The organism is Streptomyces sp. NPDC030893, from assembly GCF_055571535.1.
Genome location: NZ_JBVIFC010000007.1, coordinates 115,168 through 314,944 on the forward strand (window position 1 = coordinate 115,168; position 199,777 = coordinate 314,944).

The 199,777-nt window shown below is 71.9% G+C and carries 169 protein-coding genes, 5 tRNA genes, 2 pseudogenes and 3 riboswitches (1 of these 179 cut by a window edge); of the genes and pseudogenes, 48 read left to right on the top strand and 128 right to left on the bottom strand.

All coding sequences use genetic code 11. The features are described from left to right. From ACZ434_RS16080 to rpsB, 8 genes are all read right to left on the bottom strand, one after another. A protein-coding gene (locus ACZ434_RS16080; protein ID WP_468456391.1) for an ABC transporter permease crosses the window boundary here: on the bottom strand, positions 1-1,341 show its 5' portion. It extends 261 nt beyond the left edge of the window; 1,341 of the gene's 1,602 nt are visible here — the first part of the coding sequence; the start codon lies at positions 1,339-1,341; its stop codon lies beyond the left edge, outside the window. A 47-nt stretch (positions 1,342-1,388) separates the two neighbouring features. Next, positions 1,389-2,480 carry a thiamine ABC transporter substrate-binding protein gene (locus tag ACZ434_RS16085; protein WP_468456089.1) on the bottom strand — a complete coding sequence of 364 codons (1,092 nt, stop codon included), beginning with the start codon at positions 2,478-2,480 and terminating at the stop codon, positions 1,389-1,391. 80 nt (positions 2,481-2,560) lie between these two features. Continuing rightward, positions 2,561-2,666: riboswitch (TPP riboswitch) on the bottom strand. Positions 2,667-2,701: 35 nt separating this feature from the next. Further along, a complete protein-coding gene (rlmN, locus tag ACZ434_RS16090; protein WP_468456091.1) occupies positions 2,702-3,808 on the bottom strand; it encodes a dual-specificity RNA methyltransferase RlmN in 1,107 nt (368 codons plus the stop codon). Between the two features lie 302 nt (positions 3,809-4,110). Continuing rightward, positions 4,111-5,235, bottom strand: coding sequence for a phosphatidate cytidylyltransferase (locus ACZ434_RS16095; RefSeq protein ID WP_468456093.1), 1,125 nt, complete (start codon positions 5,233-5,235; stop codon positions 4,111-4,113). Next, positions 5,235-5,792 (bottom strand): ribosome recycling factor, encoded by a 558-nt coding sequence (gene frr / locus ACZ434_RS16100; RefSeq protein WP_004982880.1) that lies wholly within the window; start codon positions 5,790-5,792, stop codon positions 5,235-5,237. The genes ACZ434_RS16095 and frr overlap by 1 nt, the downstream gene beginning before the upstream one ends. A gap of 121 nt (positions 5,793-5,913) precedes the next feature. Next, entirely contained in the window at positions 5,914-6,672 is a 759-nt protein-coding gene (gene pyrH, locus ACZ434_RS16105; protein WP_468456096.1) for a UMP kinase, read from the bottom strand. 193 nt (positions 6,673-6,865) lie between these two features. Further along, positions 6,866-7,702, bottom strand: coding sequence for a translation elongation factor Ts (gene tsf / locus ACZ434_RS16110; protein ID WP_468456098.1), 837 nt, complete (start codon positions 7,700-7,702; stop codon positions 6,866-6,868). A gap of 158 nt (positions 7,703-7,860) precedes the next feature. After that, entirely contained in the window at positions 7,861-8,733 is an 873-nt protein-coding gene (gene rpsB, locus ACZ434_RS16115) for a 30S ribosomal protein S2 (RefSeq protein WP_468456100.1), read from the bottom strand. A 281-nt stretch (positions 8,734-9,014) separates the two neighbouring features. On the opposite strand from rpsB, the gene ACZ434_RS16120 reads away from it, so the two are divergent. Continuing rightward, positions 9,015-9,626: a peptidoglycan DD-metalloendopeptidase family protein gene (locus ACZ434_RS16120; protein ID WP_468456102.1), complete on the top strand. Its 612-nt coding sequence runs from the start codon at positions 9,015-9,017 to the stop codon at positions 9,624-9,626. A gap of 164 nt (positions 9,627-9,790) precedes the next feature. Here the strand turns inward: ACZ434_RS16120 and ACZ434_RS16125 are convergent, their stop codons facing one another. The 17 genes and pseudogenes from ACZ434_RS16125 to ACZ434_RS16205 form a co-directional block, all read right to left on the bottom strand. Further along, a complete protein-coding gene (locus tag ACZ434_RS16125) occupies positions 9,791-10,348 on the bottom strand; it encodes a TetR/AcrR family transcriptional regulator (RefSeq protein ID WP_468456392.1) in 558 nt (185 codons plus the stop codon). A gap of 91 nt (positions 10,349-10,439) precedes the next feature. Next, entirely contained in the window at positions 10,440-11,282 is an 843-nt protein-coding gene (gene whiG / locus ACZ434_RS16130; protein ID WP_468456104.1) for an RNA polymerase sigma factor WhiG, read from the bottom strand. 272 nt (positions 11,283-11,554) lie between these two features. Further along, positions 11,555-12,709, bottom strand: coding sequence for a DNA-processing protein DprA (dprA, locus tag ACZ434_RS16135; protein WP_468456106.1), 1,155 nt, complete (start codon positions 12,707-12,709; stop codon positions 11,555-11,557). After that, entirely contained in the window at positions 12,706-14,331 is a 1,626-nt protein-coding gene (locus ACZ434_RS16140; RefSeq protein WP_468456108.1) for a YifB family Mg chelatase-like AAA ATPase, read from the bottom strand. Before ACZ434_RS16140 ends, dprA begins: the two co-directional genes overlap by 4 nt. Before the next feature lies 1 nt (position 14,332). Next, a complete protein-coding gene (locus ACZ434_RS16145) occupies positions 14,333-14,734 on the bottom strand; it encodes a YraN family protein (protein ID WP_468456110.1) in 402 nt (133 codons plus the stop codon). A 59-nt stretch (positions 14,735-14,793) separates the two neighbouring features. Next, on the bottom strand, positions 14,794-15,102 hold the full coding sequence (locus ACZ434_RS16150) for a DUF2469 domain-containing protein (protein WP_003993268.1): 309 nt from the start codon (positions 15,100-15,102) through the stop codon (positions 14,794-14,796). Positions 15,103-15,155: 53 nt separating this feature from the next. After that, entirely contained in the window at positions 15,156-15,683 is a 528-nt protein-coding gene (locus ACZ434_RS16155; RefSeq protein WP_468456112.1) for an NUDIX hydrolase, read from the bottom strand. Further along, positions 15,673-16,449, bottom strand: coding sequence for a signal peptidase I (lepB, locus tag ACZ434_RS16160; RefSeq protein ID WP_468456114.1), 777 nt, complete (start codon positions 16,447-16,449; stop codon positions 15,673-15,675). Before lepB (ACZ434_RS16160) ends, ACZ434_RS16155 begins: the two co-directional genes overlap by 11 nt. 33 nt (positions 16,450-16,482) lie before the next feature. Next, a complete protein-coding gene (gene lepB, locus ACZ434_RS16165; RefSeq protein WP_468456116.1) occupies positions 16,483-17,472 on the bottom strand; it encodes a signal peptidase I in 990 nt (329 codons plus the stop codon). Then, a pseudogene (gene lepB / locus ACZ434_RS16170) lies at positions 17,363-18,454 on the bottom strand (signal peptidase I); the annotation flags it as partial. The gene lepB (ACZ434_RS16165) and the pseudogene lepB (ACZ434_RS16170), both read right to left, overlap by 110 nt. After that, positions 18,447-19,187: a signal peptidase I gene (gene lepB / locus ACZ434_RS16175; protein ID WP_468456118.1), complete on the bottom strand. Its 741-nt coding sequence runs from the start codon at positions 19,185-19,187 to the stop codon at positions 18,447-18,449. The gene lepB (ACZ434_RS16175) and the pseudogene lepB (ACZ434_RS16170), both read right to left, overlap by 8 nt. Before the next feature lie 45 nt (positions 19,188-19,232). After that, complete coding sequence (rplS, locus tag ACZ434_RS16180; protein WP_282793392.1) at positions 19,233-19,583, bottom strand: 50S ribosomal protein L19; 351 nt, start codon at positions 19,581-19,583, stop codon at positions 19,233-19,235. A 131-nt stretch (positions 19,584-19,714) separates the two neighbouring features. Beyond that, a complete protein-coding gene (gene trmD, locus ACZ434_RS16185) occupies positions 19,715-20,548 on the bottom strand; it encodes a tRNA (guanosine(37)-N1)-methyltransferase TrmD (protein ID WP_468456393.1) in 834 nt (277 codons plus the stop codon). Beyond that, positions 20,548-21,099 carry a ribosome maturation factor RimM gene (gene rimM / locus ACZ434_RS16190; protein WP_468456121.1) on the bottom strand — a complete coding sequence of 184 codons (552 nt, stop codon included), beginning with the start codon at positions 21,097-21,099 and terminating at the stop codon, positions 20,548-20,550. The genes trmD and rimM overlap by 1 nt, the downstream gene beginning before the upstream one ends. 82 nt (positions 21,100-21,181) lie before the next feature. Continuing rightward, positions 21,182-21,421 (bottom strand): RNA-binding protein, encoded by a 240-nt coding sequence (locus ACZ434_RS16195; protein WP_003973401.1) that lies wholly within the window; start codon positions 21,419-21,421, stop codon positions 21,182-21,184. Positions 21,422-21,423: 2 nt separating this feature from the next. Further along, a complete protein-coding gene (gene rpsP / locus ACZ434_RS16200; protein WP_468456123.1) occupies positions 21,424-21,840 on the bottom strand; it encodes a 30S ribosomal protein S16 in 417 nt (138 codons plus the stop codon). A gap of 302 nt (positions 21,841-22,142) precedes the next feature. Beyond that, positions 22,143-22,739, bottom strand: a complete 597-nt coding sequence (locus ACZ434_RS16205; protein ID WP_190165553.1) for a hypothetical protein — start codon at positions 22,737-22,739, stop codon at positions 22,143-22,145. Positions 22,740-23,323: 584 nt separating this feature from the next. Here ACZ434_RS16205 and ACZ434_RS16210 point away from each other — a divergent pair. Next, complete coding sequence (locus ACZ434_RS16210) at positions 23,324-24,178, top strand: methyltransferase domain-containing protein (RefSeq protein ID WP_468456125.1); 855 nt, start codon at positions 23,324-23,326, stop codon at positions 24,176-24,178. 59 nt (positions 24,179-24,237) lie between these two features. On the opposite strand, the gene ffh is transcribed toward ACZ434_RS16210, so the two are convergent. The 5 genes from ffh to nsdA form a co-directional block, all read right to left on the bottom strand. After that, positions 24,238-25,788 carry a signal recognition particle protein gene (gene ffh, locus ACZ434_RS16215; RefSeq protein ID WP_468456127.1) on the bottom strand — a complete coding sequence of 517 codons (1,551 nt, stop codon included), beginning with the start codon at positions 25,786-25,788 and terminating at the stop codon, positions 24,238-24,240. A gap of 157 nt (positions 25,789-25,945) precedes the next feature. After that, positions 25,946-28,429: a [protein-PII] uridylyltransferase gene (locus ACZ434_RS16220; RefSeq protein WP_468456395.1), complete on the bottom strand. Its 2,484-nt coding sequence runs from the start codon at positions 28,427-28,429 to the stop codon at positions 25,946-25,948. A gap of 44 nt (positions 28,430-28,473) precedes the next feature. Then, on the bottom strand, positions 28,474-28,812 hold the full coding sequence (locus tag ACZ434_RS16225) for a P-II family nitrogen regulator (RefSeq protein WP_030231663.1): 339 nt from the start codon (positions 28,810-28,812) through the stop codon (positions 28,474-28,476). Then, the gene (locus tag ACZ434_RS16230; protein ID WP_468456130.1) at positions 28,809-30,149 is read right to left on the bottom strand and encodes an ammonium transporter; all 1,341 of its coding nucleotides are present in this window, start codon (positions 30,147-30,149) and stop codon (positions 28,809-28,811) included. Before ACZ434_RS16230 ends, ACZ434_RS16225 begins: the two co-directional genes overlap by 4 nt. Before the next feature lie 345 nt (positions 30,150-30,494). Continuing rightward, positions 30,495-31,991 carry a transcriptional repressor NsdA gene (nsdA, locus tag ACZ434_RS16235; protein ID WP_468456132.1) on the bottom strand — a complete coding sequence of 499 codons (1,497 nt, stop codon included), beginning with the start codon at positions 31,989-31,991 and terminating at the stop codon, positions 30,495-30,497. A gap of 446 nt (positions 31,992-32,437) precedes the next feature. Between nsdA and ACZ434_RS16240 the strand changes: the two genes are divergently transcribed. Next, the gene (locus ACZ434_RS16240) at positions 32,438-33,094 is read left to right on the top strand and encodes a bifunctional DNA primase/polymerase (RefSeq protein ID WP_468456134.1); all 657 of its coding nucleotides are present in this window, start codon (positions 32,438-32,440) and stop codon (positions 33,092-33,094) included. An 81-nt stretch (positions 33,095-33,175) separates the two neighbouring features. On the opposite strand, the gene ftsY is transcribed toward ACZ434_RS16240, so the two are convergent. The 5 genes from ftsY to ACZ434_RS16265 all read right to left on the bottom strand — a co-directional run bounded on the left by ftsY (position 33,176) and on the right by ACZ434_RS16265 (position 41,078). Beyond that, positions 33,176-34,378 carry a signal recognition particle-docking protein FtsY gene (ftsY, locus tag ACZ434_RS16245; RefSeq protein ID WP_468456136.1) on the bottom strand — a complete coding sequence of 401 codons (1,203 nt, stop codon included), beginning with the start codon at positions 34,376-34,378 and terminating at the stop codon, positions 33,176-33,178. A gap of 286 nt (positions 34,379-34,664) precedes the next feature. After that, the gene (locus tag ACZ434_RS16250) at positions 34,665-36,080 is read right to left on the bottom strand and encodes a sugar porter family MFS transporter (RefSeq protein ID WP_468456137.1); all 1,416 of its coding nucleotides are present in this window, start codon (positions 36,078-36,080) and stop codon (positions 34,665-34,667) included. A gap of 197 nt (positions 36,081-36,277) precedes the next feature. After that, positions 36,278-39,937 (bottom strand): AAA family ATPase, encoded by a 3,660-nt coding sequence (locus ACZ434_RS16255; protein WP_468456139.1) that lies wholly within the window; start codon positions 39,935-39,937, stop codon positions 36,278-36,280. 276 nt (positions 39,938-40,213) lie between these two features. After that, entirely contained in the window at positions 40,214-40,417 is a 204-nt protein-coding gene (locus tag ACZ434_RS16260) for a hypothetical protein (protein ID WP_184764132.1), read from the bottom strand. Between the two features lie 379 nt (positions 40,418-40,796). Beyond that, positions 40,797-41,078 (bottom strand): acylphosphatase, encoded by a 282-nt coding sequence (locus tag ACZ434_RS16265; RefSeq protein WP_468456142.1) that lies wholly within the window; start codon positions 41,076-41,078, stop codon positions 40,797-40,799. Between the two features lie 195 nt (positions 41,079-41,273). On the opposite strand from ACZ434_RS16265, the gene ACZ434_RS16270 reads away from it, so the two are divergent. After that, entirely contained in the window at positions 41,274-42,605 is a 1,332-nt protein-coding gene (locus ACZ434_RS16270) for a CAP domain-containing protein (RefSeq protein ID WP_468456144.1), read from the top strand. A gap of 74 nt (positions 42,606-42,679) precedes the next feature. After that, the gene (locus ACZ434_RS16275) at positions 42,680-43,081 is read left to right on the top strand and encodes a winged helix-turn-helix transcriptional regulator (RefSeq protein WP_468456146.1); all 402 of its coding nucleotides are present in this window, start codon (positions 42,680-42,682) and stop codon (positions 43,079-43,081) included. On the opposite strand, the gene mutM is transcribed toward ACZ434_RS16275, so the two are convergent. The 9 genes from mutM to ACZ434_RS16320 all read right to left on the bottom strand — a co-directional run bounded on the left by mutM (position 43,054) and on the right by ACZ434_RS16320 (position 52,681). Further along, positions 43,054-43,914 carry a bifunctional DNA-formamidopyrimidine glycosylase/DNA-(apurinic or apyrimidinic site) lyase gene (gene mutM, locus ACZ434_RS16280; RefSeq protein WP_468456148.1) on the bottom strand — a complete coding sequence of 287 codons (861 nt, stop codon included), beginning with the start codon at positions 43,912-43,914 and terminating at the stop codon, positions 43,054-43,056. The two genes, ACZ434_RS16275 and mutM, sit on opposite strands and share 28 nt — an antisense overlap. A 162-nt stretch (positions 43,915-44,076) precedes the next feature. Next, positions 44,077-44,895: a ribonuclease III gene (rnc, locus tag ACZ434_RS16285; RefSeq protein WP_468456397.1), complete on the bottom strand. Its 819-nt coding sequence runs from the start codon at positions 44,893-44,895 to the stop codon at positions 44,077-44,079. Between the two features lie 19 nt (positions 44,896-44,914). Then, entirely contained in the window at positions 44,915-45,088 is a 174-nt protein-coding gene (rpmF, locus tag ACZ434_RS16290; protein ID WP_003951102.1) for a 50S ribosomal protein L32, read from the bottom strand. Between the two features lie 2 nt (positions 45,089-45,090). Further along, positions 45,091-45,735 (bottom strand): YceD family protein, encoded by a 645-nt coding sequence (locus ACZ434_RS16295; RefSeq protein WP_468456150.1) that lies wholly within the window; start codon positions 45,733-45,735, stop codon positions 45,091-45,093. 148 nt (positions 45,736-45,883) lie between these two features. Continuing rightward, complete coding sequence (locus tag ACZ434_RS16300) at positions 45,884-47,017, bottom strand: ATP synthase F0 subunit B (protein WP_468456152.1); 1,134 nt, start codon at positions 47,015-47,017, stop codon at positions 45,884-45,886. A 109-nt stretch (positions 47,018-47,126) separates the two neighbouring features. After that, positions 47,127-47,606, bottom strand: coding sequence for a pantetheine-phosphate adenylyltransferase (gene coaD, locus ACZ434_RS16305; protein WP_468456399.1), 480 nt, complete (start codon positions 47,604-47,606; stop codon positions 47,127-47,129). A 26-nt stretch (positions 47,607-47,632) separates the two neighbouring features. Next, the gene (gene rsmD / locus ACZ434_RS16310; protein ID WP_468456154.1) at positions 47,633-48,220 is read right to left on the bottom strand and encodes a 16S rRNA (guanine(966)-N(2))-methyltransferase RsmD; all 588 of its coding nucleotides are present in this window, start codon (positions 48,218-48,220) and stop codon (positions 47,633-47,635) included. 49 nt (positions 48,221-48,269) lie between these two features. Continuing rightward, the gene (gene recG / locus ACZ434_RS16315) at positions 48,270-50,477 is read right to left on the bottom strand and encodes an ATP-dependent DNA helicase RecG (protein WP_468456156.1); all 2,208 of its coding nucleotides are present in this window, start codon (positions 50,475-50,477) and stop codon (positions 48,270-48,272) included. 512 nt (positions 50,478-50,989) lie between these two features. Then, positions 50,990-52,681: a DAK2 domain-containing protein gene (locus ACZ434_RS16320; RefSeq protein ID WP_468456157.1), complete on the bottom strand. Its 1,692-nt coding sequence runs from the start codon at positions 52,679-52,681 to the stop codon at positions 50,990-50,992. Between the two features lie 266 nt (positions 52,682-52,947). On the opposite strand from ACZ434_RS16320, the gene rpmB reads away from it, so the two are divergent. Beyond that, the gene (gene rpmB, locus ACZ434_RS16325) at positions 52,948-53,133 is read left to right on the top strand and encodes a 50S ribosomal protein L28 (RefSeq protein WP_003993230.1); all 186 of its coding nucleotides are present in this window, start codon (positions 52,948-52,950) and stop codon (positions 53,131-53,133) included. 227 nt (positions 53,134-53,360) lie between these two features. Here rpmB and thiD read toward each other — a convergent pair whose 3' ends face one another. Together thiD and ACZ434_RS16335 are read right to left on the bottom strand one after the other, a co-directional pair. Next, complete coding sequence (gene thiD / locus ACZ434_RS16330) at positions 53,361-54,155, bottom strand: bifunctional hydroxymethylpyrimidine kinase/phosphomethylpyrimidine kinase (RefSeq protein WP_468456159.1); 795 nt, start codon at positions 54,153-54,155, stop codon at positions 53,361-53,363. Continuing rightward, a complete protein-coding gene (locus ACZ434_RS16335) occupies positions 54,152-55,117 on the bottom strand; it encodes a thiamine-phosphate kinase (RefSeq protein WP_073936457.1) in 966 nt (321 codons plus the stop codon). The genes thiD and ACZ434_RS16335 overlap by 4 nt, the downstream gene beginning before the upstream one ends. Positions 55,118-55,323: 206 nt before the next feature. On the opposite strand from ACZ434_RS16335, the gene ACZ434_RS16340 reads away from it, so the two are divergent. Next, positions 55,324-55,557, top strand: a complete 234-nt coding sequence (locus ACZ434_RS16340) for an Lrp/AsnC family transcriptional regulator (RefSeq protein ID WP_052579718.1) — start codon at positions 55,324-55,326, stop codon at positions 55,555-55,557. A 20-nt stretch (positions 55,558-55,577) separates the two neighbouring features. Then, positions 55,578-56,081, top strand: a complete 504-nt coding sequence (locus tag ACZ434_RS16345) for a DUF3515 domain-containing protein (protein ID WP_468456162.1) — start codon at positions 55,578-55,580, stop codon at positions 56,079-56,081. 16 nt (positions 56,082-56,097) lie between these two features. Here ACZ434_RS16345 and ACZ434_RS16350 read toward each other — a convergent pair whose 3' ends face one another. The 3 genes from ACZ434_RS16350 to ACZ434_RS16360 form a co-directional block, all read right to left on the bottom strand. Further along, positions 56,098-57,258 carry a D-alanine--D-alanine ligase family protein gene (locus ACZ434_RS16350; protein WP_468456164.1) on the bottom strand — a complete coding sequence of 387 codons (1,161 nt, stop codon included), beginning with the start codon at positions 57,256-57,258 and terminating at the stop codon, positions 56,098-56,100. 82 nt (positions 57,259-57,340) lie between these two features. Continuing rightward, complete coding sequence (locus ACZ434_RS16355) at positions 57,341-58,351, bottom strand: NAD(P)H-dependent glycerol-3-phosphate dehydrogenase (RefSeq protein ID WP_468456166.1); 1,011 nt, start codon at positions 58,349-58,351, stop codon at positions 57,341-57,343. Further along, positions 58,348-59,145, bottom strand: coding sequence for a lysophospholipid acyltransferase family protein (locus ACZ434_RS16360; RefSeq protein ID WP_468456168.1), 798 nt, complete (start codon positions 59,143-59,145; stop codon positions 58,348-58,350). The genes ACZ434_RS16355 and ACZ434_RS16360 overlap by 4 nt, the downstream gene beginning before the upstream one ends. Before the next feature lie 173 nt (positions 59,146-59,318). Here ACZ434_RS16360 and cofC point away from each other — a divergent pair, with 173 nt between their 5' ends. Next, the gene (cofC, locus tag ACZ434_RS16365; RefSeq protein ID WP_468456170.1) at positions 59,319-59,957 is read left to right on the top strand and encodes a 2-phospho-L-lactate guanylyltransferase; all 639 of its coding nucleotides are present in this window, start codon (positions 59,319-59,321) and stop codon (positions 59,955-59,957) included. 9 nt (positions 59,958-59,966) lie between these two features. After that, positions 59,967-60,170 (top strand): hypothetical protein, encoded by a 204-nt coding sequence (locus tag ACZ434_RS16370; protein ID WP_468456172.1) that lies wholly within the window; start codon positions 59,967-59,969, stop codon positions 60,168-60,170. Positions 60,171-60,362: 192 nt separating this feature from the next. Here ACZ434_RS16370 and ACZ434_RS16375 read toward each other — a convergent pair whose 3' ends face one another. The 4 genes from ACZ434_RS16375 to leuC form a co-directional block, all read right to left on the bottom strand. Next, complete coding sequence (locus ACZ434_RS16375) at positions 60,363-60,998, bottom strand: HU family DNA-binding protein (protein ID WP_468456174.1); 636 nt, start codon at positions 60,996-60,998, stop codon at positions 60,363-60,365. Positions 60,999-61,134: 136 nt separating this feature from the next. Further along, a complete protein-coding gene (locus ACZ434_RS16380; RefSeq protein WP_468456176.1) occupies positions 61,135-61,365 on the bottom strand; it encodes an SCO5555 family protein in 231 nt (76 codons plus the stop codon). 274 nt (positions 61,366-61,639) lie between these two features. Continuing rightward, positions 61,640-62,233 (bottom strand): 3-isopropylmalate dehydratase small subunit, encoded by a 594-nt coding sequence (gene leuD, locus ACZ434_RS16385; RefSeq protein WP_468456178.1) that lies wholly within the window; start codon positions 62,231-62,233, stop codon positions 61,640-61,642. A 6-nt stretch (positions 62,234-62,239) separates the two neighbouring features. Continuing rightward, positions 62,240-63,670 (bottom strand): 3-isopropylmalate dehydratase large subunit, encoded by a 1,431-nt coding sequence (leuC, locus tag ACZ434_RS16390; RefSeq protein ID WP_468456180.1) that lies wholly within the window; start codon positions 63,668-63,670, stop codon positions 62,240-62,242. 195 nt (positions 63,671-63,865) lie between these two features. Between leuC and ndgR the strand changes: the two genes are divergently transcribed. Then, positions 63,866-64,579 carry an IclR family transcriptional regulator NdgR gene (ndgR, locus tag ACZ434_RS16395; RefSeq protein WP_468456182.1) on the top strand — a complete coding sequence of 238 codons (714 nt, stop codon included), beginning with the start codon at positions 63,866-63,868 and terminating at the stop codon, positions 64,577-64,579. Between the two features lie 142 nt (positions 64,580-64,721). On the opposite strand, the gene ACZ434_RS16400 is transcribed toward ndgR, so the two are convergent. The 9 genes from ACZ434_RS16400 to ACZ434_RS16440 form a co-directional block, all read right to left on the bottom strand. Continuing rightward, positions 64,722-64,794, bottom strand: a tRNA-Glu gene (locus ACZ434_RS16400). A 27-nt stretch (positions 64,795-64,821) separates the two neighbouring features. After that, a tRNA-Gln gene (locus tag ACZ434_RS16405) sits at positions 64,822-64,893 on the bottom strand. A 21-nt stretch (positions 64,894-64,914) separates the two neighbouring features. Next, a tRNA-Glu gene (locus tag ACZ434_RS16410) sits at positions 64,915-64,987 on the bottom strand. 62 nt (positions 64,988-65,049) lie between these two features. Further along, positions 65,050-65,122, bottom strand: a tRNA-Glu gene (locus ACZ434_RS16415). A gap of 39 nt (positions 65,123-65,161) precedes the next feature. Next, positions 65,162-65,233: transfer RNA gene (locus ACZ434_RS16420), tRNA-Gln, on the bottom strand. A 91-nt stretch (positions 65,234-65,324) separates the two neighbouring features. Further along, the gene (locus ACZ434_RS16425; RefSeq protein ID WP_468456184.1) at positions 65,325-66,056 is read right to left on the bottom strand and encodes an HAD family hydrolase; all 732 of its coding nucleotides are present in this window, start codon (positions 66,054-66,056) and stop codon (positions 65,325-65,327) included. 155 nt (positions 66,057-66,211) lie between these two features. Next, positions 66,212-67,696 (bottom strand): glutamate--tRNA ligase, encoded by a 1,485-nt coding sequence (gene gltX / locus ACZ434_RS16430; protein ID WP_468456186.1) that lies wholly within the window; start codon positions 67,694-67,696, stop codon positions 66,212-66,214. Then, entirely contained in the window at positions 67,689-68,474 is a 786-nt protein-coding gene (locus tag ACZ434_RS16435) for a fumarylacetoacetate hydrolase family protein (RefSeq protein ID WP_468456188.1), read from the bottom strand. The genes gltX and ACZ434_RS16435 overlap by 8 nt, the downstream gene beginning before the upstream one ends. A gap of 158 nt (positions 68,475-68,632) precedes the next feature. Beyond that, positions 68,633-68,821, bottom strand: coding sequence for a hypothetical protein (locus tag ACZ434_RS16440; RefSeq protein ID WP_468456190.1), 189 nt, complete (start codon positions 68,819-68,821; stop codon positions 68,633-68,635). A 605-nt stretch (positions 68,822-69,426) separates the two neighbouring features. Between ACZ434_RS16440 and ACZ434_RS16445 the strand changes: the two genes are divergently transcribed. From ACZ434_RS16445 to ACZ434_RS16480, 8 genes are all read left to right on the top strand, one after another. Then, positions 69,427-73,203 (top strand): sensor histidine kinase, encoded by a 3,777-nt coding sequence (locus ACZ434_RS16445; RefSeq protein ID WP_468456192.1) that lies wholly within the window; start codon positions 69,427-69,429, stop codon positions 73,201-73,203. Between the two features lie 9 nt (positions 73,204-73,212). Continuing rightward, positions 73,213-73,626, top strand: a complete 414-nt coding sequence (locus ACZ434_RS16450; protein WP_004983056.1) for a roadblock/LC7 domain-containing protein — start codon at positions 73,213-73,215, stop codon at positions 73,624-73,626. Positions 73,627-73,737: 111 nt separating this feature from the next. Further along, positions 73,738-74,133, top strand: a complete 396-nt coding sequence (locus ACZ434_RS16455; RefSeq protein WP_004924977.1) for a DUF742 domain-containing protein — start codon at positions 73,738-73,740, stop codon at positions 74,131-74,133. After that, on the top strand, positions 74,114-74,704 hold the full coding sequence (locus tag ACZ434_RS16460; RefSeq protein WP_468456194.1) for a GTP-binding protein: 591 nt from the start codon (positions 74,114-74,116) through the stop codon (positions 74,702-74,704). Before ACZ434_RS16455 ends, ACZ434_RS16460 begins: the two co-directional genes overlap by 20 nt. A gap of 385 nt (positions 74,705-75,089) precedes the next feature. After that, the gene (locus ACZ434_RS16465) at positions 75,090-78,347 is read left to right on the top strand and encodes a nitrate- and nitrite sensing domain-containing protein (RefSeq protein ID WP_468456196.1); all 3,258 of its coding nucleotides are present in this window, start codon (positions 75,090-75,092) and stop codon (positions 78,345-78,347) included. A gap of 10 nt (positions 78,348-78,357) precedes the next feature. Continuing rightward, the gene (locus tag ACZ434_RS16470) at positions 78,358-78,771 is read left to right on the top strand and encodes a roadblock/LC7 domain-containing protein (protein WP_004983065.1); all 414 of its coding nucleotides are present in this window, start codon (positions 78,358-78,360) and stop codon (positions 78,769-78,771) included. Between the two features lie 94 nt (positions 78,772-78,865). Beyond that, entirely contained in the window at positions 78,866-79,438 is a 573-nt protein-coding gene (locus ACZ434_RS16475) for a DUF742 domain-containing protein (protein ID WP_468456198.1), read from the top strand. Next, a complete protein-coding gene (locus ACZ434_RS16480) occupies positions 79,419-80,000 on the top strand; it encodes a GTP-binding protein (protein WP_009314218.1) in 582 nt (193 codons plus the stop codon). Before ACZ434_RS16475 ends, ACZ434_RS16480 begins: the two co-directional genes overlap by 20 nt. Positions 80,001-80,533: 533 nt before the next feature. On the opposite strand, the gene ACZ434_RS16485 is transcribed toward ACZ434_RS16480, so the two are convergent. The 4 genes and pseudogenes from ACZ434_RS16485 to ACZ434_RS16500 form a co-directional block, all read right to left on the bottom strand. After that, a complete protein-coding gene (locus tag ACZ434_RS16485; RefSeq protein ID WP_468456200.1) occupies positions 80,534-80,722 on the bottom strand; it encodes an acyl-CoA carboxylase subunit epsilon in 189 nt (62 codons plus the stop codon). 15 nt (positions 80,723-80,737) lie between these two features. Next, on the bottom strand, positions 80,738-82,321 hold the full coding sequence (locus tag ACZ434_RS16490) for an acyl-CoA carboxylase subunit beta (protein ID WP_468456202.1): 1,584 nt from the start codon (positions 82,319-82,321) through the stop codon (positions 80,738-80,740). Positions 82,322-82,475: 154 nt separating this feature from the next. Continuing rightward, positions 82,476-82,749 (bottom strand): annotated as a pseudogene (locus ACZ434_RS16495) (lyase); the annotation flags it as partial. Positions 82,750-83,236: 487 nt separating this feature from the next. Next, on the bottom strand, positions 83,237-84,097 hold the full coding sequence (locus ACZ434_RS16500) for an SDR family NAD(P)-dependent oxidoreductase (RefSeq protein WP_468456204.1): 861 nt from the start codon (positions 84,095-84,097) through the stop codon (positions 83,237-83,239). Between the two features lie 305 nt (positions 84,098-84,402). Here ACZ434_RS16500 and hpnR point away from each other — a divergent pair, with 305 nt between their 5' ends. Together hpnR and ACZ434_RS16510 are read left to right on the top strand one after the other, a co-directional pair. Further along, complete coding sequence (gene hpnR, locus ACZ434_RS16505; RefSeq protein ID WP_468456206.1) at positions 84,403-85,908, top strand: hopanoid C-3 methylase HpnR; 1,506 nt, start codon at positions 84,403-84,405, stop codon at positions 85,906-85,908. Positions 85,909-86,136: 228 nt separating this feature from the next. Continuing rightward, positions 86,137-86,745: a YceI family protein gene (locus ACZ434_RS16510; protein ID WP_468456209.1), complete on the top strand. Its 609-nt coding sequence runs from the start codon at positions 86,137-86,139 to the stop codon at positions 86,743-86,745. 382 nt (positions 86,746-87,127) lie between these two features. Here ACZ434_RS16510 and ACZ434_RS16515 read toward each other — a convergent pair whose 3' ends face one another. The 8 genes from ACZ434_RS16515 to ACZ434_RS16550 all read right to left on the bottom strand — a co-directional run bounded on the left by ACZ434_RS16515 (position 87,128) and on the right by ACZ434_RS16550 (position 97,540). Further along, entirely contained in the window at positions 87,128-88,489 is a 1,362-nt protein-coding gene (locus ACZ434_RS16515) for a hypothetical protein (protein ID WP_468456210.1), read from the bottom strand. 93 nt (positions 88,490-88,582) lie between these two features. Then, positions 88,583-90,187 (bottom strand): citramalate synthase, encoded by a 1,605-nt coding sequence (gene cimA / locus ACZ434_RS16520; protein ID WP_468456212.1) that lies wholly within the window; start codon positions 90,185-90,187, stop codon positions 88,583-88,585. Between the two features lie 303 nt (positions 90,188-90,490). Then, complete coding sequence (locus ACZ434_RS16525) at positions 90,491-91,780, bottom strand: TolB family protein (RefSeq protein WP_468456214.1); 1,290 nt, start codon at positions 91,778-91,780, stop codon at positions 90,491-90,493. 187 nt (positions 91,781-91,967) lie between these two features. Then, on the bottom strand, positions 91,968-93,056 hold the full coding sequence (locus ACZ434_RS16530; RefSeq protein WP_468456217.1) for a branched-chain amino acid aminotransferase: 1,089 nt from the start codon (positions 93,054-93,056) through the stop codon (positions 91,968-91,970). Positions 93,057-93,304: 248 nt separating this feature from the next. Next, positions 93,305-94,348 carry a 3-isopropylmalate dehydrogenase gene (locus ACZ434_RS16535; protein WP_468456219.1) on the bottom strand — a complete coding sequence of 348 codons (1,044 nt, stop codon included), beginning with the start codon at positions 94,346-94,348 and terminating at the stop codon, positions 93,305-93,307. A 67-nt stretch (positions 94,349-94,415) separates the two neighbouring features. Then, the gene (locus ACZ434_RS16540; RefSeq protein ID WP_106982032.1) at positions 94,416-94,547 is read right to left on the bottom strand and encodes a hypothetical protein; all 132 of its coding nucleotides are present in this window, start codon (positions 94,545-94,547) and stop codon (positions 94,416-94,418) included. A gap of 300 nt (positions 94,548-94,847) precedes the next feature. After that, the gene (pruA, locus tag ACZ434_RS16545; protein WP_468456221.1) at positions 94,848-96,479 is read right to left on the bottom strand and encodes an L-glutamate gamma-semialdehyde dehydrogenase; all 1,632 of its coding nucleotides are present in this window, start codon (positions 96,477-96,479) and stop codon (positions 94,848-94,850) included. 134 nt (positions 96,480-96,613) lie between these two features. After that, on the bottom strand, positions 96,614-97,540 hold the full coding sequence (locus ACZ434_RS16550) for a proline dehydrogenase family protein (RefSeq protein ID WP_468456223.1): 927 nt from the start codon (positions 97,538-97,540) through the stop codon (positions 96,614-96,616). Between the two features lie 160 nt (positions 97,541-97,700). Here ACZ434_RS16550 and ACZ434_RS16555 point away from each other — a divergent pair, with 160 nt between their 5' ends. Then, the gene (locus ACZ434_RS16555) at positions 97,701-98,933 is read left to right on the top strand and encodes a PucR family transcriptional regulator (RefSeq protein WP_468456225.1); all 1,233 of its coding nucleotides are present in this window, start codon (positions 97,701-97,703) and stop codon (positions 98,931-98,933) included. Positions 98,934-98,958: 25 nt separating this feature from the next. Here the strand turns inward: ACZ434_RS16555 and ACZ434_RS16560 are convergent, their stop codons facing one another. From ACZ434_RS16560 to ACZ434_RS16600, 9 genes are all read right to left on the bottom strand, one after another. Then, a complete protein-coding gene (locus ACZ434_RS16560) occupies positions 98,959-100,161 on the bottom strand; it encodes an amidase domain-containing protein (protein WP_468456227.1) in 1,203 nt (400 codons plus the stop codon). Positions 100,162-100,314: 153 nt separating this feature from the next. After that, complete coding sequence (locus ACZ434_RS16565) at positions 100,315-101,598, bottom strand: polysaccharide deacetylase family protein (RefSeq protein WP_468456229.1); 1,284 nt, start codon at positions 101,596-101,598, stop codon at positions 100,315-100,317. An 81-nt stretch (positions 101,599-101,679) separates the two neighbouring features. Beyond that, positions 101,680-103,932: a transglycosylase domain-containing protein gene (locus ACZ434_RS16570; protein WP_468456231.1), complete on the bottom strand. Its 2,253-nt coding sequence runs from the start codon at positions 103,930-103,932 to the stop codon at positions 101,680-101,682. Positions 103,933-104,553: 621 nt separating this feature from the next. Beyond that, a complete protein-coding gene (gene serA, locus ACZ434_RS16575; RefSeq protein ID WP_468456233.1) occupies positions 104,554-106,143 on the bottom strand; it encodes a phosphoglycerate dehydrogenase in 1,590 nt (529 codons plus the stop codon). 251 nt (positions 106,144-106,394) lie between these two features. Beyond that, positions 106,395-107,393 (bottom strand): ketol-acid reductoisomerase, encoded by a 999-nt coding sequence (gene ilvC, locus ACZ434_RS16580; RefSeq protein WP_468456235.1) that lies wholly within the window; start codon positions 107,391-107,393, stop codon positions 106,395-106,397. 120 nt (positions 107,394-107,513) lie between these two features. Continuing rightward, a complete protein-coding gene (ilvN, locus tag ACZ434_RS16585; protein ID WP_030216544.1) occupies positions 107,514-108,038 on the bottom strand; it encodes an acetolactate synthase small subunit in 525 nt (174 codons plus the stop codon). Between the two features lie 21 nt (positions 108,039-108,059). Then, the gene (locus ACZ434_RS16590) at positions 108,060-109,916 is read right to left on the bottom strand and encodes an acetolactate synthase large subunit (RefSeq protein WP_468456237.1); all 1,857 of its coding nucleotides are present in this window, start codon (positions 109,914-109,916) and stop codon (positions 108,060-108,062) included. Positions 109,917-110,141: 225 nt separating this feature from the next. Continuing rightward, positions 110,142-113,132 carry an EAL domain-containing protein gene (locus ACZ434_RS16595; protein WP_468456239.1) on the bottom strand — a complete coding sequence of 997 codons (2,991 nt, stop codon included), beginning with the start codon at positions 113,130-113,132 and terminating at the stop codon, positions 110,142-110,144. 412 nt (positions 113,133-113,544) lie between these two features. Beyond that, positions 113,545-114,498, bottom strand: coding sequence for a 2-hydroxyacid dehydrogenase (locus ACZ434_RS16600; protein ID WP_468456241.1), 954 nt, complete (start codon positions 114,496-114,498; stop codon positions 113,545-113,547). Between the two features lie 75 nt (positions 114,499-114,573). On the opposite strand from ACZ434_RS16600, the gene ACZ434_RS16605 reads away from it, so the two are divergent. Together ACZ434_RS16605 and ACZ434_RS16610 are read left to right on the top strand one after the other, a co-directional pair. Continuing rightward, a complete protein-coding gene (locus tag ACZ434_RS16605; protein ID WP_468456243.1) occupies positions 114,574-115,572 on the top strand; it encodes an aldo/keto reductase in 999 nt (332 codons plus the stop codon). A 565-nt stretch (positions 115,573-116,137) separates the two neighbouring features. Next, the gene (locus ACZ434_RS16610) at positions 116,138-117,301 is read left to right on the top strand and encodes a PQQ-dependent sugar dehydrogenase (protein WP_468456246.1); all 1,164 of its coding nucleotides are present in this window, start codon (positions 116,138-116,140) and stop codon (positions 117,299-117,301) included. A 7-nt stretch (positions 117,302-117,308) separates the two neighbouring features. Here the strand turns inward: ACZ434_RS16610 and ACZ434_RS16615 are convergent, their stop codons facing one another. From ACZ434_RS16615 to ACZ434_RS16640, 6 genes are all read right to left on the bottom strand, one after another. Continuing rightward, entirely contained in the window at positions 117,309-117,500 is a 192-nt protein-coding gene (locus ACZ434_RS16615) for a DUF6191 domain-containing protein (RefSeq protein ID WP_468456248.1), read from the bottom strand. Beyond that, positions 117,448-120,612, bottom strand: coding sequence for a helix-turn-helix transcriptional regulator (locus ACZ434_RS16620; RefSeq protein ID WP_468456250.1), 3,165 nt, complete (start codon positions 120,610-120,612; stop codon positions 117,448-117,450). The genes ACZ434_RS16615 and ACZ434_RS16620 overlap by 53 nt, the downstream gene beginning before the upstream one ends. A gap of 121 nt (positions 120,613-120,733) precedes the next feature. After that, complete coding sequence (locus tag ACZ434_RS16625) at positions 120,734-120,925, bottom strand: hypothetical protein (protein WP_468456252.1); 192 nt, start codon at positions 120,923-120,925, stop codon at positions 120,734-120,736. A gap of 160 nt (positions 120,926-121,085) precedes the next feature. Next, positions 121,086-121,652, bottom strand: coding sequence for a hypothetical protein (locus ACZ434_RS16630; RefSeq protein WP_468456254.1), 567 nt, complete (start codon positions 121,650-121,652; stop codon positions 121,086-121,088). Between the two features lie 35 nt (positions 121,653-121,687). Next, positions 121,688-122,260 (bottom strand): GNAT family N-acetyltransferase, encoded by a 573-nt coding sequence (locus ACZ434_RS16635; protein WP_468456256.1) that lies wholly within the window; start codon positions 122,258-122,260, stop codon positions 121,688-121,690. Beyond that, positions 122,238-124,484, bottom strand: coding sequence for an MMPL family transporter (locus tag ACZ434_RS16640; protein ID WP_468456258.1), 2,247 nt, complete (start codon positions 124,482-124,484; stop codon positions 122,238-122,240). The genes ACZ434_RS16635 and ACZ434_RS16640 overlap by 23 nt, the downstream gene beginning before the upstream one ends. A gap of 388 nt (positions 124,485-124,872) precedes the next feature. Here ACZ434_RS16640 and ACZ434_RS16645 point away from each other — a divergent pair, with 388 nt between their 5' ends. Continuing rightward, positions 124,873-125,670 carry an SAM-dependent methyltransferase gene (locus ACZ434_RS16645; RefSeq protein WP_468456260.1) on the top strand — a complete coding sequence of 266 codons (798 nt, stop codon included), beginning with the start codon at positions 124,873-124,875 and terminating at the stop codon, positions 125,668-125,670. Between the two features lie 75 nt (positions 125,671-125,745). On the opposite strand, the gene gatB is transcribed toward ACZ434_RS16645, so the two are convergent. The 10 genes from gatB to ACZ434_RS16695 form a co-directional block, all read right to left on the bottom strand. Then, positions 125,746-127,260 carry an Asp-tRNA(Asn)/Glu-tRNA(Gln) amidotransferase subunit GatB gene (gatB, locus tag ACZ434_RS16650; protein ID WP_468456262.1) on the bottom strand — a complete coding sequence of 505 codons (1,515 nt, stop codon included), beginning with the start codon at positions 127,258-127,260 and terminating at the stop codon, positions 125,746-125,748. 15 nt (positions 127,261-127,275) lie between these two features. Next, a complete protein-coding gene (locus tag ACZ434_RS16655; protein WP_004983148.1) occupies positions 127,276-127,515 on the bottom strand; it encodes a hypothetical protein in 240 nt (79 codons plus the stop codon). Beyond that, the gene (gene gatA, locus ACZ434_RS16660; protein WP_468456265.1) at positions 127,512-129,008 is read right to left on the bottom strand and encodes an Asp-tRNA(Asn)/Glu-tRNA(Gln) amidotransferase subunit GatA; all 1,497 of its coding nucleotides are present in this window, start codon (positions 129,006-129,008) and stop codon (positions 127,512-127,514) included. Before gatA ends, ACZ434_RS16655 begins: the two co-directional genes overlap by 4 nt. Before the next feature lie 6 nt (positions 129,009-129,014). After that, positions 129,015-129,311: an Asp-tRNA(Asn)/Glu-tRNA(Gln) amidotransferase subunit GatC gene (gatC, locus tag ACZ434_RS16665; protein WP_004925108.1), complete on the bottom strand. Its 297-nt coding sequence runs from the start codon at positions 129,309-129,311 to the stop codon at positions 129,015-129,017. A 763-nt stretch (positions 129,312-130,074) separates the two neighbouring features. Next, a complete protein-coding gene (locus tag ACZ434_RS16670) occupies positions 130,075-132,360 on the bottom strand; it encodes a putative bifunctional diguanylate cyclase/phosphodiesterase (RefSeq protein ID WP_468456267.1) in 2,286 nt (761 codons plus the stop codon). A gap of 259 nt (positions 132,361-132,619) precedes the next feature. Then, positions 132,620-134,815, bottom strand: coding sequence for an NAD-dependent DNA ligase LigA (gene ligA, locus ACZ434_RS16675; RefSeq protein ID WP_468456269.1), 2,196 nt, complete (start codon positions 134,813-134,815; stop codon positions 132,620-132,622). A gap of 14 nt (positions 134,816-134,829) precedes the next feature. Further along, the gene (locus tag ACZ434_RS16680; RefSeq protein ID WP_468456271.1) at positions 134,830-135,837 is read right to left on the bottom strand and encodes a methionine synthase; all 1,008 of its coding nucleotides are present in this window, start codon (positions 135,835-135,837) and stop codon (positions 134,830-134,832) included. A 145-nt stretch (positions 135,838-135,982) separates the two neighbouring features. After that, positions 135,983-136,681, bottom strand: a complete 699-nt coding sequence (locus tag ACZ434_RS16685; protein WP_468456273.1) for an SDR family oxidoreductase — start codon at positions 136,679-136,681, stop codon at positions 135,983-135,985. Between the two features lie 18 nt (positions 136,682-136,699). Then, positions 136,700-137,239 carry an LOG family protein gene (locus ACZ434_RS16690; protein ID WP_468456275.1) on the bottom strand — a complete coding sequence of 180 codons (540 nt, stop codon included), beginning with the start codon at positions 137,237-137,239 and terminating at the stop codon, positions 136,700-136,702. After that, positions 137,236-138,039: a class I SAM-dependent methyltransferase gene (locus ACZ434_RS16695; protein WP_468456277.1), complete on the bottom strand. Its 804-nt coding sequence runs from the start codon at positions 138,037-138,039 to the stop codon at positions 137,236-137,238. The genes ACZ434_RS16690 and ACZ434_RS16695 overlap by 4 nt, the downstream gene beginning before the upstream one ends. 73 nt (positions 138,040-138,112) lie before the next feature. Between ACZ434_RS16695 and ACZ434_RS16700 the strand changes: the two genes are divergently transcribed. Together ACZ434_RS16700 and ACZ434_RS16705 are read left to right on the top strand one after the other, a co-directional pair. After that, on the top strand, positions 138,113-138,436 hold the full coding sequence (locus ACZ434_RS16700) for a DUF427 domain-containing protein (protein WP_468456279.1): 324 nt from the start codon (positions 138,113-138,115) through the stop codon (positions 138,434-138,436). 80 nt (positions 138,437-138,516) lie between these two features. Next, on the top strand, positions 138,517-139,296 hold the full coding sequence (locus tag ACZ434_RS16705; RefSeq protein ID WP_468456281.1) for an alpha/beta fold hydrolase: 780 nt from the start codon (positions 138,517-138,519) through the stop codon (positions 139,294-139,296). Positions 139,297-139,394: 98 nt separating this feature from the next. On the opposite strand, the gene ACZ434_RS16710 is transcribed toward ACZ434_RS16705, so the two are convergent. Next, positions 139,395-141,023: an adenosine deaminase family protein gene (locus ACZ434_RS16710; RefSeq protein WP_468456283.1), complete on the bottom strand. Its 1,629-nt coding sequence runs from the start codon at positions 141,021-141,023 to the stop codon at positions 139,395-139,397. Between the two features lie 186 nt (positions 141,024-141,209). Next, positions 141,210-142,346 carry a tRNA 2-thiouridine(34) synthase MnmA gene (gene mnmA / locus ACZ434_RS16715; protein WP_468456285.1) on the bottom strand — a complete coding sequence of 379 codons (1,137 nt, stop codon included), beginning with the start codon at positions 142,344-142,346 and terminating at the stop codon, positions 141,210-141,212. Between the two features lie 60 nt (positions 142,347-142,406). On the opposite strand from mnmA, the gene ACZ434_RS16720 reads away from it, so the two are divergent. Next, positions 142,407-143,102 carry an N-acetylmuramoyl-L-alanine amidase gene (locus ACZ434_RS16720; RefSeq protein ID WP_468456287.1) on the top strand — a complete coding sequence of 232 codons (696 nt, stop codon included), beginning with the start codon at positions 142,407-142,409 and terminating at the stop codon, positions 143,100-143,102. Between the two features lie 36 nt (positions 143,103-143,138). Here ACZ434_RS16720 and ACZ434_RS16725 read toward each other — a convergent pair whose 3' ends face one another. The 3 genes from ACZ434_RS16725 to ACZ434_RS16735 all read right to left on the bottom strand — a co-directional run bounded on the left by ACZ434_RS16725 (position 143,139) and on the right by ACZ434_RS16735 (position 144,862). Continuing rightward, complete coding sequence (locus tag ACZ434_RS16725) at positions 143,139-144,308, bottom strand: cysteine desulfurase family protein (RefSeq protein WP_468456289.1); 1,170 nt, start codon at positions 144,306-144,308, stop codon at positions 143,139-143,141. A 69-nt stretch (positions 144,309-144,377) separates the two neighbouring features. Further along, positions 144,378-144,644, bottom strand: coding sequence for a DUF4190 domain-containing protein (locus ACZ434_RS16730; RefSeq protein ID WP_468456291.1), 267 nt, complete (start codon positions 144,642-144,644; stop codon positions 144,378-144,380). 50 nt (positions 144,645-144,694) lie between these two features. Then, a complete protein-coding gene (locus tag ACZ434_RS16735; RefSeq protein ID WP_468456293.1) occupies positions 144,695-144,862 on the bottom strand; it encodes a hypothetical protein in 168 nt (55 codons plus the stop codon). 127 nt (positions 144,863-144,989) lie between these two features. Here ACZ434_RS16735 and ACZ434_RS16740 point away from each other — a divergent pair, with 127 nt between their 5' ends. Next, complete coding sequence (locus tag ACZ434_RS16740; protein ID WP_468456295.1) at positions 144,990-145,643, top strand: TetR family transcriptional regulator; 654 nt, start codon at positions 144,990-144,992, stop codon at positions 145,641-145,643. A 105-nt stretch (positions 145,644-145,748) separates the two neighbouring features. Here the strand turns inward: ACZ434_RS16740 and ACZ434_RS16745 are convergent, their stop codons facing one another. Further along, positions 145,749-146,627, bottom strand: a complete 879-nt coding sequence (locus ACZ434_RS16745) for a thioesterase family protein (RefSeq protein WP_468456297.1) — start codon at positions 146,625-146,627, stop codon at positions 145,749-145,751. On the opposite strand from ACZ434_RS16745, the gene ACZ434_RS16750 reads away from it, so the two are divergent. Continuing rightward, positions 146,626-147,885: an alpha/beta hydrolase gene (locus ACZ434_RS16750; protein WP_468456299.1), complete on the top strand. Its 1,260-nt coding sequence runs from the start codon at positions 146,626-146,628 to the stop codon at positions 147,883-147,885. The genes ACZ434_RS16745 and ACZ434_RS16750 overlap by 2 nt on opposite strands. On the opposite strand, the gene ACZ434_RS16755 is transcribed toward ACZ434_RS16750, so the two are convergent. The 9 genes from ACZ434_RS16755 to ACZ434_RS16795 all read right to left on the bottom strand — a co-directional run bounded on the left by ACZ434_RS16755 (position 147,882) and on the right by ACZ434_RS16795 (position 157,484). Next, a complete protein-coding gene (locus tag ACZ434_RS16755; RefSeq protein ID WP_468456301.1) occupies positions 147,882-148,538 on the bottom strand; it encodes a trimeric intracellular cation channel family protein in 657 nt (218 codons plus the stop codon). The two genes, ACZ434_RS16750 and ACZ434_RS16755, sit on opposite strands and share 4 nt — an antisense overlap. Before the next feature lie 89 nt (positions 148,539-148,627). Further along, entirely contained in the window at positions 148,628-149,800 is a 1,173-nt protein-coding gene (locus ACZ434_RS16760) for an ABC transporter ATP-binding protein (RefSeq protein ID WP_468456304.1), read from the bottom strand. Beyond that, entirely contained in the window at positions 149,797-150,798 is a 1,002-nt protein-coding gene (locus ACZ434_RS16765; RefSeq protein ID WP_468456306.1) for an ABC transporter ATP-binding protein, read from the bottom strand. Before ACZ434_RS16765 ends, ACZ434_RS16760 begins: the two co-directional genes overlap by 4 nt. Positions 150,799-150,804: 6 nt before the next feature. Next, positions 150,805-151,764, bottom strand: coding sequence for an ABC transporter permease (locus ACZ434_RS16770; protein ID WP_468456308.1), 960 nt, complete (start codon positions 151,762-151,764; stop codon positions 150,805-150,807). Beyond that, the gene (locus ACZ434_RS16775; RefSeq protein WP_468456310.1) at positions 151,764-152,768 is read right to left on the bottom strand and encodes an ABC transporter permease; all 1,005 of its coding nucleotides are present in this window, start codon (positions 152,766-152,768) and stop codon (positions 151,764-151,766) included. Before ACZ434_RS16775 ends, ACZ434_RS16770 begins: the two co-directional genes overlap by 1 nt. 111 nt (positions 152,769-152,879) lie before the next feature. Beyond that, positions 152,880-154,550 (bottom strand): ABC transporter substrate-binding protein, encoded by a 1,671-nt coding sequence (locus ACZ434_RS16780; protein ID WP_468456312.1) that lies wholly within the window; start codon positions 154,548-154,550, stop codon positions 152,880-152,882. A gap of 432 nt (positions 154,551-154,982) precedes the next feature. Beyond that, positions 154,983-155,771 (bottom strand): enhanced serine sensitivity protein SseB C-terminal domain-containing protein, encoded by a 789-nt coding sequence (locus ACZ434_RS16785; protein WP_468456314.1) that lies wholly within the window; start codon positions 155,769-155,771, stop codon positions 154,983-154,985. 214 nt (positions 155,772-155,985) lie between these two features. Beyond that, a complete protein-coding gene (locus tag ACZ434_RS16790; RefSeq protein WP_468456316.1) occupies positions 155,986-156,762 on the bottom strand; it encodes an enhanced serine sensitivity protein SseB in 777 nt (258 codons plus the stop codon). Between the two features lie 53 nt (positions 156,763-156,815). Beyond that, the gene (locus ACZ434_RS16795) at positions 156,816-157,484 is read right to left on the bottom strand and encodes an AAA family ATPase (protein WP_468456318.1); all 669 of its coding nucleotides are present in this window, start codon (positions 157,482-157,484) and stop codon (positions 156,816-156,818) included. Between the two features lie 221 nt (positions 157,485-157,705). After that, positions 157,706-157,806, top strand: a riboswitch (glycine riboswitch). Next, a riboswitch (glycine riboswitch) is annotated at positions 157,807-157,931 on the top strand. It begins immediately after the preceding riboswitch. 38 nt (positions 157,932-157,969) lie between these two features. Between ACZ434_RS16795 and gcvT the strand changes: the two genes are divergently transcribed. The 4 genes from gcvT to ACZ434_RS16815 all read left to right on the top strand — a co-directional run bounded on the left by gcvT (position 157,970) and on the right by ACZ434_RS16815 (position 162,388). Beyond that, complete coding sequence (gcvT, locus tag ACZ434_RS16800) at positions 157,970-159,088, top strand: glycine cleavage system aminomethyltransferase GcvT (RefSeq protein WP_468456320.1); 1,119 nt, start codon at positions 157,970-157,972, stop codon at positions 159,086-159,088. A gap of 113 nt (positions 159,089-159,201) precedes the next feature. Then, entirely contained in the window at positions 159,202-159,579 is a 378-nt protein-coding gene (gene gcvH, locus ACZ434_RS16805; RefSeq protein WP_468456322.1) for a glycine cleavage system protein GcvH, read from the top strand. Between the two features lie 14 nt (positions 159,580-159,593). Next, positions 159,594-160,853 (top strand): serine hydroxymethyltransferase, encoded by a 1,260-nt coding sequence (gene glyA / locus ACZ434_RS16810; protein ID WP_468456324.1) that lies wholly within the window; start codon positions 159,594-159,596, stop codon positions 160,851-160,853. A gap of 167 nt (positions 160,854-161,020) precedes the next feature. After that, positions 161,021-162,388: an L-serine ammonia-lyase gene (locus tag ACZ434_RS16815; protein ID WP_468456326.1), complete on the top strand. Its 1,368-nt coding sequence runs from the start codon at positions 161,021-161,023 to the stop codon at positions 162,386-162,388. Between the two features lie 3 nt (positions 162,389-162,391). On the opposite strand, the gene ACZ434_RS16820 is transcribed toward ACZ434_RS16815, so the two are convergent. Then, positions 162,392-163,642: a DUF6236 family protein gene (locus ACZ434_RS16820; protein ID WP_468456328.1), complete on the bottom strand. Its 1,251-nt coding sequence runs from the start codon at positions 163,640-163,642 to the stop codon at positions 162,392-162,394. 101 nt (positions 163,643-163,743) lie between these two features. On the opposite strand from ACZ434_RS16820, the gene ACZ434_RS16825 reads away from it, so the two are divergent. Further along, on the top strand, positions 163,744-164,301 hold the full coding sequence (locus tag ACZ434_RS16825; protein ID WP_468456330.1) for a glycoside hydrolase family 25 protein: 558 nt from the start codon (positions 163,744-163,746) through the stop codon (positions 164,299-164,301). 127 nt (positions 164,302-164,428) lie between these two features. Here ACZ434_RS16825 and ACZ434_RS16830 read toward each other — a convergent pair whose 3' ends face one another. Continuing rightward, positions 164,429-164,641 carry an EF-hand domain-containing protein gene (locus ACZ434_RS16830; protein WP_468456332.1) on the bottom strand — a complete coding sequence of 71 codons (213 nt, stop codon included), beginning with the start codon at positions 164,639-164,641 and terminating at the stop codon, positions 164,429-164,431. A gap of 153 nt (positions 164,642-164,794) precedes the next feature. On the opposite strand from ACZ434_RS16830, the gene ACZ434_RS16835 reads away from it, so the two are divergent. Beyond that, the gene (locus ACZ434_RS16835; protein WP_468456334.1) at positions 164,795-165,433 is read left to right on the top strand and encodes a GNAT family N-acetyltransferase; all 639 of its coding nucleotides are present in this window, start codon (positions 164,795-164,797) and stop codon (positions 165,431-165,433) included. 1,084 nt (positions 165,434-166,517) lie between these two features. Here ACZ434_RS16835 and ACZ434_RS16840 read toward each other — a convergent pair. From ACZ434_RS16840 to ACZ434_RS16855, 4 genes are all read right to left on the bottom strand, one after another. After that, positions 166,518-167,021: an ATP-binding protein gene (locus ACZ434_RS16840; RefSeq protein ID WP_468456336.1), complete on the bottom strand. Its 504-nt coding sequence runs from the start codon at positions 167,019-167,021 to the stop codon at positions 166,518-166,520. Between the two features lie 285 nt (positions 167,022-167,306). Then, the gene (locus tag ACZ434_RS16845) at positions 167,307-168,074 is read right to left on the bottom strand and encodes an enoyl-CoA hydratase/isomerase family protein (protein ID WP_468456338.1); all 768 of its coding nucleotides are present in this window, start codon (positions 168,072-168,074) and stop codon (positions 167,307-167,309) included. Between the two features lie 80 nt (positions 168,075-168,154). After that, positions 168,155-169,402, bottom strand: coding sequence for a L,D-transpeptidase (locus ACZ434_RS16850; protein WP_468456340.1), 1,248 nt, complete (start codon positions 169,400-169,402; stop codon positions 168,155-168,157). A 162-nt stretch (positions 169,403-169,564) separates the two neighbouring features. Next, positions 169,565-170,791 carry a L,D-transpeptidase gene (locus ACZ434_RS16855; RefSeq protein WP_468456342.1) on the bottom strand — a complete coding sequence of 409 codons (1,227 nt, stop codon included), beginning with the start codon at positions 170,789-170,791 and terminating at the stop codon, positions 169,565-169,567. A 191-nt stretch (positions 170,792-170,982) separates the two neighbouring features. Here ACZ434_RS16855 and glgX point away from each other — a divergent pair, with 191 nt between their 5' ends. Next, on the top strand, positions 170,983-173,235 hold the full coding sequence (gene glgX / locus ACZ434_RS16860) for a glycogen debranching protein GlgX (RefSeq protein ID WP_468456344.1): 2,253 nt from the start codon (positions 170,983-170,985) through the stop codon (positions 173,233-173,235). Positions 173,236-173,268: 33 nt separating this feature from the next. On the opposite strand, the gene ACZ434_RS16865 is transcribed toward glgX, so the two are convergent. From ACZ434_RS16865 to ACZ434_RS16880, 4 genes are all read right to left on the bottom strand, one after another. Next, a complete protein-coding gene (locus ACZ434_RS16865; RefSeq protein ID WP_468456346.1) occupies positions 173,269-173,913 on the bottom strand; it encodes a response regulator in 645 nt (214 codons plus the stop codon). Further along, on the bottom strand, positions 173,906-175,180 hold the full coding sequence (locus ACZ434_RS16870; protein WP_468456348.1) for a sensor histidine kinase: 1,275 nt from the start codon (positions 175,178-175,180) through the stop codon (positions 173,906-173,908). Before ACZ434_RS16870 ends, ACZ434_RS16865 begins: the two co-directional genes overlap by 8 nt. Before the next feature lie 64 nt (positions 175,181-175,244). Next, positions 175,245-175,994, bottom strand: a complete 750-nt coding sequence (locus tag ACZ434_RS16875; RefSeq protein ID WP_468456350.1) for an ABC transporter permease — start codon at positions 175,992-175,994, stop codon at positions 175,245-175,247. Continuing rightward, positions 175,991-176,893, bottom strand: coding sequence for an ABC transporter ATP-binding protein (locus tag ACZ434_RS16880; protein WP_468456352.1), 903 nt, complete (start codon positions 176,891-176,893; stop codon positions 175,991-175,993). Before ACZ434_RS16880 ends, ACZ434_RS16875 begins: the two co-directional genes overlap by 4 nt. Before the next feature lie 183 nt (positions 176,894-177,076). Here ACZ434_RS16880 and ACZ434_RS16885 point away from each other — a divergent pair, with 183 nt between their 5' ends. Genes ACZ434_RS16885 through ACZ434_RS16900 form a run of 4 tightly spaced genes read left to right on the top strand, consistent with a single transcriptional unit; the run spans position 177,077 to position 184,262 of the window. Next, positions 177,077-178,924 (top strand): ABC transporter ATP-binding protein, encoded by a 1,848-nt coding sequence (locus ACZ434_RS16885; RefSeq protein ID WP_468456354.1) that lies wholly within the window; start codon positions 177,077-177,079, stop codon positions 178,922-178,924. Further along, positions 178,921-180,771, top strand: a complete 1,851-nt coding sequence (locus ACZ434_RS16890) for an ABC transporter ATP-binding protein (protein ID WP_468456356.1) — start codon at positions 178,921-178,923, stop codon at positions 180,769-180,771. Before ACZ434_RS16885 ends, ACZ434_RS16890 begins: the two co-directional genes overlap by 4 nt. A gap of 33 nt (positions 180,772-180,804) precedes the next feature. Continuing rightward, positions 180,805-182,517: an ABC transporter transmembrane domain-containing protein gene (locus tag ACZ434_RS16895; protein ID WP_468456358.1), complete on the top strand. Its 1,713-nt coding sequence runs from the start codon at positions 180,805-180,807 to the stop codon at positions 182,515-182,517. Then, positions 182,514-184,262 (top strand): ABC transporter ATP-binding protein, encoded by a 1,749-nt coding sequence (locus ACZ434_RS16900; RefSeq protein ID WP_468456360.1) that lies wholly within the window; start codon positions 182,514-182,516, stop codon positions 184,260-184,262. Before ACZ434_RS16895 ends, ACZ434_RS16900 begins: the two co-directional genes overlap by 4 nt. Positions 184,263-184,366: 104 nt before the next feature. On the opposite strand, the gene ACZ434_RS16905 is transcribed toward ACZ434_RS16900, so the two are convergent. The 3 genes from ACZ434_RS16905 to ACZ434_RS16915 all read right to left on the bottom strand — a co-directional run bounded on the left by ACZ434_RS16905 (position 184,367) and on the right by ACZ434_RS16915 (position 187,055). Continuing rightward, positions 184,367-184,765 (bottom strand): hypothetical protein, encoded by a 399-nt coding sequence (locus ACZ434_RS16905; RefSeq protein WP_468456362.1) that lies wholly within the window; start codon positions 184,763-184,765, stop codon positions 184,367-184,369. A 134-nt stretch (positions 184,766-184,899) separates the two neighbouring features. After that, positions 184,900-186,357, bottom strand: a complete 1,458-nt coding sequence (locus ACZ434_RS16910) for a sensor histidine kinase (RefSeq protein WP_468456364.1) — start codon at positions 186,355-186,357, stop codon at positions 184,900-184,902. After that, the gene (locus tag ACZ434_RS16915) at positions 186,357-187,055 is read right to left on the bottom strand and encodes a response regulator (RefSeq protein ID WP_468456366.1); all 699 of its coding nucleotides are present in this window, start codon (positions 187,053-187,055) and stop codon (positions 186,357-186,359) included. The genes ACZ434_RS16910 and ACZ434_RS16915 overlap by 1 nt, the downstream gene beginning before the upstream one ends. 139 nt (positions 187,056-187,194) lie before the next feature. Between ACZ434_RS16915 and ACZ434_RS16920 the strand changes: the two genes are divergently transcribed. The 5 genes from ACZ434_RS16920 to ACZ434_RS16940 all read left to right on the top strand — a co-directional run bounded on the left by ACZ434_RS16920 (position 187,195) and on the right by ACZ434_RS16940 (position 193,745). Further along, positions 187,195-188,040: an SGNH/GDSL hydrolase family protein gene (locus ACZ434_RS16920; RefSeq protein ID WP_468456368.1), complete on the top strand. Its 846-nt coding sequence runs from the start codon at positions 187,195-187,197 to the stop codon at positions 188,038-188,040. Positions 188,041-188,178: 138 nt separating this feature from the next. After that, entirely contained in the window at positions 188,179-189,432 is a 1,254-nt protein-coding gene (locus tag ACZ434_RS16925) for an acyltransferase family protein (protein ID WP_468456370.1), read from the top strand. Between the two features lie 271 nt (positions 189,433-189,703). Then, entirely contained in the window at positions 189,704-191,761 is a 2,058-nt protein-coding gene (locus ACZ434_RS16930; protein WP_468456372.1) for a M4 family metallopeptidase, read from the top strand. Positions 191,762-191,833: 72 nt separating this feature from the next. Continuing rightward, positions 191,834-192,355, top strand: a complete 522-nt coding sequence (locus ACZ434_RS16935) for a DUF1990 family protein (RefSeq protein WP_468456375.1) — start codon at positions 191,834-191,836, stop codon at positions 192,353-192,355. A gap of 346 nt (positions 192,356-192,701) precedes the next feature. Further along, positions 192,702-193,745 carry a glycoside hydrolase family 11 protein gene (locus ACZ434_RS16940; protein ID WP_468456377.1) on the top strand — a complete coding sequence of 348 codons (1,044 nt, stop codon included), beginning with the start codon at positions 192,702-192,704 and terminating at the stop codon, positions 193,743-193,745. 82 nt (positions 193,746-193,827) lie between these two features. Here the strand turns inward: ACZ434_RS16940 and ACZ434_RS16945 are convergent, their stop codons facing one another. Further along, entirely contained in the window at positions 193,828-196,446 is a 2,619-nt protein-coding gene (locus ACZ434_RS16945) for a glycosyltransferase family 1 protein (RefSeq protein ID WP_468456379.1), read from the bottom strand. A 264-nt stretch (positions 196,447-196,710) separates the two neighbouring features. On the opposite strand from ACZ434_RS16945, the gene ACZ434_RS16950 reads away from it, so the two are divergent. Both ACZ434_RS16950 and ACZ434_RS16955 read left to right on the top strand, forming a co-directional pair. Further along, positions 196,711-197,913 (top strand): S8 family peptidase, encoded by a 1,203-nt coding sequence (locus ACZ434_RS16950; RefSeq protein WP_468456381.1) that lies wholly within the window; start codon positions 196,711-196,713, stop codon positions 197,911-197,913. A 274-nt stretch (positions 197,914-198,187) separates the two neighbouring features. Continuing rightward, on the top strand, positions 198,188-199,777 hold a 1,590-nt coding region (locus ACZ434_RS16955; RefSeq protein WP_468456383.1), incomplete at its 3' end, for a maltotransferase domain-containing protein.

Consider the following 199,777-nt stretch of genomic DNA (forward strand, 5'->3'; position numbering starts at 1 on the left):
CACCTCGCGCCAGGCCCGCCACGGCGACGCCCCGAGCACCGCCGCCGCCTCCCGCAGCCGTACGTCCACGGCCCGCAGCACCGGCAGCATGGTCCGTACGACGAAGGGGACGCCGACCAGCGCCTGGGCGAGCGGGACCAGGATCCAGGAGGCGCGCAGGTCCAGCGGCGGCTCGTCGAGGGCGATCAGGAAACCGAAGCCGACGGTCACCGCGGACACCCCGAGCGGCAGCATCAGCAGCGCGTCGAACCCGCGCACCAGCCGGCCCGCGTCCCGCCGGGTCAGCACGACGGCCGCGAGACCGCCGATCACCACGGCGATGGCGGTGGCGGCGACGGCGTACTGCAGCGAGTTGCCGACCGCCTCGATGGGCGGGACCAGGAACACTCCCCCGTCGTCCGCCGTCAGCGCCCGGTAGTAGCCGAGACCGGCGTCGCCGAAGGACCGCTCCACCAGCACGGCGAGGGGCAGCAGGATCAGGACGGCGACGGTGGCGACGACCGCGCCGAGCAGCGCCCGCTGTCCGGCGCCGCGCGGCCGGCTCGCGGTGACCGAGGCGTCCACCAGCCGCAGCGCGGTCTCCCGGCGGCGCACGGTCCAGGCGTGCAGGGCGAGGATCGATCCCACGGCGGCGAACTGGATCATCGTCAGGACGGCGGCCGTGGACAGGTCGAAGATCTCGGAGGTCTGCCGGTAGATCTCCACTTCGAGGGTGGAGAAGGCGGGCCCGCCCAGGATCTGCACCACACCGAAGGAGGTGAAGGTGAACAGGAAGACCATCAGCGCGGCGGCGGCCACGGCCGGCGCGAGCGCGGGCAGGGTGACGCGCCGCCAGGCCGCGAACCGCGAGGCGCCGAGCATCCGCGCGGCCTCCTCCTGCCGCGGGTCCAGCTGCGACCACAGCCCGCCCACGGTGCGTACGACGACGGCGTAGTTGAAGAAGACGTGCGCGAGCAGGATCGCCCACACGGTGGTGTCCAGCCGCACCCCCCGCAGGTCGTCGAGGAGTCCGCCGCGTCCGACCAGCGCCATGAAGGCCGTGCCGACGACGACCGTCGGCAGCACGAACGGCACGGTGACCACGGCCCGCAGCACCTGCTTGCCGGGGAAGTCGAACCGGGCGAAGACATAGGCGGCGGGCAGGGCGATCAGCAGCGTGAGCGCGGTCGAGGCGAGCGCCTGCCAGGTGGTGAACCACAGCACCTGACGGATGTCCGGCTGCGCCAGTACGTCCGCGATCCGGCCGAACTGCCAGCTCCCGTCGGTCTTCAGCCCGCGCGCGACGATCGCGGCGACGGGATAGGCGAAGAAGACGGCGAAGAACGCGACGGGCACGGCCATCAGGCCGAGCCGCGCCGCGCCCGCGCGCCGCTTCGCCGCGGCCCGCGTCACTTCAGTACGAGCGAGGTCCACGACTTGACCCACTGGTCACGGTTCTCGGCGATCCTCGCCGGGTCCATGGTCCGCGGGTCCTTCGCCTGCGGCCCGAACTTCACGAACTCCTCGGGCACCTCGGCGCCCTCCAGCACCGGGTACACGAACATGTTGAGCGGCATGTCCTCCTGGAACCTCTTGCCGATCAGGAAGTCCAGCAGCGCCTTGCCGCCCTCGGGGTTCTCCGCGTTGTCCAGCAGCCCCGCGTACTCGACCTGGCGGAAGCAGGTGTCCTCGGCGACCCCGGTGGGGGCGGTGTCCGGCCTGGGGTCGGCGTAGACGACCTCGGCGGGCGGCGAGGAGGCGTAGGACACCACCAGCGGCCGGTCGGCGCCGGCCTTCCGGCCGCCGGCCGAGCCGGAGAACTCCTCGTTGTAGGCCTGCTCCCAGCCGCCGGCCACCTTCACGCCGTTGGCCTTGAGCTTCTTCCAGTAGTCCGGCCAGCCCTCGTCGCCGTACTCGGCCGCGGTGCCGAGCAGGAAGCCGAGGCCGGGCGAGGAGGTGGAGGCGTTCTCGACGACCAGGAGGTCCTTGTACTCGGGCTTGATCAGGTCGTCGAAGGTCTTCGGCGGGGTCAGGTCGTGCTCCCGGAACCACGCCTTGTCGTAGTTGACGCACACGTCACCGGTGTCGACGGGCGTGACCCGGTTCTTGTCCCCGTCGACCCGGTACCCGGGCAGGATCCGGTCGGACCCCTTCGCCTCGTACGGCTGGAACAGCCCGTTGTCGAGGGCGCGGGAGAGCAGGGTGTTGTCGACGCCGAAGAGGACGTCGCCCTGGGGGTTGTCCTTGGTCAGGATGGCCTTGTTGACGGCCTGCCCGGCGTCGCCGTCCTCGAGGACCTTGAGCTCGTACCCGGACTGCTTCTCGAAGGCGGCGACGACGTCCTCCGACACCGCCCACGAGTTGTGACTGACGAGGGTCACGGTCCGGGACCCGCCGCCGCTGCCGTCGCCCGTGCCGCCGTCGCCGGACGACCCGCACGCGGACAGCGTGACCAGTCCCAGCCCGGCGGCCAGGACCGTGACCTTCTTGGTGATGCCCACTTGATTCCTCCTGGAGTGACCAGGAAGAGACGCGGCCCCGCCCGGGACCCCTGGGCGGAGTCCCGGGCAGGGCGCAACAGCTCGAGTGATGACCGATCTCCCTACCCAGAATGACCTGGGCCAGGTTCGGAGGGTCTGCGGCCGGTGCCGCACTCTCAGCGCTGTGGCGCTCCCCTGTCGGAATATGAAGATGTACTCAACCGTGCCTTACTCGGGTCACCCTACCGCTCGCTCGCGGCGAGCTGACCGCACGCCCCGTCGATCTCCTGGCCACGGGTGTCCCGGATCGTCACCGGCACACCGTGCGCCGCGATCGCCTCCACGAACGCCTTCTCGTCCTCGGGGCGGGAGGCGGTCCACTTGGAACCGGGCGTGGGGTTGAGCGGGATGAGGTTGACGTGCACGGGCCGGCCCTTGAGCAGCCGCCCGAGACGGTCACCGCGCCAGGCCTGGTCGTTGATGTCCCGGATGAGCGCGTACTCGATGGACAGCCGCCGCCCGGACCTGGCCGCGTACTCGAACCCGGCGTCCAGCACCTCGCGCACCTTCCACCGCGTGTTCACGGGGACGAGGGTGTCGCGCAGCTCGTCGTCGGGGGCGTGCAGCGAGATCGCGAGCCGGCACTTGAAGCCCTCGTCGGAGAACCGGTGGATGGCCGGGACGAGGCCGACGGTGGACACGGTGATCCCCCGCTGCGACAGCCCGAGCCCGTCCGGCTCGGGGTCGGTGAGCCGGCGGATGGCCCCGACGACCCGCTTGTAGTTGGCGAGCGGCTCACCCATGCCCATGAACACGATGTTGCTCAGCCGCGCCGGGCCGCCGGGCACCTCGCCGTCCCGGAGCGCGCGCATCCCGTCCACGATCTGGTGCACGATCTCGGCGGTCGACAGGTTCCGGTCGAGACCGGCCTGTCCGGTCGCGCAGAACGGGCAGTTCATACCGCAGCCGGCCTGCGAGCTGATGCACATGGTCACCCGGTCCGGGTAGCGCATCAGCACCGACTCGACGAGCGTCCCGTCGAACAGCTTCCACAGCGTCTTGCGGGTCGTCCCCTCGTCGGTCGACAGGTGCCGCACGACCGTCATCAGCTCCGGAAGCAGCGCCTCCTGGAGCTTGCCGCGCGCACCGGCGGGGATGTCGGTCCACTGCTCCGGCTCGTGCGCGTACCGCGCGAAGTAGTGCTGCGAGAGCTGCTTGGCACGGAACGGCTTCTCACCGGCCTCGACGACCGCGTCCTTCCGCTCGGCGGGCGTGAGATCGGCGAGGTGCCGCGGCGGCTTCTTGGCTCCGCGGGGGGCGACGAAAGTAAGTTCTCCGGGCTTAGGCATGGCTGTACCAGTGTCGCAGATCGACACGGGTGGCCCTGCCGGGTTCAGAACAGGCCGGTGATCAGAACGACGGAGTTACTGACGTAGGCCTTCGTGCGGTGCCAGGGGCCGCAGTAGCGGCGCGGCCTGCGGCGGCCCTTCTGGTCGAGGAGCGCCTCGCACCACCGGCAGGGCAGGTCGCCGTGGTACCTGCCGTCGTCCCCGCCTCGCCTGCGCCATACAGAGACCGTAGCGTCCCCGAACAGCGGTCGGGCCCCCGCCCGGAGAAGGACGGGGGCCCGATCCGGCCGCGTGGGTGCGGGTCACCCGGAGCCGACGAACAGGACCAGCAACAGCCACACCACCGGCGCCGTCGGCAGCAACGAGTCGAGGCGGTCCATGATTCCTCCATGCCCCGGCAGGAGTGTGCCCATGTCCTTGATGCCCAGGTCGCGCTTGATCATGGACTCGCCGAGGTCGCCCAGGGTGGCGCTGGCCGCGACCGCGAGGCCGAGGAGCAGGCCCTGCCACCACGTGCCGTCGTCGATCAGGAACTGCATGCACAGCGCGCCCGCGGCCATCGCGAAACCGATCGCGCCCAGCAGGCCCTCGCGGGTCTTGCCGGGGCTGATCCGCGGGGCCAGCTTGTGGCTGCCGAAGCGCCAGCCGACGGCGTAGGCGCCCGTGTCGCTGACCACCGTCAGCAGCAGGAAGGTGAGGACGCGCCAGGCGCCGTCGTCGGCGGTGAGCATCATCGCCACGAACGTCGCCAGGAACGGGACGTAGAACGCCGCGAAGACACCCGCCGTGACGTCCTTGAGGTACCCCTCGGGGGGCGCCGTCATCCGCCAGACGAGTACCGCCAGCGTGGTGAGCGCCATGGTGACCCACGCGCCCTCGGCCCCCCGCGCGTACCCGGCGACGACCATGGCGGCGCCGCCGATCGCGAGCGGCACGAGGGGCGCCTTGATGCCCTTGCGCTCCTCCAGCCGCTTGGTCAGCTCCCACAGGCCCACCACGACGGCGACGGCGACCACGCCGACGAAGACCGCCTTGACGACGAACAGCGACGCGACGATCACCACGCCGAGTCCGACGCCGACGCCTATCGCGGCACCGAGGTCGCGACCCGCGCTCTTCTTCTGCGGGACGGGCGCCGGCTGCGGGGCGTCGGGCATGGGCTCCGGATTCTGCGGCACCTCCCCGGGGTGGGGCCGTGCCTGCGGCATCTCGTCTCGGAACAGGGGACCGCTCAGCCGAGCGGCCCCCCGGTCCACATCCTGGTCGCCGCCGTGGTCGGGTACGTCGGGCACGACGGGCATGGGGCGAGTCTGCTGCGCGTATTGCGCATCGTACGCGGGACCCGCCGGGGCAGCCCCCTGGGCGGGCCCGTGGTCGGACGGTCCCCAGTACCCGGTCTGCGGCGTCCCCCAGGAAGAGTCGTTCATCAGACTTCGAGCAGTTCCGCTTCCTTGTGCTTCAGGAGCTCGTCCACCTGGGCGACGTACTTCGCGGTGGTGTCGTCGAGCTCCTTCTCCGCACGGCGGCCCTCGTCCTCGCCGACCTCGCCGTCCTTGATCAGCTTGTCGATGGCGTCCTTGGCCTTGCGGCGCACGGCGCGGATGGACACCTTGGCGTCCTCGCCCTTGGCCTTGGCGACCTTGATGAACTCGCGACGGCGCTCCTCGGTCAGCTCGGGGAACACCACCCGGATGATGTTGCCGTCGTTGCTCGGGTTGACGCCCAGGTCGGAGTCCCGGATCGCCTGCTCGATGTTGCGCAGCGCGCTCTTGTCGAACGGCGTCACCACGGCCATGCGCGGCTCGGGCACGGAGAACGAGGCCAGCTGGTTGATCGGCGTCAGCGCGCCGTAGTAGTCGGCCACGATCTTGTTGAACATCGCCGGGTGCGCACGGCCGGTGCGGATCGCGGCGAAGTCCTCCTTGGCGACCACGACGGCCTTCTCCATCTTCTCCTCGGCCTCGAGGAGGGTCTCTTCGATCACCACTTGCTCCTGCGTGTCTTGAAGTAGGCCCGGCTGCGGTTCCCTGTCGGGGCGGCGGCCGGCTGCGTCGCGTCTTCTTCCTGCACGGTTCCCGACCGGCAGGACATTGTCCATCCCCCGGTCAGTTGCGCCCGGCCTGGTCACCCACAAGCGTGCCGATCTTCTCACCCTTGACGGCGCGGGCGATATTGCCCTCCTTCAGGAGCTCGAAGACGACGATCGGGAGGCTGTTGTCACGGCAGAGCGTGACGGCCGTCGCGTCCGCGACCTTCAGGTCCCGGGTGATGACCTCGCCGTAGCCGAGCGCGTCGAACTTCACGGCGTCGGGGTTGGCCTTGGGGTCGGAGTCGTAGACCCCGTCCACGCCGTTCTTGCCCATGAGCAGCGCCTCGGCGTCGATCTCCAGGGCGCGCTGGGCGGCGGTGGTGTCGGTGGAGAAGTACGGCATGCCCATACCGGCACCGAAGATGACCACGCGGCCCTTCTCCAGGTGGCGCACGGCGCGCAGCGGGATGTAGGGCTCGGCGACCTGCCCCATGGTGATGGCGGTCTGCACGCGGCAGTCGACGCCCTCCTTCTCCAGGAAGTCCTGGAGGGCGAGGCAGTTCATCACGGTGCCGAGCATGCCCATGTAGTCGGAGCGGGCACGGTCCATGCCGCGCACCTGGAGTTCGGCGCCGCGGAAGAAGTTGCCGCCGCCGATGACGATCGCGATCTGCGCGCCGTCCCGGACGACGGCGGCGATCTCACGCGCGATGGCGTGCACCACGTCGGGGTCGACGCCGAGGCCCCCGCCACCGGAGAAGGCCTCTCCGGACAGCTTCAGCAGAAACCGGCCGCGTACTTTGCCGTCGTCGCTCTTCTCAGCCTTGGTGGTCATCGGGGATCCCGCCTCTTTCGCGTATTGCACATACGAAGAAGGCCATTGCCGGTGGGGCGTGGTTCGCATCCCATGCGGCAATGGCCTCCTCGTCAGATCTGCTGTCGTCCGGCGGCGCGCGCGTGTGCGTGGACGCGTGTCCGAACGACTGCTGCCGACCCTATCGGGGTCGCGCGCCCGTCGCGGTACGGACTCAGATGCCGACCTTGATGCGCGTGAAGCGCTTCAGGGTGACACCGGCCTCGTCCAGGACCTTCTGGACGGACTTCTTGTTGTCCAGGGCGTAGGGCTGGCCGAGCAGGGTGGCCTCCTTGAAGAAGCCGTTCAGGCGACCCTCGACGATCTTGGCGATCGCGGCCTCGGGCTTGCCCTCGGCGCGGGTGGTCTCCTCGGCGATGCGGCGCTCCGACTCGACGACGTCGGCCGGCACGTCCTCCTTGGAGAGGTACTTCGGCGCGAACGCGGCGATGTGCTGGGCGACGCCCCTGGCGACCTCGGCGTTGGGCTTGTCGAGCTCGACGAGCACACCGATCTGCGGGGGCAGGTCGGGCATCGTGCGGTGCATGTACGCCGTCACGTAGCCGTCGGCGAACTGCGCGAAGCGGTCCAGGACGATCTTCTCGCCCAGGTTGGCGTTGGCCTCGTCCACGAACGCCTGGACGGTCTTGCCGGCCTCGATCTCGGAGGCGAGCAGGGCCTCGAGGTCGGCCGGGGACGACTTGGCGACGTGCTCGGCGATGGCGGTGGCCACGGCCTGGAACTTCTCGCCCTTGGCGACGAAGTCCGTCTCGCACTTCAGCTCGACGAGGACACCGGAGGAGTTGTCGTCGGCGATGATCGAGACCACGGCGCCGTTCTCGGCGGAGCGGCCCTCGCGCTTGGCGACGCCCTTCTGGCCCTTGATGCGGAGCGCCTCGACGGCCTTGTCGACGTTGCCGTCGGCCTCGTCCAGCGCCTTCTTGCAGTCCATCATGCCGGCGCCGGTGAGCTCCCGGAGCTTCTTGACGTCGGCGGCGGTGTAGTTCGCCATGAGTCTGTGAGTCTTTCTCGAAGTCTGGAGGGTCGGAGGTCTGCGGGGTCGGGCACCTGCGCCAGGGGCGGGTGCCCGACGCGCCGCCGGCCTACGGGTGAACGGCGGGAGCGGATGAGGTGTCACCGCTCCCGCCGTCAACGGCTCTGACGGAGCGGTCAGGCCTGCTCGGCCTCGGCGGCCGGGGCGGCCTCGGCAGCGGGGGCCTCAGCCGGCTTCTCGGCCTCGGCGGCGGCCGGAGCGGGCTCCTCGGCCTTCTTCTCGCCCTCGAGCAGGTCGCGCTCCCACTCGGCCAGCGGCTCACCGGCGGCCTTCTCGCCCTTGCCGGCCTCGGCGACACCGGAGCGGGACATCAGGCCCTCGGCGACGGCGTCGGCGATCACGCGGGTGAGCAGGGTGACGGAGCGGATCGCGTCGTCGTTGCCCGGGATCTTGTAGTCGACCTCGTCGGGGTCGCAGTTGGTGTCGAGGATGGCGACGACCGGGATGTTGAGCTTCCGGGCCTCGCCGACCGCGATGTGCTCCTTCTTGGTGTCCACGATCCAGACGGCGCTGGGCACCTTCTGCATCTCGCGGATACCGCCGAGGGTCTTCTCCAGCTTGGCCTTCTCGCGGGAGAGGACCAGCAGCTCCTTCTTGGTGAGGCCGGAGGCGGCCACGTCCTCGAAGTCGATCTGCTCGAGCTCCTTGAGGCGCTGCAGACGCTTGTAGACGGTCGAGAAGTTGGTGAGCATGCCGCCCAGCCAGCGCTGGTTGACGTAGGGCATGCCGACGCGGGTGGCCTGCTCGGCGATGGCCTCCTGCGCCTGCTTCTTCGTGCCGACGAACATGACCGTGCCGCCGTGGGCGACGGTCTCCTTGACGAACTCGTAGGCGCGGTCGATGTACGACAGCGACTGGAGCAGGTCGATGATGTAGATGCCGTTGCGCTCCGTGAAGATGAAGCGCTTCATCTTCGGGTTCCAACGACGGGTCTGGTGACCGAAGTGGACGCCGCTCTCCAGCAGCTCCCGCATCGTGACGACGGCCATGGCCGTATCTCCTTGAATTTCTCGGTTGTGCCGCGGATGCCGGACGGCTCCCGCGCCTGACGCCCGCGACGCGCCGTTGCCACGAAGGACCGAGGGGCGCTGACACCGGGGTACCGGCCGTGACCGGCCTCGATGTCGGGGCGTGCGAAGTCGACCCGGTGGCCCGGGTCGCCACCAGAAGTGTACGGGACCCGCGGGGTGCCGGGTGACGCCGTTGTCCACAACCGGCCGGTGGTCCACAGCTCCCGGCGGCGATCGGGTGGCTCCGGAACGCTTCCGGCATGGACACGAGCCGATGGACGAGGGCGGTCGCGCGACTGACCCTGACGGTGATCCTGACCCTGACGGCGCTGACCGCCCCGCCGCCTCCCGCCTGGCCGCGGACGGCGGCGGCGCCGGCCCGGGCGGCACCGGCGGCCGGGGACGGCGCGACGCCGCGCGTGGCACGGGTGTGGCCGGTGGGGGCGCGCCCGCGGGTGCTGCGCGGCTGGGAACCGCCGGCGACGGCGTACGGACCCGGCCACCGGGGCGTGGACCTGGCGGCGGACGCGGGAACGCCGGTACGGGCGGTGGCGGCGGGCCGGGTCTCGTTCGCCGGCCGGGTGGCCGGAAGGGGCGTCGTCTCGGTCGAGCTGACGGGTACGGGTGATCCCCCGCTGCGCACGACCTACGAACCGGTCCGCGCCTCGGTGCCCGAGGGCACCGGGGTGTCGGCGGGCGAGGTGATCGGCACGGTGGAACCCACGGGCTCCCACTGCCCCGCCCCTTGCGTGCACTGGGGTCTCCTGCGGGCCGACACCTATCTCGACCCGCTGACCCTGCTGCCCCCGTGGCTCCTGCACCGGGGCCCGTCGAGACTACTGCCGGTACTGGGGGTCCCGGTGCCCGGATGATCACCCGCGCCCGCGCCCCCGCGCGCCCTCGCCGCAGGCCACCGGCCCAGCGCGGCCGGCGTGGATCCGGCCGGCCTGCCGAGCCGGCCCCGTCTGCCGCGCCCGTTCGTACACCTCGGCGCGGCGGGGGGCCGACAGGGGAGCGGGCAGCGCGGGGGCGGACGTCAGCCGCGTACGCCCCCGAGGATCATCGAGACCGCCGCCTCCGTGATCGTGTCGGGGTGTTCCGCCGCGCCCAGTTCGATGCGGCGTACGGCGGCGTCGACCACGCCCTGGAGCAGCATGGCGGCGAGGCGGGGCTCGGTGTGGCCCAGGCCGGCGAGGGCTTCGACGATCATCGCGACGAGGCCGCCGTGTGCGGCGCGGATCTTCTCCCGGGCACCCGCGTCGAGCTCGCTCGCGGAGATGGCGACGACGGCGCGGTGCCGTCGGTCCCCGACCAGCTCCAGCTGCTTGCGGACGTACGCCTCGATCTTGGCCTCGGCCCCGCCGGCGTCCGCCATCGCCGCCTCGACCTCGGCGGCCCAGACGGGGAAGTCGACCTCGCACAGCTCCTCGACGACGGCGGCCCGCGAGCGGAAGTACTCGTAGACGGACGATCGCGCGAGGCCGGTGCGCTCGGCGAGCGCCGGGAAGGTCAGCGCGTCCGTCCCGCCCTCGGACAGCAGGGAGCGTGCCGCGTCCAGCAGGGCGGCTCGCTGCATCGACCGGTGCTCGGCCACGGAGGCCGCTCGAATCCTTGGCACGTCAACCACTGTACGGACGCCCCGCCCCCGGCGGCCAGGGGATCGGCCGGCCGGCCGCCCGAAGGGCTCAGCGGCCGAAGCCCGCCAGCTTCGCGCGCAGCTGGAGTACGGACTTGGTGTGGATCTGGCTGACCCGGCTCTCGGTCACGCCCAGCACATTGCCGATCTCGGCGAGGGTGAGGCCTTCGTAGTAGTACAGCGTGACCACGGTCTTCTCCCGTTCCGGGAGCGTGTTGATGGCCCGCGCGAGGAATCTGCGCAGCTCCCGGTCCTCGGCCACCTCCACCGGATTGTCGGCGGCGGTGTCCTCCAGGGTGTCCATGAAGCTCAGCTGATCGCCGCCGTCGCCCCCGGCGTGCAGCAGTTCCTCCAGGGCGACAACGTTCGCCAGCGACAACTGGCTGAAAACCGCGTGCAGCTCGGCCACCGTGACGCCCATCTCACCGGCGACCTCGCTCTCCGACGGCGTGCGGCGCAGCCGGGCCTCCAGCGTGGCGTAGGCGCGCTCCACGTTGCGCGCCTTCTGCCGTACCGAGCGGGGGATCCAGTCCAGTGCCCGGAGTTCGTCGATCATCGCGCCCCGGATACGGGTGATCGCGTAGGTCTCGAACTTGATCTCCCGCTCGACGTCGAACTTCTCGATGGCGTCGATCAGCCCGAAGACCCCGGAGGAGACGAAGTCCGCCTGCTCGACATTGGACGGCAGCCCGACACTCACCCGGCCGGCGACATATTTCACCAGCGGCGAGTAGTGCAGGATCAGCTGTTCCCGCAGTCGTCCGTCCCCCGTCGCCTTGTACGACCGCCACAGCTCGTCGAGTGTCGAGGGAGCGGGCGGCCGCACGCTGCCACCGTCGCGGGCGGCTGGGGGGATCGCCGCCCGGTCGGACCCGGAGGTGTGCTGGGGCATTCGTCGCCTAGTGCCGTTCTGCCGTGGGCTGGTGCTGGCTGGATTCGTTGTCTGTCCGATGTCGAGTTGCCTGTCCGTGTCGGGATCCTCGTGAGCGTAGCGTGACTACGGCGTCGCGGTGTGCGAAGAGGCGAGGCAGGACCGTGCGCAGATTCGTTCCGGGTGCCGTCCCACCGGGGCACGCCGGTCGCTCTGCGTGATCACCCGGGTGCACCGACTGGCGTGTCCGCCTTGGGGTGTCGCGGTTCCCCCGGACGGCCGAACACGCTCCGTCAGCGGCTGCCGGGGCGGTCACGGACCGGCATCATTGCCTGGCGCGTCAACTTCCAGCCGTCGCCGTGTCGTTCGACGTAACCAAGTGCTCGGAGTTCGTACAGTCTCGCGATCGCGTCGTCCGGGGTGGTCTGCGCGGCGAGCGCGATCTCCTCGGGTCGGGCCGCGAGGCGCGCCGGCAGCGCGGCGAGGACCTGCCGGGCGGCCGGGTCGAGCAGGTCCCGGGGCAGCACAGGGCCCCGCCGCTCCGGCGCCAGTTCGCCCATGTCGCCGACCAGTTCGACGACCTCGGCGGCGTCGGTGACCAGGACGGCGTCCTCGCGCAGCAGTTCGTGCACCCCGGCGGAGAGTCCGCTGGTGGCCGGCCCCGGGACGCCCATGATGTGGCGTCCCAGGCGCCGGGCCGCTCGGGCCGTCACCAGCGAGCCGCTGCGGTGGGCGGCCTCGACGACGACCGTGCCCCTGGTGAGTGCGGCGATCACCCTGTTGCGGAGGATGAATCTGCTCGGTGTCGGGTGGTCGCCGGGCGGCAACTCGCCGACGACCAGTCCCTGTTCGGCGATCCTGCCGATGAGCCCGGCGTGTCCGCGCGGATAGGGCCGGTCGACTCCGCAGGCGAGCACCGCGACGGTGGCGCCGCCCGCGGCCAGCGCCCCGCGGTGGGCGGCGCCGTCCACCCCGTAGGCGCCGCCGGAGACCACGATCCAGCCTCGTTCGGCCAGGCCCGCGGCGAGCGTGGCGGCCATGTGGGCGCCGTACTCGGTGCAGGCGCGGGCGCCGACGACGGCGACCGAGCGCAGCGCCCACATCCGCAGGTCCGCGCCGCCGCGCACCCACAGTCCGAGGGGCCTCGCGTCCCCCAGGTCGTCGAGTTGCCCGGGCCATTCGGCGGCGCCGGGACGGACGAACCGCACCCCGGCGTCCCGCGCGAGCGCGAGGTCCCGGCGTGGCTCGGCCCGCCCGGCCCGGGCCAGCAGACCGGCCCACCGCTTCCCGCTGACCCCGGGCAGCGGATCGCCCCGTTCCCGCAGCCGCCGTACCACCGCGTCCACGCCGAGCTCCCGCACCCAGCGTCCGCCGGTCTCGTCGCCGGGCTCGACGACCCGGGTGAGGAAGACGCGCCCGAGCAGGTCGCCCTCGGAGCCGGTGCTCATACCGCCGCCCCGATGGCCATGGGCACCCCGCGGGGGACGCCGGTGCGCAGTTGCAGGGCGAGCGCGACGTCCCCGGCGTCGGGCCGGTCGTGCCCGGCGAGGTCGGCGACGGTCCAGGCGACCCGCAGGACCCGGTCCAGCCCCCGGGCGCTGAGCGCGCCCCGTTCCAGGCTGCGCTCGGCGTCGTCCATGGCTCCGGGGGCGGCCTGCCAGCGGCTGCGCAGCTCCCGCCCCGGGATTTCGCTGTTGGTGCGCCAGGGGGTGCCGGCGAGTCGCGCCGCCGCGCGTTCCCTGGCCGTGCGGACCCGGTCGGCGACCGTGACGGTGGCCTCGCCCCGGGCCGCGTCCGCCGTCAGCGCGGAGCGGGTGACGCGGTCGACCTCGACCCGCAGGTCCACCCGGTCGAGCAGGGGCCCGGACAGCCGGGCCTGGTAGCGGCGGACCGCGGCGGGCGGGCAGTCGCAGTGGTCGTGCGTCAGCGAGAACCGCCCGCAGGGGCACGGGTTGGCGGCGAGCACCATCAGGAACCGCGCCGGGAAGCGCACGACCCCGGCGCTGCGGGCGATGATCACGTGCCCGGCCTCCAGCGGCTGGCGCAGGGCGTCCAGGGCCTTGCTGCTGAATTCCGGGGTTTCGTCGAGGAAGAGAACACCCCGGTGCGAGAGGGAGACCGCTCCCGGCCGGGCCGTGCCGGGCCCTCCGCCGACGAGGGCCTGCATGGTGGCCGAGTGGTGCGGGGCGCAGTAGGGAGCCGTGTCGATCAGGGGCTTGCCCGGTGGGAGCAGGCCCGCCACCGAGTGCACGGCGGTCACCTCGAGGGACGCCTGCCGGTCCAGCGGCGGCAGGATCGACGGCAGCCGCTCGGCGAGCATGGTCTTGCCGGCGCCGGGCGGGCCCTCCAGGAAGAGGTGGTGCCCGCCGGCCGCGGCCACCTCCACCGCCGTCCGCGCCGAGTGCTGGCCCACCACGTCGGCGAGGTCGTGGCCCTGGTCGTGCGGTGCCGCGCCGATGCCGTGCATACCGGTGGCCGCTCCGGTGCCGGGGACGCGCAGGCCCGCCAGCAGCGGGTCGGGCCGCTCCTGGTCGTCGGGCTCCTCCTCGGGCACCGGCTCGTCGGTGAGCACCGCGATCAGCTGCCGCAGGCTGCGGATGCCCAGGACGGACACGCCCGGCACCAGCGAGGCCTCGGCGGCGGCGCACTCGGGCACCACCACCTGCTCGTAGCCCGCGTCGGCCGCGGCCAGCACGGCGGGCAGGATGCCGCGCACCGGCCGCACCCGGCCGTCCAGCCCCAGTTCGCCGATCATCACGATGTCGGCGAGCACCCGCGGATCGATCCGCTCCGCGGCGCCGAGCACCGCGCAGGCCACGGCGAGGTCGAAGCCACTGCCGGCCTTCGGCACCGAGGCGGGGCTGAGTCCCACGGTGAGCTTCTTCTGCGGCCACTCGCCGCCGGAATTGACCACGGCGGCCCTGACCCGGTCGCGGCTCTCGGTCAGGCTCTTGTCCGGCAGCCCCACCAGGGTGAACGCCGCGACTCCCGGTTCCAGGTCGGCCTGGACCTCCACGACGACGCCCTCGACGCCCACCAGCGCCACCGAGCATGTACGGGCGAACCCCATGTCAGGCCACCCCCCGGACATGCTCGACGACGGGGGCGCCGCGGGCGGGCAGCAGCACGCCGACCAGGTCGATGCGGACGCCTCCGGGGGGTGCTCCCCCGTGTTCCTGGAGCCAGCGTTCGGCGAGACTCCGCAGCCGGCCCGCCTTGGCCGGGGTGACCGCCTCCATGGGGTGCTGGAAGGGCCCTGCCCTGCGGGTCTTCACCTCGCAGACGACCAGGGCGTCGCCGTCCCTGGCCACGATGTCGATCTCGCCGGTCCTGCCGCAGCGCCAGTTGCGCTCCAGGACCGTCATCCCCGCCTGTGTCAGCCGCCGTGCGGCCAGTGTCTCGCCGTACCTGCCGAGCGCGCTGCGTGCCCGTTGTGCGTTCATGTCGGCACCACCTCCGGCGCCCAACATCACGCATTCCGCCGGAGCGAAGTGGATCTCTGTGCACTACCCGGCGGTTGTGGACAACTCCGTCACCCGCTCGGGAGCTCCAGGTCGCTCTTGTTGAGCTCCTCGATGTTCACGTCCTTGAACGTGAGGACCCGCACCTGCTTCACGAACCGGGCCGGCCGGTACATGTCCCACACCCAGGCGTCCGCCATGGAGACCTCGAAGAACACCTCGCCCTGGACGGAGTGCACCTGCATCTCGTAGTCGTTGGTGAGATAGAAGCGCCGCTCGGTCTCGATCACGTATTTGAACAGACCGACGACGTCTCGGTACTCCCGGTAGAGCTTCAGCTCCATCTCGGTCTCGTACTTCTCGAGGTCCTCGGCGCTCATGGCATGTTCCCCTTCAGCCGTGCGATCCCCCCATTGTGCGCCAGTCCCGGGAGTCACCGGACGATTTCGGTGTCCAGGGTCACGGGGCGGGCGGGGGGACCCTCGTCGAGCAGTGTCCGCAGCAGCCCGGCGAGTCTGGTCGGATACACCGTCTCATGTGCCCCGGCCAGTTCCGGGCACGTCCACCAGCGCGCTCCGACGACACTGCGCCGCTCCAGCTCGGTCAGCGCGGTGGGCGCGGTCGCGGTCCGGGTGGTGCGGGCGAGGTAGTACCACTCGTCCTGGTCCCAGCGGCGCCCGGCGAACGGGAAGGAGCACCGGCGCCGCCACAGCACCGGCCCCAGCTCGACGTCCGTGATGCCGGTCTCCTCGGCGAGTTCGCGCAGCGCGGCCTGCTCACGGGTCTCCTCCCCCTCGACGCCGCCGCCGGGTGTGAACCACCAGTCGTCGGCGGGGTCGTCCGGCTCGTGGCCGTGCAGCAGGAGGATGCGGTCACGCGGATCGAGCAGCACCACCCGGGCGACTCTGCGCGGCCCGCCCTCCGGGGTGTCCCCGACCGCCGGGACGGGCTCAGCGGACACCGGCGCTCCCCCCGCCTGCGCGGGCCCGGGACGCCCCCGCCCGCTTGGCGAAGGGACCGTACGCGGCCCCGCCGAGCACGAGCACGGCACCGGCGATCACCAGCGCGCACACGGCCCTGAGCGGGCCGGGCGAGGAGAGCGCACCGAGCTGCTCGAAGCCGGCGGGCGCCTTCAGCATGCCGTCCATCGGCCAGACCACGGCGTCGACCCGGGCCTGCACGGCACCGCGGGAGACCGTTCCGCTCGCGGCGTCGGTCAGATGGGCCGTGGAGTCCACCGACCCGGAACGTTCGTCACCCAGCAGGAACAGCCGCCCCTCCGGGACGGTCACCTCGGGGAAGGCGGCGAATCCGGTCACCGTGTCCCGGGAGAGGTACGGTTCGTCGATCTCCTCGCCGTTGACCTTCAGCTTGCCGCCCTCGCAGCAGGAGACCTTGTCACCGCCGACGGCGACCACCCGCTTCACCATGGGCGCGTTGGACCAGGTGGCGTCCGTGAAGACGACGACGTCACCGCGGCGGACCTCCCCGCCGTCGACGCGCTGGGCCAGCACCCGGTCGCCGGCGTCGATCGTCGGCGCCATCGAGGTGGTCGGCACGGTGTACGGCCGGTACACCACCGCTCCCCAGACGAATCCGCCGAGGAACATCACCAGGCCGAGGGCCACCGCCAGGTTGGACAGGAGCCGACCGGTGCGGCCGCCCGCCCGGGCGCTGCCCGGGCCGCCTGTGCCGGGGACCGTACGCGTCGTGCTCTGACCACTCATGGCCCGCACCCTACCCGGCGGTACCGGACGCGGTCAGCCCTCTTCCCGGCCCTCCCCGTGGCCGTACCGACGGCGCCGCAGGAGCACCAGCGGCACCGCGCCCACGAGCGCGAGGGCCTGCGGCGCCGACTGCGGGACCGCGCCGGACGGCGACGCGGCGTTCAGCCCGGGCTGGTCGAAGGTGTCCGGGACGGGCAGGTTGGTCCAGCGGTCGATCGGCCAGGCGATGACGACGGCGCGGCCCACGACCTTGTCCACGGGGACGAAGCCCTCGTTCCTGTCGGCCTGGTTGTACCGCGAGTCCCGGGAGTTCTGGCGGTGGTCGCCCATCACCCAGATGTGGCCCTCGGGGACCTTCACCTTGAACTGGCCGCCCTGGTCGTCCTGGCTGCACGGGGTGTCGCCGGGGTACACGTACGACGTTTCGTCGAGCGCCTTGCCGTTGACCTTCAGCGGGCCGGTGCCCTTGCACTCGACCGTGTCGCCGCCGACGCCGATGACCCGCTTGATCAGGTCCTTCTCCTCGGCGGACGGCATCAGGCCGATCCAGCTGAGGACCTTCTGCAGCGGGTTGGGCTCGGGCGTCGGCTCGCCCGCCAGCCAGTTGTCGGGGTCGTGGAAGACGACGACCTCGCCGCGCTCGGGCTCGGAGCCGAACCAGGGGGTGAGCTTGTCGACCAGGACCCGGTCACCCTGCTGGAGGGTGTTCTGCATCGAGTCGGACGGGATCGAGAACGCCTGCACCAGGAACGTCTTGATCAGCAGCGCCAGCACCAGGGCGATACCGATCAGGATGGGCAGCTCCTTCCAGAAGGAACGGGGCTGTTTCGCCCGTGGCGAGCCGTGGCCCGAGCCTCCCTGCTCCGTCGGGGGCTGCCCGTCCCCGGGGCCTTCGCCGCCCGCGGAGGAGGGATTCTCCGAGGTCACGGAGTCGTCCGCCGCCGGAGGGGCCGCTTCCCCGGGGCGCCCGCGGTGCTCCTCGCCCTCGCGCCCGGACCGTGCGCCAACCGCCGCATCCCCCACGCCATCTCCTCACTCTCTGCCGCCGCCCGCGCCATGTCCGGCGCAGGCCCACCACTCCCATAACGAGCGGGAGTTCCGCAGGGCTCGGGAGCTGGACCATTCCGTCGGGATCGTCCGTGGCAACCCTATGCGACAGCGGCACGGCAGCGGCCGACCCCGGCGCGGAGTCCGACACGGAGGCGTAGGTCGTGGGCTCGTCCAGGGTGCTCCAGTGGCCGAGCGGCCAGGCGATGACCATGGCCCGGCCCACCACCTGGTCCTCGGAGACGGTGCCGCCGTAGTCGGTGTCCTGGTGGGAACGGGAGTCGGCGGAGTTCGACCGGTGGTCGCCCATCACCCACAGCCGGCCCTCGGGCACGGTGATGTCGAACGGGATCGTGGAGGGGGCGTTGCCGGGGTAGAGGTAGTCGTCCTCGGCCAGGGGTACGCCGTTGACGGTGACCCGGCCCTGCTGGTCGCAGCACCGGACCTGGTCGCCGCCGACGCCGACCACCCGTTTGATGAGGTCCTTGTCGTTCTCGGAGGGCAGCAGTCCGATGAAGGTGAGCCCTTCCTTGATCTGCTTGATCCCGACGGGGTCGTCCTTCTTCGGCGTGGGCTGCTCGGTCTGCAGCCAGCCCCCGGGGTCCTTGAAGACGACGACGTCGCCGCGCTGCGGCTTCGACCCGAACCACGGTGTGAGCTTGTCGACCAGCACCCGGTCGCCGATCCGGATGGTCTGCTCCATGGAGCCGGAGGGGATGACGAAGGCCTGGACGAGGAATGTCTTGAGCACGAGCGCGATCAGGACGGCCACACCGACGAGGAGGGGGATCTCCTTGACCGCGCTGCGCCGGCGGCGCCGCTTGACCTTGCGCTGGAGCTTGCGCCGCTCGGCGCGGGTGCGCCCGGAGCCCGGGGCGGCCGCGCGGCGGGAGCCGGTGGGCAGCAGGTTCTCCGCGGCGCTCTCCGGCACACCGCGCGGCTTGCCCCGGTTACCCATGGCCGCCCTCCGCCGGACGGGCCGCGCCGGCCTCCGGGCCGGGCACGCGCGCATAGGCGTCGGGCCGGTGCAGCCGGGTGGCCCGGTCGAGGGGCCATACGATCCCGTCGGCGCGGCCGGTCACCCGGTCCACGGGGATCATGCCCCCGCCGGGCGAGCCGAGGCGGTCCCGGGAGTCACTGGAGCCGCTGCGGTGGTCACCGAGGACGAACAGCCGCCCCTCGGGCACGACGACGTCGAACGGCACCGTGGAGGGGCTGTCGCCGGGGAACAGGAAGCCCGACTCGTCGACCGACCGGCCGTTCACCCGGATCCTCCCCTCCCCCTCACAGCAGACGACATGGTCGCCGCCCACCCCGACGACCCGTTTGATGTAGTCGGCCTCGCCGAAATACCCGGTGCCGTCGAACACAATCACGTCGCCGCGGTCCGGCCCGTCGCCGAAGCGGTACGCCAACTTGTTTACGAGAACGCGGTCCCCGGCCCTCAATCCGGGTTCCATCGATCCGCTGGGGATCTCGAACGGCCGCACCACGAACGTGTTGAGGGCCAGCAGGAACAGCAGACAGAGCAGCAGGGTCAGGCTGACGCGCCCGCCGGGGAGCCAGTGCGAGAGGCGCGGCACCAACGCGGAGCGCGACCGCTCCTCCGGCCCCGGCGTCCCCGAGCCGTTCTCGGGTCCTGCCGGGGGGAGGAAGCGGTCGCGCTCCGTCGGCTGTGCTTCGGTGTCCATCGGGGCCAGATGCTATCCGGCCGGGATGTGACGCCGGTAAAGCGCTCAGCTCTCGCGCTTCTCCTTGATCTTCGCCGCCTTGCCGCGCAGCTCGCGCAGGTAGTACAGCTTGGCGCGGCGGACGTCACCCTTGGTGACGAGCTCGATCTTCTCCACGATCGGGGTGTGCACCGGGAAGGTGCGCTCGACGCCGACGGAGAAGGAGACCTTGCGGACCGTGAAGGTCTCGCGGACGCCGGCGCCCTGGCGGCGGATCACCACGCCCTTGAACTGCTGCACACGGGAGCGGTTGCCCTCGATGACGCGCACGTGGACGTTGACGGTGTCGCCGGGGCGGAACGCCGGGATGTCGCTGCGCAGCGACGCGGAGTCGACGGAGTCGAGCAGGTGAGACATTTCGTCTGCTTTCTTCGCTGATGCCGCAGGTCATCAACGGCAACTGGGTTCGGGGATACGGAGGTGCGGCGGGGGCGGGCGTCGTGTCCCCCTGCGGCAGGGGCGCACGCCGGACGACGCACAACAGCGCCCTATTCTTCCACGCCGTCGGTCCTGCGCCAAAATCGGCCGTACGGCTCTCCCGCGGGGTCCGGCGCCCAGCCCAGGATGGACAGCATCTCGCGGTCCTTCTTGTCGAAGGCCCCGGGATCACAGCGCTCGATGAGGTCGGGCCGGTGGGCGGTGGTGCGGCGCAGCGCCTCGTCGCGCCGCCAGCGGGCGATCTTCCCGTGGTGGCCGCTGAGCAGCACGTCCGGGATGCCCCGGCCGCGCCACAGCGGCGGCTTGGTGTGGACGGGGCCCTCCAGCAGGCTCGCCATGGCGCCGGGCGCGAAGGAGTCGTCGCGGTGCGACTCGGCGTTGCCGAGCACACCGGGGAGCAGCCGGGCCACGGCCTCGGTGACGACCAGGACCGCCGCCTCGCCGCCGGCCAGGACGTAGTCGCCGATGGACACCTCGTACACGGGCATCCGGGACGCGTACTCGTCGACGACCCGCCGGTCGATGCCCTCGTAGCGGGCCGGGGTGAAGATCAGCCAGGGGCGCTCGGAGAGGTGGACCGCCAGTTCCTGGGTGAAGGGACGGCCGCTCGGGGTCGGGACGATCAGGGCGGGCTCGCGGGAGCCCGCCTCGTAGCCGTCCGCCAGGACCGAATCCAGCGCGTCCCCCCACGGCTCCGTCTTCATGACCATGCCGGGACCGCCGCCGTACGGGGTGTCGTCGACGGTGTGGTGCCGGTCGTAGGTCCAGGAACGCAGGTCGTGGACGTGCACGTCGAGCTGTCCGCGGGCGCGTGCCTTGCCCACGAGGGAGACGTTCAGCGGTTCCAGGTACTCCGGGAAGATCGTGACGACGTCGAGCCGCATCACGCCTCGTCTCCGGTGTCCTGGGAGGACGCGATCTCCGCGCGGTCGTCGATCAGGCCGGGCGGCGGATCGATGACCGCGCGCTGCTCCGCCAGGTCGATCCCGGTGACGATCTCCTCGACGAACGGCACGTACACCTCGCTGCCGTCGGGGCGCTCGACCACGAAGAGGTCCTGGCTGGGCAGGTGCGAGATCTCGGTGATCCGGCCGACCGCGGTGCCGTCCACGGTCACCACGTCGAGGTCGATCAGCTGATGGTCGTAGTACTCGTCCTCGTCCTCGGGGCGCTCGTCCGGATCCACCTCGGCGATCAGAAGGGTGTTGCGCAGCGCCTCGGCGCCGTTGCGGTCGCGCACGCCCTCGAAGCGCAGCAGGAGGCGGCCGCTGTGCACACGGCCGGTCTCGATGGTGAGCGGCCCCACGGAGGCGGGGTCGGTGGTCAGGACGGCGCCGGGCCCGAGCCTCAGCTCCGGTTCGTCGGTGCGGACCTCGACGGTGACCTCGCCCTTGATGCCGTGGGCGCGGCCGATGCGAGCGACTACCAGCTGCACTGTGCTTGATCTCCTGTCATACGACTGCGGGCCGGGGACGGCCCAGTGGCCCTCCCCGGCCCGAGCCGGTGCTGCTTTGGCGTCAGCGGACGTGGTCCACGTCGACGAGGTCGACACGGACACCGCGGCCGCCGATGGCGCCCACGACGGTACGCAGAGCGCGTGCGGTGCGGCCGTTGCGGCCGATCACCTTGCCGAGGTCGTCCGGGTGGACCCGGACCTCGAGCACCCGCCCGCGGCGCAGATTGCGCGAGGCGACCTGCACATCGTCAGGGTTGTCGACGATGCCCTTCACGAGGTGCTCGAGAGCCTCCTCGAGCATGCTCAGGCCTCGGTCGAGGACTCGGCGGCGGCCTCGTCCTTCTTCTCAGCCTTCTTCTTCTGGGTGATCGCCTCACCCTTGCCCTCTTCGTCGCCGCCGAGCGCCTCGAACGTCGGACGGGCGGGCTTCTCGGCCTGCTGGAGCAGCGGAGCCGGGGCGGGCTCGCCCTTGAACTTCTGCCAGTCGCCGGTCTTCTTCAGGATGGCGAGGACGGGCTCGGTCGGCTGGGCGCCGACACCGAGCCAGTACGCCACGCGCTCGCCGTCGACCTCGATGACCGACGGGTTGTACGTCGGGTGGTACTTGCCGATCTCCTCGATGGCCCGGCCGTCACGGCGGGTACGGGAGTCGGCGACGACGATGCGGTAGTGAGGCGAACGGATCTTGCCCAGACGCTTCAGCTTGATCTTGACTGCCACGGGAGTGGATTCTCCTGGATTGACGTGGTGGGGCACGGCGGATGTGCCGCGTGGGGTTGCGGTACCCGAGTGCCCGATGGACGCGTCAGCCGGAGGAGAGAGGGGTCCTGTGCGGCTGTCGAGTACAGCTGGCCATTCTGCCACACCCTCCGAGGCCCGGTGACCGCGGGGCGCCCGGAAGCGGGCACGCCGCCGCGGCACCCGGCGCCGTCGAACGTACGGCGGGTGCGCGGCCCGGCGTTCGCGCGGTGCGGCCGGACCGAGCGGCCGAGCGGACCCGGCACCCACGAGGTGCCGGGCCGTCAGCTCGCCGCTGCCACTTCCGGGATCTGGAAGGGCTTGCCGCAGCCGCCGCAGACGATGGGTGCCTGGGCCAGGACCGACGGGACGACGCGGACGTTGCGCCCGCAGTCGCAGACGGCCTTGACCCGCACCCCGCCCCCGGACGAACCGTGCCGTGCGGCCGGGCCGCGGAAGCTGCGGGCGGTGTCGCCCGCCGTCGCCGCGGTGTGGGCCTTCAGGGCGCGGTGCAGACGCTCCGTCGTCGGGCGGTAGCGGCGCTTCGCCTCGGGGGTGAGCGTCACCAGTGAGAAACCGCTGCTGGGATGCGGCTCCTCGGGGTGGTCCAGGCCCAGCTCCTCGGCGATCGCGAGGAATCTGCGGTTGTGGTAGCGGCCGGCGCGGGATGTGTCGCGTACACCGCGCGCGGCGGCGACGCCATGGACTGCCTCGTGCAGCAGTCGCTCGAAGGAGAGCTCGTGACCGCACGCGGACGACGACTCCCCGATCAGGGACTCGGGCGCGGCAAGATCGGGCAATTCGGGGTGGTACCGCTGAATGTCGGCCCACGCCTGTGCCAGCTCTGCGGCGAGAACAGGTGGTGTCTGTGTCGTGCTCACGTAATGACAACGAGCGCGGGTGCCTCTGTGTTCCGATTCCGGGGCATCCCAAATAATTTGCACGTACCCGTCAGTTGCCACTGATGCGTCCTGACGAGTACGGGTGCGCTGATCTGCGGAGAAGCCTCACAGCTCACCTCAAGGTGGTGCGTAGGCTGACGTACGCCCCATGCATAAGCGACTCTCCGCGCGCCGATGCGCCTGGGGCCCCCGGACGCGCAAGAGGCATTTCGGCCGCTCTCGCGGCGACACGGCGACCGGCTCACCGCGCCCGCCACGACCGTGACGTTACCCGGTCCCCCACCCGCACCGCGCACCGCCCCGCCCCGGCACCGCACCGGCCCCGACGACACCGGCCGGAACCGGTACCCGGACGCCCCCGCCACGGCGGCCCGTACGGCCCCGCATGACCGGGAGGTGAATTCTTGCCACTGGCACGAGCGACTACCAAGCCGCCGCCGCATTCCACTGGACGACACGTCGAGGGCGGAGTTTCCTGGCATACGGGGGGTGTGCGGGCGCACTGCACGGGGGCCAGGGAATCGGGCACTGCGGCAACTCTCGGCTGATTGGGGCGCTTACCTATGACACCTACGCTCGTGCGGCAGCACCTGCCCCACACGGGGACCGCCCCCCGTGTGGACCGGCGCGCACGCGCGCGTGACTGGTCCGAGATCCAGGAACGGATGCTCGTACCGCTCTACGAGGCCGTCCACGAGCGACTGGACGTGGGTCCCACGACCCGCCTCCTCGGCCTCGGCTGCGGCTCCGGACTGGCCCTGCTCCTGGCGGCCTCGCGCGGTGCCGCCGTCACCGGTGTCGACACCCGCGAAGAACGGCTCGCCCTCGCGCGGGAACGACTGCTCCCCGACGAACGGGACGCACACGCGCGCCCGGACACGCGCCTCGTGCACGGCTCACCGGCGGACACGGCCCGCGCGGGCGCGCCCGCGTACACCGTGGTGACCGCCTTCGAGCCGCTCGGCTGTCTCGCCGGGGACGCGGAAGGGCTGGGCGAACTGCTCACCGGGGCGGTCCCGCTCGCCGCCCGCGGAGCGGCCGTGGTGCTGACCGGCTGGGGCCCGCCCGAACGGTGCGCCACGTCATCCGTGCTGAGGGTGGCCACCGAACTGGCGGAGCCGCCGCGCGACAGGGGAACCTGGCGCCCCACCGACCGCGACGACCTGGAACGGGTCGCCGAGCGGGCGGGACTGCGGCCCGACGGCTCCGGGCGGGTGGCCTGCCCGTTCGGTTACGCCGACCCGGACAGCGCGGTACGGGGCCTGCTCTCGACCGGACTGTTCGACGCGGCGATCACCGCCACGGACCAGGAACAGGTCGACAAGGAACTGACCGAGGCCCTGCACCCGTACCAGCGGCCGGACGGGACGGTGTGGATGCCGAACGTGTTCCGTTACGTCGTCGCGCGGACCCCCTGACACGCCGTTGGGGCGCCCCTCATGACGAGGGACGCCCCGACCGAGCACCGCCGGGGGCCTCAGCCCATGAACTTCTTGAACTCGTCGGGCAGCTCGAAGTCCTTGCCGCCCTGCTGCGGCAGACCGAAGGCGCCGCCGGCCTCCGCGGCGGCGGCGCGCCGCGCGGCCTCCTCCTGCTCCTGCTGCTTGCGCTTCATCGGGTTGCCGGAGCGCTGCTTGCCCTTGGCCTGCTTCTGCTTCTTCTTCGTCCGGCCCGGACCGCCACCCATGCCCGGCATCCCGGGCATCCCCGGCATACCGCCACCCTGCGCCATGCGGGACATCATCTTCCGCGCCTCGAAGAACCGCTCGACCAGGTTCTTCACGGCGCTGACCTCGACACCGGAGCCCTTGGCGATACGGGCACGGCGCGAGCCGTTGATGATCGTCGGCTCCTGGCGCTCGGCCGGGGTCATCGACTTGATGATGGCGGCGGTGCGGTCGACGTCCCGCTCGTCGAGGTTGTTGATCTGGTCCTTGATCTGACCCATGCCGGGCAACATGCCGAGCAGCTTCGAGATGCTGCCCATTTTCCTGACCTGCTCCATCTGGGCCAGGAAGTCGTCCAGGGTGAAGTCCTGGCCCTTCTTGGACGCCAGCTTCGAGGCCATCTGGGCGGCCTCTTCCTGGCTGAAGGTCTTCTCCGCCTGCTCGATCAGGGTGAGCAGGTCACCCATGTCGAGGATGCGGGAGGCCATCCGGTCCGGGTGGAAGGCGTCGAAGTCGTCGAGCTTCTCACCGTTGGACGCGAACATGATCGGCTTGCCGGTGACCTGGCGGATCGACAGCGCCGCACCACCGCGCGCGTCGCCGTCGAGCTTGGAGAGCACCACGCCGTCGAAGCCGACGCCGTCGCGGAACGCCTCGGCCGTGTTGACGGCGTCCTGACCGATCATGGCGTCGACGACGAACAGGATCTCGTCAGGGCTGACGGCGTCCCTGATGTCCGCGGCCTGCTGCATCATCTCCTGGTCGATGCCCAGGCGGCCGGCGGTGTCCACGATCACGATGTCGTGGACCTTGGTCCTCGCGAACTCGATGGAGTCCTTGGCGACCTTCACCGGGTCGCCCACACCGTTGCCCGGCTCGGGCGCGTAGACGGCGACGCCCGCGCGCTCGGCGACGACGCTGAGCTGGTTGACGGCGTTGGGGCGCTGGAGGTCGGCGGCGACCAGCACCGGCGAGTGGCCCTGCTCCTTCAGCCAGCGGCCGAGCTTGCCCGCGAGGGTGGTCTTACCGGCACCCTGCAGACCGGCCAGCATGATCACGGTGGGGGGCTGCTTGGCGAAACGGAGGCGACGGGTCTCGCCGCCGAGGATGGTGATCAGTTCGTCATTGACGATTTTGATGATCTGCTGCGCGGGATTGAGCGCCTTGGAGACCTCGGCTCCGAGCGACCTTTCCTTCACGTTCTTGATGAAGGCTCGGACGACGGGCAGGGCCACGTCCGCTTCAAGGAGGGCAATGCGGATCTCACGCGCCGTGGCGTCGATGTCCGCTTCGCTCAGCCGGCCTTTTCCGCGGAGGTTTTTGAAGGTCGCGCTAAGGCGGTCGGAGAGGGTGTCGAACACGGCGGCGTCGGTCCTCGATGTCGGGGGCGTTTGGGCTGCCCTCCAGAGTATCCGGCTCCGCAGGCAAATCGTCCCCGCCCGCTTCGTTGAGCGGACGGAGACGGATCCCCGCAGCGGCGGGGAGCGCATCCCATCAACGCGCCGAACGCCCGCAAGGTCATGCCCGCAGCGCGTCCTCCAGCTTCTGGGCCACCGCCACCGCCTCTTCCCAGGGCAAGGGAGCTCCCGAGAAACCCGTGACGTAGAACGCGTCCACCGCGTTCGCCCCCAGCGTGCTCGCGTGTGCGCTCCGTACCCGCACCCCCGCGTCCTCCAGTGCCCGTCCGATGCGGAACAGCAGGCCCGGTGCGTCCTGCGCGCGGACCTCGATCACCGTGGCGTGCCGGGAGGCGGCCGGGGCGACCGTCACGCGGGGCGGGGGCGCGACCACGCCCCGCCGTCTCGGGTACGCGGCGTCGCGTTCGGTGAGGCGGCCGGCGATGTCGAGGCTGCCGTCCAGGGCGCGTACGAGGTCGGCGCGGAGCCGGGTGGCCTGGGGCAGGGAGCCGTACTCGGCGGCGACCCGCCAGTCCAGCAGCAGCACGGAGCCGTCGACGCCGTCAGGGAGGTCCAGGGCCCGCAGCTCCGCCGTCCGCACGGTCAGCCGGTGCAGGGCGAGCACGCCGGCCACCGCGGGGAGCACGCCCGGCTGGTCGGGTACGGCGACGACCAGCTCCACGCCCAGCGGCTCGGGGGCGCCGGTGGGTTCGGCGGGCGGCTCGGCCTGCGCCCGCAGCGACAGCACGGGCGCGCCCGTGGCGGCGCACTCGAGCGCGAGACGCTCGTGTTCCGTGGTGGGCGCCGCCTCCGCGGGGTCGGCGGGGACGTCTCCGGACAGCACGGCGGAGACCCGCCCCACCAGGTCGGCGACGAGAGAGGCCCGCCACGCCGACCAGGCGGCCGGCCCGGTGGCCAGGGCGTCCGCCTCGGTGAGGGCGTGCAGCAGTTCCAGGGTGCCCTGGGAGCCGACGGCCTCGGCGACCGCGCGCACGGTGGCGGGGTCCTCCAGGTCGCGCCGGGTGGCGGTCTCGACGAGCAGAAGGTGGTGGCGTACGAGGGCGGCGATCACGGTGACGTCGTGCCGGTCGAAGCCGATGCGGGCGGCCACGTCCCGGGCGATGACCTCGCCGGCCACCGAGTGGTCGCCGGGCCGGCCCTTGCCGATGTCGTGCAGCAGCGCGGCGACCAGCAGCAGGTCGGGCCGGTGCACGCGCCGGGTGAACTCGGAGGCGCGTACGGCGGTCTCGATGAGGTGCCGGTCCACGGTCCACAGGTGGACGGCGTTGCGCTGGGGGCGGCAGCGGACCCGTTCCCAGTCCGGGAGCAGGCGGTTGACCAGGCCTTCCGCCTCCAGTGCCTCCCAGACCTGCACGGTGGGCCGGCCGGAGCCGAGCAGGGTGACGAGTTGTTCGCGTGCCTCGGCGGGCCATGGTGTGGGCAGCGGGCGTGCGCCGGTCGCCAGGCGCCGTACGGCGTGCGGGGAGAGCGGGAGTCCGGCCTGTGCGGCGGCGGCCGCGGCGCGCAAGGGGAGTACGGGGTCGCGTTCGGGACGCGCGGCACGGGCGAGTACCGCTTCGCCGTCCTGTTCCACGACCCCTTCGGCGAGCGGGGAGCGTTCGGACGCCGGTTTTCCTCCGCCGAGCGCCCTTCCGTCGCCCACCACCGCCCTTCTGAGGAAGTCGCCTCGCTCCCTTGCCAGTCTGCGCAGCCGGGGCCGCACCGCGCGGGCGCGCAGGACGCGGCCCACTTCGCGCCAGGTGACGTCCGTGGCGTAGGCGATGATCCGTGCGGCCTCGTAGACCTGGCGCAGCAGCGCGTCCGCGTCGAGGGTGCCGAGTTCGGCGGCGACCTGGTCCTGTTCCTGGAGCGCGAGGCGGTCGGTGGCGCGGCCGGTGGTCAGGTGGAGGGCGTCCCGTACGTCGAGGAGGCGGCGGCGGGCGTCGGCGAGGCCCTCGCGCGGGGCGTCGGCGAGCCAGGAGGCGGCCACCGCGCGCAGGGCGGTGGCGTCGCGGAGGCCGCCGCGGGCCTCCTTGAGGTCGGGTTCCAGGAGGTACTGGAGCTCGCCCGTGCGTTCGGCGCGTTCCTCGCACATCTCCCGCAGGGCGGGAAGCCGTTTCGGCGCCTGGTTGCGCCAGTCGGCGAGTACGGCGGTGCGCAGTGCGGTGGTGAGGCCGAGGTCACCGGCGAGGTGCCGGGCGTCGAGGAGGCCGAGCTGCGCCTTGAGGTCCTCGCCCGCCGTCCTGCGGGCCTCCGCCGGGGTGCGGACGGAGTGGTCGAGGTCGAGGCCGAGGTCCCAGACGGGGTACCAGAGGCGGTCGGCGAGTGCGGCGACCGCCTCGGGGTCGCCGCCGTCGTGCAGCAGGAGCAGGTCGAGGTCGCTGCGCGGGGAGAGTTCCGCGCGTCCGTAGCCGCCCACGGCGATCAGGGAGACCCCGCGCGGGAGGGCCTCGGCGCCCGCCGCGAACAGCCCGGCGAGCCAGGTGTCCGTGAGGTCGGCGAGGGCGGAACGGCGCGGCGGCCCGGACCGCGCCTTCTCGGTGAGAAGGCGCAGCCGGGCCGCCGCGTAGCCGCTGGGTCCCGAGTCCTCTGCCGCGTCGTGCATGTCCGTACCCGTCACCCGGCGACTCCTGTTCCGCTCGTCCGCTGTCAGAGCGCGTCGGGGCCGCGCTCGCCGGTGCGCACCCGTACGGCCGTCTCGACGGGGATCGACCAGACCTTGCCGTCGCCGATCTTGCCGGTGCGGGCGGCCTTGACCACGACGTCGATGAGCTGTTCGGCGTCGTCGTCCTCGACCAGCACCTCGATGCGGATCTTGGGCACCAGGTCGACGGTGTACTCGGCGCCGCGGTAGACCTCGGTGTGGCCGCGCTGGCGGCCGTAGCCGCTGGCCTCGGTGACGGTCAGGCCGTGTACTCCGAAGGCCTGCAGGGCCTCCTTGATCTCGTCGAGCCGGTGCGGCTTGACGACGGCGGTGATGAGCTTCATGCGTCCACCTTCTTGCTCTCGGCCGGGCTGGCGGGGGCGGTGGCGGCGGTGCGGGCCGCGCCGCCGCCGGCGCCGCTGAAGTCGTATGCGGTCTCGGCGTGCTGGGCCTGGTCGATGCCGGCCACCTCGTCGTCCTCGGAGACGCGCATGCCGATGGTCCTGTCGAGGAGGAAGGCGAGGATCGCGGAGACGACCAGGGAGTAGGCGAGGACGCCGAGGACACCGGCGCACTGCTTCCAGAGCTGGTCCGGGCCGCCGCCGTAGAAGAGGCCGGCGACATCGGACTGGCCCTTGCCGGTGGCGAAGAAGCCGATGAGGAGGGAGCCGAGGATGCCGCCGACGAGATGGACCCCGATGACGTCGAGGGAGTCGTCGTAGCCCAGCTTGTACTTCAGTCCGACGGCCATGGCGCACAGGACACCGGCGACGGCGCCGACGGCGATGGCGCCGAGCGGGGAGACGGCGCCGCCGGCCGGGGTGATGGCGACCAGTCCGGAGACGGCGCCGGAGGCCGCTCCCAGGGTGGTGAAGGCGCCGTGGCGGATCTTCTCGTAGGCGAGCCAGCCGAGGACGGCGGCGCCGGTGGCGACCTGGGTGTTGACGAACATCAGCGCGCCGACGCCGTCGTCGTTGCCGAGCCAGGAGCCGGCGTTGAAGCCGAACCAGCCGAACCACAGCAGGCCCGCGCCGAGCATGACCAGGGGGAGGCTGTGCGGGCGCATCGGGTCCTTCTTGAAGCCGATGCGCTTGCCGATGACCAGGATCACGCCGAGCGCGGCGGCACCGGCGTTGATGTGGACGGCCGTACCGCCGGCGAAGTCGATGACGCCGAGTTCGAAGGCCCAGCCGCCGGCGCCCCAGACCCAGTGGGCGACGGGGAAGTAGACGATGGTGGCCCACAGGGCGACGAACAGGGCCCACGCGGTGAACTTCACGCGGTCGGCGAGGGCGCCGCTGATCAGCGCGGGGGTGAGGACGGCGAACATCAGCTGGAAGACCAGGAAGACGAAGACCGGGATGGTGTAGCCGTCCCAGAGTTCGGTCGGGCCGATGCCGCTGAGGCCGACCCAGTCGGAGTTCCAGCCGATGAGGCCGGCGGAGTCGGTGCCGAACGCCAGGGAGAAGCCGTACAGCACCCACAGGACGGTGACGATGCCGAGGCTGATGAAGCTCATCATCAGCATGTTGAGGGTGCTCTTGACGCGGACCATGCCTCCGTAGAAGAAGGCCAGGCCCGGGGTCATGAGCATCACCAGGGCGGAACAGATGAGCATGAACCCTGTGTTGGCGGCGGACAGCGTGGGCGCGTCTGCGGCCAGGGTGATGGCTGGTGCCATCGGCGTCTCCTCGTCGTTGGTACGGCCCCGTGCGGGCGAAGCCTCGAGCGGATCGAGAGGTGGGCCGGTTATGCGCCATGAGATTGGCGCAGCGCCGTTTCGGTGGAAGCCCCTCGTTGTTTCGCCGCCGTGACGAAGGCACCCGACGTGTTACGGGTCGATGAACTGCCGGAACCGGGTCGCGCCGATCGTTATCGTGGCGCAACCTTCGGTGTACGGCGGTGAGCCGTGGCCGGGGAGACGAGAAACCGGCCGCGGTCGGCCTCCGAATGACTGGCATGGGGGAGCCGAGTCGGGCAGTTCGGGAGGGCCGGCCGCGGCCGGGGTCCGGTGTTTCCTTCGGGGTCAGACCGCTTCGGCGGCCTCGGGCAGTTCGATGGCGAGCCGCTCGGTGAGCTCGACGACTTCGGCGAGGTCCCCGAAGTCGCGTACGGCGGTGTCGACGGTCTTTCGGATACGGGTGTTGACGCGCTCGGAGCGGACCTTCTTGGCCGCCTTGATGGCCTCGGTGGCGAGGATCGTGCTCTGTTCGGGTTCGCGCTGGAGCAGGTGGACCGTGGCCATGCCGATCAGGTTGAGGGCGTAGGAACGCTGGTGCTCTCCGCTCTCCTTGCCGAAGAGTTCCACGGCGCGCCGCATCAGCGGTTCGGCGAGCGAGGCGTAGGTGGGGCTGCGGCCGGCGACGTAGGCGAGGTCGCGGTAGGAGTGGGAGTTCTCGGCGTAGAGCTCGGCCTCGGAGAAGAAGCGGATCCAGTCGGCGTCGGGCTCGTCCCACTCGTCGGCCTCGGCGAAGGTGTCCTCGGCCATGCGCACGGCCCGCTTGCAGCGGCCGGGCTGGCCCATGTTGGCGTAGGCGCGGGCCTCCATCGCATACAGCATGGACTGGGTGCGCGGACTGGCGCAGTCGCGACTGCCGTACTGGGCGAGGTGGATCAGCTCCAGGGCGTCCTCGGGGCGGCCGAGGTGGATCATCTGGCGGCTCATGTTGGAGAGCACGTAGGAGCCGAGCGGCCGGTCACCGGCTTCCTTGGCGGCGTGCAGGGCGAGGACGAAGTACTTCTGGGCGGTGGGCTGGAGCCCGACGTCGTACGACATCCAGCCGGCCAGTTCGGCGAGTTCGGCGGCGACCTTGAACAGGCGCCGGGCGGTGGCCTCGGGCTGGGGTTCCTGGAGGAGGTCGGTCACCTCGTGCAGCTGTCCGACGACCGCCTTGCGGCGCAGGCCGCCGCCGCACTGGGCGTCCCACTGCCGGAACATCACGGTGGTGGTCTCCAGCAGGTCCAGCTCCGGCTTGGAGAGCCGGCCGCGGGCGCGGGCGGCGGAGGGGACCGGTTCGGGTTCGGTCCGGGGCGGCGGAGCGGGCGGGGTGGGGACGAGCCAGCGCTGCATGGGCTCGATGAGGGACGGGCCCGCGGAGAGGGCGAGCGAGCTCCCGAGGAAGCCGCGCCGCGCCAGCATCAGGTCGCTGCGCGAGAACTCGCTGAGCAGGGCCACGGTCTGCGGGCCCGTCCAGGGCAGGTCGACGCCGGTCGCGGAGGGTACGGGCCGGGCGGTGCGCAGGCCCAGGTCCTCGACGGAGACGACGACGCCGAAGCGTTCGGAGAACAGTTCGGACAGGATTCTGGGGATGGGTTCGCGCGGGTTCTCGCCGTCGAGCCAGCGGCGCACGCGCGAGGTGTCCGTGGAGATGTGGTTGGCACCCAACTGGCGTGCTCTGCGGTTGACTTGGCGGGCCAGTTCGCCCTTGGACCAGCCGCTGCGGACGAACCACGAGGCGAGAAGCTCGTTCGGGCGTTTCTCCGGACTCGCCACGCTCGTCCCGCCACCGCCGTTGCCGCTCACTGGAACGCCCCCATCCCTGAAGACCACTTGTCGCTGAGTGCGCCAAGCCCTATCAGAATGCCGGTTGTCGGGGCCGCCCGTCCGGCGGTTGTCACCCTTCGAACGGAAAGCCGAGTTGCCTCCGGCATACCCACGAGTGCATGTGCCCCAAGAAGCCGTGCACACAACGTAACCCTACGATCACCCGTCCCACCATGGCGGAACCGCAATCGCCACCATTCGCCACCCCTTCGAATGAACTCACCGTCGCCGACCCACGATTCACTTGACACGGGACAGCCACGAGTGAGTGCAGCGGTGCACGCGAGGGCGCACACCGCTCGACGCACCACCCCCGGCACCCCGAAGCGCCGCGTGGGCAGGGCGGCGCGGGGAAGGCGAAAACAGAGCGTCACGCACTGCGCCCGCTGCGTAACCACCGGTACGTCGGACCCGTTGGAGGGGGCATGGGCTTCACGATCGGCATCAGCCGGGGCATCCGGACCGGCTCGCGTCGCCGGAGCCGCTCGTCGGACGGCACCGTCGTGGCGGAGTACACGGGACTGTGGGGATGGGACGTGGTACCGGGGGTCCGGGCCGCCGCGGGCGCCTGTTCCTGCGGGCGCTCCGGCTGCCGGGCACCGGGCGCCCACCCGCTGGGGCAGGCGCCCGTGATCCGCGCCGGGGCACCCCTGGACGAGGTGACGGCCCTCTGGTCCGAGTTCCCCGGGGCCTCGCTGATGCTGCCGGTGGGGCGGGCGTTCGACGTGATCGAGGTGGCCGGGCCCGCCGGGTGCCACGCGCTGTCCCGGCTGGAGCGCATGGGCCTGCCGGTCGGCCCGGTCGCCGCCACCCCGGACGGCCGCGCCCAGTTCTTCGTCGCCCCCGGTGCCGCCACCGCCCTGCCCGATCTGCTCTACCGCATGGGCTGGGACGACCCGGCCGCCCTGGATCTGCGCGGCCTCGGCGCCGGTACGCACATCACGGCGCCGCCGTCCGACCGGGGCGGCCTCGGTCCGGTGCGCTGGCTGCGCTCCCCCGCCCTGGACTCGGCCTCCCGGCCGCCCGAGGCGCGTCTGCTGCTGGGCACGCTGGCGTACGTGGCGCACCGCTCGGGTCTGTAGCCCCTCCTGACACGGCGAAGCGCCCGTCCCCCGGTGCGGGGGCGGGCGCTTCCTCGCGTCTGCCGGGCGAGCCCCGGGGTGTCACTCCCCGATGAGGGCGTCCACGAAGGCCTGCGGCTCGAACGGCGCCAGGTCGTCCGCGCCCTCGCCGAGCCCGATCAGCTTGACCGGCACGCCCAGCTCGCGCTGGACGGCGATCACGATGCCGCCCTTGGCGGTGCCGTCCAGCTTGGTGAGCACGATGCCGGTGATGTCGACGACCTCGGCGAAGACCCGGGCCTGCACCAGACCGTTCTGACCGGTGGTGGCGTCGAGCACGAGCAGCACCTCGTCCAGCGGGGCCTGCTTCTCCACGACCCGCTTGACCTTGCCGAGCTCGTCCATGAGGCCGGTCTTGGTGTGCAGCCGGCCCGCGGTGTCGATGAGCACGGCGTCGGCGGCCATGTCCTTGCCCTCCTTGACCGCGTCGAACGCGACGGAGGCCGGGTCACCACCCTCCGGGCCGCGCACGGTGTGGGCGCCGACCCGCTCGCCCCAGGTCTGGAGCTGGTCGGCGGCGGCGGCACGGAAGGTGTCGGCGGCGCCGAGGACGACGGTGTTGCCGTCGGCGACCAGGACCCGGGCGAGCTTGCCGGTGGTGGTGGTCTTGCCGGTGCCGTTGACGCCGACGACCATCACGATGCCGGGGCCGCCGGCCTCGTTCTCCGTGTGCACGGTGCGGTCCATCGTGGGACCGACGAGCGTGACCAGCTCCTCGCGGAGCAGTCCCCGCAGTTCCTCGGGGGTGCGGGTGCCGAGCACCTTCACGCGCTCGCGGAGCCGGTCGACCAGTTCCTGTGTGGGCTGCACACCGACGTCGGCGGTGAGCAGGGTGTCCTCGATCTCCTCCCAGGTGTCCTCGTCGAGGTGCTCGCGGGACAGCAGGGTGAGCAGGCCCTGGCCCAGGGCGTTCTGCGAACGGGAGAGACGGGCGCGCAGCCGGACCAGCCGGCCGGCGGTGGGCTCCGGGATCTCGATCTCGGGAGCCTCGGCGGCGGGCGGTTCCTCGATGACGACGGGACCGGCGCCCGCCGGAAGATCAACCTCCTCGATGGTGCGCCGCGGTTCCTCCCGCGGCGTCTCGGCCTCCTCGCCGACGTGCGGCTCGGCGGGAGGGGCGGTGATGTCGGGCGCGGCGGGCGGCGGCGGGGGCAGCGGCTTCTTGCGCCGGCTGCCGACGATGAGCCCGCCGAGCGCGCCGAGGACGACCACGGCGATGACTACAGCAAGGATGACGATGTCCATAACAGCCCCAGTATCGGCCATGGGTACCCCGGTGGCGCCGATGGTGACGCGCGCCGGACGGCGCGTGCCGCGCGGTGCCGGTGCCGGTCGGGATGTGGTCCGGGCCGCGGGCGCCCGGGTGCGGGCATGCCGCCGCCCCGGCTCGGACGGTGCCGGGCCGGGGCGGTGGGTGGGGGGACACCCCGGGTGGGGGGGCTGCTCCGGGTGGGGGCTGCACCGGGGTGGGGGAACGGGGAGAGGGGCAGCGGGGACTTGAGCCCCTCCCCCGGTCTCGGCGGGCTGCCGGTCAGCCCATCTCCTCCAGTGCCTTGCCCTTCGTCTCCTTCACGAACTTCAGGACGAAGGGGATGGAGAGCGCGGCGAAGAGGGTGTAGATCATGTACGTGACGGACAGGTTCCAGTCGGCCAGCGAGGGGAAGCTCGCGGTGATGGCCCAGTTGGCGATCCACTGCGCGGCGGCGGCGACGCCGAGGGCGGCGGCGCGGATCCGGTTGGGGAACATCTCGCCGAGCATGACCCAGACGACCACGCCCCACGACAGGGCGAAGAAGAGGACGAAGACGTGCGCGGCGATCAGGGCGACCCAGCCCTGGGTGGCGGGGAGCTTGCCGTCGACGAGGTCGAAGGAGAAGGCCCAGGCCTCCAGTGCGAGGCCGATCACCATGCCGACGGAGCCGATGATGGCGAGCGGCCTGCGGCCGATGCGGTCGACGAAGATCATCGCGATGACGGTGCCGACGATGTTGATGATCGACGTGGTGAAGGAGTAGAAGAACGAGGCCGTCGGGTCGACGCCGACCGACTGCCACAGCGTCGCCGAGTAGTAGAAGGCGACGTTGATGCCGACGAACTGCTGGAAGACGGAGAGGCCGATGCCGATCCAGACGATCGGCTTGAAGAAGAAGCTGCCGCCGAGCAGGTCCTTGAAGCTGGACTTCTCGTCACGGTGCATCGCCGACTCGATCTCGGTGACACGGGCGTCCAGGTCGACGTCCTTGCCCTCGACCTCTTCGAGGATCTGCCGGGCCCGCTCGCGCTTGCCGACGGAGATCAGGTAGCGCGGGGACTCGGGGATGGCGAAGGAGAGCAGGCCGTAGAGGACGGCGGGCACGACCATGACGCCGAGCATGAGCTGCCAGGCCTCCAGGCCCAGGAGCTCACCGCGCTGGTCGCCGTCGGCGGCGTTCAGGATGCCCCAGTTGACCAGCTGCGACACGGCGATGCCGATGACGATCGCGGCCTGCTGGAAGGAGCCGAGCCGGCCGCGGTAGGCGGGCGGGGCGACCTCGGCGATGTAGGCCGGGCCGATGACCGAGGCCATGCCGATGGCGAAGCCGCCGACGACGCGCCAGAAGGCGAGGTCGTAGAGGGAGAAGGGCAGCGCGGAGCCGATGGCGCTGACGCTGAAGAGGACCGCGGCGATCTGCATGCACCGGATGCGGCCGATGCGGTCGGCTATGCGGCCGGCGGTCGCGGCGCCGATGGCGCAGCCGATCAGGGCGACGGCGATGACCTGTGCGAGCGCGGCGGAGCCGATGTCGTAGCGGTCGCGGATGGCCTCGACGGCGCCGTTGATCACGGAGCTGTCGTAGCCGAAGAGGAAACCGCCCATGGCGGCCGCCGCCGCGATGAAGATGACGTGCCCGAGATGTTCGGGGTGAGCCGTTCTGGCTCCTTGCTGCGCCTGCGGTGTGCTGGTCACGTGTACTCCTCGGGCCACCGGCAGCGTCGCCGGGTGGGGGGTCAGCCCTTCGAGGTCCAGCGGTAGGTACCTGAAGGTAAAAACGACATGGCAGAGACTATGTCTTCAATTCTTGAAGTCAACAGCGGGTCTGGTGTGAGCTTTGAGACGCTTCGGAGTGATGGGTATTCAGAAGTTGAAGAGTTTGTGTCGTCGCTCTAGCGCAGGCGCTGACTGATGACCTTGGACACACCGTCGCCCTGCATGGAGACGCCGTAGAGCGCGTCGGCGACCTCCATGGTGCGCTTCTGGTGCGTGATCACGATCAGCTGCGAGGCCTCCTGCAGCTCCTGCATGATCCGGATCAGCCGCTGGAGGTTGGTGTCGTCGAGGGCCGCCTCGACCTCGTCCATGACGTAGAACGGGCTGGGCCGCGCCTTGAAGATCGACACGAGCATCGCCACGGCGGTCAGTGAGCGCTCACCGCCCGAGAGCAGCGACAGCCGCTTGACCTTCTTGCCCGGCGGACGCGCCTCGACGTCCACGCCCGTGGTGAGCATGTTGTCGGGGTCGGTCAGCACCAGACGGCCCTCGCCGCCCGGGAACAGCCGGGAGAAGACGCCCTCGAACTCGCGCGCGGTGTCCCGGTAGGCCTCGGTGAAGACCTGCTCGACCCGCTCGTCGACCTCCTTGACGACCTGGAGCAGGTCCGCGCGGGTCTTCTTCAGGTCCTCCAGCTGCTCGCTGAGGAACTGGTGGCGTTCCTCCAGCGCGGCGAACTCCTCCAGGGCGAGCGGATTGACCTTGCCGAGCTGCTGGTAGGCGCGCTCGGCGGCTTTCAGGCGCTTCTCCTGCTCGGACCGCACGAAGGGGCGGGGGCTGTTGCGCGGGTGCTCCGGGTCCTCGGGCAGCTCTTCGCCCTCGGCGGGGGGCGAGGGCGGCACGAGCTGGTGCGGGCCGTACTCCGACACCAGCCCCGCCGGCTCCACACCCAGTTCCTCCAGCGCCTTGGTCTCCAGCTGCTCCATCCGCAGCCGTTTCTCGGCGCCGAGTACCTCGCCCCGGTGAACTGAATCCGTCAACTTGTCGAGTTCCGCCTTGAGGTCGCGCCCCTGGGTGCGGGCGCGGGCGAGTTCCTGCTCGCGGTGGGCCTTGGCGGCGTCGGCGGCCGCGCGCTCCTCGGCGGCGCGGGTGAGGGACACCTCGACGTGGGCGAGGAGCTGCCGGGCGCCTTCGGCGACCGCCCCGGCGACGGCGGCCTCGTGGCGCAGCCGGGCGCGGCGCTGTTCGGCACGCGCGCGTGCCTCGCGCTCCGCGCGGGCGGCACGGTCCAGGGAGTCGGCCCGTCCGGCCAGCCCCTTGACCCGCTCCTCGTGCGTACGGGCCTGGAGGCGCGCCTCCATCTCGGTCTGGCGGGCGTTGGCCCCGTCCGCGGCGAGCCGGTCGCGTACGGAGGTGTCGGGCTCCTCCTCGTACGGCATCTCCTCGGCGACCTCGAGCCGCTCGGCGAGTTCCTCCGCGTCGGCGAGCGCCTTGTCGAGGGCCTCCTGTGCCCGGGCCGCGGCGGCACCGGCCCGCTCGGCCTCCCCGGCCGCGCCGCGCGCCTGTCCGGCGAGCCGGCCGAGCTGCTGGGCGACGGAGGACTTCTCCCGGTCGGCGGCGCGGCGCCGCTCGCCGAGCTCCTCGACGAGGGCCGCGCACGCGCGGCGCCGGCCGGCCGCGGCTTCCTGTGCCTCGGCGAGCTCCTCGCACCGCACCGCCAGCTCCTCGAGCTCGGCGACGGCCTCGTCCACGGACGCCTGTACTTCCAGCAGGCTGGGGGCGCCGGCGGAGCCACCGTGCGCGAAGTGGGCGCCGAGGAGGTCGCCTTCGGCGGTGACTGCGGTGAGGTCCGGGTGGGCGTGGACGAGTTCCTCGGCGTCCTCCAGGGTGCTGACGACGACGACGCGGTGCAGCAGCCGGCGCACGGCCGGCATGAGATCGGCGGGCCCACTGACGAGACGCTCCGCGGGGAGGGGGGTGGCGGAGGGGGCGGCGGGTGCGGGGGCGTCGTGGCTGGGCGCGCGGGTCGCCGCGGCGTTGGGGGGTGGTGCGGCGGGCGGGGTCTGTGGGGTGGCGGGGTCGGGCGCGTCGTGGCCCGCGTTCCCGGTGGTGGTCGGGGGGCCGGTGAGGAGGAGGGATGCTCGGCCCGCGTCCTGTTTGCGGAGGAGGCGGATGGCGTCGGCCGCGGCGGACGGGGAGGTCATCGCGAGGGCGTCCGCCGCCGCGCCGAAGGCGGCCGCGAGCGGGACCTCGTAGCCGGGCCGCACCGTCAGCAGTTCCGCGGCCGGGCCCAGCAGCCCGGTGAGGCTGTCCTTCGCACCGAGCAGCACGCCGGTCCCGTCCTTGCGGCGCAGACCGAGGGCGAGGGCCTCGTGGCGGGCCTGAGTCGCGGCGCGCTTGCGTTCCGCCGCGGTGACCGCCTCGCGGGCGGCGGTGTGGGCGGTCTCGGCCTCGGCGAGCCGTCGCTTGGCCTCCTCGTGCCGCTCGGCGAGTTCGGCGTCCCCGGCGTCGAGGCCGTCGACCTCCGCCCGGAGCGCCTCGTACTCCTCCTGTGCGGTGACGGCCCGCTCCTGGGCCTCGTCACGCGCGGCGGCCAGCCGCTCGATCTCGGCCTGGGCCGCGCCGGCCCGTGACCGGGCCGCGCCCACCTGTCCCTTGAGCCGGGCGAGGCCTTCGCGCCGGTCGGCGATGGCCCGCGCGGTGTCCTTCAGACGGCGTTCCTCCTGGGCGAGCTCGCGTTCCAGCTCCGCGCGGTGGGCGACCGTGTCCTCGAGCGCGCGTTCGGCTGCCTCCAGGGCGGCCTCCAGCTCGGCCTCCTGCTCGCGGATCCGGGCGGCCTCCCGCTCCATGTCCTCGGGGTCCCGTCCGCGCCGCTCCTCGGGGGGCGCGGATGTCGCGCTCTTCACCCGCGCGTCGGCCAGCGAGACGGTGCCGCGTACCCGCTCGGCGAGCTGGGAGAGCTCGTACCAGGTCTGCTGGGCGCTGTGGAGGCGCGGGGTGAGGCGGCGGACCTCGTCCTCCAGGAGGGCCTCGCGCTGGAGGGCCTTCCTCAGCTCGGTCTCGGCCGCCTCCTTGCGCTCCTTGAGGGCGGCCTCGTCGGCGATCTCCGCCTGGAGTGCCTCGCGCAGCCGTACCAGGTCGTCGGCGAGCAGACGCAGCCGCGCGTCGCGCAGGTCGGCCTGGATGACGGCGGCCCGCCGTGCGACGGCGGCCTGGCGGCCGAGCGGTTTGAGCCGGCGCCGCAGTTCGTCGGTGAGGTCCTGCACGCGCGCGAGGTTGGCCTGCATCGCGTCCAGTTTCCGCAGCGCCTTCTCCTTGCGCTTGCGGTGCTTGAGGACGCCCGCCGCCTCCTCGATAAAGGCGCGGCGGCCCATGGGGTCGGCGTGCAGGACGGAGTCGAGCCGGCCCTGGCCGACGATGACGTGCATCTCGCGGCCGATGCCGGAGTCGGAGAGCAGTTCCTGGATGTCGAGCAGCCGGCAGGTGTCGCCGTTGATCTGGTACTCGCTGCCGCCGTTGCGGAACATGATCCGCGTGATGGTGACCTCGGCGTACTCGATGGGCAGGGCCCCGTCGGAGTTGTCGATGGTCAGCGACACCTCGGCGCGGCCGAGCGGCGGACGGCCGGTGGTGCCGGCGAAGATGACGTCCTCCATCTTGCCGCCGCGCAGCGACTTGGCGCCCTGCTCGCCCATGACCCAGCTGAGCGCGTCCACGACATTGGACTTGCCCGAGCCGTTCGGGCCGACGACGCACGTGATCCCCGGCTCGAACCGGAGGGTGGTCGCGGAGGCGAACGACTTGAAGCCGCGGAGGGTCAGGGCCTTCAGGTGCACGCCGCCGGACTTTACCCGCCGGGCAGGGTCTCACTCCATGAACGCCCGGTTTCGCGGGTGAACGCGCAGGGCACATCAAACGTTGAAGAGGGTGAAAGGATGCGCGGAACAACGAGTGTTGGGCGCCGTGCGCGGGGGTGCGGGCCGCCGGGGTGAGGACGCGGAGGCTGGAAAGAAAGAAGGGACGCCGGGGCGTCCCTTGCCATTCCGACTGCTTGGCGGTGGTGACGGGCAGGCCCGACCGCTGCTGGTGCTGTGTGTGGAGCGGTGCAGTGATCAGGTGAGCGCAGGCTCCGCCTGGTGTGCGTCAACGCTCTCCATGATCCTGTCGTGAGAAGCGGCAGCCGTCAGCGCGTCGTTCTCCGCCTGGATCCTTCCGAGTTCGGATTCCAGGTCCTGTACGCGCTGCTGGAGCCGTCGCATCTCGGCGAGGAGTCGAGGGTCGGAGCCGCCGACGTAACCGAGAAGCGCCTTTGCCATGATGGATGGTCCTCCACAATGAGTGACCGACCGATGCGGTGTGGGTCGTGAGGGATTCGCACCCGCGGTGCTTGGCATGCCTGGAGTTGTGCTGCCGTTCAGCCATGCCAAACAGCTAAGGTGCGCGGGGCTTTCAGCGTCTCACCAAAAAGTTTGAGGGTCAACACGATCACGCCCCGTATTGGCGGACAACCGGGTGCGTACGGCCGGGAAGCGGCGGCGTCGCGACTCTCACGGGTCCTCGAGGGCGTGGCGATCATCTTGGCGGCCGGCGTCCGCCATGGCAAGCCGCTCTCCGCGGTCACCAGGACGTTTTCCCCGGCGAGGACCCGTCGTACGCACCGGTCGGCCCCCTCGGGCCCGGTTCCGGTGGGCCGGATCAGCGGATGGCGAAGCTCTCGTAGCCGCCCCGCGGTGTGTCCCAGATCTCGGTGACTCCGTCCACACGTCCGGGCGTGTCGCCGGTCTGCAGCCAGTCGAGCAGCCCCTCGCACCGTTCACGGGAGCCTTCGGCCACCACTTGGACCCTGCCGTCGCCCAGATTGAGAGCAAAACCACTCAGGCCGCCGATCTCCAGGGCCTTGGCGCGGGTGAACCAGCGGAAACCCACACCTTGGACACGCCCCCGCACCCAGGCGACCAGTCGCACATCCTCACTCATGGCTGCAACCTAACCGGACAAAGTCACACCGGGCACTCCGCCCCCTGGCGCCATGCGGTACCGTCCCCACCCATGAATCTCATATGAAACTCACTCGTTGGTGTGAGTTTTGTGATCATCGAGTTTCAGGCTGGTCGCGAATTCGGGGCTGGTCGCGAAGACGAGTCGACCGCAAGGACGAGGAAGGCCAGGGACATGGGACGCCACCGACGCTCCGCCGCCGGCCGCGCCGCCACGGGCCGCGCCACCGGGGTCACTCACCACGACGGCCGCAACGACGCGGGCCCGGAGGCCCTGAGCGACCGGGCCGGCGGCCCGCCCACGATGGGCACGGCGCCGTATCTGAACCCGGAGGCCTACGCCGAGACGTACGCGCGGAGCGAGGCGTACCTCTACGCCACGGACGACGGCGGCGCGTACTCCGCCGGCACCGACTTCTCCCGGGGCGGCTTCCCGGGCGGCGACTTCTCGAGCGGTCAGGACCTGCCCGGTCACGCCTTCCCCGGTGACGACTTCGACGACGGCTTCACCGCACGCGAGGACTTCTCCGCACGGGACGGTTTCCCCGCACCCCGCGGCCACGCCACCCAGGCCACCCACGCCACCCACGACGACTTCGCCGGACGCGACGGCGTCCCCTCCCCCGGTGGCTTCACCGCCGACGAGGCCGGCCGGTCCGCGAGCGGCCGCCGCCGCAAGAAGAAGGCCGCGACCCCGGTCCGCACCGGTCTGCTCGGCGTCTCCGCCGCCATGGCCATCGGCACGATCGCCGTGGCCACGGGCGCGGTGCCGGGCCTGGAGAACTACAAGCTCGGCGGCGACAGCAGCCCCGGCGAGGAAGTGCAGGCCGGGGACCTGGCGACCAGCCTGCCCACCGGGCAGGGCGGCACGTCCGGCAGCGTGGAGTCCCCCGGCCGGGACGCGAGCGCCCCCGCGAGCCGGGACTCCGACCGCTCCGCCTCGCCCGCTCCCTCCGCGACGCCCTCCGCTCCGGCCGCCTCGCCGACCGAGGCGCCGGAGAAGGAGAAGCCGGAGGAGAAGCAGCCCGAGGCCGCCCCGGAGAAGACCGCGGAGAAACCGCCGGCCCGCGAGGCGGCGCCGGAGCCGGAGAAGGAGAAGGAGAAGGGCGACCGGGGTCCCGTCTCGGCGGAGACCGCCGCCGGCGCCGAGGTCCTCCGGCTGGTCAACGCGGAGCGCGCCAAGGCCGGGTGCAGCCCCGTCACCGCGAGCGGCGCGCTGACCGACCTGGCCACGGCGTTCAGCGACGACATGGCCGAGCGCGGCTTCTTCGACCACACGGACCCCGACGGCGACACCCCGTGGGACAGGGCCAAGGCGGCCGGCGTCAGCGGCCTGGGCGGCGAGAACATCGCCCGGGGCCAGGCCGACGCGGAGGCCGTGATGCAGGCCTGGATGGACAGCCCCGGCCACAAGGCGAACATACTGAACTGCGACTTCAAGACCCTGGGCGTGGGAGTCCACATGGGCCCCGGCGGCCCGTGGTGGACCCAGAACTTCGGCTACTGAGCACGGGCGGCCGGCGCGCTCACTGTCGGTTAGCGCAACCTGCTGGTTGGCGTGTTCTGAAGTAGCCTGGGGGTATGACGACCACGGAGCCGCGTCCGCGGGAGCGGGAGCTTCCCTTCGACGTGTTCGCCAAGGCGTGTCCCTCGCGCGGCACGCTGGAGCATGTGACCGGGCGGTGGGGCGGGCTGACGCTGGGTGCGCTGTTCGAGGGGTCGCTGCGGTTCAACGAGCTGCGCCGCCGGGTCGACGGGGTGAGCGAGAAGATGCTGTCCCAGACGCTGCACGCGCTGGAGCGCGACGGCCTGGTGCACCGTGAGGCCCAGCCCACCAACCCGCCCCGTGTGGACTACGAGCTGACGCCGCTGGGCCGTGAGGTGGCGGAGCGCCTGCTGTCCCTCATCCGGTACGTCGAGGGAAGCATGGACGCCGTGCTCCGGGCGCGTGAGCGCTACGACGAGACGCGCGGCGCCCGCTGACACCTCGGGCAGAAGTAGCTGGACCGGTTCATCCAGGCCCGCCGGCGCATCGGCGTACCGCAGCGGCGGCAGGGCAGCCCTTCGCGGCCGTAGGCGTCCAGGGAACGGTCGAAGTAGCCGGATTCCCCGTTGACGTTGACGTAGAGGCTGTCGAAGCTGGTGCCGCCCGCGGTGAGGGCCGCGTTCATGACGTCCCGCACATGGCCCAGGAGGAGCAGGGTGCGGGGGCGGGTGAAGCCGGCCGTCGGGCGTTCGTAGTGGATGCGGGCGCGCCACAGCGCCTCGTCGGCGTAGATGTTGCCGACGCCGCTGATCAGTGACTGGTCGAGCAGGGCCCGTTTGATGGTGGTCCGCTTGCGGCGCAGCGCGTGGTGGAAGGCCTCGTCGTCGAAGAGCGGGTCGAGGGGGTCGCGGGCGATGTGGGCGATGACGTCGGGCAGTCCGTCGGGGGTGTTGTCGTGCAGCGACAGGCCGCCGAAGGTGCGCTGGTCGACGAAGCGCAGTTCGGTGTCCAGGGCGTCGGTGAAGCGGACGCGGACGCGCAGGTGCTTCTCGTCCGGTGCGGTGTGCGGCTGGACCAGGAGCTGGCCGCTCATGCCGAGGTGGGCCAGGACGGACTGGCCGGTGTCCTCCAGGGGCAGCCACAGGTACTTGCCGCGGCGGCTGGGGACGCCGATGCGGTGGCCCTCCAGCCGGTGGGCGAAGTCGTCGGAGCCGGCGAGGTGGCGGCGTACCGCCCGCGGGTGCAGGACCTCGGCGCCGGCGACGGTCCGGTGGGCGACCCACCGTTCGAGTCCGCGCCGTACGACCTCGACCTCGGGCAGTTCGGGCATGGTCTCCCTCCAGGAACCGGTGGACCGGGGTGGGCCCTCCGGCGGTTCGTGCCGGGCGGGCCTGTCGTCGGCTCGCTCCGGCTCGGTCGCCGGAGCTGAGCGGGTTCAGCGCGCCGAGCGCCCGCCCCGGGGCCGGGGCGGGCGCTCTGGATGCGCTGTGCTTCAGGCGGAGGCCGACGGGGCGTCGGCGTTCGTGCCGGAGGCTTCGGCTTCGGCGGTCTTGACGACCTCCTCGGCTTCCGCCGCCGCTTTGGCGCGCTCGTCCGCGGCGGCCCGGATGGCCCGCCACGCGGATTCGGCGGCCTGCTGCTCCGCCTCCTTCTTGCTGCGGCCGGTGCCGGTGCCGTACGAGACGCCTCCGACGCGGGCGGCAGCAGTGAAGGTCTTCTCATGGTCCGGGCCGGTCTCCGTGACCAGGTACTCGGGGACGCCGAGTCCTTCGGTCGCGGTGAGCTCCTGGAGACTGGTCTTCCAGTCCAGGCCGGCCCCGAGGTTCGAGGACTTCTCGATCAGCGGGTCGAACAGGCGGTGCACCAGTTCGGAGGCCGCGTCGAGGCCCTGGTCGAGATAGACGGCGCCGATCACCGCTTCGAGGGTGTCGGCGAGGATGGATGCCTTGTCCCGGCCTCCCGTGCCCTCTTCACCGCGGCCGAGCCGGATGAAGGAGCCCAGTTCCAGCCCGCGGCCCACTTCCGCCAGGGCCCGCGAGTTGACCACCGCGGCCCGCAGCTTGGCCAGCTGGCCTTCGGGCAGATCGGGGTGGGTGCGGTACAGCGTGTCCGTGACGACGAGGCCGAGCACGGAGTCCCCGAGGAACTCCAGTCGCTCGTTCGTCGGCAGGCCGCCGTTCTCGTACGCGTAGGAACGGTGGGTCAGCGCTCGCACCAGAAGGGCGGACTCGAGCTGGTAGCCGAGCCGCCCTTCCAGAAGCGTGTGGGACGAGGCCTGGTTGTCCGCAGAGTTTTTCTTCGGCGTGGACACAGTGCCTCTCACCAGCCGCTCAGACCTCGAGGACCTGGCGCTTGTTGTAAGTGCCGCAAGACGGGCACGCGATGTGCTGCTGCTTGGGCTCGTGGCAGCGCTCGCACGCAACCAGGGTGGGGACCGCAGCCTTCCACTGCGACCGGCGGTGGCGCGTGTTGCTGCGCGACATCTTCCGCTTCGGAACAGCCACGGCTACTTCTCCTGCTTCTCGTCGACGTCCGGTTCGGCGCCGCTCATCTCGTCCTTCTCGCCGTCCGACATGGTGTCGGCGAGTCCCTGCAAAGCCGCCCAACGGATGTCGACGGCATCGTGGTGGTGGTCCGGGTCGTCAGCCAGCCGCGCTCCGCACTCGGAGCACAGACCCGGGCAGTCTTCCTGGCACACCGGCTGCATCGGCAGTGCGAGCACCACCGCATCGCGCAGCACCGGCTCGAGGTCGAACAGGCCGTCCTCGAGGAAGAGCCTGTCCTCGTCGTCCTCGGCGTCGTCGCCCGGTTCCGCGGTCACGCGGCCCCGGTCGTCGGCGTCAGGGTACGAGAACAGCTCCTGGAAGTCCGCTGCGAGCTCCTGCTCCAGCGGCTCCAGACACCTTACGCACTCCCCCTCGGCCTTCGCACGGGCGGTGCCTGTGACGAGCACACCTTCCATGACCGACTCGAGCCGGAGTTCGAGCTCCACCGGGGCGCCTTCCGGCACTCCGATGACCCCTTTGATCCCGAGGTCCCGGGGAGCGTCGACCGTACGGTTCAGGCGCTGCAGCGCACCGGGCCGCCGCCCCAGCTCGTGCGTGTCGAACACGAGGGGATTGCGATGGTCGAGGCGGGCGTTCAGGGCCATTCCTGCTTTCGGTCTTCGAGCTCGGGGGGTCGCTGCCGTACGGACGTGCCGGGCAGCGTGGATCGCGGACGTATACGCGGACAGCGCAAGCGCACACGCGACCGATGAGCCAGGATACTGGACCTTTCGCTCTCGGCCCAATCCGCCCCTACATGCCCCGCTCGCGCTCGTAGGCGCGCAACTGCTCCGGCGTGATCATGCTGGTGTCGAAGAGGCTGGTCTCGTCCAGGGAGTACCCCTGCTGGGGCTGCTGGGCCTGCGGCACCTGCTGGGCCTGCTGGGCCTGCTGGGCCTGGTTCGGGTCGTACGCCTGCGTGTGCGCGTCGTAGCCCTGGTAGGCGGCGTACGGGTCGGCCTGCTGGGCGGGGACGCCCGCCGCCGGGGCGTAGCCGGAGGCGGCGGCATACGGGTCCTGCCCGCCGCCGTACTGCTGCTGGTAGCCGGCGTAGGGGTCCGGCTGCTGCTGATAGCCGTAGGCGGGCTCCGGCTGGGCGTACGGCTGCGGCTGGGGCTCCGGCTGCCGCGGCCGGTGCTCGGGCTGCTTGGGCGGGGCGACGCTCCCGTCGGCGACCGAGGCGAGGTCGGCGAGGTAGTCGGCGTCGCTGGAGTGCTGGACGGAGGTGAGGTCGTCGGCGAGGGCGCCGAGGTCGTCGGAGGCGATCCGGCCGTGCAGTTTCTGCCGGCCCCGGCCGACCGCCTCCAGCGTCTTGGCGAGGACCGCCTCGAAGGCGCCGAGCTTGACGTCGACGTACTCGTCGGCGGTCCGGCGCAGGGTCTCGGGGTCGTGGCTGCGCTCGGGGGCGTCCTCGTCCTCGTAGCCCTGTTCGTCGAGTCCCGGGCCGGTGCCGAGCAGCTTCTCGCGGCCGCGGCCGACGGAGCCGAGGGTCTTGGTGAGGACGACCTCGAAGTTGGCGAGCTTGGAGTCGACGTAGTCGTCGGCCTCCGCGCGGATCTCCTCGGCCTCCTGGCGGGCCTCGGTGAGGATCCGGTCGGCCTCGGTCTGTGAGCGGCGGGCGACCTCCGTGTCGGAGATCAGGGAGCCGCGCTGGGCGTGGGCGCTCTCGATGATCCGCTCGGCCTCCTGGCGGGCCTGCTCGACCATCTGCTCCCGGCCGCCGATCAACTCCTGTGCCTGGGCGAGGGAGTCGGGCAGCGCCGCGCGCACCTCGTCGAGCATCGAGAGCAGTTCGGCGCGGTTGACCACGCACGAGGCCGACATGGGCATCGACCGGGCGCCGGAGACCGCGGCGACGATCTCGTCCAGCTTCTTCTGCACGTCCACCTGTGCTCGCCACTCTCTACAGCTGTGTTGGAGACGGACGGGACGACTGTACGGCCCTGGGGCGCCCGGTGGACACCGGCCGCCCGCACGACGACGGCCGTACGCCGGGTCAGTCCTTGCGCAGGCGTTCGCCGAGGGCGCTCAGGACCTCCGGCGGCACCAGGTGCGAGACGTCGCCGCCCCAGGCCGCGACCTCCTTGACCAGCGAGGAGGACAGGAAGCTGTAGGTGGGGTTGGTGGGGACGAAGAGGGTCTCCACTCCGGAGAGGCCGTTGTTCATCTGGGCCATCTGGAGTTCGTAGTCGAAGTCGCTGACGGCGCGCAGGCCCTTGACGATGGCGGGGATCTCGCGCTGCTTGCAGAAGTCGACGAGGAGGCCGTGGAAGGCCTCGACACGGACGTTGCCGTACTCGGCGGTGACCCGGCGGATCAGGTCGATCCGCTCCTCGATCTCGAACAGGCCCTTCTTGGACTGGTTGATCATCACCGCGACGTAGACCTCGTCGTACAGCCGGGAGGCCCGGGCGATGATGTCGATGTGTCCGTTGGTGATCGGGTCGAACGACCCGGGGCATACGGCGCGGCGCACTGTTGATCCCTCGCTCTCCGGTCCGGTCATCGTGCGTCTTCGCACGTAGAGGCGGCGCGACCGTACCAAAACGTTCCCTCGCCGTAGCGCCTGGCCCGGACCGCCTCGAAGCCGGGCGGCCAGGCGAATTCGCCGCCTCTGGTGCTGCGCTCCACGGTGACCAGCGCGTCTTCGGTGAGCCACCCCTGCGAGCGGAGTGTGAGCAGGATCTCGCGAAGATCGTCGTCGGAGACGGCGTAGGGCGGGTCGAGGAAGACGATGCCGTACGGCTCCTGCGGGGGTGCCGCGCGGATGATCTGTTCCGCTTTGCCGGATCTGACCTCGGCGCCGGGGAGCCGGAGCGACTTCACGTTCTCCCGGACCGTGCGGACGGCCCGGGCGTCGGCCTCGACGAGCAGGACGTGTCCGGCGCCCCGGGACAGGGCCTCCAGGCCGACGGCGCCGGAACCGGCGTACAGGTCGAGGACGCGTTCGCCGTCCAGCGGGCCGCCGAGCAGCGACTGCCAGGTGGAGAAGAGACCTTCGCGCGCCCGGTCGGAGGTCGGTCGGGTCCCCTGCCCCGGCGGGACGGCCAGGCGGCGTCCGCCGGCCGTGCCGGCGATCACGCGAGTCATGTCCTCGGTCCTTGTCGGTGTGTGCGGGTCGGTGGCCGTTCCCAGTCTGTCAGCCCTTCTCCAGGTACTGCTCCCGCTCCTCGTCCAGCAGTGCGTCCAGGGCCGTGCGCAGGGCGGGCAGGCGGTCCAGGTCCGGGTCGGCGGCGACGACCTTCGTGGCCTCCTCCCGGGCCTCGGCGATGATCTCCTCGTCGTCGATGACGGCGAGCATGCGCAGGCTGGAGCGGGTGCCGGACTGGGCCTGGCCCAGGACGTCACCCTCGCGGCGCTGTTCCAGGTCGATACGGGAGAGTTCGAAGCCGTCGAGGGTGGCGGCGACGGCGTTCAGCCGCTGCCGGGCCGGGCTCGCCTCGGGCATCTCGGTGACCAGCAGACACAGGCCGGGGGCCGAGCCGCGGCCGACGCGGCCGCGCAGCTGGTGGAGTTGCGAGACGCCGAAACGGTCGGCGTCCATGATCACCATCGCGGTGGCGTTCGGCACGTTGACCCCGACCTCGATGACGGTCGTGGCGACCAGGACGTCCGCGTCGCCGGCGGCGAAGCGGCGCATGACGGCGTCCTTGTCGTCGGGCTGCATGCGCCCGTGCAGGACCTCGACGCGGAGCCCTCGCAGGGGCCCCTTCGCGAGCTGCTCCGCGATGTCCAGGACGGCGAGCGGGGGCCGCTTCTCGGCCTCGTCCTCGGGGGACTTCTTCCGGCCGGCCTTCTTCGGGTCGTCCTCCTCGTCGCCGATGCGCGGGCAGACCACGTACGCCTGGTGACCGTTCGCGACCTCCTCGCGGACCCGCTCCCAGGCGCGGGCGAGGAAGTGCGGCTTGTCGGCGGCCGGGACGACATGGCTGGCGATCGGCGAGCGGCCTGCGGGGAGCTGGTCGAGGACGGAGGTCTCCAGGTCGCCGAAGACCGTCATCGCGACCGTGCGCGGAATGGGCGTGGCGGTCATCACCAGCAGGTGCGGGGGCTGTCTGCCCTTGCCGCGCAGGGCGTCGCGCTGCTCCACACCGAAGCGGTGCTGTTCGTCGACGACTACCAGGCCCAGGTCGTGGAACTGCACCTTGTCCTCGATCAGCGCGTGCGTGCCGATGACGATGCCGGCCTCGCCGGTGACCAGGTCGAGCAGGGCCTGACGGCGGGCCGCCGCGCCCATGGATCCGGTGAGCAGCACCACCTTGGTGGCGTCGTCCGCTCCCCCGAGCATCCCGCCCTCGGCGAGCTCGCCCATCATCTCGGTGACCGAGCGGTGGTGCTGCTGGGCGAGCACCTCGGTCGGCGCGAGCATCGCCGCCTGCCCGCCCGCGTCGACGACGGCGAGCATGGCGCGCAGGGCGACCATGGTCTTCCCGCTGCCGACCTCGCCCTGGAGCAGGCGGTGCATGGGGTGCTCGGTGGCGAGGTCGGTGAAGATCTCCTCGGAGACCTTCCGCTGGCCCTCGGTGAGGGTGAAGGGGAGGCGGGCGTCGAAGGCGGCGAGGAGGCCGTCGGGCTTCGGGCGGCGGGCGACGGCGGGCAACTGCGCGTCGGCGTGCCGGCGGCGGGCGAGGGCGGTCTGGAGGACGAAGGCCTCGTCCCACTTGAGCCGCGCGCGGGCGTCGGCGATGTCCGCCTGGGTGTGCGGACGGTGGATCTTCAGCAGGGCCTCGGGGAGCGGGACCAAGCCACGGCCGGCACGCAGGGAGTCCGGGAGCGGGTCGAGCGCCTCCTGGGCGCTGGGCAGGACCGTCTGGAGCGCCTTGCCGATCTTCCAGGACTCCATCTTGGCGGTGGCGGGGTAGATCGGGATGAGGGCCCCGGCCCAGGTCTCGACCGTCTCCTCGGTGTCACCGCGCAGCAGCTCGTAGGCGGGGTGGGCGAGTTGGAGACGACGGTTGAAGACGGAGACCTTGCCGGCGAACATCGCGCGGGTGCCCGGCAGGAGTTCCTTGTGCGGTTTGTGGACACCTGCGCCGAAGAAGACCAGTTGCAGCCGGCCGCTGCCGTCCGTGATCGTCACTTCCAGCCGCTGGCCCTTGCCGCGCGGGGCCTTGGCGGAGGCGAAGGTGTGCAGCCGGGCGTCGGCGACCTGCGCGACCACGGTGACGTGCTCGTCCATGGGGAGGTCGGCGAGGTGGGTGAGCCGGCCGCGCTCCTCGTACCGTCGGGGGTAGTGGTGGAGGAGGTCGCCGACGGTGTGCAGGCCGAGATGCTCGGCCATCACCTTCGCGGTGGCGGGGCCGAGCACCTTCTTCAGTGGTTCTTCCAGTGCGGGCACGAGATCCATTGGACACCACGACACTGACAGCGCGTGGCCCGCGGGACCCGGTTTCGGCCGAACACCCCGGCGATCGCCGTCCAGGGGACCGCGCGGAAACCGTGCGAGGAGGCCCGTGTCGTCCGGGTGGCCCGGCTTCCCCGGCGGATCTCGACGGACACCTCGCCCGGGGCGGCAGGGCGCCGGTCACGGTGAGGGTGTACGGCCGACCACCGGCGGTACGTGCCCTTGGGTGGGGCTCACGCCCTCGCGCGGGGGAAGCGGCCCCGGGCCACACCCACGGTCGGGTCACCGGTGGACGTCCGCGAGTACGTCCACCGGACGCCTGCTGTCGTCCGTACGTCGGAACCCACGCGTACGGCCGCGAGCGGGACGACCCCGTACGGGCGGGCGTCGTGAACAGCGCCGAAGCGCACGGCCCACGTGTGGGGACGGCGGCCGTCGGCTGCCGCGCGCGGGGACGGGTCGCGGGCGGGTGCGCGACGGAGGGGCCGGCTCGGGAGTGGATGTGGGGGGCGGGGTCACTCGACGCCGATGAGGAGGACGGCGCCCTGTCTGCCGCCGTGGTAGGTCACCGTGTCGACGGCCAGGTAGCCCTCGCGGACCCGGGACTCCAGACGGGCGGCGACGGACCCGGGGGCGTCGTCGCCGAGGACCAGGGTGACCAGTTCTCCGCCGCCCGCGAGCATGCGGTCGAGGACGGCCTCGGCGACGGCCGTGACGTCCTGTCCGATGACGGCGACGTCGCCGTCGACCAGGCCGAGGACGTCCCCCGCCTGGCAGATGCCCGCCATGGTCCAGGACTGGTGTTCGGCGACGGTGACCTCCGCGTAGCGGGTCGCGCCGGCCGCCGAGGTCATCGACACCACGTCCTCGTCGAAGCGCCGCCCCGGCTCGTGCACGGCGAGCGCGGCGATGCCCTGCACCGCGGAGCGGGTCGGGATGAGGGCCACCCTGATCCCCTCGGCCCGGACCTGCTCGGCCGCCGCGGCGGCGGTGTGGCGCAGGTCCGCGTCGTTGGGCAGCAGCACCACCTCACGCGCGTGCGCACGCCGTACCGCCTGGACGAGTTCGCCGCTCGCGGGCGGCTCCCCCGGGCGGGCGAGCACGGTGGTCGCGCCGGCCTCGCCGTACAGCCCGGCCAGGCCCTCCCCGGGCACCACGGCGACGACGGCCCGCTGGGCACGCTCCCCCTGTGCCCGCTCGACGGCTGCCGCGTGGCCGTCCCCGGCGCCGAAGTGGGTGATCCGGATCCGGTACGGCCGCCCGGCCTCGACCCCGGCTTCCACCGCGGCGCCCGCGTCGTCGACGTGGACATGGACGTTCCACAGCCCGTCCCCGCCGACCACGACGAGCGAGTCGCCCAGCCCGTCGAGCCGCTCCCGCAGCCGCGCGACGGCCGCGTCCTCGGCCTCCAGCAGGTAGATGACCTCGAAGGCGGGCCCACCGGGCCCGGATGCGGCGGGGCCGTCGGTGCACCCGTCCGTGCACCCCTCCGCGTCCCGGTGGGCGGCGTCGCGGGCTTCCGCGCGGGCGTGCGGGTCGCGCGGGGTCTCCCCGGTGAACGTCGCCACCAGTGCCGCGAGCACCGCCACCAGGCCCCTGCCGCCGGCGTCCACCACCCCGGCGCGACGGAGGACGGCCAGCCGGTCCGGTGTCTCGGCGAGCGCCGCGCGGGCCGCCTCGTAGGCCGCCCGGGCCACCGCCCCGCAGTCGCCCTCCGCCCCGCCGGCGGCGTCGGCGGCGGCCGTGGCGACGGTGAGGACGGTGCCCTCGACGGGGTGCGCCACCGCCTGGCGGGCGGAGTCGGCCGCCTGCCGCAGGGCGCGGCGCAGTCCCCGGCCGTCGGCCTGTCCCGTGGCCTCGTCACCGGCCAGTACCTGGGCCATCCCGCGCAGCAGCTGCGCCAGGATCGTCCCGGAGTTCCCGCGGGCGCCGATCAGCGCTCCGTGCGCCATCGCGCGTACCGCCTCGGCCAGGGTCGGCCCCGGGCCCCCGGACCCGCCCGCCTCATGGCCCTCGAACACCGCCTCCACCGCGGCGGCGGCCGACTCGACGGTCAGATAGAGATTCGTTCCGGTGTCGCCGTCCGCCACGGGATAGACGTTGATCGCGTCGATCTCCTCCCGGGCCCGCCCCAGGGCGTCGAGCGCGAGACCGCACCAGGCACGCACCGCGAGAGCATCGAAGAATGTCTGCGGCACCTGCGCCACCTGCGCCTCCCTGAGCTGCCGGCCGTGGCACGCAGCGTAGACCTTGGGCCCCTGCCCACCGGAAGAGGGCCACAGGCAGGGCCCTGAGCTGCCGTGGTAGTTTCGTTCTACGGGTGCAGCCGTTGTATGCTGCTCCGGTTGCCCGATCCGATCGGGCCTCTCCCCTGGCAACGCCACTCAGATCCACAGGGCTCCTGGAGTCCTCGATCTTGATCCCGGCATGCCGGGATCAACCGTAAGTGCATCTGAAGTCTTTGGAGTGACCCGTGGCTGCCAACTGCGACGTCTGCGGCAAGGGGCCGGGCTTCGGCAACAACATCTCGCACTCGCACCGCCGTACGTCCCGCCGCTGGAACCCGAACATCCAGCGTGTGCGTACCGTGGTCGGCGGGACGCCGAAGCGCGTGAACGCCTGCACCTCGTGCATCAAGGCCGGCAAGGTCTCGCGCTGACGCATTCGCTGAGCGCGCGGCCCTGGCTGGTTTCGCCGCAACGGCCGGTCCACCTTGGTGGGCCGGCTTTTTGCTGTGCCGCGGTCCGGCGTTGGTGTGGGCCGGGGTGGTTGCGCAGCCCGGCGCTTGCGGGGTGCCGTCGCGCCCACCCGTGCCGCCCTGGGGGTACCCCCTCTGGGGGAGGCACGACCGCCCGCGGAAAGGCGGCACACCTGCCCGCGGATCGGTTACAGGTTCCAGGCGTGGTGCACCGGGCCTATGCCCTTGCCCAGGGGGAAGCCGGCGGCTATCGCGCCGGTGACGTAGGTTTTCGCCGTCTTCGCCGCCTCCGGGACCGGGTGGCCCTTGGCCAGTTCCGACGCGATCGCCGACGCCAGTGTGCAGCCCGTCCCGTGGGTGTGGCGGTTGTCGTGCCGCGGGGCCCGCAGCCAGTGTTCCTCGGCACCGTCGGTGAGCAGGTCCACCGCGTCGCCGGACAGATGGCCGCCCTTGATCAGCACCCAGCGCGGCCCGAACGCGAGCACCGCCTCCGCCGCCCCGCGCAGATCACGCTCCGAGGCGACCCGTACGCCCGTGAGCTGCGCCACCTCGTCCAGGTTCGGGGTGGCCACGGTCGCCACCGGGAGCAGCCTGGTCCGTACGGAGTCCAGCGCGGAGGAGGCGAGCAGGGAGTCCCCGTGCTTGGAGACCCCCACCGGGTCGACCACCGCCGGCGCGTCGGTGCCGGCGATCAAGTCGGCCACCGTCTCGACGAGTTCGGCGGAGGACAGCATGCCGGTCTTGAGGGCCTGCACACCGATGTCGTCGACGACGCTGCGGTACTGCGCCCGCACCGCCTCCACCGGCAGTTCCCAGGCGCCCTGCACGCCCAGGGAGTTCTGCGCGGTCACCGCGGTGAGCACGCTCATGCCATGCACGCCGAGCGCGAGCATCGTCTTCAGGTCGGCCTGGATGCCGGCCCCGCCGCCGGAGTCGGAGCCGGCGACGGTGAGGACCCTGGGCGGGGCGGTGCGGCCGCTCACGACTCGATGTCCCCGAAGTGGTCCCAGCCGCCCTGGCTGGTCCAGGGCGCCCCGTCGACCGTCACCTGGGGCAGCGCCGAGGGGTTGAGCACCTCGCCGATCACCTTCCAGCGGGCGGGCAGCTTCACGTCCGGCGGGAAGGTCGCCACGATCGCGTGGTCCTCTCCCCCGGTCAGCACCCACTGCATCGGGTCGACGCCGACGGCCTGGCCGATGTCGTTCATCTGCGAGGGGATGTCGATGGCGCCGGAGCGGATGTCGATGCGTACCTTGCTGGCCTCGGCGATGTGCCCGAGGTCGGCGATGAGCCCGTCGCTCACGTCGCACATCGCGGTGGCGCCGAGACCGGCGGCGGCCGGTCCCGCGTGGTACGGCGGCTCGGGTCGCCGGTGCGCCTCGACGAAGGCGCGCGGCGAGCGGAACCCGCGCGAGAGCACCGCGTGTCCGGCCGCGGACCAGCCCAGCCAGCCGGTCACCGCGACGAGGTCACCGGGCTGCGCTCCGCCCCGGGTGACGGGCTCCTGGTTGCGCAGATCACCGAGCGCGGTGATCGACACCATGATCGTGTCCCCGCGTACGACATCACCGCCGACGACCGCGGCGCCGGCCACCTGGCACTCGTCGCGCAGGCCGTCCATCAGCTCGCTGGGCCAGGTCACCGGCAGTTCCGCCGGGACGACGAGGCCGAGCAGCAGCGCGGTCGGCACGGCGCCCATGGCGGCGATGTCGGCCAGGTTCTGCGCGGCGGCCTTGCGGCCGACGTCGTAGGCCGTGGACCAGTCGCGCCGGAAGTGCCGGCCCTCCAGCAGGATGTCGGTACTGGCCACGACCCTGCGGTCGGGCGCGGAGACCACCGCGGCGTCGTCGCCGGGGCCGACCCGGACCGCCGGGGTGGTGGTGAGACGGGAGGTGAGCTCCCTGATGAGCCCGAACTCCCCGAGCTCACCAACAGTGCCCTTCATTTCCCTTGCGCCCCTTCTGTCCCTGTCCGTGCCCGGTCGCGAGTCCCGGAGGTCCTCGCTACGGTCGATATGACCGTCAACTTCTCTCGTGCCTGTACCCCGGCGCGCACGGCCCGGTTCCCGCAGGTCTCCCCGCGGGGAGCGGCGACGCGATACCGTGGCGTTCCTTTTCCCCACATGATCCTCGTGGCCGCCCTGGAGGTTCCGTGGTACAGGCGTACATCCTGATCCAGACGGAGGTCGGCAAAGCGTCGACCGTCGCCGATCTGATCGGCAAGATCCCTGGAGTCATCCAGGCCGAGGACGTGACCGGACCGTACGACGTGATCGTGCGCGCCCAGGCCGACACCGTCGACGACCTGGGCCGCATGGTGGTCGCCAAGGTCCAGCAAGTGGACGGCATCACCCGCACCCTGACCTGCCCGGTCGTCCATCTGTAGCCCCCGTCTACCCTGTGCCGGTGAACTCCTTCCCTCACCGGCGCACCGTACTGCCCGCGCTCGCGGTGCTGATCACCGCCGTCGCGGGCTGTTCCCCGGCAGACGGCAGCGCGTCCGCGGCGGTTCCCAGCCCGGACGCGAAGACCACCGAACTGTGTCAGGACCTGGACGATGTCCTGCCGGCGAAGGTGGACGGTGAGAGTCGCGACGATCCCGAACCCGCGTCCGAACTGACCGCGGGCTGGGGCGGCGTGGCGATCATACTGCGGTGCGGCGTCGAACGGCCCCCGAAGATGACCGACCCCGAGGTGGCCAACGGCGGCGACGCCGACGCCGTGCCCGGCGGGGTCGACGGGGTGGACTGGCTCATGGAGAAGCAGGACGGCGGTACGCACCGCTTCACCACCGCCAACCGCGAGGCGTACGTGGAGGTGCGGGTGACCGACGGACGGGACAGCACGGGCGTGCTGATCGACCTCGCCCCGGCCGTCAAGAAGGCGATCCCCGAGGGGATCGCCTCCTGAAGCGTGCGTCCGCCGCTCAGCGCAGCCCGGTCGACCTGCGCAGCGCCGCCTGCACGAGCCGGTCCACCAGCTCGGGGTAGCTCACGCCGGTGGCCTGCCACATCTGCGGGTACATCGAGATGGGGGTGAAGCCGGGCATGGTGTTGATCTCGTTGATCACGAACTCGCCGTCGTCGGTGAGGAAGAAGTCCGCGCGGACCAGCCCCTCGCAGGACGCCGCGTCGAACGCCTCGACCGCGAGCCGGCGCACCTCGGCCGTCTCCTCGGCGGTGAGCGGCGCGGGCACGATGCCGGGGGTGGAGTCGATGTACTTGGCCTCGAAGTCGTAGTACGCGTGCGCGTCGGGCGGCGGGATCTCGGCGGGCACCGAGGCGCGCGGGCCGTCCTCGAACTCCAGCACGCCGCACTCGATCTCCCGGCCGCGCAGCGCCGCCTCGACCAGGATCTTCGGGTCGTGGCGCCGGGCCTCGGCGATCGCGTCGTCCAGGCCGGAGAGGTCGTCGACCTTGGTGATGCCGATGGACGAACCCGCGCGGGCGGGCTTCACGAACAGCGGCCAGCCGTGGTCCCCGGCGAAGCCGATGATCCTCTTGCGGGCGGCGGACTCGTCCCGCTCCCACTCGCGCGGCCGGATCACCAGGTACGGGCCCACCTTGAGCCCGAAGGAGGTGAACACCCGCTTCATGTACTCCTTGTCCTGGCCGACGGCCGAGGCGAGCACGCCCGAGCCCACGTACGGGACGCCGGAGAGCTCCAGGAGCCCCTGGAGGGTGCCGTCCTCGCCGTAGGGGCCGTGCAGCACCGGGAAGACCACGTCGACCTCGCCCAGGGCCTTGGGCACCGAGCCCGGCTCGCTGTAGACGACCTCGCGGTCGGCGGGGTCGACGGGGAGCACCACGGCGCCTTCCGCGGACTCGGCGAGCTGGTCCACGCTGGGCGTACGGCGGTCGGTGATCGCCATGCGTTCCGGCTCGTCGGCGGTGAGCGCCCAGCGGCCGTCCTGGGTGATGCCGATCGGCAGGACGTCGTACGTGGTCCGGTCGATGGCCTTGAGGACGGCGCCGGCGGTGACCACGGAGATCCCGTGTTCGGAGCTGCGCCCGCCGAACACGACGGCCACCCGCGGCTTGCGGGAGGGCTGCGGCTCGGGGCTCTGGGGGAGGTTCTCGGTGCTCATATCGCGTTGAGAGTACCCGCTGGCGGAGCCGGGAGTCAGCGCCCGCAACGCCGCGCGTGAGCCGAACGGAGGGGGCTGTCGCTCAGCGTCGTTCGGGCTTCGCGCTGCGCGACATGAGCTCCTTGAGGGCGACCACCGGGGGCTTGCCCTCGTGCACGATGGAGACGACCGTCTCGGTGAGCGGCATGTCGACGCCGTGCCGGCGGGCCAGATCCAGCACCGACTCACAGGACTTGACGCCCTCGGCGGTCTGCTTGGTGACCGCGATGGTCTCCTGCAGCGTCAGCCCCTTGCCGAGGTTGGTGCCGAAGGTGTGGTTGCGGGACAGCGGCGAGGAGCAGGTGGCCACCAGGTCGCCCAGGCCCGCGAGTCCGGAGAAGGTCAGCGGGTCGGCGCCGAGCGCGACACCGAGCCGGGTGGTCTCGGCGAGGCCGCGCGTGATGAGCGAGCCCTTGGTGTTGTCGCCGAGCCCCATGCCGTCCGCGATGCCGACGGCGAGGCCGATCACGTTCTTCACCGCGCCGCCCAGCTCGCAGCCGATGACGTCGGTGTTGGTGTACGGCCGGAAGTACGGGGTGTGGCAGGCGGTCTGGAGCCGCCGGGCGACGGCCTCGTCGGTGCAGGCGACCACGGAGGCGGCCGGCATGCGGGCGGCGATCTCGCGGGCCAGGTTGGGCCCGGTGACCACGGCGATGCGTTCGGCGCCGACCTTGGCGACGTCGTCGATCACCTCGCTCATCCGCATCGCCGAGCCGAGTTCGACGCCCTTCATCAGCGAGACCAGGACCGTGCCGGGGGCGAGCAGTGGTGTCCAGTCGGCGAGGTTGCCGCGCAGGGTCTGCGAGGGGACCGCGAGGACGGTGAAGTCGGCGCCCCGCGCGGCCTCGGCGGCGTCCGCGGTGGCCCGCAGGTTCTCCGGGAGCTCGACGCCCGGCAGGTAGTCGGGGTTGGTGCGGGTGGAGTTGACCGCTTCGGCGAGTTCGGGGCGCCGCCCCCACAGCACGACGTCGCAGCCCGCGTCGGCCAGGACCATGCCGAAGGCGGTCCCCCACGATCCGGTGCCGAAGACGGCCGCCTTGACCGGCTTGCTCACGTGCCCAGCCCCTCTTCCCGCGCGGTGGGCCTGCCGCCGCGCGTCCGCTCCTGCCGCGTCTGCGTGTGTGTCCTGCGACGCTGTTCGATCCGCTCCCGGCGCGGGTCGTACGGCGTCTCGGGTGCCCTCTCGCCGCGGAGCTGCTCGAGCTGACCGGTGACGGCCGCCATGATGGCCTCGGTCGCCTCCTTGAGCAGTTCCGGGGTCATCTCCCGGTCGTAGAAGCGGTCGAGGTCCACCGGCGGCCCGGCCAGCACCCTGCTGGTCTTGCGCGGCAGCAGGCTGGGCTTCTTGGCGTACGGCGGCAGCAACTCGTTGGCGCCCCACTGGGCGACCGGGATCACCGGGCACTTGGTCTGCAGCGCGACGCGCGCGGCACCGGTCTTGCCCGTCATGGGCCAGCCGTCCGGGTCGCGGGTGAGGGTGCCCTCCGGGTAGAAGGCGACGCATTCGCCGCGCTCCACGGCGTCGATCGCGGCGCGGAAGGCGCTGAGCGCGTCGGAGCTCTCGCGGTAGACGGGGATCTGTCCGGTGCCGCGCATCGCGGCGCCGATGAATCCCTTGTTGAAAAGGCCGCTCTTCGCCAGGAATCGCGGAACGCGTCCGGTGTTGTACTGAAAGTGCGCGTAGGCGAAGGGATCGATGTGCGAATTGTGGTTCACCGCGGTGATAAATCCACCCTCCGCCGGAATGTTCTCCATTCCGCGCCAGTCCCGCTTGAGCAGAACCACCAGCGGCGGTTTGCAGATCACCGCGGCGAAGCGGTACCAGAAGCCGATTCTGCGGCGCGGCACGAGTACACCTTCCTCTTCCGAATGACGGGCCCGGGGCCCGGCCCGGAGGCCGGGCGAGCCGCACAAGTGTCGCCCCGGCCCGCCGGTCTGTCGAGAACACCGTACGCCCCGCTCCTCTTACCTCCCGGTGCTCCGGGTGAGAATGACCGCGACAAGAGAGGGACGTAACACTCGTGCAGTGGAGCTTGGTGGTACCCCTGAAGCCGCTGGAGCGGGCCAAGAGCAGGCTCTCGGACACCGCGGACGACGGCCTGCGCCCGGGCCTGGCACTGGCCTTCGCCCAGGACACGGTGGCGGCGGCGCTCGACTGCCCGGCAGTGCGGGATGTGGTGGTCGTCACCGACGACGCCCTGGCCGCCCGTGAGCTGGCCGCGCTGGGGGCCGCGGTCGTCCCCGACGAGCCGCGCGACGGCCTGAACGCGGCCATCGCGCACGGAGCGGCGGCGGTGGTCTCGGCACGGCGTTCGGCCTCCGTAGCGGCCCTCAACGCCGATCTGCCGGCCCTTCGCCCTTGGGAACTGGCCCGCGTTCTGGACGCGGCGGCCGCATTTCCGCGCGCTTTTCTCGCCGATGCCGCCGCATTCGGTACGACATTGCTGGCCGCGGGCCGGGGCCGGGAATTGCGTCCGCTCTTCGGCCCCGCCTCCCGGGCCCGGCACCGGTCGTCCGGAGCGGTGGAACTCCGTCCGGATTCGGTGGATTCCGTACGGCAGGACGTGGACACCGGGGACGATCTGCGGGCGGCGCTGGCGCTGGGGGTGGGCCCCCGCACGGCCGCGGTCACCGCGCGGTTGCTGACGGCGGAGCAGTAGGCTGCCGCCATGCAGGCCACCGCGTACACCTACGACCCCGGCAGCCGCAGCGGGCAGGTGCTCCTGGACGACGGCACCCCGGTGCCCTTCGACGCTCCCGCGTTCGACGCGGGGGGTCTGCGGCTGCTGCGGCCCGGGCAACGGGTGCGGATCGAGACCGAGGGCGAGGGCGAGGCCCGGCGGATCACACTGGTGACGCTCCAGACGTTCTGAACGCAGGACGCCGTCCTGCGCGGACGGACGGCCTGCGGACCTCCTGCCGACCTCCCGGAGGGACGGCCTGCGGACCTCCCGGGCGGACGGCCGCGGGCGCTCGGACAGACCGCGGGCCGGACTCCTCGAGGGAGTCCGGCCCGGCGCGTGAGAACCGCTCGCCCGACGTGCCCGAAGGGGCGGGGGAGGCCGTTACTTCTTGCGTGCGGTGGTCTTCTTGGCGGTGGTCTTGCGCGCGGTCGACTTCTTGGCGGGGGCCTTCTTGGCCGTCGCCTTCTTCGCCGGGGCGCTCTTGGCGGCCGTCTTCTTCGCGGCGGTGCTCTTCGCGGTCGCCGCGGTCTTGGCGGGCGCCTTCTTCGCCGTGGTCTTGGCCGTCGTCTTGGCGGGGGCCTTCTTCGCGGTCGTCTTCTTGGCGGTCGTCTTCTTCGCGCCGGCGGCCTTCTTGGCCGTGGTCTTCTTGGCCGCGGCCTTCTTCACGGTCGCCGAAGCGCCGCCGGTCAGGCTGCCCTTGGGGGCCTTCTTGACCGAGACCTCACCGCCGCGCGGCAGCTTCTTCGAACCGCTCACCAGGTCCTTGAAGCCCTGGCCCGCGCGGAACCGCGGAACGGAGGTCTTCTTGACCCGAACCCGCTCGCCCGTCTGGGGGTTGCGGGCGTAGCGGGCCGGGCGGTCGACCTTCTCGAACGAACCGAAGCCGGTGACCGAGACCCGCTCCCCCGCGACCACCGCGCGGACGATGGCGTCCAGTACGTGGTCGACGGCGTCGGCGGCCTGCTGGCGGCCGCCCACCTTGTCGGCAATCGCTTCTACGAGCTGCGCCTTGTTCACGTCTTCCCCTTCGGAGACATCGCCAGAACGAATGTGTTCAAGCTTTTTCGCACGTTAGGCAGATATATACCGCAAATCAAACACGAAACGGGCTAATCACCCTTGTGCCGCAACGAACTCGACTGTCTCGACTGGTTCAGCGTTCCTCTTCGGGGAATCGACCCGCGTCGAGGTCCGCGATGAACCGCTCCAGACGCCTTGCCGCACCGGCGAGATCGTGCTTGGCCGCGGCCGTAATGACCAGCAGCTTCCGGGTCAGCGCCATCCGTACGCCCTCCGGGACTTGCAGTGCGCGCACCCTTGCGTGCGCTTCTTTGAGCTGGACCGCGACCGCCGCATAGAGCTGGAGTTGGCCGTCGTGTTCCATGCACAGATTGTGCCATCTGGGGCGAGTTGTCGCCTGCCCAGGGGGCAACTGCCGCCTCGGACGGCCGTCCGCGCACACGCGGGGATCACGCACACGTGACACGTGTACCCCAGCAACCACCTCCATAACGTGGTGAGTTGAGGCCTCCCAAGAAGGCGCGCAGGGCCGAACGGGTGCAGACGTGCGCGTACCCCCGATCGGGCCGATCGGGGGTACGCGAGGGGGATGCGGTGGCCGAAAGTCGCCGTTGGGCGAGGACTTCGGCGGCGGCGGGTCAGGCCGTGAGCGTCGCCGGCTTGAACGAGGGGCGCTTCGCCTCGTACGCGGCGATGTCCGCCTCGTTCCGCAGCGTGATGGAGATGTCGTCGAGCCCGTTCAGCAGCCGCCAGCGGGAGTTCTCGTCGAGCTCGAAGGAGGCGGTGACGCCCTCGGCGCGCACCTCGCGGGCCTCGAGGTCGACGGTGATCTCCGCCGTGGGGTCGGCTTCGGTGAGCTCCCACAGCGCGTCGACGATCTTCTGGTCGAGGACGACCGTCAGCAGCCCGTTCTTCAGCGAGTTGCCGCGGAAGATGTCGGCGAAGCGGGAGGAGATCACGGTCTTGAAGCCGTAGTTCTGCAGCGCCCAGACCGCGTGCTCGCGGGAGGAGCCGGTACCGAAGTCGGGGCCGGCCACCAGCACGGTGGCGCCTTCGCGCTCGGGGCGGTTGAGCACGAACTCCGGGTCCTTGCGCCAGGCCTCGAACAGCCCGTCCTCGAACCCGTCGCGGGTCACCTTCTTGAGCCAGTGGGCGGGGATGATCTGGTCGGTGTCGACGTTGCTGCGGCGCAGCGGGACGGCCCGGCCGGTGTGCGTGGTGAATGCTTCCATGACTGATCAGACTCCAGCGGGCGTACGGGCGTCGGCTTCGGCGAGGTCGGCCGGGGAGGCCAGGTGGCCGAGGACCGCGGTGGCGGCGGCGACCTGCGGGGAGACCAGGTGGGTACGGCCGCCCTTGCCCTGCCTGCCCTCGAAGTTGCGGTTGGAGGTGGAGGCGGAGCGCTCACCGGGGGCGAGCTGGTCGGGGTTCATGCCCAGGCACATCGAACAGCCCGCGTGCCGCCACTCGGCGCCGGCCTCCTTGAAGACGACGTCCAGGCCCTCGGAGACGGCCTGCAGACCCACCCGCGCGGAGCCCGGGACGACCAGCATCCGTACGCCGTCGGCGACTTTGCGGCCCTTGATGATGCCGGCGACGGCGCGCAGGTCCTCGATGCGGCCGTTGGTGCAGGAGCCTACGAAGACGGTGTCCACGTTGATGGAGCGCAGCTCCTGGCCGGCCTCCAACCCCATGTACTCCAGGGCCTTTTCGGCGGCGAGCCGCTCCGAGGCGTCGTCGTACGAGGCGGGGTCGGGGACGGACGCCGAGAGCGGCGCGCCCTGGCCCGGGTTGGTGCCCCAGGTGACGAACGGCGACAGTTCGGCGGCCTCGATGACGACCTCGGCGTCGAACTCGGCGTCGTCGTCGGACTTCAGCGTCTTCCAGTAGGCGACGGCCGCGTCCCAGTCCTCGCCCTCGGGGGCGTGCGGACGGCCCTCGAGATAGGCGAACGTGGTCTCGTCGGGGGCGATCATGCCCGCGCGGGCGCCGGCCTCGATCGACATGTTGCAGATGGTCATCCGGGCCTCCATCGAGAGCTTCTCGATGGCCTCGCCGCGGTACTCCAGGACGTAGCCCTGGCCGCCGCCCGTGCCGATCCTCGCGATGATCGCCAGGATCAGGTCCTTGGCGGTGACACCGTCGGGCAGTGCGCCGTTGACCGTGATCGCCATGGTCTTCGGGCGGGCCATCGGCAGCGTCTGGGTGGCCAGCACGTGCTCGACCTGGGAGGTGCCGATGCCGAACGCCAGGCCGCCGAAGGCGCCGTGCGTGGAGGTGTGCGAGTCGCCGCAGACGACGGTCATGCCGGGCTGGGTCAGACCGAGCTGGGGGCCGACGACGTGGACGACGCCCTGCTCGACGTCGCCCAGCGGGTGCAGCCGGACGCCGAACTCCGCGCAGTTCTTGCGCAGCGTCTCCAGCTGGACCCGGGAGACCGGGTCGGCGATCGGCTTGTCGATGTCGAGCGTGGGGGTGTTGTGGTCCTCGGTGGCGATGGTGAGGTCGAGACGGCGCACCCGGCGGCCGTTCTTGCGGAGGCCGTCGAAGGCCTGCGGGCTGGTCACCTCGTGCAGCAGGTGCAGATCGATGAAGAGGAGGTCGGGCTCGCCCTCGGCGCGCCGGACGACATGGTCGTCCCAGACCTTCTCCGCGAGTGTCCTACCCATCGCTTTCCCTCCGGCCGGCAGGTGGTGCGCCGGCCCAACTAGATCTGTGGGGAGGCGGCGCCCACACCCCTGACACCGGGCGTCCGCCGCCAGGCCCGGTGGTCCACGGGCCGCGTTGCTTCCGTGCTTCAAGAGTGGCGGGTTCCACGGAAAATTGAACTTGCGTTTCACAGAGTGAGACGCAAGTATCGTTGCATGGACAACAGTAGCGGCGTCGGCGTTCTGGACAAGGCGGCCCTCGTCCTGAGCGCTCTGGAGTCCGGTCCGGCCACCCTCGCGGGGTTGGTCGGGGCGACCGGACTGGCACGACCCACGGCCCACCGCTTGGCCGTGGCGCTGGAACACCACCGCATGGTGGCACGCGACATGCAGGGCCGGTTCATCCTCGGTCCGCGGCTGGCCGAACTGGCCGCGGCGGCGGGCGAGGACCGGCTGCTCGCCACGGCGGGCCCGGTGCTCACGCACCTCCGTGACGTGACCGGCGAGAGCGCCCAGCTCTATCGCCGCCAGGGCGACATGCGTATCTGCGTGGCCGCCGCGGAGCGCCTTTCGGGCCTGCGGGACACGGTGCCGGTGGGTTCCACCCTGACGATGAAGGCCGGTTCCTCGGCGCAGATCCTGATGGCCTGGGAGGAGCCCGAGCGGCTTCACCGCGGTCTGCAGGGCGCCCGTTTCACGGCGACGGCCCTGTCGGGCGTACGGCGCCGCGGCTGGGCGCAGTCGATCGGTGAGCGCGAGCCGGGCGTGGCGTCCGTCTCGGCGCCGGTGCGGGGTCCGTCGAACCGTGTGGTGGCGGCCGTTTCGGTCTCCGGTCCCATCGAGCGGCTGACCCGTCATCCGGGCCGTATGCACGCCCAGGCCGTCATCGACGCCGCCGACCGCCTCTCCGAGGCGCTGCGCCGCTCCTGAACCCCGTCCGTTCCGTCCCGCGGGAGCGGGCCCGCCTCAACGCCGCGGCGGGCCCCTTCCCCGGCCTCCGGGCAGCGCCCCACGGTCCCTTGTGCCGGAACGCCGAAAGCCCTCCACCGAAGTGGAGGGCTTTCGCTGTGCGTACCCCCGACCGGATTCGAACCGGCGCTACCGCCTTGAGAGGGCGGCGTGCTAGGCCGCTACACAACGGGGGCGTGGATCATGCGTTTCCGCAGATCCTGCTGGTCTACCTGGACTCGAACCAAGACTAACTGAACCAGAATCAGTCGTGCTGCCAATTACACCATAGACCAATGATGGTTTAGACCAGTCAGTACCCCCGACCGGATTCGAACCGGCGCTACCGCCTTGAGAGGGCGGCGTGCTAGGCCGCTACACAACGGGGGCCCTAGCGATCCTGCATCAAGAAGAGAGGGTGCGACCCGATCTCTCCTCGCGGGAAGGATCTGTACCCCCGACCGGATTCGAACCGGCGCTACCGCCTTGAGAGGGCGGCGTGCTAGGCCGCTACACAACGGGGGCTTGCGGATGTGATCCGCGGGTGCAGATGAGCTCTGCGAGCTGGCCTACCTGGACTCGAACCAAGACTAACTGAACCAGAATCAGTCGTGCTGCCAATTACACCATAGGCCACTGGAACGCAAGCCCCTGCGAGCTCTTTGTTCTAGTTCTGCGCTTGAGGGATCCGGCCTTCCGGCCCGCTCCCCGCGGCGCAGGAAGAACATTACCTGAAGGTGGACGACGCTCCAAAACGAGTATCGGCACGCAGCAGCGCCGGGAGTTCGGCGAGCGAGGCGATACGGCGCGGCCCCACGGGCGGCTCGACGGTCGCGTACGCGCCGCCGCGGTCGATCCACACCGACAGCAGCCCTGCGTCGGCGGCGCCCCGGCCGTCGATCTCCGGGTGGTCCCCGACGTACGCCACCTGGTGCGGGGGCAGCTCCAAGGCGTCGCACGCGGCGAGGAACGCGCCGGCCTCGGGCTTGGACACGCCCAGCTCGGCGGCGCACAGGATGGCCTCGAAACGGTCGTGCACGCCGAGGAGGCGCAGCTTGCGGTCCTGTACGTGGACGCTGGAGTTGGAGAGCACGGCGTGCCGGTGGCTGGCGGCGAGCGCGTCGAGCACGGGCAGCACGTCCGGGAAGAGGCTCCAGGCCGACTCGTAGTGCGTGACGTACCGCCGGAACCAGTCGTCCGCCTCGGTGTCGCTCATCTCACGTCCCAGGAAGACCCGGGTGCGGTCGCGCCGCTGTGTCTCGAAGTCCACCTCCCCGGCGGCGAACCGCGCCCACTGGAACTCGGTGATCTCCCGCCACCGCACGAGGGCCTCCTCGGCCGACCCGTACCCGGCGAGCAGCCCCTCGGCCTCCAGATGGGCGCGCATGCCCTCGCGGTCGGCGGTGGTGTAGTCGAAGAGTGTGTCGTCGACGTCCCAGACCACGGCTTTGATCGGCATGAACCCAGCTTAGGCAGCCGGAGCACCGACCGGGTCCCGTCGAACCGGACGGGTGGCACGGCGGTCGGGAGACCGGCCGGACGGCAGGATCCGGCCCCGGATGCCAGAGGGCGGCAGCCTTGCCGGCTGCCGCCCTTCACGCATACGTCCGTGCGTTACGCCGCGAGCCTCGCCAGCGCCGCGTCGATCCGTGCCAGCGTCTGCTCCTTGCCCAGGACCTCGAGGGACTCGAAGAGGGGCAGGCCGACCGTGCGGCCGGTGACGGCGACGCGGACCGGGGCCTGGGCCTTGCCGAGCTTGAGGCCGTGGGCCTCGCCGGCGGCCAGGACGGCCTCCTTGAGGGAGTCGGGGGACGTCCAGTCGGCCGCGTCCAGCTTCTCGCGGGCGGTGCGCAGGAGGGCGTCGCTGCCTTCCTTCATCGCCTTGTTCCAGCTCGCCTCGTCGAAGACCGGCTCCGGGAGGAAGAGGAAGTCGACGTTGTCGGTGATCTCCGACAGCACCTTCAGGCGGGTCTGCGCGTGCGGGGCGATGGCCTGCCACTTGGTCTCGTCGAAGGCCTCGGGCGCCCAGGGCGCGAAGGGGGCCTTGAGCCAGGGGGCGCAGCGCTCGGTGAAGTCCTTCACGTCGAGCATGCGGATGTGGTCGGCGTTGATCGCCTCGCACTTCTTCAGGTCGAAGCGGGCCGGGTTCGGCTGCACGTCGGTGACGTCGAAGGCGGCGACCATCTCGTCGACGGAGAAGACGTCCTGGTCGGCGGAGAGCGACCAGCCGAGGAGGGAGAGGTAGTTGAGCAGGCCCTCGGGGAGGAAGCCGCGCTCGCGGTAGAGGTTGAGCGAGGACTGCGGGTCGCGCTTGGAGAGCTTCTTGTTGCCCTCGCCCATGACGTACGGCAGGTGGCCGAAGGCGGGGATCTCCTTGGCGACGCCCAGCTCGATCAGCGCCTTGTAGAGGGCGATCTGGCGCGGGGTGGAGGAGAGCAGGTCCTCGCCGCGCAGGACGTGGGTGATCTCCATCAGGGCGTCGTCGACCGGGTTGACCAGCGTGTACAGCGGGGCGCCGTTGGCGCGCACGATGCCGTAGTCCGGGACGTTCTCCGGCAGGTAGGTGATCTCGCCGCGGACCAGGTCGGTGAAGGTGATCGGCTCGTCGGGCATCCGGAAGCGGACGATCGGCTCGCGGCCCTGGGCCGTGTACTCCTCGACCTGGGCGTCGGTCAGCTCGCGGCAGTGGCCGTCGTAGCCGGAGGGCCTGCCGGCGGCGCGGGCGGCCTCGCGGCGGGTGTCGAGCTCCTCCTGGGAGCAGTAGCAGCGGTAGGCGTGGCCGGCGTCCAGGAGCTTCCCCGCGACCTCCTTGTAGAGGTCCATGCGCTGCGACTGGCGGTAGGGCGCGTGGGGGCCGCCGACCTCGGGGCCCTCGTCCCAGTCGAAGCCGAGCCAGCGCATCGCGTCGAGGAGCTGGGTGTAGGACTCCTCGGAGTCGCGGGCCGCGTCGGTGTCCTCGATGCGGAAGACCAGGGTGCCGCCGTGGTGCTTGGCGAACGCCCAGTTGAACAGGGCGGTGCGGACCAGGCCCACATGGGGGTTACCGGTGGGCGACGGACAGAAACGGACGCGTACGGGGGAGCCGGGTGCGCTAGCCACGCTTGACAACCTTGTTGGTGAGAGTGCCGATGCCTTCGATGGTGACGGCGACCTCGTCGCCGTCGTGGAGGGGGCCGACCCCAGCCGGGGTGCCCGTGAGGATGACGTCGCCGGGGAGCAGGGTCATGGCCTCGGAGATGTTGACGATCAGGTCCTCGATGGAGTGGATCATCTCGCTGGTGCGGCCGAGCTGGCGCTGGGCGCCGTCGACGGTGAGCTGGATGGTCAGGTCGTTCGCGGCGGCGATGTCCAGCCCGGTCTCCACCCAGGGGCCGAGCGGGCAGGAGGTGTCGAAGCCCTTGGCCCGGGCCCACTGCTTCTCGCGCTTCTGGACGTCGCGCGCGGTGATGTCGTTGGCGCAGGTGTAGCCGAAGATCACGTCCTTGACGCGGTCGCGGGGGACCTCGCGGCACATGCGCCCGATGACCACGGCCAGCTCGGCCTCGTGGTGCACCTCCTCGGAGAAGGAGGGGTAGCGGATCTCGTCGCCGGGTCCGATGACCGAGGTGGAGGGCTTGAGGAAGGCGAAGGGGGCCTCCGGTACCTCGTTGCCCATTTCCTTCGCGTGATCGGCGTAGTTGCGGCCGAAGGCGACCACCTTGTTGGGGAGCACCGGGGGCAGCAGCCGGACCTTGTTCAGCGGGACCTTGGTGCCGGAGAGCTCGAAGTCGGCGAACGGGATGCCCTTGATGATGTCCAGGACGAGTTCGTCCTGCTTCTCGCCCTCGACAGCGCCGAAGGCGACGTTCCCGTCGATGGAGAATCTGGCGATGCGCACGGGATGCTTGTCCCCTTGACCGGTCGGCTGGAGTCTGACGCTCCAGGCTAACGCGGTGGGGCCGGGGCCTCACGCAATAACGAGGGGCGCCCCACCTGCTGTGGGGCGCCCCTCGTGGGCCTTGAGCGTTTCGCGGCCGTGGCGCGTATGGATCGGTGTCAGTTCGCGGCGAGCGCCGCGACCGGGATCTCCATGAGGACGGTGCGCTTGGGATTGGCGGTCTGGGCCGGGAGTTCGACGGGGTGCTCCAGCTGGAGGGGCGTCTGCAGATCGTCGGCGCCCTCGAGGTGGGCCAGCGTCGTGCGCCGAGGGTTGGCGATCTTGTGGAACATCGTCGTCGTCTTCACGGTTTACTTGACCCGTCCTGTTCACGGGCGCCCGGAGGGGTCGGCTGACCTCGGTGCGGGCGCGGGTTGTCGGTTGTGCCATCCCTGTAAAGCGTCAGGCTAAACATGCAATTCCCTGCCGACCGGGCCCGGGGACCCCGATCCGGGTGTGAGTTTGCTCACGGAGGGTGGAACGAACCTAACAATCCGGACTCGCCCTCCGGTCGACGGAATCGGACATTCACCCCCTGAAGCCACCATTCCGCTCCTGATCATGGCGACTGGGACACTCGGCCCGCCCGTACGGTTCGCCCCCCTGTGCCCGTTATGGGCGAGATCACTTTCTACCCCCGGTGACTCGACCCTCACGCGGTGTCACGTAACCCACCCGTAAGGCCACGGGCCTTGTTGGAGATCCTGCACTGTGCTGGAATTCCACGGACCGCCGCAGGGATCGAGCCGGCGCACAGGGGGCGCACCGACGCGCCGAGTGGCGGGCGAGAAGGGGGAGCCAGCGCCGGTCACTCACGACCACCACGGGGGCGTATTCAGGGCGCCCCTATGACGCCGACACCGTGCCTCGCCGTTCACGCGGAGGGGCGCCTGGTTCAGAGGTTGCGACGCTAGTGCAGGGACGTTTCAAGAGGGATGGCAGCGCTTCGGCGGAGCCGGAGCCGCAGGGCGGGACTGGCCCCAAGGCCGTCAGCTCCTCGCCCCCGCACGCCCAGAACCAGGGCCCGACCACGCCCGGGAGCAACGGTGAACACCCGGGTGCCTCCGGGCCGACGGCATCGCCGGCACCGGCATCGTCCGCCCCCAGGACCCCGACCGGCCCCGGGCCGCGAATAGCGCTGCGCAACTGGCGCATCTCGACCCGTCTGGTGTCGCTGCTCGCCCTGCCGGTGGTCGCGGCCACCTCGCTGGGTGCCCTGCGTATCCAGCAGTCGATGGACGACATCCAGCAGCTCGACAACATGAAGCTGCTGACGGAGATGACCCAGGAGGCCACCGCGCTGGCCGCCGCGCTCCAGGAGGAGCGCGACCAGTCGGCCGGCCCGCTCGCGCACGGCGCCAAGGGCACCGACTACGCGATCAAGGGTCACCGCGAGAAGACCGACCGGGCGCGCGACAACTTCCTCGACAGTTCGGAAGCCATCGACGCCGCAAGCCGGGACGGCAATCTCAAGGGCGTCCGCGACAACCTGGTGCAGCTCGCCGGCGAACTGGGCCAGCTCGCGAAGATCCGCAACACGGCCTTCCAGACGGAGAAGAACTCCACCCAGACCGTCGAGGCCTACCACCGCCTGATCGAGAACCTGATCGACCTCTCCCAGGACATGGCGGAGGCGACCAGCAACCCCGACATGATCCAGCGCACGCGTGCCCTGGCGTCCTTCTCCTCCGCCAAGGAGTACGCCTCGATCCAGCGCGCGGTCCTCGCCGCGGCGCTGCCCGCGAGCAACACCTCCAAGGGCAAGCTCTCCGAGACCGACCGGCTCTACGCCGATTCGGCGCTGCAGAGCCAGAAGTCCGAACTCCAGAGCTTCAAGAGCATCTACGGTGAGGCCGGCGCGGCCGAACTGCTGCTCCCCATCGAAGAGGGCAACAGCCAGATCAAGGCCAGCGACGAGTACGCCGGCCGCGCGCTGGCCTCGGAGTTCGGTCTCGCCTCGGTCGGCGCGCGGTCCTACAAGGACTGGGTGGACGCCAGCTCGGTCAAGATCGAGCAGATGACGAACATCGAGCGCTCGCTGCTCGAGGAGATGGAACAGAAGGCACGAGAGCTGCGCAGCGCCACCGAGCGCGACGCGATCATCTCCGGTGTCGTCATCCTCATCGTGCTCGGTGTGTCGCTGGTCGGCGCCTTCGTCGTGGCCCGCTCCATGATCCGCTCGCTGCGCCGCCTGGAGGACACCGCGACCAAGGTCGCCCAGGAACGCCTGCCCGACCTGGTCAAGCAGCTGTCCGAGGCCGACCCGCAGGACGTCGACACGTCCGTCGAGTCCGTCGGTGTGCACTCCCGGGACGAGATCGGCCGAGTGGCCGCGGCCTTCGACGACGTGCACCGCGAGGCGGTCCGCCTCGCCGCCGAGCAGGCCCTGCTGCGGGGCAACGTCAACGCGATGTTCACCAACCTCTCGCGCCGCTCCCAGGGCCTGATCCAGCGCCAGCTGTCGCTGATCTCCGAACTGGAGTCCCGCGAGGCGGACCCGGACCAGCTGTCCTCGCTGTTCAAGCTGGACCACCTCGCCACGCGTATGCGCCGTAACGGTGAGAACCTCCTCGTCCTCGCAGGTGAGGAGCCCGGCCGCCGGTGGACCCGCCCGGTCCCGCTCGTCGACGTGCTGCGTGCCGCCGCGTCCGAGGTGGAGCAGTACGAGCGCATCGAACTCTCCTCCGTGCCGACCACCGAAGTGGCCGGCCGGGTCGTCAACGACCTCGTGCACCTGCTCGCCGAGCTGCTGGAGAACGCGACCTCGTTCTCCTCCCCGCAGACCAAGGTCAAGGTCACCGGTCACGCGCTGCCCGACGGCCGGGTGCTGATCGAGATCCACGACACCGGTATCGGTCTGTCGCCGGAGGACCTGGCGGCGATCAACGAGCGGCTCGCCTCGCCGCCCACCGTGGACGTCTCCGTCTCCCGCCGCATGGGTCTGTTCGTGGTCGGCCGGCTGTCCCAGCGCCACGGCATCCGCATCCAGCTCCGCCCGTCCGACTCCGGTGGTACGACCGCGCTGGTCATGCTGCCCGTCGATGTCGCCCAGGGCGGCAAGAAGCCTCAGGGCAAGCCCGGTCAGCCGGGCGGCGGTGGCCCCGCCGCCGCGCAGGCGGCCGCCGGTGCCGCGGCCGCGCGCCGTGCCGCCGGTCCGGGCCAGTCCCCCTCCGGTGCCCTCGGTGCCGGTGCGCCCGGTGGCCGGCTCGCCGCCGGCCAGGGTCCGCGCGCCGCGCTGCCCGGGCGGGACGGCGGTGGCCGTCCCGGGGGCCGGGGACCGCAGGGTTCCTCCGGCAGCCAGACCCCCTCGCTGTTCGACCAGGGTGCTCCCTCCGCTCCCCCGCAGGGCCGTCCCGCGCCCGCCGGCGCGGGTGCCGGCTTCGGCGCTCAGGCGCCCGGCGCCCCGCAGGGGATGCAGGCCGCGGGCCCGAACGGCAAGCAGGACCAGGACGCCTTCGGTGGCGGCCGGGGCCAGGTGCCGCCTCAGCGCGGCAACGGCAGCGCCGAGCGCGGCCGGCGCCCGCAGCTCCCGCCCCGCGGTGGCGCGCGCGCCGAACTGCCCGGCGGTGACCAGCAGCAGCGGCCCAGCTGGAGCGACGAGAACGCCCAGCCGCCGGTGCCGCGTGCCTCGCTGGACTCCCCGCGCGGTCACGAGGAGCCGGACGTCTCCCGCACCTCGGCCATGCCGCGGTTCGACGACCGTCAGGGTCCCGGCGCGACGGCGGAGATCCCCCGGTTCGACGAGCGTCAGAACACCGGTTCGCCCGCCTACGGTTCCGACCCGCAGCACACGGGCCAGTACGCCCGGCCCGGTGCGGACGACGCCCAGAACACCGGCCAGTACGCCCGGCCCGGCACGAACGACGCCCAGAACACGGGCCAGTTCGCCCGCGGTGACCTCTTCGGCGCACCGCAGGGCGGTCAGGACCCGGCCGCGACGGGCCAGTTCCCCGTCGCGCAGGGCTACGACAACGGCTCCACCGGCCAGTACCGCGCCCCGGGCCAGGACAACGGCTCCACCGGCCAGTACGCCCTCCCCGAGCGTCCGGCCGCGGACCCCGCCGCCACCGGACAGTTCGAGCGTCCGCAGACCAACGGCAGCGACCTCGGCGCCCCGCGTCCCCCGGCCCCGCAGCAGCGGCCGCCGGCCCGCCAGGAGCCCGCGCCGCGGCCCGACGCCGGACGGGCGGCGTCCGACGCCTGGGCACTGCCGCCGGCGACCGGCCCCGGTGACGGCCGTACGCCGCTGTACGACACGCTGGAGACCAACTGGTTCCGTCAGGGCGGCGGGGCGCAGGAGCAGGGCAACGGCCAGGCTCCGGCGTCCCCCCAGCCGCAGCAGCAGTCCCAGCCGCAGCAGCCGCAGGCCCCCACCGGGCCGCAGCGGTCCGCCTCCGCCGCCTGGCGCAGCTCGCCCAACGACGAGCTGGTCCGGCAGGCCGAACGCGTCCGGCAGCCGGCCGCGGGCGGCGTCACCACCTCCGGCCTGCCGCGCCGGGTGCCCAAGGCGAACCTCGTCCCGGGCACGGCTCAGCAGCAATCGCACCAGAGCGGTCCTCAGGTCTCGCGCGCCCCCGATGACGTGCGCGGCCGGCTGACCAATCTCCGCCGGGGCATCGCACAGGGTCGTCAGGCCGGCTCCACCCAGACCGGCAGCTTCCCGCACCCCACTCACCCGCAGGAGCGTTAGTTGAGCCCGATGAGCCAGGCGGCACAGAACCTCAACTGGTTGATCACCAACTTCGTGGACAACACCCCCGGGGTGTCCCACACCGTCGTCGTGTCGGCCGACGGTCTCCTCCTGGCGCTCTCCGAGGGCTTCCCGCGCGACCGCGCGGACCAGCTCGCGGCCGTCGCTTCGGGACTGACCTCCCTGACGGCCGGCGCTTCCCGGATCTTCGAAGGCGGCAACGTCGCCCAGACGGTTGTCGAGATGGAACGAGGATTCCTCTTCCTCATGTCCGTCTCCGACGGGTCGTCCCTGGCCGTTCTCGCGCACCCCGAGTGCGACATCGGCCTCGTCGGCTACGAAATGGCGCTCCTGGTCGACCGCGCGGGGGCGGTCCTCACCCCGGACCTGCGCGCCGAACTACAGGGAAGTCTGCTCCACTGATCGGCCCCGGCACCACCCGTCTCACCAAATCACCGTCCGGCCGCCACATTCCCCCCACCGGCCCCGTCAGACGGCTTGACTGACCGACTTGCTGTCCCGCCCGGAGGATCCATGACCCCGCCCACCGCCTCTCATGATCCGTACGCGGAGCCGTACGAGGATGAGGGCGACCAGCCACTGGTCCGTCCCTATGCGATGACCGGTGGCCGGACCAGGCCGCGCTATCAGCTGGCCATCGAGGCACTGATCAGTACGACGGCCGACCCGGCAGCGCTCATGGGGCTCCTTCCGGAGCATCAGCGCATCTGCCACCTGTGCCGTGAGGTGAAGTCGGTCGCCGAGGTCTCGGCGCTGCTCAACATGCCCCTGGGTGTTGCCCGGATCCTGGTGGCCGACCTGGCGGAGGCGGGACTCGTCGCCGTCCACCAGCCGGGCGGCGACGAGACGACCGGCGCCCCGGACGTGACACTGCTCGAAAGGGTGCTCAGTGGACTTCGCAAGCTCTAGCGGCGGGGCGGTCTCCGACAGCCGTGCCACCACATCCGCGAAGATCGTGGTGGCGGGCGGCTTCGGCGTGGGCAAGACCACGTTCGTCGGCGCCGTCTCGGAGATCAACCCGCTGCGCACCGAGGCCGTGATGACCTCCGCCAGCGCGGGTATCGACGACCTCACCCACACCGGGGGCAAGACCACCACCACGGTGGCCATGGACTTCGGACGTATCACCCTGGACCAGGACCTGATCCTGTACCTGTTCGGTACGCCCGGTCAGGACCGCTTCTGGTTCATGTGGGACGACCTGGTACGCGGCGCCATCGGCGCGATCGTGCTGTGCGACACCCGCCGGCTGGCGGACTGCTTCCCCGCGGTGGACTACTTCGAGAACAGCGGGCTGCCGTTCGTGGTCGCCCTCAACGGCTTCGACGGCCAGCAGCCGTACTCGCCCGAGGAGGTGCGCGAGGCACTCCAGATCGGGCCCGACGCCCCGATCATCACGACGGACGCCCGGCACCGCGCGGATGCGAAGAGCGCGCTGATCACGCTGGTCGAACACGCTCTCATGGCACGTCTCAGGTAGACCCGGTAGACCCAATACGGAAGCGGCATACTGCGGTTGTCGTAGATGCACCGGTGCCGGCTGTGTCCTTTGACACGGCCGGCCCCGGTGTTCATAACGTTTCGGCAGAGGAATCGGGGGAGGCCGACACGCGACGCGGTCGCGCGGTACCGCTGCGCTCACGAACGGCCCGTCTTTTGCCGGAGCTCGCTCTGTATGACCGATTTATCTGGGACTTACATCACTCGAATTCCCCGCCTTCCCATGTTTGGAAGAGCGCTGGTCGGCATGCTGGAATGCCTGAACTGCCCCATAGTCAAAGACGTACTCAGCAGTCGATGGCATACCGGGCCCTGAGACACCGCGGCACGACGAAGGTGCCGACCGCCGGAAGGTTGTTGGTCGAGTGAGGCGAAGCAAGAACAGTCCCGAGCCGTCGGCCCGGGGCAACTTCACGCCGCCGCCGCGCACAGCGGCGCCCGCCCCCGTGCCCGGACCCGAAACCACGGCCGAGCCCGACCGGAGCGGGGGCCGTATGTCCCCGCGCAACTGGCGGGTGGCGACCAGGCTGAACGCGATCCTGCTCATACCCGTGCTGGTCGGCCTCGTCATGGGCGGCTTCCAGGTGAAGGGCTCGATCGACACCTGGAACGAGGCCGAGGACGCGGAGAGCACCGCGCGTCTGGTGCGTGCCTCCCTCACCTACGCCAGCGCCCTCTACCACGAGCGGGACGTCACTGCGGCACCGCTGCTCCAGGGCAAGGACGACGACGAGACCGTCACCAAGGCGCGTGCCGCGACCGACAAGGCGGCCGACGCCTTCGACGAGGCCGCGGGGAGCATGCCGTCCACGCCCGGACTGGAGCGCCGCCTGCGGCTGTTCCGGGAGGCCGAGCCGAAGCTGGCCGAGCTGCGCACCGCCGCGTACACCTCCAAGCTCAAGGGCGTGGAGACCGAAGAGGGTTACGTCGAGCTGGCCAACCCCCTGATGCAGTTCTCCAACGAACTCGGTCTGGGCACCGGCAACATCACCAGCTACGGCCGTACCGTCTACGCGATCTCGCTGACCAAGGCCGCCGTGTCGCTCCAGCGGTCCATCGGTATGCACATGCTGGTGAAGCCCGGCCCCACCGCCGGCCAGCTCGCCAGCCAGCGCGTCGCGCTCTCGTCCTACGCCTACCTCGAGGGCATCGCCATGCGCGAGTACATCGGCGGTGGCACCGAGGGCGACAAGGCCAAGCTGGAGCAGCTGGAGCAGGACATCCGGGCCGACGGCGCGGCCATGGCCAAGGAAGCCGCGGCGAACGACCCCGACTACGTCCCGCCGCCCGCGAACCCGGTCACGCTCGTCACCGAGCTGGCACGGCTCGACACCACGGACCCGTCCGGCCGCGCGGAGCTCGGCGGCCGGGGCGTCACCCCCGAGAACTGGTGGGCGGTGAACACCCTCAAGTTCGACGGCTACGGCCAGATCGAGTCGGACCTGGCCGACGGGGCGGTGAACGAGGCCGCCCAGATCGCCGACGACGCCCAGCGCGACGCGTTCATCACCGGTGCGGCCGTCGTGATCGCCCTGCTCGCCGCGTTCATCCTGGCCGGCATGGTGGCCCGCCAGATGAGCCGCTCGATGCGCCAGCTGCGCAACGCCGCGTTCGGCATCGCCGAGCAGCGTCTGCCGATGCTGGTCGACCAGCTCTCCCGGACCGACCCCGGCCGGGTCGACACCAAGGTCGCGCCGATCCCGATCTCCTCCACCGACGAGATCGGCGAGGTCGCCCGCGCCTTCGACCAGGTCCACCGCGAGGCCGTCCGGCTCGCCTCCGAGCAGGCGCTGCTGCGGGGCAACATCAACGCGATCTTCACCAACCTCTCGCGCCGCAACCAGTCGCTGATCGAGGGCCAGCTGACCCTGATCACCGACCTGGAGAACAACGAGGCCGACCCGGACCAGCTGGAGAACCTCTTCCGTCTGGACCACCTGGCCACCCGTATGCGCCGCAACGGCGAGAACCTGCTCGTCCTCGCCGGCGAGGAGCCCGGCCGCCGCTGGGACCAGCCGGTGCCGCTGGTCGACGTGCTGCGCGCCGCCTCCTCCGAGGTGGAGCAGTACGAGCGCATCGAGCTGTCCGGCGTTCCGGAGGCCGAGATCCACGGCCGCGCGGTGACCGACCTCGTGCACCTGCTCGCCGAGCTCCTGGAGAACGCCACCACGTTCTCCTCCCCGCAGACCAAGGTCCGTGTCACCGCGACCCGTCTCCCCGACGGCCGCGTGATGATCGAGATCCACGACAAGGGCATCGGCCTCACCGCAGAGGACTTCGCGGACATCAACCACAAGCTGGCCAACCCGCCGACCGTGGACGCCGCGATCTCGCAGCGCATGGGCCTGTTCGTGGTCGGCCGGCTGTCCGACCGGCACGGCATCCGGGTCCAGCTGCGCCCCTCGGGCGAGCAGGCGGGCACCACCTCGCTGGTCATGCTGCCGGACGCGATCACCCACGGTGGTGGCGGCGAACAGCAGCCGGCCCACGACGAGTTCACGGTCTCGCAGATCATCCCGGAGCAGAACTACCAGGGTGAGGACTTCAACCACCAGCCGCTGCGCACCGCCGCGGAGCTGGGCTTCGACGACAGCCGCTACGCGGAGGTCCCCGACGACATCCGTGACCTGGACCCCGTCGGCCGTTCGCTGATGCGCGAGGAGCGCCGGGCGGCCCTGGAGGCCCAGGCGCAGCCCGAGCTGACCGCCTCGAACGCCCAGGAGGCACCCGAGGCACCCGGCTACCAGGACGAGTTCGCCGGCCCGCAGGGCTACGACAACGGCCAGGGCTTCGACGGATTCCAGGAGCAGCCGCAGGGCAGCGCCGGCTACGGCCAGGCGTACGACAACGGGCAGCAGACGGCGTACGACGGTCAGCAGCAGCAGGCGTACGGCGAGGGCTACTACGCGCAGAACGGCCACCTGCCGCAGAACGACTCCTTCTCGTCCAACGGCGGTTACCCGGACGCCTCCTACGCGGAGCCGGCCCGGGGCGACCACACGGCGGCGGGCGCCCCCGCCTCCGACGGCTTCCCGTCCTTCGCGGACCGGCGCCGGGAGGACGACTGGCCGCAGCAGGACGGCTACCGGAACGGTCACCCGGACCAGTACCCTGCTCAGGCCCCGGATGCGGAACCCGCGCAGGCCGCTGACGTACGTGAGCAGGACAGCGTAGGCTTCGACCGTCCGGGACCGGCCGCCGCAGGGGGTCACGACCTGACCAACGCCGGGCTCCCCCGCCGCGGATCCACCGCGAGCGGAGTGAACGGCACGGGCGGCGCCCCGGGCGCCGGCCAGGAGCCGGCCTCCCCCGCGGAGAGCGACGGCGACAACGGCTGGCGTTCGGCGAACGACGAGCGCTGGCAGCAGGCCTCGTCGCTCCGCAAGCCCAAGGCGGGCGGAGTGACCTCCTCCGGTCTGCCGCGACGGGTCCCCAAGGCCAACCTGGTCCAGGGAGCCGCCGAAACCACCCCCCAGGGAGGCCCCCAGGTCTCCCGCGCCCCGGAAGACGTCCGGGGCAGGCTGAGCAACCTGCGCCGCGGCGTCCAAAAGGGCCGCAGCGCGGGCAGTGAAACGAACGGTCAGAGCTTCGGTTCTGACAGCACCTACAACCAGGAGCGTTAGTGTGAGCCCGATGAGCCAGGCGGCACAGAACCTGAACTGGTTGATCACCAACTTCGTGGACAACACCCCGGGGGTGTCCCACACCGTGGTGGTCTCCGCCGACGGACTCCTTCTGGCGATGTCCGAAGGGTTCCCCCGCGACCGGGCCGACCAGCTCGCGGCGGTCGCCTCCGGCCTGACGTCCCTGACGGCAGGCGCCTCCCGGATCTTCGAGGGCGGCAGCGTGAACCAGACGGTTGTGGAGATGGAGCGGGGATTCCTCTTCATCATGTCCATTTCCGACGGTTCGTCGCTCGCGGTTCTCGCACATCCGGAGGCGGACATCGGCCTCATTGGGTACGAGATGGCCCTTCTGGTCGATCGTGCCGGTACGGTCCTCACACCGGACCTTCGTGCGGAGCTCCAGGGGAGCCTTCTCAACTAAAGGACGAACGGTGCGGTTTGGCGTCCCGTGGCCGTAAGGTTTCGGGACGCGGCTCCACAGTGATGGGTGCCAGGCACAGTCGGAGGAGGAGAAAGTGGCAACACCCCCAGGCGGTTCGTCGTCGGGCAACTGGTCGTACGGCCCCGCACAGGGCCAGAACGACGGTGGCCAGAGCGGGTACGGCTACCCTTCCGCCCCGAACCACCGGCAGCCGTACGCGCCGCAGGGCCCGGGCCCCGCGCCGTACGACCAGCCGCACGCGCCGCGCATCCAGCCCGTGCAGCCGCAGCGTCGCACCCCGGAACCGTCGCCCGCCGGGGCGTCGAACAACCCCCTGGTGCGCCCGTACGCGATGACGGGCGGCCGCACCAGGCCGCGGTACCAGCTCGCCATCGAGGCGCTGGTGCACACCACCGCGCAGCCGCACCAGATGCAGGGCCAGCTGCCCGAGCATCAGCGGATCTGCAACCTCTGCCGGGAAATCAAGTCGGTGGCCGAGATCTCGGCCCTGCTGACCATCCCTCTCGGCGTGGCCAGGATCCTCGTCGCCGACTTGGCGGAGGCGGGACTGGTCGCCATCCATCAGCCCGGCGGCGACGAGAACGCCGGCGGCCAGCCAGACGTGACACTGCTCGAAAGGGTGCTCAGTGGACTTCGCAAGCTCTAGCGGCGGTCCTTCCCGCTCCACCACCTCGGCGAAGATCGTGGTGGCGGGTGGCTTCGGCGTGGGCAAGACCACGTTCGTCGGGGCCGTTTCGGAGATCAACCCGCTGCGCACGGAGGCCGTCATGACGTCTGCTTCGGCAGGCATCGACGACCTCACCCACACCGGGGACAAGACGACCACGACGGTCGCCATGGACTTCGGACGTATCACCCTGGACCAGGATCTGATCCTGTACCTGTTCGGTACGCCCGGTCAGGACCGGTTCTGGTTCATGTGGGACGACCTGGTGCGCGGCGCGATCGGCGCGATCGTGCTCGTCGACACGCGTCGTCTCGCCGACTGCTTCCCGGCGGTGGACTACTTCGAGAACAGCGGGCTGCCGTTCGTCATCGCGCTGAACGGGTTCGACGGGCAGCAGCCGTACAACCCGGACGAGGTGCGGGAGGCTCTGCAGATCGGTCCGGACACTCCGATCATCACGACGGACGCGCGGCATCGGGCCGATGCGAAGAGCGCGCTGATCACGCTGGTCGAGCACGCCCTGATGGCCCGCCTCCGCTGACGGCTACCGCCGACCTACGCCGCCCACCGGCGGCCGCCCCCACCCGCGGCCGGCCGCCCACCGCAGCCCACGGCTCCCTGCCCGCAGCCTGCGGCTCCTTGCCGCAGCCTGCGGGCAGTCGTGCCGCTGGGGCGGCACGGGTGGGCGCAGGCAGCACCTCGTAGCGCCGAGTTGCGCGGCGCCCTCCGGCCACGCGTCTGCGGGGTACCTGGTCGACGCCGGGTGCGGGGCGCGTCGTGGCCGGTCGCGCAGTTCCCCGCGCCCCTGAGGGGGCTGTGCAGTGCCCCCGCGGCCATTGAGCTGCCGGGGGCTGTTGCATACCGGGTGCCGGTCCGTGGGTGGCTGGTCGCGCAGTTCCCCGCGCCCCTGAGGGGGTTGTGCAGTCCCCCTGCCACGCGTCTGCGGGGTACCTGGTCGACGCCGGGTGCGGGGCGCGTCGTGGCCGGTCGCGCAGTTCCCCGCGCCCCTGAGGGGGTGTCATGAGTCAGGGCCCCTCCGTGTGGGAGGGGCCCTGGGGTCGTTGGTGGTGGGGGTCAGCGCCAGCTGTGGGGGGCGCGGAAGCCGTTCTCGCGTTCCAGGCGGCGCCACCCCGCCCGGGCGCGCCCCCGGTGGACCGCGGCCGGCGCCGGCGTCGCGGCCCGCGCCAGCAGGATCGCCGTGATCGCGGCGACCTCCTCCGGCTCCGCGTGACCCTTCTCGACACGGATGTCAGGTGTGCTCATGGGCGTGCGTCTCCCTTACTGCGGCGGGTTGCCGTGCTTGCGGGACGGCAGGTCGGCGTGCTTGGACTGCAGCATCGCCAGCGAACGGATCAGCACCTCACGCGTCTCCGCGGGGTCGATGACGTCGTCGACCAGACCCCGCTCGGCGGCGTAGTACGGGTGCATCAGCTCGGACTTGTACTCCTTGACCATGCGGGCCCGCATCGCCTCGGGGTCCTCCGCCTCGGCGATCTGCCGGCGGAAGATGACGTTGGCCGCGCCCTCCGCGCCCATCACGGCGATCTCGTTGGTCGGCCAGGCGTAGGTGAGGTCGGCGCCGATGGACTGGGAGTCCATGACGATGTACGCGCCGCCGTACGCCTTGCGCAGGATCAGGGAGATGCGGGGCACCGTGGCGTTGCAGTAGGCGTAGAGCAGCTTCGCGCCGTGCCGGATGATGCCGCCGTGCTCCTGGTCGACGCCCGGGAGGAAGCCGGGGACGTCCAGGAAGGTGAGGATCGGGATGTTGAAGGCGTCGCACATCTGGACGAAGCGGGCGGCCTTCTCGGACGCCTCGATGTCCAGCACACCGGCCAGCGACTGCGGCTGGTTGGCGACGATGCCGACGACCTGGCCGTCCATCCGGGCCAGCGCGCAGATGATGTTCCGCGCCCAGCGCTCGTGGACCTCCAGGTACTCGCCGTCGTCGACGATCTCCTCGATGACCTTGGCCATGTCGTACGGCCGGTTGCCGTCGGCCGGGACCAGGTCCAGCAGGACCTCGCCGCGGCGGTCGGCGGCGTCGGCGCTCTCCGCGCGCGGCGGGTTCTCCCGGTTGTTCTGCGGGAGCAGCGACAGGAGGTAGCGCACCTCGTGGATGCACGTCTCCTCGTCGTCGTAGGCGAAGTGGCAGACGCCGGAGGTCTCGGCGTGCACGTCCGCGCCGCCCAGGCCGTTCTGGGTGATCTCCTCGCCGGTGACGGCCTTGACCACGTCCGGGCCGGTGATGAACATCTGCGAGGTGTCGCGGACCATGAACACGAAGTCGGTGAGGGCGGGGCTGTAGGCCGCGCCGCCCGCGCAGGGGCCGAGCATCACGCTGATCTGCGGGATGACGCCGGAGGCCTTGGTGTTGCGCTGGAAGATGCCGCCGTACCCGGCGAGGGCGGAGACGCCCTCCTGGATGCGCGCGCCGGCGCCGTCGTTCAGCGAGACCAGGGGCGCGCCCGCCGCGATGGCCATGTCCATGATCTTGTGGATCTTGGTGGCGTGGGCCTCGCCCAGTGCGCCGCCGAAGATCCGGAAGTCGTGGGCGTAGACGAAGACCGTACGGCCCTCGACCGTGCCCCAGCCGGTGAGGACACCGTCGGTGTAGGGCTTCTTCTCCTCCAGACCGAACCCGGTGGCCCGGTGCCGGCGCAGCTGCTCGACCTCGCGGAAGGAGCCGGGGTCCAGCAGGAGTTCGATGCGCTCCCGCGCGGTCAGCTTGCCCTTGGCGTGCTGCGCCCGGGTCGCCTTCTCGCTCGGTCCGGCCAGTGCCTGGGCACGGATCTCGTGCAGTTCGGCCACGCGTCCGCGCGCGTCGGTCGGCTCACCCGGCGCCTCATCCAAAACGGTCATGTAGTGACCTTACGAAGCACACCGGCGAATGCGAGCCGTCGACTCCTCACAGTCTCCGGCGCGTTTTCCTGGTACCACTGAACAGAACCATGGCGACATGCAGGCGTTCCGACTGCTCAGAGCGCTTCCGGCTTGTAGGGGTCGCACAAAGACGTCATCTGAGAGCCACCTCACATTCATGGGTAGCGCATGCCTCCCCCGGAGTGACGCGCAGCCGTAGCCGGGGGCCGGCGGCCAGGATCTCCACGGAGTCCGGGGCCCTCAGCACCGTGCGCACCGGGTGATCCCAGACGATCTCCACCGGTTCACCCGTTCGGGTCGGCTCGCTCACGCAGAGGGTAGCGGTACGGCCGCGGCCGGAAGCAGGCGGCCGTGAGGCCGAGGGAAGGGACGGAGACGGCCTGGCGGGCTGGGTCGTCGGCGAGGATCCAGGGATGCCCGACTCCCCCGGGTTGCGGGCGTCGAGGTGGAGCCGGGGCCCTTGAGGTGCCGGCCGGTCGCCGCGTACTCGCCGTCAGTGGTGCCGCCGACCCAGCGCACGTCGGATTGTGCGGTCGCCGGCCATGGCGATGCTCGGGCCACGGTGGGGGGCCGTCGCTCCGGAAGGTTTCCGCCCCCGCCGCGCCTTCCCGCCGCGGCCCCGGGGGCTGTTCCCCCGGTCCCCCTTCGGTCCTGCGGGGACGCGCTGCGCCGGGCCGCGCGAAACAGCGTCAGGCAGGACACGGCGTGGAGTGCCCGCCTGTGCCACCCCGCACCGGCCAGCGCCATCTTGCGCGTCATGCGCACGCCAAGGGCAGCCGCCCCGGGGGCTCTGGACGAGGCACGGACGGGCGCCGCGGCGGACGGACCGGAACAGGCCCGGCACGACACGGCGCGGGGCTGCCCGTCCGTCCCGCCGACGCCGGGCGTCGGAGGTCAGCCGAAGCGGTTGAGGAGTCGGCGGTAGAGGTTGGGGGTGAGAGCGCGGACGCGGGGCGGGAGGGTGAGCCAGGTGGGGACGTAGGTGTCGTCGCGGGCGCGGGAGACGGCGTCCCAGACGGCGGCCGCGACCCGGCCGGGCGAGGTGGGGCGGGGGTGGGCGCGGTGGTAGGGCCTGCCGCGGCGGGCGAAGAAGCCCGTCTCGACGGGCCCGGGCACGACGAGGCTCACCCCCACGCCCGTGCCGCGCAGTTCCTGCCGCAGCGCCTCGGCGAACGCGGCGAGCCCCGCCTTGGCCGCCGAGTACACCGCTTCCTCCCGCACGCCGACGGCACCGGCCACGGAGCCGACGAGTACCACCCGGCCCCGGCCTGCGGCCACCATCGCGGGCAGCACCTCCCGTACGAGATGCAGCGTGGCGTTGAGGTCCAGGAAGAGCACGCGGTCGATGTCGGTGTGCGGCATGGTCAGGAACGGGCCCGCCCAGCCGATGCCCGCCCCGGCGACCAGCACGTCGATCCGGCCGCTCTCCCGGAGCGCGGCCTCCGCGAGCAGCCTCGCCCCGTCCGGGGCGGCGAGGTCGGCGGGCAGGAGGACCGCCGAGGTGCCGGACGCCGTTTCCTCCAGCCGGCGCCGGTCGCGTCCGCTGAGCAGCAGCTGCCAGCCGCCGGCGGCGAAGCGCCGCGCGGTGGCCGCGCCGATGCCGGAGGACGCGCCGGTGACGAGGACGACGGGCCGGTCCGTGCGCGGCCGCCCGTGGCCGCGGGGCGCCGCGCGGGCGGAGGCGGCGGCCGGGGCGGCACCGCGATCCGGGTCCGCCGGGGGGTCGTAGGTGGAACCGGATCCGGTGGTGGTCACGAGTCGGTCTCCCAGTGGCTGTCGCTGCGGGTCCGCATCCAGGACACCTCCGGTGGGGCGGACCGCGCCAGCGCTGGAGTCCGTTCGCCCGCCCCGGCGGCGCCCGGACGACGCGGGCCGTTCCCCGGCCCGCGGCCGTAGCGCGCGGCTCCCCGGGCCCGCATGCGACGCGCCGCGGGACCACTCCTGCGTGCGCGGCGTGCGGCCATCCGGGCGTACGGGGCGTACGGCGTGCGGTCGGCCGGGTTACGAAGAAGGCACCCTTCCGTATCCGGTCCGTCCGACCCCCGTGACGAGGTCACCCCATGCGTCTGCTGCTCGTCCATCCCAGCGCCCTCATGTACTCCGAGATCTTCCTCCGGCTGGAACCCCTGGGCCTGGAGCGGGTGGCGGGCGCCGCCCGGGAGGCGGGTCACCAGGTCCGGGTCGTCGATCTCCAGGTGCTCGGCGTCCGGCGGCTGCGCGACGAGGTGCGGTCCTTCCGGCCGGAGGCCCTCGGCATCTCGCTGAACTACCTGGCGAACATTCCCGAGGCGATCGCGCTGGCCAAGCGGGTGAAGGAGGAGGTGCCGGGCTGCTTCGTCTTCCTCGGCGGGCACAGCGTCTCCTTCGTGGCCGAGGAGGTGATCGCACAGGCGGCGGGCGCGGTCGACGCGGTGGTGCGCGGGGAGGGCGAGCCGGCCGTCGCGCCGCTGCTGGAGGCGGTGCGCGACGGCGGGGTGGAGGGCGTGCCGGGCGTCGTCACCGCGTCCGGACGCGGCCCCGCGCCGCTGATGCTGCACAGCATCGACGGACCGCTTCCGGCCCGGGACCTGATGCGCAACCGCCGCCGCTACTTCATCGGCGAGCTGGATCCGTGCGCCTCGATCGAGTTCACCCGCGGCTGTCCCTGGGACTGCTCGTTCTGTTCGGCGTGGACGTTCTACGGCCGCAGCTACCGCAAGGCCTCGCCCGAGGCGGCGGCGGAGGACCTGGCGAGGATCCGCGAGCCGAACGTGTTCATCGTGGACGACGTGGCGTTCATCCGGCCCGAGCACGGCAACGCCATCGCCGCCGAGGTGGAGCGGCGCGGCATCCGCAAGCAGTACTACCTGGAGACCCGCTCCGACGTGCTGCTGCGCCATCCGGAGGTGTTCGAGCGGTGGGCGCGGCTGGGGCTGCGCTACATGTTCCTCGGGATGGAGGCGATCGACGCCGAGGGTCTCGACCTGTACCGCAAGCGGGTCAGTCCCGACGAGAACCTGAAGGCGCTGGAGACCGCCCGCCGGCTGGGCATCCGGGTCGCCATCAACCTGATCGTGGACCCGGCGTGGGACGAGGAGCGCTTCCGTGTGGTGCGGGAGTTCGCGATGGCCGTGCCGGAGATCGTCCACTTCACCGTGATGACGCCGTACCCGGGTACGGAGATCTGGCACACCGAGTCGCGCCGGCTCACCACCCTGGACTACCGCCTGTTCGACATCCAGCACGCGGTGGTGCCCACGAAGCTGCCGCTGCCGCGGTTCTACGAGGAGCTGGTGCGCACGCAGGCGGTCATCAACCGCAAGCACCTGGGGATGCGCACGGCGTTCGGCGCAGCGCGGGTGCTCGCCCGCAACCTGGCGCACGGGCAGACGAACTTCGCCCGCATGCTGTGGAAGTTCAACCAGGTGTACAACCCGCGCCGGCAGCTGGCCGACCACGCGCGGCCGGTGCGCTACGAGCTGCCGCTCCCGAAGCGTCTCGACGTCGGTGACCGGCGCGCGCTGTACGTGCACACGCGGGACGCGGCCCGGGACCCGTCGGCCCGCTCCCGCTCGCCGAGGGCGTAGCCGGGCCGGCCCGTGCGGTGTGCCGCCGGTGCGGCCGGGAACCCGGGCCGCACGGCACCGCGCGCGGGACGAGGCGGTTCCGGCGCGGCGCGGGGACGTCTTTCAGGCGATTCAGGGACCCGATCGCGACACCCCCTCCAAAGATGTTGAACTTTGAAGGGAATGGGTCTACGGTGGGTCTTGTTCAGTTAGTTGAACATTCAACGGCAACTCCCCAGGAGGAACACCATGGGCATCTTCGGCCGCAAGAACGACGAGACCGCCACCGCGACCACCCCCGCCGCGGTGAACCCGGACCTGGCCGCGGTGACCGGCGAGTACGAGATCGACCCGGCGCACACCACGATCGGCTTCGTCGCCCGCCACGCGATGGTCACCAACGTCAAGGGCAGCTTCCAGGACTTCACCGGCACGCTGCACCTCGACGGCTCCGACCCGTCCAAGTCCACGGCCACCATCGACGTGGTGATGGAGAGCATCGACACGGGCAACGCCGACCGTGACGGCCACCTGAAGAGCTCGGACTTCTTCAAGATCGAGGAGTTCCCGACGATGACCTTCCGCACCACCAAGGCGGAGGCCCTCGGCGGCGACGACTACCGCATCACCGGTGACCTGACGGTCCTGGGCACCACGAAGCAGCTCAGCATCGACCTGGAGTTCAACGGCGCGGCGACCGACCCCTTCGGCAACCAGCGCGTCGGCTTCGAGGGCAAGGCGGAGATCCTGCGCTCCGAGTGGGGCCTGACGTGGAACGCGGCGCTGGAGACGGGCGGCGTTCTGGTCTCCGACAAGATCAAGCTGAACTTCGACATCTCGGCGATCCGCAAGGCCTGACGCCGGCCCGGGCACCCCACGCGGGTGCCACCCCTGAGCGCGCCCGCCACCCCGCAAGGGGTGGGCGGGCGCTCGGCGTTTCCGGGGCCCCGCCCGCCCGGAACGTCCCGCGCGGGCGGGGGATCGACTGGATGCCGTCCGCCCCGGCCGAACTGCGGTACGACCACGCCTGCGGCCCGGACCGGGACGGGCGGTGGCGCGGGTGGGTCACGGTCGCCGTGGACGCGGAGGCCCTGCTCCGGCTGGGACTGCGCACCGGCCCGGCCGGCACCCCGGAGGCCGGCGACGCCTCGCCGCCGGCCTGGTGGCACGCCGCCGGGGAGCGGTACGCGGTGGAACGCGGATGGCCGGTGCGGAACGGCCCGGTGGAGGGACCCGCCGCTCAGAAGCCCCCGCCGAAGTCGCCACCGCCGCCGAAACCGCCGCCGCCGAAGTCCCCACCGCCGAAACCGCCACCGAAGTCCCCGCCGAAGTCCCCGCCGTCGAAGTCGGCCCCGGAGACGTCGCCGCCGCCGTAACCGCCGAAGTCGCCGTAGCCGGCGCCGTAGTCGGCCGCGTAGCCGGGGCCGGCCATCATGCCGCCGAGCATGGTGCCGACGAGCAGGCCGGGCAGGAGACCGCCGCCGAAGTAGCCGCCGGCCCAGGGGCCGTAAGCGGGACCCGCCTCCCAGTAGGGGCGGCGGCCGTACTCGGTGTCGACCTCGCGCACGGCCGGGCCGACGCCGTCGGCGAGCCGTGCCCGGTCGGCCGCGCACACCGGGACCCGGCGCTCGGCACCGCCGGGCGGCGTCCAGGTGGCGTCGGCGACCGAGGGCCCGTGCCGCGGGTCGAAGAAGCAGGGCGGGCGGCGCTCGGGCAGCGGGCGCCCGTCGCGGCGGGCGTCGAGCCGGGCCAGGGCGAAGCGGCCGTCCTCCACGGCCTTGGTGACGGCCCGCACGTCCTCCGGCTTCCGGGCCGCGGCCATGTGCGACTTGGCCTGCTCGTAGGCGTCCAGCGCGTGCGCGTAGTCCCCGCGCATCGCGTCGTCCGCGCCCGGCTCGCCCGGGTGGAAGTCCAGCCGGTCGAGTTCCTCGCCGAACGCGGTGATGTCCTCGTCGACCACCACCCGCAGCTTCTCCAGCGCGGCCCGCTGCTCCTCCTCGTGGCGGCGCCGGTTGCGGCGGGTCACGGCGTACACGCCCGCGCCGCCTGCCGCCAGCAGCGCGCCGACGGTGATCAGCCCGCCGACCGGCACCTCACCGGACCCCTCGCTCCAGGAGTCCGGCGCACCGCCGCCGGTGTTGCGCAGCGCGCTGTCGACGAAGTCGTTGAGCTGGGCCTTGGCGTCCCCGGCGCCCTGCACGGACGCGACCAGGTTCCGCACACCCTGCCGGCTCAGCACGCTGCTGTCGGCGCGGGCGTCGAACTCGTCGCCGAGCCGGACGCCGTACAGACCGGTCACGCCGGTCTCGGTGCGCAGGTTCCCGAAGAGGTTCTGGGTGGGGTAGTCCGCCGGGAGGACCGCGATGAAGATCGGTGCGTCCGCGTCCTCGATCTTGTCGGCCAGCGCCTCGGCGTCCGAGGGCGCGAGGATGTCCTCGGCCTCCGGATCGACGTAGACGGGGCTCTGGCGGAGTTCCTCGGCGATCACCGAGATGTCCGTGGCCGCCTGCGCCCCCGGCGCACCGGCCATCAGGACCGCCAGAGCGGCGGCCACCGGCACGATCAGCAGGCGTACGAAAGTACGCGTCAGCGCGGCCTTCATACCTACGAAGTTACCCGAACAGCCTAAAAACAGACATTCGGACCGGCAGGGATTTCGATGCCGCCACCCCTGCCGGGTCCGGACGAGCCGCTCCTACGCGGCCGGTTCCACGCCGGCCCGCAGCAGCCCGTACGTGTACGCGTCCTCCAGCGCCTGCCAGGACGCGGCGATGACGTTGTCCGCGACGCCCACCGTCGACCACTCCCCCGCCCCGTCGGAGGTGGAGATGAGGACCCGGGTGGTGGACTGCGTGCCGTGCTTGCCCTCGAGGATGCGGACCTTGTAGTCGACCAGCTCCAGCTTGGCCAGCTGGGGGTAGATCTTCTCCAGGGCGACCCGCAGCGCGCGGTCCAGGGCGTTGACCGGGCCGTTGCCCTCGGCGGTGGCGACGATGCGCTCGCTCTTGGCCCACAGCTTGACGGTGGCCTCGTTGGCGTGGCTGCCGTCGGGACGGTCCTCCACGATCGCGCGCCAGGACTCGACGCCGAAGTACTTCAGCGGCCTGCCCTCGGCCTCCGCGCGCAGCAGCAGCTCGAAGCTCGCGTCGGCGGCCTCGTAGGTGTAGCCCTTGAGCTCGCGCTCCTTGACCCGCTCGACGACCCGGCCGACCAGTTCGCGGTCGCCGCCGAGGTCGATGCCGAGCTCCTTGCCCTTGAGCTCGATGGAGGCGCGGCCGGCCATGTCGGAGACCAGCATCCGCATGGTGTTGCCGACCTGCTCGGGGTCGATGTGCTGGTACAGGTCCGGATCGACCTTGATCGCGGAGGCGTGCAGGCCCGCCTTGTGCGCGAACGCGGAGACACCGACGTACGGCTGGTGGGTGGAGGGGGTGAGGTTCACGACCTCGGCGATGGCGTGCGAGATACGGGTCATCTCGCGCAGCCGGCCCTCGGGGAGGACCTTCCTGCCGTACTTGAGCTCCAGGGCCGCCACGACCGGGAACAGGTTGGCGTTGCCGACCCGTTCGCCGTAGCCGTTGGCGGTGCACTGCACGTGGGTGGCGCCCGCGTCGACGGCGGCGAGGGTGTTGGCGACGGCGCAGCCGGTGTCGTCCTGGGCGTGGATGCCGAGCCGGGCGCCGGTGTCGGCGAGCACGGTGGCGACCACGGCCTGGATCCGGGCGGGGAGCATGCCGCCGTTGGTGTCGCACAGGACGACGACGTCGGCGCCGGCCTCGGAGGCGGTGCGGACGACCGACTTGGCGTACTCGGGGTTGGCGCGGTAGCCGTCGAAGAAGTGCTCGCAGTCGACGAACACCCGGCGGCCCTGCGCCTTGAGGTGGGCGACCGTGTCGCGGACCATCGCGAGGTTCTCGTCGAGGGTGGTGCGCAGGGCGAGCTCGACATGCCGGTCGTGGGACTTCGCGACCAGCGTGATCACCTGCGCGCCGGAGTCGAGCAGCGCCTTGACCTGCGGGTCCTGGTCGGCTGTGGTGCCGGCGCGGCGCGTGGCGCCGAAGGCGACCAGCTCCGCGTGCCGGAACTCGATCTCCTGCTGGGCGCGGGCGAAGAACTCGGTGTCCCGCGGGTTCGCCCCGGGCCAGCCGCCCTCGATGAACCCCACGCCGAACTCGTCCAGGTGCCGTGCGATGGCCAGCTTGTCGGCGACGGTGAGGTTGATGCCCTCGCGCTGGGCGCCGTCGCGCAGGGTGGTGTCGAAGACGTGGAACGAGTCGTCGGGTCGGCTGGTTGCGGTCATGGTCTGAAGGCTCCTGATATTGATCTCGGTCTACCGGAATGACCGGTTCCACCGTTCTCCCATGGTCCCTCACGCCCGTCCCCCGGCTGCGGTTGGGCCAGGAAACAGAAAAACCTCTCGCGGGTGCGAGAGGTCTGCGCGCGGGTCGAGGACGACGGTGTCCGCCCGTACGGTGTCGTACGTGCGGTCACTGCGGACCGGCGCGCCTGCTGCCAATAATCGTGGCGAACGAGAGCACGGGGGCAGTCTGGCACAAGCCGCCCCCGCGCTCCTCGTGCGTCTCAGGATGCGGGCGGTGGGTGGTCAGCGCAGGCGGCGGACGAAGCCGTCGTAGTGGCCGTTGGAGTCGTCCGGGACCAGCTGGGCGGAGGCGCTGCCGAGGCCGATCCGCCGGGCTCCCGCACTCAGCGAGAAGACCGTCACGGCGGCGTCCGTCACGGGTCCCGAACCGGTGGACTCGCTGACCAGCCGGGTGGCTCCGGTGCGCAGGTCGCGGAGGTAGACGTTGGCCGGGCCCGGCCGTCCGTCCGCGAGACGCGGCTCCGCCCGGTAGGCCAGGTACCGCCCGTCGGGGCTGAGCAGGGGTTCCTGGGGCCGGTACTCGCCGGCCGGACCGGGATCGACGCGCCGGGTGACGTCGTCCCGCAGATCGCGGACGTACAGGTGGATGCCGTCCCCGGGTTCCTCGCCGGGGACCAGGTCGTCGCCCCAGTACTGGAAAGCGACGGTCCGGCCGTCGGCCGAGAGCGAGGCGGGCAGGGCGTACCGCTGGGCCGGGGAGCCGTCCGCCCGGACGTTGACCCGCTCCTCGGTGCCGGTGCGGCGGTCGTGCACCCAGGTGGCGCCGTGGGAACTGCGCGGCACCATCTGGGTGTACGCCACGAAGGCGCCGTCGGAGCTGATGTCGTGCAGCTGGGTCTGGTCGGTCGGGCGGTCCCGGTTGCTGACCCGCTCCACGGCGCCGGTGCGCCGGTCGAGGACGTACACGGCCCCGAAGAGGTCGCCGGGGCCGCTCTCCATGCGGTCGGCCTTGGCGGAGAAGGCGATGTGGCGGGCGTCCGCCGACATGACGGCACCGCCCGCGTAGGCGGACCCGCCGTCGAGGCCGGTACTGATCCGCTCGGTGCGGCGGGTGCGGCGGTCGTGCAGGTAGATGTCGTACACCCCGGTGTCCGCCGGCGGGTTGTCCCAGTGGACCAGGTTCCCGGCCTGGGAGCGGAAGAGGACGTACCGGCCGTCGGCGCTGATCCCCAGCGCGGTGGAGTCGCCGTCGGCCTGGGTGCCGCCCGGACCGACGCTGACCCGCTCGACGGTGCCCTTGCGCAGGTCGCGGACGAAGACGTCCGCGAGCCCGTTGGTGTCGCCGGGCACCAGGTTGGAGGCGTCCGCGCCGAAGGCGGCGAACCGCCCGTCGGCGCTCAGCAGGGGGCCGTACGCGGCACCGTCGGCCTGCTCCCCCGTCGCCGACAGCGTGACCCGCTCGGTGTCCGGCCTCTGTGCCGGCCCCGGTGCCGATACCGCCGAGGCCGCCGACAGCACGGCCATCGCCCCCGCGATCACCGCGACGGACGCCCCTCGTAACGCTCTGCGCATGCTTCCCCCCAGTTCCCCCGTGTCCCCGTGACCCGGATCCCCCGTGTCTCCGTGGACGACGCTCCCCCCGGCCCCGCGCCGCGGGCTGCCCAGAGCCAACCGCACCTGCGGCCGGGGGGTCAATCCGCCGTTCTGAGTACAACCCGGGCACGGGTTCAGGCGTCCGCGAGGAACCGCCCGGCCGTCGCTACGCCAGCTTGTGCATCCAGCCGTGCTTGTCCTCGGCCGTGCCCCGCTGGATGTCGAGCAGCGCCTGGCGCAGGCGGAGGGTGACCTCACCCGGCTCGCCGCCGCTCTGCTGCCACTGCGCGCCGTCCCGCTTCACCGTTCCCACCGGGGTGATGACCGCCGCCGTACCGCAGGCGAAGACCTCGGTGAGGCTGCCGTTCTCCGAGTCGCGCTGCCACTGCTCGGCGGAGACCCGCTCCTCGACGGCCTCGTACCCGAGGTCACGGGCGACACCGAGGAGGGAGTCGCGGGTGACGCCCTCCAGGATGGAGCCGGTGAGGGCGGGGGTGACGATCTTGTCCCCGTACACGAAGTACAGGTTCATGCCGCCGAGTTCCTCGACCCACTTGTGCTCCACGGCGTCGAGGTAGCAGACCTGGTCGCAGCCCTTGGCGGCCGCTTCGGCCTGGGCGAGCAGGGAGGCCGCGTAGTTGCCGCCGGTCTTGGCGTCGCCCATGCCGCCGGGGACGGCGCGGACCCGGTCCTCGGAGACCCAGATGGAGACCGGCTTCACGCCGCCGGGGAAGTAGGCGCCGGCCGGGGAGGCGATGACCAGGAACAGGTACTCGTTGGCGGGCTTCACACCCAGCCCGACCTCGGTCGCGATCATGAAGGGGCGCAGGTAGAGGGACTCCTCGCCACCGTGCGCGGGCACCCATGCCTTGTCCTGGGTGACCAGGGCGTCGCAGGCGGCGATGAAGGTCTCGACCGGCAGCTCGGGCATGGCGAGGCGGCGGGCGGAGCGCTGGAAGCGTTCGGCGTTCTTCTCGGGGCGGAAGGTGGCGACGGAGCCGTCGGGCCGGCGGTAGGCCTTGAGACCCTCGAAGATCTCCTGCGCGTAGTGCAGCACGGTGGTCGCCGGGTCGAGGGAGATCGGCGCGTACGGGACGAGCTGGCCGTCGTGCCAGCCGCGGCCCTCGGTCCACTTGATCGTCACCATGTGATCGGTGAAGTGGCGGCCGAACCCGGGACTGGCCAGGATCGCCTCGCGCTCTGCGTCGCTGAGGGGATGGGCGGAGGGCTTGAGCTCGATCGTGGGCGTCGTCATGAGTGGTTGTCCTTCACCGGTTGTAGTGACGGGCCGCGCACACGCCCGTACGGCCGGTGGCCTGTACTAGGACGTCCGAGCATTCCCTCATTCCGCGGCTCCGCGTTCGATTATCGCCCGGAGGCGACGGCGGAAGGAACAGGTGATGGCGGCCCGGTGGTCGATGATGGCACCCGGCGGGGACAGGAGAAGCCGCCGGGTGCGGTGGTGACCCGGCGGCTTCGAATGGTTCGAGTGAGCGCGCCGGGTCAGCCGGCTACTCGTGCGGCGAGCGCGTCGCCGATCTCCGAGGTGCTGCGGGCGGGCAGGTCGCCGCGCTCCGCGAGGTCGGCGGAGACGGCGTCCTCGATGCGGGCGGCCTCGGTCTCGTGACCGAGGTGACGCAGCAGGAGGGCGACGGACAGGACCGTGGCGCTGGGGTCGGCCTTGCCCTGGCCGGCGATGTCCGGGGCCGAGCCGTGCACGGGCTCGAACATGGACGGGAACGCGCCGGAGGGGTTGATGTTCCCGCTCGCGGCGACGCCGATGCCGCCGGAGACGGCCGCGGCGAGGTCGGTGATGATGTCGCCGAAGAGGTTGTCGGTGACGATGACGTCGAAGCGGGCCGGGTCGGTGACCAGGTAGATGGTCGCGGCGTCGACGTGGATGTAGTCGGTGGTGACCTCGGGGTACTCCTCGGCCACCCTGTTGAAGACGTTCGTCCACAGGTGGCCGGCGAAGGTCAGCACGTTGTTCTTGTGGACCAGCGTGAGCTTCTTGCGGGGCCGGGCCTGGGCACGGGCGAAGGCGTCGCGGACCACGCGCTCGACACCGAAGGCCGTGTTGACCGAGACCTCGGTGGCGACCTCGTGCTCGGTGCCCTTGCGGATGGTGCCGCCGTTGCCCGTGTAGGGGCCCTCGGTGCCCTCGCGGACCACGACGAAGTCGATCTCGGGCTGGCCGGCGAGCGGGGTGGCGACACCGGGGAGGAGCTTCGACGGACGCAGGTTGACGTGGTGGTCGAAGGCGAAGCGGAGCTTGAGCAGGAAGCCGCGCTCGAGGACGCCGGAGGGGACCGAGGGGTCGCCGATGGCGCCGAGCAGGATGGCGTCGTGCCGCTTCAGCTCGTCGAGGTCGGCGTCGGTGAGGGTCTCACCGGTGGCGTGGTAGCGCCTGGCGCCGAAGTCGTAGTCCTTGGTCTCCAGCTTCACATCCTGCGGAAGGACGGCGGAGAGGACCTTCAGGCCTTCGGCCACGACCTCCTGGCCGATGCCGTCACCGGGGATCACTGCGAGATTGATGCTGCGAGACATGCGGGCACCCTACTCCTCGTCCCACGGGATGACATACGGCGTCCGGCATACGGACGCCGTGGGCGTGTCAGTGGCCGGTCGAGCCGCCGTTGTCCCGGCGGTCGAGGGCGCGCTGGAGGGCGGCCGCGGCGTTCTTGCGGTCGGATTCGCTGGTGCGGGAGGTGTGGCGGACGCGGCGGCGGACGGTCGTCTCGGCCATGATGCATCGACTCCTTGGGCATACGTGGAGTGCGGAAAGGGGGTACGAGACGCCGAGTGGGGCGGGGAGCGGCGGACCGCAGGGATTGCCTGCACGGGTCCGGCTCACGACCGCCTTCCGCTCGATCGAGCGGGACGTTCGGCTCCTACAAAAGTAAGGGAGCCCGGTGCTTCTGTCTGCACAATTACTCGGACTTCCTACTATCTGAGACGGTGGACCCGGTCACACCGCTCCGACCTGCGAAAAGGCCGGACGGGCCAGGTCGGGGGGAGACCTGGCCCGTCCGGGGTCGGGTGGGCGTCAGCCCATGTGGGGGTAGGTGTAGTCGGTCGGCGGGACCAGCGTCTCCTTGATGGCGCGGGTCAGCGTCCAGCGCATCAGGTTCTGCGGCGCACCGGCCTTGTCGTTGGTGCCGGAGGCACGGCCGCCGCCGAAGGGCTGCTGGCCGACGACGGCGCCGGTCGACTTGTCGTTGATGTAGAAGTTGCCGGCCGCGTAGCGCAGCTTGTCCATCGTGTACGCGGCGGCGGCGCGGTCGTTCGCGATGACCGAGCCGGTCAGGGCGTAGTCCGACACCGACTCCATCTGGGTCAGCATCTCGTCGTACTTCTCGTCGTCGTAGACGTGCACGGCGAGGATCGGGCCGAAGTACTCGGTGCGGAACACCTCGTTCTCCGGGTCGTCGCACTCGATGACGGTCGGGCGGACGAAGTAGCCGACCGAGTCGTCGTAGGAGCCGCCCGCGACGATCGTGCAGGACGGGTCCTCCTTCGCGCGGTCGATCGCGGCCTTGTTCTTGGCGAAGGACCGCTCGTCGATGACGGCGCCGATGAAGTTGGTCAGGTCGGTGACGTCACCCATGGTGATGTAGTCGACCTCGGCGGCGAACTCCTCCTTGAAGCCGTCGTTCCAGATCGACGCCGGGACGTACGCGCGCGAGGTGGCGCTGCACTTCTGGCCCTGGTACTCGAAGGCACCGCGGGTCAGCGCGGTCTTGAGGATCGCGCGGTCGGCGCTCGGGTGGGCGACGAGGAAGTCCTTGCCGCCGGTCTCGCCGACCAGACGCGGGTAGGTGCGGTACTTCTCGATGTTGTTGCCGACCGTCTTCCACAGGTGCTGGAAGGTCTTGGTCGAGCCGGTGAAGTGGATGCCGGCCAGGTCACGGTGCTCGAGGGCGACCTCGGAGACCGCGATGCCGTCGCCGGTGACGAGGTTGATGACGCCCTTGGGCAGACCGGCCTCCTCCAGCAGCTGCATCAGCAGCACGGCGGCGTGGGTCTGCGTCGGGGACGGCTTCCACACGACGACGTTGCCCATCAGCGCCGGCGCGGTGGGCAGGTTGGCGGCGATCGCGCTGAAGTTGAACGGCGTGATCGCGTAGACGAAGCCCTCCAGCGGGCGGTGGTCCATGCGGTTCCACACGCCCGGCGAGTTGGCCGGGGGCTGCTCGGCGAGGATGCCCCGGGCGTAGTGGACGTTGAAGCGCCAGAAGTCGATCAGCTCGCAGGGGCTGTCGATCTCGGCCTGCTGCGCCGTCTTGGACTGGCCGAGCATGGTGGAGGCGGCGATGGTCTCGCGCCAGGGGCCGGACAGCAGCTCGGCGGCGCGCAGGATGATCGCCGCGCGGTCGTCGAAGGACATGGCGCGCCAGGCGGGCGCGGCGGCGAGGGCCGCGTCGATGGCGTCCTGGGCGTCCGCCTGCGTGGCGTTGGCGTAGGTGCCCAGGCGGGCCTTGTGGTTGTGCGGCTGCACGACGTCGAAGCGCTCGCCGCCGCCCATCCGCCGCTCACCGCCGATGGTGCAGGGCAGGTCGATCGGGTTGTCGGCCAGCTCCTTGAGCTTGGCCTCCAGCCGGGCGCGCTCGGGCGACCCGGGGGCGTAGCCGTGCACCGGCTCGTTGACGGGGGTGGGGACCTGGGTCACAGCGTCCATGGGTGGCGTAACTCCTTGTCGTGAGCGGTGTTGTGGCGTCAGCCCTTGGTGATCATGCTTCGGGCGCTGTGCTTTCCCGGGGGACACCCCCGGACCCCCGGCCGGAGCCGGGGCCGCGGCACAGCCGAGTTGTCTCAGCCACGGCTGATCATGCTCCGCGCGAAGAACTGCAAGTTCGCAGGCTTCTCAGCCAGACGGCGCATGAAGTAGCCGTACCAGTCGGTGCCGTAGGCCGTGTAGACGCGCATGCGGTGGCCCTCGGCGGCCAGTCGCAGGTGCTCGTCGCTGCGGATGCCGTAGAGCATCTGGAACTCGTACTCGTCGAGCTTGCGTCCGGCGGTGCGGGCCAGTTCCTGGGTGATGGAGATCAGGCGCGGGTCGTGGGACCCGATCATCGGGTAGCCCTCGCCCTCCATCAGCGTCCGCAGGATCCGCACGTACGCCTTGTCGATCTCGTGCTTCTGCTGGTAGGCGACCTCTGCGGGCTCCTTGTAGGCGCCCTTCACCAACCGTACGCGACTGCCGGCCGCGGCGAGGCGGCGCGCGTCCTCCTCGGTGCGGAAGAGGTAGGCCTGGATGACGCAGCCCGTCTGCGGGACGTCCTTGCGGAGCTCCTCGTGGATGGCGAACATCGAGTCCAGGGTGGTGTGGTCCTCCGCGTCCAGGGTGACCGTGGTGCCGATCTCGGCGGCGGCCTCGACGACCGGGCGGACGTTGGCGAGGGCCAGCTCGTGGCCGCCGTCCAGCGCCTGGCCGAACATCGACAGCTTCACCGACATCTCGGCGCGGGTGCCGAGCTCCAGCGGCTTGAGGCGGTCGATCAGCTCCAGGTACGCGTCCCGCGCGGCGGCGGCCTGCTCGGGGGTGGTGATGTCCTCGCCAACGACGTCCATGGTGAGCTCCAGGCCGTTGCCGGTGAGCTCCCGGATGATCGGCAGGACCTCGTCGACGGTCTCGCCGGGGATGAAGCGGTCGACGACCTGCTTGGTGACCGGGGCCGCCGAGATCAGGCGTCGCATCCGGTCGCTGCGCGACGCGGCGAGAATCACGGGACCCAGCACGGGGCACCTCCAACAAGCTGCATGAGGCCGTCACCCGACGTTTCGGGTACGGCACGGAGAACCACCGTGAAACCTACGGATGCCCCCGATCGTGGGCCATCGACAGCTGTCACGCATCCGTGCCACGGATCTCAGACATGTGTATGAGGAGTCCGGGAATTTGCGGCAGAATGCCCGGGTGACGTCGGAATACAGGGACGACTACCAGGAGCTGGTGGACGAGATCTCGGAGCTGCTGGGCGCTCCGGCGACCCTGGAGAACCGTGACTTCGAGCTGATCGCCTTCGGGGCGTACGACAGCGAGGGCGACCTCGATCCGTCCGCGCTGGACCCGGTGCGCACCCGGTCGATCCTGACCCGCCGTTCGACGGCCGCCGTCCGTGCCTGGTTCGAGGGGTTCGGCATCACGCGCGCGACCGGCCCGGTGCGCATCCCGCGGACCCCGGAGGCCGGAGTGCACCGCGGACGCATCTGCCTTCCGGTACGCCACCGGGGTGTGGTCCTCGGCTACGTCTGGCTGCTGGACTACGACCCGGGGCCGTCCGGGCAGCAGCTGGACGCGGCCATGCGGGTGACGGGGCGGATCGGCGCGCTGCTCGCGGACGAGGCGCAGCACGGCGCCGACCTGACACGCGAGCTGCGGGCGGTGCTGACCGCGGAGCGGGAATGGCAGCGGGAGATGGCGGTCGCCGAGCTGCGCACCGCCCTCGGCGGCCGGGCCGACGGCCCCCACACGGTGGTCTGTGTCGCCCCCTGGCCCTCCGCCGACCCCGAGGACGCCCCGTCGGTGCGTACGGTGCCGGGGGCGACGGCGCTGTGCACCCTTGCGTGGGGCGGCTCCCACGCGTCCGCGGCGGTGGCGGGCAAGCCGGCCCTGGCCCTGTTGCTGCGGCTGCGTTCGGCGGATGTCACGGCCCCCGCGACGACGGCCGCCGCGCGGCTGCTGGAGCGGGCGCGTCCCGGCGGCCCGGGCGGCGGTCCCGCGGTGGCCGCCGGGATCGCCGTGCCCCGCGTGGGCCTGGCGGACCTGGGCACCGCGTGGCGGGAGGCGTCGGCGGCGGCGCGGGCGGCGCTGGCCGAACCCCGGCTGGGGCCGATCGCCGAGTGGGCCTCGATCGGCCCGTTCCGCCTGCTGACCGCGCTGCCCCCGGTGGCCGCCCGGGATCCCGCCGTCCGCCCCCTGCTCTCCCCCGCGCAGGCGGAACTGGCCCGCACCGCCGAGGTGTACCTGGACTGTGCGGGCCAGGCCGGCCGTGCGGCGGCCGAGCTGGGCATCCACCGGCAGACGCTCTACTACCGTCTGTCGCGGATCGAGAAGCTGACGGGCCTCGACCTCGACGACGGCGAGGCCCGGCTGCTGCTCCACATGGCGCTCAAGGCGGCCCGGCTCTGACCCGCCCGCCGCACGGCCGCGCCGGTCAGGTGCGGTAGGCGTAGTACGCGGCGTTCGGGTACGAGGCGATGACGCTCGCGACCGAACGGCGGTGCGTGTTGGTGGAGTGGTAGGTCAGGTACGGCACGCCCTGACTGCTGCGGTGGGTGACGATCATCGTGTGGTCCTTGGACCCGTCCCGGTCGAAGTCCACCTGCAGCACGTCGCCGACGTCCATCTGGTACACGTTGGCGAGGCTGGTGGCGCGCTCGGAGTTCAGCGCGAACCAGGACCACTCGTTGACCCCGATGAACGAGTGCGACTGGATGGTGGCGTTGCCGAACCACCTGGTGTAGTCGTACACATAGCCGGGCACGTGCTTCCAGCCGCCCGCCTTGAGGGCCTGGCTGACGAAGTTGGTGCAGTCGCCGCCGGCGCCCTGACCGTCGAAGCTCGGGTAGTCCGGGTTGTAGTCCCGCCAGTGCTTCTCCGCGTAGGCGGCCATCGCCTTGTAGTCGTACGCGCCGCCCGTGAGGTCCTTCGGGGCGGCCGGCGCGGGCCGCGTGATGGCCGCGCGCGGGGACGACGGGGTGGTGTTGGCGGCGGCGGTGGTGGAGGCCGACGCGGTGGGGCGGGGCGCGGGCTCGACCTCCGGCTGGTCCGGCTGGTTGACCGCGAGCTGGTCGTCGCCGGTCTCGCGGATGCCGGTCAGGCGCCAGTCGCCGCGCCGGTCCGCCTGGAAGGTCAGCCGGTGGTTCGCCTGGAACCCGGTCGTCCTCGGCTCGTCGCCGCGGACCTTCTTGTACGTCAGCGTCGTGGTCTCGGTGACGTCGACGACCGCCCTGCGGCCCTCGACCCGGGTGCGGTTCAGGGTGACGGTGGTGTCGGCGGCGCTGTACTTCTCGCCGTGCCTGGCCAGCCGTTCCCTGCGGTCACCGAGCCGGTCCAGTGCCTTGTCCTCGGTACGGGCGGTCCCGGAGGACAGCGCGACCCTGCCGGAGAAGCCGTCGGTCTTCGGCTTCTTTCGCGCGCCCGGCCGGTCGACCAGCGCGTCGGTGCGGTCGGTGAAGACCGCGTCCGCCAGCCGCTGGAACGTCGCCTTGGTCCGGGCGTCCACCTCGGGCTCGGCCGTGGTGGCCGCGCCCGCACTCCAGTTGGGAAGCAGCGCCGCTCCCGCGATGGCCGATGCGGCGGCCGCCGTGAGTATGGTCGCGCGACGCCGGGTCGGGCGCAGCTTTCTTGACTTCACTGAAACTCCCCTCTTACCGGCGGAGGATGCCGGGGTAAGCGGAGTCTCGCACGCCGTATGTGACTGATGTGAAGAGGGTGGCGCCCACATTCACGCGGTAGTTACCGGACCGTCACCAGTGCCCGTACGCACCGGTGCCGGCCGCGGTGCCGGTCACTTCACGACCGTGGACCAGTCCGGCGACTGCGCCGGGTCAAGACTGCGCAGCCGCTGCAGCGTGGCCGGGTCCTGGGCGTCCATCCAGTCCGTGAGTTCCCTGAACGACACGCACTTGACGTCCTTCTTGGTGCACACGTTCTTGATGACCTCCTCGACGGCCTTCATGTAGATGCCGCCGTTCCACTCCTCGAAGTGGTTGCCGATGAACAGCGGCGCCCGGCTGCCGAAGTAGACGCGGTTGAAACCCGCCATGTAGGTGTCGACGGTCTCCTTCTGCCAGCGCGGGTACTGGGCGGGGTCGCCGTCGGTCTCCCCGTCGGACTGGTTGTAGAGGAAGTTGAAGTCCATGGACAGCCCCTGGTACTTGCCACCCTCGTACGGCAGCATCTGGAGCGGGAAGTCCCAGATGCCTTCCTTCTTCACCGGCCAGATCTGGAAGTCACCGGCGGAGCTCGCGTCGTAGCGCCAGTCGTAGTCCTCGGCCGCCTTCAGCAGGTTGGCCTGTCCCTCCAGGCAGGGGGCACGGCCGCCGATGACCTCCTTCTCGATGTCGAAGGGCAGCGGATCGATGTCGGTGAAGCCGGTGTTGGTCTTCCACTTCTTCACGAACCCGTAGAACTGGTCGATCTCGCTCCTCCACTCCTCGACGCTCCAGTCGCCGCCGCCCTTCTCGCCGCAGAAGTGGCCGTTGAAGTGGGTGCCTATCTCGTGGCCGTCCTTCCAGGCACCGGAGAGCTGTTCCAGGGTGGTGCGGATGTGCTCGTCGGTGGGGAGGCTGATCGCCGCGCTGCCGGTGGCGTGCTGCGGCGGATCGTAGAGGTCCCTCTTGGTCTTGGGCAGGAGGTAGATGCCCGTGAGGAAGAAGGTCATGTGGGCGTCGTACTTCTTGGCCGTCTCCCGGAAGTGGGCGAAGAGCCCGTCGTCGCCCTGGAGCGCGCCGTCCCAGGAGAAGACCACGAACTGGGGCGGTTTCTGCCCGGGCTTGAGCGGCTCCGCCTTCAACTGGTTCTTCTGGGGGCCCGTGTAGGAGGTCGATCCGTCACCGATCACCTTGGTGCGGCCGTCCCACTCCGGCTCCTCGCTCGCCCGCACGTCCGACCGGCGCGGCGCGTCGTCCTTGGCGGACGCGGTCGGGGCGGTGGCGTCGTCGCCGGAGAGCGCGAGGTAGCCGCCGAGGAGGGAGGCGGCTGCGAGGGCCGCCGTCAGGGTGAGGAGTTGTCGGCGGGCGGGACGGCGGGTTGCTGGGGCCTTGCGGCGGCGGCCCGACGGCTGCTTCATCTGCGACTCGACCTCTTGGGACAGGGGACGGTGGGCTGGGTGCGGTGGCTGGTGCGGTGCGGTTCCGGCGGCACCGGCGGCTCAGCCGCCTGGTCTGAGGGCACTCGACCAGATGCCGTACGGAACGCTGTCAGCGGGTGTGCCGCCGAGGCCCTCCAGCGGCAGGGGTTCGAGACTCTCGGTCAGATCGATGCGGTAGACGACCACCGCGGTGGCCGCCTCGCCCACGCTGCCGGCGTACCAGGCGGCGGTGTCGTCCTCGGTCGTGCCGATCTTGCCGGCGACCCCGGCGGGAGCGTCCTCGTGGGCGGTGCGGTAGGCGTCGGTCAGGGCGGACTGGACCTCGCGCGCGGTGCCGGCGCTCATCGCGCGGCGGACGGCCGGCCGGGGCAGGTGCACCTTGTGGCCCTGGCGGGTGATCTTCCGTACCGAGTACGGCTCGGTGTGCACCCCGTCGGCGACGAACGTGGCGTAACCACTGGCCATGCGGATGGCACTGGGCCGGGCGCTGCCGGTGGCCAGGGCGGGCACCTGGGCGCCGATGCTGGAGGGGAGCAGCCCCGCTGCCTCGGCGGTGGCACGCACCTTCTCCAGCCCGGTGTCCATGCCGAGTTGCATGAACGGGGTGTTGACGGACAGGGCCAGCGCCCGGTGCAGGGAGATCTGGCCGTGGGACTTGCCACCGTCGTTGCGCGCGGCCACCTTGCGGCCGCTGCGGTCCCAGTAGGGGCCCTCGGGCGTGGTGACGGGGACGCGGTCGTCGCCGTTGTAGAGGGTCTCGCCGCTCACCGGCGTGGTCCCGCCGTCGCGGGTCCTGCGCACCCCGTGCTCCAGGCCGGCCGCGTACACGAACGGCTGGAACGCCGAACCGGCGGGCACGGTGGTCGCGTTGGACTCGTTGTAGCCCTGTTTGCGGTGGTCGGGGCCGCCGTGGACGGCGAGGATCCGGCCGTCGGCGGCGATGGTGGCGGCACCGTAGTGGGCCGCCTCGGCCGCTTTGGGATGCTCCTTCCGGCCCTTCTCGCGGGCCTTCGTGACGGCGTCGGTGAGACTGGCCTCGCGCTTCTTGTCGAACGTCGTGTAGATCTGGTAGCCGCCGAGGTCGAAGTCCCGGTCGGAGATCTTCGCGGTCTTCTTGACGTACTGGGCGGCGAGTTCCACCAGGTAGTCGCTCTGCTCACCGGTGGCGTACAGCGGGTTGCTCTTCAGCGGCTCGGGGAACTCCCGGTACTTGGCGCGCTCCTCGGAGGACAGCTTGCCGATCGTCACCATCCGGTCGAGGATCCACGACCACCGCTCCACCGCCCGCTCGCGGTTGGCCGCGCTGAGCGTGGGGTCGTACAGGCCGGCGCCCTTGAGCAGGGAGGCGAGGAAGGCGGCCTCGCTGACGTTCAGCTCCTGGACCTCTTTGCCGTAGTAGGCCTGCGCGGCGCGCTGGATGCCGTAGGTGCCGCGGCCGTACCAGCTGGTGTTGAGGTAGCCCTCGAGGATCTTGTCCTTGCTCATCTCGTTGTCGAGCTTGAGCGCGATCATCGCCTCGTCGAACTTCCGCCCGATCGTGCGGTCCTGGTTGAGGTAGACGTTCTTGACGTACTGCTGGGTGATGGTGGAGCCGCCCTCGGTCTCCCCCCGGCCGAAGGTGCGGAACACGGCGCGGGTGATGCCCGACACGGAGATGCCCGGGTCGCTGTAGAAGCTGTCGTTCTCGGCGGCGAGCACCGCCCAGCGGACGTCTTCGGGGATCTCGTCCAGCGGCATCGCCTGCCGCTGCACCCAGCCGGTACGGGCCAGGGGGGTGCCGTCCGCCCAGAAGTACACGTTGTCCTGCTGGATGGCGTGCGTGTTGAGGTCCTCCGGGATGTCGGTGGTGGCGTAGGCGACCACCAGGAAGAGGGTGCTCAGGCCGAAGGAGGCGAGGAAGCCCCCGAGCGTCTGCCGCCAGGAGGGCACCCAGCGACGCCATCCCGTGCGGCCCGGCCGGGGGTAGTGGGGGCGCAGCCGGCGGGCGTACGGACCGAGCAGGGCGACGACGGGGCCGAGGACGGGCTCCAGCCGGGCGGCGACGGGACGGAGGACGGGCGCCAGCCGGGCGCGGAGGGCCGCGGTGCGACCGGCGGCGGGCTTACGGGCGGCCCTGCGGGACGGCCGGGCGGCGGGCGTCTCCCGCTCGGGTATGCCGCTCTCGGGTATGCCCCCCTCGGGCACCCGCAGCTGCATGGTCTCGTCCACGGCCGCCCGCAGCTGCTCGACCCCCAACTGCATGGTGGCGTCCGGCGCGGGCGGCGGCGTCTCGCCGTCTCCGTGCTCCTCGTCCCCCTGGCCAACCCGGGTCATGCCCGTGCCTCCCTCCGCACATCGCGCGGCCGCCTGGGCGACCGCACGAACATACGAGAGCCGAGGTCCGCGGCCACGACACCGGCCACGCCCCCGCTCCCCCCCGTTTCACGAACATCACAGCGCACACAAATTACTAACACTCTGACCATATAAGTTCGACAGGCTTCCAGGGTGAGATGGCGAGGCGCTCATCACGTCACCCGGCCCGCGCTCTCCAGAACCAGGCACGGACGGGCGGCACGCCCTCCGCACCGGGGGAGCGGATCGAAGATCCACCGGGCGACGAGCCCGGCGTCAGGGTCATCCCGAGCCCGACAAGGATATCCGCAGTCCCGCGGAGGGTGTCCGCGTCTCGCGGCGACGGCGGGACCCGGTACGTCGTCGCGGTCACCGTCGGCCTGCTCGCTGTGGTTCGTCGACACGGACGCGCTGGTACCGACCCTGGTCGCCTGCGGTGTGGGGATGCGGGGGGCGGCGGTGCCCGCGTCGGTCACGCTGCGCCGGGTGCGGGTACGAGAGGACACGCGCGCGTGCACGGAAAACGCCGGACAGGCGGCTCTGCACAGCCCGTCCGGCGTTCGACGACAGGCCCGTTCGGCGGATACGGGCCCGAAGAGGTCAGACCAGGTTGACCGACCGGGCGGAGGTCGCCCCGATCTCCGCCGACAGTTCGGCCAGCACCCCGGTGGACACCGTGTCGTCGACCGTCAGCACGGCGAGCGCCTCGCCGCCGACCGTCGCGCGCGCGACCTGCATGCCGGCGATGTTGATGCCCGCCTCGCCGAGGATGCGGCCCACGGTGCCGACGACACCCGGACGGTCCTCGTAGCGCAGGACGACCATGTGGTCGGCGAGGGCGAGGTCCACGTCGTACTCGCCGACCGCGACGATCTTCTGGACGTGCTTGGGGCCGGCCAGCGTGCCGGAGACCGCGATCTCCTCGCCGTCGGAGAGGGTGCCGCGCACCGTGACGACGTTGCGGTGGTCGGCCGACTCGGAGCTGGTGGTCAGCCGCACCTCGACACCGCGCTCCTGCGCGAACAGCGGGGCGTTGACGTACGACACCGTCTCGTCGACGACGTCCTCGAAGACACCCTTGAGCGCGGACAGCTCCAGCACCTTCACATCGTGCTGGGTGATCTCGCCGTACACCTCGACGTCGAGGCGGACCGCGACCTCGCCGGCGAGCGCGGTGAAGATCCGGCCGAGGCGCTCGGCGAGCGGCAGACCCGGCTTGACGTCCTCGGCGATGACCCCGCCCTGCACGTTCACCGCGTCCGGGACCAGTTCACCGGCGAGCGCGAGGCGCACCGAGCGGGCGACGGCGATACCGGCCTTCTCCTGGGCCTCGTCGGTGGAGGCGCCGAGGTGCGGGGTGCAGACGACCTGGTCGAACTCGAACAGCGGGGAGTCGGTGCACGGCTCCTTCGCGTACACGTCGAGGCCGGCGCCGGCGACGCGGCCCTCCTTGAGCGCCGAGTACAGCGCCTCCTCGTCGACGATGCCGCCGCGCGCGGCGTTGATGACGCGCACGCCCGGCTTGACCTTGCGCAGCGCCTCGTCGCCGATGAGGCCGAGGGTCTCGGGCGTCTTGGGCAGGTGGACGGTGATGAAGTCGGAGACCTCGAGCAGCTCGTCCAGCGACAGCACCTTGACGCCCATCTGCGCGGCCCGCGCGGGCTGTACATAGGGGTCGTAGGCGACGACCTTCATGCCGAAGGCGGACATGCGCTGCGCGACGAGGGCGCCGATGCGGCCCAGGCCCACGACACCGAGGGTCTTCTCGGCCAGCTCGACACCCGTGTACTTGCTGCGCTTCCACTCGCCGTTCTTCAGCGCGGCGTTGGCCTGCGGGATGTTGCGCGCGGTGGCGACGATCAGACCGCAGGCGAGCTCGGCGGCGGTCACGATGTTCGAGGTGGGGGCGTTGACGACCATCACGCCGGCCTTGGTGGCGGCGGAGACGTCGACGTTGTCGAGGCCGACGCCCGCGCGGGCGACGACCTTCAGCTTGTGCGCGGCCGCGATCGCCTCGGCGTCGACCTTGGTGGCCGAGCGGACCAGGATCGCGTCCACATCGGCGATGGCCGGGAGCAGTTCGGCGCGGTCCGCGCCGTTGCAGTGGCGGATCTCGAAGTCAGGGCCGAGTGCGTCGACGGTGGCGGGCGACAGCTCTTCAGCGATGAGTACGACGGGTTTCGAGCTCACGTGAGTCCTCACAAGTCCAATGCGGACGGCCGTCCCGACGGCCGCAGGCGGTGAAGAAGTGCTAGCCGCGTGGAAGACGCACGACGCTGTGGGCCTGACGCGTTTGCTGACAGCAGTCTAGTGGCGCGGGGCGGGTCGTCTTGCGCCTCTGCGGATTGATCACCGGTTCGGCCCCGTGGCGCGAGCGGGGCACGGGGCAGCGCCCCGCGACGGCACCCGGAACCGGCGGCACCGTCGCGGGGCGCAGGGGCTCACGCCTCTTCGTCGACCCAGCTCATCAGCTTGCGCAGCTCCTTGCCGGTGGTCTCCAGCAGGTGCTCGGAGTCCTGCTGCTTGTACTCGTTGTACTTCTTCAGACCGCCGTGGTACTCGTCCATCCACTGCCGCGCGAAGGTGCCGTCCTGGATCTCGGCGAGGACCTTCTTCATCTCGGCCTTGGTGGCGTCGGTGATGATGCGGGGACCGGTGACGTAGTCGCCCCACTCGGCGGTCTCGGAGATCGACCAGCGCATCTTCTCCAGGCCGCCCTCGTACATGAGGTCCACGATCAGCTTCAGCTCGTGCAGGCACTCGAAGTAGGCGATCTCCGGCTGGTAGCCGGCCTCGGTCAGGGTCTCGAAGCCCGCCTTGACCAGCGCCGCCGTGCCACCGCACAGGACGGCCTGCTCGCCGAAGAGGTCGGTCTCGGTCTCCTCGGTGAAGGTGGTCTTGATGACGCCGGCGCGGGTGCCGCCGATGCCCTTGGCGTACGACAGGGCCAGCGCGAAGGCGTTGCCGGAGGCGTCCTGCTCGACGGCGGCGATGCAGGGAACGCCGCGGCCCTCCTCGTACTGACGGCGCACCAGGTGGCCCGGGCCCTTGGGGGCGACCATGCAGACGTCCACGCCGGCCGGGGGCTTGATGAAGCCGTAGCGGATGTTCAGACCGTGGCCGAAGAACAGGGCGTCGCCGTCCTTCAGGTTGTCCTTGATGTGCTCCTCGTAGACCTGGGCCTGGATCGGGTCCGGGACGAGGATCATGATGACGTCGGCCTCGGCGGCGGCCTCGGACGGGGTCACCACGCGCAGGCCCTGCTCCTCGGCCCTGGCCTTGGACGTGGAGCCCTCGTGCAGACCGACGCGCACGTCGACGCCGGAGTCGCGCAGCGACAGGGCGTGGGCGTGGCCCTGGCTGCCGTAACCGATGACCGCGACCTTGCGGCCCTGGATGATGGACAGGTCGGCGTCGGCGTCGTAGAACAGCTCGGCCACTTTGGGTTCTCTCCTTGAGTGCAGGTGTTGCGTCCCACCGTATGACGGCGGGGGGAGGGGAAGTTTCGGAGTCTCGGAATACGGGCGGCCGGTGTCGCGGCCGGCCGCCCGGTCCCTGTCTTACGCCGACCGGTCCAGAGCGCGCAGCGACCGGTCCGTGATCGAACGGGCACCGCGTCCGATCGCGATGGTGCCGGACTGGACGAGCTCCTTGATGCCGAACGGCTCCAGCATCTTGAGCATGGCGGACAGCTTGTCGCTGCTGCCGGTGGCCTCGATGGTCACGGCCTCCGGGGAGACGTCCACGGTCTTGGCGCGGAACAGCTGGACGATCTCGACGATCTGGGAGCGCGTCTCGTTGTCGGCGCGCACCTTCACCAGAACGAGTTCGCGCTGGACGGCCTGCCCGGGTTCGAGCTCGACGATCTTCAGCACGTTGACGAGCTTGTTGAGCTGCTTGGTCACCTGCTCCAGCGGGAACTCCTCGACGCTCACCACGATGGTGATGCGGGAGATGTCCGGGTGCTCGGTGACCCCGACGGCGAGGGAGTCGATGTTGAAGCCGCGGCGGGAGAACAGGGCGGCGATCCGGGCCAGGATGCCGGGGGTGTTCTCCACCAGGACGGAGAGCGTGTGCTTGGACATGATGTGCTTCCTTTACGGCTCTCAGTCGTCTTCGTTGTCGCCGAAGTCGGGGCGGACGTCCCGGGCGGCCATGATCTCGTCGTTGGAGGTGCCGGCGGCGACCATCGGCCACACCATCGCGTCCTCGTGGACGATGAAGTCCACGACGACCGGGCGGTCGTTGACGGAGTTGGCCTCCTCGATGACCTTGTCGAGGTCGGCGGGGTCCTCGCAGCGGATCGCGTAGCAGCCCATGGCCTCGGACAGCTTCACGAAGTCGGGCACCCGGGTGCCCGCGCTCTTCTCGGCGGTGTCCGCGCCGGGGCCGGAGTGCAGCACCGTGTTGGAATACCGCTGGTTGTAGAAGAGGGTCTGCCACTGGCGGACCATCCCGAGGGCGCCGTTGTTGATGATGGCGACCTTGATCGGGATGTTGTTCAGGGCGCAGGTGGTGAGTTCCTGGTTGGTCATCTGGAAGCAGCCGTCGCCGTCGATCGCCCAGACGGCGCGGTCGGGCGCGCCGGCCTTGGCGCCCATGGCGGCCGGGACCGCGTAGCCCATGGTTCCGGCGCCGCCGGAGTTCAGCCAGGTGGCGGGCTTGTCGTACTCGATGAAGTGCGCGGCCCACATCTGGTGCTGGCCGACTCCGGCGGCGAAGATCGTGCCCTCGGGCGCCAGCTGCCCGATGCGCTCGATGACCTGCTGCGGGGAGAGCGAGCCGTCGCCGGGCTGGTCGTAGCCGAGCGGGTAGGTCTCGCGCCAGCGGTCGAGGTCCTTCCACCAGGCCGTGTAGTCGCCCCGGTTGCCGTCGGCGTGCTCCTTCTGGACGGCCTGGATGAGGTCGGCGAGGACCTCGCGGGCGTCACCGACGATCGGCACGTCGGCGGCGCGGTTCTTGCCGATCTCCGCCGGGTCGATGTCGGCGTGGACGATCTTGGCGTACGGAGCGAAGCTGTCCAGCTTGCCGGTGACGCGGTCGTCGAAGCGGGCTCCGAGGGCGACGATCAGGTCGGCCTTCTGCAGCGCGGTGACGGCGGTGACCGAACCGTGCATGCCCGGCATCCCCACGTGCAGCTCGTGGCTGTCGGGGAATGCGCCGAGTCCCATCAGGGTGGTGGTGACGGGAGCTCCGGTGAGTTCCGCGAGGACCCTCAGCTCGGCCGTGGCGCGGGCCTTGATGACGCCGCCGCCGACGTAGAGCACCGGGCGCTTCGCGGAGGTGATCAGCTTGGCGGCCTCGCGGATCTGCTTGGCGTGCGGCTTGGTGACGGGCCGGTAGCCGGGCAGGTCCATGGCGGGGGGCCAGGAGAAGGTGGTCTTCGCCTGGAGGGCGTCCTTGGCGATGTCGACGAGCACCGGGCCGGGGCGGCCGGTGGAGGCGATGTGGAACGCCTGCGCGATCACCCGCGGGATGTCCTCGGCCTTGGTGACCAGGAAGTTGTGCTTGGTGATCGGCATGGTGATGCCGACGATGTCCGCCTCCTGGAAGGCGTCCGTGCCGATCGCCTTGGAGGCGACCTGGCCGGTGATCGCGACCATCGGCACCGAGTCCATGTGCGCGTCGGCGATCGGGGTGACCAGGTTGGTGGCGCCGGGTCCGGAGGTCGCCATGCAGACGCCCACCTTGCCGGTGGCCTGCGCGTAGCCGGTGGCCGCGTGGCCGGCGCCCTGCTCGTGCCGGACCAGGACGTGACGCACCCGGGTGGAGTCCATCAGCGGGTCGTAGGCGGGAAGGATCGCACCGCCGGGAATGCCGAATACCGTGTCGGCGCCGACCTCCTCGAGAGAGCGAATGAGGGACTGGGCTCCCGTGACGTGCTCGACGGGGGCGGACTGTCCTCCGGATCGGGGCCGGGGCTGCGGGTGATGGGCCCCGGTGGCCTGCTCGGTCATCGGCATTCTCTTCTCGATGCTGAGGGTTTTTGCGAAGTTCGTGCGGGTTACGCGTGCTGCTCGGCAGGTGCCTGTGCAACAAAAAACCCCTCGTGCCATAAGGCAAGCGAGGGGAAGCGCGCCGGGTGGTGGTCGCTGAGCGATCGGGGCTCAGCGTCAGCCGACGCGCTGTCCAAGTACGAGAATTCGGGTGCGCATGGGACTGACCCTCTCTCCGGCGCGCACCCACTGTCAAGTGGGTGGGACGGGAGTCTCATTATGTGAGCGCAGTGCCGTACCGCCTTTGAGTACGGCGGTCACTCCTCCGGAGTACACCCCCGCTCCCCCGCCGACGAAGACAGGCTCGACCGGCCCGGGCGGCACCGGACAGTGCCCGGCGGTCAGGGCTCTGCGCAGCCGGTACTCGTCCAGCGGTCCGGAGAAGGCGAGGCCCTGTCCGTGCGTACAGCCCATCGCGCGCAGGGTCACGGCCTGCTCGGGCTGGTCCACCCCCACGGCCACGGAGTGCATTCCGAGGTCGGAGGCGATCCGCAGCAGCCCGCTGGTGATCTTGTGCAGCCGCGCGGACTCGGCGACGCCGTCGACCAGGCTGCGGTCGAGCTTGAGGACGTCGACGGGGAGCCGCCTGAGGGCCGTGATCGCCGCGGGTCCGCCGCCGAAGCCGTCGAGGGCGATCCGGACACCGAGCCGCTTGAGCACGGTGAGCCGGCGCTCCAGTTCGTCGAGCGGGACCCGGGGGTCGGTGTCGGCCAGCTCGACGATCAGGGAACCGGACGGCAGCCCGTGCCGGGTGAGCAGGGCCTCGATCGAGCCGAGCGGCAGCGACCGGTCCAGCAGCCGGCGGGCGCTCAGCCGGACGGCCACGGGTACCGGCAGCCCCGTCGCGTGCCGTTCGGCGGCCTGCTCGACGGCCTCTTCCAGCACCCACCGGCCCAGCTCGGCGGCCTTCTCGCTGTCCTCGGCCACCCGCAGGAACTCCGCGGGCGTGAAGAGCACTCCCTGGGAGGAGCGCCAGCGCGCCTGCGCGCAGACCGAGGTGATCCGGCCGTCCGCCAGGCACACCACCGGCTGGTGCAGCAGGGCGAACTCGCCGTGGTGCAGCGCCGCGCGCAGCCGCGCGGCCAGCTCCGCCTTGCGGACGACGTCCTGCTGCATGTGCGGCTCGTACAGCTCCACCCGGCCCTTGCCGGCCGCCTTCGCCCGGTACATGGCGAGGTCGGCGTTGCGCAGCAACTCACCCGCGCCGACGCCTGGTTCCGCGAAGGCCACACCGATGGAGGCGTTGACGCGGACATCGTTGCCGTCGATGAGGTAGGGCTGGGACAGGGTGGCTCTGAGGCGGTCGGCGAGTTCCACCATGTGCCGCTCGCGGGCTTCCCGGTCGCGGACGCCGTCCCCGGCGATCAGGGCGGCGAACTCGTCGCCGCCCAGTCTGGAGGCGGTGTCGCCCTTGCGGACCGCGTCCTGGAGCCTGCGGGCGGCCTGCACGAGCAGTTCGTCCCCGGCCTGGTGCCCGATGGTGTCGTTGACGCCCTTGAAGCCGTCGAGGTCGATGAAGAGCACGGCCGTGCCCCTGAGGGCGGCCCCGCGGTCGGAGGCGCGGCGGCCGGACAGGGCCTGCTGGACGCGCCGGGTGAACAGCGCGCGGTTGGGCAGGTCGGTGAGCGGGTCGTGTTCCGCGTTGTGCTGGAGCTGGGCCTGGAGCCGCACTCTCTCGGTCACGTCACGGCTGTTGAAGATGAGGCCGCCGTGGTGCCGGTTGACGGTCGACTCGACGTTCAGCCAGCCTCCGTCGCCGGAGCGGAAGCGGCACTCGATGCGGGTGGTGGGTTCCTCGACCGGGTCCGCGGCGAGGAAGCGGCGCACCTCGTGCACGACGGGGCCGAGGTCCTCGGGGTGGATCAGCCCGGCCAGCTCCGTCCCCACCAGGTCCTCCGCGGGGCGGCGGTACACCCCGGTGGCGGCCGGGGAGACGTAGCGGAGGATGCCGCTGGGGGCGGCGATCATGATCACGTCGCTGGAGCCCTGCACCAGGGAGCGGAAGTGGTTCTCCGTCTGCGCCAGTTCCTGGGTGAGGGTGATGTTGTCGAGCAGCATGATGCCCTGGCGCACGACGAGCGCCAGCACCACCGTGCCCCCGGTGATCAGTACGACGCGGTCGACGCTGCGGCCGTTGAGGACGTTGTAGAGGATCCCCAGGGTGCACACAGCCGCGGCGAGGTACGGGGTGAGCGCGGCGAGGGAGCCCGCGGTGGGCCGGGAGGGCGGATACCGGCCGGACTCGCCGCCGGGCGCGGGTGGCTGGGTGTCCGGTCCGCCGCGCCGCCCCGGCAGGTGTTCGCGGACCACACGGGTGCACCCCTCAGGCTCGGGCGGACCGCCGCGCGGCGCGGCCCAGGGCGCGTACGCCAGCAGCAGCGAGCCGGCGAACCAGCCCGCGTCGAGCAGTTGTCCCGAGCGGTAGCCGGCGTGCAGCAGCGGGGAGGTGAACAGGGCGTCGCACATGACGGTCAGCGCGAGGGCGCCGATCGCGGTGTTGACCGCGGACCGGTTCACCGCCGAACGCCGGAAGTGCAGGGCGAGCACCATGCTGACCAGGGCGATGTCGAGCAGCGGGTACGCCAGTGACAGCGCGGTGTGCGCGACGTCCGAGCCCTCGGCCCGCGCGGCCTGGGCGAGGGCGAGGCTCCACGCCAGGGTGAGCAGGGAGCCGCCGATCAGCCAGGCGTCCAGGGCGAGACAGACCCAGCCGGCCTTGGTCACGGGCCGTTTGGCGAGCACCAGCAGTCCCACGATGGCGGGCGGCGCGAAGCACAGGAAGAACAGGTCGGCGTAGCTGGGGCTGGGGACGGGGAGGCCCAGCACGACCTCGTACCACCCCCAGACCAGGTTGCCCAGGGAGGCCATGGCCGAGGAGAGGCCGAACAGCAGCCAGGCCGGCCGGAACCGGGTGCGCGGGATGCGGGCGTAGACGAAGCAGGAGACGGCCGCGGCAGCGGCGGCGGCGCTCAGCCCGAAGTCGCCCATGACCAGCGCGAGGTGCTCCGAACCCCAGCCGAGCGCGGCACCGACGGCGTAGGCCGCGCAGACGAGGGCGAGGACGAGTTGCGCCACCGGGCCGGGCCGGCGGGCGGCGGTCGGCGTACCGGCCGGCGCGGACCGCGCGGCGGGTGGCGGGCGCAGCGCTCCGTCGAGGGTCGACGTGGGAGGGGGCGCGCTCACCGGGCGCTCCCGGTCCGCGCCGCTCCCGGATTCCCCGGCCCTCGGTGCGCCGGTGGGGCGTGCCTCCCGCGGGCGGCGTGGTGGTGGTGCGGTGGACCGGGGCGGTCGGACCGGTCGCCGTGCCGGGTGTGCCGGCCGCCGTGGTGGCCGCGGCCGCGCGCGTCCGCGCGCCAGTGTCGCAGCCGACGGCTCCGCCGCGTCGGATCGCTCGTCCACAGGCCGTGCATCGTCCGTCGCCCCCCTCGCAGTCTCCGTGTCCGTCCCCCGCGCCGTCGGTCAGCGGCGCAGCCCCTGTCGGGACGATACACCAGTCTCGTCACTCAGGGACATAGGTTCTCTACGCTCCGTAACGATCAACTGATATATGCGTACCCACCGCGCCCGGGGAAACGCGGACGGTACTCGAAGCGGACTACACGCCTTCCGCTCCCGTCACCAGGACCACGTTGCCGAGCTCCTCCCGGTTCACATAACGGCGCAGCTGATCCCGCAGCAACCGCTCGGCCCGCGGCAGGAAGGCGGACGTGGGTCCGCCGACGTGCGGGGTGACGAGCACGCCCGGCGCCCGCCACAAGGGGTGATCCGAGGGGAGCGGTTCCGGATCCGTGACGTCGAGGGCGGCGGTGATGCGTCCGCTCTCCAGCTCGTTGAGCAGTGCCTTGGTGTCGACCACCCCTCCGCGGGCCACGTTCACGAGCAGGGCGCCGTCCTTCATCCGGGCCAGGAAGCCGGCGTCCACGAGGTGCCGGGTGGTCTCGGTCAGCGGGGTGGAGAGCACCACGACGTCCGCCTCCGGGAGCAGGGAGGGCAGTTCGGTGAGCGGGTGCACCGGCCCGCGCTCCGTGGTGCGGGCGGAGCGCGCGACGCGTGCCACCCGCGCGAGCTCGAACGGAACGAGCCGGTCCTCGATGGCCGCGCCGATCGATCCGTATCCCACGATGAGCACGTTCCTGTCGGCGAGCGCGGGCCGGAACCCGCCCCGCCACTCCCCCTTGTCCTGGGCCCGCACGAAACCGGGGATGCCGCGCAGGGAGGCCAGGATCAGCGCGAGGGTGAGCTCCGCGGTGCTGGCCTCGTGCACTCCGCGCGCGTTGCACAGCCGCACCCCGGGGGGCAGGTCCTTCAGCCCCGGCTCCACGTGGTCGGTGCCGGCCGACAGGGTCTGCACGACCCGCACGGAACGCATCAGCGGCATCGGCCGCACACCCACCCCGGCGGGCTTCATGTACGGCACGACGTAGAAGGCGCAGTCGGCCGGGTCGGCGGGGTACTCCTCGGCCCCGTCCCAGAAGCGGTAGCGCGGGCCCTCGGGGAGGCCGTCGATCTCGTCCGGCGGGATGGGGAGCCATACGTCAGCAGCAGTCATGGTCGGGAGGCTAGTTCAGGGGCCGTTCGCGGCAGAGGTTAGGTTGGGGGGCCGGAGAGGGAGGGTCACGAGCAGGTGGAGCGCAGGACGATCGGCGCGGCGGCGCTCGCGGTGGGGGCCGTAGGGCTCGGGTGCATGCCGATGAGCTGGGCCTACAGCTCCTCCCGGCAGCGCGGCGAGGAGTCGCTCAGGGCGGTGCACCGGGCGCTGGACGCGGGCTCGACCCTCCTCGACACCGCCGACATGTACGGCCCGTTCACCAACGAGCTGCTGCTCGGACGGGTGCTGAAGGAGCGGCGCTCCGACGCCTTCGTGTCCACGAAGGTCGGTCTGCTGGTGGGCGACCAGCACATCGTGGCCAACGGCCGTCCCGGGTACGTGAGAAGGGCCTGCGACGCGTCGCTGCGCCGGCTCCAGACCGACGTCATCGACCTCTACCAGCTGCACCGTGCCGACCCGGAGGTCCCGGTCGAGGAGACCTGGGGCGCGATGGCGGAACTCGTACGGGCGGGCAAGGTACGGGCGTTGGGGCTGTGCGCGGTCGGGGCCCGCTCGTCCCGGCGTCCGGGGGCGCGGCTGCACGACACGACGATCCGGCAACTGGAGCGGGTGCAGCAGGTCTTCCCGGTGAGCGCGGTGGAGGCGGAGCTGTCGGTGTGGTCGCCGGAGGCCCTGGATGCGCTGCTGCCGTGGTGCCGGTCGCGCGGGATCGGTTTCCTGGCCGCGATGCCGCTGGGCAACGGCTTCCTGAGCGGGACGCTGACGCCCGGCGTGGGCTTCGAGGCGGACGATCTGCGCGCCCGGCATCCCCGGTTCACGGCCGAGATGATGGCCGCGAACCAGCCGATCGTGGCCGGCCTGCGGCGCGTCGCCCGCCGCCACGGCGAGCACGTCACCCCGGCGCAGGTGGCCCTGGCCTGGGTCCTGAGCCGTGGCCGGCAGGTCATCCCGGTCCCCGGCACCAAGCGGGAACACTGGGTCACGGAGAACGCGGCGGCGGCGGACCTGCGCCTGACGGAACAGGACCTCGCCGAGATCGCGCGGCTGCCCGCGGCGCAGGGGTCGTGGGACTGACCCCGGTCGGCGGGGGCCGGGGTCCGGGGTCCGGCGACGGAACCCCGGGCCTGCGCCCCGATCGGCGGGCGCGGAACGCACCGCGGGGGCGCGGGCAGGGCACGGGGGCGGCCGGCGGCCGGATCTCGTGGCCGGGTGACCGGGTGACCGGGTGACCGGGTGACCGGGTGACCAGATGGCCGGATGGCCGGGTGACCGGTGGGGGCCGGATAGCCGGGTGAGCAGATGGCCGGGTGACCGGGTGACCGGTGGGGGCCGGATAGCCGGGTGAGCAGATGGCCGGGTGACCGGGTGACCGGTGGGGGCCGGATAGCCGGGTGACCAGATGCCCGGGTGACCGGGTGACCGGTGGGGGCCGGATAGCCGGGTGAGCAGATGGCCGGGTGACCGGGTGACCGGTGAGGGCCGGCCGGGGCCGGCGGTGCAGGCGACTGGGGACTCCTGGTCCGGGGGCCGGCGGCGCGGGGCGCTCGGGGGCTCGTGGTTCGGGGTCGGGCGATCGGGAACCTGGGAGGCGCGAGCGGTGTATGACAGGTAGAACCCGCCGCGTCGAAGGGACAACATCGTGCGACATCGAGCCGTGCCGGCCGTGCTGGCCGCCGCCGCGCTCCTGCTGACGGCCGGCTGCTCCTCCGACGACGGAGGAACAGCCGGCGGGAACGGCAGCGCCACCCCGGGTGACAAGGCTGCGCCGTCGTCGGCCCCGGCCCGGACCGGAGAGGAGACCCCGCCCGCGAAGGGCTCGGTGAAGGTGGTCCGCACGGTCGCGACGGGCCTGAAGAGCCCCTGGGGCCTGGCCCCCCTCCCGGGCGGTGACCTCCTGGTGTCCTCCCGGGACGAGGCGACGATCACCCGGGTCGACGGCGAGACCGGAGAGAAGACCGAGCTGGGCGAGGTGGCGGGGGTGGCACCCTCCGGCGAGGGCGGCCTCCTGGGCATCGCCCTCTCCCCCGAGTACGCGTCGGACCACATGATCTACGCCTACTTCACCTCGGCCTCCGACAACCGCATCGTCCGCCTGATACACGACGAGAAGAAGCCGGCCGGAGAGCAGCTCGGAGAACCGGACACGGTCTTCCGCGGCATCCCCAAGGGCGGAGTGCACAACGGCGGCCGGATCGCCTTCGGCCCGGACAAGATGCTGTACGTGGGCACGGGCGAGAGCGGTGACACCGGTCTGTCGCAGGACAAGGAGTCCCTCGGCGGCAAGATCCTGCGGCTGACCCCGGACGGCGAGCCGGCGCCGGGCAACCCGTTCCCCGACTCCGCGGTGTACACCTACGGGCACCGCAATGTGCAGGGCCTGGCCTGGGATGGCAAGCAGCGGTTGTTCGCCTCGGAGTTCGGCCAGAACACCTGGGACGAGCTGAACGCGATCAAGCCGGGTGACAACTACGGCTGGCCGGAGGTGGAGGGCGAATCCGACGACGGGGACTTCCACAACCCGGTCGACCAGTGGAGCCCGGAAGAGGCCTCCCCCAGCGGCATCGCGTACGCCGAGGGCTCGGTCTGGATGGCGGGCCTGCGCGGCGAGCGTCTGTGGCGCATACCCCTCAAGGGCACGGAGACCTCGGCGGACCCACAGTCCTTCCTGGAGGGCGAGTACGGCCGGCTGCGCACGGTGGTCGCGGCGGGCGACGACAAGCTGTGGCTGGTCACCAGCAACACGGACGGCCGGGGCAATCCCCACGACGGCGACGACCGCATCCTGGAGCTGAAGGTGAGCTAGCCGGTATTCAGTCCCCGTGCCCGTCCCGGTCCTCCGTCGGCTTCGGCCGCCGCATCGTGACCTTTCCGGACGCGAGGTCTATCGGCCCGCGTCCGGGGTCGGCGTCGCCGACGTCCACCCGGGTCAGTTCCAGGCGTTTCTGCTCGTCACGGGTGTGCTTGCGGCCCGGCGCGAACAGTTCCTCCAAGGCGTTGAACATCGCTCCCCTTTCCAGGGCCGCATGCATCGTGCACCCATTGTCCCGCCGTCAGCCGTTCCCCGTCCGGGAACAGACCGAGCCGGTGGGCCACCGCCGCGGCCTCACCACGCCCGGATACGCCCAGTTTTCCCAGGATGTTGGACACATGAACGCTGGCCGTCTTCGGGGAGATGAACAGTTCCTCGGCGATACGGCGGTTGGTGTGGCCGGCCGCCACCAGGCGCAGCACATCGCGCTCCCGGCTGGTGAGACCGAGCGCCTCCACCGGGTCGGGCGGGCCGGGAGCCGCTTCGCGGACGGCGGGCGCCAGTGCCAGACGCGCGCGCTGTGCCAGCAGCGTGGCCGAGCGGGCCAGCGGGGCGGCGCCGAGGTGGCCGGCGACGGCGTCGACCAGCCGCAGCAGTTCCGTGGCGCGGGTGCGCTCGTCGTCGCCCGCGCCGGAGGCGAGCAGCGCCTCGGCGAGCCGGTACCGCACCCGTGCGAGGTCGTAGGGCCGCCCCAGTGGCTCCATCGCCTCGACGGCCGCGGACCACTCGTCCGGTGCCAACCTTCCCTCCGCGCGCAGCAGTTCGGCGCGCAGCCACAGGTCGTAGGCCCGCCAGAGGGGCACTCCGGTCGTCAGGGACTTGGCGGCCTTGCGGATCCGCCGCAGGATCTCCGGCCGGCCGGGCTCGGTCGCCGCCTCGCCGTGGGCGTCCGCCTCGGCGGTCGTGGCGGCGAGCAGCAGAGGCCAGCCGTAGCGCTGGGTGCCGGGCGGAAGTCCGGTGTCGAGGGCATCGAGCAGTTCGGCGCGGGCGTCCGGGAGGCGTCCCTCGGCCGCGGCGACACCGATGGCGACCCGCTTCAGGGGCAGGGCGTACTGCGGCACCGGGTCGTGGGTGGCGAAGAAGCCGCGGGCCTCGGCGAGACGGCGTGCCGCCTCGGCCGGGTTCCCGCGGTCCTGGGCGAGGGAGGCCAGGCGTATCGAGCCGCCGGCGCGCGGCTTGGCGCTCTGTTCGAGGCGTTGGGCCTTGGCCGCGGCCCGGGCCGCCTCGTCCCAGTGGCCGAGGGAGTGGAGGGACTCGGCGAGGTTGCCCCACACCCAGCCCTCGGAGTCCAGCCCCAGCTCGCGGGTGACGTGGATGCCCTCGCGGAGGAGGTCCACGGCCTCCTGGGAGCGGCCGACGCCTTCGAGGACGGACGGGAGGTTCACATGGGCGCGGGCCACCACCATGTCCACGCCCAGCTCGGTCGCCCGGTCCTTGACCTCGTACATCTCGGCGAGTCCGGTCGTGAGGTCGCCCGCCTCGACCAGGAGGCCGCCGAGGGTGAGCCGGGCGTTGAGCTCGATGTCGTGGGCGCCGACCATGCGCGCGTACTCGACGGCGCGTTCGGCGGCGGCCATGGCCTCCGGTCCGGGTTCGTGCAGCATCGACCAGTTGGCCGCGGAGGCGAGGACCTCGGCGTGCACCTCGGACGGGGGCAGGCCGCGCACCAGGTCCTGCGCGGTGCCGAGCTCGGCCCAGCCGTCGCCGCGGGCGAGGGCCTGGGTGAGCCGGGAGCGCTGCACCCAGAACCAGGCGGCGCGCAGCGGGTCGGGGTCCTCGTCGAGGAGGCGCAGCGCCCGTTTGATGATCTTCATCGCGCGTTCGCGTTCCCCGCAGAGCCGGCCGGCGACGGCGGCTTCGGCCATCAGGTCCAGGTAGCGCAGCGGCGTCGGCCCCGGGTCGCTGCCGCCGGGCGTGCCCGCATGCCCGTCAGGCAGCGGGGCCGGGTAGACCTCGGCGTAGTCGACCGGGCGCAGGGTGGCGCGTACGGCGTCGGGGACGGCGTCCCACAGTTCCATGGCCCGCTCCAGCAGGCGCAGTTGCTCGGAGTAGGCGTGGCGCCGGCGGGCCTCGACGGAGGCGTCGAGGACGGCGGGCAGGGCCTTGGTGGCGTCGTGGGCGTGGTACCAGTAGCTGGCCAGGCGGGTCGCCCGCTCGTCGGCGGGGACGAGCGTGGGGTCGGCCTCCAGTGCCTCGGCGTAGCGGCGGTTGAGGCGGGAGCGCTCGCCGGGCAGCAGGTCGTCGCTGACGGCCTCGCGGACCAGGGAGTGGCGGAAGCGGTAGCCGTCACGGTCGGGCGCGGGGGCGAGGATGCTGGCGTTGACGCCGGCGCGCAGGGCCTCGATGAGGTCGTCCTCGGTGAGCCCGGCGACGGCGGCCAGCAGCCGGTCCTCGACGGTGGAACCGCCCTCGGCGACGATCCGGGCAACCCGCTGGGCGCTCTCGGGCAGGCCCTCGACGCGGACCAGGAGCAGGTCGCGCAGGGAGTCGGTGAGGCCGGTGCAGCAGCCCTGGTCGGCGGCGACGGCGAGTTCCTCGACGAAGAAGGCGTTGCCGTCGGAGCGGTCGAAGATGTCGTCGACCCGGCCCGGGTCGGGTTCGCGGGCGAGGATGCCGGCGATCTGGCGGTGCACCTCGTCGCGGTTGAACCGGCCGAGTTCGACGCGCTGCACCGTGCGGAGCCGGTCGAGTTCGGCGAGGAGGGGGCGCAGCGGGTGGCGGCGGTGGATGTCGTCGGAGCGGTAGGTGGCGAGGACGACGAGCCGGCCGGTGCGCAGGGTGCGGAGCAGGTAGGCGAGGAGGTGACGGGTGGAGGCGTCGGCCCAGTGCAGGTCCTCGAGGACGAGGACGACGGTGTGTTCGGTGGCGAGGCGTTCCAGCAGGCGGGCGGTGAGTTCGAAGAGGCGGGCCACCCCCTGTTCGTCGCGGCGGGCCTCCCGGGCGGCGGTACCGAACTCGGGCAGCAGGCGGGCGAGTTCCTCCTCCTGTCCCGAGGAGGCGGCGGCGAGTTGTTCGGGCAGTTCGCGGCGCAGCTGGCGCAGCGCGGTGGAGAACGGGGCGAAGGGCAGTCCGTCGGCGCCGATCTCGACGCAGCCGCCGAGTGCGACGATCGCGCCCCGGCGGCGGGCCGCGGCGGCGAACTCCTCGACGAGGCGGCTCTTGCCGACCCCGGCCTCGCCCCCGACCAGCAGGGCCTGCGGTTCACCGGCGCCGGCACGGGCGAGCGCGTCGTTCAGGGTGTCGAGCTCACCGGTGCGGCCGACGAACACAGGACTGACGGACTTGGTCTCCACGCCACCGAGCATCGCACGCACCTCCGAAAACAGAGCACCGTTTTCCGCCCCGGAAGCGGCACCCACGGCACCGCCCGGTCCGGGGAGCCGGGGACGGCGGCCGACCCCCGTCCGGCCACCGTCCTGCGGAGGTTCAGGCGGCTCGGGCGAACCGCCGTCGGCGTGGGAGGTGGCTGTGGCTATGGCTTTCGCGCTCGGCGGCGCGTGCGGCGGCTTCGCGGCGGGCGGCACGGCGGAGGCGGAGTGCCTCGCGGGCCAGGCGCTCGTGCTCGGCGCGGCGGACGAGGTCGTCGTGGCGCAGCTGGTGGAGTGCGTGCTCGAACATGGTGTGGCCCCCCTGGGGAGTGGGTGTCGGTATCGCTTTCCGCGATGCCTCCACCTTCGTCTCCGAGGGGGGCCGGCCACATCGGGAAGGTTCCGTATCTTCGGCGGGCGGGGGGCCTTAGAACGCACTTAGTACGGTCACCGGGCTCACCCGCGCCGGCTCAGCCGGCGGCGGGCAGCCCCAGCAGTACGTCGGTGTACTTGAGGACCGCCAGCAGCAGTCCGATGACGCCGAGCGTGACACCGGCCCAGGCGACCGACTTGATCCAGGGTGCCTGGACCGTCCGGCCGGGCGTCCCGAAGGCGGGCCTGGCGAGCACCGCCACGGCGACGACCAGCGCGGTGAGGGCGAAGAGGCCGCTCCACAGGGCGCTGGTGTTCCAGGCGTCGCCGTACATCTCCTTGACCTGGGTGGCCACGCCGGCGTCCGCCGCCGTCTCGAGCTGTCCCACGAGGGTCTCGCGGGCGGCGGCGACGGTGCCCAGCCAGCTGCCGGTGAGCGAGACCAGGCCGAGCGCGGCCGAGACGACGGCCCCGGCACCCTGCCCGACACCGGACGGGCTCTCCCCCGCCCCGGGCGCGTCCTGCTCCCCTTCCGCCTCTTCCGCCCCGGTCTCCGTCTCCGTGACGTCGTCGGTCTCGGTGGCGTCGTCGGCTTCAGTGGCGTCCACTGCCGTCTCGTCGCGTTCGCTCTCGGCTCCGGTCGCGTCCACTGTCCTGGTTCCCATGCTCCGCACCGTACGGAGGCTCTCTGAGAGTCCGCTTAATGATCGTCGTGCGGGTGACCGCGGCGCGCACGCCATTCGGGGGCGAGGACCGACCACACCTCCAGGTCGTGGCGCACCCCGTGGTGGAGATGGGCCTCACGGCGCACACCGTCACGGGTCATGCCGAGCCGGCGCGCGACGGCGAGGCTCGGCGCGTTGCCGGCCGCGGCGACCCATTCGACCCGGTGGATCCCGCGCTGCTCGACCGCCCAGTCGATGAGCACCCGCATCGCGCGGGTGACGAGCCCGCGGCCGGTGGCGGCCGGCTCCAGCCAGCAGCCGACCTCTCCCGTGCCGTTCGCGGCGTCGAAGTTCAGGGTGAGGACGCCGCCCACGAGGGTGCCGTCCAGCCACAGCCCGTGCAGCGAGGCCGTGTCGGCGGCGCGCCAGTCGGCGTACCGCTGGAGCACCTCCCGCGCGCCGGCCGAGTCCCTGGCCTGGGAGGCGAAGGGGACGTACTGGTTGATGAACTCCCGGCCCCGGTCCAGGTGGGCGAGGAACTCCTCGGCGTGCCAGGGCTCCAGCGGACGCAGTTCGGCTCCGTCGTCACCCAATCGTATCGCGTACATCCCGCTGTCGCTCCTCCTCGGCCAGCACGTCCGCCACCTCGGCGTCCGTGGCGGCGGCCAGCCTCTCATGGGCGGCACGGGCCTCGGGCGGCTCGATGCTGATCCGCGGCAGGAGTCGGTCCAGCCGGCGCGGCAGCCACCAGTTGGCTCCGCCGAGGAGATGCATGAGCGCGGGCACGAGCAGCGTGCGCAGCACGAAGGCGTCGAGGGCGACGGCCGCGGCCAGTGCGATGCCGAACATGGCGATCACGCGGTCGCCGGTGAGGACGAAGGCGAGGAAGACCGAGATCATGATCACGGCGGCGGAGTTGATCACCCGGCTGGTCTCCGCGAGGCCGACGCGGACGGCACGCCGGTTGTCGCCGGTCTCCAGCCACTCCTCGTACATCCGGCTCACCAGGAACACCTGGTAGTCCATGGAGAGCCCGAAGAGGACCGACACCATGATCACGGGCAGGAAGGGTTCGATGGGGCCCGCGCTGCCCAGACCGAGCAGTTCGCTGCCCCAGCCCCACTGGAAGATCGCGACGACGACGCCGAACGCGGCGGCGACGGCGGCCACGTTCATCGCGGCGGCCTTGAGCGGGATGCCGATGGAACGGAAGGCCAGCAGGAGCAGCAGACAGCCGAGGCCGATCACGACGCCCACGAAGAGGGGCAGCTTGTCGATGATGACGTCGGCGAAGTCGTCGTAGCCGGCCGTCACACCGCCGACGTGCAGGTCGAGCGAGGTGCCCGACTCGGCCCGCGGCAGCACGTCGTCGCGCAGCCGGTCGACGAGGTCACTGGTCGCCTTCGACTGCGGCGACGACTCGGGGACGACGGTGATGTGGGCGGTGTCGCCGCCCTGGCCGTAGGTCACCGGGGACACGGAGGCGATCCCGTCGGTGTCGCGCAGGGTGCTGCCGAGGTTGTCCAGGGCGAGCCGGTCCTGGGCGCCGTCGACCTCGGTGACGAGGGTGAGGGGGCCGTTCACGCCGGGGCCGAAGCCGTCGGCGAGGAGGTCGTAGGCCTGTCGGGTGGTGGAGGACTTGGGGTCGTTGCCCTGGTCGGAGGTGCCCAGGTGCAGCGAGAGGGTGGGCAGCGCGAGGACGGCCATGACGACGACCGCGACCGCGCCGAGCAGCTTGGGGTGGCGCTCCACGAACGCCGACCAGCGGGCGGCGAAGCCGGTGGGCAGCTCCGGCTCGGGCCCGTTCTCCGCCAGCCGGCGCCGCTCCCGGCGGCTGAGCGCGCGCATGCCGATGAACGACAGCAGGGCGGGCAGCAGGGTGACGGAGGCGGCGACGGTCAGCACCACGGTGAGCGCGGCGGCTATGGCGACGCCGTTGAGGAAGTTCAGCCGGAGGATCAGCATGCCCAGCAGGGCGATGCACACCGTCGCACCCGCGAAGACGACCGCCCGTCCGGTGGTGGCGACGGCGTTGGCGGCGGCCTCGGTGACGGTGAGGCCGCGCTTCAGTCCGCGTCGGTGCCGGGTGACAATGAACAGCGCGTAGTCGATGCCCACGCCGAGCCCGATCAGCATGCCGAGCATGGGCGCGAAGTCGGCGACGGTCATGACGTGGCCGAGCAGCACGATGCCCGCGTAGGCGGTGCCCACGCTGACCAGGGCGGTGGCGATGGGCAGCAGGGCCGCGGCGAGCGAGCCGAAGGCGACGAGGAGGACGAGGGTGGCGACCACTACGCCGACGATCTCCGCGGTGTGGCCGCCGGGGGCCGTACCGCTCTCGACGGCGCTGCCGCTCAGTTCGACGCGCAGTCCGTCGGTCTCCGCGGACTTGGCCGTCTCCACCACGGCGGCCGCGTCGCCCGCGGCGATGTCCTTGGCCTCGTCGTCGAAGGTGACCGTGGCGTACGCGGTGCGGCCGTCCTGGCTGACGCGTCCGGCGCCCCCGTCGTCGTAGGGGCCGCTCACGGCGGCCACGCCCGGGAGGTCCTCGATGCGGTCCAGGGTGCGGGTCATGGCCTGCTCGACGCCGGTGTCCCGGACCGTGCCGGACGCTGTGTGCCAGACCACGTTGTCGCTGTCGCCGCCGAGGCCGGGGAAGCCCTCCTTCAGCAGCTCGGTGGCCCGCCCGGACTCGGTGCCCGGCACCTTGTAGTCGTTGGAGTAGGCGGAACCTGCGGCGAAGGCGCCCCCCGCGACCCCGACGAGGGCGAGAAGCCACAGCAGAACGGTGATCAGACGGCGTTGGACACACCAGCGTGCTAGGGCTGCCACGAATGTGCTCCCAGGGTGACTCGGTGTGGATCTTTGACCGGGAACAGTCGAGCGATGACCGAACAGCCCGCAAAGAACGCATGAGCAATGCACTGACACTGTTGCAGGCGGAAATGATCGTTTGTCGCTTTCGTGCACTAACTCACATTCGCGATCCGGTCAGTCGAACCGGTCCGCCGCGCCTCCCCCTGGCCCACTCATGGCGCGGGAGCGTCGCGCCTCCGCCCCGCAAATCCTGATGCGGGTACCGCGGGCAGCCTGCTACGGTCCGTCGGTCCGACATTCCGCGGCCACCGGCCGCCGGCCGAAGCAGGTGCTTTGATGCTTGTCCGCCCGCTCTCCGACGCGATCCATTCCCTTTTCACGGCCCCAAGGAGCCCGTTCACCGATGTCGGACATCACACCGCACGACGACGATCTCGCTAGTCGCCTCACCCTCCCCCGCTACCCCCGCAGCAGCACGTACGACGCCCGCTGGACCGTCGAGAACGCGATGGGCCCGCACGCGCTGTGGCTGCTGGAGTGGCTCGCCCCGGCGCTCGGCCTCGACACCCTGCCCCCCGGCGCACGCGTGCTCGACCTGGGCTGCGGACGCGCCATGACGTCGGTCTTCCTGGCCAGGGAGTACGACCTTCAGGTCACCGCCGCCGATCTGTGGATCAAGCCGGACGAGAACGCGCGGCGGATCGCCGAGGCGGGCGTCGCCGACCGCGTACTGCCGGTGCTCGCCGAGGCGCACGACCTGCCCTTCGGGGAGGAGAGCTTCGACGCGATCGTCTCGATCGACGCCTACCAGTACTTCGGCACCGACGACCTCTACCTCCCGACGCTGACCCGGCTGCTGAAGCCCGGCGGCCGGATCGGTGTCGTCGTCCCGGCGATGCGCGAGGAGATCGAGGGCAGCGAACCGCCCGAGCACCTGAAGGCCCACTGGGACCCCGCGTTCTGGTGCTTCCACAACCCCGCCTGGTGGCGCCGCCACTGGACCCGCAGCGGGGCCGTGCAGGTCGAGACGGCGGACTGGCTCCAGGACGGCTGGAAGGAGTGGCTGCTCTGGTGCGACGTCGTCTCCGAGGCGTCCACGGAGGAGTTCCACGTGCGGATGAGCAGGGAGAACGCGGAACTGCTGCACGCGGACCGGGGCCGCACCCTGGGCTTCACCCGCGTGGTGGGCCGCAAGCACTGACCGCCGCCCCACGCTGATCCCATGACAGAGGGGACGCATCGACCGATGCGTCCCCTCTGTCACACTCCGCCGGACTCAGCCCTCGCCGACGCCCAGCTTCTCCAGGATCAGCTCCTTCACGCGGGCCGCGTCCGCCTGGCCGCGTGTGGCCTTCATGACGGCGCCGACCAGCGCACCGGCCGCGGCGACCTTGCCGCCGCGGATCTTGTCCGCGATGGCCGGGTTGCCGGCGATGGCCTCCTCCACGGCCGTGGTGAGCGCGCCCTCGTCGGACACGACCTTCAGACCGCGCTTGTCGACGACCTCGTCCGGAGTGCCCTCACCGGCGAGGACGCCCTCGATGACCTGGCGGGCCAGCTTGTCGTTGAGGTCCCCGGCGTTCACCAGCTCGGTCACCCGGGCGACCTGCGCCGGGGTGATCGCGAGCTCGTCGAGCGCCTTGCCGGACTCGTTGGCGGCGCGGGCCAGCTCACCCATCCACCACTTGCGGGCGGAAGCGGCGTCCGCGCCGGCGTCGATCGTGGCGACGATCGGGTCCAGCGCGCCGGCGTTGAGAATGGCCTGCATGTCCGTGCCGGACACGCCCCACTCCTCACGGAGCCGGTTGCGGCGTACGAGAGGCAGCTCGGGCAGCCCCGCACGCAGTTCCTCGACCCATTCCCGCGACGGCGCCACCGGCACCAGGTCGGGCTCGGGGAAGTACCGGTAGTCCTCGGCCTCCTCCTTCACGCGGCCCGAGGTCGTGGACCCCGTGTCCTCGTGGAAGTGCCGGGTCTCCTGGATGATCGTCCCGCCGTCGTTCAGCACGGCGGCGTGCCGCTGGATCTCGAACCGGGCGGCCCGCTCGACGGACCTGAGCGAGTTGACGTTCTTCGTCTCCGAGCGCGTGCCGAACTTCTCCCGGCCGTGCGGGCGCAGCGACAGGTTCACGTCGCACCGCATCTGGCCCATCTCCATCCGGGCCTCGGACACGCCGAGCGCCCGGATGAGCTCGCGCAGCTCACGGACGTACGCCCGCGCGACCTCGGGAGCGCGCTCGCCGGCACCGACGATGGGCTTGGTGACGATCTCGATGAGCGGGATGCCCGCGCGGTTGTAGTCGAGCAGCGAGTGGGAGGCACCGTGGATGCGCCCGGTGGCGCCGCCCACGTGCGTGGACTTCCCGGTGTCCTCCTCCATGTGGGCGCGCTCGATCTCCACGCGGAAGGTCTCGCCGTCCTCCAGCTGCACGTCGAGGTAGCCGTTGAAGGCGATCGGCTCGTCGTACTGGGAGGTCTGGAAGTTCTTCGGCATGTCCGGATAGAAGTAGTTCTTCCGGGCGAAGCGGCACCATTCGGCGATCTCGCAGTTCAGCGCGAGACCGATCTTGATCGCGGACTCGACGCCGATCGCGTTGACGACCGGGAGTGCGCCGGGCAGGCCGAGGCAGACGGGGCAGGTCTGCGCGTTGGCGTCGGCGCCCAGCTCGGTGGAGCACCCGCAGAACATCTTGGTCTTGGTGCCGAGTTCGACATGGACCTCGAGGCCCATGACGGGGTCGTACGACGCGAGAGCGTCCTCGTACGACACCAGGTCGGTCGTGGTGGTCACGGTGAAACTTCCCTCTCAGCCCAGCAGGACGTCGTCGTCGCCCAGCCGCTTCAGCTCGCGGTAGAGGATGGCGAGGCCGGTGACGATGGCGGCGGCGGACACGGTGGCGTCGATCAGGACCAGGGTGTCCTTCTCCAGCCGCGCCTTCTTGACACGCTTGGCGACACCGATCGCGCCGAAGGCGGTGGCGGCCATGGACAGGTACGTACCGGACTTGGACTTCTTGAAGCCCTTGGCCTTGGTCAGTGCACTCACAGCGACGGAGCCTCCTCGAGCAGCGGGTGGCCCCACTTTTCCACGAAGGCGGCCTCGACGGCTGCACCCACCTTGTAGAGGCGGTCGTCCTTCATGACCGGGGCGATGATCTGCAGTCCGACCGGCAGGTTGTCCTCCGGTGCCAGGCCGCAGGGCAGCGACATGGCGGCGTTGCCGGCCAGGTTGGTCGGGATGGTGCACAGGTCGGCGAGGTACATCGCCATGGGGTCGTCGGCACGCTCACCGATCGGGAAGGCCGTCGTGGGCGTCGTCGGGGAGACGATCACGTCGACCTGCTCGAACGCCTTGTCGAAGTCCTGCTTGATCAGCGTACGGACCTTCTGGGCGCTGCCGTAGTACGCGTCGTAGTAGCCGGAGCTGAGCGCGTAGGTGCCGAGCATGATGCGGCGCTTGACCTCGTCACCGAAGCCGGCCTCGCGGGTCAGCGAGGTGACCTCCTCGGCGGAGTGCGAGCCGTCGTCGCCGGTCCGCAGGCCGTAGCGCAGGCCGTCGAAGCGGGCGAGGTTGGACGAGCACTCGGAGGGGGCGATCAGGTAGTAGGCCGACAGGGCGAGGTCGAACGAGGGACAGTCCAGCTCGACGATCTCCGCCCCGAGCCCCTTCATCATCTCGACGGCCTCGTCGAACCGCTGGACGACGCCGGCCTGGTAGCCCTCGCCCCGGAACTGCTTGACGACGCCGACGCGCATGCCGGCCACGGACCCGTTGCGGGCGGCCTCGACGACCGCCGGGACCGGCTCGTCGATGGAGGTGGAGTCCATCGGGTCGTGCCCGGCGATCACCTCGTGCAGCAGCGCCGCGTCGAGGACCGTACGGGCACAGGGGCCGCCCTGGTCGAGGGAGCTGGAGAAGGCGACCATGCCGTACCGCGAGACGGCGCCGTACGTCGGCTTCACACCGACGGTGCCGGTGACGGCGGCGGGCTGGCGGATCGAACCACCGGTGTCGGTGCCGATGGCGAGCGGCGCCTGGAAGGAGGCGAGCGCGGCGGACGACCCGCCACCCGACCCGCCGGGGATCCGGGTCAGGTCCCAGGGGTTGCCGGTCGGCCCGTAGGCACTGTTCTCGGTGCTGGACCCCATGGCGAACTCGTCCATGTTGGTCTTGCCGAGGATGACGACGTCGGCGGCCTTGAGCCGCTTGGTGAGCGTCGCGTCGTACGGCGGGATCCAGCCCTCGAGGATCTTGGAACCGACGGTGGTCGGGATGCCCTCGGTGGTGAAGATGTCCTTGAGCGCGAGGGGAACGCCGGCCAGCGGACCGAGCTTCTCCCCCTTGGCCCGCTTCTCGTCGACGGCGCGCGCCTGCGCGAGGGCGCCCTCACGGTCGACGTGCAGGAAGGCGTGCACCTTCTCGTCGACGGCCTCGATACGGGCCAGGTGGGCCTCGGTGACCTCGACGGCGGTGAGCTCGCCGGAGGCGATCTTCGCGGCGGTCTCGGCGGCGGTGAGCTTGATGATGTGATCGCTCATGGCGGGTTACTCCTCCCCCAGGATCTGCGGCACCTTGAAACGCTGCTGCTCCTGGGCCGGGGCGCCGGAGAGCGCCTGCTCGGGGGTGAGCGAGGGACGGACCTCGTCCGGCCGCATGACGTTGGTCAGCGGGAGGGGGTGCGAGGTCGGCGGTACGTCTTGGTCGGCGACCTCGCTGACGCGGGCGACCGCGCCGATGATGTCGTCGAGCTGGCCTGCGAAGTGGTCGAGCTCTTCGGGCTTCAGCTCCAGACGCGCCAGCCGGGCGAGGTGGGCGACCTCCTCGCGCGTAATGCCAGGCATGCAGCGATCCTCTGGGGTGAGTGTGTGTGTTTTGGGGTCAATCCTATGGGGCGGGCGGCCGTGCCGTGTCCCTTGCCGGGAGGGGGGCCGGGGGGTGGGTTGTGGTAACCGGTGCTTGTACGTCGCCGTGCGTTCGGTGGGGGGTGCTGCGACCGGTCGCTCGCGGGACCCGGGGCTGCTGTTGCCCGCGGAGTACGCGGCGGCCGGCGTGGGTGTGGGCCGGGGGGTGTTCGCGCAGCCCGGCGCGAGCGGGGTGCCGTCGCGCCCACCCGTGCCGCCCCAGCGGCACGACTGCCCGCGGAGAGCGGAGGCGCGGCACGACCACCCGCGGGGCGCGGAGGAGCGGCACGACCGCCCGCGGGGCGCGCGGAAGAGCGGCACGACCGCCCGCGGGGCGCGGAGGAGCGCGCAACCGCCCGCGGGGCGCGGAGGAGCGGCATGACTGCCCGCGGAGGGCGGGGAGCGGCGGGCGGAGGGGTGGCCGTGGGCTGTCTGCGGGCGCGTACGGCGGCCGGGGTGGATGGTGCGGTGCGGCAGTGGTCGCGCGCGGCGGGAAGGGGACGGGGCGGGGGTGGCCGCCCGCAGCGACTGGCGCGTCCACGCCCCGAACCCCTACCAGTCGGCCTATTCCGCGCCAGTCCGAGGACGGCCACCCCCGACCCGGCCCCGACCCACCCACCGCCCGTAGGCGCTACGCGCACCCCCACCACAGGGACAGCGGCGCCGCAGGCATACGACCACCCACCCGCACCCGCCCCGCGGGTCAGTCCTCGGCTGTCGTCGTCGCCGCGGGCAGTGCCGCCGCCGGGCGTTGCCACCCCCGCGAACCACGCGCGAGCAACCACGCCGTGGTCTCGTCCGGCGGCATCGCCGCGGCCACCAGCCACCCCTGCACCGCATCGCAGCGCAGGTCCCGCAACCGCTCCCACGTCTCGTCGTCCTCGACCCCCTCCGCCACCACGAGCAGCCCCAGCGAGTGCGCCAGATCGATCGTGCACCGCACGATCTCCGCGTCCTCGGTGTCGACGGCCAGCCGCGCCACGAACGAACGGTCGATCTTCAGCTCGCTCACCGGCAGCCGCCGCAGATGCACCAGGGAGGAGTACCCGGTCCCGAAGTCGTCCAGCGACATTTTCACGCCGTGCCCGGTCAGCGCGTTCAGCGTGTCGGCCGCACGCTGCGGGTCCTCCAGCAGGACATGCTCGGTGATCTCCAGCTGAAGCGCTCCCGCCGGCACCCCGTGCCGGGCCAGCCGCGCCGCGACGGACCCGGCGAAGCCGGGAATGTGGACGTCGCGCGGCGACACGTTGACGGCGACCGGCACGAACAGCCCCTGCGCCCGCCACTCGGCGACCTGCCCGAGCGCCGTCTCCAGCACGTACTCGGTGAGGTGCGGCATCAGCCCGGACGACTCGGCGATCGCTATGAACTCGTCCGGCGGCACCCTGCCCCGCTCCGGATGCACCCACCGCACCAGCGCCTCCAGCCCGGAGACCTGCCCGTCGAAGCGCACCTTCGGCTGGTAGTGCAGCTCCACCTCACGAGCGTCCAGCGCCCGCCGCAGATCACCCAGCAGCCCCAGCCGGTCCGGGGTGTTGGAGTCGCGCTTGGACTCGTACGCCTCGACACCCGTGCGGTCCCGCTTCGCCTGGTACATCGCCACGTCGGCCCGCCGCAGCAGCCCTTCCGCGTCGACCGCGTGGTCCGGGAACACGGCGACCCCCGCACTCGCCTCCAGGACGAGGGTGAGCCCGTCGAGGTCGAGCGGGGAGCTGAGAGCGGCGACCAGTCCGCGGGCGACGCGGGTCGCGGACGTCGTGGAGTCGGCGACGGGCAGTAGGACGGCGAACTCGTCACCGCCGAGCCGCGCGGCCTCCGCCCCGCGCGGCAGGGCGGCTCTCAGCCGGTCGGCGATCTGCAGCAGCAGCCGGTCACCGGCGAGGTGCCCGAGCGTGTCGTTGACCGACCGGAACCGGTCCAGGTCGATCAGCATGAGCGCGGTACGTACGCCCATCCGCTCGGCGTCGTCCAGCGCGGTCCAGATACGTTCCAGCAGCCACTGCCGGTTGGGCAGCCCGGTGAGCGGATCGCGCAGCTGTTCCTCGGCCCGCGCGCGGGCTATCCAGAGGGTGGAGTCGAGGGCGATCAGCGGGATGGAGAACAGCGGCAGCAGTACGGGTTTGGCGTCGGCGACGACACACACCAGGGGCGCTATGCCGAGCAGGGCGACCGCGACGAGCCCCTGCCGCACCAAGGCGGTGCGGGCCACGGTCGGCAGCCCCGCGCGGGGGGTGTGCAGGTACCACAGCAGCCCGCGGGTGACCGCGAGGTAGACGGCGGCGACGAGCACCACCCCGGGGGCGGTGTACAGCGTCCAGGTGTCCGGAGTCGACGGCGACTCGACGGACGGCACGCAGCCGAACGCGGCCAGCACCAGCGCCCCGGCGCCGATGCCGAGGAGGTCCACCGCCCCGTGCAGCACGCCCTGCCGCCAGCGGCCCCGCCGGGCGATGCCGACCAGCACGACGACGGTGAGGCTGACCATGCCGGCCGCGACCCAGCCGTACAGCATCAGGACGGCCAGCGTCAGGGCGGCGCCCGAGCCGGTGCCGCCCCACCAGCGCGACCGCCCCAGCATCACCAGGTGTCCGACGATGATCCCGGTCAGCACGGCCAGGGACCAGCCGACGGTCCCGGACGGGAAGAGCGCGTGCCCTCCGGTGAACGCCCGCAGGAACCCGGCACCCAGCACGAACCCGGCCGCCGCGACGACCGCGGTGGGCAACGCGGGCCAGGACGGGTGCCGTTCGGTGTCCGCCTCGCCCAGGGACGCGGACAGCGACTCGGACAGCCCGTGCCCATGTCCACCGCCCGCCAACCCGCCGGACGGCAACCCGCCGCCCGCCAACCCGCCGGACGGCAACCCGCCGGACCGCAACCCGCCGCCCGCCGGTCCCGCGTCCGGCGGTCCCGCGCCGCGCCGCCAGGCGACCGCCATACGGCGCAGGCGCAGCCGTGAGCCCGGGGCGGCGCTCTCGGTCGGTTCCATTCCCGTCCCTCTCACAGCCGGCGGTGCCCACGCCACGCGGCCCGGTGCCCGACTACCCTCAGCGGCTCCGCGGTGGAAAGCCCTTCCCCGGACCCTTCACGGGTGCGGGTTTGCCCCGACCGCAGCTGGGCACGGCAGGCGCACATCTCAACAGTAGGCCGCGGACGGCTTCCAGGGGCACCGGTCGCCGACGGTTGCCCGAATGCGCCCCAGCCACCCGTATGCATCTGGTATGCGCCGATCGGGTGGGGTTCAACCGTTACTCCTCGGCCGAAAGAGCGGCGTCGGCCGCGGCCTTCGGTCCGTGCTCGAGGAGGACGGTGAAACCCTCCTCGTTCAGCACCGGCACCTTGAGCTGCATCGCCTTGTCATATTTTGACCCGGGATTGTCTCCGACCACGACGAAGGACGTCTTCTTGGAGACGGATCCGGTCACCTTCGCGCCCTGATTCTGCAGCGCCTCTTTCGCGCCATCCCGGGTGAAGTTCTCCAGAGTTCCGGTCACCACGACGGTGAGCCCTTCCAGTGGACGCGGCCCCTCGTCCTCCCCCGACCTCTCGTCCTCCATGCGGACTCCGGCCGCTTTCCACTTGCGGATGATCTCCCGGTGCCAGTCCTCGGCGAACCACTGCCTGAGCGAGGCGGCGATGGTCGGGCCGACCCCCTCGGTGCCCGCCAGCTCCTCCTCGGTGGCCTGCTCGATGCGGTCGACGGAGCCGAACTCACGGGCCAGCGCCTCCGCCGCGACCGGCCCGACATGACGGATCGACAGACTCGTCAGCACGCGCGCCAGCGGACGCTCCTTGGCCGCCGCGATGTTCGCCAGCATCGCGACCGCGTTCTTCCTCGGCTCGCCCTCCTGGTTGGCGAAGACGGTGGCGGTCTTCTCCTCGCCGGTCTCCGGGTCCCGCTTGGGCAGCCCGCTGTCCTGGTCGAGGACGTACGCCCTGATGGGCAGCAACTGCTCGATGGTGAGGTCGAACAGGTCGCCCTCGTCCCGCAACGGCGGGTCCGCGGGCTCCAGCGGCCTGGTCAGCGCCGCCGCGGCGACATAGCCGAAGTGCTCGATGTCCAGCGCCTTCCGCCCGGCCAGGTAGAACAGCCGCTCCCGCAACTGAGCCGGGCACGTACGGGCGTTGGGACAGCGCAGGTCGACGTCGCCCTTCTTCATCGCCTTCAGCGGCGTACCGCACTCGGGGCACTCGGCCGGCATCACGAACTCCCGCTCGCTGCCGTCCCGCAGGTCGGCGACCGGGCCGAGGATCTCGGGGATCACGTCACCGGCCTTGCGCAGCACCACCGTGTCGCCGATGAGGACGCCCTTGGCCTTGACCACGTCCTGGTTGTGCAGGGTGGCGAACTCCACCTCGGAGCCGGCCACCGTCACCGGCTCGACCTGCGCGTACGGCGTGACCCTGCCCGTACGGCCCACGCCCACGCGGATGTTGACCAGCTTGGTGTTGACCTCCTCCGGCGCGTACTTGTACGCGATGGCCCAGCGCGGGGCGCGCGAGGTGGTGCCGAGGCGGCCCTGGAGCGGGATCTCGTCGAGCTTGACGACGACGCCGTCGATCTCGTGCGCCACGGAGTGCCGGTTCTCGCCGTAGTAGGCGATGAACTCCCGTACGCCGGTGAGGTCGTCGACGACCTTGTTGTGCTCGGAGGTGGGCATGCCCCAGGTCTTGAGCAGGTCGTAGCCCTGGGAGAGGCGGGTCATGCCCTGGTAGCCCTCCAGGACGCCGATGCCGTGGACCACCATGTGCAGCGGGCGGGTGGCGGTGACGCGCGGGTCCTTCTGGCGCAGCGAACCGGCCGCCGCGTTGCGCGGGTTGGCGAAGGGCTTGTCCCCGGCCTCGACCAGGCGGGCGTTGAGCTCCTGGAACTCCTCCATCGGGAAGTAGACCTCGCCCCGGATCTCCACGAGGTCCGGCACCTTGTCGCCCTTCAGCCGGTCCGGGATCTCGGCGATGGTGCGGACGTTGGGCGTGATGTCCTCGCCGGTGCGGCCGTCGCCGCGGGTCGCCGCGCGGACGAGGCGGCCCCGCTCGTAGGTGAGGTTGACGGCGAGGCCGTCGACCTTCAGCTCGCACAGGAAGTGGAACTTCTGCTCGCCCAGCTCCTTGTGGATGCGCTCGACCCAGGCGGCGAGGGCGTCGTCGTTGAAGGTGTTGTCGAGGGAGAGCATGCGCGAGACGTGCTGCACGGAGGTGAACTCCGTCTCGTACGCCCCGGCGACCTTCTGGGTCGGCGAGTCCGGAGTGCGCAGCTCGGGGTGCTCCTCCTCCAGCGCCTCCAGCTCGCGCAGCAGCCGGTCGAAGTCGGCGTCGCTGATGACGGGCGCGTCGTTCACGTAGTACCGGAAGCGGTGCTCCTCGATCTGCTCGGCGAGCTTGACGTGCTTCTCCCGTGCCTCGGCTGGCACGCTCGTCGTCTCCGCTTGCTTGTCGCCGGCCACCGTGTGTCCTCCCGTTACTCTGGGTTGTCCGCGAGGGATCTCGCCGCCCGGACGCAGTGGGCGTAGGCCGCGCGCGCGTACGCGGGCGAAGCTCCCGCGAGTCCGCACGCCGGGGTGATCGTGACCGCCTCCGGGAGGAGTCCCGGCCGCAGCCCCAGCCTGCGCCAGAGCGTCCTGACACCCATGACGCTACCGCCAGGGTCCGACAACGGACCGTCCGTGCCCGGGACGACACCGGCGAACAGCCTGGTCCCGCTCTCCACCGCTTCCCCGATCGCCTCGTCGTCACGCTCGGTGAGAAGGGAGAAGTCGAAGGAGACGCCCGCCGCGCCCGCCCGGCGCAGCAGGGCGAACGGCACGTCCGGTGCGCACGAGTGGACCACGACGGGCCCGCCGTCGTGAGCCCCGACGACATCGCGCAGCGTGGCCTCGACGAGTTGCCGGTCCACCGCGCGGTGGGTGCGGTAGCCGCTGGCGGTCCGCACCCGTCCGCGCAGTACGGCGGTGAGGGACGGTTCGTCGAGTTGCAGGACGGGCTGCGCGCCGGGGAAGCGCCGCCGCACCTCGGCGAGGTGGAGGCGGAGCCCTTCGGCGAGGGAGGCGGCGAGGTCGCGGCAGGCGCCGGGGTCGGAGAGGGCCGCCTCGCCGTTCCTCAGCTCCAGGGCGGCGGCGAGGGTCCAGGGGCCGACGGCCTGGACCTTGAGCGGGCCCTGGTGGCCCTGGGTGAACTCCTCCAGTGCGTCGAGGTCCTCGCCGAGCCAGGAGCGGGCGCGTTTGGTGTCGCGGCCGGGGTGGTCGCCGATGCGCCAGCCGCTGGGTTCTACGCGGGCGTACAGGTCCACGAGCATGCCCGCGGTGCGGCCGATCATGTCCGCGCCGGGGCCGCGGGCGGGGAGTTCGGGGAGGTGCGGGAAGGTTTCGAAGCTGCCGGTGGCTGTTTTGGCGGCTTCTCGGGCGTCCCCGCCCGGCATGGAGCCGATGCCCGTGGCGGGGCCGAGGCTGAACTGGCTGTTTTCGCTCACCTGTAGAGCGTACGCAGGGGGCGGCCGGAGGTTTTTCGCCCCCGCCGCCCCTCCCCGTCCCGTCCCCGGGGCGCTGCCCCCGGACCCCCGCTCCTCAAACACCGGAGGGGCTGGATGGTGCCGGATGGTGCCGGACAGGCCAGTACTACCGCCCCGGTCGCACCGTCAGGTCGTTGATCTCCGCGTCCCTCGGGAGGTCCAGGGCCGTCACGATCGTCGTGGCGATCGACTCGGGGTCGATCCATCGCGCGGGGTCGTACTCCTTGCCCTCCTGCCGGTGGACCTTGGCCTGCATGGGGCTGGCCGTGCGACCGGGGTAGACCGACGTCACGCGGACGCCGTTTCCGTGCTCCTCGTGGCGCAGGGAGTCGGCGAGGGCCTTCAGGCCGTGCTTGGAGGCGGCGTAGGCGGACCAGTCGGCGTGGGCGTTCAGGCCGGCGCCGGAGTTCACGAAGATCACGTGGCCGCGGCTCGCGCGGAGCTGGGGAAGGAAGTGGCGGGTCAGCTCGGCGGGGGCCACGAGGTTGACGTTGAGCTGGTTGCGCCAGGCCTTCGGGGTCAGTTCACCGACCGGCCCGAGGTCGACCACTCCGGCGATGTGGAGGAGGGAGTCCACCCGCTCGGGGAGCGACTGGTGGGAGAAGGCCCAGGAGAGCCGGTCGGGGTCCGCGAGGTCGCCGACGAGGGTGCGGGCGCCGGGGAGCCCGGCCGCCAGTTCCTTCGCCCGGCCCGCGTCACGCGCGTGCAGCACGAGTTCGTCGCCGCGCGCGTGCAGGCGGCGGGCGACGGCGGCGCCGATGCCGGAGCCCGCGCCGGTGATCACATGGGTAGCCATGACCGCCATGCTCGCATCACCGGGCGTTCACTCCACGCCCAGGCTCTCCTCCAGGTACGCCAGCGCGCCCACCGGCTCCTCGGCGAAGAACACCAGGTCGGTGAGGGGGCGCGGCAGGAAGCCCTCGTCCTCCATGCGACGGAACTGTTCCTTGAGCCCGTCGTAGAACCCCGCGGTGTTGAGCAGCACCACCGGCTTCTCGGTGTGCCCGTGCTTCTTGAGCTCCAGGATCTCGGTCGCCTCGTCGAGGGTGCCGGTGCCGCCGACCATGACGACGACCGCGTCGGCCTTCTCCAGCAGCAGCCGCTTGCGCTCGGCGAGGTCCTTCGCGACCACCATCTCGTCGACGCCGTCACGGGCCTTCGCCGCGAGGAACTCCACCGAGACGCCGAGGAGCCGGCCGCCCGCCTCCTCCACGCCGTCGGCGACGACCTTCATCAGGCCCACGTTCGAGCCGCCCCACACGAGGGTGTGGCCGCCCTTGCCGAGCAGCCGGGCGAAGTCCCGCGCGGGGCGCGTGTAGCGGTCGTCGAGGTCGGCGGCGGAGAGGAAGACGCAGATGTTCACGGGCCCACAGTACGGGCCCGGTCGGCCATCGCGGTCAGCCGCATCTTCGACTGCCGGTGCGGCAGCTCCTCCCAGTCGTCCATGAACCGCGCGGACAGGCCGTACCCGGCGGCGAGCTCCGCCAGCGTCTCGGTCCGGTAGTAGAAGTCCTCGTGCAGCACCTGGTGCTCCTCGCCGTCGGTGCGGTCGAAGGTGAAGTCGAAGAACCCGCCGGGCGCCAGCACCCTGCCCACGTGGGCGAAGCACTCCTCGATGACGTGCCGGGGCGAGTGCGAGAAGACGCTGTGCGCGTGGACGACGTCGAAGTGGCCGTCGGGCAGGAAGGCGAAGGTGAGGTCGGCGGCGAGGGTCAGGTGGGGCAGCTTGGCCTGGAGTCCGTCGCGTACGAGGGTGTCCTGGGCGGCGAGCAGGATGTGCGGCGAGATGTCGATGCCGTAGTAGTGGCCGGGTTCCAGGTGGTCGATGAAGAGACGCCCCGCGCGGAGGTTGCCGCAGCCGATCTCCAGCATCCGGTGGTGCGGCCGCAGACCGTGTCCCACCAGGTAGTCGAACTGCATCCGGCCGATGCGCGCCCACTGCTCGCGCGAGGGGTTGTGGCCGACGGCGGCCTCGGCGCTGCGGGCGGCGTCGGAGGCCATCACCGCGCGGTAGTACGCGATGTGGTCGCGGTGCCGCAGCCGCAGCCAGGCGTCGCGCAGGGCGCGCCGCGCGTGGGCGGGGACGCGGCGGGGGTGGCCCAGGGCGTATCGGGCCCGGTGGGCGAGGGTCGCCCGGTTCCTTCCGGTGTTCCTGGCTCCCATGGGGCCTCCTCGGGAAGAACTCCGCTACAGGGTGCGCTGTAATCGCCGGATCGGCTACCCGGAAGGAGCGATCGTGACCAAGGGCCACCGCATCACCATCGAACCCAGTGAACGGCACGTGCGCGTGGTGCACGGCGGGCGGGTGCTGGCGGAGAGCGACCGTGCACTGGTGCTGCACGAGACGGGCTGTCCCGCGCGGTACTACATCCCGCCGGAGGACGTGCGCCTCGATCTGCTGACGCCGTCGGACACGCACACGCACTGCCCGTTCAAGGGCGACGCCTCCTACTGGTCGCTGCCGGACGCCGCGGACCTGGTCTGGGCGTATCCGGAGCCGAAGGCGGACGTCGCGCGGATCAAGGACCACCTGTGCTTCTACGACGTGGAAGTGGGCTGATCGCGTAGAAGGGTTGCGATCGGCGGACGCGCCGCCCGCCTCCCCGACGAATTTCGCGCCGTGCGGCAGTCTGTCGAGACATGGACAAGAACATCTCTTCGCGCGACGGCACCTCCCTGGCCTACGAGAGCGCCGGGCGGGGGTTGACGATCGTCCTCGTCAGCGGCGCGATGTCGACGGGCGCCACGGTGGCGCCGCTGGCGGCCCCCCTGTCGGAGCGGTTCCGGGTGGTCGTGTACGACCGCCGGGGCCGGGGCGCGAGCGGTGACACGGCGCCGTACGCGGTGGAGCGCGAGGTCGAGGACCTGGCGGCGCTGATCGAGGCGGTGGGCGGCGAGGCGGCGCTGTACGGCGTCTCCTCGGGGGGTGCGCTGGCGCTCAGGGCGGCGGCGAGCGGGCTGCCGGTGCACCATGTCGCCGTGTACGAGACGCCGTACGCGATGTCGTCCGGCGAACTGGCGGAACGCGCGCGGTACACCGATGAGCTGACGGCGGCGCTCGCGGACGGGCGGCGCGGGGACGCGGTGGAGCTCTTCCTGCGGCTGACCGGGCTGGGCGAGGCGGTCATCCGGGGCGCGCGGCAGTCGCCCATGTGGGCCGGGATGGAGTCGATGGCACCGAGCCTGGCGTACGACGACGCCGTGATGGGCGACGGGAGCGTCCCGCGCGAGCTGCTGTCGGGGATCGGGGTGCCGGTGCTGTCGATCGCGGGGGACGCGAGCCCGGCATGGATGCGTGAGGCCGCGCGGGCGATCGCGGAGTCCGTCCCCCGGGGCACGTACCGCACCCTCGGGGGCCAGACCCACATGGTCGAACCGGACGTCCTGGCACCGGTGCTGGGGGACTTCTTCGCACGGTGAGCGGCGGGGCCCGAAGCCGTGAGTCCCCGCGGCGCGGGTGCGCTCACGGGGCTGCACGGCGCCCGGACGCATGCGGACCAGGCGGGGCCCGACGGGGCTCAGGGGTGGGCGCGGAACCTCGACTCGAACCGCTGGAAGGCCCTTTCCTGCTCCCACTGCGCGGCGGCCTTGGGGCTGGCGTCCAGCAGGCGCCGGCAGTCCGCGCCGGGGCGGGCGGTGCCGAGCCCGGTGCCCCGGCAGGCGGCGGCCGGACGGTAGCCGTCACGGGTGGGGTTGCCCCGCCAGAGGCTCGCGCCGGGGAGGAAGGCGTACTCCAGGGAGGCGCGGGCGAGGTCCTTCAGCTCCGGGTAGGACAGGTCGTACGTGTCGGCGGCGTACCGGTACTCGTGGCTGATGTCGATGCGGCTGACGCCGGGGTCGTCGGTGGCCAGCACGACGGGCACGCCGTAGGCGCGGTAGGTCTCGAAGGGGTGGTCGTCGCCGCGCACGCCGAGGATCTGGGCGTTGCTGGTGAAGGGGACCTCGACGGCGGTCTCGCGGGCGGCCATGGTGCGCGCGGTGCGCTGCCAGTCGTCCTCGTGGACGAGGTCGACCCCGTGGCCGATGCGGTCGGCGCGGGCGACGTCCACGGCCTCCTGGATGTGGAAGGCGAGGTCTTCGGGCTTGACCAGCCCGGGCCACAGCTCACCCGCGTGCAGGGTGACACGGGCCTCCGGGTAGACACTCCGGAGGTACCGCAGCATGCGCATCTGCAGGCTGTAGTCGCGCAGCGCCGTCTCCGAGTCCTCGGGCTGGACCAGGTTCACGGCGACGAACCGCGGGTCCCGCTCGGCCAGGCGCATGCCGAGGGCCATCTGGGTGAAGACCCGTTCCGGTGCGCTGCCGCGCGAGACCTGGGAGATCCAGCGGACCGGGACGCGGCAGGCGGGTTCGGGGCTGCCGGTGTCGCAGCGGGCGGCGGTACGGAACTCGGCGTCGGCGTCGTCGGATTCCTTCCGCGCCTCGGTGACCAGCCGGTCCAGCTTGCCCCCGGCCGTCAGCCGCTGGTGCAGCCGGGCCAGGTCCGGGTCCCAGCCGACCTCGGCCGCGAGTGCTTTCGCCCCGTCGGAGGCCGGGGTGACCATGGTCTCCAGATAGAACTGGTTCTGTGCGGCGATGTCGTTGGCCACCTGGGCGAGCAGTTTCCCGCGGTGGCGCCAGGTCACCTCGCCGAACTTGCCGAAGGTGTCGAAGAAGTGGTCGTGGCCGTTGCCGTCGGCCGGGGAGTCCTGCATGGACCAGGCGCGCACGATCGCGTCGTGGAAGGCGCGGTCGGTGCGGGCGTCCGCGGCGGGGCGGGTGCCCGGGCCGCACGGCGGGGCGACGGCGGTCATCGTCGAGGTGTCGACGCACAGCCCGTCCTCGGCGGCCAGTTCGATGAGGTACTCGGTGGAGACCGCGCCGGAGAGGTGGTTGTGCAGATCACCGCCCTTGGGCAGCCTGCGGAAGAAGTCCTCGGCCAGGCGCGGGGTGTCGCGGATCGCGTCCAGGCGGGCGGCCGCGGCGGCCTCGGTGGCGGTCGCCGGGCGCGGGGACGGCGGCGCCGCCGCGCGGGGCGCGTCGGACACGCGCGGGTCGGCCTGGGCGGTGGGCAGGACGGCGGGAGAGGAGAGCAGGACCAGGGCGCTGAGCCCGGTGGTGGCCGCGGTGCGGGTCCGGCGTGAGAGGCCGGGGATTCGATGAGTCACACCCGGTGATCGTCACAGGGGACGTCCGGGACACGGTTCCGGGCCGGTGTCCGCCGAGTGATCACCCGGGTGGGGGAACCGCGTCCAGCTCATCCGTTCCATCCCGCGCGGGCGTTCGCCCCGCGCGGCGGGGACGGCAACGCGACCGGTCACCGGGACCGGCCGCGCCGGCACCGCAGCCGTGCGTCAGACCGGCGAGGTCGCTTCCCTGGCCCGCACGGTGGACGCGATCGTCGCCGAGCCGACCACACGTGTGCCGTCGTACAGCACGATCGCCTGGCCGGGGGCGACGCCGCGGACGGGCTCGGTGAAGCTCACCCGGAGCTCCCCGTCGACGAGTTCCGCCGTCACCTCGGTCTCGCCGCCGTGGGCGCGCAGCTGGGCGGTGTAGGTGCCGGGGCCGGAGGGGGCGGCGCCGCACCAGCGGGGCTTGATCGCGGTGAGGGCGGTGACGTCGAGGGCGGCGGCGGGGCCGACGGTGACGGTGTTGTTCACCGGGGAGATGTCGAGGACGTAGCGGGGCTTGCCGTCGGGGGCGGGGGTGCCGATCCTGAGGCCCTTGCGCTGGCCGATGGTGAAGCCGTACGCACCCTCGTGGGTGCCGATCTTGGTGCCGGACTCGTCGACGATGTCGCCCTCGGCGCGTCCCAGCCGCCCGGCGAGGAAGCCCTGGGTGTCGCCGTCGGCGATGAAGCAGATGTCGTGCGAGTCGGGCTTCTTGGCGACGGCGAGGCCCCGGCGCTCGGCCTCCGCGCGGATCTCCTCCTTGGTGGTGACCGTGTCGCCGAGCGGGAACATCGCGTGGGCGAGCTGGCGGTCGTCGAGCACGCCGAGGACGTAGCTCTGGTCCTTGGCCATGTCGGAGGCGCGGTGCAGCTCACGTGTGCCGTCCTCGCGCAGGATCACCTGGGCGTAGTGGCCGGTGCACACGGCGTCGAAGCCGAGCGCGAGCGCCTTGTCCAGCAGCGCGGCGAACTTGATCTTCTCGTTGCAGCGCAGGCACGGATTGGGGGTGCGGCCGGCCTCGTACTCGGCGACGAAGTCCTCGACGACGTCCTCGCGGAAGCGGTCGGCGAGGTCCCACACGTAGAACGGGATGCCGATGACGTCGGCGGCGCGGCGGGCGTCACGCGAGTCCTCGATGGTGCAGCAGCCCCGCGCGCCCGTGCGGAACGACTGCGGATTCGCGGAGAGCGCGAGGTGGACTCCGGTCACGTCGTGGCCCGCCTCGGCCGCGCGGGCGGCGGCGACGGCGGAGTCGACTCCGCCGGACATGGCGGCCAGGACGCGGAGGGGGCGGGAGGGCTGCGGGGTGTCAGTCATAGCCCTTCAAGGGTACGGGGGCGCGGGAACCACGGCGGCCGGGTATGCGTTCACGATCACATGGGGGAGAACAGGGCTTCCGAGGACGGGGACCGGCGCTTGGGGCGGCGGGCCCTGATCGTGGGCGGGCTGGCGGCCGCGACGGGCACGGCGGTGCTGGCGCGGGACGAGCTGGCGCGGCTGTGGTGGCGTGTGCCGGGCGTCGAGAAGCCGCGCGAGGCGGGCGCGGTCGACTACGCGGGCGCCCGCTGGGTGGCGGCCTCGGAGGCCAACTGGCGGCGGGCGGACCGGCCGGACGACTTCCGCATCGACATGGTGATCGTGCATGTCACCCAGGGCAGTTTCGACAGCGCGGTGCGGGCGTTCCAGGATCCGGGGCACAAGGCGTCGACGCACTACATCGTGGGCCAGGACGGCCGGATCACGCAGATGATCCGCGAGCTGGACGTGGCGTACCACGCGGGCAACCGCGACTACAACGAGCGCAGCGTCGGCATCGAGCACGAGGGGTTCGTGGACCGCCCGGAGGACCTCACGGACGAGATGTACGAGGCCTCGGCCCGCCTCACGGCCCGGATATGCGCCCGCTACGACATCCCCGTCGACCGGGAGCACATCATCGGCCACATCGAGGTCCCCGGCACGGACCACACCGACCCGGGGCCCCACTGGGACTGGAACCGCTATCTGAAGCTCGTCCGCGCGGCCCGCACCTCCCGCACCGGGACGGAACCGGACACGAAAGCGCTCCCGTAGGGACGAGGGGGCGCGGGGAACACGGGGAACACCCCCTTACGTCAGCCCCGCCGCCCGGGCCCGCTCCACCGCCGGCCCGATCGCCTTCGCCAGCGCCTCCACGTCGGCCTCCGTCGAGGTGTGCCCCAGGGAGAAGCGCAGGGTCCCGCGGGCCAGATCGGGATCCGTTCCGGTGGCCAGCAGGACGTGGCTGGGCTGCGCCACACCGGCGGTGCACGCGGAGCCGGTGGAGCACTCGATGCCCTGGGCGTCGAGGAGGAGGAGCAGGGAGTCGCCCTCGCACCCGGGGAAGGTGAAGTGGGCGTTGGCCGGCAGACGGCCCCCGGGAGCGGGGTCGCCGCCGAGGAGGGCGTCGGGGACGGCCTCGCGGACCGCGGTGACGAGGTCGTCGCGCAGCCTCCCGATCTCGCGGGCGAACCACTCCCGCTGTCCGGCGGCGAGCCGTCCGGCGACCGCGAACGCGGCGATGGCGGGTACGTCGAGGGTGCCCGAGCGGACGTGGCGCTCCTGGCCGCCTCCGTGCAGCACGGGCACGGGGGTGTGTTCCCGGCCGAGGACCAGCGCGCCGATGCCGTACGGGCCGCCGATCTTGTGGCCGGAGACGGTCATCGCGGCCAGCCCGGAGGCGGCGAAGTCGACCGGCACCTGGCCGAAGGCCTGGACCGCGTCGGAGTGCAGCGGGACCCCGAACTCGGCGGCGGTCTCGGCGAGTTCACGGACCGGCAGAATGGTCCCGATCTCGTTGTTGGCCCACATGACGGTGGCGAGGGCGACGTCGTCGGGGTTGCGGGCGATGGCCTCGCGCAGGGTGTCCGGGTGGACCCGGCCGTGGGAGTCGACCGGCAGGTATTCGACGGTCGCGCCCTCGTGCTCGCCGAGCCAGTGGACGGCGTCGAGGACGGCGTGGTGCTCGACGGGGCTGGTCAGGACCCGGGTGCGGGCCGGGTCGGCGTCGCGGCGGGACCAGTACAGGCCCTTCACGGCGAGGTTGTCGGCCTCCGTGCCGCCCGAGGTGAGGACGATCTCGCTGGGGCGGGCGCCGAGTGCTTCGGCGAGGGTCTCGCGGGCCTCCTCGACGGTGCGCCGGGCGCGGCGTCCGGCCGCGTGGAGGGAGGAGGCGTTGCCGGTGACGCCCAGGTGCGCGGCGAGCGCCTCGACTGCCTCGGGGAGCATCGGGGTGGTCGCGGCGTGGTCGAGGTAAGCCATGGTGGGGCCGATTCTACGGGGCCCCGGACGCCGGACCCGGGCCGCGGTCGGCCGGGTTTCGACGCCGGCTCAGAAGCTCCACGAGATCGTGCCGTCGGCGTGCATGAACGCCGCGAGGACGACGAGGTCGGCGATGCCGAGCCCGAGGCCGAGGAGGGCGCGGCCGCGCCGGGGCGTGCCCCGCCGGAGGGCGAGAACCGCCAGCACGATGGCGGTCGGGCCGAGGAAGACGTTGAGGACGAGCAGGCCCAGCAGGCCCAGGACGAAGGAGGCGACGGCCATCCCGTCGGTGTCGTGGATGCCGGTGCGGCGGCCGGCCGGTGCGGTGAGGTGCATGGTGATCGGCTCCCGCGGTCGGAGTGGTCGGGGGCTGGTTTTCGCGCGGGTCAGCGCGTTGATGTGCCGCGTCGGCGGCCGTGGCGTTCGCGCAGCGCGAAGACGCCGAGCCAGACGGCGATGACGGCGCCGGCGGCGACGGAGAAGGGGAGCGGGGCGTGGGCCACGGTGCCCAGGGCGACGCCCAGCAGCAGAAGCGCGGCGACCAGGAACAGCATGAGTGGGTCCCTCAGTTTCGGCGAACGCTTGCAAGTACAGGTGTGCGAGTACAGTTGTTCACTGACTTCCCAGTCTAACGAGACTCATGACTTTCCCGTTCCGGAGAACGGTTGTTGACTGCATGGCATGAGTCACATCTCCGGCGGCATTCGGCAGACCCAGAAGAGGAAGACCCGGCAGGCGCTGCTCGACGCGGCGCTGGAGCTGCTCGAGGGGCAGAGCCTGAGCAGCCTGGGCCTGCGGGAGGTCACCCGTGCCGTGGGGATCGCCCCGACCGCCTTCTACCGGCACTTCCGGTCGGTCGAGGACCTGGGGGTGGCCCTGGTCGAGGAGGCGCTGGGCAGTCTGCACACGATGATCCGGACGACGGTGTCCACGACCGGCGACGGGGAGGAACGCATCGCGCGTGCCATCGAGTTGATCGCCGGTCATGTGGACGCGTACCCGGCGCACGTCCGGTTCATCGCACGCGAGCGGCACGGCGGGGTGCGGTCGGTGCGGGAGGCGATCCACGGCCGGCTGGGGCTGTTCACCGCGGAGGTCGGCCGGGTGCTGGCCGGGGACGCGGTGTCCGCGGGGTGGAGCGAGGAGGATGTGCTGATGCTGGCGCAGCTGTATGTGGATCTGATGCTGGGTACGGCGTCGCTGCTGCTGGAGGCGCCGGCGGGGGAAGCGGGGGCGCGGGAGCGGGAGCGGGTGGCGGGGGTGGCTGCGCGGCAGATGCGGTTGATCGGGATCGGGCGGGAGCATTGGCCTGGCCGGCCGGGTGGGGGCGCGTAGCTGCCCGGCGGGGCGGTAGGGGTTTTCGCCCCCGCCGCCCCTTCCCTTCCCGTCCCCGGGGGCTGTGCCCCCGGACCCCCTTTCGGCCCTGAACGGGCCTCGTCCTCAAACGCCGGACGGGCTGTCCTGCAGGCGGACCCTTGCCAGTTGGCGGGACTGGGCCACCAGGCGGTCGCTGCTGTCCCAGACCTCGGCGTCCTCCTCCAGGAAGCCGCCGGCGAGGTTGCGGGTGGTGATGGAGACGCGCAGGGGGCCCGGCGCGGGGCGGCAGCGGACGTGGGCGGTGAGCTCCACGGTGGGGACCCAGCCGGAGATGCCCAGCTCGAAGGCGGTCGGCGGCAGGGCGTCCACCGCGAGCAGCAGGGCGAGCGGGTCGGGGTCCCGGCCGTCGGCGAGGCCGAACCAGGCCCGCATCTCCCCCTTGCCGGAGGGCTGCCCGAGGGCCCAGCCCAGGGTCGACGGGTCGAGCTTGAGCATCAGGCGGTCGGTGATGGCGGAGCTGCCCTCGACGGGGGCGGGGCCGTCCTCCGGGCCGAAGCACTGCTCCATCGGCGGGATCGCGGGCGGTTTCGCCGTCGTACGGACGTGGTCGGGGAGGGCGTCCAGGTCGCCGTAGGAGGCGAGCACGCGGATGCGTTCGACCTCCCGGCCCTGCTCGTCCCGCTGGAACAGGGAGGCCTGGCCGGTCGACAGGGTCCGCCCGGTGCGCACGGTCTCGGTGCGCACCACCGCCGGTCCCGGCTGGGAGGCGGTCAGGTAGTGCGCGGAGATGGCGAACGGGTCGGGGTGCGGCAGGGCGTCCGCGAGGGCGCGGCCCAGGACGGCCAGCAGGTAGCCGCCGTTGACGGCGTTGATGATCGTCCAGCCGGCGGAGAGGTCGATGTCGTAGACGCCGGGCGCCCGCTGGGTGAGAGCGGTGTCGCGGTCGAACTCGCTGGCGCCGATCGTGGCCCGGGTGGCCTGGGCGGGGGCTGCTTCTGGCATGGATGAACAGTACAAGAAGATAATACTAAGCGGTAGCTTTGTGGAGCGGCCGACGGACGCCGTGAACCTCGTGCCGGTTTTCGCCCTCTGTCCGGACATGAGCCTCACCGGGACCCCGTTCCTCTGCGCCCTGGCCGTCCTGGCCGTCGTCGCCCTCGGACTGCCGCTCGCGCTCTGGACACGGGTGCGCGGGCCCCGTGCCGTGCGGGCCGTCACCCGGGTGACCATGCTGCTGTTCGCCCAGATCACGGCGGTCGCCCTGGTCTTCGCCCTGGTCAACAACGCCAACCAGCTCTACGACGACTGGTCCGACCTGCTCGGCACCGGCGACCACGTGGAGCACGCCGCGGACCTCGGCGCCGACGGCACCGGCGGAGTCGTACCGGAGCGGCTGCCCAAGGTCCGCCAGACGTTCCGGTCCGCCGGCGGACCGGGCATGCGGGCGGCGGGCGGGGTCCGCGCGACCGAGCTGACGGGCCGGGTCTCCGGGGTGAAGGCCGAGGTGTACGTCTGGCTGCCGCCGCAGTACGACGATCCCGCCTGGCGCGATCACCGGTTCCCCGTGGTGGAGCTGCTGCAGGGCTACCCGGGTTCGGCGAAGGCCTGGTTCGGCACGCTGGACGCGCACGAACAGCTGCTGCCGCTGATGCGGGACGGCAGGATCGCCCCCTTCGTGCTGGTGGCACCGCGCACCGCCCTGCTGCCCGGCGTGGACACCGGCTGCGCCAACCTTCCCGGCCGGGTGAACGCGGAGAGCTGGCTCAGCATCGACGTGCCGCGCATGGTGATCGACAACTTCCGGGTGCGGAGCGACCCGCGCGGGTGGTCGGTCGCCGGGTACTCGGCCGGCGGGCACTGCGCGACCCGCCTCGCCGTCGCCCACCCCGACCGCTTCGGCGCGGCGGTCAGTCTGTCCGGCTACAACGACCCGGCCGTCGAACGCGCCTCGCTCACCGGGCGCGACCCGGCCCTGCGGGCCGCGAGCGATCCCCTCCGCATGCTGCGCGGGGCGGCGGTGCCGCCCCGGATCTCGCTCTACCTCTCCGGCCAGGAGAAGGACGGGTACGAGGACGCGATGGCTCTCGGGCGGGCCGCGAAGGATCCGACGAGCGTGCAGGTGGTGAAGGTGCCGCGGAGCGCGGGCGGACACACCATGGCGCTGTGGCGGCCGCAGGTGATACCGGCCTTCCGCTGGCTGACCGAGGAGCTGGGCGGGCACCGCACGGCGGACGCCGGGGGAACCCCGGACGGGCCCTAATCCTCCGTGACCGTCGAGCGGCGGTGCCAGGCGCGGGGAGCCCGCCAGTGGTAGCGCATCGCCAGCAGGCGCAGCACGAAGGCCGTGACCGCGGCGAAGGAGCCGGTCATCGCGTTCAGCGTGTCGTAGCGGAGGCACAGGGCGACCATGGCGGCGCCGACGATGGCCGGGACCGCGTACAGATCACGGTCCCAGCGCAGCAGCGAGGGCACCTCGTTGGCGAGCACGTCGCGCAGCACACCGCCGCCGACCGCGGTGGCCAGCCCGAGGCAGGCGGAGGCGGTCAGGCCGAGCCCGTAGTCGTACGCCTTGGTGGTCCCGACGACGCAGAAGAGGCCGAGTCCGGCCGCGTCGAAGACGTTGACCCCGACCTGGATGCGCTCCACGTGCGGGTGGAGGAAGAACACCAGGGCGGCGGCGATCAGGGGGGTGACGAAGTAGCCCAGGTCCGTGAAGGCGGCGGGCGGCACGGCACCGATGACCAGGTCGCGGAAGAGTCCGCCGCCCAGCGCCGTGACCTCGGCGAGCACGGCGATGCCGAACACGTCGAAGTTCTTGCGAACGGCCAGCAGGGCGCCGGATATCGCGAAGACGAAGATGCCCATCAGGTCGAGCGTATGCAGGACGGACGGACTGAACAGCTGCTGCAACACCCATATATTCTTACTCAGAAGCGCCCCTCGCCTTTCAAAAAGAAGGCGAGGGGCGCTGTGAGCTTGCTATCTCCAGAGGGAGCTGCGGCCTATACGGCTTCTCCGGCCTTCTCGGCGTCGTCCGCCTTCTCGGCCTTCACCGACTTCGCGGCCTCCTCCGCCTTCCCGGCCGCGGCCTCCGCCTTCCCGGCCTGCTCCGGCAGCGTCGGCGGGACGTCCTCCACTCCCTCGCGCGTGGCCGGCACGACCTCGCCGGTGGTCCGCTTCAGCGTCCCGGCCGCGATCTCCTCCGCGAAGTGGCAGGCCACCCGGTGACCGCCGCCGACGTCCCGCAGCTCGGGGCGTTCGGTCGAGCACCGCTCGGCCTGGGCCCACGGGCAGCGGGTGTGGAAACGGCAGCCGCTCGGCGGGTTCGCCGGGGAGGGCAGGTCACCGATGAGCAGGATGCGCTCGCGCCGGTCCTCCACCTCGGGGTCCGGCACCGGCACGGCCGACATCAGGGCCTTGGTGTACGGGTGCTTCGGCTCGGCGTAGAGCGCGTCGCTCGGTGCCTCCTCGACCAGGGCGCCCAGGTACATCACGCCGATCACGTCGGAGATGTGCCGGACCACCGCGAGGTCGTGGGCGATCACCACATAGGTCAGGCCGAGCTCCTCCTGGAGCTCCTCGAGCAGGTTGATGACCTGGGCCTGGACCGACACGTCGAGCGCGGAGACCGGCTCGTCGCAGATGATCACGTCGGGTTCGAGGACGAGGGCGCGGGCGATGCCGATGCGCTGGCGCTGGCCGCCGGAGAACTCGTGCGGGTAGCGGGCGAGCGCGTTGGAGGGCAGGCCGACCTTGTCGAGGATCGACTTGATCTTCTCCCGGCGCTCCTCCTGGTCCTTGCCGATACCGTGCGCGACCATGCCCTCGGACAGGATCGACTCGATGTTCTGCCGGGGGTTGAGGGAGCCCAGCGGGTCCTGGAAGACCATCTGGAGCCGGCGCCGGAAACGGCGCATCTCCTCGCTCGGCAGCTTCGCCAGGTCGGTGCCGTCGAGGACGACGGAACCCTCGGTGATGTCCACCAGCCGCAGCACCGACCGCCCGAGGGTGGTCTTGCCGCAGCCGGACTCGCCGACCAGGCCGTAGGTCTGGCCGGCCTCGACCTTCAGGGAGATCCCGTCCACGGCGTAGACGTGGCCGACCGTGCGGTCGAAGAGGACACCCTTCTTGATGGGGAAGTGGACCTTGACGCCGTCCAGTTCGAGCAGGCTCATGCGGGGACCTCCTCGGCCTTCGCGTCGTCGAGTACGGGGTGGACGCACCGCACCTCGTGACCGGTGGCGCGCGGCTCGGTGAGCGGCGGGGTGCCGGTCAGGCAGTTCATCTCGTACCGGTCGCAGCGGGGCGCGAAGGCGCAGCCGTCGGCCCAGGCGATGCGGTCGTTGATGGAGCCGCGGATGGGCTTGAGCGCCTCGCCCCGGGGGGCGTCCAGACGCGGGATGGAACCCAGCAGCCCGTGCGCGTAGGGGTGGGTGGGGTGGGCGAACAGCTCGCGGCGCCCGGCGGACTCCACGACCTTGCCCGCGTAGAGCACGTTGACCTGGTCGCAGAGACCGGCGACCACACCGAGGTCGTGGGTGATCATCAGCAGGGCGGTGCCCTCCTGGTCCACGAGCTCCTTGAGCAGCTCCAGGATCTGCGCCTGGATCGTCACGTCGAGCGCCGTGGTGGGCTCGTCGGCGATGAGCAGGCTCGGGGCGCAGGCCACCGCCATGGCGATCAGCGCGCGCTGGCGCATACCGCCGGAGAGCTGGTGCGGGTACTCCTTGAGCCGGCGGGTCGGGTCGGGGATGCCGACCCGGTCCAGCAGGTGGGCGGCCTCCTTGCGGGCGGCCTCCCCCTTCATCCCGCGGTGGCGCTCCAGGATCTCGGTGACCTGCACCCCGACCGGGATGACCGGGTTGAGGGAGGACAGCGGGTCCTGGAAGATCATCGCCATCTGGCTGCCGCGCAGGTCGCGGCGGGCGGACGGGCTCATCGTGAACAGGTCCGTGCCGTCGAACGTGGCACGGCCGCCGATCTTCACGCCCTTGTGGGGCAGCAGCCCCATCAGGGCCAGGGAGGTGACGGACTTTCCGCAGCCGGACTCGCCGACCAGGCCCACGACCTGGCCCTGGTCGACCTCGAAGGAGACGCCGTCGACCGCCCGGGACTCCTTGCGGCCGGCGCCGCCGAAGGTGATGGTCAGTTCGTCGACAGAGAGCAGAGACATGGTGGTTCAGCCCCTCAGCTTCGGGTCGAGGGCTTCCCGCATGGCCTCGCCGAGGAGGGTGAAGCCGAGGGCGGTGATGATGATGCCGACGGCGGGGTAGACCGCCATCATCGGCGCGTTGTCGAAGAACCGCTGCGCCTGGGTGAGCATGACGCCCCACTCCGGGATGGCCGGGTCGGGGTTGCCGAGGCCCAGGTAGGACAGGGCGGCGGCCTCGATGATCGCGGTGGCCAGGGAGAGCGTGGCCTGCACGATCACCGGGCTGAGCGAGTTGGGGATGATCTGCGAGAGGACGATGCGCCGCTTGCGCACGCCGAGGGACTTGGCGGCAAGCACGTAGTCCGCGCTGCCCTGGGCCAGCATGGAGCCGCGCAGCAGCCGCGCGAACACCGGGATCTGCACGACACCCACGGCGATCATGACGGTGGTCAGTGACTGCCCCATGACGGCGGCGATCGACACGGCCAGCAGCAGCGAGGGCATCGCCAGCATGATGTCGATGAAGCGCATGATGACGGAGTCGATGCGCTTGCCGCGCTCGCCGCCGAGGGTGGCGAAGGCGCCGGCCAGGCCGCCGATCAGGAAGCCGATCAGCAGGCCGATGGTCGTGGCGACGACACCGACGAGCAGCGTCTGGCGGGCGCCGACGAGCATGCGGGAGAACATGTCCCGGCCGAGGTGGTCGAGGCCGAACCAGTTGTCGGGGCGCATGCCGACGAACTCGCCCCGGTTGGCGAAGACCTCGTCCCGCCAGGTCTGGGCGGTCGGGGAGTACGGGGCGATGTAGGGGCCGACGATCGCGAGGAGGATGAACAGCGCGATGACGACCGCGCCGATGATCGCCATCTTGCTGCGCTTGAGACGCCGGAACGCCTCCCGCCACAGGCTGGCGCCGGTGCTGGTCTCCTTGGTCGCGGCCAGTTCGGCGAGACGCTGGATCTTGTCGGTCTTGGTGGCGACGCTCATTAGTGCACCCGCACTCTCGGGTCGATGAGGCTGTACGCCAGGTCCACCAGCAAGTTGATCAGGACGTAAATCAGCGCGATGAACATGATGAACCCGACGAGCACCGGGTAGTCGCGGCCGTCGATCGCGGTCCGGATGAAGGAGCCGATGCCGCCGAAGGAGAACACCGACTCGGTCAGGACCGCGCCGGACAGCAGGGAGCCGGTGAGCAGACCGACCGCCGTGATCACGGGGAGCAGCGCGTTGCGCATGACGTGCCGGCCGCGGACGACGCTCCGCTTGAGGCCCTTGGCCTCGGCGGTGCGGACGTAGTCCTCGTCCTGCACCTCGAGCACGCTGGCGCGGGTCATACGAACGATGACCGCGAGCGGGATGGAGGCCAGGGCGATGGAGGGCAGGATCAGGTGGGTGATCGCGTCCCAGGACGCGTCGAACTCCCCGGTGAGGATGCCGTCCAGGACGGCGAAACCGGTCACGTCGGTGGCGTTGATACCGGTGTCCTGGCGTCCGTAACTGGGGAAGATCCCGAGCTGGACGGCGAAGATCTGCTTGAGGATCAGGGCCAGGAAGAAGACCGGGATGCAGATGCCGACGAGCGAGCCGGAGACGGCGGTGACGTCGAGCCAGCCACCGCGGTTGCGGGCCGCGAAGTAGCCGAGGGGCACGCCGACCGCGACGGCGATGAGGATCGCGAGGAGCGACAGCTCCACGGTCGCGGGGAAACGCAGGACGAACTCGTCCCACACCGGCTGTCCGGTCTGGGTGGAGGTGCCCAGGTCGAGTTCGAAGATGCGCTTGAGGAAGCGCCAGTACTGAACGTAGACGGGCTGGTCCAGCCCGAGCGCACGGTTGATGCGCGCCACTTCGGCCTCGGTGGCCTTTTCCCCCAGGATCGCTGAGGCGGGTCCACCGGGCAGCCGGTCGAGCCACAGGAAGAGAAGAACCGACAGGCCGAGCAGCGTGGGTATGAGCTGGAGCAGTCTTCGTACGACGAGACGCAGCACCCCGCATGCCCCTTTCTTGCGTGATGTCTTACATGAATGGACCCGCCCGGCCGCCGAGTTGCGGCGGCCGGGCGGACTCCCCCCGTTGAACTACTACTGCCGTTTACGTGCCTACTTGAAGGACGTCTCGGAGAAGACTTCCTGCGTCAGCGGGGAGACGTTCGGCGGGTTCACGTTCTTGGCGAACGCGATGGCCGGCGGGGAGGACGAGATCGGGACACCCGGGATGTAGGCCATGATGGCCTCGTTGGCCTTCTCGTAGGCCGCGACGCGCTCCTCGGCCTTGCCCATCTTCGAGCCGGCGTTCACGGCGTCGAAGACCTTCTGGTCCTTGAAGCCCCACTGCTTGTCGTACCCGGCGAACCAGGTGCCGATGAAGTTGTAGCCGTCGTTGAAGTCACCGGTCCAGCCGAGCATGTGCAGGGCGCAGGAGCCCGCCTCGGTGGCGTCGATGTAGTCCGGGGCCCACTTCATGGCCTTGGGCTTGACGGTGATGCCGGCCTTCTCCAGGTCGGCCTTCATCAGCTCGAACAGGTCCTGCGGGGCAGGCATGTACGGGCGGGTGACCTCGGTCGGGTAGCAGAACTCGATCTCGAGCTTCTCCTCCCCGGCCTTCTTCAGCAGACCCTTGGCCGCGGCGGTGTCGAACGGGTACTTCGTGACGTTCTTGGAGTAGCCCGCGATGGTGTCCGGCATGAACTGGTCGGCCACCTTGCCGCCCTCGGGCAGCTGGGTCTTGACCAGGTTCTCCTTGTCGATCGCCTGCGCGATCGCCTGGCGGACTTCCTTCTTCTTGAGCGCCGGGTTGGCCTCCTGGCTCATGCCCACGTAGAAGAGGTTGAAGACGCCACGGGTCGGGACGACGTAGCCCTCCTTCTTGAGGGTCTCGACGTCGGCCGGGGCGACCAGGTCGTAGCCGTCGATGTCACCGGCCTGGAGCGCCTGGCGGCGGCCCTCCTCGGTGTCGATGGTGCGGAAGACCAGGTTCTTGATCTTCGCCTTGTCGCCCCAGTAGTCGTCGAAGCGCTCAAGGGTGACTTCCTTGTTGCCCTTGTTCCACTTCGTGATCTTGTACGGGCCGGTACCGGCGACCGTGCCGGCCTCCTGGCTGTACTTGGGGTACGTGATGGCGTCGCCCTTGGCGGAGGCGTCCTGCTTCTTGTACGCCTCGATGGCCTTCGGCGAGTGGATCGCGAGGGCGTTGAGGGAGAAGCCGCCGGGGAGGTTGGCGGAGGGCTTCTTGACCTCGATGACGGCGGTGTTCTCGTCCTTCGCGGTGCAGGACTTGTAGTTCGCCTCGGGCGTCTCGGGGTCCTCGTTCTTCGCGAAGCCGCCCATGATGGTCTGCCAGTAGTAGGAGACCGCGCTGGACTGGTAGGTGCCCGTCCAGTTGAACCAGTGGTCGTAGTTGGCGCAGACGGCCGCGGCGTTGAGCTTCTCGCCGTCGTGGAACTTCACGTCCTTGCGGAGGTTGAAGGTCCAGACGGTGCCCGCGTCGTTGCTCGACCAGGTCTCGGCGAGACCGCCGACCAGCTCGGTGCCGCCGGACTCGTGCTCGAGCAGGGCCTCGAACGCCTGGCGCGTCACACGGAAGGTTTCGCCGTCGCTCGCGAGGGCAGGGTCCAGGGAACCCGGGTCACCGGCACCGGCGAAGACGAAGGTGTCCTTGTCGCCACTGCTTTCGTTGTCACTGTCCCGCTCGCTGGAGCAGCCCGTGGCAATCAGACCGACCGCCACCGCGGCCGTGATCGCCCGAGCGACTCGGGACTTGGGTATGCGCATATTGGGGCCACTCCGGGTCCGCTATGTGGATGCATCTTGACCGCCCGAACACTACTCACGTTCGCAGGGAGTCAGGAACAGTCCGGATACCGGTGATACCTACCTGAGATCTGAACACTTGACATATGGGGCGGTTCAGGCGCTCCCCCGCCGGGTTTCGACCCCGCGGACACGGAGCGCAGCCGCCCAAGGCCGGTTCTGCGACCGGCTGTCGGCGTGGAGACCGGGTGAAACCGCAGGTGACAGGGGGTCAGTGGGTGGTCGCTGAGTGCGCATGGCCGAAAACCTGACGGAAAATCACCTACGGGCGGGCCGAGGTCCGGACCATGTCGGAGCATGTGTCCACATCGTGGACACGGTGACGCTGAGTCAGCGCGGGCGAGGACGTGGCGCGACCCGGTGAGCGCGTCAGGATGTACGGATACGACCCGGTCAGCGCTGGTGCGCGGGCGGGTAGCCGTACCCCGCGGCGGGGGGCCGGGCGGCGCCGTGCGCCTCACGGTCGTAGAAGGGCCGGGCGTTGGCGCGCAGCCACATCGCGACCGGGTCGTGCTCGTCGGACATCGCGACGGTCGACACGGGCAGTCCGTCCGGGACGGCGCCCAGGGACTGCTGCATCATCGCCCGCACCGCGTCCACGGCGGGCGGGGAGGTGTCGTACACGTCCAGGCCGATGGCGAGGTACGGGGCGCCCAGCGCGGGCTGCACCCAGGCCCGGCGCAGGGCGCGGACGGCGGGGGTGCGGTGGGCGTTCTGCGCGAGGAGGGCGTAGAACTGAGGGATCTCGATGGCCGGTTCGGACAGTCTCAGCGGCCCCGCGGGCTGACGGTCCAGACCGCCGGCGATCCGGCGCAGATCCAGCCAGGGGATGCCGACGCCGCCGCCGGGGGCGTGCGGATTGAGCCAGAGACCGTAGCGGTCGGGGTAGAGCGCGCGGGCCGCTTCGAGGCCGTCGACGACCTCGTAGGACCGGTTCCAGCCGCTGGCGGAGAGCTCCTGCGCGGAGGTGACACAGGGCGCGTAGCCGAGGCCGTCCACCTCCATGTTCCCGTACTGGGCGTCGGGGGAGCCGGCCTGGCCGTGCCACAGCAGCATCCAGACCTGGCCGGACGAGGGGGTGGCCAGGGCGCGCAGCAACGCCTCGTAGGCGTCGTAACGCCCGGGCGTCACCTGGCGCAGCATGTGCTCGACCTGTCCGGCCGCCGCGGTGCCAGCGCTCACTTTGTATCGCCCCTCCGTACAACCTCGCCAGCGGATGAACCTAGCGTAAGCCTCCGGCGGATGGGCGGGGTGGGCTGTGCAGCGCCGGGTGGTTTCGGGGGGCGCGGGAGAGCTCGGGGGCTACGCATCGTCGGGCGGGTGCGGGTTTGTTGTGGTTGATCGCGCCCGCGCGGCGGAGCCGCATCTCAGTACGGTCCCGCGCCCCTTCGGGGCGCTAGTGGTGGCGGGTGTAGAAGGGGGTGACCCTGGTGTGGAGCCAGTCGGCCACCGGGTCCTGGGCGATGTCCATGAGGACGAGGTTGACCGGCCAGGGGGTCGGGGTGCGGCCCAGGGCTCGGCCGAGGGCGTCCAGGGGGAGGGTGCGTACCTCGCCCTCCCAGTGGGAGAGTTCCACGCCGACGAAGAGGACGGGCGCCTCCGTCTCGATCGCGGCCAGGCAGCGGCGGGCGGTCGTCACCACGCCGGTGGCCTCGAACTCCTCCGAGGCGGCCGCCAGGAAGTCCACCGGGTCCTCCTGCCAGTCGGGTTCGAACAGGCGGACCCGGCCGCCGCTCGCCGCGCCGTCCAGCGGGGTGTGTCCGGCCCGGCACAGTTCGGCCACGGCCGGCGGCGGCAGCGGTACGGCGACCACGCCACCGGGGTTCACCGCGATCCCAGCCTGCGGCGGCAGCCCGCGGGCGAACTCCACGGCGGGGGCGATCGTGTACGACATGTGGGAGCCGACGACCCGGCGGAACTGTTCCTCGGAGGTGAAGACGGGGACGTAGGCCTGGCCGTCGATCTCCAGGGTGGGCAGGTCCAGCGGGCCGCTGTGCGGGCCGCCGCCGTTCGGCAGCGGGACCCAGACGAAGCTGCGGCCCAGTACCTCGATGATCCGGCTCCCCGCCGAGGGGACGCCGAGCGAGGCGGAGAGCACCTCCTCCAGCTCGTTGCCGGGCCATCCGCCGTGCGGATGGGGGTGCGTCTGGGCCGGGAACGCCGGGAAGTCCATCTTTCGTCTACCGCCTGCCTGGAACCACTGCTGTGGGCGGCAAGGTTATCCGGTCAGCCCGCGAAGCCGATCCGGCGCAGTGCGTCCGCCGCGTGCCGGTCCACCAGCACCGCCGAGCCGCAGTCCGCGGGCAGCCATCCGCGCTCCACCGCGCGCAGCAGCCGCTCGCTCGCCGCGCGGTGCCGCCGGAACGCGTACCGGGAGACCCCGCGCCCGCGCTCGCGCTGGCCGGCCAGGGCCTGCTGCGGGGTGACGTCGAGCAGGAGCAGATGCAGGCGCGCCCCCCGGCGGCGGGCCTCGCGGGCCAGCCAGCGCCGCACCCAGGCCTGGGTGCCGCAGTCGTGCACGACGACCGCCGCCCCGGCGCGCAGCGCGCGGCGCAGACCGGCGTAGTGGGCGAGGCGTACCAGGGGGCGGTAGACGGCGTAGGGCAGCAGGCCGGGCATGCGGCGGTCCCAGCGGTCGCGGGTGTCCTGGGAGTCGATGCGGGTGCCGCGCACCGTGCGGCGCATCAGCGTGGACTTGCCGCTGCCGGGCAGTCCGGTGACCACGACGAGGTCGCGGGGCCCGAAGAGCAGGGCGCGCGGGCTGCGGCCGTCCCGGCCGCGCAGATCGCGGACGAGGGGCGCCGGCAGTGCGCCGGAGTCCCTGCCGGCCCGGTCGGCCGACTGCGGGGGCAGCGTGACGCCCGTGGTGGCGGCGCACGCCGTGGTCCTGTTCACCGTGTTGGTCCTCCCCTGGGACCGGCTGTGAGTCCGGTTCCCCGCCGAGTGTAAAGAGAAGGTAATGCCCCGGTCTCCCGTTTCCGTGCCTTTCCCGCAACAGGCCTGTCACAGCTCCCTGTGACCGTGCCCGTACAACCTGTGCATCCCAGGAAAGGGTCCCCCTGCCGCACGCTCAAGATGCGTGCAATGATGTGCGCGCCAACTGCATACCGGCCGTTTGAATCCGCGCGGGAGAGTCCCCGGCACCGTTTGCCGCCGGGGCGCCGAAGGAGCAAGTCCCTCCCTTGAATCTCTCAGGCCCCGTTACCGCGCGGGCGAGGCACATCTGAAAAGCGGGCCGCTGCAGCCGTGCTCCAGTGGCTCCACCCAAGGTGCAAGCCGTGCTCCTCCGCTGTGCGGGCGGTCATGGCGAACCTCTCAGGTTCCGATGACAGATGGGGAGGAAGTGCCCTCGCCCTTCATGCCTCCTGGGAGACCGACCGATGAGCAGTACCGAACCTCGCCGGACCGCGCTCGATGCCCTGCACCGGTCGCTCGGTGCGACGATGACCGACTTCGCCGGCTGGGACATGCCCCTGCGCTACGGCTCCGAGCGCGACGAGCACAACGCCGTGCGCACGAAGGCCGGCCTCTTCGACCTCTCGCACATGGGCGAGATCGCGGTCGCCGGCCCGCAGGCCGCCGCGCTCCTCGACCATGCCCTCGTCGGCAACATCGGCGGTGTGAAGCCCGGCCGCGCCCGCTACACCATGATCTGCCGCGAGGACGGCGGCATCCTGGACGACCTGATCGTCTACCGGCTCGGCGAGACGGAGTTCCTGGTCGTCGCCAACGCCTCCAACGCGCAGACGGTGCTGGACGCGCTCGTCGAGCGCTCGGCCGGTTTCGACGCCGAGGTCCGCGACGACCGTGACGCCTACGCGCTGCTCGCGGTGCAGGGCCCCGAGTCGCAGGGCATCCTCGCCTCGCTCACCGACGCCGACCTGGACGGCCTGAAGTACTACGCCGGTCTGCCCGGCACGGTCGCCGGTGTCCCCGCGCTCATCGCCCGCACGGGGTACACCGGCGAGGACGGCTTCGAGCTGTTCGTGAAGCCGGAGCACGCGGTGGAGCTGTGGCAGGCGCTGACCAAGGCCGGCGAGGGCGCGGGCCTGGTCCCGTGCGGGCTGTCCTGCCGGGACACGCTCCGCCTGGAGGCGGGCATGCCGCTGTACGGGAACGAACTGAGCCCCTCCCTGACGCCCTTCGACGCCGGTTTCGGCCGGGTGGTGAAGTTCGAGAAGGAGGGCGACTTCGTGGGCCGCGCGGCGCTGGCCGAGGCCGCCGAGCGGGCCGCGGCGCAGCCGCCCCGCGTCCTGGTCGGCCTGGTCGCCGAGGGCCGCCGCGTCCCGCGCGCCGGGTACGCGGTGGTGGCGGGCGGCGAGGTGATCGGCGAGGTCACCTCCGGCGCCCCCTCCCCCACCCTGGGCAAGCCGATCGCCATGGCGTACGTCGACCCGGCGCACGCGGCGCCCGGCACCGAGGGCGTCGGCGTGGACATCCGCGGCAGCCACGAGCCGTACGAGGTCGTGGCGCTGCCGTTCTACAAGCGGCGGAAGTGACACCGTCGTCGGACGCCCCGCGCGCCTGAGGTGAGCAGGTCGTGCCTGCTCACGGGCGCCGCGCGCAGCCCCCTCAGTCATCCGTCATCCCCCTGTACAGGAGAATTCAGGCCATGAGCAACCCCACGCAGCTGCGTTACAGCAAGGAGCACGAGTGGCTGACGGCCGCCGAGGACGGCGTGTCGACGGTCGGCATCACGGAGCACGCGGCCAACGCGCTCGGCGACGTGGTCTTCGTCCAGCTCCCCGAGGTCGGTGACACCGTGACCGCGGGCGAGACCTGCGGCGAGCTGGAGTCGACCAAGTCGGTCAGCGACCTCTACTCCCCGGTCAGCGGTGAGATCACCGAGGTCAACGAGGACGTCGTGAACGACCCGTCGCTGGTGAACTCGGCGCCGTTCGGGGACGGCTGGCTGTTCAAGGTGCGCGTCACCGACGAGCAGGCCGACCTGATGACCGCCGCCGAGTACGAAGCCGCGATCGCGGGCTGAGGAGTCGTATCCGTATGTCGCTTCTGAACACGCCCCTGCACGAACTCGACCCCGCGGTGGCCGCCGCGGTCGACGCCGAACTGCACCGTCAGCAGTCCACCCTCGAGATGATCGCCTCGGAGAACTTCGCCCCGGTCGCGGTCATGGAGGCCCAGGGCTCGGTCCTGACGAACAAGTACGCCGAGGGCTACCCCGGCCGCCGCTACTACGGCGGCTGCGAGCACGTCGACGTGATCGAGCAGATCGCGATCGACCGGGTCAAGGAGCTCTTCGGCGCCGAGCACGCCAACGTGCAGCCGCACTCGGGTGCGCAGGCCAACGCGGCCGCGATGTTCGCGCTGCTCAAGCCCGGTGACACGATCATGGGCCTGAACCTCGCGCACGGCGGGCACCTGACCCACGGCATGAAGATCAACTTCTCCGGCAAGCTCTACAACGTGGTCGCCTACCACGTCGGCGACGACGGCCGGGTCGACATGGCCGAGGTGGAGCGCCTGGCCAAGGAGAACAAGCCGAAGCTGATCGTGGCCGGCTGGTCGGCGTACCCGCGCCGGCTGGACTTCGCGGCGTTCCGCCGGATCGCGGACGAGGTCGGCGCGTACCTCATGGTCGACATGGCGCACTTCGCCGGTCTGGTCGCCGCGGGTCTGCACCCGAACCCGGTGCCGCACGCCCACGTGGTGACGACCACCACGCACAAGACCCTCGGCGGTCCGCGCGGCGGTGTGATCCTCTCCACGGCCGAGCTGGCCAAGAAGATCAACTCCGCGGTCTTCCCCGGTCAGCAGGGCGGTCCGCTGGAGCACGTGGTCGCCGCCAAGGCGGTCGCCTTCAAGGTGTGCGCCACCGAGGAGTTCAAGGAGCGCCAGCGCCGCACCCTGGAGGGCGCCCGCATCCTGGCCGAGCGCCTGGTCGAGGACGACGTCCGGGCCGTGGGTGTGGACGTGCTGTCCGGCGGTACGGACGTGCACCTGGTCCTGGTGGACCTGCGCGACTCCGAGCTGGACGGGCAGCAGGCGGAGGACCGGCTGCACGAGGTCGGCATCACCGTCAACCGCAACACGATCCCGAACGACCCGCGCCCGCCGATGGTGACCTCGGGTCTGCGGATCGGCACGCCCGCCCTCGCCACCCGCGGCTTCACGGCCGAGGACTTCGCCGAGGTCGCGGACGTGATCGCCGAGACGCTGAAGCCGTCCTACGACGTCGAGGCGCTCCGGGCCCGGGTGACGGCGCTCGCCGGCAAGCACCCGTTGTACCCCGGTCTGAAGTAATTTCGTACGCTTTTATTGGTACGGACATCCGGGGCATCGCGCACACTGGGTCGGTGGGCGCGGTGCCCCGCACCGTGAACCGCATGAACGTTCCCTCACCCGTCGCTCTGCCGAACCACCCCTTCCCGGTGGACAGCGTCGTCCGCCGAACCCTTAGGAGTCCTCCCGTGGCCATCTCGGTCTTCGATCTGTTCTCGATCGGCATCGGCCCGTCCAGCTCGCACACGGTCGGCCCGATGCGGGCGGCCCGGATGTTCGCCCGGCGGCTGCGCAACGAGGACCTGTTGGACTCCGTCGCCTCGGTGCGGGCGGAGCTGTACGGCTCCCTGGGCGCCACCGGCCACGGCCACGGCACGCCCAAGGCGGTGCTGCTGGGCCTGGAGGGCGACTCGCCGCGCACGGTGGACGTGGAGTCCGCCGACGAACGGGTGGAGAAGATCAAGGACGGCGGCCGGATCCGGCTGCTCGGCGAGCACGAGATCGCGTTCTCCTTCGACGACGACATGGTGCTGCACCGCCGCAAGGCACTGCCGTACCACGCCAACGGCATGACGCTGTGGGCGCACGACGCCTCCGACGCGGAGCTGCTGTCGAAGACGTACTACTCGGTGGGCGGCGGGTTCGTCGTCGACGAGGAGGCCGTGGGCGCGGACCGCATCAAGCTCGACGACACCGTCCTGAAGTACCCCTTCCGCACGGGCGACGAGCTGCTGCGCCTGACCCGGGAGACCGGTCTGTCGATCTCCGCGCTGATGCTGGAGAACGAGCGCGCCTGGCGCAGCGAGGAGGAGATCCGGGCGGGCCTGCTGGAGATCTGGCAGGTGATGCGGGCCTGCGTGGACCGGGGCATGTCCCGCGAGGGCATCCTGCCGGGCGGGCTGAAGGTGCGCCGCCGCGCCGCGAACACCGCGCGCAAGCTGCGCTCCGAGGGCGACCCGCAGGCGCTCGCCATGGAGTGGATCACCCTCTACGCGATGGCCGTGAACGAGGAGAACGCGGCCGGCGGCCGGGTCGTCACGGCGCCGACGAACGGCGCGGCCGGAATCATCCCGGCCGTCCTGCACTACTACATGAACTTCGTGCCCGGCGCCGACGAGGAGGGCGTGGTCCGCTTCCTGCTGGCGGCCGGCGCGATCGGCATGCTCTTCAAGGAGAACGCCTCCATCTCCGGCGCGGAGGTCGGCTGCCAGGGCGAGGTCGGCTCGGCCTGCTCGATGGCCGCGGGCGCCCTCGCCGAGGTGCTGGGCGGCTCCCCGGAGCAGGTGGAGAACGCCGCCGAGATCGGCATGGAGCACAATCTCGGCCTGACCTGCGACCCGGTCGGCGGCCTCGTCCAGATCCCGTGCATCGAGCGCAACGGCATGGCCGCGGTGAAGGCGGTCACGGCGGCACGGATGGCGATGCGCGGCGACGGCTCGCACAAGGTGTCCCTGGACAAGGTCATCAAGACCATGAAGGAGACCGGCGCGGACATGTCGGTCAAGTACAAGGAGACGGCCCGGGGCGGGCTCGCGGTGAACATCATCGAGTGCTGAGGCTCACGCGCCGGCGCCGGCACCACGCCGCAGGGCGCGCCCGATCCTCCGCACCGCGGTGGCGGGCGCCAGCCCCCGCTCGACCCGCAGGAGAAAACTGACCGGGGAGGCGGCGAGCGCTTCGTCGCGCTGTCTGCGCGCCCCGCCGAGGACACCGACGGCCGCGGCGCCGACACCGGCTACGAGACCCGTCGCGCTGCCCGCCAGGGTGCCGCCGAGCGCGCCGATCAGCCCGCCCGCCACGGCCGCCGAGGTGGGGGTGTCGAAGGTGGTGCTGACGGACGTGGTGATCGTCTGGAGGCCCACGCCGTTGATCGCCCTGCGCAGCTTCTCCAGCTCGACGTCGAAGTTCTGGTGCACCGCCTGCCGTACGTACAGGTCCAGGGCCTGAGCACTGCTGATGCCGGCCAGTTCCCCGGACAGGTCCGCGACCGTGCGGGCGACGGCGTCCATGTAGGCGTGGAACTCCGGCTCGTACCGCGTGCGGAGGTCCACGATCCGCTCGGCGGGCACCATGGCGAGCCGCGCGGGCAGGACGCACCGCACGGAGAGCACCCCGACCCGCTCGGTCAGACCGCCGGTCTCCACGGGAGCGGGGGCGCCGTCCAGCAGGACGGCCGCCATGCGTGCGGTGTCCCAGGCGCCCACGGCCGTGTGGGAAGCCTCCTGGTCGGTGACGGGCAGGAGAGCGGCGCGCGCGGCGAGTTCGGCCGTCAGCGCGCATTTGTAGACCCAGGCGAGCGCCGGGTCCAGCGCAACCCAGGGGTGCGGGGTGCCGTGGCTGAAACTGTTGCGTACGCGCCACACCGCCAGCCCTGTGTCGAACAGGACCTCCGTGAGCTCCGGCGTCATCTCCCCCGGGTACAGGCCCGCCAGTTGCCGGTCGCCGGGCCGGAGGCCGTGCCCGCCGTTGCCCGCCGGCACCCGGGGGCCCGGCGGTGCGGGCTCGGCGTTGATCACGTCCCCGGCGTCGGGCGCGTCACCGTCACGGACGCCGAAACGCCTCCGCACCTCTTCCTCCCGCTCCTCGACCAGCCGCAGCAGACGGCCGGAGGCCACGGCGACGGCGTCCTCGGGATCGATGTCCTCGACGAAGCCGAGCCCCTCCCGCAGCACCCTGACGTGGTCCGGGTCCGCGAGCCGGAACCCTTGCGGCACGACCCGGGCCACCTGGGGCAGATACAGGGCGGCGGCCTTGACCCAGGCCGGATCGCGGAAGTGGACGTACGGGTAGTACAGGCCGATGCGCTGCACGGTCACGCTCCTTGGCGGCTGTCCCGACGCGTGGACGTCGTCGTGAGGGGGAAGTAATCATTCAACTCCCCTCCCCCCACGAGCACATCAGGGAGCAGGCAATGCTGCGCGGCATCGACGTGAGTTCGTACCAGTCGTCCTCGTACGACACCGACGGTCTGTCCTTCGTCTTCGTGAAGGCGACGGAGGGCCGTACGTACACCAACCCCAAGCTCTCGGCCCAGACGAAGCGGGCGCGCGACGCGGGACTGGTCGTCGGCTTCTACCATTTCCTCTGGCCCGGCAACCTCACCGCCCAGGCGGAGCACTTCGTGAAGAAGGCCCCGGAGAAGCGGGGCGACATCCTCGCGGTCGACTGGGAGACGACGGGCGACGGCACGCGGGCCGGCAACGCGGAGAAGGACCGCTTCATCCGCAAGGTGAAGAAGCTCCGGCCCCACCACAGGGTCGTCCTCTACTGCAACCGGAACTTCTGGCTCAACGTCGACACCACCTCCTACGCGGGCGACGGCCTCTGGATCGCCGACTACGTCTCCGCCGGCAAGCCCCGCATCGAGGCCGCGTGGCGCTTCCACCAGTACACCGACGACCCGTTGGACAAGAACGTGGCGGACTTCTCCAGCAGGTCGGCGCTGAAGGAGTGGGCGGAGGGCGCCTAGCTACCCGCGGAACCCCGGCCCCCGCTCGGCCCTTCCGGGAGTCGATGTCCGATCCGGTCCCCTTCGGGACCCCGCGTGATCGGCACCGGCCTCCCGGACGGGCGGGCTGTTGCGGGCCGGACCGGGCCTACTTGTTCAGGTGGGCCCAGAACTCGTCGAAGGAGAGGACCTTGTCGCCGTTCAGGTCGCGGGACTTGATCACGGCCTCCGCGACGGTCTCGGTGACGTTCCAGTCCCCGCCCTCGGCCAGAGCGGTCTTGAACTCGGCAGCGGTGATGAACCCGTCCCCGTCCGTGTCGATCCGCTCGAACTGCTTGCGCGCTTCCTCGATGTCCGCCACCGGACCGCCCCTCGTGTCGTACCTTGCCGTCTTTCTGACGGAGGTCAGATTATCCGGCGGCCCGGGACCGCCATGCGGCGACCACCCACCCGGTTCACGTCTGCCAGTCTGGGCCTTCCAGTGGGCGGAAAGTGACACTCGGGGAGCGGCACGGTGGCGGAGACTCTGCGGGACATGCTCGACGCGGCGGCGCGCGGCGTCTTCCCGGCGGCGGACGGGGGGACGACGGTGGTGCCCCAGCCGTCCGGCCGGGACGCGGGGGTGCTGGCGTTCACGGCGCACTCCGTCGTCTTCACCGACGAGGATCCCGCGTGGGTGCGGCGGACGCTGGCCTCGGCCGACTGCGACGCCCTGGCCGCCACCATGAACGTCCGGTTCCTGGCCGCGTTCATGGAGCGCACGGGGCGGCGGACGGACACGATCGACGTCATGACGGTGGCGCCCGCGCTCACGGATGCTCCGCCGCTCGCCCTGGAGGAGGTCGGCGACCCCGGCCACCCCCGGGTGGTGAGCGCCCTGCGGCGGCGTGACGACGTGCGGGTGTGGACGGCGGACGGCGGTGTGCTGGTCCTGGGGCGGGGCCTCGCGGGGCGGCTGGAGGTCGCCGTGGAGGTGACGGAGGAGGCACGGCACCGGGGACTGGGGCGCCGGCTGGCGCTGGCGGCACGGCGGCTGGCGGGGGGCGAGCCGGTATGGGCACAGATCTCGCCGGGGAACGCGCGCAGCCTGCGGGCGTTCCAGGCGGCGGGGTACCGACCGGTGGGCTCGGAGGCGTTGTTCCTACCGGACTGAGGGGCTGGTGGAGGGAGTCCGGCAGCGGGCGCCGGGACGGTCGCTGCCCCCGTCCGGCACGGGAACGCCCTCGCCGAGGAAGGGCGCAGGCACCGGGGCGCCGTCCCGGACCAGGCGGCTCCCACGAGGCGGCGGCCGTACGCGGCAACGGGTGCCGGCACGGTCGCTGCCCCCGGTCCGGCGCGCGAACGCCCTCGCCGAGGAAGGGCGCAGGCACCGGGCTGCGTCCACGGGGGCGGCCGTGCGCGGCAACGGGTGCCGGGCCGGTCGCTGCGCCCGTCCGGCGCGCGAACGCCCTCCGCCACGGAAGGGCGCAGGCACCGGGGCACCGTCCCGGACCAAGCGGCACCCACGGGGCGGCGGCCGTACGCGGCAGCGGGTGGCGCGGGACGGTCGCTGCGCCCGTCCGGCACGGGAACGCCCTCCGCCACGGAAAGGCGCAGGCACCGGGCGGCGTCCACGGGGGCGGCCGTGCGCGGCAGCGGGTGGCGGGACGGTCGCTGCCCCCGGTCCGGCACGGCAACGCCGTCCGCCATGGAAAGGCTCAAGCACCGGGGCACCGTCCGGACCAGGCGGCACCCACGAGGGTGGGTCGTGCGCGGTGGCGGGTGCCGGGCCGGTCGCTGCGCCCGGCCGGTGCGGGAACGCCCTCCGTCAGGGCCGGCACCGGGCGGCGTCCACAGGGGCGGCCGTGCGCGGCAGCGGGTGCCGGGACGGTCGCTGCCCCCGGTCCGGCACGGCAACGCCCTCGCCGAGAAAGGGCTCAGGCACCGGGGCACCGTCCGGACCAGGCGGCACCCACGAGGGTGGGTCGTGCGCGGTGGCGGGTGGCGGGACGGTCGCTGCGCCCGTCCGGTGCGGGTACGCCCTCCGTCAGGGAAGGGCACCGGCACCGGCACCGGGCGGTGTCCATGCGGGACGGTCGTTGCCGTCGGTGTGGTGTGGGAGGGGGCGGATCTGCGGACGGGGAGGCGCGGGTAGCGGGCGGTGCTCGCGGGGTGGGGCGTGTTCCCCGGTGGGTGTGTTCGGCGTCGGCTTCGGGGCGTGCCACGCGGGGGGCGCACGTCCGGAGATTCGTGGGGGCTCAGCGGTCGATGACGCGCATCTCGAACCAGGTGGTCTTGCCGCGGGGCAGCAGGTCGACGCCCCAGCGGTCGGCGAGTTCGTCGACGAGGAAGAGCCCGCGGCCGCTGACGTCCAGCTCCTGGACCGGCATGAGGCAGGGCAGGCCGCGGGACGGGTCGCGGACCTCGATGCGGACCCAGCCGCGCCGGTGGCGCATACGGAGGCCGAAGACGCGGGCTCCGGTGTGGCGTACGGCGTTGCCGACCAGCTCGGAGACGAGCAGGACGGCGTCCTCGGTGATCCTGGCGCCCAGGCCCCACTGTCGCAGGACGACCACCTGGACGAGCCGGCGCGCGGTGGCGGCGGACTCGGGGCGGGAGGGTAACGGAACCTCCGCTTCCGTGGGGTTGCCGAATAACTCCAGCGCCTTCAGGGCGCTTTCGTCCTCGACCGTCGGCGACCAGCGCGACACGGTCGCACGTCCGTCTCCCCGCGGCTGTTCCCTGCCATCCAGCCCCGCCATGCCCCCATCATGGCCGCCCGCCGTGTCCTCCGGGGCCGTTCCGGGGGAATGCGCCCCCTGCGCACCCGCGCCGGGCAGCGGGCCCCCGGCATGTGCGGCCGGCACTTCGGAGCCCTCGAAAGCCCGCCCGACCTGCGGAAACGACTCGCTCTCAGGCAATCGACGGGCTCCCTCGACACGAGCGGCTTAAGGGTGCCCCAAGGCTCCCACAATCCGCCCCATCGAGGGACCCGGATCAGACATCGCGTCAATGGCAAGCCCCCGAAGAGGTTCTTCAGCGGGGCGTCACAGGAACTTCGCCTTGCCGGGGCCCTCTTCGACGAAGCTGCGCATCCCGCGCTCCCGGTCCTCCGTGGCGAACAGGCCCGCGAACCAGTTGCGTTCGACGGCGAGGCCGGTCTCGATGTCGGTCTCCAGGCCGGTGTCGACCGACTCCTTGGCCGCGCGCAGCGCGATCGCCGGGCCCTGGGCCAGCTTCGCCGCCCACGCGTGCGCCTGCGTGTAGACCTCCTCGGCGGGGACCACACGGTCGACCAGGCCGAGCGTCAGCGCCTCGTCGGCCCGGACCTGGCGGCCGGTGAAGATGAGGTCCTTGGCCCGGGAGGGGCCGATCAGCCGGGACAGCCGCTGGGTGCCGCCGGCGCCCGGGATCAGGCCGAGCAGGATCTCCGGCTGGCCGAGCTTGGCGTTCTCCCCGGCGATGCGGTAGTCGGCGCAGAGGGCGAGTTCGCAGCCCCCGCCGAGCGCGTAGCCGGTGACGGCGGCCACGACCGGCTTGGGGATGCGGGCCACCGCGGTGAAGGAGTCCTGGAGCGCGCGGGCCCGCAGGACCATCGCCGCGTGGTCCATGGCCTGCATCTCCTTGATGTCCGCGCCCGCCGCGAACACCTTCTCGCCGCCGTAGATCACCACGGCGCGCACGTCGTCGCGGCGGGTGGCCTCCTCGGCGAGTTCCTTCAGACGGTCCTGCGTGGCGACGTCCAGCGCGTTCATGGGCGGCCGGTCCAGCCGCAGCGTGCCGACGCCTTCGGCGACTTCGAGATGTACGGTCATGCCCCGCAGGTTAGCGGGCGTTCACTCCATCGAGACAGCCCCGCACCCCTCGACGGGGCGCGGGGCTGCCGTCCCGCCCGCTACGCCTTCCACTTCTCCCAGGACATGTTCCAGCCGTTGAGGCCGTTGTCCGGGGCGACGACCGCGTCGTTGGAGTTCTTGACCACCACCACGTCGCCGATCATGGAGTTCTCGAAGAACCAGGCGCCGGGCGCCTTCTTGTCCCAGCCGCCGCGCACGTCGCGCAGGCCGATGCAGCCGTGGCTGGCGTTGTAGTTGCCGAAGGCGTCGCCGCCCCAGTAGTTGCCGTGCAGGAAGGTGCCGGAGGTGGTGAGGCGCATGGCGTGCGGGACGTCCTTGATGTCGTACTCGCCGCCGTAGCCGACCGTCGCGCCGTTCATCCGGGTCACCTTCAGCCGCTCGCTGATGACCATCTGGCCGTTCCAGGTCTCCATGCCGGCCGCGCCCGCGGTGATGGGGATGGTCTTGACGACCTTGCCGTCCCGCTCGACCTTCATCGTGTGCTTCTTGACGTCCACGACGGAGACCTGGGAGCGGCCGATGGTGAAGGAGACCTTCTTGGACTGCTCGCCGTAGACGCCGTCACGGCCCTCGACGCCGTCGAGGTTGAGGTCGACGGTGACCTTGGTGCCGGCCTTCCAGTAGTTCTCCGGGCGGAAGTCGAGGCGGTCGTTGCCGAACCAGTGGCCCTCGACCTCGACGGCCGGCTCGGTGGTGATGCGGATGGCCTTCTCGACCTCGTCGGGGTTGGTGATGCCCCGGGTGAAGCGCAGCGAGAACGGCATGCCGACGCCGACCTTGGAGCCGTCCTCGGGGGTGAAGTGACCGATGAAGGTGTTCTTCGGCGTCAGGGTGGTGAAGCTGGCGTCCTCGGCGGCGGTACGGCCCTCGGAGTCCTTGGCGACCGCGTGCACCGTGTATTTGGTGGAGGCGGCCAGGTGGGTGGACGGCGTCCAGGTGGCGCCGTCGCCGGATATCTCGCCCTCGACCTTGCCGCCGTCCGGGTTCTTGACGACGACCTCGGTCAGTTTGCCCTTGCCGACGGTCACCTTCAGCGCGCCGCTGGTCTTGACGGACTCGGCGCCGTCCCCGGGCGCGATGCTCACCACGGCCTCGGACTGCTTGCTCTGCGCCGCGGTGGAGCCCTTGCCCTCGGCCTCGGCGTCGCCCGAGGCGCTTCCCGCGTCCGCTCCCCCGCCGCCGCAGGCGGTGACCGCCAGCGCCAGACCGAGCGCCAGCGCCGCCAGTCTCCTGCCGCCCCGTCGCCGCGCGCCCACCGACGCCCCCGATATCGGCCCCACGTTCACTTGTTTCTCCCCTCGGCGGCCCCGGCCCTGTTCGCCGGCCCCGCGCCCCAGTGCGCCCCTCGCGCACTCGGCCGCATAGTAACCACAGGCCAGGGGCGTTCTCGGCGGCGGTTTTGTCACCGTTCCGTTCCAAGTTCAACGGACCGCCCGAAGGGGGTGGGTTCAGCCCTGCTTCACGGCGCCGCCCGCCTTCCACTCCTTCCAGTTCATGTTCCAGCCGCCGAGCCCGTTGTCGGGGGCCACCTTCTTGTCCTCGCTGTTGACGACCTCGACGACGTCGCCGATGAGGCTGCGGTCGAAGAACCAGCCGGCCGGGGTGTCGGCGCCGCCGCCCTTCACATCGCGCAGACCCACGCAGCCGTGGCTGACGTTGTCGCTGCCGAAGACCTCGGGCTCGGCCCAGTAGTTGCCGTGCAGGAAGGTGCCCGAGCTGGTCAGGCGGATCGCGTGCGGGACGTCGGGGATGTCGTACTCGCCCCCGAAGCCGACCGTGCGGCTGTTCATGCGGGTGACCTCGAGCATCTCGGTGATCACCATTTTCCCGTTGTAGGTGGGCGTCCTGGCCGCCCCGGCCGTGATCGGCACGGTGGCGAGGAGTTCCCCGTCCCGCCGCACCCGCAGGGTGTGCCGGGAGGCGTCCACCACCGACACCTGGCTGCGGCCGACGGTGAAGGTGAAGGTGCGGTGCTGGAGGCCGTACACCCCGGGCGCTCCCTCGACGTCGCGCAGGTTCAGGTCGACGGTGACCTCGGTGCCGGGTTTCCAGTAGTGCTCGGGGCGGAAGTCGAGGCGGGAGTCGCCGAACCAGTGCGGGCGGATCTCCACGGCGGGGCGCGCGGTGACGCGGACGGCGCGTTCGACGGCCGCGCGGTGGGCGATCTTCCGGTTGAACTCCAGGGAGACGATCATGCCGGTGCCGACGGTGGCGCGGTCCTCGGGGGCGACGTAGCCGATGAAGCGTTCCTCCGGGACGAAGGTGGTGAACGTGGTGTGCCGGGCGGAGCGGCGGCCCTCGCCGTCCACGGCCACCGCGTCGACGGTGTACTTCGCGGCGAGCGCCAGCCGGTCGTCGTCGGGCTTCCAGGTCAGCCCGTCGGCGGAGACCCGCCCCGGGACCGGTGACTCCCGCGCGTCCTGCGACACGACGACCTTCACCGACTCCAGCTTCCCGTCCGGGACGCGTACCCGCAGGGGGGAGCCGGGCCGTACGTCCTCGCTGCCGTCGTCGGGGATCACCCGGATGGCGTCCCCGCCGCCCGGGGGCCCGAACGCCCCCCGGACGGGTCCGTCCGGGGTGCACCCGGCGGTCCCGGCCAGCAGTCCTGCCCATGTCACTACGACGGCCAGTGCGGCCCTCGCGCGCCGTGCGCGCCCAGTTACGTGCCTCACGCGGTACCCAACGACGGGCCCCGCCTCCGGAAACGACCATGCCGCCCCCCGGGGAAACGTGAGGGCGAGGCGCGCTCTGGGCAGAACAGTGGGAGGACGACGCGCCGGGGAGCCGCGGCCGGGGCCATGGGACGGGCCGCCGCGGCCCCCTGTCCGCCGTCGTCCCCCCACGAGCCGCGGGAGGCTGACAGGTGTCCAGCGCAGCCGAGCAGGAGGCGGTGGCCGGAGAGCGGGCCACCGGGGACGGGCGCCCGGCCGTCGTCGTGAACGGCGCGCGGCCGGCGCCGCCCGTGCCCACGGTGCCGGTGCGTCCGGGGCGGCCGACGCCGCTGGGCGCCCGGTTCCGGGTCGGCCCGGACGGGGTGGCGGGGACCAACTTCGCGCTGTGGGCGGGCGGCGCGGAGGGGGTCGAGCTGTGTCTGTTCGACGAGCGTGGCAGGGAGGGCCGCGCCCGGCTCACCGAGCTGACGCACGGGATCTGGCACGGCTTCGTGCCGGGTGTGCTCCCCGGGCAGCGGTACGGCTACCGGGTGCACGGCCGCTGGGACCCGTGGACGGGCGCCCGCTGGAACCCGGCGAAGCTGCTGCTCGATCCGTACGCCCGCGCGGTGGACGGGGACTTCGCGCTCCCGGCCGAGGTGTACGGGCATGTCCGGGACTGGCCGGAGCAGCATGTCGCGGACACCGTGCGCGACGACCGGGACTCGGCGCCGTTCGTCCCCAAGGGCGTGGTCGTCCATGACGACGACGACTGGGCGGACGACCGCCGGCCGAAGACCCCGTGGGCGGACTCGGTCATCTACGAGCTGCACGTCAGGGGTTTCACCCAGCGGCACCCGGGGGTCCCGGAGGAACTGCGCGGCACGTACGCCGGTCTCGCGCACCCCGCCGCGATCGACCACCTGGTGCGGCTGGGCGTGACGGCCGTGGAGCTGCTGCCGGTGCACCAGTTCGCGCACGAGGACCACCTGCTGCGCCGGGGCCTGCGCAACTACTGGGGCTACAACTCCATCGGCTACTTCGCCCCGCACGCCGGCTACGCGGCCTCGGGGACGACCGGGCAGCAGGTCGGCGAGTTCAAGCGGATGGTGCGCGCCCTGCACGCGGCCGGGATCGAGGTGATCCTCGACGTGGTCTACAACCACACCGCGGAGGCGGGCGAGCTGGGCCCCACGCTCTCCCTGAAGGGCGTCGACAACCGCGGCTACTACCGCCTCCAGCCGGACGCGCGCCGCTACGCCGACTACACGGGCTGCGGCAACACCCTGCACGTCGTCCAGCCGCACGTGCTGCGGCTGATCACGGACTCGCTGCGCTACTGGGTGACGGAGATGGGCGTCGACGGTTTCCGGTTCGACCTGGCGGCGGCGCTGGCCCGTTCCATGCACGACGTCGACATGCTGTCGCCGTTCCTCGCGGTGATCGCGCAGGACCCGGTGCTGCGCCGGGTGAAACTGATCGCCGAGCCGTGGGACGTGGGCTCCGGGGGCTACCAGGTGGGGGCGTTCCCGCCGCTGTGGACGGAGTGGAACGACCGGTACCGCGACACCGTGCGGGACTTCTGGCGGCACGCGCTGCCGGACGTGCGGGAGATGGGCTACCGGCTGTCCGGCTCCAGCGACCTGTACGCGTGGGGCGGGCGGCGGCCGTACGCATCGGTCAACTTCGTCACCGCACACGACGGTTTCACCCTGCGGGACCTCGTGTCGTACGACCGCAAGCACAACGAGGCGAACGGCGAGGGCAACCGGGACGGCACGGACGACAACCGCTCCTGGAACTGCGGCGCGGAGGGGCAGACGGACGACGAGGACGTACGGGCCCTGCGGCGGCGGCAGTCGCGCAACCTGCTGACCACGCTGCTGCTGTCGACGGGCGTGCCGATGCTGGTCGCGGGCGACGAGATGGGCCGCACCCAGCGCGGCAACAACAACGCCTACTGCCAGGACAACGAGATCGGCTGGGTCGACTGGAGCCTCCTGGACGACCCGGAGTGGCGGCCCCTGTCCGAGCTGACGTCCCGGCTGACCGCCCTGCGCCACCGGCACCCGGTGCTGCGCCGGCGCGCCTTCTTCTCCGGCCGCCCGCACTCCGCGGACGGACTGCGCGACCTGGCCTGGTTCACGCCGCACGGCACGGAGATGACGGAGGACGACTGGTACGCGCCGGCGGCCACGCTCGGCATGTACCTCTCCGGGCGGGACATCCCGGGCCGGGACGAGCAGGGGGCGCCGGTCGTCGACGACAGTTTCCTGGCGGTCCTGCACGCGGGGCACGGCCCGGTGGAGTTCGAGCTGCCGGGGCCGCCCTGGGCCGGGCGGTACGAGGTGGTCGTCGACACCGCGCGGGAGGAGCAGGACCGGGCTCCGGAGGTGGAGCACCGCGCGGGGGCGCGGATCACCGTGCCGGAGCGGTCGGTGCTGCTGCTGCGGGTACGGAACTGAGCGGCGGTGGCGGCGCCGTGGCCGTCGCCCGCGTCAGCCGAGGATGCCCCGGTCGTACCCGACCGCCACCGCCGCCGCGCGGTCCTTGGCGCCGAGCTTGCCGAAGATGTGCGTGAGGTGGGTCTTCACGGTCGCCTCGCTGATGAACAGCTCCCGGGCGATCTCGCGGTTGGACGTGCCCCTGGCGACCAGGACCAGCACCTCGCGTTCGCGGGCGGAGAGCGGCTCGCCGGCGGGGGCCGCGGGCGCGCGGACGGCGGAGACCAGGCGGGAGGCGACGGCCGGGGAGAGCACCGTACGGCCCTCGGCCGCCGCGCGGACGGCGGTGAACAGTTCCTCGCGCGGGGCGTCCTTGAGCAGGTAGCCGGTGGCGCCCGCCTCGATCGCGGGGATCGTGTCGGCGTCGGTGTCGTACGTGGTCAGCACCAGCACCTGAGCGCGGGCGCCCCTGCGGGACAGTTCCCGGATGGCGTCGACCCCGCCCCCGCCCGGCATCCGCAGGTCCATGAGGATCACGTCGGGGTCCAGGGCGGCGGCCCGTTCCAGCGCCTCGACGCCGCTCGAGGCCTCACCGAGGACACGGAACCCGGGCGCGGAGTCGAACATGCCGCGCAGGCCGTCCCGTACGACGGGGTGGTCGTCGACGATGAGGAGGGAGATCACGGCTTCGTCAGTCATGGCGGACCAACGGTACGCGAGCCGAGACGGCCGTCCCCTGGCCGGGCTCCGCCTCGACGGTCAGCGCCCCGGCGACGCGTTCGGCGCGGGCCCGCATGCCGTCGAGGCCGAAGCCGCCGACGGCGGTGCGCGCGGGGAGGGCGAGCGGGTCGAAACCCCGGCCGTCGTCACGGATGTCGAGGGTGACCTCGTCGCCCATGTAGGAGAGGGTGACGCCGACGCGGCCGGCGGTGGCGTGCCGGGCGGTGTTGGACAGGGCCTCCTGGGCGATGCGCAGGAGGGTGGCGGCGACCTCGTCGTGGAGCGGCTCGGCGGTGCCGGTGGTGGTGAACCCGGCCCGCACGCCCGTCCGTTCGCCCCATTCCGTCACCGTCTTCCGCAGGGCGTCCGGCAGCCCGTCGTCGGCGAGGGCGACCGGGGAGAGGTTGTGCACGGAGCGGCGGGCCTCGCCGAGGCTGTGCCGGGCCAGGGCGAGGGCCCGGTCCGTGTGCTCCCGGGCCAGGTCCGCGTTCCGTGCGTTCGCGACGGCCTGGAGCTGGGCGATGATGCCGGTCAGGCCCTGGGCGAGGGTGTCGTGGATCTCGGCGGCCAGCCGGCGGCGCTCGTCGGCGACACCGGCCTCCCTCGCCTGCACCAGAAGCTGGCTGTGCAGAGCGGCGTTCTCGTCGAGGGCCTGCTGCAACGCGGTGTTGGTGCGTTCGAGTTCGGCGATGGTCTCCAGCCGGGCCCGCCCCCGGTCCTCCTCCAGGTCGGCGAAGTGACCGAAGAGGAAGACCAGCGCGGTGTTGGCGGCGAGGAGGGAGCCGAAGAGCACCCAGCCCAGCCCGTTGTCCGGCGGCAGTCCGCCCGACTGGGAACCGGCCAGCGTCACGGCGGTCGCGAACAGACCGGTCTTGCGCAGACGGCGCGGAAGCATGCGCTCGGTGCTGAAGTAGCCGATGACGGCGTAGAAGGCGAACAAGGGGTGCATCCAGGTCAGGGCGAACCCGACCGCCCAGCGCAGGGCGTAGTGCCGGACGCCCGCCGGTGACGGTCCGGTGCGGTGGGCCGCCCCCCTGCCCCACCAGAGCTCCAGGCCCACGGCGGCGACGATCAGGGCGCCGCACGCCCACCGTGCGCCGGAGTCCATGCCGAGGGCGTCGGCGGTCGCCCAGGCGATGACCGTACTCATGAGGAGGAGTCCGTACGGGCCCCAGCGGTCGAACACGGCCCACCGGTCGTCGAGTTCGGTCGTCTCCGTCACGACGTCATTGTCGGCCGCGTCCATGTGTCCCGGCTCCCTGTCGTCGTGTCCCGGCTGCCTGTCGTCGTGTCCCGGCTCCCTGTCGTCGTCATTCCCAGCGGAACCAGCGCGAGGCAGCCGCCGTGAGCAGCAGCGTCCAGGCCGTCAGTACGCCGAGGTGGAGCAGGTCCGGCCAGTCGCCGGCCGCGGCCTGGTCCAGGGCCTGCGCGGCGGCGCCGAACGGGGTCCAGCCGACGATGTCGGCGAGGAGGTCCGGCATGGCCGCGACCGGGAGCCACACACCGGCGCAGAACATCGCGGGGAAGAGCGCGGTCGACCCGAGCGCGGTGGCGATCTTCGTGGTGCGGGACAGGGCGGAGAGCACGGCACCCAGGGCGAGGCAGCTGAGGAGCGCGAGCAGCAGCGCGAGGAGGTAGCCCAGCGGCTGCTCCGGCAGTGCCACGCCGAAGGCCAGCCGGCCGACCGCGAGGGCGATCAGGGCGGAGAGCACCGAGGCACCGCCGAAGACCAGCATCTGCGCCGTCAGCAGGGTGGCGGGGCGTACGGGCGTGGTGGACATGCGGCGCAGCACGCCGGTCTCCCGGTACCCGGTGAGGGTCTGCGGCATGGCCTGCAGACCGCTGACCAGCAGGCCGAGGAGGACGGCCACCGGTACGTAGACGTCGATCGGACGCAGTCCGCCCATATGGGGGTCCGCCTCGCGGAAGGAGGGGATGAGCCCCAGGATCCCCAGCAGCAGGGTGGGGAAGAGGAGGATCCAGAAGATGCCGCCGGGTTCGCGCCCGAAGAGGCGGATCTCGGTCCTGAGGACGGCCGTGTTGAGGACGTCGGTGCTCATGACGTGGCCTCCGTGAGGTCCAGGAAGGCGTCGTCCAGTGTGGCGTCGGTGACGCGCAGCTGGTGGGCGGTGACGCGGGTGCGGGCGAGGAGGGTGATGACGGCGTTGACCGTCTCGTCGGTGCCGGAGAGGGTGACGCGGCCGTCCTTGTGCTGGATCGACGCGAGCTGCGGCAGCGCGTTCAGGTCGGCGTCGTCCAGTGGGGCGGAGGGGGTGAAGCTGATGACGGTGCCGCCCGCCGAGCGGCGGATCAGCCCGGCCGGGGTGTCCAGGGCGGCGACCCGTCCCTTGTCGATCACCGCGATGCGGTCGCAGAGGCGCTGCGCCTCCTCCATGAAGTGGGTGACGAGGACGACGGTGACACCGCCCGCGCGGATGTCCTCGATGAGCTCCCAGGTGTCACGCCGGGCGCGCGGGTCGAGGCCGGTGGTCAGCTCGTCCAGCACCACGATCCGGGGGTCGCCGATCAGGGCGAGCGCGATGGACAGGCGCTGCTTCTGGCCGCCGGAGAGTGTGGCGAACCGGGTGCCCAGTTTCCCGGTGAGGCCGAGGCGTTCGCAGAGCTGCCGCCAGTCGGCGGGGTGCGGATAGAAGGAGGCGTACAGCTCCAGGGCCTCGCGGACGGTGAGTTTCGGCTGGAGCCGGCTCTGCTGGAGCTGGGCGCCGAGAACGCGGGCGACCTCCCGGTGGTCGGTGACGGGGTCGAGGCCGGTGACGCGTACGCGGCCGGCGTCGGGGACGCGCAGGCCCTCGACGCACTCGACGGTGGTGGTCTTGCCGGCGCCGTTCGGGCCGAGGATCCCGAAGATCTCGCCCTCCTCGACGGTGAAGGAGACACCGTCGACTGCCGCGTGCCCCCCGTAGGACTTGCGCAGATCGGTGACGTCGATGACTGACATGGCCTCAGCCTCCCGGAAGCGGAGGTGCCGGCGCATCGCCCGGTCCGCTCGGCCCGGCATCAGCCGATCGGTTGACGATGCGTACGACTGCCCCGTACCCGCAGGTCGTAGGTCCGGCGACCGAGGAGGTCCCGGCCGAAACTCGGTGGGCAGTGTCAGCCGCAAACCGTAGGCTCGCTGCTGATGCCCACGACACCTTCTCCCCCGGAATCCCGTTCCGCCGTGCGTACGCTGCTGCGGCTGTGGCCGTATGTGCGGCCCGTGCGGACACGGCTGTTCACCGCCGCGTTCATCGCGATCCTCGCCTCCTGCATCGGGCTGGTCATCCCGCTCGTCCTGAAGTGGATGGTGGACGGCCCGATCGCCGACCGGGATCCGGCGGGGGTGTGGCTGGGCGCGCTGTACCTGCTGCTGCTCGGGCTGGCGGAGGCGCTGCTGTTCGGGTTCCGGCGGTGGCTGGTGGCGCGCCCGCTGTCGCATGTCGAGGCCGAGATGCGGGCGGATCTGTACCGGCATCTGCAGCGGCTGCCGGTCGCCTTCCACGACCGGTGGCCGTCGGGGCAGTTGCTGTCGCGGGCCACCACGGACCTGATGCTGCTGCGGATGTTCCTCGCCTTCCCGTTGACGTTTCTGCTGGTCAACGGCGTGACCATCCTGGTCGGCGTGATCATCATGCTGGTGCAGGACTGGACGCTGGGGCTGGTCATCCTGGTGCCGGCCGTGCCGGTGCTGATCACCTGCGTGGTCTTCGAGAAGCGGTACTCGGGGGCGGCGCGGCGGGCGCAGGACCAGGTGGGCGATCTGACGACGGTCGTCGAGGAGAGCGTGCTCGGCATCCGGATCATCAAGGGCTTCGGACGGCACCGCAGCCAGGCCCTGGCGTTCCGGAAGCTGGCGGGTGAGCTGCGGGGGACGGAGCTGCACAAGGCGCGGCTGCTGGCGACGATCCTGGGCGTCATCGTGACGCTGCCGGAGCTGGCGATCGGGGCGGCGCTGGTGCTGGGGGCGGTACAGGTGGCGGACGGGTCGCTGTCCGCGGGAACACTGGTGGCGTTCCTGTCGACCGCACTCGCCCTGCGCTGGCCGGTGGACTCGATCGGCTTCCTCCTGGCGATGAGCCAGGAAGCGGCGACGGCGACGGAACGGTACTTCGAGGTCATGGACGCGGCCCCGGAATCCGCCGCGGCCGAACGGCATCCCGCCGCAGCCGCGGGCAGTCGTGCCGCTCGGGCGATGGGGGTCCCCCCGCCCGAGCGGCACGACTGCCCGCAGGACAGCGCAGACGGGCTCGTCTTCCACAACGTCACCTTCCGCTACCCCGACGCCCCCGCCGACACAACCCCCGTCCTCGACCGCATCGATCTGCACATCCGCCCCGGCGAATCCCTCGCCCTCGTCGGCGCCACCGGCAGCGGCAAGACCACCCTCACCGCCCTCGTCCCCCGCCTCCACGAGGTGACGTCCGGCCGCATCACCCTCGACGGCACGGACATCACGGAGATGTCCCGCGAGGAACTGCGCTCCCGCGTCGCCGTGGCCTTCGAGGAGCCCACCCTCTTCTCCGCCGGTGTCGGCGAGAACGTACTCATGGGCGGCGGAGCCGGCGAGGAGGACCTCGGCCGCGCCCTCGCCGTCGCCCAGGCGGACTTCGTCCACGCGCTGCCCCAGGGCACCGGCACCCAGGTCGGCGAGCAGGGCCTCAGCCTCTCCGGTGGCCAGCGCCAGCGCCTCGCGCTGGCCCGCGCCGTGGTCGGCCGCCCCGACTTCCTCGTCCTGGACGACCCCCTGTCCGCGCTCGACGTGCACACCGAGGCCGCCGTCGAGGCCGCCCTGCGCCGGGTGCTCGCGGACACCACCGCCCTCATCGTCGCGCACCGCCCCTCCACGGTCCTGCTCGCCGACCGGGTCGCCCTGCTCTCCGGCGGCCGGATCACCGCGGTCGGCACGCACCACGAGCTGCTGCGCACCAACCCCGAGTACGCCCACCTCATGTCCGGCGCCCCGGCGGGGGAACAGGAGGACCAGCGATGACGGCGGCCACCACCGCACCCGTCAAGGACGAGGACGACGACCGGGCACCCACGACCGGTGACCCCTTCGACCAGGACCAGTTGCCCGCTCCCCCGGGCGCCACCGGCGCGCTCCTGCGTTCCCTGCTCTCGCCCATGCGGGGCAGGGTCGCCGTCACCGCGCTGTTGCTGCTGTTCCAGCAGGCCGCGGTGCAGGCCGGCCCGCTGCTGGTGGCGTACGCGATCGACCGTGCCGTACCCGCGTTCCGCGGCGACGACAACGGGCCGCTGATCGCGGTGGCGGTGGGCTACCTGCTGTGCGCGACGGCGGCCGGGACGCTGCAGTACGCGTTCGTGAAGACCTCCGCGCGGGTCAGCCAGGACGTGCTGCTCGATCTGCGCGGCCGGATCTTCCGCCACGCGCAGGAGCTCAGCGTCGACTTCCACGAGCGCTACACCTCGGGCCGCCTCATCTCCCGCTCCACCACCGACGTCGAGTCGCTGCGCGAACTGCTGGAGGAGGGCCTGCAGGAGCTGGTGATGGTCATCCTGTCGGCCGTCTACATCTCGGTGCTGCTGCTCTGGCTGGACCTCGGGCTCGGTGCGGTCGCGGTGGCCTCGTTCATGCCGCTGTACCTGCTCGTACGGTCGTACCAGCGGCGGGCGGGACGGGTGTACCGGAAGCGGTCGACGGCCATCGCCGCGGTGATCGTGAAGTTCGTCGAGACGATGAACGGCATCCGCCCGGTGCGCGCCTTCCGCCGGGAGGCGGCGAACGACGCCGACTTCGCGGTGCTGAACCGGCGGCACGAGCGGACCAACGGGGACGCGCTCCTTGAGATGGCCCGCTATGTCGTCGGCTCCCGGATCACCGCCAACACCACCGTCGCGCTGATCGTGCTGTGGGGCGCCTACCGGGTGGCGGACGGGTCGCTGGAGCTGGGTGTGCTGGCGGCGGCGGTGCTGTATCTGCGGCGGCTGTACGACCCCATCGACCGGCTGGGCATGTTCCTCAACTCCTACCAGTCGGCGGCGGCCTCGCTGGAGAAGATCGCCGGCCTGCTGGCCCAGACCCCGTCCGTGCCGGAGCCGGTGTCCCCCCGGGAGCTTCCCGGGCGGCGCTCCGGCCTCCCCGGCCGCGAGGTCGTCTTCGACGACGTCCGTTTCGCCTACCGCACCGGCGGCGAGGTGCTCCCCCGCTTCGGCCTCACGCTGCCCGCGGGGCAGACCGTCGCGGTCGTCGGCTCGACCGGCGCGGGCAAGTCGACGCTGGCCAAGCTGCTCGCCCGCTTCTACGACCCCACCGACGGGCGGGTGCTGCTCGACGGCGTGAACCTCGGCGACCTGACGGGACGCGATCTGCGGCGCGAGGTGGTGATGGTGACGCAGGAGGCGTTCCTGTTCTCCGGGACGGTCGCGGAGAACATCGCGATCGGACGACCGGACGCCACCCGCGAGGAGATCGAGCAGGCGGCGAAGGAGATCGGCGCGCACGACTTCATCGCCGCGCTGCCCGACGGCTACGACACCGACGTACGCAAACGGGGTGGCCGCATCTCGGCCGGTCAGCGCCAACTGGTCGCCTTCGCCCGCGCGTTGCTGGCCGACCCGGCGGTGCTCATCCTGGACGAGGCGACCAGCTCCCTGGACATCCCCGGCGAACGGGCGGTGCAGCGGGCCATGGCGACGGTGCTGAAGGGGCGTACGGCGGTGGTGATCGCCCACCGGCTGTCCACCGTGGAGATCGCGGACCGGGTCCTGGTGATGGAGCACGGGCGGATCGTGGAGGACGGCAGCCCGGCCGAACTCATCGCCGGGACGGGCAGGTTCGCCGACCTGCACCGGGCCTGGCGGGACAGTCTGGCGTAGGGACCGGGGCGGAGCACGGGGGAGAGTGACCACATGATCGACACCTACGGGGATCCCGGCACGCCGGACTGCCGGAGCGGGGCCCGCTATCTGTGGTGGCTGGTGCTGCGGCAGCCGGGCCGGTGTGCGGCGGGCGCGGTGTACGGCAGCGTGTGGATGGTGCTGCTGGCGGCGACGCCGTACACGATGTCGCGGGCGGTGGACGACGGGCTGGGGCGGGGGGACATGGGCGCGCTGGCGCTGTGGACCGGGACCCTGTTCGTGGTGAACGCGTTGAACGCGTGGCTGAGCATCATGCGGCACCGCACCATGACACGGGTGCGGATGGACGCCAATTTCCGCACGGTGAAGGTGGTCGTGGGGCACACGGTGCGGCTGGGTGCCTCGCTGGAGCGGCGCGCCGGGGCCGGGGAGGTCGTCACCATCGGGGTGGGTGATGTGCAGACGATCGCCCAGTCGCTCACGGCGGTCGGCCCGGGGGTCGGCGCGGTCGTGGCGTACGCGGTGGTGGCGGGGCTGCTGCTGTCGGTGTCGCCGCTGCTGGCGGTGGTGGTGCTGCTCGGGGTGCCGGTGATCGGTCTCGCCGTGGGGCCGCTGGCGGGACGGTTGCAGGGCAGGGAGACGGAGTACCGGGAGCGACAGAGCGTGCTGACCGCGCGGATCGGCGATCTCGCGGGCGGGCTGCGGGTGTTGAGCGGGCTGGGCGGGAAGAACCTGGTCTCCGAGGCGTTCCGGCGGGACTCGGGGCGGCTGCGGGAGCAGGGGTACCGGGTCGGGGCGGTGACGAGCTGGATACAGGCGTTCGCCGCGGGGCTGCCGGTGCTGTTCCTCGCGGGGGTGACCTGGATCGCGGCACGGCTGGCGGCCCAGGGCGAGATCACGGTGGGCGAGCTGGTGTCGGTGTACGGCTATGTGGCCGTACTGGTGTGGCCGGTGATGTTCCTCATCGAGTGCGGTTACCAGCTCAGCCGGGGTGTGGTGGCCGCCCGGCGGGTGGCGGCGCTGCTGCGGCTGGAGCCGCCCGCCGACGCCGCCACCGCCGACCCGCCTGCCGAGCCGTCCGTGCTGGACGACCCGGAGTCGGGGGTGCGGGTGCTGCCGGGCCGGCTGACCGCGCTCACCGCCGCGCGCCACGACGACGCGCTCGTCGTGGTGGACCGGCTCGGGCGTTACGCGCCGTCGGAGGCGACCTGGGGCGGGGTCCGGCTGGACGAGGTCGCGCTCGCGCGGGTGCGGGAGCGGATCCTGGTGGCCGATCCGGAGGCCGATCTGTTCGCCGGGCCGCTGCGGGAGGTGGTGGCGGCCGGGCGCGGGGAGGCCTCCGACGAGGAGGTGCTGCGGGCGCTGCGGGCCGCCGCCGCCGACGACATCGTGCGGGGGCTGCCCGACGGGCTCGACTCGGCCGTGTCCGCGCAGGGCCGCAGCCTCTCCGGCGGTCAGCGGCAACGGGTGCGGCTGGCACGGGCGTTGCTGGCCGACCCGGAGGTGCTGCTGGCGGTGGAGCCGACCTCGGCGCTCGACGCGCACACCGAGGCCACGGTCGCCGACCGGCTGCGCGAAGCCCGCGAGGGCCGTACGACGCTGCTGGTCACGTCGTCGCCGCTGGTGCTGGCCCGGGTCGACGAGGTGGTCTTCCTGGTCGACGGGAAGGTCGCCGCGAACGGCAGTCACCTCCAGCTTCTCGACCGCGAGCCCGCGTACCGGGACCTGGTGGCCCGGGACACCGACGAGGAGGCCGTGCGATGAGCGGGGAGCGTCTTCCCCTCGCCGGGCCCGCCGATGTGCGCCGGGCCGCGGCGGGACTGGTCCGGGCGGACCGGCGGGTCTTCGCCGGCGTACTGGCGCTGAACGGGCTGGCGGCCCTCGCGGGGCTGGCCGGGCCGTGGCTGCTGGGGCGGATCATCGACGAGGTGCGCGACGGGGGCGGAGTGGCGGTGGTGGACCGGCTGGCGCCGGTCATCGTGCTGTGCGCCGTCACGCAGTTGCTGCTGTCCCGCTGGGCCCGGTACGTGGGGCACCGCTTCGGGGAGCGGACGCTGGCGCGGGTGCGGGAACGGTTCGTGGACCGGGCGCTGGGACTGCCGTCGTCGGTGGTGGAGCGGGCCGGTACGGGCGATCTGACCGCGCGCGGGACGGCGGATGTGACCGTCGTGGGCACGACCCTGCGCGACGCGGGTCCCGCGCTGCTGGTCAACGCCGTGCAGTCGCTGTTCGTGATGGCCGCGGTCCTGGTGGTGGACCCGCTCCTCGGCGCGCTCGGACTGCTCGCGCTGACGCCGATCTGGCTGGTGCTGCGCTGGTATCTGCGCCGGGCCCGCGACGCCTACCTCGCGGAGGGCGCGGCCAACTCGGACGTGGCGGAGATCGTCGCGTCGACGGCGGCGGGCGCCCGCACGGTGGAGGCGTTCCGGCTGGAGGAGCGGCGGATCCGGGCCTCGCGGGAGGCGCTGGAGACGTCCCGCCGCACCCGGTTCCACACCCTGTTCCTGCGCACGGTGTTCCTCCCGACGGTGGAGCTGTCGTACACGGTGCCGATGGCGGCGGTCCTGCTGCTCGGGGGGTGGCTGCACCAGCAGGGCACGGTGAGCCTCGGGGCCGTGGTGAGCGTGTCGCTGTATCTGCTGCAGCTGACGGGGCCGCTGGACGAGGTGCTGATGCGCGTGGAGCAACTGCAGGCGAGCGGCGCCTCGTTCGCCCGGGTGGAGGGACTGGCCCGGGCGCCGCGCGCGGCCGGGCGGGGGGACACGCCCGATCCGGCGGGCGACCGCATCGACGTGACCGGTGTCCGCTACGCGTACGACGGGGGCGGTGAGGTGCTGCGCGGGGTCGACCTGACGGTGACCCCGGGCGAGCGGCTGGCGATCGTGGGGCCGTCCGGTGCCGGGAAGACCACGCTGAGCAGGCTGCTGGCGGGCGTGGACGCGCCGACCGCGGGGACGGTGACGGTCGGCGGGGTGCCGGTGTCCGGCCTCGACCCGGAGCGGCTGCGGCGGCAGGTGGTCCTGGTCACGCAGGAGCACCATGTGTTCCTCGGCTCGGTCCGCGACAACCTGCGGATCGCCGAGCCCGCCGCCTCCGACGAGGAGGTGTGGGCGGCACTGACCGTGGTGGGCGCCGAGACCTGGGTGCGGGAGCTGCCGGACGGGCTGGACACCGAACTGGGCGAGGGCGGCCACGCCACCGACGGCTCCCAGGCGCAGCAGCTGGCCCTGGCACGAGTGGTCCTGGCCGACCCGCACACGCTGATCCTCGACGAGGCGACCGCCCTGCTCGACCCGGCCACCGCCCGCCACACCGAGCGCGCGCTGGCCGCCGTGCTGGAGGGCCGTACGGTCATCGCCATCGCCCACCGCCTGCACACCGCCCACGACGCCGACCGCGTGGCCGTCATGGAGAACGGCCACCTGACCGAACTCGGCCCCCACGACACCCTGGTCGCCTCCGGCGGCACCTACGCCTCCCTCTGGCACTCCTGGCACGGCACCCCGTAGAAGCGCCTGTCCGGCGCTTGAGGACGAGGCCCGCGGGGCCGGCAGCGGGTCCGGGGCGCGGCCCCAGGGACGGGAAGGGAAGGGGCAGCGAGGGCGCCCCCCCCTCACCCACCCCGCACCGGCACCGCGTTACCCCCCGCCCCACACCGCACCGTCCACGGCTCCCCACCGAGATTCTCGTGGATACGCACATCCACCTCCGCAGCCGCCCGCCCCCCGGGAACCTCCGCATGCGCCGCCGTACAGGCCAGCTGACTGACCGCCGCCACATCCAACTCCCCCGTGCTGACCGCGACGGGAATCCGCAGATCGACCCCCCCGTTCGTCGCGGTAGCCGTAAGCCGCCCGTCCATGTCCGGAACCTCCGTCGTCAGCCCGCGCTCCTCCTCCGCCGCCGTAGGCCCCTCCACCAGAAGATCGAGCGCCTCCTGCGGCCCGAGCGGCCGGCCGACCAGACGCGAGACGGCACGGATTCCGTACGGACCGGTGAAGTAGAGCCGCACCGACCGATCCTCCCCACCCGGCTGCTGGATCCCCGAGGCGGGCGCCCCGGCCCGGACGGGCCCGGACTGCGTGATCCCGCACCCCGCCACGGCCATCGCGAGGAGCGGAACGACGGCCCCCCGACCACGCCATGTCACGGCGCCTCCCACGGCCGGCTCCCGGCGAGGGGAAGGGTGAGGGTGAAGACGGCCCCACCGCCGGGGGCATTCGCCGCGGCGAGCGCTCCCCCGTGCAGCACGGCGTTCTCGTGGCTGAGGGCGAGCCCGAGCCCGCTGCCCTCGGAGCGGGCGCGGGCGCTGTCGGCCTTGTAGAAGCGCTCGAAGACGTGCGGGAGGGCGTCCTCGGGGATGCCGGTCCCCCGGTCGGTGACGGTGAGGACGGCCCGCCCGCCGTCCACCCGTGCCGACACGGTGACCGGAGGCAGCCCGTGCCGCAGCGCGTTGCCGACCAGGTTGGCGAGCACCACGTCGATGCGCCGCGGGTCGACACGCACCGGCACCGGCTCCGCAAGACTCACGGCGACCCGCTCGTCGGCACACCAGCCCCGCACCTGGAGGGACTTGAGCACGATGGCGCGCAAGTCGACGTCCTCCAGGTGCATGTGCGCCGCCCCGGCGTCGAAACGCGAGACCTCCATCAGGTCCTCGACCAGCCGGGCCAGGGTGCGGGTCTCCGAGCTGATCAGGCGTACGGCGTCGGCGGTGTCGGCGGGCAGCACACCCGAGTCGGCGTCCTCGTCGAGCACTTCGGTGACGGCCGTCATGGCGGCGAGGGGTGTGCGCAGTTCATGCGCGACGTCGGCGGCGAACCGGCGGGCCCGTGCCTCCATGCGGCGCAGTTCCGCGTCGTCCTTCTCCAGCGTGCCGGCCATCGTGTTGAACGAGCGGGTGAGCGCGGCGAGTTCGTCGCGGCCGTCGGCGTCGACCCGGGTGCCGAGCTCTCCCGCGGTGATGCGTTCCGCGCCGTGGCGCAGACGCCGTACCGGGCGCAGCACGCTGCGGGCCGCGAGCAGCGCCGGTACGAGGGCGAGCAGCAGCGCGGCGAGCGCCCCGGCCTGGGCGGCGGTGACCAGGGCGTCGATGTCCGTCCGGTCGTTGTCCAGCGGGAAGGAGACGTACGCGGCCAGCCCGGAGAGCCGGCCGGGGTCGTCCGCGTAGGCGACGGGCATGCCGAGGACCAGCCAGGGCCGTCCCCGGTGCTCGACGTACTGGTAGACCGCCGCCCCGCCGCCGTCGACGGCGCGGCGGAGCGCGTCCGGCACCGGCGGGGCGTCGGCGGTGCCCCCGGTGAGAGGGCCGTCCCGGTACGCGGCCGTCGCGCGCCAGTCGCGGCTCCCGCCCGCCCGGTCGAGCTGTCCGGCCAGGCCCCGCAGGTCCTCGGTGGCGGGCGGGAAGGCCAGGTCGGGGGCGAGGGAGTCGAGTTGGGTGCGCAGATCGGCGAGTGCGGCGGAGCGGGTGCGTTCCAGGATCGCGGAGCGGGCCTGCTGGAAGGTGAGGCCCGCGGTGAGCAGGGCGCCGAAGGCCGCGGCGAGCAGGAAGGCCAGGACGAAGCGGGTCCGGAGCCCTTGGGGGAAGCGGATCCGGAGGGCCATCACACGGGCCCGAAGCGGTAGCCGAAGCCGCGCACGGTCTGCACGTACACGGGTTTGCGCGGCTCGTCTTCGATCTTGGCGCGCAGCCGCATCACACAGGCGTCGACGAGACGGACGTCGCCGTAGTACGAGTGCTCCCAGACCTGTTCGAGGAGTTGCTGACGGGAGTAGACCTGGCCGGGGGCGGCCGTGAGGAACAGCAGGAGTTTGAGTTCGGAGGGTGCGAGGGCGAGTTCGGTGCCGTGCTTGGCGACGACCAGGGAGGTGCGGTCCACGGTGAGGCCGGCGTGCCGCTCCGCGCCGCCGGCCGCGGGTTCCGGCCCGCCGTCCTGGGCGGGCGCGACCCGGCGCAGAACGGCCTTCATCCTGGCCGCGAGGATCTCGGGGCCGGCCGGTTTGACGATGTAGTCGTCGGCGCCCGCCTCCAGTCCGACGATCACATCGATCTCGTCCCCGCGTGCGGAGAGGATGATGATCGGGAGCTGCTGCTTCTCCCGGATCCGGCGGCACACCTCCAGGCCGCTCATCCCGGGCAGCATCAGGTCGAGCAGGACGAGGTCGGGCCGATGGCGTTCCAGGGCGAGCAGTCCGGTCTCGCCGCTGCCGGCGACCTCCACCTCGTGCCCCCGGCGTCTCAGGGCGAGGGTGACGCCCTTCTGCACGGCGGGGTCGTCTTCGATGAGCAGGACTCGGGCCATGGGGGGTGCGCTCTTCTCCGGCGGGGCGTGCGGCGTTCTTGACCAGAATGCTCGAAGCGTATGACGCCTGTTTCCGCGTCGTGTGAGGAAACGATGACGGCCGTTCCGTGCGGCGCGGCGCCTCGGCTGTGCTCAGGGCATGAACTTCGAGAACCTCCCTTCCGTCCGCCGCGACGGCGCCTCCCCCACCGCCCGCCGCCTCGCCGCCCTCTCCCTGGCCTCGGCGGCGGCCCTGCTCGCGCTGACCGCCTGCCAGGACTCGCAGGTCTCCTCCGGCACCGGGGGCACCGACACATCCGCCGACGGCTCCGGCGACCGGGAGGAGGGGGCCAAGGACGGCAGCGCGAAGCCGCAGCGGCTGCTGTGGATGGGCGACTCCATCAGCGAGGCACAGGTGCCGGCCGTCGGCGCGGCGATGGAGGCCGCCGGAGTGGAGTTCGAGTCGATGGCCTCCACCGGCGGCGGCGGTGTCGTCGGCGAGATCGCCGAACCCACCTGGAAGAAGCTGCCCAAGTCCCTGGAGTCCTTCCGGCCGGACGTGGTCGCCTACCAGATCACCACCTACGACTGGGGCACCCCCGACGAGCAGCGCGCGGCGTACGAGCGGCTGGCCGGGGCGGTGAAGGAGGCCGGTGCCGAGCTGCTGCTGGTGTCCGCGCCGCCCTTCGAGGTGGACGACTTCTACAAGCCGCACGAAGCCGGGATCAAGGCAGCGCCGAAGTCGGCGAAGGCGGTCGCGGACCGGCACCCGGACACGGTCCGCTTCCTCGACACCGCCTCCCTGTGGGGCACCGACAGCGGCGCGGCCATGGCCCAGCGCAGCGAGGACGGCATCCACTCCTGCCAGCAGGGCTCGGCGGCCTTCGCCCAGTGGTTCGGCAAGGAGCTCCAGGCGCTCTACGGCTTCGCCCCGGCCGCGCCGGAGGAGTGGGCCACCGGGGCGTGGACCGGCGAGAAGGTGTTCAGCCGACTCGGCTGCCCGTAACGACGGCCCGCACGGGCCGCCCGCCCAAGCCGCCCGCCGGGCCGCCCGCCCGAGCCGCTCGCCCGGGCCACCCGTCAGTCCCCCCGTCAGCCCGCCCGTCAGTCCACCCGCCCCCGCCCTCCCCGGAGATCCGCACCCATGCACCCAGCCCCACCGAGGACCACACACCGCCGCACCGCCCCAGCGACGGCACCGGGCAGACGGCGGCACATCGCCCCGCTGGACGGGCTGCGCGGGGTGGCTGTGCTGGGCGTGCTGCTGTTCCACGCCGGCCACCTCGGCGGGGGCTTCCTCGGCGTCGACCTGTTCTTCGTCCTGTCCGGTTTCCTGATCACCGGGTTGTTGCTGAAGGAGGCGCGGGAGGGCGACGGCCGTATCGGGCTCGTCGCGTTCTGGGGACGGCGCGCACGGCGGCTGCTGCCCGCGCTCGCCGTCACCGTGGCGGGCACCCTGCTCCTGGTGTGGGCGTTCGGTCCGCCGGCGCTGCTCCGGTTCGCGCTCGACGACGCCCCCTGGGTGGCGGCGAACCTCACCAACTGGCATCTCGTCGCCGACGGGGCCGGCTACTGGAACGGGGCGGACACCCGGGTCTTCGGCCACTTGTGGAGCATCGCCGTGGAGGAGCAGTTCTATCTGCTCTGGCCGCTGCTGGTGGCGCTGCTCGCGCGCGGGAAGAACGCCGAGCGGCGCATCGCCGCCGTGGCCGGTGCCGGAGCCCTCGTCTCGCTGGCCCTCATGGTCGCCCTCGCCGCCTCCGCCGGTCCGGCCGACACGACCCGCGTCTACGAGGGCACCGACACCCGCGCCTTCTCCCTGCTGCTCGGCTCCCTGACGGCCACGGCGCCGGCCGCCCGTCTGTTCGCCCGCGCCCGCGAGGCCGCCCTGTGCCGGACGGGCCCGCTCCTGGCCTGCGGGATCGGGGCGTACTGGGTGTCGGCCGACGGACAGCGGACCCCGTCCCTGTTCCAGGGCGGCCTGTTCCTGCACGCGCTGGCCGCCGCCCTGCTCATCGGCTGTCTCGCCCACACGCCGCACAGCCCGCTGGGCCGTGCCCTCGCCACGCCCGTGCCGCGCCGGCTCGGCGGCCTGTCGTACAGCCTCTACCTGTGGCACTGGCCGGTGTTCCTGCTGCTCGACGAGGAGCGCCTGGGCCTGTCCGGCCTGCCGCGTACGGCCGTGCTGCTCGCCGTGTCCGTCCTGGCCGCCTGGCTGTCGAAGGTGCTGGTGGAGGACCCGGTGCGGTTCCGGGCCCGGTGGGCGACCGGCCGCGGCGGCGTCCTCGCCCTGGTCGCCGCGTTCGCCGCGTCGGCCGCCCTGTGGGCACTGATCCCCGAGCCGCGGACGGGCGACGGTTCGGTCGACGTGACACGGCTGCTGTCCACGGACGGCTGATGCCGCCCGCTCGCGCTCCTGACCGTTCGTATACCGAACCCCGCCCCCCGGACAACGAACGATTTCCGGCCAATGTCTTGACGCGCTCCTGACAGGAACCGTGATCCCCTGCGACTCTTCCCACGGCCGTTCCACAGCAACCCCACAGCTCCACCCCACCGCTGTACGGCAGCGGCCATGGCTCAGAGCACTTCCGTTCTGCCCGGGCGGCTCACCCGCCGGCCGGTCTCCCCAGGCCGTGCGACCCGCGGCCACGCAGAAGGAGTCAGCGTTGAGAACCAGGTCGTCCCACAGACCCACCCCCCACGGCACCTCCCACCGCACGCACCGCCGCGCCGCCGCCGTCGCCCTCGCCGGGGTGGCCGCGCTGATCGCCACGGCCGTGCAGTCCGGCTCCGCCACCGCCGCCCCGGAGCGCGCGCCGGCGGCCGAGAGCAAGGCGAAGCCGGGCTCCGAGTCGGTCACGCTCACCCCCGCCCAGCGCGCCGCGCTGATCCGGGAGGCGAACGCCACCAAGGCGGAGACCGCGAAGGACCTCGGTCTGGGCGCGAAGGAGAAGCTCGTCGTCCGTGACGTGCTCAAGGACCGCGACGGCACCGTGCACGTGCGCTACGAGCGCACCTACGACGGACTGCCCGTCCTCGGCGGCGACCTGGTCGTCCAGGGCGACACGGCCGGTGCGGCCGACGCCGTCGTCAAGGCCACCCGGACCGCGGTGAAGCCCGCGACCACCACGGCCAAGGTGCCGGCCGCGGAGGCCGAGCGGCAGGCCCTGTCCGCCGCGAAGGCCGAGAAGGCCGAGGGCGCCGACGTCGACCGGGCCCCGCGCAAGGTGATCTGGGCGGCCGGGGGCACGCCGGTCGTGGCGTACGAGACCGTCGTCGGCGGGCTCCAGCACGACGGCACCCCGCAGGAGCTGCACGTCGTCACCGACGCCACCACGGGCGAGAAACTGTACGAGTGGGAGGCCATCCAGAACGGAACCGGCCACACCGTGTACAGCGGCACCGTCGACCTGACCACCACGCAGTCCGGGTCGTCGTACAACCTCACCGACGGGGCGCGCGGCAACCACCGCACGTACAACCTCAACCGCGGCACCTCCGGCACCGGCACCCTGTTCTCCGGCTCCGACGACGTCTGGGGCAACGGCAGCCCCTCCAACCTGGAGTCGGCCGCCGCGGACGCCCACTACGGGGCCGCGCTGACCTGGGACTACTACAAGAACGTGCACGGCCGCAGCGGCATCCGCGGCGACGGCGTGGGCGCCTACTCCCGGGTCCACTACGGCAACAACTACGTCAACGCCTTCTGGTCGGACAGCTGCTTCTGCATGACGTACGGCGACGGCTCCGGCAACGCCAACCCGCTGACGTCGATCGACGTGGCCGCGCACGAGATGACCCACGGCCTGACCTCGAACACCGCCGGCCTCATCTACAGCGGGGAGTCAGGCGGCCTCAACGAGGCGACCAGCGACATCTTCGGCGCGACCGTCGAGTTCTACGCGAACAACTCCTCCGACGTCGGTGACTACCTCATCGGCGAGGAGATCGACATCAACGGCGACGGCACCCCGCTGCGCTACATGGACGAGCCGAGCAAGGACGGCGCGTCCAAGGACTACTGGTACTCGGGCATCGGCAACGTCGACGTCCACTACTCCTCCGGCCCCGCGAACCACTTCTTCTACCTGCTGAGCGAGGGCAGCGGCACCAAGACCGTCAACGGTGTCACCTACGACTCGCCCACCTCCGACGGCCTCCCGGTCACCGGCATCGGCCGCGCCAAGGCGGAGAAGATCTGGTTCCGCGCGCTCACCACGAAGTTCACCTCCACCACCAACTACGCGGGCGCCCGCACCGGCACCCTGGCGGCGACCGGTGAGCTCTACGGCACGGACAGCGCCGAGTACAAGGCGGTGCAGGACGCCTGGGCGGGCGTCAACGTCGGCTCCCGCCCCGGTGACGGCGGCGGCGGCGGTACGTCCTTCGAGAACACCGCCGACGTGTCGATCCCGGACAACGGTGCCGCGGTGACCTCCTCGATCACCGTCACCGGACGGTCCGGCAACGCGCCGGCCAACCTCCAGGTCGCCGTCGACATCGAGCACACGTGGAGCGGCGACCTCGTCGTCGACCTGCTGGCCCCGGACGGCACCGCGTACAACCTGCGCAACCGCACCGGCGGCTCCGCGGACGACATCAAGCAGACCTTCACGGTCAACGCCTCGTCCGAGACCGCCAACGGCACCTGGCGGCTGCGCGTGCAGGACCGGGCACGCTACGACACCGGCTACATCAGCGGCTGGAAGCTGACCTTCCCGTAAACCGGAGGCGATCCCACCGAGCGGCGCCCCGCCTTTCTCCAAGGCGTGGGCGCCGCCCTACTCTTGGGTCCCATGTCTTCGGCGGACTTCACCTACGACCACGTCGGCGCGACCCGGGACCCCGGCTTCTGCCCTCCCGGCTTCCACCCGCTGCGGGTACGCACCCGGCTCGGCGAGGGCGAGGCGGTCTTCCAGCAGGCCGCGGAGGCGCTGCTCACCTGGGAGCTGCACCGCGAGATCGGCGTCGGCATCGAGGCCGCGGCCGACCGGGCGGCCCCGGACGTCGACGTCACCGTCACCCTCGCCGGGGTGGTCAGGGCGCCCTGCCGGGTGGTGTGGACGGTGGAGGAGTACCGCAGAGCCGGCTGGGCGTACGGCACCCTGGCCGGCCACCCGGAGAGCGGCGAGGAGGCCTTCGTCGTGGACCGCACCGGCGACGGAACGGTATGGCTGACCGTCTCCGCCTTCAGCCGCGCCGCCAGCTGGTACGCCCGCGCCGGCGGCCCGGCCACCCGAGGCCTCCAGCACGCCTACGCCCGCCGCTGCGGCAAGACCCTCCGCCGCCTGGCCATCCGGGGCCTGGACGAGTACTGACGACACCCGGACCGGGCCCGCGCAGGGGGCATCCGCCCTGCTCCCCAGGGGATCGAAAGTTTCGAGCCTCCGCATCGACGAGACCGCGCGAACCCCCTTCACCGGCGTACCGCACCCCCATTTTCACCCAGGCACACCAAGGGGTCACGGCGTCGAAAAATTTCGGGAACATTCCGAAACCATTGACAACTCCCTTGCCTCGGAACACCGTTGTGGCGCTCCCCGGTCGTGCGTCTCGTAAGCGCAGGGCCGGTCGTCCCCTGTCGCCCCGTCGGTGAACGCCGAGGTGTGCTCGGTGTGGCTCCCTGTCGTCGGCGGTGCCGTTCACGAGGAGGAAACAGTTCTGATGAGCGAACCCCCACACAACTTGGGCCCCCGCACGGTCAGCCGCAGAAGGCTCGTCCTCGGCGGCGCCGGGGCGCTGGTGGCCGCGGCGGGGTCCGGGCTGCTGCTGCCCGGCACGGCGCGCGCCGACCAGGTCCTCACCAGCAACGCGACCGGCACGTACAACGGGTACTACTACTCCTTCTGGACCGACGACCCCGGCTCCGTCACCATGACGCTGGGGGCCGCCGGGCAGTACAGCAGCCAGTGGAGCAACACCAACAACTGGGTCGGCGGCCTCGGCTGGAGCAACGGCAGCCGGCGCAGCGTCACCTACTCCGGCACCTTCGACCCGGGCAGCAACGGCTACCTGGCGCTGTACGGGTGGACCGCCAACCCGCTGGTGGAGTACTACATCGTCGAGAACCACGGCCCGTACAACCCCGGGTCGGCCGGCCAGCAGCGCGGCACGGTCAACGCCGACGGCGGTACGTACACGATCTACGAGTCCACCCGCCGCGACGCGCCGTCGGTGGAGGGCACCAAGACCTTCCAGCAGTACTGGAGCGTCCGCAACGGCAAGCGGTCCAGCGGCACCATCGACACCGGCACGCACTTCGACGCCTGGGAAGCGGCCGGGATGCCGATGGGGGCCTTCAACTACTACATGATCATGGCCACCGAGGGCTACCAGAGCAGCGGCAGCTCCCGCATCACCCTTGGCAGCGGGGGCGGGGGCGGAGGCGGGGGCACGACCCCGCCGCCGGGCGCCTGCAGCGCCACCTACCGCACCACCAACGCGTGGAACAACGGCTTCAACGGTGAGGTGACCATCACCGCGGGCAGCGGCGGCGTCAGCAACTGGAGCGTGCCGGTGACGCTGGCCGGCAACCAGACGATCGTCTCGCTCTGGAACGGCACCGCCAGCCGGAACGGGAACGTGGTGACCGTGACCCCGGCCGGCCACAACCGCACCCTGAGCGCGGGACAGTCGACATCGTTCGGCTTCACCGCCAGCGGGCCCTCCAGCCCGGCGCCGTCGGTCGGCAGCTGCGGCGCGGGCTGATCCGGCGTCCCGCTCCGCACACGCGTCGGCGCGGTGCCCCGCTCGTGGGCACCGCGCCGACGCCCGCCCGGAGGCGGACGCCTCACCGCATCAACAACCCCGCCGCCTCCCTCACGTCCTCCGACGGGACCGTGACCAGCCCCAGCTCGGCGCCCGAGGCCAGCAGGCGGTGACCGGGCAGGATGCGGACGGTGTACCCGAAGGGGCCCGTACGGTCGAGGGCCAGCGGCCCCTCGTACACCCAGCGGCCCTCCTCGTCGGCCGCGCCCACCGGCTTCAGCGGCACCGCCGCCGCGTCGGTGATCCGGTCCTCCTCGTCCACCCTCCCGGAGACCGCCTGCACCTCGACGTCCTCCGGCTTCAGCCCGCCGAGCCCCACCCGCACCCGCAGTCCGAGCGTCGCGCCGAGCTCCGCCGTGGCCGACGCCACGGACGTCTCCACATGGTCGACGGTCACCCCGTGCCAGGCGGCCCGCACCCGGGCCTTCCACCCGGCCAGCGCCCGCGCGGAGTCCGGGTCCATAGCGCGGTGCGCGTGCGCGGCGGGCGCGTACAGCCGCTCGACGTACTCCCGGACCATGCGCCCGGCCAGCACCTTCGGACCGAGCAGGCTCAGCGTCCGCCGCACCATCTCGATCCAGCGGTCCGGCAGCCCGCTGCGCCCCCGCTCGTAGAACGACCGGGTCACCCGCTGCTCCAGCAGGTCGTACAGCGCCGCGGCCTCTATGTCGTCGCGCCGGTCCGGGTCGGTCCCCGCGCCGTCCGCCGTGGGGATGGCCCAGCCGAAGTCGGGCTGGAACCACTCGTCCCACCAGCCGTCCAGCACCGACAGGTTGAGGCAGCCGTTGAGCGCGGCCTTCATCCCGCTGGTGCCGCACGCCTCCAGCGGCCGGAGCGGGTTGTTCAGCCAGATGTCGCAGCCGGGGTAGAGCTTCTGCGCCATCGCCATGCCGTAGTCGGGCAGGAACACGATCCGGTGGCGCACGCGCGGGTCGTCGGCGAAGCGGACCAGCTCCTGGATGAGCCGCTTGCCGCCGTCGTCCGCCGGGTGCGCCTTGCCCGCGATCACGATCTGCACCGGCCGTTCGGGGTGCAGCAGCAGGTCCATCAGCCGGTCCCGGTCGCGCAGCATCAGCGTCAGCCGCTTGTACGACGGGACGCGCCGGGCGAACCCGATGGTCAGCACGTCCGGGTCGAGCACCCCGTCGATCCAGCCCAGCTCGGCCGTCCCGGCGCCGCGCTGCCGCCAGGAGGCGCGCAGCCGCTCGCGGACCTCCAGCACCAGCAGTTCGCGCAGGGAGCGGCGCAGCTCCCAGATGTCCTCGTCGGCGATGTCCGCGACGGAGTCCCAGCGGTCGGAGTCGCCGACGCTCAGCGCCTCCTCGGCGCGCTGGGTGCCGATCTGGCGGGCGCCGAGCCGGAACACCTCGGGAGCCACCCAGGTGGGCGCGTGCACCCCGTTGGTCACGGAGGTGATGGGCACCTCCTCCGGGTCGAACCCGGGCCACAGGCCGGAGAACATCTCGCGGCTGACGTGACCGTGCAGCAGCGACACCCCGTTGGCGCGCTGGGCCAGGCGCAGCCCCATCACGGCCATGTTGAACAGGTTGGGCTCGCCGCCGGGGTAGGTCTCCATGCCGAGCCGGAGGATGCGGTCGACCTCCATGCCCGGCAGCTCGGCGTGCGGGCCGAAGTGCCGGGCGACCAGCTCACGGTCGAAGCGGTCGATGCCGGCCGGGACGGGTGTGTGGGTGGTGAACACCGTCCCCGCCCGGACCGCCTCCAGCGCCGCGTCGAAGTCCAGCCCGCCCGCGCGCAGTTCGGCGATGCGCTCCAGGCCGAGGAAGCCGGCGTGGCCTTCGTTGGTGTGAAAGACCTCGGGTTCGGCGTGCCCGGTGAGCCTGCAGTACGTGCGTACCGCGCGGACACCTCCTATGCCGAGCAGCATCTCCTGGAGCAGCCGGTGCTCGCTGCCGCCGCCGTAGAGCCGGTCGGTCACCCCGCGTTCGCCGAGGTCGTTCTCCTCGACGTCGGAGTCCAGCAGGAGCAGCGGGATCCTGCCCACCTGGGCCAGCCAGATCCGGGCGCGCAGGGAGCGGTCGCCGGGCAGGGCGAGGGTGATCTGGGCGGGGGTGCCGTCGGGCTCCCTGAGCTGGTCCAGGGGCAGCTCGTTGGGGTCGAGGACGGGGTAGTGCTCCTGCTGCCAGCCGTCCCGGGACAGGGACTGGCGGAAGTAGCCGTGCCGGTAGAGCAGCCCGACGCCGATGAGGGGGGCGCCGAGGTCGCTGGCGGCCTTGAGGTGGTCGCCGGCGAGGATGCCGAGACCTCCGGAGTACTGCGGCAGCGCGGCCGTGATGCCGAACTCCGGGGAGAAGTAGGCGACGGCGGCGGGCAGCCGGCCGGGCTGCGCCTGGTACCAGCGGTCGCCGGTCATGTAGGCGTGCAGGTCGTCCGCGACCGTGTCGAGACGGCCCAGGAAGTCGCGGTCCCCGGCCAGCTCGGTGAGCCGCTCGGTCGCCACGCTGCCGAGCAGCCGTACGGGGTCGCAGCCGGCCGCCGCCCAGCGCTCGGGGTCGACGGAGCGGAACAGGTCACGGGTCCCGGTGTGCCAGGACCAGCGCAGATTGCGGGCCAGATCGCTCAGCGGCCGGAGGGGTTCGGGGAGCACGGGTCGGACGGTGAATCGACGGATCGCCTTCACAAGCCACCTCGGCGCGTTCGTGAGAGACGCGGTGTGCGTCCGGGCATCGCTGCCGACAGTACCGGCGCGGACACCGTCCGCGCGGGAGGCCGGGAGACACGGGTACCTCCGTTGCCCTGTCCAAACGATTCACCACATGGCGGATATGGCCGATTCCACCCCCATGGGCGTTCTTGCCGGGCTTCGCCCCGGCAGGAGACGCTGCCGGTCCGGCGTACCGGCCCACGGTGCCGTACCGCCGACTCGAGGAGGGGAACCCGGACCATGGCACGGGCGCGGACACGGTGTCTGCGCGGGGCGGGGGTCATGACGGCGGTGCTGTGCACCGCGGCGGCCTGGACCGCCACCCCGCCCGCGCACGCCGCACCCCAGGGACGCATACTCGGCGCCGGCGCACCCGGCTCCGTGACCGGCAGTTACGTGGTGACGCTCAGGGAGGGGACGGCGGCCCGCTCGGCCGCGGGCCGGGACCTCGCCGCGTCGTACGGGGCGAGAATCAGCCATACCTACGGCACGGTGCTGAACGGGTACGCCGTACGGGCCGACAAGGACCGGGCAGGACGGCTCGCGGCCGACCCCAGGGTCGCCTCCGTGGTCCAGGACACCCGCGTGGAGCCGGCCCGCACCCAGCGGAACCCGCCGTCCTGGGGCCTGGACCGGATCGACCGGCCGTCCCTGCCGCCGGACCGCCGCTACACCTCCCCGGACACGGCGGGCGCCGGGGTGACGGTGTACGTGATCGACACCGGCGTACGCACCACGCACCGGGACTTCGGCGGCCGGGCCCGGCACGGCTGGGACTTCGTCGACGGCGACCGGACCGCCCAGGACGGCAACGGGCACGGCACCCAGGTCGCCGGGATCGTCGCGGGCACCTCGTACGGGGTCGCCAAGCGGGCGGAGATCGTCTCCGTGCGCGTGCTGGACGACGCGGGCGCCGGCACCACGGCCCAGGTGATCGCCGGCATCGACTGGGTGACCCGGAACGCACGGAAGCCCGCCGTCGCCAATCTCAGCCTCGGCGGCTCCTACAACGCGCAGCTCGACGCCGCCGTCCGCGCCTCCATCGCCTCCGGCGTCACCTACACGGTCGCCGCGGGCAACGAGGGCCGGGCGGCGGCGCTGTACTCGCCGGCGGGCGTGAGACAGGCCGTCACGGTCGGCGCGACCGACCGGCAGGACAAGAAACCGGCCTTTTCCAACCAGGGATCCGCGCTCGATGTGTTCGCTCCGGGAGTGTCCATCACCTCGGCGTCGGCCGCGAGCGACACCGCGCGGGCCACCGGCTCGGGGACGTCGATGGCCTCCCCCCACGTGGCGGGCGCGGCGGCGCTGTATCTGGCCGGGCACCGGCGGGCGACCCCGGCCCAGGTGGCGAAGGCGCTGGTCGAGGGGGCGGCGAGCGGGAAGGTGTCGGGGCGCGGGCTCGGCTCGCCGGACCGGCTGCTCCAGGTTCCGCGCGGGTAGCGGCGCCCGCGCGCGGGACGGACGCCGGCGGCGCGGGCGGAGGTGGGAGCGAGCCCACGGGGACGGGCCCGGCGGGCCCGATCGGGTCCGGCTCCGTCCCGTGCGAAGGGGGCCGGACTTGTGTGTCGACATACGCGTGAGTAGTTAACAACGTGCCGGATTGCCCACCCGAACAGTGTGGGAAGGCTCCTGCGGGTACACCTCACGGGAACCCCGCAGGACCCACCTCCCCACAGTCATCCGCCCACCCACGTTGACGCGGACAGGAGCGGTCATGCCCGCCAAGCACCACTCGTCCCCACCCCCGACGCACCGCGCCCCGAAGCCCGTGGAACGCGGCGCCGGGGCCTCCCCCGGCCGCCGCGGCGAGAGCGGTCCGCCGCCGTCGCACGCCGTGGTCCCCGCCGACGGTCCCGCGACCGCCGTGGGGCGGATCCCGGTGCTCGACGTGCGCCCGGTGGTCCGGCAGGGGCTCCGGCCGGCCAAGGCCGTGACCGGCGAGACGTTCGAGATCTCGGCCACCGTGTTCCGCGAGGGTCACGACGCGGTGGCCGCCGATGTGGTCCTGAGAGATCCCGAGGGGCGCCGGGGGCCGTTCACGCCGATGCGGGAGCTCGCGCCGGGCACGGACAGGTGGGGCGCGACGGTCACCGCCGGTGAGCCGGGCTGGTGGACGTACACGGTGGAGGCCTGGGGCGATCCGGTCACCACCTGGCGGCGCCACGCGGAGATCAAGATCCCGGCCGGCATGGACACGGAGGTCGTCCTGGAGGAGGGCGCCCGGCTGTACGAGCGTGCTGCGACCGGAGTGCCCGGTTCCGAGTCCCGAAGTGTGCTGCTCGGGGCCGTCGGGGCGCTGCGGGACGAGAGCCGCCCGGCGGCCTCCCGGCTGGCGGCGGCGTTGACGCCGGAGGTGGCGGCGGTCCTCGCCCGGCATCCGCTGCGGGAACTGGTCACCAGCAGCGACCCGCTGCCCCTGCTGGTGGAACGCGAGCGGGCCCTGTACGGATCCTGGTACGAGTTCTTCCCCCGCTCCGAAGGCACACCGCAGCAGCCGCACGGCACCTTCGACACCGCCGCCCGCCGCCTGCCCGCGATCGCCGCGATGGGCTTCGACGTCGTCTACCTCCCACCCATCCACCCCATCGGCACCACCCACCGCAAAGGCCCCAACAACACCCTGAACGCCGGCCCCGACGACGTCGGCGTCCCCTGGGCCATCGGCTCCCCCGAAGGCGGCCACGACGCCGTCCACCCACAGCTCGGCACCCTGGAGGACTTCACCCGCTTCGTACGCCGGGCCGCGGAACTCGGCCTGGAGATCGCCCTCGACTTCGCCCTGCAGTGCTCGCCCGACCACCCCTGGGTGCACAAGCACCCCGAGTGGTTCCACCACCGCCCCGACGGCTCCATCGCGTACGCGGAGAACCCGCCGAAGAAGTACCAGGACATCTACCCCATCGCCTTCGACGCCGACATGGACGGCCTCATCAGCGAGACCTGCCGGGTGCTGCGGCACTGGATGGACACCGGCGTGCGGATCTTCCGGGTCGACAACCCCCACACCAAACCGGTCGTCTTCTGGGAACGGGTGATCGGCGAGATCAACCGCACCGACCCCGACGTCATCTTCCTCGCCGAGGCGTTCACCCGCCCCGCGATGATGCACACCCTGGCCCAGATCGGCTTCCAGCAGTCCTACACCTACTTCACCTGGCGCACCACCAAGCAGGAACTGACCGACTACCTCACCGAACTCTCCGGCGAGACCGCCTCCTTCATGCGGCCGAACTTCTTCGCCAACACCCCCGACATCCTGCACGCCTACCTCCAGCACGGCGGCCGGCCCGCCTTCGAGGTCCGC

What these genes read in the sequence shown, in the direction of transcription:
- rlmN (WP_468456091.1), bottom strand. Translation starts at nt 3,808, where the DNA reads ATGCCTAAGCCCGGAGAACTTACTTTCGTCGCCCCCCGCGGAGCCAAG.
- ACZ434_RS16095 (WP_468456093.1), bottom strand. Translation starts at nt 5,235, where the DNA reads ATGAACGACTCTTCCTGGGGGACGCCGCAGACCGGGTACTGGGGACCG.
- pyrH (WP_468456096.1), bottom strand. Translation starts at nt 6,672, where the DNA reads ATGACCACCAAGGCTGAGAAGAGCGACGACGGCAAAGTACGCGGCCGG.
- tsf (WP_468456098.1), bottom strand. Translation starts at nt 7,702, where the DNA reads ATGGCGAACTACACCGCCGCCGACGTCAAGAAGCTCCGGGAGCTCACC.
- rpsB (WP_468456100.1), bottom strand. Translation starts at nt 8,733, where the DNA reads ATGGCCGTCGTCACGATGCGGGAGCTGCTGGAGAGCGGCGTCCACTTC.
- ACZ434_RS16120 (WP_468456102.1), top strand. Translation starts at nt 9,015, where the DNA reads ATGGACACGAGCCGATGGACGAGGGCGGTCGCGCGACTGACCCTGACG.
- whiG (WP_468456104.1), bottom strand. Translation starts at nt 11,282, where the DNA reads ATGCCCCAGCACACCTCCGGGTCCGACCGGGCGGCGATCCCCCCAGCC.
- dprA (WP_468456106.1), bottom strand. Translation starts at nt 12,709, where the DNA reads ATGAGCACCGGCTCCGAGGGCGACCTGCTCGGGCGCGTCTTCCTCACC.
- ACZ434_RS16140 (WP_468456108.1), bottom strand. Translation starts at nt 14,331, where the DNA reads ATGGGGTTCGCCCGTACATGCTCGGTGGCGCTGGTGGGCGTCGAGGGC.
- ACZ434_RS16150 (WP_003993268.1), bottom strand. Translation starts at nt 15,102, where the DNA reads ATGAGCGCCGAGGACCTCGAGAAGTACGAGACCGAGATGGAGCTGAAG.
- lepB (WP_468456114.1), bottom strand. Translation starts at nt 16,449, where the DNA reads ATGAGTGGTCAGAGCACGACGCGTACGGTCCCCGGCACAGGCGGCCCG.
- lepB (WP_468456118.1), bottom strand. Translation starts at nt 19,187, where the DNA reads ATGGACACCGAAGCACAGCCGACGGAGCGCGACCGCTTCCTCCCCCCG.
- rplS (WP_282793392.1), bottom strand. Translation starts at nt 19,583, where the DNA reads ATGTCTCACCTGCTCGACTCCGTCGACTCCGCGTCGCTGCGCAGCGAC.
- trmD (WP_468456393.1), bottom strand. Translation starts at nt 20,548, where the DNA reads ATGCGGCTCGACGTCGTCACGATCTTCCCGGAGTACCTGGAACCGCTG.
- ACZ434_RS16195 (WP_003973401.1), bottom strand. Translation starts at nt 21,421, where the DNA reads ATGCTCGAGGAGGCTCTCGAGCACCTCGTGAAGGGCATCGTCGACAAC.
- ACZ434_RS16210 (WP_468456125.1), top strand. Translation starts at nt 23,324, where the DNA reads ATGACACCTACGCTCGTGCGGCAGCACCTGCCCCACACGGGGACCGCC.
- ACZ434_RS16220 (WP_468456395.1), bottom strand. Translation starts at nt 28,429, where the DNA reads ATGCACGACGCGGCAGAGGACTCGGGACCCAGCGGCTACGCGGCGGCC.
- ACZ434_RS16225 (WP_030231663.1), bottom strand. Translation starts at nt 28,812, where the DNA reads ATGAAGCTCATCACCGCCGTCGTCAAGCCGCACCGGCTCGACGAGATC.
- ACZ434_RS16230 (WP_468456130.1), bottom strand. Translation starts at nt 30,149, where the DNA reads ATGGCACCAGCCATCACCCTGGCCGCAGACGCGCCCACGCTGTCCGCC.
- ACZ434_RS16240 (WP_468456134.1), top strand. Translation starts at nt 32,438, where the DNA reads ATGGGCTTCACGATCGGCATCAGCCGGGGCATCCGGACCGGCTCGCGT.
- ftsY (WP_468456136.1), bottom strand. Translation starts at nt 34,378, where the DNA reads ATGGACATCGTCATCCTTGCTGTAGTCATCGCCGTGGTCGTCCTCGGC.
- ACZ434_RS16260 (WP_184764132.1), bottom strand. Translation starts at nt 40,417, where the DNA reads ATGGCAAAGGCGCTTCTCGGTTACGTCGGCGGCTCCGACCCTCGACTC.
- ACZ434_RS16265 (WP_468456142.1), bottom strand. Translation starts at nt 41,078, where the DNA reads ATGAGTGAGGATGTGCGACTGGTCGCCTGGGTGCGGGGGCGTGTCCAA.
- ACZ434_RS16270 (WP_468456144.1), top strand. Translation starts at nt 41,274, where the DNA reads ATGGGACGCCACCGACGCTCCGCCGCCGGCCGCGCCGCCACGGGCCGC.
- ACZ434_RS16275 (WP_468456146.1), top strand. Translation starts at nt 42,680, where the DNA reads ATGACGACCACGGAGCCGCGTCCGCGGGAGCGGGAGCTTCCCTTCGAC.
- mutM (WP_468456148.1), bottom strand. Translation starts at nt 43,914, where the DNA reads ATGCCCGAACTGCCCGAGGTCGAGGTCGTACGGCGCGGACTCGAACGG.
- ACZ434_RS16295 (WP_468456150.1), bottom strand. Translation starts at nt 45,735, where the DNA reads ATGGCCCTGAACGCCCGCCTCGACCATCGCAATCCCCTCGTGTTCGAC.
- rsmD (WP_468456154.1), bottom strand. Translation starts at nt 48,220, where the DNA reads ATGACTCGCGTGATCGCCGGCACGGCCGGCGGACGCCGCCTGGCCGTC.
- recG (WP_468456156.1), bottom strand. Translation starts at nt 50,477, where the DNA reads ATGGATCTCGTGCCCGCACTGGAAGAACCACTGAAGAAGGTGCTCGGC.
- ACZ434_RS16335 (WP_073936457.1), bottom strand. Translation starts at nt 55,117, where the DNA reads ATGAAGGGCACTGTTGGTGAGCTCGGGGAGTTCGGGCTCATCAGGGAG.
- ACZ434_RS16350 (WP_468456164.1), bottom strand. Translation starts at nt 57,258, where the DNA reads ATGAGCACCGAGAACCTCCCCCAGAGCCCCGAGCCGCAGCCCTCCCGC.
- ACZ434_RS16370 (WP_468456172.1), top strand. Translation starts at nt 59,967, where the DNA reads ATGCAGGCCACCGCGTACACCTACGACCCCGGCAGCCGCAGCGGGCAG.
- ACZ434_RS16380 (WP_468456176.1), bottom strand. Translation starts at nt 61,365, where the DNA reads ATGGAACACGACGGCCAACTCCAGCTCTATGCGGCGGTCGCGGTCCAG.
- leuD (WP_468456178.1), bottom strand. Translation starts at nt 62,233, where the DNA reads ATGGAAGCATTCACCACGCACACCGGCCGGGCCGTCCCGCTGCGCCGC.
- leuC (WP_468456180.1), bottom strand. Translation starts at nt 63,670, where the DNA reads ATGGGTAGGACACTCGCGGAGAAGGTCTGGGACGACCATGTCGTCCGG.
- ndgR (WP_468456182.1), top strand. Translation starts at nt 63,866, where the DNA reads ATGGACAACAGTAGCGGCGTCGGCGTTCTGGACAAGGCGGCCCTCGTC.
- ACZ434_RS16425 (WP_468456184.1), bottom strand. Translation starts at nt 66,056, where the DNA reads ATGCCGATCAAAGCCGTGGTCTGGGACGTCGACGACACACTCTTCGAC.
- ACZ434_RS16450 (WP_004983056.1), top strand. Translation starts at nt 73,213, where the DNA reads ATGAGCCAGGCGGCACAGAACCTCAACTGGTTGATCACCAACTTCGTG.
- ACZ434_RS16455 (WP_004924977.1), top strand. Translation starts at nt 73,738, where the DNA reads ATGACCCCGCCCACCGCCTCTCATGATCCGTACGCGGAGCCGTACGAG.
- ACZ434_RS16470 (WP_004983065.1), top strand. Translation starts at nt 78,358, where the DNA reads ATGAGCCAGGCGGCACAGAACCTGAACTGGTTGATCACCAACTTCGTG.
- ACZ434_RS16485 (WP_468456200.1), bottom strand. Translation starts at nt 80,722, where the DNA reads ATGAGCACACCTGACATCCGTGTCGAGAAGGGTCACGCGGAGCCGGAG.
- ACZ434_RS16490 (WP_468456202.1), bottom strand. Translation starts at nt 82,321, where the DNA reads ATGACCGTTTTGGATGAGGCGCCGGGTGAGCCGACCGACGCGCGCGGA.
- hpnR (WP_468456206.1), top strand. Translation starts at nt 84,403, where the DNA reads ATGCGTCTGCTGCTCGTCCATCCCAGCGCCCTCATGTACTCCGAGATC.
- ACZ434_RS16510 (WP_468456209.1), top strand. Translation starts at nt 86,137, where the DNA reads ATGGGCATCTTCGGCCGCAAGAACGACGAGACCGCCACCGCGACCACC.
- ACZ434_RS16515 (WP_468456210.1), bottom strand. Translation starts at nt 88,489, where the DNA reads ATGAAGGCCGCGCTGACGCGTACTTTCGTACGCCTGCTGATCGTGCCG.
- cimA (WP_468456212.1), bottom strand. Translation starts at nt 90,187, where the DNA reads ATGACCGCAACCAGCCGACCCGACGACTCGTTCCACGTCTTCGACACC.
- ACZ434_RS16525 (WP_468456214.1), bottom strand. Translation starts at nt 91,780, where the DNA reads ATGCGCAGAGCGTTACGAGGGGCGTCCGTCGCGGTGATCGCGGGGGCG.
- ACZ434_RS16530 (WP_468456217.1), bottom strand. Translation starts at nt 93,056, where the DNA reads ATGACGACGCCCACGATCGAGCTCAAGCCCTCCGCCCATCCCCTCAGC.
- ACZ434_RS16535 (WP_468456219.1), bottom strand. Translation starts at nt 94,348, where the DNA reads ATGTCTCGCAGCATCAATCTCGCAGTGATCCCCGGTGACGGCATCGGC.
- ACZ434_RS16540 (WP_106982032.1), bottom strand. Translation starts at nt 94,547, where the DNA reads ATGGCCGAGACGACCGTCCGCCGCCGCGTCCGCCACACCTCCCGCACC.
- pruA (WP_468456221.1), bottom strand. Translation starts at nt 96,479, where the DNA reads ATGGACGCTGTGACCCAGGTCCCCACCCCCGTCAACGAGCCGGTGCAC.
- ACZ434_RS16565 (WP_468456229.1), bottom strand. Translation starts at nt 101,598, where the DNA reads ATGAAGCAGCCGTCGGGCCGCCGCCGCAAGGCCCCAGCAACCCGCCGT.
- ACZ434_RS16570 (WP_468456231.1), bottom strand. Translation starts at nt 103,932, where the DNA reads ATGACCCGGGTTGGCCAGGGGGACGAGGAGCACGGAGACGGCGAGACG.
- ilvN (WP_030216544.1), bottom strand. Translation starts at nt 108,038, where the DNA reads ATGTCCAAGCACACGCTCTCCGTCCTGGTGGAGAACACCCCCGGCATC.
- ACZ434_RS16590 (WP_468456237.1), bottom strand. Translation starts at nt 109,916, where the DNA reads ATGCCGATGACCGAGCAGGCCACCGGGGCCCATCACCCGCAGCCCCGG.
- ACZ434_RS16600 (WP_468456241.1), bottom strand. Translation starts at nt 114,498, where the DNA reads ATGACTGCTGCTGACGTATGGCTCCCCATCCCGCCGGACGAGATCGAC.
- ACZ434_RS16615 (WP_468456248.1), bottom strand. Translation starts at nt 117,500, where the DNA reads ATGTTCAACGCCTTGGAGGAACTGTTCGCGCCGGGCCGCAAGCACACC.
- ACZ434_RS16620 (WP_468456250.1), bottom strand. Translation starts at nt 120,612, where the DNA reads ATGCTCGGTGGCGTGGAGACCAAGTCCGTCAGTCCTGTGTTCGTCGGC.
- ACZ434_RS16625 (WP_468456252.1), bottom strand. Translation starts at nt 120,925, where the DNA reads ATGTTCGAGCACGCACTCCACCAGCTGCGCCACGACGACCTCGTCCGC.
- ACZ434_RS16630 (WP_468456254.1), bottom strand. Translation starts at nt 121,652, where the DNA reads ATGGGAACCAGGACAGTGGACGCGACCGGAGCCGAGAGCGAACGCGAC.
- ACZ434_RS16635 (WP_468456256.1), bottom strand. Translation starts at nt 122,260, where the DNA reads ATGTACGCGATACGATTGGGTGACGACGGAGCCGAACTGCGTCCGCTG.
- ACZ434_RS16645 (WP_468456260.1), top strand. Translation starts at nt 124,873, where the DNA reads ATGTCGGACATCACACCGCACGACGACGATCTCGCTAGTCGCCTCACC.
- gatA (WP_468456265.1), bottom strand. Translation starts at nt 129,008, where the DNA reads ATGAGCGATCACATCATCAAGCTCACCGCCGCCGAGACCGCCGCGAAG.
- gatC (WP_004925108.1), bottom strand. Translation starts at nt 129,311, where the DNA reads ATGCCTGGCATTACGCGCGAGGAGGTCGCCCACCTCGCCCGGCTGGCG.
- ACZ434_RS16670 (WP_468456267.1), bottom strand. Translation starts at nt 132,360, where the DNA reads ATGGAACCGACCGAGAGCGCCGCCCCGGGCTCACGGCTGCGCCTGCGC.
- ACZ434_RS16685 (WP_468456273.1), bottom strand. Translation starts at nt 136,681, where the DNA reads ATGGCGGTCATGGCTACCCATGTGATCACCGGCGCGGGCTCCGGCATC.
- ACZ434_RS16695 (WP_468456277.1), bottom strand. Translation starts at nt 138,039, where the DNA reads ATGGGAGCCAGGAACACCGGAAGGAACCGGGCGACCCTCGCCCACCGG.
- ACZ434_RS16705 (WP_468456281.1), top strand. Translation starts at nt 138,517, where the DNA reads ATGGACAAGAACATCTCTTCGCGCGACGGCACCTCCCTGGCCTACGAG.
- mnmA (WP_468456285.1), bottom strand. Translation starts at nt 142,346, where the DNA reads ATGACTGACACCCCGCAGCCCTCCCGCCCCCTCCGCGTCCTGGCCGCC.
- ACZ434_RS16720 (WP_468456287.1), top strand. Translation starts at nt 142,407, where the DNA reads ATGGGGGAGAACAGGGCTTCCGAGGACGGGGACCGGCGCTTGGGGCGG.
- ACZ434_RS16725 (WP_468456289.1), bottom strand. Translation starts at nt 144,308, where the DNA reads ATGGCTTACCTCGACCACGCCGCGACCACCCCGATGCTCCCCGAGGCA.
- ACZ434_RS16730 (WP_468456291.1), bottom strand. Translation starts at nt 144,644, where the DNA reads ATGCACCTCACCGCACCGGCCGGCCGCCGCACCGGCATCCACGACACC.
- ACZ434_RS16735 (WP_468456293.1), bottom strand. Translation starts at nt 144,862, where the DNA reads ATGCTGTTCCTGGTCGCCGCGCTTCTGCTGCTGGGCGTCGCCCTGGGC.
- ACZ434_RS16740 (WP_468456295.1), top strand. Translation starts at nt 144,990, where the DNA reads ATGAGTCACATCTCCGGCGGCATTCGGCAGACCCAGAAGAGGAAGACC.
- ACZ434_RS16750 (WP_468456299.1), top strand. Translation starts at nt 146,626, where the DNA reads ATGGATGAACAGTACAAGAAGATAATACTAAGCGGTAGCTTTGTGGAG.
- ACZ434_RS16745 (WP_468456297.1), bottom strand. Translation starts at nt 146,627, where the DNA reads ATGCCAGAAGCAGCCCCCGCCCAGGCCACCCGGGCCACGATCGGCGCC.
- ACZ434_RS16760 (WP_468456304.1), bottom strand. Translation starts at nt 149,800, where the DNA reads ATGAGCCTGCTCGAACTGGACGGCGTCAAGGTCCACTTCCCCATCAAG.
- ACZ434_RS16765 (WP_468456306.1), bottom strand. Translation starts at nt 150,798, where the DNA reads ATGTCTCTGCTCTCTGTCGACGAACTGACCATCACCTTCGGCGGCGCC.
- ACZ434_RS16770 (WP_468456308.1), bottom strand. Translation starts at nt 151,764, where the DNA reads ATGAGCGTCGCCACCAAGACCGACAAGATCCAGCGTCTCGCCGAACTG.
- ACZ434_RS16780 (WP_468456312.1), bottom strand. Translation starts at nt 154,550, where the DNA reads ATGCGCATACCCAAGTCCCGAGTCGCTCGGGCGATCACGGCCGCGGTG.
- ACZ434_RS16790 (WP_468456316.1), bottom strand. Translation starts at nt 156,762, where the DNA reads ATGGACTTCCCGGCGTTCCCGGCCCAGACGCACCCCCATCCGCACGGC.
- gcvT (WP_468456320.1), top strand. Translation starts at nt 157,970, where the DNA reads ATGAGCAGTACCGAACCTCGCCGGACCGCGCTCGATGCCCTGCACCGG.
- gcvH (WP_468456322.1), top strand. Translation starts at nt 159,202, where the DNA reads ATGAGCAACCCCACGCAGCTGCGTTACAGCAAGGAGCACGAGTGGCTG.
- glyA (WP_468456324.1), top strand. Translation starts at nt 159,594, where the DNA reads ATGTCGCTTCTGAACACGCCCCTGCACGAACTCGACCCCGCGGTGGCC.
- ACZ434_RS16825 (WP_468456330.1), top strand. Translation starts at nt 163,744, where the DNA reads ATGCTGCGCGGCATCGACGTGAGTTCGTACCAGTCGTCCTCGTACGAC.
- ACZ434_RS16840 (WP_468456336.1), bottom strand. Translation starts at nt 167,021, where the DNA reads ATGGCGGGGCTGGATGGCAGGGAACAGCCGCGGGGAGACGGACGTGCG.
- ACZ434_RS16845 (WP_468456338.1), bottom strand. Translation starts at nt 168,074, where the DNA reads ATGACCGTACATCTCGAAGTCGCCGAAGGCGTCGGCACGCTGCGGCTG.
- ACZ434_RS16865 (WP_468456346.1), bottom strand. Translation starts at nt 173,913, where the DNA reads ATGACTGACGAAGCCGTGATCTCCCTCCTCATCGTCGACGACCACCCC.
- ACZ434_RS16870 (WP_468456348.1), bottom strand. Translation starts at nt 175,180, where the DNA reads ATGGACGCGGCCGACAATGACGTCGTGACGGAGACGACCGAACTCGAC.
- ACZ434_RS16875 (WP_468456350.1), bottom strand. Translation starts at nt 175,994, where the DNA reads ATGAGCACCGACGTCCTCAACACGGCCGTCCTCAGGACCGAGATCCGC.
- ACZ434_RS16880 (WP_468456352.1), bottom strand. Translation starts at nt 176,893, where the DNA reads ATGTCAGTCATCGACGTCACCGATCTGCGCAAGTCCTACGGGGGGCAC.
- ACZ434_RS16885 (WP_468456354.1), top strand. Translation starts at nt 177,077, where the DNA reads ATGCCCACGACACCTTCTCCCCCGGAATCCCGTTCCGCCGTGCGTACG.
- ACZ434_RS16890 (WP_468456356.1), top strand. Translation starts at nt 178,921, where the DNA reads ATGACGGCGGCCACCACCGCACCCGTCAAGGACGAGGACGACGACCGG.
- ACZ434_RS16895 (WP_468456358.1), top strand. Translation starts at nt 180,805, where the DNA reads ATGATCGACACCTACGGGGATCCCGGCACGCCGGACTGCCGGAGCGGG.
- ACZ434_RS16900 (WP_468456360.1), top strand. Translation starts at nt 182,514, where the DNA reads ATGAGCGGGGAGCGTCTTCCCCTCGCCGGGCCCGCCGATGTGCGCCGG.
- ACZ434_RS16910 (WP_468456364.1), bottom strand. Translation starts at nt 186,357, where the DNA reads ATGGCCCTCCGGATCCGCTTCCCCCAAGGGCTCCGGACCCGCTTCGTC.
- ACZ434_RS16915 (WP_468456366.1), bottom strand. Translation starts at nt 187,055, where the DNA reads ATGGCCCGAGTCCTGCTCATCGAAGACGACCCCGCCGTGCAGAAGGGC.
- ACZ434_RS16920 (WP_468456368.1), top strand. Translation starts at nt 187,195, where the DNA reads ATGAACTTCGAGAACCTCCCTTCCGTCCGCCGCGACGGCGCCTCCCCC.
- ACZ434_RS16925 (WP_468456370.1), top strand. Translation starts at nt 188,179, where the DNA reads ATGCACCCAGCCCCACCGAGGACCACACACCGCCGCACCGCCCCAGCG.
- ACZ434_RS16935 (WP_468456375.1), top strand. Translation starts at nt 191,834, where the DNA reads ATGTCTTCGGCGGACTTCACCTACGACCACGTCGGCGCGACCCGGGAC.
- ACZ434_RS16940 (WP_468456377.1), top strand. Translation starts at nt 192,702, where the DNA reads ATGAGCGAACCCCCACACAACTTGGGCCCCCGCACGGTCAGCCGCAGA.
- ACZ434_RS16950 (WP_468456381.1), top strand. Translation starts at nt 196,711, where the DNA reads ATGGCACGGGCGCGGACACGGTGTCTGCGCGGGGCGGGGGTCATGACG.